The sequence below is a fragment of the Bacteroidota bacterium genome (assembly GCA_016722565.1).
GTDB lineage: Bacteria > Bacteroidota > Bacteroidia > 2-12-FULL-35-15 > 2-12-FULL-35-15 > 2-12-FULL-35-15.
In genome coordinates, this window is record JADKIU010000002.1 from 1,095,757 (window position 1) to 1,259,066 (window position 163,310).

Consider the following 163,310-nt stretch of genomic DNA (forward strand, 5'->3'; position numbering starts at 1 on the left):
TTCCGACAATATTGAAACCTACGAAATTGAAAAATACAGACGTACCGCATTTCCATTTGCGACATTCGTATTAACCCTGATTGGCGTTTCCATTGCCAGCAGAAAAATCAGAGGAGGTATCGGAATGCATATCGGACTTGGCATTTTCATCAGCTTTACCTTTATTATGTTTATGCAGGTGAGTACCACCTTTGCCGCAAGCGGACTGGTTTCACCAATTGCTTCCGTTTGGATTCCGAATGTATTGTTTGGCTTTTTATCTTGGTATTTGTTGAAGAAGGCGCAGAAGTAGTTGATTATCGCACTGTCATTCCGACCAACGTGGAGGAATCTAACTAAACATTGTCTGCAATTCATAATATATTTCTCGACTCCTCCCGATAGCTATCGGGACGAAATGACAAACAAATAACATTTAACTAACAACCATCAACTAACTATCCCAATCTCCCTTCCCAAACAAAACATCCTTCAAACTTTTCTTTCAAATCAGTTACCTTTTCAAAAATTCCAAATACTGTTGAGCCGCTTCCACTCATCGCAGAATAAATTGCACCTTTCGAATATAATTTTTCTTTGATGTTTTTTAATTCCGGAAATTGAGGAAAAACAGAATCTTCAAAATCATTGTGAACACATTCCTTCCATTGTTCCAATGGTAAATTCAAAATATCATCTTCGAGTGAACGACTTGGTTGTTTTGGTTTTACGCCACTGTAAGCTATTGCTGTATTGATATGAATATTCGGATAAACCAACACCACATAATATTTACTCAAATCTAATTTCATGGATTCATATTCATCTCCGCGTCCTTCCGCAAAAGAAGGTTTGTTGCTCACAAAGAAAGAGCAATCACTTCCCAGTTGACGCGCATAATGATGCATCTCGCCCCAGGAAATTCCAAGTTCGAATTTATCATTCAATAGTTTTATGAAAAATGCTGCATCAGCCGAACCACCACCCAAACCGGCACCAATAGGAATATGTTTGTGCAAATGAACTTTCACCGCAGGAACAGGATAATCTTGTGAAACCAAATGATAGGCAAAATAACAAAGGTTATCCGTTGCATCACCCGGAATTTCAATTCCCGATGACGTAAATGTAAAACGCGCTGCATCGGATTCTGTATTTTCAATTACCTCCAACGCATCACTTAAACCTACAGGATAAAATACACTTTGGATATTGTGATAGCCATCATCGCGTTTCTCGATAATGTTGAGTCCGATATTTATTTTTGCATTTGGAAAAGTAATCATGGTACAAAGTAAAGAAATTTACTGTTTAACAAACTTTACACTTCCACCATTTTGTATATCTTTCACAAAGTAAATTCCATTTGATAAAAATGAAACATCGATTGTTTCTGTTCTATTAATTTTCGAATTGAAGAATTCTTGTCCTAATAAATTTACAATTGAAATGTTTGTTGGTTTTGTTGTTTCAATCGTGAGATTGTTTGATGTTGGGCTGGGGAAAAGGGAAATAGAATTATTATTTGTGTTGTATTCAATTATCCCAACAGGCAATTGATTCAATTTATGAATAAAAATATCTTGACTACTTGCTGCAGATAAATTATATGCCACTCCGGTGGGGTTAAAATCTACAGTATTATTAAAAACTCCCGTTGTATAAACATCATTCATTTTGTTAACTACAATTGCAAATGGATAATCAACTCCTGTTCCACCCATTCCAACAGCCCAATCAAAATCACCTAAAGTATTTAATTTTAAAATAAATATATCAGGATAAATAGTAGTTCCTGGTCCACCAGCTCCATAGGTAAAAGATAAATTAAAAACTCCTACTCCCGGATCAAAATCTACAGTTCCTTCATAAAAACCTGCTGTATAAACATTACCAGAACTATCGGCAAAAATTGAGTTTCCTCCACAAAGATATGAGCTCGACCCCATACTTCTAGCCCAAACAAAATTTCCAGAAGCATCTAATTTTGAAATAAAAATATCACCTGTTCCTATTGGTGATAAAGCATATACTCCTGCACCTGGATCAAAATCTGAATATGAATAAAAACGACCTGTTAAAAAAACGTTACTACTGCCATCAATAGAAATTGAATTCCCAAAATCAGAAGAACTACCTCCGATACTTTTTGCCCATAATAAATTGCCTAAAGAATCTAATTTTGCAACAAAAACATCACTGCTTCCTGATGAACTAAGATTAAAAACTACTACACTTGGATCAAAATCAGAAACGCCTTTAAAAAATCCTGTTACATAAATATTGCCCAATACATCAAGCCCTATTGAACTTCCATAATCATCTAAAGCTCCTCCCATTTTTTTCGCCCACACAAAACCACCGGAAGAATTTATTTTTGAAATAAAAACATCATTAATTCCTGAAGACAACAAACTAAATACTCCAGCACCTGGATCAAAATCGGATGTTCCTTTAAAAAGCCCTAAAGAGTATACATTCCCAAATGCATCCACTTTTATAGACATACCTTTGTCATCAGAGCTCCCTCCCATTTGAATTGCCCAAACAAAATTACCAAGGGAATCCAATTTTGAAATAAAAATATCATCACTACCAGAAGACGTTAAATTATATATTCCTGAACCTGGATCAAAATCAGCACTTCCAGAAAAGGAACCAATGATATAAATATTCCTATTCAAATCAAGACTAATACAATTTACGGCATAACCAACGGCCCCTGCTGCTATCTGTTTTGCCCAGACAAAATTGCCTGAAACATCTAATTTTGAAATGAAAATTCCACCAGCTGTGGCTGACAAATTAAACACCCCAATTCCCGGGTCAAAGTCGACAGTATTGCTAAAAGTACCTGTTGTGTAAACATTTCCATCCTGATCTGCCAAAATTGACACTCCTACATCACTTGCAATGCCACCAATTTGCTTCGCCCACTCAAATGTTGGAGTTTGAGCGGACAAAAAAATCGGAACTAAAACGATAATGAATAAAATTAAACGCTTCATAATTAAATTTCTTTATTAGTAAATATACAAAAATAACAGCCCGACTCCCTAATTACATACATGACGAATATCATTTTGCCACCTCAGCGATAATTCTATATTTGTTTAAACGCTAAACCTTTTACCATGAATCAACCACCACAATTCGGAGAGCATTTAAACTATGCCCATTTGTTATTTGAGCAAGGAAAAGACATGCTGTTTATCGAAACCAAACTCAAAGAAAAAAACATTGAACCGCAGGAATTAGAAGAAATTCTTAAACAAATTAAACGCCTGCACCATAAAAAACGGAATAAAACCGGAACTCAATTAATTATACTAGGTGTTATCCTATTAGGCATCGGATTTATTACCAGCATCCTCCTCCATTTAAACGGCTCCACCGCCCTCGACTTTCCTCTTTACGGCCTAACTGCCACAGGAATTGTTGTACTCATTGTCGGACTCGTATTCCTGTTTCATTAGACCCAACAGCCTAAACATCCTGAATAACAACACATTATAATATTCGCGCTTTTTTAGTATTTTAGCACCCTCTAAACTATTAAAAGCATAACGCATGAACTATTTAGAATTTGAAAAACCAATTGAAGAATTACAAGAACAATTGGATAAAATACAGGAAGCTGCAGTGAAAAGTGGTATGGATGTTTCCAAAATCACTTCTGAGATGGAAGAAAAGATCAAAGAAGCAAGACTGAAAATCTATGGAAACCTTACTCCATGGCAACGTGTTCAAGTTTCACGTCACCCCGACAGACCTTATACCTTAGCCTATATCGATTCAATGACCGAAGGTACATTCATGGAATTGCATGGCGACCGTACCGTGAAAGATGACAAAGCAATGGTAGGTGGTTTCGGAAGTATTGATGGAAAAACCGTTATGTTTATTGGTCAGCAAAAAGGTATTAACACCAAAATGCGCCAAATCCGTAACTTCGGTATGCCAAACCCTGAAGGATACAGAAAAGCATTGCGCTTAATGAAGCTGGCTGAAAAATTCAACAAACCTATTGTTACTTTAATTGATACTCCGGGTGCATTTCCGGGATTGGAAGCAGAGGAACGCGGACAAGGGGAAGCTATTGCAAGAAATTTATTAGAAATGTCACAATTAAAAGTTCCTGTTATCTGCATCATCATCGGTGAAGGTGCTTCCGGTGGAGCCTTGGGAATTGGAATTGGCGACAGAGTATTGATGTTGGAAAACACCTGGTACTCGGTTATTTCTCCTGAATCATGTTCTTCGATCTTGTGGAGAAACTGGAACAATAAAGAACGTGCTGCCGAAGCTTTAAAATTAACTCCGGATGATATGCTTGGTAATAAGTTGATTGATGGCATCATCAAAGAACCTATTGGAGGTGCTCACACCGATCAACAAGCAACCTTCAAAACGGTGAAAGAAGAAATTTTAAAACACTTGGCTGTTCTTGAAAAACTAGATCCTAAAAAACGTGTTGCGCAACGCATCGATAAGTTTTGTGCGATGGGTGTCGTGAACGAGTAAGTATAGTCTTAATGGAACGCAGATTATCATGATCTTCATGATAAAAAATGATTTTCCCTTTATGTGTTTTGGGGATTTCGGATGCAAATTTGCCTATGGACAAGGCGAGGTCTTAGTAGATAAACTCCGCCAACTTATCCGGATTGGTCAAGCGTGCACTTTTATGAATTGTATTCCACGATACATTTATCAAATTGGCTTGCTCCGAAAAATAATCGTACAACAAGGTATTGTAAATTGAAACCGTTCCCTTTCCTTTGAAATGAAGAACTTCTTGGTAACACCAAACGGCATCGTTTTCTACTTCAAATCCAACAAACTCTAATTTCAACAACTTCCCTCCCACATTTATTTTTAAGTTCTTTTCGAAATAACTGATCAGCAATGCTTCCACTTCTTTATTATTTTCAGAAACACTCAAATCCACACGTTTGTTCGCAAATCGAGCCAACGATACTTCCAAATCATCCATAAAGAGTTTTGTACTCACATCCAACGTATGCTTCTCCGTATTGACATTCACTTCCGTTAAACCCACATAATATTTATGAGCAACAGATAAAAATGAACTCATCGAAAGCAGTATTATCAAACTCACAAAACAAATTCTTAACCTTTTTATATTTTTCATAACGTCATTTAAATCCGACTGTCAAAGACAGTAATCTGCTTTAATTAAACCTAAAAATAAAAATCTGCGAATCAGTGACAAGAACTACCAACCATTGAACAAATTTAACGAATTACCATAAGCCAAACCAACCATTCATCATATTTGAGTATCACTTATTGCTTTTTTCCTTAGATTTATTGAAATTTAATTTGATTCGAATACAATGAGAAAACTTACATCCCTGCTTGCTGTCCTTATAATTTCAAATGCTGCTCTCGCTCAAAACATTCAAAACAATCCCAAATCCAATCATGGAAATAAATTTGAGCAATTGGGAACCATTTTGCCGGATGCAAACAATTTCCGTTCTGCTTCGGGTGCTCCCGGAAGTCAATACTGGCAACAAAAAGCAGATTATGTAATTGATGCATTCCTTAATGAAAAAACATTGACACTCGAAGGCGAAGAACAAATCACCTATACCAACAACTCTCCGGATAATCTTACTTATTTATGGTTACAACTGGACGAAAACCAACATAACCCGACTAATGAAGCTAACTATTTTGATGGCAGCAGAGTCACACAACCGGTTACCGACCAACAACTCATCGGATTGGATGTAAAAAAACAACTGGATGGCGGTGGAGTAAACATTGTGTATGTAGAAGATGCTACCGGTAAAAAACTACCATTTACCATCAACTACACCATGATGCGAATTGACTTACCTCAAGTTTTAAAATCCGGACAGCAATACATCTTTAAAATAAAATGGAATTATAAAATACCTGAACGTACCCGCATCGGTGGCAGAGGCGGTTATGAGCCGTTTGAAGATGGAAGCGCTTTGTTTACCATGGCGCAATGGTATCCGCGTATGTGTGTATACAACGATTATGGTGGATGGAATAACAAACAATTTACCGGTAGAGGTGAATTTTCATTAGCATTCGGTGATTATAAAGTAAGTATGACCGTACCTGCCGACCATATCATTGCAGCTACCGGAACCTGCACCAACTACAATGAAGTATTAACTCCGGAGCAATTAACAAAATGGAAAACTGCCGAAACTGCCGACAAACCTATTGAAATTGCAACCCTTGCTGAAGCAAAAGAAAAAGAAAAAGCACCTGACAAAACAAAATTCAAAACCTGGAAGTACTCGGCTGAAAATGTACGCGACTTTGCTTGGGGCAGCTCCCGTAAATTTGTTTGGGATGCGATGGGAATCAAACAAGGAAACAAAACCGTGATGTGCATGAGCTATTATCCAAAAGAATCGTATGCCTTGTACAATCGCTATTCAACGAAAGTTGTAGCGCATACCATCCGCACCTATTCAAAATACACCATTGATTATCCTTATCCGGTAGCAATCAGCGTGGAAGCTGCCAACGGAATGGAATACCCGATGATTTGTTTTAACTATGGACGAACAGAACCGGATGGAACCTATACCGAACGCGTGAAATACGGAATGATTGGAGTAATCATTCATGAAGTGGGACATAATTTCTTCCCGATGATTATCAACAGTGACGAACGCCAATGGAGCTGGATGGATGAAGGCTTGAATACCTTCTGCCAATTTTTAACAGAACAGGAATTTGATAACAACTATCCTTCCAACCGCGGACCGGCTGATAAAATTGTAGACTATATGAAGTCGACAAAAAATGAGTTGGAACCCATCATGACCAACAGCGAAAACATAAATAATTTCGGAGCAAACGCTTACGGAAAACCTTGTACCGCTTTAAATATTTTGCGCGAAACAGTAATGGGGCGCGAGCTATTCGATTTTGCATTCAAACAATACGCAACACGCTGGGCGTTCAAACACCCTACTCCTGCTGATTTTTACAGGACAATGGAAGATGCTTCCGGTGTGGATTTGGATTGGTTTTGGAGAGGTTGGTTTTATGATACTGATCCTGTAGATATTTCATTAGACAGCGTAAAAATGTTTACGGTAAAAAACTCAAAAGAAGTTCCTGAGAAAATAGAAACATGGAAACGCCCGGAAGTAAAAGAAACGGCAGAATTTCAACACGTTTCAAAAATCAGAAACAAACAAAGTGGTATGAAGTTTTTAGTGGATACAGATACTGCTTTAAGAGATTATTATTTTTATAACAAAGCACCAAAAATTATTTATCCGGATAAAATAAAGTACAATGCCAATGCAAAACTCAATGTGGTTACCGATGAAGAAATAAAAGCATTTGAAAATAATTTCTACTACGAATTGGTATTTTCAAACAAAGGGGGCTTGGTGATGCCCATCATCATCCAATGGAATTATGTTGATGGCACCAGCGAAACCGAACAAATCAGTGCGTACATCTGGAGAAAGAACGAACAAAAAGTGGTAAAGACATTTGTGAAATACAAAGAAGTGAAATCCATTTTGATTGATCCATTCAAAGAAACAGCAGACATCAATGTAGAAAACAATTCATGGCCGAAAATGACCACCAAATCACGTTTTGAAGTGTACAAAGCAAAACGTGGAAGTCGTTACGATACAAACGATGTTAATTGGATGCAAAAGAATAAAGGAAGAGGGAAGTAATGTGTAAAAAACAGATTTTCATATTCTCCCTTGTAACAACATTATTCATTTCTTGCACATCCGGAGAGCGTGAATTAGAAAATCAATTAAAGAAATTGGATGGTGAAATTGCCGTGTTGGATAGCACAATGGGAGAAGTCGTTGACAGTTTAAAGTCAGCAGATCTGAATCCGCTTAAATTCAATAACATTTCTGAAGTTGTTTATGATAAACATTCGACAACGTGGGTTAAAATAGAAAAGGACTCCCCTTCTACTTGGCTTCATTTTAATCTCTATCAACCCGACACATTACAAATTGAATTCACACCCGAATGCTGGGCGAGTTTCCCAATAATTGCTTCAAAAGAAAAGATAGTCGTATACTGGGACAACAACCTTGATACAAAATATGATTTTCCTATTGTTAAAGAAATAAATAAAACAGAAGAGTCATTCATTGGTAAGCCCTTTATCATTTTTAGCCTTAAAAACGACAGCACCCTCAGCGCAAATTACATTTATCCGGAATTAATCGAGCGATTGAATCAATCAGAAAAAGAGAGACTACTTTTTCCTGAAACATTTATTGCAACTTATACATACAGGTAATAAACTAACTCGTGTGATCCATCACAATCACCCAGCGGGTTTCTGTTTTTCGCCATACCAACGTAAAATAACCTCCTACATCTCCTTTGTTGCTTTTATCTCTTTTTAAATGCCACTTTCCTACAACAAACGTGGTACTTGGAGAAACTTCATCGATGCTGATAATCGTGAAATCCAATGTGCCCATGGTCGCTTTATCAGGATACGATTTTTTATAATTGTCTAATGTATTTTGCCAACCATACGTAATTCCATTCTTTCCAATAAATTTCAGACTATCACTCTTCCAGTAAGCCGACATAAATCCATCAATATCTCCCTTGTTCCAAGCCAATTCTTGCTCATCCATTATTTTGGCAATAAGCGCTTTCACATCTTCCTGAGAGAATGTAGTTGATGTAAATAATAGTAAAGAGAATAATAGAAGTAGCTTTTTCATAGTATATTTTTTTTGAACGTCATTGCGAGGAACGAAGCAATCTCTCATAATTGGATTCCTTGCCAATATTTGGAAAGATTGCTTCGTTCCTCGCAATGACGCTCAGTAAAATTCATAATTTCATTACCCTCCAATCGTCACACTCGCTCCACCATCTTTAGCATCTGTTACTGGAGCTTTATCCGTAAACTTGCGTGTATTGTTATCAGGTGTTCTGTCAATTAATTTATTGTACGGATCAATTCCAACTTTCACAGGCTCTTCATTCACCAGAATTTCAAACTCCATTTTATTTTTATCAATCTTCCGTTTTTGTAAATACAATTCGGTTTCTGTTTTTTTACCTTTCACATCTTTGCTACCAAACACCCCTACATCAATCCAATCAGCGATGGCTACATCTTTCAGCTTACCAATGCTGTCCGCTTTCATTTTTTTACAATCGATGGATAGTTTCACCAAATATTTTCCATCCGGTGTTTTAGTATAAGAACATTTTGTGGTTTTGTTTTCATACAACGTAATCGTTTCAAACATATCGTTGATGATGTATTTCAAACTATCCGGTGTTGCTGCTTTTATAAAACTTAAAAACTCTACCGAATTGGTATATGGTGGTTCCTGATACGCAACTTTTTTAATGTACTTCGCCAAAGCCGCATTCAGTGAATCTTCTCCAATATAATCACGCAAGGCATACATCACCACACTGCCCTTGTTGTAATGGATGTACAACTGATTTTCACACAACATCAATGGTTTTTCTTTTTTACCTTCCAATGCACGTCCTTGTAAATATCGATTCATTTCATATTTCAAGAATTTTTTCATGGCTTGTTTTCCAAACTGTTTTTCCATCACCATCAAAGCCGAATACTGACTCATCGTTTCCGACATCACTGTTCCTCCTTGTACATTTCCTCCTATCACTTGATGTGCCCACCATTGATGCGCCACCTCATGTGCCGTAACATAGAACGGATAATCCACCGACTCCGGATCCAACGAATCAACTTTTGCAATAAATCCTATCCCTTCCGAAAACGGAATGGTATTCGGGAACGATTGCGCAAATGTTCCATGTATCAATGAGAACTCTAAAATGCGCACCTGGCGGTGTTGATACGGACTAAAGTTCGTTGTATAATAATCCAACGATTTTTTAATTCCATTAATCATTCGATCAATGTTGTACTCATGTCCTTTGTGATAATAGATTTCAATTGCCACCGGTTCTTTATTTGCAGAGCCTGCACCAGGAATCCATTGGTCGCGTTTTACTTCGTAACGAGCAGACAAGAAAGAATAGAAATTTAAAATTTTACAATCCATTTTATAATGGAAATATTTTCTGCCATCTTGTTCCCACTCTTTTAAAAGATATCCCGGAGCAATGGCAACCTGATCACTTACGGTACTCAACGTACATTCAAAGTCAATCCAATCGGCATCACTGCTGATATAAGTGTTTTTCAATGCAGTGGAATCGTTTACATTGGCCATGCGTTCTTTTTTAGCCAGTCCTTGTTTTTTACGATCCGAATCATCCGACAACTCTGCTCCTTCCGGATACCCGAAACTTGGTAAAAACATACTGTTAAAGAATGTTCCGTTGTAAACTACAGCCGTTCCTGCATCCGAATTTTTAAATCCTTTCGGGAAATGCTCTAGGTTCATTTCTACTTTCATGGAATCACCCGGCATTAACTTTTTAGCCAGTTTGTAAATTCTAAATCCTGCATCTTTATCATCCAACGCAAGTGTTGCACCATACACTGAAGGAAACTCAAAGGAATTCAACTTTATTTCCGGATACAAATTCAACAACACACTATCAATCGGTTGTGTTGTTTTGTTTTTCAACCAATAGTAGCCATTCATCTTTACACCACGCTCATTCGGGAAAATATCCACATTCCAATTCGCACCGATAATACGCGGCTGTGGTGTGTTGCTTAATCGTTTATACTTTTTCTCAAACTCTGCTTGCGCTTTTTGTTGCTTGCTTTCAGAAATATTTTTATTCAACACATTTGTATTGTAATAGATAAAACCACCGAAAAATAAAAACGAAGCAATACTTAAGCTCATTGCCAACTTCGCTTTCGTATTAAACGATGCTTTCGCTACACGGAAACGATTTTTAAATCCACCTTCTTTCCCTCTGTTCCAAAACAAATTAGAGAGCACAATCAAAATCATTCCAAAACTTAACCAATACGATTTATAAATCACAAACGTATACAGCTGATGTCCGTATCCATTCATGTCGGAATACGACATGCGCGGACCGCTGCTATTAAATTGATACAAGCCATTGTCCCAGCCCATCGCATTTGCCAAGATGGGCAACACCACAATTAAAATGGCAGAAACGGAATAACCCACAAATTTTTGATTGAAGAACACTTGAATCGACATGGATAAAATGCACATCAAAATCAAACCGATAAATTTAAAACCATACAATTCTTTGATGTAGAGTAAAAAATTAATCTCATAAAATCCATCGTACAACTGAATGAAGACACCTGTAATCATAATCAGCAAGAGCAAGGTTGCTTGCATCATAATCAATCCCATTAACTTTGATAAGAAGGACGTCCAAGTTGAAATCGGTGCAGCACCTACTAACTCATCCACCTTTGCATCCTTTTCTCGCCACACCACAATGCCCGAATAAAAAACAATTAATACCGGAGCGAAAATCATGAATACAATTCCGCTGATTAATAACACCTGATACGTCACCATCAAGGTTGGTGTTCCATACAATTGAGCAAATACAGGCGACACCAAGGTTAACACCAGCATACATACCAATGCAATGATGATAAAGAAAATGGTTTTCACCACTTTGAAATATTCAAACTTTGCCAAATACCAAATCTGATACAAGCTGAATCGGAAATTAAATACTTGAGTTACCTTCGGCAAGTCGGATAACGATAACAATGGAACGGAAGCAATGGATTTGATTTCTTCTTTCTTTCTTCTGAATAAGGAGAATGAAACCGGATTATTAAATTGTGAAAACTGGAATCGGGAATAGGTAAATACTGTTATTCCTAAGGAAATACCCAACCACAACAAACGGTTGTACAACAACATTCCACTCATGGGAATGCCCAAAGTGTTTTGTTCTTCAGCCGACCAATATTTTGTAGCATTCGCAAATGCCTGATCTCCGAATGGATCTAACAATGAAGTAAGATCTTGGTTTTCGATATCCGACAACAACAAAGGAGAAATCCCTTTTAACACCAGCAAAATAATTGCACCGACATAGGCTGCAATCATGTTTCTTGAAAAAGTAACCAACGAAAAGAAAATAGCACCGACCAATAAAATATTGGGAATCGCAAAAACAAAAATGGTTGAATGTAGTTTATCAGGTTGAATACACTCAACCGCTCCGGCTCAATTCCCGGAATCGCACAAGTAACAACATGCCCAACAATAGCACCGGTAATCACAAACATCGCTACTAAGAAGGATGCAAAGAAACGCCCAAACATATAACCAAATTTGGTAATGGGATTGGTGAACAACAGCGGATGCATGTTGTATTGAAAATCTTTATACACTGCAGGAGCGATGATTGTAATTAGGATGATTATTCCGACAATGTCGGTAATCAAACCATTTAAACTTTCGGCAATAGCTTTTGCTGAGTTAATCGTAACATTTGTATCACCGGAAGTGCCAATCAACCCCGACAAAGCAGCAGTTGCAAACATCGACAAACCAAAGAACACAAAAAAGAAAATATACGTAGCCGGTTTTTTCAACCAGAGTTTTAATTCGAATAAGAATATTTGTTTGAACATAGATATAGGTGACTAAGTAACTAAGTGACTAGGTGACTGGGTAATTTTTAGTTAGTAATGGTTGCGAAATACACATCTTCCAAATCCGCTACCAACGGAGCAAAAGAGCCATCTGGTTGAGTGGAGTTAAATACATGGATCTGAATTTTTCCTTCTACCACCTTTGTAGAAATCACTTTATGCGCCTCTTTATTTTCTGTCAACTGTTCTTTATCGATCAGCTTCATCCAAATTTTGCCTTTCATATCATCAATGGCCTGGTTCGGTTTGCCATACAACAATACCGTTCCTTGATTCATGATCGCCATTTTGGAACAAAGATTCCGAACATCTTCTACGATGTGAGTCGACAAAATCACAATGATATTCTCACCAATCTCACTCAATAAATTATGAAAACGATTGCGTTCCATCGGATCCAATCCTGCTGTTGGCTCATCCACAATAATCAATTTCGGATTTCCCAACAACGCTTGTGCAATTCCAAATCGCTGACGCATCCCACCGGAGTAATCGCCAATATTTCTTTTTCTCGCTTCAAATAAATTAGTTTGATTCAATAACCCTTCACAAACTTCCTTGCGTTCTTTCGGATTATTAATTCCCTTCAGAATTGCAAAATGGTTAATCATATCCCAAGCCGACACACGTGGATAAAATCCGAAATCTTGTGGCAGATAGCCCAACACTTTTCTCACCTCATCTTTTTGTTTGAGCACATTCAACTCACCCAACATAATTGTTCCACTATCCGCTTCCTGCAACGTTGAAATGGTACGCATCAACGATGATTTCCCTGCTCCGTTCGGGCCAAGCAATCCGAACATGCCGCTGCCGATTTCCAAGTTGATATTATTGAGTGCTTTTAAACCATTTGAATAGGTCTTTGATAAGTTTTGAATCGATAAGTTCATAGGTAGCTTTTATTTTTTTGAGGGTATGACGTATACCCCAAAGATATGTTACAATAGAGTTGACTTTAATCCTTTATGATTAATGGTCATATGTCTTGATTAATGGTTGGTTCTTATCTGCAAGCCTTAAAGCTGAGGAGTAACGTAAATAGTTTTTCCTTTTGCATCTTTTTTAGCCTGTAATATTTGTTTTCGATTGCGATTGGGATCATACGATACATGTACCCAACGAAAACCGAATTCATCAATCAACTGATCAAATGGCAAATTCAATGCTTTTATTTTTTTGAATAATTTTTGATTCCCATTTGTCAAATCAATAATATCTACTGCATGTCCGGTCATGTGCTGACTTTTACTCGCACCGCCAATGGCTTTATTGAGCGCAGGACAACGATAACCGCTGTTCACTGTTATGGGTGTTCCCAATGCATCGCGCAAGGGCTGTAAAACATTTACACACAATGCTTTTAAGTTGGCAACCACTTCCGGTGGTGGATTGTATTGTTCATCATCAAACTTTCGATGACTTGTCATTAACAATTCGTGAAGTGAAAAATTTTTGCTAAGTTTTTGATTCGCGATCATGTTGGTTGTTAGTTGTTAGTTGTTTTATACTATTTTCCATCTCCCATCTTCCATTTCCCATTTCCCATCTTCCATTCTTATACAATAATCCCATACGCTTCTTTAAACGCATCTTTTGCATAATCGAAGCTGGCATAGGCAAATCCTTTATGCCCCCAATCGGTTCCCCAACTGTTACGGATGATAAAATGGGTTTCGGTATAGCCGACAATTGAAATGGCGTGTCCACCTTCCACCGACTTTTTATCAAACTTAGTTAACAAACCATCTTTCTTCACATAGTTCCAGGAATTGTCGCAATCCAAGCAAGTCAAAATCGGACCTTGAAAGGCCAGCCAGGCTTTGAACAACTCGATTTTCTCCGATTGTTTTTTAGTAAGGTTATAATACCCTTTTACCTTATACTTGCCTGCTACTTTTAAAAAGTTGGCTTCCTTGATTTTTACCAATCGCCCTTCAAACGGAAGGTGGTCGGCTTTTAATGCACCAAATTTTTTGGTGACTTTTAGAGCCGATTTTAAACTCGTTCCCGAATCGTCAATAAATGTTGTAGGATAATCCACATATTCATCCATCTCTTTGGAAGCCATCCAGATGAAACGAACCGACATACTTTCGCCCGGTTTTATCTTTTTAGCCTTTGTAAAATGGTATCTCAACAACGAATCAGCAGTTGCCCAACCTACACAGGCTCCCGTTTCTCCTTGATTGCCGATTTTCCACCATTTTGCCCTTAAATCTACCGATTTGGGAAGTTTTTTATTTTTTACATTCAGCCCTAGCTCCCGGGCTTTGTCGGCATGCCAGTCGTCCTGCTTATCACGGGAAGGCACACAATTGAAAATTCGTTTTGTTTTTGCCATATCATCGATTTTGATGCAACCTTTTGGTACTTTTTTCCATCATAAATATAGTACTTTGATTCATCAGACCTAAAAATATTTAAATATCTTTGTAGTATAACATTATCTATCAAAAAAATGAAGAAGTTTCTATTCACATTCGCAGCAGTTGCCTTATTCACAACTGTAAATGCGCAAAATAAACGCACAGAAACGTGGCCAAACGGCAACAAAAAAAGTGAAGGAATGACCATTGGAAAAGACATGGATCCTTCAGCTTCCAAAGAGGTACAATCGCGTCAATCCGTTAACATTATCAAAGATGGTATGTGGACCAACTGGTTTGAAGATGGGAAAGTTCGCTCCGAAGAATACTACAACAATGGAATTATGGTGGGTACCTGGAAAGTATGGTACGATAACGGACAATTAGAGTCTGAAATCAACTTTACAGCTGGTACTTCGGTTCATTTTTATAAAAACGGACAAAAACATTCACAAGGCGGTATTGCTAATGGAATGGTAAACACCGGAAGATGGATTGGTTACCATGAAAATGGAAACAAAAATTTTGAAGGTTCTTATACTGCTGACGGACAAAAAGATGGCGTTTGGACGTGGTATGACGAAACCGGAAAAACAACCACCACTCAAACCTATCAAAATGGTGAGTTAGTGAAATAATAGATTGAAGCACAGAAAAACTACTACTATAAAAAAGCCTCGCAGAAATGCGAGGCTTTTTTGTTTTATCTGCAGACCTCATCCCCACCCCTTCTCCTTGTTTAAGGAGAAGGGTGTCGCTTCGCAAAATTCATTTTGATTACTCTTTAGAAACAATCGTATTCCCCCTCTCCTTTATTTCAAGGATTCCGCTAGCTAACGGGAGGGGTCTTGATGAGGTAAAAAAAAGTCCCTCTATTTCTAGAAGGACCTTTTATCACAAACAATCATTTCTCTTATAACTAAAAAAGATTTCTCGACTTCGCCTGCCTAGCGTCAGGCGGGCTCGAAATGACACACAAGGAACATTTCGTTGAACGAGTTATTTCTTCGTCACTCCATTATTCATCTCATTCATAATCGATACCGTTTCGTTCAAATATATATCTTTTCTGAGAGCTTTGTACCAATCTTTCGTCTTATTCACTTTCACCGTATCACTTTCAGGGAATGCATCTGCTTTTAATGCAACAACCTCTACTCCTTCTATCTCTTTATCCAAGGCATCCATTTTCTTTGCTTCTTCTTTATAAGCTTTTTGCTCTGCTACATATTTATCAAAGTTCAATGAAACAACCGTATTGTCTTTTTGTTTTTTCAAACGCTTTGCAGCATCATTCAATATCGCAAAACCTGGATTGTTTTTCACGCGCTCTGCACTGTTCGTTTTGATTTGTGAAACCGAATATGCTTGTTTCAATGTTGAATATTTAGCCGGAGCAATTTCATCCCAAGCCATCGGATAATCTTGTTCTTTTTCGCCTTGATCCAACAAATAATATGGATCTGGTAAAATTACATCCGGAATAACGCCTTTTAATTGGGTCGTTCCTCCGTTAATACGGTAAAACTTCTGAGTGGTGATTTTTACTTCACCCAATGGTTTGATGTTCGCATAAGCCGGTGGTAAATAATCATCCAAGTTAAAGAAACGTTGAACAGTTCCTTTCCCGAAAGAAGATGGTGATGTTCCTACAATCAAGGCTCTGTTATAATCTTGCATCGCTGCCGCCATAATTTCAGATGCTGAAGCTGAATTCGAATTTACCATTACCGTGAGCGGACCATCATATACAATTCCTGCATCTCTGTCTTCTAATACTTGTGCTGCTGCAGATTTTTGTTTCACTTGACAAACAGGACCTTTATCGATAAACAATCCTGCCATGTCCACCACATCCGGCAACGAGCCACCACCATTGTAACGCAAGTCTAGAATAATCCCATCTACATTTTCTGCTTTTAACTTCTCCAGTTCCTTACGGATGTCTTTCGAACAGCTACGATTTGTTTTACCAGAGAAATCTGCATAAAACGATGGCAACTTAATGTAACCAATGTTTTTCTTTCCCTTTAAAATAACCGATTGTGCGTAGGTATCTTCCAATACTACGATGTCGCGAATGATGGATATTACCATAACACTTGCATCCGGCTTTTTAACCGTCAAACGCACTTCTGTTCCTTTTTTACCTCTCACCAACAACACAACATCGTCCAATTTCATATCCGTTAAATCCACCGGCTCTGCATCTCCTTGTCCGACTTTTAATATAATGTCTCCCCCTTTTAATTGTCCTTGTTTATAAGAAGCGCTACCCGGAACAATGCTGCTCACTTTAATATAACCATCCTTTTCTTGAAGCTGTGCGCCAATTCCTTCCAACTGTCCGGTCATGCCGATATCAAAGTTAGCTTTGTCCTTAGGAGCAAAAAACTCGGTATGCGGATCATAAACCCCGGCAATCGCATTAAAATAAATGGCAATACGATCATCACGGTCAAATTCCTTTAAACGTTTAAAATAATCATCGTTGCTTTTTAGGATTTTCTTACGCGCATCCGCTTCCAATTCGGTTTTGGATTTCAATTTTACCGTATCGCTTTTCTCTTTTGCTTTCTCTTGGCTCTCCATCATTTCCACCATGCGTGCAAGCGTTTGATACTTCAGCGATTTTCTCCACTCTTCTTTCAAAGCTGCTTTGTCTTTGGCGTAATTGATTTTTTCAGCATCCAACTGAATAGTTTCGTCACCAGAAAAGTCGAATGGTTTCGAAAGGATTTCGGTATAATAGGTTTTGGCCTCTTCTACACGTTTGTTAATGATCTCAAAGGATTTATCAAAAAACTCGAAGCGAGCATTGTTGATATCGTCATCCACCAATTTTTCGAACTTTTTCAATTCCTCCACATCCGATTGGATTAAGAACTTTTTATTGTAGTCCAATCGTTGTAAATAGAGTTTATATACCTTTTCAGAGAAATTGTTGTCGATGGTTTGAGGGGAATAATGCACAGTGTTTAAACTTTGCATCAATATCTGGTCAATCGCTTCTTCCTTATCGGATTGAACAATAATGGTTGCCGATACCAGCGCCAAGGCTGCGGGAAGAATGAAGAATAGTTTTTTTGATATTTTCATATGTATATGAATAACGATTTTTTACGAATTTACGAATCTGTGCGTTAATTATACGCTTATTTTGACAAACGGTTGTTTTTAGGTTTCAGTTTCTATTAACAGATTACTTAAAGTTGGTTTTTCCATAAACTTCAGTCAAATTTTATACCCAATTTTCAGAAACACCATCACTTAACCGTCATTGCGAGGAACGAAGCAATCTATACCCATTTATGACTATAATTCGCAAGAGATTGCTTCGTTCCTCGCAATAACGCACAGAATAAAAAAAACGTGCCCATCCGTTATTTCCGTTTCACCTGTCTGCCGGCAGGCTGGTCCGCGTTCCATTTCAAATGCTCATTCCATAACGCACGCCCCCCTCAAATGTTACCTAAATAAATATTATTTAACATTTTATAACAGAATGTTATTTTGCTATACATTTACATCATCAAACAGATTCTACTCAAAAAACTAACCACACAAACTTCCTAAAAAAATGTCAAAACGACTGTTAATGCTTATCTCCGGACTAGTTGCTGCCGGTATGCTCTTCTTGATTGTGTTTAACAAAAAACATTCTTCATCAGGTGAAGAGGGCACCAATCCTGCATTTGGCGCCTACATCAACGCCTACACCTCCGGCATCATTTCGAGTGAATCAACCATCCGCATTCTATTAACAAATGAAATGGAAGCTCCGATTGAAATCGGAAAACCGGTAGATAAATCCTTGTTTGATTTTTCTCCGAGCATCAAAGGAACTACTGTTTGGTTAGACAGCAGAACCATTGAATTCCGCCCTGAGAAACCGCTTCCACCGAATACACATTATGAAGCTGAATTTTATTTATCTAATATTTTAGATGTTCCATCTGAATTCGAAACCTTCGAATTTGAATTTCAAACCATGGAACAATCGTTTGAAGTGTTTGTGGATCGCATGACCACCACCGACAAGAAAACCTTACGCACACAGCGTTTGGAAGGAACACTCTCAACAGCCGATGTTGCCAATCCACAACAAATGGAAAAAGTTGTTACCGCTTCTCAAAACGGTAAAGCGCTTACCATCACATGGATTCACGAAGGAAGCAGAACAATCTCCCGCTTCACAGTTGATGGAATTCAACGTACCGAAAAAGCCGGAAAGGTTGATTTAGCATGGGACGGAGACGCCATTGGTGTTGCATTAAAAGGAAACAAATCCATCGACATTCCTGCTCTTGGTGATTTCAAAGTAGTAGATGTAAAGGTGATTCAAAGCCCTGAACAATACGCTGTACTGCAGTTCTCCGACCCTATCCAAGAGAATCAAGTATTGGATGGATTGGTGACTTTATCCGGTGGATCGACTTTAAAATACATTATTGAAGACAATGAAATTCGTGTTTATCCGGATGTACGTCAGTCGGGACCACGCACCATAACTGCCGAATTGGGTGTGAAAAATATTTTAGGAATGCCATTAAAAGAACGTTACGTAATGGAAGTAATGTTCGAAGAAATTAAACCGGATGTGGAATTAATCGGTAAAGGAATTATCCTTCCGAACTCCAACGGATTAATCTTCCCTTTCAAAGCCGTGAGTTTAAAAGCGGTTGATGTAAAGATTTTAAAAATCTACGAAAAAAATATTCCGCAGTTCTTGCAAGTGAATAGCATGTCGGGCGACCGCGAACTGAGACGTGTTGGAAAAGTAATTCTTAAAAAAACCATTCAGCTGACACAAAAAAGTGCAATGGATTTAGGGAAATGGAACAACTACTCTTTCGATCTTGCACAGTTAATTAAAACTGAACCGGGTGCCATCTATAAAGTGATTATTTCGTTCAAGAAAGAATACTCTACTTATAAATGCGATAGCTCTGAACCGGAAAACATGGACGAAGGCATGCAGGAGATGAGTGATGGAGATGATACCGAAGATGAACACGATTGGGATTATTATGGTGATTACTATTATGATGATTATGAATACTACGATTATGACTACGATGATCGTGATAACCCATGTAAAAATTATTATTACCGCAATCGTGAAGTAAGTCGCAACATCCTTGCTTCCGATTTAGGATTAATTGCAAAACGCGGAACAGATGGTTCGATGATGTTTATTGTTACCAACTTAATTACCACTGAACCAATTAAAAATGCAACGATTGAAATCTACGATTATCAATTGCAGGTTTTAAAAACATTAAAAACCGACAAAGGTGGAATGTGCGAAGGGATCTTCAAACGCAAGCCATTCCTGATGGTTGCGAAAGTTGGAAACCAACGCGGTTACTTAAAATTAGATGATGGTTCTTCTTTATCACTCAGCGCATTTGATGTTTCGGGTGAAGAAGTACAAAAAGGATTGAAAGGATTTATCTATGGCGAACGCGGTGTGTGGCGCCCGGGTGATACATTGTTCTTGTCGTTTATTTTGGAAGACAAACAAAATACACTTCCAAAAAATCATCCGGTACAATTCGAATTGTTGAATCCGCAGGGACAAGTGTTTAGAAAAATTACGAAGACCGTTGGATTAAATGGCTTCTATAATTTCACTACTACTACCGAGAAAAGTTCTCCGACAGGAAACTGGACCGCTCGTATAAAAGTTGGTGGCGCTTGGTTTACCAAGAACATCAAAATCGAAACGATTATGCCAAATCGTTTGAAAATCAAATTGACCTTCCCGGGTGATAAACTTTCGGTAGCACATAAAGATGCCAACGGAACCTTGGAAGCAAAATGGTTGGTGGGTGCCATTGCAAAAGATTTAAATGCAAAAGTGGAAGTAACATTATCTGAATCCAACACCACGTTTAAAAAATACGAAGACTATAACTTTGATGATGCAGCACGCAACTTCACATCGGAAGCACAAACCATTTTTGATGGCAATACCGATAACGAAGGGAAAGCATTGGTAAAACCCGACATCACCGTTAACGATGCAGCACCGGGAATGTTAAAAGCAAGTTTCAAAATCCGTGTGTTTGAAAAAGGCGGTGCATTTAGTATTGATCAATTCTCATTGCCATATTCTCCTTACGAAACCTATGTAGGGATGAAAGTGCCGGAAGGAAATAAATTCTCCGGCATGTTGGTAACCGATACCAATCACGTGATTAAAGTTGTTACACTCGACAGTGATGGCAAACCGGTTTCGAAAAGCAAACTAAAAGTACAAGTGTATAAAGTTGGCTGGAGATGGTGGTGGGATTCCTATGATGGCGACTTGGCCAACTATGTAGGAAACGAATACAAAGCACCTATCCAAGATCAGGTTATTTCAACTGTAAATGGTAAAGGACAATTTACCTTGCGTATAAACCGCCCTGATTGGGGACGCTTCTACGTTTGTGTAACGGATGAAGAAAGCGGACATAGAACAGGGCAAACCGTTTACATCGATTGGCCGGCTTGGGCAGGTGAATCTCCAAAAGGAAATTCAGGTGCTACTTTATTATCATTCAGCTCCGATAAAAAACAATACAACGTGGGTGAGGATGTGAAATTAACCATTCCATCATCGGGTGAAGGCCGTGCTTTAATTAGTGTAGAAAGTGGATCGAAAGTAATCAAAGCATTCTGGGCAGAAACCAAGAAAGGTGAAACCACCTTCAACTTCCCGGTTACTGCAGACATGACACCAAACGTTTATGTGAACGTAACGATGATACAACCGCATGCACAAACCATCAACGATTTACCAATCCGTTTGTATGGCGTGGTTCCAATTTTAGTGGAAGACCCTGCCACCCATTTAACACCGGCAATTAAAACACCGGACGTGTGGAAACCGGAAACAAAATCGACTGTTACCGTTTCTGAAAAAGATGGAAAAGAAATGACGTATACCATCGCCATTGTGGATGAAGGATTGTTAGACTTAACGCGTTTCAAAACTCCTGATCCTTGGAGCGCATTCTATGCGCGTGAAGCATTGGGTGTAAAAACATGGGACATGTTCGACATGGTGATGGGTGCATTTGGCGCTGAGTTAACACGCATCCTCGCGATTGGTGGTGACGGTGAAGCCGGAAACAAAGGTGGCAACAAAGCCAACCGCTTTAAACCAATGGTAAAATTTATGGGTCCGTATTTCCTTAAAAAAGGACAAACCGTAACACATGAATTCATGATGCCACAATATGTCGGCTCGGTGAGAACCATGGTGGTAGCCGGTTACAAAGGCGCATACGGCTCTTCTGAAAAAACAACTCCGGTGCGTGATCCGTTAATGATACTTGGAACATTACCGCGTGTAGTTGGTCCGGGTGAAGAAGTAGATCTTCCTGTTTCTGTTTTCGCAATGGAAAAACATGTGAAGAATGTGAAAGTGGAAATTCAAACCAACAACATGTTCACTGCTCTAGATGGAAAATCAAAATCCATTTCCTTTAAAGAAGTGGGTGACGATGTGGTGAACTTTAAATTAAAGTAGACTCCTTACTCGGTGTTGGTAAAGTAAAAATCATCGCGACCAGCGGAAATGAAAAAGCTGCATACGATATTGAAATTGATGTGCGCAACCCAAATCCGAAAGTGGTGAACGTGATCGAAACGATTATTGATGCCGGCAAAACCTGGGATTCTCCATTCACTCCTGCCGGTATGGCGGGAACAAACAAAGGAACACTCGAACTTTCGAGCATCCCTCCTATTAATTTAGGTGAACGTTTGAAATATTTAATTGAGTATCCTCATGGATGTATTGAACAAACAACATCTTCGGTATTCCCTCAATTATTCCTTTCCGACATCATGGAATTGAACAGCGATTTCAAAATTGCAATTGATAAAAATATCAAAGCAGGAATTGAACGCATCAAACTTTTCCAAACAAGTAGCGGAGGAATGAGTTATTGGGCCGGACATTATGATGCAGATTATTGGGGAACAAGTTATGCCGGACACTTCTTATTAGAAGCAGAAGCAAAAGGATATGCCTTGCCTCCGGGAATGATGGACAACTGGAAACGTTACCAACGCAACCAAGCCAATGCTTGGTCGCCACGCGGTACCAACCACGGTTCGTACTATTATAACTACGACTTAGATCAAGCGTACCGTTTGTATACCCTTGCGTTAGCGAAAGCTCCTGAGTTGGGTGCCATGAACAGATTAAAAGAAGTACCGAACTTATCTGCGTCTGCAAAATGGAGATTGGCTGCTGCTTATGCAAAAGCTGGACAACCAGAAGTTGCTAAAAAATTAATTACTGGTTTACCTTATGTTACGGCTTCTTACCGTGAGATGGGTTATAGCTACGGCTCAAACGACCGTGATGATGCCATGATTTTAGAAACATTAACCTTGTTAAACGAAAAAGTAAAAGCGGGTCCAGTAGTAAAATCTGTTTCAAAAGCATTGAGCAGCAACGGTTGGATGAGTACACAAACAACTGCTTATTGTTTAATTTCCGTTTCTAAGTTTGCTGCATTGGGCGGAGCAAGCAAGGAGATGAAATACAATGTAAAAATCAACAACAATGCTCCAATTGCACTCAACACCAAATTGCCTGTTAAACAAATTGACATGCAATTGAAAGGTGCTAACGTTGGAAATATTTCTGTAACAAATAATGGAACAGGAATTATGTTTGCAAGAATCATCTTAGAAGGTATTCCGGAAACTGGCGACCAAACTGAAGTTGACAACGACTTGAAAGTGGTAATTAATTATACCAACATGACAGGTGGAACAATTGATGTTTCACAACTAGAACAAGGAACCGACTTTATTGCTGAGGTACAAATTACCAACCCAGGCACAAAAGGTGAATACTTGCAAATGGCCTTGTCACAAATTTTCCCAAGCGGTTGGGAAATTCACAACACAAGAATGGAAGAAGCTGAATCTGTAATTAAGAGCGATTATCCAACGTACCAGGATATTCGTGACGACAGAGTGTATACTTACTTCAATATTTCTCCATACAAAACAAGTACGTTCCGCATTGTATTGAACGCTGCGTATGTTGGAAGATATTATTTACCAACCATCTATTGTGAAGCGATGTACGACAATACGATTAATTCACGTAAGCCTGGTAAGTGGGTAACGGTGGTTAAGCCGGGTGGGGAGTAATTTGGTTGTTGGTTGTTAGTTGTTTGTTATTAGACAGCTCCGTCCCGAGAATTCGGGGCGGAGCTGTTTTGTTTTCGCAAATTTGTTATCAACAAATAAAATACGTATATTCATTACATGAAAACAAAACTTCTTATTTTATCTTTATTCTGTATTCTTATTAATTCTTCTTTTGCACAATATGGAGAATTAACAAAATCGCAATTGGAATTATTAAAAAAAAATAAAACCTATTTTGTTTTAGATGATGATACTACAAGTTTATATAATCATGAAATAAAAAAATTAGTTCCAATATATTGGAAATTAAATTCATATAGCTTCATTTCACTATCTCAATTTTCTAGTTCAGAATCTTTGAGAAGTGAATCTCAGAATGGATTTGTAATAAAATCACATTATGGTGCACGCTCTGCAACATTCATGGAAAAAAGTCGAGCAACTGGAAACATGGAGCTAGAGAATACTTATTCACCAAGTGTAGATGCATTAGTGCTTGTGATGGGAGGAAATATAAAATACGGTATCTACCCTAAAACTTCCATCATTTTTGTATCAGTCTCCACTTTTGATATTGGCATCATGCTTGAAGACGCATTAACTGTAGAGTCATATAAGCATAAGTTAGGAAACTGCTTACAAGCGATGCAAAATTTCACTTCTGTATTGGAAAAAAGTGGTGAAAACAAATTAGGTCTAGAGAAGTAAAGAAACTTTATAACGAAAATAAAGATTCTCTTAAAAAGAAAACCATACTAATTAATATTGCAGATATGAAAGAGCAAATGGAACTCAAAGTAGATTCTACAATCAATAATTTCAAATTTGTTAAAGCAGATGTTATTGAAAAAGCTATAGACACTCAGGATAAAAATTATCTAATTTTACATTGTATGCTAACTTCTTATGTGTATCAATATTTTGTTGCTGAAGCCAATGGCGGCAAAATTGTTTATGCAAATTGGTTTACTCCAAACCATGTTTCACATAACATTAACCACATGTTGGAAGATTTAAGCAAAAATTCAGGATTTTAATACCCACGTAGGTGATAGGCTCTGCCGAGTGACATACTATGTGGTTAGGCTCTCGACTAAATTTCCCTATCTTTATCTAATGAGAAAAACATTTACCCTACTCACCTTTTGTATCATTTTATCAAACCCTATATTTTCCCAAAAGGAATTTAAAAAAGAAGTAATCGTTGATTTTCAAAAATCAACACAGGATTCACTATTCATTCAGAAACACTCTGACCTTCCCTACTCAATTGAAAATGTTGATTTCGGTTATGGGTTTGATACAAGTATCAATCAATTTCACCGAGACCTTCTGAATGGGATTCCCGGACGAGTATATGGTCCATATAAAACGGACACCTCCATTTTTTACATTAAGATTATTTCTGCTGATACAGCATACAGAGCAAGAGTTGGCAACATTTGGATAAACATAAACATAGGACGTGAAAGCGCACTTGAATCAGCAAACAATATACTCAAAGAAGCTCAAACAGGAAAAGATTTTGATATGCTTTGCAAACTGTATTCAGATGACAAAAATTCTGCAAAAGATTGTGATTTAGGGTGGACATACAACACAAATTTCGTGGAAGCATTTAAAACAGAAATTACCAAACATAAAAAAGGGGAAGTCTATCTGGCAGAAACTTCTTTTGGCTTTCATATTATTAAATCATTGGAAAATCCATACAGAGAAAGAAAATCTGTAACATATGTGAGTTTGACAAAAATAAAAAAATAAATTCTGTAATTACATTCGATGAAAAAATACAGACATATTATTAATATCGGGCTAATTCTGATATTAGCAACACTAAGTGTCCAATTATTGATTACGATACTCACCACATCTGCAGCAATGAACATCCAACATTACAACAGCCTAGTATTAACCACAGCGACTCTGATTTTACTCTTCTTGAATAAAAACATTTTCACACTTTTATTAGGTGTTACATTAATAATTGGCAACTTTGCTGGACTGAGTTCCTTTCACGAAATCACAACCTTTACAACAGGTCCAAACATAGGATCGTTATACATTCCTATTTATTGGGGGCAGCCGGCATATTCCATTATGCTCTTCGTATATTTAATTTTTAATAAAGAATTTTTCATTGGAATACTATCAAAAAAATATTGGATTGGTTTTACAAAAAGAACAACTGATTTTGAACGAGAAGTTGTAGTAATTAAACTTGGCCAACAACCAAAAGAAGATATAGAAAACGATGCTCAATAGTTTGAAAATGATGAAACACTGGAACAAAACAGGAAAAATCAAAGCAATCATAATTGCGATTGTATTTTTAATAAATCTGCTGACTCCCTTTCCTGTTGCGAACCAACTTGATATTATTCAGATACTCACCCCATTGTTTTTTGGCTGCATTGTCATTCCTATAATCTCAAAGTTTAATGCAATGCGTGGAAGAGAAATATCAAAACCAGATTGGAACGACAGTCCGTTCACAAGCAACCCTTTATCGATGTTTTACTCAATGGCTTTCTTTTTTGCAGCTAGTGGTTTAGGAATGGTGCTTGGTACAGTAGTAAAGTTTAACACCTCCAATAGTATTGGATTTACGGCTATATCTTTTGGCTTGGGAATTTTTATTGGCATTCAAATAATGCTTAAATGGTTTAACAATCAAATTGAAAAATATTCTTCAGAACAAAAAAAAATATGGGTATATGCCCAGCTATACGACTCCTTGTTTTTATTTTCTCTGGATTTTGAATCACTAAAAAAAATGTCTGCCCCGACATTTAATATTACTTTCGAATTAGACACTTGCTTTTCCTCTGCTTTTGAGTCGGGCGTTTACAAACAGATTCTTGAACTGGATTCAGTTAAATCAGTGAACTTAAAGCCAAGATTAGACGAATTTTCAAAAAAAGTAAACGCGTTAGATAAAAGTCTTTGGTCGCTTGAGAACATTGAAAGTAAACCTGAATGGGAAGAAATAAGAAAAGAGGCAAATAAAATTTTAAACACTTTAGGAGAAACTCACAATAGAGAATTTGAAAAGTATTATAGCTTATTACCTTCGTAATTTACTAGCTAATCATATTGATTGGGCTCCCTCCTAAATTAAACCTCACTTTTTCACCATCTTTGATAAATCACCCACCCCATGAAAAAAGTAATCTTCTCACTACTCGTATTTGTTAGCGTGATTGAATTCACAAGCTGCACTAACGCAACAGATCCGGCGGCTTCATATCCGCCTCCCGGAGATTCAACACTTTATGAAATGTATCCTAAAAAAGTGGTTAAAACGGGTCCTGATACGACCGAAGCGTTTTATGTGATTAATGCAAACAAATTAAAAGCAGCCTCCACCTACCCATTTTCGGCAGCCGATTATATCGAAATTTTATCGTACCCCAACAGAATGGAATGGGATACAACTGCAGACGGAAAATACAGCAACTATTTTAATCCTGAAATTATTAAAAAAGGAAAACTGAACTTTGATACGACAAGAATAAAAGAGCGTGTAAGATTAACTTCAGAGCAAGGGAATAAGCTGTTCGGCATTCTTTACAACAATACGTGCTTAATGCAACAAATGTCGCCTTGCTTTGACCCACGTCATTCTATTATCTTTTACCACAAAGACAAAAAAGCATTTGCATTTATTGAAATGTGCTTAATGTGTAGTACTGTTCGAACATCGAACTTAAAAAACGAACCGGAAATTACCTGCTTTGAAAAAAAGAAGGATTTGATTCAGCTATTCAAAAGTGTGGGTATCAACTTCGGTCTTAATGGTGAAGATAAATAAGAAATAATTTATGAAATTATTTTCTCGTTGCTTGATTCCTTATCAACTTCAAAAGAAGTCAGTAAAGGAAAAAAATTAGTGGTTGTAAAATAGTTTTACCTCAGCACATCCAAAACATCTGCTATCGGGTGCTCAAAACACTTCTCCGCATCCGTAAATAGATTTTTAGCAGTCGGAAGTTCATCGAAGCGGTGCCGAAAATCTGTTTTAGCAAGCCGAAGTTCCTTTTTAGCATGCTGAAATTCATTCTTCGCATCCTAAATTTCAACTTTAGCATCCCTAAATCCATTTTTGAGTAAGGTAGCTTCATTTTTAGCAGTCGAAATTTCCCCTGCGGAATGCGAGTAGTCCATTTTAGCATTCGCCATTTGAATTCCCGCGTGCTAAATTTCATCTCCGAGAGGTGAACACGCATTTTTCGCATGCGAAGGTTCAAGTTTAGCATGCTAGAGTCCAATTTTAGCATCCGCAATTTCAGTTTTAGCATGCTAAAACGGATTTTTCGCATTCGAACGATCCACTTTCGGATTCCGAAAAGGATTCTGCGCATGCCCAAAAGGAATTTCTGGTAGCGGGAGGACGCTCCTACGGAGCGACCTATCTCCCTAACAACAAAAAAGTCCAATACCCCTTTTGTAAAAGCGCCATACCTTTTACATATATTTGATACGAATGGAAAACAAAACAAAAATCACCACCATCTATCAATGTTCCTTGGAGCGCACGTTTAAATCACCCATGCTCTGCGACATTTCAAAAGTACATACAGGTTATGGGGTGATGCCTAAAGTCACCCATTGCACCGAAGATGAACATTGGGGAAAGGTAGGCTTTAGCAAAAAAGTGTTTGCGGCCAAATCCATTTCACAAAAAGGCGGTTGGATCTCCACCGACAAAGTGATTGAACGTATCGAAAATCAATACTGGAAAATTGAAGTTGGTAATTTCCAGTCGTGGATGCTTGGCTTCACCAAATTTGTAGGTGAATGGCAAACGACAGAACTAGCACCGAATAAAATACAAATAGACTATACCTATACACTTCACTCCAACACTCCCCTCTTCTATCCATTGAACTGGCTTTTTACAAAAACGTTTTGGCGCATTTATATGAGACGTGTTTTAGAAAACATCCGAAAAATGGCAGAAGGAAATGAGCCGTTTCAATATCAGTAATACTGGAGGCTTCACAAGGAGAAGGCTTTATTGAGTTCTGTGAATAGAATTCTTTGCATATTCTTGAAAATTTACCATCCCCATCGAGGCTACCTAGCAACAATTTAACAATAAAATTCGTAATTTAATCACATGAAACAACTCATCCCTCTGCTCCTATTTTTAACTTTTGCATTCACTGCATGCACACATGAACCCGCACCTGCTGAAGCGGTAAAAACAGAAAATCAAAAAGCGGTGTTAGAAAACTGTTTGAATTTTAAATTTGACAAAGCGATAGCATTTGTAACCATAAATCCATACGTCTATGAAAGAGGAGGTACAAACAAAATTGAAGACCTTAAAGATTCCATCAGTATTCAACTGAATGATGAACAATTAAAACTTTTAAATGACGTATTAGCCGGAAAATACAAAAACGATAGCAACGACAACTCCGGTGCAGATTGTTTCAACCCAAGGCATCATGTGTTTTTTCTAAAAAACGATGGAACGGTCCTGCAGTATATATCCGTTTGCTTTGAGTGTAACAATAAGGAATTTAGCATTGCAAACAAAGCAGACATTGCAAATCTGGAAATGTTCTTTAATTTGATTCAATTACCTTCCTTTATTGATTTCTATAAACATCTTAACTATTACAAGCCAAAAATAAAAAGCAGAGCAAAGAATTAACGAATATTATTCAGAAGAAAAAATCTTTTTCAAAACGTTTATCGAAAAATAAGAAGTGCAATTATGAGGATAGAAAAAATCATCCGGAGCATCGGAATACTTGTTATCAGCTTATTATGTTCCTGCAGTACTACACCTGAAAACAGTTTCGAAAAAGAGGAAACAGCATCGGTACAACAACGAATCGATTCACTTTCAAAAGGAGGCAGACATGGGTATTTTGCCACCACTTACATTGTTGGTCGCCTAAAAAAAACAGAGATTGAAAACGGACAACCTTTTAACATCGACATCCTACAAGCAAAAAATGAATGGATTGAGAAAGAAATAAAATTTAAAATTTTAGATTCAATCACCTACCAGTTATCTTATCCACAAAACGAACGAGAACAAAAAACTATAAAAGGCAAATTCAACAAACCTTCCGGAGATCATACCATACAGCTGGTTATATCCACCACCGTGTTCAATTCCCAAACACCAGATGTAGTTGAAAGTTTGAAAATGATTGATTATTTGATTAAAATTCATGCGTATTAATTCTCCTATAAACGAACAAACTCCACTAACCACAAGCTTCTAATTTTCTTTGTAACAAGTCTTCCCTTCAATTCGTCTAGAAAGAAAAATGTATCTTTTTAATCGAATTCCGTTATGATTACAAATAACGGAAAGCAACCTATTAAAAAAACTACGTCATCGTATCAAATAGGCCAGAAACTATCCCAACAGTCGTTCAACTCTAAAACGCAGCACTATGAAAACAACTCGCACCTTTTCAACCTTCGGCCAATGGATTTTTCTATTCGTTGCATTCTTTCTTTTTTCATGCAATGCTCCTACCAAAGAACCCGACAATGGCGGTCAAGCTGCTGCCCAAACTCCAAAAAATGAAGTGATTCAGGAGGAGGTTGTTCCGGAAGAAATTCAAGAGCCAACGAAAGCTGCAGCCCCCATCGTATGCAATACCATTAAAGCACATGCTTACACTGATGCCGAACCTGTTGCACATGTTGAATACAATGTCAACGACCGTGTTGTGGATTCCTTGAACAAAATCATTCCCTTGTACGACACATCGCTTTACAATCAAATGGCGGTTAGCTATTTTACTTCGTTATCACAGAAGCTTCATGGTCGCGCGTTTTTTACTCCCAATGCCGATAGTTTATTAAACTCGATTATTGAAATCCTATCAACCCGTATTAACGATGGAACCGACATTGTGTTTCTGATCGATAAAACAGGAAGCATGGCCGATGATATCGAAAAAGTTCAAAAAAGCATGGACATCATTTTAAACTATTTGGAAAAATTCGACAATGTAAAAGTGGGAATTGCCGAATACGGTGATAAAAACTGGCACTATGATTTTTGGTACAACAGTTTGGATTTATCTTACGACATTAATAAAATGAAAACGTTTTTGAAAGAGTATGAAACCATCGGAAATCCGGATACCCCCGAATCGGTCAACGATGCCATTGTAAAAACCATTGAAGAGATGAGTTGGACACCGGGCAATAAACGTTTGCTGCTAGTAATCGGTGATGCTCCTTCGCAAGATTCTACGATGTCGGACTATACACTTGAACAAGTAGTAGACAAATGTGATTCGATGAACGTAAAATTTAATTTGTATCCGATTATTCTTGGTTTATCTCCTGCACAACGTGCCTTGCCAAAAGTATTTGTGAAACAAAGTTTCATGAAAGCCTATCCGAATCCGGTGGATGTGAATTTAAATGTAGAACTAACTATTGATGGTCCATTCAGCTACGAAATCAATGACATGAACGGACGTTATCTAAAAGGAGGTACATTGACCAACAAAAACGAAACGATTGATTTAACCGAATTACCAAACGGAAATTATCTTTTTCAAGTGTATGACCAATCCGTTAAAACCTATAATACCAAAATGATTATGGTACAACACAATTAAGTATTGACACGCTCAAAAAAAAGGCAATGGATGAAACACCATTGCCTTTTTGCTTTTATTAAGAATTACATCACTAAGTAATTCGTCACAGCTACTTATCTTGTTAAGATAATTTTCGTACTTACTTGTTGATTGGCAGTTGTTAATGTAGCAATATAGATCCCATTTGGTAAATCAGAAATGTTATACGTTACATTGTATTTCCCTGCATATTGTTTATTTTGATTACTCAAGGTTTTCACCATTTTACCGGTGATGTCAAATAAATCGATGCGCACCGGCATGGTGTTTTCTAAAGTATACCCAAGTGTAATTTGACCGCTGCTTGGGTTCGGAGAAATAAACACTTCCAATTCGGTTGAAGGAACAATTACCGGTTCATCATTGATTGGTAATTTATCCGGGATGGGCTCTTCTGTAACTGGAACATCAATAGTTGTTGTAGTATCAACCGGCTGCTCGATAATCAACGGCTCCACTTCTGGACCAGGTACATACGCAATCATGCCTACTACATATTCAATTGGAGTTGGTTCCACCACAGGGATAGTATCAATTCCAATATCTTCCACGATAACCGTATCAACATCCGGTAACTCTTGAATCATTGTATCACCAAAAACGCGAGGTTCCACTTCCTCAATATATACTTCACCTAAGGTTTTATATTCAAGATCCGGCTTACGCTGGAATCCACATTTCACCATGGGAGTGATGGTTGCTTTTACGGTGGTATCGGTTGAAGGAGTTGTTTCTGTTTCAACAGGCGTTTCAATTGGGTGAACAGCAACCTTGCCCATCACTTCCACTTTCACATCCCCTTTAATTTCTTGTCCGAATGCCTCTGCTCCACTAAACAAAGCCGCACCAAAAACTAACAACAAAGCATAAGCAAAAATAGCTAGACGGTTGGTGGTGGTAGGATTACCAAAAGAAACAACGGGGCGAGAAAGTTGTGAAGGAGCAAATCGTCCACACACTTTTCCCTTTTCTTCCTTTTCAAATACCGAGATAATTTCTTGATCCGTTTTATTTGAAAAGTCGTATACCGATTTTTGGCAAGAAGCACAAAAAGCGCCTTTAGCATCGGGAGTCATTTTGTTCCAGTCTTCGTGACAAGGTTTTGGGATAGAGATAGCGATTGTTTTCATGATTTCAGGGGTTTAAAGTGTTTGTTTTCTGTTTTTCTGCAATCAAGATGTTTTTTACATAGAAATTCCATAAAAAAGAGTGATTTTCTTTTACTTTCTTTATTTATGGAGTAGTTAGAAGGCCATGAGTAAAAATCGGCCACACTTTTTAGAAAAAAAAAGACCTCAAGTCGAAACTTGAGGTCTTACACAAAGAAACGTGTTGTTTCTATTTCGCAATATTGATTCGTTGTACAAATTGTGAATTGTCGGTTAACACGGTTAAAAAATAAACACCATTCGAAACAGATGTTAAGTCAACAAGCTCGGTACCTGCATTCAATTGTTTCACAAAAACAATTCTTCCAAGTGCATCGGTAATTTTAATGTGTGCAGATTGGTTGAGTTGCAAGGCAAATGCTCCCGATGTAGGGTTTGGATAGATTGAGAACACCTCTGTTTTTGCTTCATCAATAGACGTAATTGTAACCGCTTGACAAGCGGAAGTATCAACACAAGCACCCAAGGTAATTTCAACGGCATACGAACCAGCTAAGGTTGCTGTATACGATTGGCCAGTTGCGCTGGCGATAGGTAAATTACTATTATTACAATCCAGCCACTGATAAGTTGCACCGGCTTGATTTGCTGTTAATATGGGAGAAGAATTGGTAACGGTAAGATCCAAAGCTGCTTGAACAGTTAGGTTGGTTACGACAACACTATCACAGGTATTGGCAGCGGTTAAAACATCCGTGTAAACTCCGGCAGTTGAATAAGTGCTAGATCCGACAGTTAAGGATTGACCTGCACAAATAGTAACAGATGAATTTGTAGTAACAGGATTCAAAATTGTTAAATTAAGTGTAATGATTGAATCACAACCACCAAAATTAGGCACTGTGTCGTGATAACTACCAGATGCCGCATATGTTGTTCCTGTTTGTGCCCATAAATAACTGATGCAAGAAGAATTTGTTAAACTAGATGTGGTAACTGCACAGCAAGGATTACCAGTATGAGAGCCCAAAAAGCTGATTGTGTTTACAGGATATACATCCCATTCAGTAGCACCAATTGTCCAATTCAATTCTCCATTGGTATGGACAATGTTTCGTACTAAAGTGAATTCACTGGTTGCACCAGTACCTACAGGCCAGTTGACTCCTGGATCGACACCAATTATACCAATAATATCCACACTTGTATTTGTTGGCTTATAGCGCAACTCCATCACATCATCCCCATTAAAAAAGGTGATGGTGCTCAAGGTATCAGAAAGGGAAAGAATTGCGGGAATAGCTGACGGGTTTCCGGCAACATAAACTGCACCAGGCGCTAGAAACCCAACCAATTGTAAGGAATCAGAAGGCGTTGGAGAACCATTATTGTAACGGTATACTTTATAATCAGCTAAATTAACGGCAGTAGGTAATGGATTGTAAATTTCAATCGCTTTGTTGTTTGAACTACCTTCAAGGTATTCCGAAAAGAAAAGGTTACATGTTTGTCCGTAAGACGCAAACGATGTTGTAAGCAATGCACTAATTAAGAAGTATTTATTTTTCATAGTTTTATTTTTTTGCAAAGGTAGGGTTTATCCTTCGTTTGAGATTATTAAATTTTTAACTTCCTGTTAACAAAAGGCCTATGGGAAAATTGAATTGCTTCTGTTTTAGGCACACTTTGAATAAAATGCGTAACTTAATAGCATGAAATATGTTTGGTTAATTTTCATTCTATTTACCTTCAGCTGCACCACAAAAACGTATACAAACAATAGTGGAACCTGTAAGTTGCGTTTACAAAATGATTCAACCTATTTTTTTAAGTACCCCACGTTTTTAAAATCGATGCGAGAAAAAGGAAACTATTCAGTAATAAGAGACAGTATCATTTTAAACAGTAAACAAAACGACAAACGAAGAAGCTTTAAAATAAATCAGGATACGATCTTCGTAAATGGTCTCGATCCAAAAGCAATTGGTGGCGACAGAGAATTGATAAAAAAATAAAAAACAGTTTAGAAAATCAATGAATCCTTTCTTCGAATCAAAGCCTCCTTTTAAAATAAAAATTTACGACAAGTATGCTGAAATTACTTGGCAAGAAGCACCTGCTCTAGCCGAAGACAGATATTTTTTCGAAAAAATAAAATCTATTATTGTTAAAAACAATAAACATAAAACATCTTTAATGGATTTTGTTATTGGCTTTTTATTTAGCAGTAATCTATCTCGGAAGATGGAGGCCTATGATGAAGTGCACATTGAACTAAAAACTGGCGAAACAGAAATACGTTATGTGCATGGACAATTACCGGAATCCGGACACGAAGCAATTGAAATGATTCAGGAAAAACTTACAAAACGAGCATATCAATAAAAGCATCAAAATCCATTTCTATGAAAACAGCCTCACTTCTAAAAGACCTTCTTATCAAATGAAGCAAATCTCAAAAACAACATTTGCTGTTGCCCTGATGCTGCTGTTAGAAGCTTGCTCATGGCAGGAATATTTTATAATAAAAAACAACAGCACCTCCGACATTGTTCTAACATATACCCTATCAGTAGCCGATGGATTCCCATTGTTTGATGCAACCACAACGGCTTATTCCTCCACAAGTTCAGGGGAAATCGACTGGGCAAAATCGGTTCATGTGGAAGATCAGGACACGAGCCTCCTCGGACTTCAATTTACGTTGCCTCCGAAGTGTAATTTGGTTATCGGTTATTTGCACAACGACCGTTATTCAAATGCAAAACAGCAGTTTATTAATAACAGAGTTTTCAATTTCGAAAGAATGGAGATTAAAAAAAAGGATGGCAAACAGATAATCACCAAGGACAATTTCGATTCCTATTTCAAAAAGAATGATGGGATTATTAAATATGAAATAAATTAGATACATGTCAAAAATTCAACTCTCCAATCTCGAATTCTTAAAACTAATCGCAAAAAATAATAACCGCGATTGGTTTAATAAAAATAAAGATCGCTATTTAAAAGAACACGAAAACATCGTTGCTTTTGCAGATGCGTTGTTGTTCGAAATGAACAAACACGATGTGATTGAAAATCCGAGTGGAAAGAAAAGTTTGCACCGCATTTACCGCGATACCCGATTCTCAAAAGAAAAAACACCATACAAAACGAACTGGAGCGGAGGTTTTCAACGGGCGACCAAGCAGCGCAGAGGAGGATATTATTTTCACATCGAAGCAGGAAATACGTTTGTTGCAGGTGGTTTTTGGGGACCAGATCCGAAAGATTTGAAACGCATCCGCGATGAATTTGCCTATGATGCAACACCGTTGCGTAAAATACTAAAAAGCAAAAAATTTGTCGATACCTTCGGGACACTCAAAGGAGACCAAATCAAAACAACACCCAAAGGCTTTGATGCAAACGATCCTGCAATTGATTTGCTTCGATACAAACAATTCATCATTGTAAAAAAATTCACGGATAAAGAAGTTCTTTCCGAAAAATTCGCAAAACAACTGAGTGATACATTCAGAAGTATGCGTCCGTTTTTGGATTATATGACGGATGTATTAACCACAGATGTGAATGGAATATCCATCGTTTAGGAAAACTACTTGCAAGAAATTGAATCGAAATTACTTTAAATATTTCTTAATTTGGTAACACCAAACTCAGTCCAAAAAAAATCTCATGACAAAATCTATTATTCTACTTGTGGCAATTTTATGTCTATTCGTTGTGGGTTGTGCCCATGAACCAAATGAAAGCACTGCAACAGATGAAACTGCCACAACATCCAAGAACTTTTTCATTAACTACCCCAGCGACACCATTAATTTTACTGGTGCTGATGGTAAAAAACATGGTATCTGGTTGGAGAATAATCAGCAAGTAGTTTATAACAACGACACGGCATATCCTGTCACTAATTCTACCATTCAAGAAGTAGTCAATCGATTAAACAATCAAAACGGATATTGATACCAATCAGGATATTGTTAATGGGGTAAAACAATCTTCCCCATCCGGCTTTGGAACAATATAGATACGATGCCATTCCTTGCCTTCGATCATTTCCCAAGTATGCCCCTTCCCTAAAAGATCTTTTGCAACCAAAACAACACCGGGTTCAATAATAAAGCTATCTCCATTTGTAACCGTAAATTTCAATTTCCCTTTTAAGGTAATTACAAATTGGTAACGCGGTGCAGGGTGTGCCGTCAATTGATAGTTTTCAATATTGGTTTGAATAAAAAAGTAATCCACATCGATATGATGCACCTCACAAACGGTTCCTTCAATAAAGGAGGAATCGGTTCCATTAACATTAATGAGTTTGTAGGCTTTCATGTTTATTTCATTTGCATAAATGTAAGACATAAATAAAGAGTGCGACTATGACAATTATCATTCTAAATCTTGTTTTTAATTATATTATTATTTACATTTAATATATGAAAACCTTATTTCTGCTTTTTACTCTTTTTGTCGTTTCTAAAAATTGTGTTTCACAGGACACCGACTTTTACAACACCTATTTCGAAGGAAATGCGCTATTGGCAAAAGGTCAATACGACAAAGCCATTGAAAAATACAACGAGGCCATTAAGCTTTTTCCGGCCGATTATGTTTATTTCAACCGAGGCAATGCCAACTTCAAAAAGGGCGACATGAAAAATGCATTACTGGATTACTCGATAACGATTAAAATGAAAGACTCCTATGCGGAGGCCTATTTTCAGAGAGCATTGGTAAAAAGTTCCACAGGAGATGCAACCAGCTGCGATGATTTTAAGAAAGCTGTAAAACTAGAACTTGAAGGTGCAAAAGAAGCATTTCGAAAAAATTGCAAATAAAACAGTATCAAAAAAAAGCCCCTCGATGCATCGAGGGGCTTTTTTTTGCTTACGTTTATCTTGTCGCTACTACCTGCGGAGCAACCCTGTCAACCATTTGCATGGCTTGTACAATATTTACGATTGCTAAACTCTCTCTTTCTTCTGCGTTATGCAAGTTGGCTAAAATAGCCGGAATACTTTTTTGTGCATATGCTTCTTCTCTCAACTCCGTTGCAAATCGATAAGAACGAACGGCACTTAACAATAAACTTTTGGCTTTCATAATGGTGCTATCCGCTTGATCATAATTTTCCAGATTATTAATGAAAGCCGCCTTTAAGAGTTTAAACTCTGCTCGATTGTTGAAGGCTAACAGTTCGCATGCTGCTAATTTTTTTGTGTTTGCTTGTTTGATTAATTCGTTGGCTGTGTCTATCATTCGTTTTTGTTCTTCCCCACGTTTTAGACCGGCTTCCATTTTTATTTTTTTTGCTCTGGCCAACAACTCCTCCGATTGCATGATCAATATGGAAGGGTCGTCCACCATTGAAAATTCTCTTCGCTCTGCTTCTGTGTAATTGGCATAACCTAAGATGAAATTTTTGTTGTGTTCGAATGCTTGGTTAGCAGGTGTTTGGCTGGATACCACTGCATGAGTGATCAAAGCCAACAATGTTAAGATAAACGTTTTTGTTTTCATGACGTATATGTTTTAAATGCGTTAGATGTATCATAGTATAAGTTTAAATGACAGGGATGATTTTGATAGTAAATTTTGCATGGCTTCTAAAACCATTACAAACAGAGAGCTTGAAGTTACATGGGTTGTAAATTTGGCTTTTTGTACGGCAAGAAAAAGGAAAGGTTGTAAAAAAAATGAGAAATGATATTAACAGAAAAAAGGTTGAAAATTTAAAACGAAAAATTACGGAACATTCATAGAAATCGTCCGTACAACTATATCGGGGTTATGAAAAATCGCTCTCCGAAAGAATAGAAAAACAAATTATTAATCGGCACTCTCCACTTCCCCTAGCCCTTCTTTCTTGATATTTTTTTACTCGGATTCCCTTTGTATTCAACACCACCTAAACCTTTTGCATCAACAATTAATTCTTCTGAAGCAAATACTTCTGCCTTTCCTACACCATCCGTTTCTAGATTCACTCTTTCTGCTTTAAAATCAAATGCCTCCAAAGCACCAATTCCTTTGTGTTTTATTGTTAACGATTTTCCGGAACCTTGCAAACCCAAACTACCCACTAATTCTGATTGAATCGTTAATGTTTCACAATCCAGATTTAATTTTGTTGCCCCAACACCTTTTAAACTCAATTCCACTGTTTTTAAATTTAATTTCTCCATACATTGCACCATCCCTACTCCTTTGGTCTCTAATTTCTGAATGTCTTTCAAGGTAATATACACATTGATTAATTTCATTTTTACAATCTTCGTATCGTCCTTCAACTTCACGGTCAAAATACCATCCACTACTTCCGTAACAATTAAAGGCAACACATTTTCATCTGCCTCAATGCGCACCGATTCTTTATCTTTCTGCTGCAAGTAGACATTAAAAACACCTTCCAAAGAAATTTGATTAAAGGCAGGAATTTCACGCACTTCCGTCATTTTTACTCCACTGGCTTTTACTTCTTCAGAGCCATCACCGGTTGAAACGGTGACATCATTACATCCGGCAAAAACCAATGTAGAAATAACTAAGATACTTTTTAACAGAACTGATACAGTTTTCATAGGGTGAATCATTTAAATGTAAAATTAATGCTTTTTAGGGAGACGGATATGCTACCTTAAAAGTTACAAGTCGCCTATTAATAAATTAAGCTTCTAAAAAACAAGCAATTGCTTTTAAAAACAAGTAAATATTTGTATTTTTATGATGAATAATTCCTTCTTATGAAAAAGCTACTACTTATCCTTCTAACGTCAGTAACACTGACCTCAATTGCTCAAAAAAAAATAAAATTTGAAACCGTTTTTTTTGAAGACAAAACATTCGAATCTGCCAACCTTAAAATAAATGTAACCGGTGGATTAAGCGAATTTGATGTTATTAAGGCCAAACTGAAAGTTTTTAATTACAGTAACAAAACAATTGTCATCAAGCCCGAAGAATGTTATTTCACAACACACCAAGGCAATATTTTCTCAAAAGACAAATGGATTGTTGTGGCTCCTCGTGATAATGAATCAAAAGTAATTGATATCAAAGCGGACAATATCAAAACGGATAGCACCTCCCTTCACTTAAATGGCGTGTATATCTGCAATGAACAAACAGTGTTTGAAACCAAAGCAATGCCCCTGCCGCCTGAAAAAGAACTTTCTTTCGGAAACTTTCGATTAGAATTTGATGGATGGGACAGAGATGGCAAAGAAATTATGATTCGCTACAAGGTGCGTTATGTTGGAGATAAAATCGGAATGATGGTTCCTTCAAAAGTTACTTTAAAATCGCCTGAAGGTGGCGACTATAAAAACCAAAAGGACAAAGAGCAAGTGCACATCTTCCGTAAAAATGAAGATATCATTGTAGGATTTGTTTTTGTGAGCGACAGCAAAAAAGACAATACACTGCTTTGGAACGATGCTTTTTCTGAATCTGTTCCAGAAAAGACCGACAACATCACCATCGAATTAAAAATGGATTTGATTAAAACGAAAGACAAAAACTAAATCCGATGAAAAAAGTATTTTTTTACACTGTACTTGCATCGCTCCTATTGATAGCAGGCTGCAACAATAGCACAGATGCACCCAAAGAAAATACTGATAAAATAAAGTTGGCATTTAAGCCCGTGCCCGGCAAACAAGTAAGGATGAAGTATGCCTTTTCTGTAAACCAAGTTGCATCCGGAGATCTTACAGCTTTTGAAATGGACATCACTGCCAGAGGTGGAACCAACGAGAATGGAGATATTGTGGTGGATATGACCAACGATAAAATAAGAATGTCGGGAACTATTCAAGGAGTAGCTGTTAGTGGCTCTGCTTCGGGCCCAGATTCCTTAACCGGTGATGCAAAACTGGTAGCACTTTCTGTATTCACATTAGAAGGAAACACGTACCGCAGCATTTACAATAGCCAATTGAAAAAGAAGTCGGAAGTACACATGGATAAAGGCGCTATTGTTGACTCTTCTGAGAATAAAATTCAATTTCTGGTGGTGTATCCCGACAAAGAAATTAGTATTGGTGAGACCTGGCAAAAAGAAATCGTGATAAAAGCCGGCAATAAAATGAACTGCAGCGCTACATATACACTGAAAGAACTTCACGAAGATTTTGCGATTATAACAATTGATGGTAAACTTTATGGAAGTGGTGAAAAGTTTGGCAATGAATTTTCGATGGAAGGGAAAATAACAGGAACCATCACCGTTGACATAACTACCGGATGGCCTATCATTACAGATGCACACCAAGATTTTATTCTAAAAATGGGTGGCAAAGATATTCCGATGAAATACGATATTAAATGTAACATTGAATAAGTGAAATCGCATACACTTCCTGAAATACAAAAAGAACTGGGCACACTCGAAAAGAAAGAGTTGCTTGACTTGTGCATCCGATTAGCAAAACATAAAAAGGAAAACAAAGAATTGCTTTCCTATCTTCTATTTGACGTTAACGATGAAAAAGAATACCTCGAAAAAGTAAAAAAAGAAATCGATGAACTCTTTCACGATGTCAACCGAAAGACTGCTTATACCACAAAAAAGGGGCTTCAAAAGGTTGTTCGCAATCTGAACAAACTCATCAAAAACTCCAGTAAAAAAGAATCTGAATTGGATCTGCGAATTTATTTCTGCAAAAAAGTGAAAGCAGCACGCATCAATTTAGATTCCAGCAAAATCATCAGTAACCTCTATTACCGAGAAATAGAGAAAATTAAAGTCGCCTTTTCAAAACTTCATGAGGACTTGCAATACGACTATAAAGAGGATCTGGAAAAACTAGCGATTATACAATAGATGAAGATCTAGAATTGGCTCAGCGGAAGTGATGGTATTCACTTGTGCCAATGTAATCGGGTTAAAAGTGGTTATTTTGTTTGCCTCAATTACATACAATTGATTTCTCACATTGTCATATTTCATTTGCACCGCGGTGTACCCAGCTAAATAAGTAGTAACACTGCTCATGGAATATTGATACTTATAAATTGTACCATTCGAATGCCCTAATAAATAAGTATCAGCATCCAGTTTTAAAGCACTCAGCAAGCTACCTGATGCCAAAGCAAAAGGATATGGATTCCATAAATTATTATTAATCCGATCAAACAATTGCAGTGTTGCTTGTCCGCCTACATTTCCAAAAACAAATACATTGGAGGCATCTTTCTCACAAAATGAAATAACATCTTGCGTTAATGTGCAATTTTTTTCTAAGCTTCCTGTAGGAAAATAAGTCGCCAGCTTTTTACCGGAAGTAAATTGTTCTTTTTCCTCTACAATCAAATACCCATCATTAAAACACATTTTCTGCGCATAATGTCCTGCAATTGCATTTGCAGAATAAAATATTCCACCGGTGTAGGAATATCCTCTGATGGTTCCATCAAATCGACCAACATAGGTATCTTTATCTGTATTGAAATATCCTGTAAAGTAAGGGTTGGAAGAAACAATTGGCATAACAGTGAACTTTGGAGAATTATACTCCAATATATGTCCTGTGAAATTTCCAGTAAAATTTCCGCAGACATACGCTTGCTGATAATAGCTGCTCACTGAAGATCCCAGGTGATCACCGGAAAAGGTATGATAAGGGGTGATACTCGTAAAATTGGTATCCAATTTCGAAAGGTTTGTGGCGGTGCTTCCAGTTGCAGTAGCAACATAAATTGCTTTTAACGCTTTAGGAACCGCAATCAAATAGATTTTCTGAAATTCTTGTGACGTGTTTTCGCCATCAGATGCAGAAATTTTCATGTAATAATAGCCGGTTTCCAAATGAATATTATCCAAGAAATAGGCTAAATTGATCGTCATGCTGGGGGATGATACCGTAACAGGAATTGTACTATGTGCAAAATGTTGATCCGCATCCAATAAACTAACAGAAACCTCCGTTAATTTTGTTTCATCTGTAACTGTTGCATTCACAGTTACGTAACCATAGACATTAAATGTCTGATTTTCAACAGGAGAAACAAATGTGATTTCCGGGCCTTTCTCATCTACCTCCTTTTTACAGGAAAACAGAAGAAAAATCGACAAAAAAGAAATCAGCGTATATATTTTGTTCACATGAAACATCTTATAAAGTTAAGCAATTACAACAAAATTAGCTAAAAAGAACCCGAATATCTGTTAATAAGATGTTTATGAGGTGTTCAAAAGTATATTTCCTTTCCACATCTTTTAAAATTTGGTAACTTTGTACTATGACTGATTTTACTACAAAAAACGATATAAACTCCCGAAGAAGAGTGGGTAAAACGAGCCCCACTCAGCAGCTGATGGACATAGGAAAAATGCCACCTCAAGCGGTTGAATTAGAAGAGGCTGTTTTGGGCGCATTAATGCTTGAAAAAGATGCGTTAACGAATGTCATCGACATTTTAAAACCTCAAAGTTTTTACAAAGATGCCAATGCACGCATTTTTCAAGCCATAGAACAACTGTTTACACGCTCTGAGCCGGTAGATATCCTTACGGTTACCCAAGAGCTTAAAAAAACCGGAGAATTGGAGTTGGTGGGTGGTGCTTATTACATCACACAATTAACCAATCGTGTTGCTTCTGCAGCAAATGCCGAATTTCATGCACGGATCGTTGCACAAAAATTTATTCAACGAGAACTTATTCGTATCTCTACAAAACAATTAACGATGCCTACGAAGATGGGTCGGATGTATTCGACTTATTAGACAATGCGGAAAAAAACTTATTTTCCATTGTTGAAGGGAATATCAAGAAAAATTACGATAAAATGAGTACCCTCATTCGTAAAGCCATTGATCAAATTGAAATCACAAAAAATAATAAAGGAAATTTTTCCGGTGTTCCATCGGGATTAACTGCACTTGACCGACTTACTTCGGGATGGCAAAAATCCGACTTAGTAATTATTGCAGCCCGCCCGGCTATGGGTAAAACCGCATTGGTATTAAGCATGGCTCGTAACGCAGCAGTTGATTTTAATAAGCCTGTTGCGATTTTCTCATTAGAGATGTCGTCCTTACAGCTTGTTACACGTTTGATTGCAAGTGAATCGGAATTATCCTCTGAAAAATTAAAAAAAGGGAATTTGGAAGATTATGAGTTCCAGCAACTCAACGATAAAATCCGTAAACTTTCGGATGCTCCTTTATTCATTGATGATACACCGGGATTGTCTGTTTTCGAATTGCGTGCAAAAGCACGAAGATTAAAAGAACAACATGGTATCGAATTATTAATTGTCGATTATCTTCAGTTGATGACAGCAGGTGGCGAAGGGAAAGGAAATCGCGAACAAGAAATTGCAACCATCTCTCGTTCACTAAAAGGATTAGCAAAAGAATTAGAAATTCCGGTTATTGCACTTTCACAGTTGAGCCGTGCTGTGGAAACCCGCGGTGGTGATAAACGTCCACAGCTTTCCGATTTACGTGAATCCGGTGCGATTGAGCAGGATGCGGATATGGTTATGTTTATTCATCGTCCGGAATACTATAACATTACAGAAGATGAAAACGGTAGCTCTACTTTAGGTATGGCAGAATTAATTATCGCAAAACATCGTAATGGTCCGGTAGACTCAGCTAAAACAAGATACATCGGTCAGTTCACAAAATTCGCTGATCTTGATTTGTTGGATCAAAATTTGGACTATGCAGGTTCATCCAATAAACTTTCCCCGGCAACGGATTTTGACACACAGTCAAATTCAGTAATCCGAGGATCGAAAATGAATGATATTGAAGAAGATCATCCTTTCTAATCAAAATTTGAATGAAGCGATTAAGTATCCTTATCTTTTTTATTTCTATTAGTTTGTTTTCAAGAGCTACTTTTATTCTTATCCCTATGGATATTGAACAAAAGGATCATTTGAAAGCTTACGGTGTTGCCTATTGGGTTTTAAAACAAGATGTAGAAGTGCATTGGTTACTCAATTACCGCGGAGGAAGTTTCATGATTAAGGATGCAAAATCGATTCAAAATGAATGCACCGTTCGTGGTGTATCATTTGAAATAATTGCCGATTCAAGATCCACAGCCATCCTTACAGAAATCTCCAACCCTGAAGTGAACATGGAAGATGTGAAGTTGGAAAAAGCTCCGAAAGTTGCAGTTTACTCTCCCAAAATGAAACAACCCTGGGATGATGCTGTGACATTGGTACTCACCTATGCAGAAATTCCGTACGATATTATTTATGACGAAGAAATTTTAAAAGAAAAATTATTGCTCTACGATTGGTTACACTTACACCACGAAGATTTCACGGGTCAATATGGAAAGTTCTGGTTTGGCTACCGGAATGCCCCTTGGTATCAAGAGCAGCAGCGCACATTAGAAACAAGTGCTCGAAATTTAGGATATAGTAAAGTCTCAGAAATGAAACTTGCTGTAGCAAAAAAAATTCGGGATTTCACCTCTGGAGGCGGATTTTTATTTTCCATGTGTTCTGCTCCAGACAGCTATGATATTGCTTTAGCGGCTGATGGATTAGACATTTGCGAAAGCATGTTCGATGGTGATGGAACGACCCCCAACTACAATCAAAAATTAGATTTCTCTAAAACATTTGCATTTACAAACTTTAGCCTTAGTACCAACCCAAACGAATATGCAAAATCGAACATCGATACTTACCTTACTCGTAAGCAGAAATATGGCATAAATAAAACAAATGATTTATTTACCCTATTTGAATATTCTGCAAAATGGGATGTAGTTCCAACCATGCTATGCCAAAATCATGAACAAATCATAAAAGGTTTTTGGGGACAAACAGTTGGTTTCGACAAAACATTTATAAAGCCAAACGTATTGATTTTAGGGGAAAACAAAGCGGCTAATGAAGCACGTTACATACATGGCACATACGGAAAAGGCACCTTTACTTTTTTTAGCGGTCATGATCCCGAAGATTACGAACACAGAGTTGAGGATCCACCAACAGATTTGAGTTTACATCCTAATTCTCCCGGATACAGATTAATTTTAAACAATATTCTTTTTCCAGCTGCAAAGAAGAAGAAGCAAAAAACATAATTTTAATCGAAAAAGCGCCAAGAGATGCCTAGCTTGAATGCTCTGTCATTCATTGGATAATCAGCTGTCATCATATATTTGTTCGCCATCCAACCGCTGTTCAGGTGGTCAATCTTAAAAAATATTCTTACCGATTGTATTTTTGCATTGATAAAAAAATCAATGAAGGGATAGTTTCCATATTTTTTATCATCCTGCAAATAAAATTGTGCAGTGGCAGGCATGTATTTATTTGCATAATAGTTGGAAACAAAAAACACAGAAGCTCCGATTTGAATACGCATCGCTTTCTTAAACAAATTGTTTTCATAGAACAGGGAATGTTCCAAAGTGTACTCGGGAAGCCTTACTACTAATGAGTCTGGCACATATTGATACAAAATAGAATTATTCAAATGCCAATTAAAGAAAGAAAAATTCTTTTTTAAATACGCTGATGTAACAGGAATTGTTCCCATGTATTGACGAGCCATTGCATAATTATCAAAATAAACCGGATTTGTAAGCTCTTTATAGCTAATACCAATCTCAAACCGATACTTTTTCATGCTAAAATTCAATTGGGCGGCATTCTCAATAATTTTCTCAAAATTATTTTCCCATTTAAAATGATTGGAAGTAAACCTGTTATAAATAAAATCGGGTTCCTGACGAGTTGAACTAATATTTAGCGTCAAATACGTCAAACTATCTAAAAACCCTTTCTTTATTGAGCCTTTCAACTGATAATCATTCTCATTGTATCCAAGAAAACAATTATTTGCAGAAAGGTTAAACCATAATTTATTTGTAGAATAGGTATTGAAAAGCTCTAGCCCAGCGATAATATTATTGAACGTAGTATCAATTTCTCGTTGTTTAATAAAAACAAATTGATCCTTCACATTCACACCAACACCAACTTTATCTATAAAACCTCGGTGTTTATTGTTATCCAAGCGTTTCCAAGACAATTCATTTTCAACAGTCACATTATAAACAGAATCTTTAGTAGATAAGGAATCATAAAATATATTAGAATAAAAACCGGATAAAGGATCTTCATCTTCATATTTTAATGAATTGTCTTCAAAAACTGACGACAGCATTATTCTGCTATTTGGAATAACCAAGCCATGTAGTGCAGTATCATTCGACTTCTTGCCTAAATTTAAATATTGATTAACGAATACACTTCTATTCTTGTAACTTCCTTTTGCAGCAGATAAATTTACATCGAGTAATTGTTTGTCGAGTAGCGAACCGTTCTCAAATATTGAATCATCAGCAATTTTGTCATTCTCAGAGTTTTGGATGTAATTGAATACTAAGCCAACTAACAAATTGTAACGATTATTTTTTGATTTATAGATAGAAGAAAATGATAAGAAATTATCATTTGTACTTTGTCTCGAGTAAAATCCTTCAGATCGGATTCGAAAAAAATTTGCGGTAATATTCCAATTTTTTTTGACATTATACGAGAATGTCAGCTTAAAATCTTGTTCTTTCTTGGAACCAATGATATAAAACAGGTCAGAGTAGGGTGTTCGAGTATCATAAAACAATAAATTTTCTTTTGTAAAGAAATAATCTTGAAAATTATTTGAATTATAATGAAATCCTGTTGTTTTAAGGGAATAGTTTCTACCGGGCCTATTGAAAGCCATACCTGAATTCCCGATATGATATCGACTAAAGTGGTTTTGAAAATTAACTAAGGAGTTGTCAATGAAGTTGATTGAATCTTGATTCCCAAATTGCGAGGAATTAAAGGAATGGGTAAGAAATTTTTGATTGAGGTATTTGGTTGTATCACTATTTCGGGAATAACAGAAATGTGATAACAGAATAAAAAATAAAACTATTTCCCGAATATATTTCATTTATGAGGAACTGTGTTTTACAAAAATAAGTTATATAGAATAAAAAAGCCCCAATTCTGTAAAGAATTGAGGCTAATTTAAAAGTGGCAACGACATACTCTCCCACATTTTAATGTAGTACCATCTGCGCTGGTGGGCTTAACTTCTCTGTTCGGAATGGGAAGAGGTGGACCTCACCGCTATAGTCACCTAAAATCATAGTCCGTATTTGCGGACATAATAAGATTGACATAATAAAGAAAGAAAATACAACAATAATAAAAGTAACAAATTAAAATATCAAGTTTAATAAGAAAGCTAACGGGTAATTAGTATTGCTCAGCTTTGACATTACTGTCTTTACACTTACAACCTATCAACGTAGTAATCTTCTACGACCCTTTAAAGAAATCTTATCTTGAGGCGAGTTTCGCACTTAGATGCTTTCAGCGCTTATCTCATCCGAACATAGCTACCCAGCGATGCAGTTGACACCACAACTGGTACACTAGCGGTCCGTCCGACTCGGTCCTCTCGTACTAGAGTCAGGTCCTCGCAAATTTCTAACGCCCACAACAGATAGGGACCGAACTGTCTCACGACGTTCTGAACCCAGCTCGCGTGCCACTTTAATCGGCGAACAGCCGAACCCTTGGGACCTTCTCCAGCCCCAGGATGTGACGAGCCGACATCGAGGTGCCAAACCCCCCCGTCGATATGAGCTCTTGGGAGGGATCAGCCTGTTATCCCCGGCGTACCTTTTATCCTTTGAGCGATGGCCCTTCCATGCGGAACCACCGGATCACTATATCCGCCTTTCGGCCCTGCTCGACTTGTAAGTCTCACAGTCAAGCACCCTTATGCTATTGCACTCTACGTACGGTTACCAAGCGTACTGAGGGTACCTTTGAAAGCCTCCGATACTTTTTTGGAGGCGACCACCCCAGTCAAACTACCCACCAAACAATGTCCTCCGTTCGGGAGTTAGACTCCAAATAATTCAAGGGTGGTATTTCAAGGTTGACTCCATGATGCCTAGCGACACCACTTCAAAGTCTCCCACCTATCCTACACATGAATTATCCAAAGTCAATGTTAAGCTATAGTGAAGGTGCACGGGGTCTTTCCGTCCCGTTGCGGGTAATCGGCATCTTCACCGATACTACAATTTCACCGAGCTCGCGGCTGAGACAGTGCTCAGATCGTTACACCATTCGTGCAGGTCGGAACTTACCCGACAAGGAATTTCGCTACCTTAGGACCGTTATAGTTACGGCCGCCGTTTACTGGGGCTTCAATTCAAAGCTTCTTCTTGCGAATAACCTCTCCTCTTAACCTTCCAGCACCGGGCAGGTGTCAGGCCATATACATCACCTTTCAGTTTAGCATAGCCATGTGTTTTTGATAAACAGTCGCCAGAGCCATTTTACTGTGGCCCTCCTTGCGGAGGGCACCCTTTTTCCCGAAGTTACAGGGTTAATTTGCCTAGTTCCTTAGCCGCGGATCACTCGAGCACCTCAGGATTCTCTCCTTGACTACCTGTGTCGGTTTGCGGTACGGGTTGCTGTTACCTGAAGCTTAGTGGTTTTTCTTGGAAGTCTGATTAGGTTCATATTCCTTTGCCCGAAGGCTCAGGATACTATCGGATTCGGCAAGTCGAGCGGATTTACCTACTCAACCTATACCTACATCTTTTAACGCACATATTCGTCAGTGCGCAGAACTTTCACTACTTCGTCACCACATCGCAGTAAAGCAAGTACTGGAATATTAACCAGTTGTCCATCGACTACGCCATTCGGCTTCGCCTTAGGTCCCGACTAACCCTGAATCGATTAACGTTGTTCAGGAAACCTTAGTCTATCGGTGGGCGGGTTTCTCGCCCGCCTTATCGTTACTTATGCCTACATTTGCTTTTCTAATCGCTCCAGCATGGCTGACGCCACACCTTCGATGCAATTAGAATGCTCCCCTACCAGTACATATTGCTATGTAATCCAGAGCTTCGGTACTATGTTTAATGCCCGATTATTATCTACGCCCAATCGCTCGACTAGTGAGCTGTTACGCACTCTTTAAATGAATTGCTGCTTCCAAGCAAACATCCTAGCTGTCAAAGCAATCGGACCACATTAGTTCAACTTAACATAGATTTGGGGACCTTAGCTGCTGGTCTGGGTTCTTTCCCTCTCGCCCACGGACCTTAGCACCCATGGGCTCACTCCCGAGTATATCATATAGTATTCGGAGTTTGTCAGGATTTGGTAGGCGGTGAAGCCCCCTAGTCCAATCAGTAGCTCTACCTCTATATGACTCAACCTCGAGGCTGTTCCTAAAAACATTTCGGGGAGTACGAGCTATTTCCCAGTTTGATTAGCCTTTCACCCCTACCCACAACTCATCCGGAAGCTTTTCAACGCTTATCAGTTCGGTCCTCCATTCCGTGTTACCGGAACTTCAACCTGGTCATGGGTAGATCACAAGGTTTCGCGTCTACCCCCTCTAACTATGCGCCCTATTCAGACTTGCTTTCGCTTCGGCTGCAGATCTTAAATCTTTAACCTTGCTAGAGAGGAGTAACTCGTAGGCTCATTATGCAAAAGGCACGCTGTCACGGCACGAAGCCGCTCCAACCGCTTGTAGGCGTATGGTTTCAGGATCTATTTCACTCCGCTGTTCGCGGTTCTTTTCACCTTTCCTTCACAGTACTAGTTCACTATCGGTCTCTCAAAAGTATTTAGCCTTACCAGATGGTGCTGGTGGATTCCCACAAGGCGTCTCCGACCTCGCGGTACTCAGGATACTACTATGTAGCGCTTTTAATTCGTGTACGGGATTATCACCCTCTATGATTCAACTTTCCAGAAGATTCCACTTTAAAAACGCAGTCAATATTGTAGTCCTACAACCCCATAATTGCCTTAACAATTATGGTTTGGGCTAATCCCCTTTCGCTCGCCACTACTCAGGGAATCACTAAATTGTTTTCTTTTCCTCCGGGTACTTAGATGTTTCAGTTCTCCGGGTTAGCATCCTTTCGGATAATAGTTCTTCAAACTATTGGGTTGCCCCATTCGGAAATCTACGGGTAAAGATATTTGCTCCTAACCGTAGCTTATCGCAGCTTATCACGTCCTTCATCGCCTTTGAGAGCCAAGGCATTCGCCATACGCCCTTAATTACTTTCTTATTAATAATTACTTGTATTCTATTAGATAATTAATTTTATTATCTATTGTATTTTCTTTCAATATGTCAAAGAACTTTACCCTAATTACTGGGTTTTGTGGAGAATAACGGATTCGAACCGTTGACCCCCTGCGTGCAAGGCAGGTGCTCTAGCCAGCTGAGCTAATCCCCCAATACGAATTGTTTATGTAGTCCCGAGCAGATTTGAACTGCTGACCCCTACATTATCAGTGTAGTGCTCTAACCAACTGAGCTACGGGACTATACTCAAGGTTAAAAGTTAAATTTAAAAATCAAAAGTTGATAGCTTTTGGCATTTGATTTTACTTTGCCTTTAATCCTCCGCTCTCATTGTTTAGCACTCTGAGCTCGTTTTGGGTAAGTTTTAAAAATTATGAAGTAAGAAATAGTGAGTACCGTAAACCGAATAAATTCGGTGAAACATAAGTCTCTCTAGAAAGGAGGTGTTCCAGCCGCACCTTCCGGTACGGCTACCTTGTTACGACTTAACACCAGTTACTGGTTTTACCCTAGGCGACTCCTTGCGGTTATCGACTTTAGATACTCCCAACTTCCATTGTTTGACGGGCGGTGTGTACAAGGCCCGGGAACGTATTCACCGAAACATTGCTGATTTTCGATTACTAGCGAATCCAGCTTCATGAAGTCGAGTTGCAGACTTCAATCCGAACTGGGACAAGCTTTAGAGATTAGCATCATGTCACCATGTAGCAACCCTTTGTACTTGCCATTGTAGTACGTGTGTAGCCCTGGACGTAAGGGCCGTGCTGACTTGACGTCATCCCCACCTTCCTCACCGCTTGCGCGGGCAGTTTCACTAGAGTTCCCACCATTACGTGCTGGCAACTAATGATAGGGGTTGCGCTCGTTGCGGGACTTAACCCAACACCTCACGGCACGAGCTGACGACAGCCATGCAGCACCTAGTTTCGTGTCCTTGCGGAAAATCTGCTTTCACAGACGGTCACTAACTTTCAAGCCCAGGTAAGGTTCCTCGCGTATCATCGAATTAAACCACATACTCCTCCGCTTGTGCGGGCCCCCGTCAATTCCTTTGAGTTTCACTCTTGCGAGCGTACTCCCCAGGTGGATTACTTATCGCTTTCGCTTAGACGCTTACAGTATATCGCAAACATCGAGTAATCATAGTTTACAGCGTGGACTACCAGGGTATCTAATCCTGTTTGATACCCACGCTTTCGTGCCTCAGCGTCAGTTACAGTTTTGTGAGCTGCCTTCGCAATCGGTGTTCTGTGTCATATCTAAGCATTTCACCGCTACATGACACATTCCGCCCACATCAAATGTACTCAAGATTGACAGTATCAATGGCAGTTCTGCAGTTAAGCTGCAGGCTTTCACCACTGACTTATCATTCCGCCTACGCACCCTTTAAACCCAATGAATCCGGATAACGCTTGGATCCTCCGTATTACCGCGGCTGCTGGCACGGAGTTAGCCGATCCTTATTCTTATGGTACAATCAGCTCTCTACACGTAGAGAGGTTTTTTCCCATACAAAAGAAGTTTACAACCCATAGGGCCTTCATCCTTCACGCGGCATGGCTGGATCAGTCTTGCGACCATTGTCCAATATTCCTTACTGCTGCCTCCCGTAGGAGTCTGGTCCGTGTCTCAGTACCAGTGTGGGGGTTAATCCTCTCAGATCCCCTAGACATCGTTGCCTTGGTGAGCCATTACCTCACCAACTAGCTAATGTCACGCATGCTCATCTTTAACCACCGGAGTTTTAATATTAAAGTGATGCCACTCTAATATACTATGGGGTATTAATCCGAATTTCTTCGGGCTATACCCCAGTATAGGGTAGGTTGCATACGCGTTACGCACCCGTGCGCCACTCGTCATCAAGTATTGCTACTCATGTTACCGTTCGACTTGCATGTATTAAGCCTGCCGCTAGCGTTCATCCTGAGCCAGGATCAAACTCTCCATTGTAAGTTTGTTTGATAATGCTCTTCTTCAAAAAAGAAAAATATAATTTATTTAGGACTTGTTTCTCAACTTACTAGTAGAACATACTAATAAGAGGGATACTCATTATTTCTTTACCTTCACAATATTTTCAAAGAACTTATTTATATACTTATTCTGAACGAGTCAGAATTATAAATTCAAGTTTTAAAGAACGTCCCGTTTTCTTTCGGGGCGACAAAAGTACTAATACTTTTTTAATCTGCAAATTTTTTCGGAAAAATATTTTATTTTTTTTCTTACTCAATGTTAAATGAACGATTCCGTTTTGAAGCGGGCGACAAAAGTAACAATTATTTTTAATCTGCAAACATTTTAAAGAAAATTTTTATTTTTTCTTTTTTGTTTCGTTTTTAGTACTCAAAGAACAACCGTTTGTTTTAAAGTGGGGTGCAAAAGTAATAAACTTTTTCTATTTGCAAGACATTTTACAATAATTTTCTAATTATTTCTTAAATGTGCTGATTAACAGGGTACTATTTTTCAAAAAAAGTGAATCGATTTGGCTTTTAATTCCCTTAATGTATCAAAAATGGTGTTTTGGGGCTTTACATTATCTCTTAAAAGGCATTGTGAGGAGTCTAAATTAATAGCATTTAGATGGATTTGAAGCCATTTCGGCTAAATTATATTCTTTGAAAAGGCCTTTGATGGAGGATTTGATTGAAAAAAAAGTCCATTTTCTATTCTTCAAAGCCAAGAAGAATCATTAAAAAGGGAGTAATTTTCAAAATAGAGGACGATTCTTATAAATAAGGAATAGATTATTCACTTCATTCATGATCTATTCTTTCCCAAGTGGGAATACCAAAAGCAAACCCTTTCAGGTTTTTTTTGTATCCGTCCGCCAAATTTCAAGCGAGCTTGAATTTGCCAGACGAACACAAAAAAAGCCGCCAGCTAAATAGCTGGCGGCTTTTGGTCTAAATCCGTGGAGCCGGAGAGATTCGAACTCTCGTCCAAACATCGTATTAATATGCTTTCTACATGTGTATCAGATATTTGATTTTAGATATGTTTCAGGCAAACCTGCAGGCCACAAAACATACTTAGCTTTTTTATCTCATCACGTATCAAAGCTCTACGCAACTATTTCTTCATTTGTAATGCTTCACAGGAGACGCAGAAGATCAGAGCTTCTCCGGAAACAAAGGCACTTAATACTTGGTATTAAGCAGCCATAGACAAGTTAGACTCGCCAGATAGAATTTTGAGAATTAGGATTTACGTGCCATATTCACAACACACGACATGCTTACATAAAAATCGCAACGCTGTCAAAACCATACGACCCCATGTTATAAAGAACTTATGATGCAAAGATACAACATTTGAATGGCTAAAGTCAAATTAGAAGTTGTAATAAATCAAAAGCGAGAATTGATTTCCATCAATTCTCGCTTTCTTAAAGATGAAAACAAGTTTGTATTACTTGATAATAAGCTTTCCTGTTGCTATTTCAGCACCGTTATTGATAACTCTATACAAATAAACTCCTGTAGATAATTTATTTTTATCCAGTTTAAATTCATGCGATTGAATGTCTTTCACAGAAGTCATTTCCTTTCCAAGTACATTGTAAACAATTAATTCAGCATTCTTCAAATGAATACCTTTATTAATGCTAATAGTGGTATTATCTGTAAAAGGGTTAGGATACACTGAAACCAGGTTTTCTAAATTTGCACTTTCGTTGATCCCTGTTGAAGAAAGATTCAAGCTAGTAGTTGCACTGGCAACTGTTAATGAATCACCATTAAACAAGGTGCAATATTTGAATACTTCTGAACCACCTGGAGCCAAGTTCTGAATACGATAAGAAACGGTAATCGCTTCATCAGCAAAATTAGTTGCACCGACTGTTTGAGTAAATCCAACACCATTCCACAAATTAGAAGCATCTCTATTGGCAAATCCGCCATAAGAAGCTCTCCAATTTGTATCAGCCTCCGTTAAAAAGGCAAAATAAGAGTTCCAAGGAGTAGTTTGAGTAGCGCTTACATTTGCGTAAGTGCAACAAAGCGGCTGACCAATGATGGTGTTTTGAGTCGTATAGTCAGACGATAACATGATGTTATTATCCGGGTCAAGGTTTCTGTAATAATACAATTCAGGAATTGTAGCCAATGTATTATTCGTAACTGTAACAGTTGTTATATAAAACAAATCATTGTCTTGCAACTGATAACTAATTTTCCAATGCAAGTCGGTTCCCGATGTAGCATCTCCTTCCCAATCGCAATCGATTTGAGGAGCAGTATAGTTCCAAAGGGTAATGGCGCCATTGATTTGCTGAAGAGATGCGCAGTTGTTCGCTAGTGAAACACCAGCTGTATCTACGATTTCAAACCCCCAACCATTTTCTGGGCTGCCTGGCGTAAAAAAGTCGCCATCAAAACTTGCCCATGCATTTAATTGAGGATTAGCAACGAATCCGAAATAAGGATTATTCGATCGATAATGTAATCCCAAAGGAACAGTTGCTGAATCTATAGGTGCGCCTTCAAATCCTCCTAATCCGGAGATTCCTATTTCGACATTATTTCCTTTTAAATAAGCATCTGCTCCAACAATCTGAGCTGTAGAAGACAGGACAGGCAAAGCAATTGCCGCTAATGAAGATAAAATAAGTTGAGTAATTTTTTTGTTTTTCATGTTTCTTTTTTTGAGTGGTATATCAAATATAGTATAAAAAAATTATAAAAAAAATCCCGCTACGTAAATTAGCGGGATTTTTAATGATTTTTTTTATCTTTTAGTTTATTAAGATTTTTCCTGATGCAATTTCCTGTTCATCGTTAATGATTTTATAGAAATATAGACCTGGAATAAGATTCCCTTTTTCAAATTTAAATTGGTGATCCTGAATATTTGAAACAGCAGCAACTTCTTTCCCCAATACATCATACACTTGCAACTTTGTATTTTTCAATTGTACTGACTTATCAATTGTTATTGTTGCTTCGTTATTAAAAGGATTTGGATAAACAGATACGGGGCTTGCAGAATTTGCGAATTCGTTTACAGAAACAGTAGATAAGTTTAATGCTGTTGTTGCTGCGGTAACTGCCGTTGGATCAAAAACGCTACAAAATTTAAATGACTGAGTGCCTCCTGGTGCTAAAAGAGGAATTTCATACGCTAAATAAATTGCTTCGTCTGCCAAATTAACTGAGCCAACTGATTGAGTGTACCCAATTCCATTGTACATATCTGAAGCATCTCTATTGGCAAATCCACCATAACCCGCTACCCAATTGGAGTCCACTGCAAGGAACTCGAAGTATGAGCTCCAGGGAGTAGTTTGAGAAGCGCTCACCCTTGTATTGGCTCCTCCCATTGTAATTTGGCTAATTATTGTATTTTCTGTAGTGAAACTACCACCTATCTCTTGATTATTATCTGGATCTAAGTTTCTATAATAACGTAAGTCAGAAATTGGAGCACCCGTGTTATTTGTTATGAATACTGTAGTAATATAGAATAAGTCGTTGTCGTGCAATTCATAATTAATTTTAACATGTAAATTTGTGCCAGACAAAGCATCACCTTCCCATTCGCATATTGTTTGAGGTGTCAAATACGACCAAGAAGTAACAGCACCTGCAATCTGCTGTAAATACGAACAATTATTACCTAGAGAAATTCCTCCTGTATCTGCAATTTCAAAACCCCATCCATTTTCAGGGCTACCCGGAGTAAAAAAATCACCGTCAAACGATGAACCAGCCCATCCATTCATTTGTGGGTTAGCAGTAAATCCAAATAAATTATTGGCTGACCGAAGATGCATTCCTGAAGGAACTGGGGCTGTTAAACAATTCGCTCCTTCAAAGCCACCCAGATTATCAATGCCTATTTCTACATAATTACCTTTCAGGTATGTACCCGAACCCGATATTTGAGCGTAAGAAACAACAGCCGAAAGTATACTTCCGATAGCAAATAGGTTTCTGATTTTTTTCATGTTTATTATTTTTGTTTATCAAATATACCTCAAATTACCTTAAGGTACAAAATAAAATAGAACTCCTTCTACTCACACAAAGAGCAACAAAACGATAAAAAAGACTTTAAATACCAATTTTAACACAAAACACTTACTCATTCAAACAAAAAAAATCCCGCTAGTTAATTAGCGGGATTTTCAGTTAAAAAATAGATTTACCTGGCTATATGAAAGAAACTCGCAATTGGTTTTTCAAATTTCGGGTTTTCTAGGATAAAATAGTATACACCATCTGAATTACCATCACCATTCCAATTGTTTTGGTAATCGGCACTTTCATAGATTTTATTTCCCCATCTATTAAAGATGGAAAGTGCTGTACCAGGATAGAAACTTAAATTTTTGAATTCTAAAAACTCATTGTGCAAATCTCCATTTGGTGTGAAGATATTCGGAATAGAAATTTCCGACACAATCACATAGTCAAAGAAGATTGTATCCCAACAGCCATTATTACTTTGAACAGCAAGTGTTACGATGTAAGTACCATCTGCTCCGTAAATATGGGAAGGATTTTGATTTGTAGAACCAATTCCTAAGCTATCACCAAAATTCCAAACCCAATTAATAATCGTTCCGGAAGCGATGGTTGACAAGTCGGTGAAATTGACAGTTGTTCCAGGATTAGCGGTTCCGTTCGGATTACTGCTATAATTCGCAAATGGGGAATCGTATTGTGTTGTATTAATTGTATCAGCGGCATTACAACCATTTGTATAACTAACGGTAACAATAACTTGTCCGGCAGAATTAACAACGGTAGATGACGTATTATCCGAATTCGACCATAAATAACTTGCACCAGCTGGAATTGTAGGTACTGCATTTAAAGTAATGCTATCATTCGGGCAAAAAGGAACTGATCCAGTAATTGTTACGGCAGGATTCGCGTTTACAACTGTAACAGGAGGCGATGTTCCAACACATCCAAACGCATCGGTTACGGTAACTGTAAATGTACCTGTTAGCACAGTGATGGAATCGTTCGTACTTGCATTTGACCATAAATAGTTTGTATACAATCCCGTTGAATCAACAGTTAAATCAGTTGTATTTGAAAAACAAGTGAATAGATTTCCGATAATTTCAGGAGTTGGATTTGGATGTTCAACCACATCTACCACTACAGTTTTGTAGCATCCATTTTCATTTGCGGTACACCAGTATTGTCCAGATGCATTTGCATTAATTGAAAAAGCAGTAGAACCATTGTTCCAGATATAGCCATCATAAGTTGTAGGAGAAACACTTAATGTAGTACTATCGCCTACGCAGAAATCAAGTACTCCAGAAATAACAGGATTAAAGGCTGCAAGGCCAGTAGTATCAATAAACACGTTTAGGTTAACGGTGGTCACCCCGGCAGGAACACCGTCATCAGTAGCAATAAACGTAATCGTTTGCAAACCAGCATTTGCCGGTGATGCAATAATTTGTACATCAGCTGTAGCTGAATTTCCAGGAGTATTACTTAAGACACTAAATCCTGGAACCGGAGGTAGATTTACAACAATATTTGTTATTTGTCCGATTTCTGGTGAAAGAAACAAAGCACTTACAACAAGTGTATCGTTAGTACCACAAAGTTTGAGGGTATCACAAGCTCCACCTCCACCCAATAATGGAGGAGAAATGCTCACAATTGGAGCAATGTTATTACCAGAACAAGAATTGAAATAAAATGATTGATTATCTAACCAACTAACACCATCATTTGCACCATAACCGCCATCGTAAGCAGCACCGGGCTGATCAAATCGACCTAATTGAATATAATTAATAGCATCTCCTTTGTTTACGCCTACAGTTGAAGGTATCCCTCCAAATCCACCAACTCCAGAAGAAGCCGCTCCTGTAGTCCATTGCATATCACCATAACAAAAAGCAATATTGTTACCTGCAGGCAAGATTGGATCTGTACCATCTGTGATAATCAGCTGAAAAGTATTTACTTTATCGGTCATGGAACTATAATAACCAACAGCTTCCCAATTGATATACATTGCTGTAGGTGTGATTTTATATTTCACAGTTCCAGTACCACGTGTATCCACATCTCCCCAAAATGGAGCAACCATTACATTAGGTGCAAATGGGAAAGACGAAGAGGAGAAAGTTCCATAAGGCGTCCCAAAAGAGATATTTCCATTATTGTTAATATACAAAGTGGTATAATTGGTTCCATACAAGCAAAAAGTAAACGGAATCGCCAATAAACCGGTACTTAAATCGTCATTCGGAGCCATTGCCAATGTATAAGAAGCATCGGGTGTAATGTAGCATCCACAACCGGAAGCAGGCATTTTATGACTAATCCCTAAGCGGGCCAAATCTTCCATAGAAGGTTGAAAAGAAGTATTTACATTTTCAAAATTGAATCCTGAAGGAATTTTCCCTTCGGCTTTCATGATTTCATACTCTTTTGTATCGGTAGCCGGAAGCTTAATCGTTTGAGCAAAACCTTGTAACGAAACTGTCGCAAGTAAAACGAAAGTAAAAATGTGTTTTTTCATTTTTTAAATGATTGATTTATACATTGTTAAAATAGTAATCGCAAATATAATAAAACTTTGTGTGGTTTTATTACCAAATAAGATGTTTTTTTAGCTTTCGAGGTTGCATGGAGAAAATAAAAAATTGGATTTAAAACCTTTATTTATAAAGGTTCTAAAAGTTCAACAGATTCATTTATCTTTGCATCCTATGCTTCCATTATTTTCCAAAAACTACCTCCACCACTATAAAGCGACCTTTTTACTTGCTTATCCTGTGGTAATTAGCCAGCTAGGACATATTATGGTTGGGGTTGTGGATACGGCAATGGTTGGACAAATTGGAACCGTTGAACAGGCAGCCGTAGCGCTATCGAACAGCTTATATACGTTGGTATTAGTTTTCGGACTTGGGGTATCCTATGGCATCACACCTTTAGTTGCAGCAGCAGACAGTTCAAAAAACCACACAGAAAATGCCGCTTTATTAAAACATAGCATCGTTATCAACACCATTTTAGGCATTTTGCTTTTCATATTGTTGTTTGCGCTCTCCCCTGTTTTAAATCTTTTTAATCAGGAGCAAGCAGTTGTTGACCAAGCTATTCCATTTTTAAATGTGATGATGTTGGGTATGATTCCTCTTTGTATTTTTTCAGGATTCAAACAATTTACGGAAGGTCTTTCATTCACAAGGGTGGCTATGTTAATTACGGTAGCCTCCAACCTACTGAATATCTTATTGAATTATTTAATGATTTTCGGACATTGGGGGTTCCCTGAAATGGGTTTAATGGGTTCCTGCTGGGCGAGCTTTATTTCACGCGTAGCAATGGCTCTCGCTATGTTCGCTTATGTTTATTACAACAAACATTTTAAAATTTATTGGAAAAACTTCACGTTCAAAGATCTTTCAAAATCACTCACAAAAAAAATTCTGGGTATTGGAGTACCCTCGGGTTTGCAATGGGTTTTTGAAGTCGGTGCATTTGCTTTTGCAGTGATAATGATTGGTTGGATTGGCCCGGATGAACAAGCGGCTCATCAAATCGCACTCAGCATTGCAGCAAGTACCTATATGATGGCAAGCGGAATTTCCGCTGCAGCTTCTGTCAGGGTTGGCAATCAACTTGGATTAAAAAGCAGAGAAGGAGTTCGAACTGCAGGCTTTAGTGCTTTCGCAATGGTATTGATTTTTATGGGTCTGATGGCCTTTCTGTTTATCATCTTTCAACATTTCCTGCCAACGCTTTTCAGTAAAGAGTCGAATGTCATTTCAATTTCCTCCAGCCTTTTGATTATTGCAGCATTCTTCCAATTAAGTGATGGTGTTCAAGTTGTTGGATTAGGAGCCTTGCGAGGTGTAAAAGATGTAAAGATACCTACAATTATAACCCTTTTTGCGTATTGGGTTGTTGGATTACCAATGAGTTATGTATTCGGTTTTAAACTGAATTTAGGCGTTGAGGGAATTTGGTATGGTTTGTCGCTTGGACTTACAATTGCCGCGGTATTTTTGCTTTGGAGATTTAATTATGTGAGTAAGAGGATATAATTTCAATCTTTCCCTTTCACAACAAAACCTAAACTTTTTAAGTCGTTCCAAAAATTCGGGTATGATTTGTTGACCACTTCCGGATGTTCAATCGTTATCTCGTTTAACTTCATTGCTAATGCTGAAAATGCCATTGCCATGCGATGATCTTCGTATGTTGAAAATGTAACTGGAAGTTGAGTAATAGGTTGAGGAGAAATTTTAACACCATTGTCATTTAAAATATCGACTACCGTACCAATTTTTTTTAGTTCAACCTTTAAAGCTTGAATCCTATCCGTTTCTTTTATTCTCAGAGTATGTAGGCCGTTGAATAACGCTGGAATAGTTAATGCACTAACAACAACAGCAACAGTTTGTGCTATGTCAGGACAATCAGAAAAGTCAAACCCAAAATGTTCGTCTTTGATTCTGTTTTTTGTTATTCGAATTCCATCAGAAATATATTCTGTTTTTACTCCAAAAAAAGTAAACACTTCTGCAAGAATTGAATCTCCTTGCAAACTGGGGTGTTTAAGTCCTTTAATTGTTAAATCTGCATTATCACTTAAGGCAACAATGGCATACCAATAAGAGGCCGCGCTCCAATCGGCTTCCACCTGATACTTGTATCCTTCATCACTTTTTATATGATAATTTTGTTGGGAGACAGAGATTGAATTATCGTGCCACTGACCATATACACGAAACTCTTCCATCATCTTTAAGGTCATATTTATATAAGGCCGTGAGGTAATGTTTCCTTTGAATTTTATAACGAGTCCGTTTTGCAATTGTGGAGAAATCAATAGCAATGCAGAAATAAACTGGCTACTAACATTTCCATCCATTTCAATTTCTCCACCTCTTAATGCTTTTCCGGTAATTTTCAAAGGAGGAAACCCTTCATTTTCGAGATATTCAATATCTGCTCCTAAATCGCGCAAGGCATTGACCAATATTCCAATCGGTCGCTTTTTCATTCGATCGGAACCGGTTAACACAACTGTTCCCATTCTTGTTGCGAAGTATGCCGTTAAAAAGCGCATGGTTGTGCCTGCTGCGCCAACATCTATTTTTTGATTGTTGGGGTCCGACAAAACTCCATTTAAAGTGACTGTATCTTGAGCAGTGGCTAAATTTGCTATTTCAAACCGTTGTGAACAAAGTGCTTGAATGATTAACGCTCTATTACTCTCACTTTTAGAAGCTGTGAGTATAATTTCTCCTTGAATATTTTTTGTAGGGTGTGAAATTAGGTAGTTCATTTATTCATCAATTTGACTTGCTCCGTATAATATTTTAATGATTCAATAATCTGATCTGCCTTTGCTTTTTTATTGATTTCACATTTTCCAATTCCTGAAAGAAGTGAAAAAAGAATATCTCCTTTTTCATTCTTTTTATCGTGTCGCATCAACTCAATTAATCGATGACTATCCATTTCATCAATCCTTACAGCTTTGTATTTTCCGATGATATATTCCGTTATTTCAGACAACTCAGCTTTTGACAACTTGCAAATCTTATGCGACAAGTAAGCTTCGCAGACCATTCCAACAGCAATCGCTTCACCATGTAACAAGTGTTTTTTGTTTTCATGTTCCAATGAAAATGTTTCAACAGCATGCCCAATTGTATGTCCAAAATTTAGCACCTTTCTTAGATTTTGTTCTTTCGGATCCTCCTTAACAATTGTATTTTTAATATGTATCGAAGTTGTAATTAAATCATCAAACGAATTTAAATCAGCAAAATCCGCCTGCATTACTTTTCTCCAATAATTGGCATCCGCAATCAATGCATGTTTAATAATCTCTGCGAATCCTGACAATATTTGTCGTTTATCCAATGAATTCAAAAATGCACTATTCACAAAAACAGCAACAGGGTTATTAAAAACACCAATCTCATTTTTTAAATGATTTAGGTCCACTCCTACTTTCCCACCAATGGAAGCATCTACCTGTGAGAGTAATGTTGTAGGAATATTAATAAAATCGATTCCTCGTTTAAAAGTAGAAGCGATGAATCCTCCCATATCACCAATTACACCACCGCCTATGTTTACAAAAAGTGATTTCCGGTCGGCACCATATTCGCTCAATGCACTCCAAATCTGCATACACACTTCTAATGTCTTGCTTTGTTCACCACTATCAATCTCAATGATTTCACCGGCTTCAAAAGCTTCAATTTTTTCTACCAATTGCGGGTAGCAAAATTTCAGTGAATTCTCGTCAACCAAGATAAATATTTTGGAATACGTTGATTTTTTAGATTTAAAAAAACGATTGATTTCCTTTGAAATATCATTAGAAATAAAAACAGAATAACTATTGGATTGAATTTCAGTCATAAAAAATCAAGTGGAGCAACAAATATAATAAAAACTCAACGAATACCGAAGCGATAAGTAGAATGGTATTTTAGTATATTTGTATGCTTATATTTCACTTATGCTATCATTCAACAATACAGAAATTTCCTTTTCAGGAAAAACAAACAAAGACTTAAATCGTTCGTACTGGCTTTTTAAAATGGTTGCGAATCCGACCTTTGTTTCTATCGGTAAATCTCTTACAACTTTTGCCATCAGTATGCACTTACCAATAAAAGGCATTATCAAGGCGACCATTTTCAAACAATTTTGTGGAGGTGAAACCATTGAAGAATGTAGCACAGCAATTCAAGAGTTAGGGAAATACAATGTAGGAACGATTTTAGACTATTCCGTTGAAGGCAAAGAAAGCGAACACGATTTTGATGCTTGCATGCATGAAACCATTGAAACGATTAAAAGAGCAAAAAATGATCAACACATCCCTTTTTCAGTTTTTAAAGTAACGGGGTTGGCACGTTTTGCAATTTTAGAAAAAGTAAGTGCTAAAATTGCATTAACCGCAGAAGAGCATTTGGAATACGAGCGTATCAAAAATCGAGTAAATGCTATTTGCAAGGCTGCACATGACTCAGGTGTTCCTATCTTTATTGATGCAGAAGAAAGTTGGATTCAGGAAGCCATCGACATGATGACGAATCATATGATGGAACTCTATAATAAAGAAAAAGCAATTGTCTATAATACATTCCAATTATATCGGAAGGATCGCCTCTCTTATTTAAAATACTCCTTTCAATTGGCACAAAAATCCAACTATTTTTTAGGTGCAAAACTAGTTCGTGGTGCCTACATGGAAAAAGAACGCAAACGTGCGGAAGAAAAAAATTACCCTTCCCCTATTCAAGACACCAAAGAACAAACAGATGCAGATTATGATGCTGCTCTTGATTTTTGTACAGACAACATCTCCCGTATTGCTATTTGTGCTGGCACGCATAACGAAACCAGCTCCATGAAACTTGCGGAGATGATGACAAAAAAGAACATCTCCGCTGACAACAAACATATTTTCTTTTCTCAACTACTAGGCATGAGTGATCACATCAGCTTTAACTTGGCCAATGCGCATTACAATGTTGCAAAATATGTTCCGTATGGCCCTGTTAACGAAGTGTTACCTTATTTGATTCGAAGAGCGCAAGAAAATACTTCTGTGAAAGGGCAAACAGGAAGAGAATTGAGTTTAATTATTAAAGAAAAAGAAAGAAGAAAGTTAAAATAAATAATCTCGCCTCCGGTTGAGGTCAATAATTGGTTCTAATATTTTTTTAATGAGAAAACAATTACACTTTTTTATCATTCTTGTCCTTGGTACTTCTATTCAAATCGGCTGTTTTAGTCCAAAGCGACTAATCACCGATGAAATTGTTTTCAAAGACGGAGATTCACAAACAGGAACCATAATTAAATGTGATTCCGTAAATGTGAAAATCAAAAAGATGGACGAATCCATCACCACTATTCCTTGGACAAACATTGATACAATTCAAGGCAAAAAACTTAAAACATTTTTTGGAGGTGTGAATATGGGCGTGTACAAAACTCCGTATTTCTCCGTTTTCAGAAACGAATCCATTACTCCTACTAGTTTTGGGATGGAATACAAAATAGGGATGGCTATGCGAGGTGTAAAATTGTATTATGTTAATCTGACCATCATTCCTGCAAAACCTTATTCCATAACTAAATTCGGATTGGGTTACCAACATTATCTTGGAAAAACAACGTATTTAAAAAAGAATGCATTTTTTATTGGAACCGAAGCAAACATGATGGGTGTTGAATACAACAATGGGCCTCAACTTACATTTGAACCATTCACCGGCTTTGAAAGAAAATGTTCTAATACCATTCGTTTACATGCTAAACTGGGAATGCAATTTAACATGTCGAATAAGAACAATCAAACAGGGTTAAATCTTACAATTGGCGTTCACTTTATGAGACGCAACTTAACACGTTATTATAAAACATTGAATAGCGAACACCGTCAGCTCCGAAAATGAGAAAACTGTTTTTATATTTTTCGATTTTCATCGGCTTGCAAGCGCAAGCACAAACCGGCAACTCGGTATTTAATGACACCATTCTTCACACCATCTATATTGAAACCGCACTCACCGATTGGATTGGCACGTTGGATTATGATTATGCTCAAAATGCCGCCAGCCCAGAGTTGTATCCTGAAATTTACAGAAACTGTAATGTAACCTTTGATGGTATACTCTTTAATAATTGTGGGTTCCGCGAAAAAGGAAATGCCTCCAACAGCTTTACCAGCTATGGAAAAAAGAAACCTCTTAAAATATCTTTCGATGAATTTGTGAATCAAGAGTTGGATGGATTAGAGAAAATCAACTTAAGTAATTTTACAAATGATCCTTCGCTCATGCATGATGCAACATGTTATAAAATTATGCGCGATGAAGGGATTCCTGCACCACGAACGTCCTACGCCAAAGTTTTTGTAAATAACGAATACATCGGTTTATACCTTATCATTGAGAATGTAGACAAAACTTTTTTAAAATTTGAGTACGGCAGTGCCAACAATGATGGCAATTTATACAAAACCGACCGAGGTGTAAGTGTGTTTTTAAACTGGCTGGGGCCCGATAAAGCTGCTTATAAAGAACAAGGATTAAAATTAAACACGAACGAAAGTGTTGATGACTGGACCAAGCTGATTGACTTTATTAACTTATTGAATAACTATGCGGGTGGCGACATCAAACAACAAATTGAAAACAACTTTGATGTACATGCCTATTTAAAAATATTGGCGATTGAAAAATGTGTACGTAGCTGGGATAGCTATTGGGGTGGTGGAAATAATTTTTATATGTACGAACATCCCGATGGAAAAATCCGCTGGATTCCATGGGATATGAATGAAACATTTCAGGATCTAAAAGTATTAAGTGGCACTTCAATGTTAGATGGCTATTTAGTACCCAACAACAAAGTAGATGAACGTCCTTTATTGAAACGAATATTTGAAGTGCCAGAATGGAAAGAAGAATACCTCAATTATTGCTGTGAACTAATCAAAAGTAGCTTTACAATGGAACATCTTGGGCCATTTTTAGTAGATCGCCATGAGCTGATTGATGAGGCTTACCGAACGGATGTTTACAAATACAATTCCTATGCTGAATTTAAAAAATCATTAACCGATTATAATGAAGATGAGGTTTCTATTACGACTTCTGCCTATGTGCTGCGATTAAATTATCCGGGCATCTTCCCTTTTATTCAATCACAAAGGGAATGGGTAGTAAAGCAGCAAGAAGGATGGGGAAAAGAATGTTCAATTGCAGACAATGGCATTTACAACCTGTTTGTTTTTCCTAATCCAACAAACGACTACATCCATATCAATAATGAACCAAATAGTTTTGAATATGCACAATTTCAGATTTACAATTCAACTGGAAAGTTATATCGCCAAACTAAATTTGATGTAATGAGTGGAAGTTCTTATAAATTAGACCTTACAGGAATACCACAGGGATTTTATATGCTCCTAAAAATTTCTGCTGATGGCAGAATTGGCCGAGCGAAGGTGGTAGTAAAATAATCTACTTACACTCACAGCTATCATTTTCCATTTTCAAATCAATAGCAGTTACCACTCTTGAAATCGTATCCACATCTGCAATCACAATGCGCAAACTTTTTCCTGTTGTGGTAGTTCCTTCTATCGCGTATGTTGGGTAAGGCTTATCGTGTACATCACTTTTATCGTAATTCACTTTTCCTTTTCCTAAAGTTTGTCCTACTCCAACCAATTCTTTAATTTCAGCTTCGGTGATGTGACGACATTCCATTCGGCAAGCACCGTGTTTTGTCAATTCCAACTTTTGCCAACCCAGCTCTTCCAATTTTGCAGAAGAAGGTAACTGACATCCTTTGTTTTTGTTTAATACACCGGCAACCAGCACAATTCCAAGCACTAGACCAAAACCATAAAATTTTAATCGTCTGTATAAGTCTGCGTTTTTACTAGGAATAGCCATAAAGGAATGTTAAATGTATGATGTAAAATGGCAGATGGTTATAATGCAGCCATAAGTAAATTAATGTCTTTGTAAGGAAGTTTGAACATTTCACCCAAAACTTGATTGGTGAGTGTACCATTATAAAGGTATACTCCATTGCGAACACCGGCATCTCTGCGAAGCATATTATCAACGCCACCTTCTTCACCAATATTGATTAAGATGGGTGCAAAAATTGTACTTAATGCATACGAAGCAGTACGAGAAACGCGAGAAGCAATATTGGGAACACAATAATGAATGACACCATGTTTACGGAAAACAGGTTTTGTATGATTGGTTACTTCAGACGTTTCAAAACATCCACCTTGATCGATACTAACATCAATGATAACTGAGCCTACTTTCATCTCACTCACCATTTCTTCTGTTACCACACAAGGTGTTCTACCATGTTGCGCGCGAATCGCACCAATAACTACATCCGCTGTTTTTAAATGTTTTGCCAATACACGAGGTTGAATGACTGAAGTAAAAACACGTGTACCAATATCACTTTGTAATCGTCTTAAACGATAAATATTATTATCAAATACTTTAACAGATGCACCCAAACCTAAAGCAGCACGTGTAGCAAATTCACCAACCGTTCCTGCACCTAAAATCACCACCTCGGTAGGAGATATTCCAGATATCCCACCCAGAATTGCACCTTGCCCATTATTCACATTACTTAAATATTCGGCAGCAATCAAAATAGACGTTCCACCAGCAATTTCGCCCATCGAACGGATAACCGTATAAATTCCGTCAATGTCTTTTATCCAATCAAAAGCAACAGCAGTAATTCGTTTTGCAGATAATTGTTTAATAAAATCTTCAGGTTGAACGGTTAATTGAAGTGCGGAAATTAAGGTTTGTTTTTGTTGCATCATCTCAATCTCTTGTGGAGAAGGAGGTGCAACTTTTAAAATGATGTCTGCTTTATAAACTTCCTCTGCACTATATACGATTTGAGCTCCAGCCTCACTATAATCATGATCTTGAAAATTGGCCATTTTCCCGGCATTGGTTTCCACAATGATTTGATGCCCGTTATTTACAAGAAGCGCTACTGCATCCGGAACGAGTGCAACACGATTTTCTTGAAACGAAATTTCTTTTGGGATCCCGATAAATAATTTGCCTTTTTTGCGGGCAATCTCAAGCATTTCTTCCTGAGGCATTAATGCTGTTTGGGAAAGCGAAGCCAATAATTCTTTAGATGTTTTCATTTTCTTTAGCTAGAGAGAAAACAAATTTACGAAAAAAAAAGGAATAACAAAGATATTTCAAGCATCCAAACAGCTATCGGAAGACACTGAGAAAAAGGCTCCAATAGTTTTCGAGAACAGTGGATTTTATATTTATTGAAACTTAAAACTCAACCAATCTTACCCCATCCTTCACAGAAATATTCACCCTTAAAACATCTTCAGGTAGCAACTCCGCAATCTTTTCGGGCCATTCTATAAAACAATAGGCTTCAGAATAAAAGTATTCCTCATAGCCCATATCATAGGCTTCATTAATGGTGTTGATTCGGTAAAAATCGAAGTGGTATATTTTTTTTCCGGACGAAGAAAGGTATTCATTGACAATGGAAAAAGTAGGACTGCTGATGGTTTGTTTTACACCCAGTTGTTCGCAGATTGTTTTAATCAAAGTTGTTTTTCCTGCCCCCATTTCTCCATTAAAAGCAATTACTTTCTTTGTTCCAAAAGCCTCAATCAGCGCTTTAGCGACAAGGGGTAATTCGGCAAGGTTATTTATTTTTAAAGAAGCCATTATTTTTTCACGTAAAGTACTGCATTTCCACCATGCACTCGGGCGCCTTCATATTTCCAAGTCGTTTCTGAAATTTTTTTGATGGCGTTTTCTTTTGTTTTTTTTACGACTATAGAATTTTCAGCAAACCAATTTTGAAACGACTGATTTTTGTATTTCTCTTTTGCATAACCAACTCCCTGCTTCGAATCCAAGATGCAGAGTGCACCGGGTGGAATTACCCTCAAACTATCGGGATAATTTTTATATTTCACATATACTGTATCAGTTGTTTGGTTTTTAGCACAATACTGTATTTTATAATACGGATCGCAACTATATAACAAGCACAAAACACAAATGGATGCAAAATATTTCATTTTATTTGGCACTTAATGTTACAAACGGGATTAGCATCTCCTCCAAGCTCAAACCACCATGTTGAAAGGTATTTCGATAATAACCTACATAATGATTATAATTGTTCGGATATGCAAAAAACATATCTTCTTTCACAAATACAAATGCACTGCTAACATGCTGCTTCGGTAAAAATGCATCCGCAGGATTTCTGATTTCAAAAACGTCTTTCTTCACATAATCCAAACTTTTGCCTTGTTTGTAACGCAGGTTTGTATTTACGTTTTTATCTCCAACTACCTTTGAAGGCTCTGTAACTTTAATGGTTCCATGATCGGTTGTAATCACCAACTTACATTTTTTTGCTGCAATTTGTTTGATGATGTCATGCAAGGGAGAATTTTCAAACCACGACAATGTGATGGAACGATATGCTTTTTCATCATCCGCCAATTCACGAATAACTTCCATTTCGGTGCGGGCATGTGAAAGCATGTCCACAAAATTGTAAACAATCACATTCAATTTATTCTGCATTAAATTACCCATATTCTCCGACAACCGCTTACCGGCAGCGTGATTGGTAATTTTGTTATAACTTACTTTAATATCCTTGCCTAAGCGTTTCAATTGTTCATTTAACAATTCTTCTTCGTGCATATTTTTTCCTCCTTCATCTTCATCGTTCAACCATAATTTTGGAAAACGTTTTTCAATTTCACTTGGCATTAAACCGGCAAAAAAGGCATTACGAGCGTATTGCGTTGCTGTTGGTAAAATTGCGCTGTACAATTCTTCCTGATCAATTTTAAAATATTCAGACAAAATGGGTTGAATCATTTTCCATTGATCGTAGCGCAAATTATCTATCAACACCACAAATGTAGTATCATGTTTATCCAGCAATGGGGCTACTTTTGCTTTAAAAATGGTATGAGAAAACAAAGGCGGATTAGGCGATTTACCATTCAACCAACCTATATAATTATTTTCAATAAACTTTCCGTACAATTTATTTGCTTCTGCTTTTTGCATCTTCAAAATTTCCATCATACTTTCATCCTTGCTGGTATCCAGTTCCAACTCCCAATACACAAGCTTTTTGTATACCTCCACCCATTCGGCCCAGCTTAGCTTATCACCCATAGTCATTCCAATTTGACGAAACTCTTGTTGATAGTTGGAAGTAGTTTTTTCGCTAATCAAACGTTTATTGTCAAGTGTCTTCTTTAACGAAAGTAATATTTGGTTGGGATTTACCGGTTTAATAAGGTAATCGGATATTTTAGAACCGATTGCATCTTCCATCAAATGCTCTTCTTCACTTTTGGTGATCATGATAACCGGTAAATCGGAATGAGCTGATTTTAATCGATTAAGGGTTTCCAAGCCAGATAAGCCGGGCATGTTTTCATCCAATAGCACGACAGAAAAATTATTTTTTCCAACCAGTTCGAGTGCTTCATCACCACTCGTGGCTGTCATTACCTCGTAACCTTTATCTTTTAAAAATAGAATATGTGGTTTTAATAAATCAATTTCATCATCTGCCCACAAAACATTAATTTTTTCCATAACAATCATCATAAATTGAGGTATAAAGTTAGAACTTTTAATCTGCTTCTCCTGTTAAAAAAAGATAAATTATATTTGTACCGATGAACTCATTCTCTAACAAGCTGAAAATATTTAACGATCCGATTTACGGTTTCGTATCTCTTCCGTATGAAATTATTTACGATTTGATAGACCACCCCTATTTTCAACGCTTACGAAGAATCAAACAATTGGGATTAACCAATTTGGTTTATCCTGGTGCGTTGCATACACGCTTTCATCATGCAATGGGCGCAATGCATTTAATGGGGCAAGCCATCGATGTGATTCGATCAAAAGGCCATGATATTAGCGAAGAAGAAGCACAAGGAGTTACCATAGCGATATTATTACACGACATTGGGCATGGTCCTTTTTCACATGCATTGGAACACAGCATCGTTAATAATATCACCCACGAAGATATTTCCGAACTGTTTATGAGCCGTTTGAATGAGGAGTTTAAAGGCAAACTTACTTTAGCGATCAGCATTTTTCAAAATAAATACAAAAAGAAATTTCTGCATCAATTAGTTTCAAGCCAGCTGGATATGGACCGTTTGGACTACTTGAACCGCGATAGTTTTTTCACAGGAGTTTCTGAAGGCGTGGTAAGTTCCGACCGGATTATTAAAATGTTGAATGTGGTGAATGATCAACTTGCGATTGAAGCCAAAGGAATTTATTCAATCGAAAAATTCATTATTGCCCGAAGATTAATGTATTGGCAAGTATACTTGCACAAAACCGTTTTGAGTGCAGAAAGTTTATTGGTGAACATTTTGAAACGTGCAAAAGATTTAGCAGAAAAAAAAGTAGATTTATTTTGCACGCCTGCTTTGCGAATGTTCCTGTATAATAAATTCAGTGAAAAAGATTTTTCAACGAATGAGAAGCTACTGGATGTGTTTGCACAACTGGACGACAACGATATCATGACTTCGATCAAAGTGTGGACAGAACACAGCGACAATGTGCTTTCCAGCCTGTGTAAACAGTTAGTCGATCGGAAACTTTTTAAAGTTGAGTTACAAAATCAGGCATTTAAAGAAGATAAAATAAAAGACATTAAACAGGATATAAAAAAGCGATTTAAATTGAACGACAAAGAGGTAAACTACTTTGTTTTTACCGGAATTGTTACCAATGACGCTTACAGAGCTGACAAAATCAGAATCAATATTTTGTTCAAAGACGGAAGTGTATCCGACATTGCGGATGCATCTGACCAATTAAGCATTGATGTTCTCGCCAAAACGGTAAAAAAGCATTATATCTGCTATCCTAAATAATCAGCCGTCACATTCCTATCATGGCTATCCCTACTCTAAGCAAGGGATAACGCTAAAAAGTGAAACCGCATTAAAAAAACACGCTCCAAAAAAAAGCTATTCAAAGCATAATAATTACTAATATTTTGTTACATTTGAAGCTAGTATTACATCGTTCACAAGTCATATTAGAAGCAGTGAATGAATGAACCAATGAACTAAAATTATGAGCGTAAAGCAAAGAACATTAAAAACAGCCGTTACCATTTCAGGTGTCGGCTTACATACCGGCAAGCAAACCAACTTAACTTTTCGTCCGGCTCCCGAAAACCATGGTTATAAATTCCAACGTGTCGACTTACCCGGAAATCCAATTATCAATGCCGATGTAGACAATGTTGTGGACACCTCAAGAGGCACCACATTGGAACAAAACGGAGCACGCATTCATACAACAGAACATGTATTGGCAGCTTTGGTTGGATTAGAAATTGACAATGTATTGATGGAGATGGATGGACCTGAAATGCCAATTATGGATGGAAGTTCAATGCCATTTGTAAAAATATTAGAGAAGGTTGGTGCTGTTGATCAAGATGCAGATCGTATTTACTTCGAATTAACCGAAAATTTAACATACGAAGATCCGATTAAGAAAGTAGAAATGCTTGCAGTACCACAAGATGCATACCGAGCAACCGTAATGGTAGATTATAATTCCGAAGTACTGGGCACGCAACATGCATCTATGTATAACGTTGGTGAATTTAAAACAGAAATAGCACCTTGTAGAACGTTTGTATTTTTGCATGAGTTAGAAGCTTTGTTAGCACACGACTTAATCAAAGGAGGTGATTTGAACAATGCGATTGTATTGGTAGATAAAGAAGTTTCAAAAGAGCAAATCGCACGTCTTCAAAAAGTATTTCATCGCGAAGATGTTGAAATAAAAGGGAAAGGTGTTTTAAACAATACGACACTTCACTTTTTTAATGAGCCAGCCAGACATAAACTTTTAGATATTATTGGAGATTTGGCTTTGGTAGGTGTTCCTTTAAAAATGCACATCTTAGCAGCTCGTCCGGGTCATGCAGGCAATGTTGCCTTCGCCAAAAAAATCAAAGAATTAATAAAATCGAAAAAGAAAGAGAAGTATTTCGATTTAAACAAAAAGCCGCTTTACGACATCAACGATATTACCAAAATGCTTCCTCATCGCTACCCTTTCTTAATGATTGACAAAGTGATGGAAATGGACACTAACAGCATTGTTGGTGTAAAAAACGTTACCTTAAACGAGCCATTTTTTCAAGGACATTTCCCTGACAATCCAGTATTTCCAGGCGTAATGCAAATAGAAGCAATGGCACAAGTAGGTGGAATTTTTGCCTTATCACAAGTTCCGGATCCGGAGTATTACAGCACCTATTTTATGAAAATTGATGGTGTTAAGTTTAAACAAAAAGTGATTCCTGGCGATACCGTTGTTTTTAAACTTACATTGGAAAGCCCAATTAGAAGAGGTTTAGTGAACATGCTTGGCGTTGGCTATGTAAATGGAAAAGAAGTGTGCGAAGCAACAATGTTGGCACAAGTAATTAAAGATAAGCAACCAAAAGAAGCAACTGCGTCTGTATAAATATGAATCCACTCAACCACATTCACCCAAACGCAAAAATTGGAAAAAACGTAACCGTTTCTCCCTTTTCTTTTATTGATGACAATGTTGAAATTGGTGAAGGAACATGGATAGGGCCCAACGTTACAATTTTTTCAGGTGCTCGCATCGGTAAAAATTGCCGCATTTTCCCTGGAGCTGTTATCTCCGCCATTCCACAAGATTTAAAATTCAATGGTGAAGAAACGACTACTGAAATTGGTGATAACACAACCATTCGCGAATGTGTAACCATTAATAGAGGAACAACCGACAAAATGAAAACAGCAGTTGGTAGCAACTGTCTGTTAATGGCATATGTTCATGTTGCGCACGATTGCATTTTAGGAAACAACATTATTATTGCAAACAGTGTAAATCTTGCCGGACATGTGACCATCGAAGATTGGGTAATTTTAGAGGGCCTTGCTGCTGTTCAGCAATTTGTGAGAATTGGAGCACATGCCTTTATTACCGGTGGCTCTTTGGTGCGCAAAAATGTTCCCCCATTTACAAAAGCTGCACGTGAACCATTGCAATATGTAGGGATTAATTCTGTTGGCATGCGCAGACGAGGTTTTTCAAATGAAACTGTTTTAGCGGTTGAAGATATATACCGCACACTTTATGTAAAAGGACACAATGTAACGAATGCATTGGCTGTGATTGAGCAAGAAGCTCCAGCTTCAGCAGAAAAAGCTCAAATTATTTCTTTCATCAATGAATCAAAAGATGGAATCATGAGAGGGATTTCGTAAAACAGTTGGCAAAAGACAAAAAAGAAAGAAAAGAAAAAAATAAAACTTTACGTCTTAGCGCCCCTGCCAATCGTCAGGCAGGTTTGCGGCAAAAACACTATTCCTATCGTGATTCAAATCAATCTTAACAATATCGGCAAACGTTATAACTTCGAGTGGATTTTTCGAAAAATCAATTTCGAATTCACAGGTGAGAACAATTATGTCATTTTAGGGTCAAATGGTTCTGGGAAGTCAACCCTTTTACAAGTAATTGCCGGAAATTTAATGCATTCAGAAGGAGATTTGAAATTTCAGGTTTCAACTACGAATATTGAAATCGAACAGGCATACACCTATTTAAGTTATTGTGCACCCTACTTAGATCTTTTCGAAGAATTTACACTACGAGAATCTATCGCATTTCAGGAAAAATTCAAACCATTCCAACAAGGATTGGATGTAAAAAAAATAATTGAATTAACGGAGCTTGAAAAATCAAAAGACAAACAATTAAAATATTATTCATCCGGAATGAAACAGCGCGTTCGCTTGGCTTTGGCTGTTTTAGCAGACACCCCACTCCTTCTCTTGGATGAACCAACTTCTAATTTGGATAAAAAGGCCATCGACTGGTATCAGAAATTGGTAACCGATTATTCTAAAAACAGGTTGATTATTGTCGCTTCGAACCAACAGGAATATGAATATCCCTTCTGTAATAAACAATTGACTATTGAAGACTATAAATAGCCGGTAATGGATCTAAATGGATTTTTGCATATTCCCTCATAAACCTTATATTTGTGCCCCAAGGATTAATTGTAGAACAATCCTTTTAAACGTTAAACAAACAAACTTTCAACTTTAAACAATATTTTCAATGGCAAACTCAGGCGACATTAACGTAGGTACAGTAATCCGTTTTAACGGAGAACTTTGCAAAATCGAAGAATATCAACACCGCACACCGGGAAATTTGCGTGCATTCTACCAAGCGCGTATGCGTAACTTAAAAAACGGGAAAATTGTGGAGAATCGTTTCCGTGCAGGTGAAGCAGTTGAAGTTGTGCGTGTTGAATACAAAAACATGCAGTTCATTTATCCAGAAGGAGAATTTATTGTGGTAATGGATAACGATAACTACGAACAAATTCATATCCCAGCATTTCTATTAGGTGATTCAATAAAATTTTTAAAAGAAGGAATGGAAATTAAAGTTTCCTTTGAAGGAGATGAGCCGATTTTAGCCGAACCTCCTGTATTTGTGGAATTAGTAATTACCTATGCAGAACCAGGCGTAAAAGGCGATACTGCAACAAACACATTAAAACCGGCAACGATGGAAACTGGCGCAGTTGTTAACGTGCCATTATTTGTGAATGAAGGTGAAAAAATTAAAATTGACACTCGTACAAACTCCTATGTTGAACGTGTAAAATAATAATCTATTCTTATAATAATAAAAAGTCCCCACTACTCCATTGGGGACTTTTTTATTATATTTGAGAGATAGAATAAGTTTGAATTATTATGAAATTAGCATCCTCTTATACATTAAAAGACATCGCTGCCATCATCAATTGTGAATTTGATGGCAAAGCGGACCATCTCATCACCGGATTAAATGAAATTCACATGGTGGAGCCCGGAGATATCGTTTTTGTGGATCATCCAAAGTATTATGATAAAGCCTTATTATCAAAAGCAACAACAATTCTTATCAATAAAAAAGTAGCCTGTCCGCAAGGAAAAGCATTATTAATTTCAGAAGATCCATTTAGAGATTACAATAAACTTGTCCGCCATTTTCAACCACTTTCTTATTCCTTAAAACAAATAGGTGAAACAGCTAAAGTAGGCAAAACCAGCATCCTTATGCCGGGAGTATATCTTGGAAACAATGTTACGATTGGTGAACACTGTGTGATACATCCGAATGTGACCATTTATGATAATTGCCATATTGGGAACAATGTAATTATTCACGCGAATACGGTAATTGGTGCGGATGCTTTTTATTATAAAAAGAGGACAGACTATTTTGATAAAATGATTTCATGTGGAAGTGTTATTATTGAAAATGATGTTGAAATTGGTGCGCTTTGCACTATCGACAAAGGTGTTTCCGGGGATACTAAAATTGGTGCGGGTACAAAAATTGATAATCATGTACAAATAGCACACGATACACAAATTGGAAAAATGTGTTTAATCGCTGCCCATGTTGCTGTTGCGGGAGTAGTTATTATAGAAGATGGAGTTACCTTATGGGGGCAGGCAGGCGTTCGGAGTGACGTTAAATTAGGAAAAGGCTCTGTATTGTTGGCTCAATCAGGCTTAGGAGAGGATATTCCGGCAGGAAAAACGTACTTTGGATCACCAGCAGGGGAAGCGAGAGGGAAAATGAAAGAAGTTGCTGCATTAAAAATGCTCCCTGATTTAATAAAGAAGATTACTGAGAAATAGATTTACATCGTTCTTTATTCTTTTTTTGTCTAAATTTAACACCAACACTGCTTAATTACTATAAATTTGCTTTTGTAAAATCAGTTTATGTCAGCTAGTCCAACAAATAAAAATCAATCAAAAAGAGTTAAGGATATTAAACTTAACTCCTTGTTGGAAATTACCAAAGCGATTAACAACAATTTTTCTACCGAGCAGTTACTCGAAATTTTTGAAGAAGTTTTAGAGAAACAGTTAAACATAGGAAAGCTTGTGCTATTCAGTAACGAGCACGATAGCTGGAAGTGCATTCTAAAATATGGTGTAGGTGAAGAATATAATGACATCAATGTGGAGTGTGATTTATTATCCATAACGGAAATTGGCACCATTAATTTTTCTCAAAAAAGACTCAGCAAAGCATTTGAAATCGTTATTCCTGTTTTTCATAAATCCCACCCATTGGCTTATGTACTGATTGGAGATTTGGAAGACAAAGTGGAAGTGAGTCCGGCCATTAAACATTTACCATTCGTACAAACACTTACGAGTATTATTGTTGTAGCCATCGAGAATAAAAAATTAGCACGCGATACGATTCGTCAAGCCGCGATGCGTAAAGAGCTCGAACTGGCATCTGAAATGCAATCAATGCTTTTTCCAAGTTCATTGCCACGCGATAAAAACATTGATACAGCCGCATTTTATTTGCCGCACCAGCAAGTTGGAGGCGACTATTATGACTTCATGTGGTTAAATGAAAACGAATGCGCATTTTGTGTTGCAGACGTTTCAGGAAAAGGGGTGGCTGCTGCTTTATTGATGTCAAATTTTCAAGCAAATCTTCGTGTATTGTTTCAGCATACATCTTCCCTTACCGAATTGGTAAAAGAATTAAATGGGAAGGTAATGGCGAATGCAAAAGGTGAAAAATTTATTACTCTGTTTATTGCAAAGTACAACTTGGTTACGCGAACATTAACCTACGTAAATGCTGCGCACAACCCACCCTTGTTAGCATCCGGCAATTCTGTAAGCACACTCAAAATCGGATGTACCGGACTCGGGATGTTTGATGAAATTGATAAGATAAAAGAAGGGATTGTCAACATTTCTCCCGGAACTACCATTGTTTGTTATACCGATGGTTTAACAGAATTAGAAAACGATAAAGGAGAAGATTTCGGAATTGATTCACTAAAAGAATTAATCAAAAACAACCCGAAATTAAATATGATGGAATTAAATGTAAAAATTATGGAAACGGTAATGAATTATAAACAGAGCCGACCTTACATTGATGACATTGCCTTGTTTAGCATCAAGGTATTTTAATCCGCAATTTGTTCTTGTTTCGGCTTATTTTTGTGGTATAAGTCAATTGCAACAAGCGCTGCAACAAATCCCCAAAAAGGAACAGAAGCTTTATCTGTATCCAAAAAGTTATTTAAACCACCATGTACGATGTAGGTAATAAATCCGAGCAAGAGTACTAAAACCATTTTCTTTGTTTCATTCTCTTTCACAGTATAATACAATCTAAAACCTGTTGAAAGCACCACAATTACAATCCCAATAAATGTAAGTGCACCTAAAACACCCGACTCGCATAGAGGGCCGATATATTCACTGTGTGCGTTACCTTTATCACCCATATTGGTACTGATAATCGTTTTTTCGTGCGCATGCTGAAAAGGAGCGTATTCGAAACTATATGTACCCGGTCCCCATCCAAAAATAGGACGTTCCTTAAACATTCTAAAAGCTGCATTCCATCGATTTAGACGCTCCAAATTCGAAGCATCTGTAGAAATATTTGAAATCGACTCAATGTGTTCATTGAAGTCCTGAGAGGCATCTTGGCGATTCTTCTCCAACTTCATGATGATTTCTGTTTGATAATACAATGCAACTGCACAAAGTCCGACAAAGGCTATTAAAATGGTTCTAAATTTTATTCTCAATAACAATAAAATGTAGGCTACAAGTGCTACAACCAAACTTACCCATGCTGCTCGCGTGTATGAAAAAATCAACGCCACAATAAATAAAATCAAAAATAGGGAGGCAGCAAATTTCACGCTTCCACTGTATTTTTTATTCATTGTATAAAAAAACAACATCGGCAGGAACATCGCCAACATTGCACCATAAACAGTATGATCGTTATAAAAAGGCGACATAATGTAATTGGCAATTTGCTCATCAAAGTTGACCAATGCATGATTGTAAAGTGTATAAACAATAATAATTGAAAAGGAGAGAATGTATAGCCATGTAAAGACTTTAATGTTATTAAACTTCTTGAATAGTTGTGTTCCAATAAAATAAAAGGCAATCACAAACCACAAGCGTGCAATTAAAAATTTAAATGAAACAACTGGAAGGTCACTGGTGATAGAAGTAATAAATATCCAAACCAAATTAATCAGAATGGCTATTGTAATTGGATGCTTCATTAAGCTCGCTTCTAAGGAATTGCTATACAATTGCTTAAAAATAAAAACCATCATAATTCCAAAGATGATTGGTTCTGTAGGCAAGCTGAGTCCAAAACCTCCATCAATATTCTGAAGATTAATGGCAAGAGGGGTTAGAAAAACAACAATTAGTATTAATTTATCCAAAGAAAAAAGAGCCAACAAGAGCACCAAAATGGCTGCCGGCAATAGATTGAAGTAATAAAATTCAAAATAAGTGCATATCGCATTTACAAGTATAAAAGCTATACTTAAGGCATACACCCATTTTATATTTTTCTGTTCTAACAATGAATTTGAATTAATTTTTTCTATTCTCTAAAATGACAAATAATATAAAAAGGAATAGGTTAGCGGAAGCGACTGAAGCCAAAACAATCAACCAACGAATCGGATATGCTTTGGTAAATGAAGGCGCAGGTTTAGTAACCACATTTGCATAAGTCAGTTCTTTATTAATATCCTTCAATACTTCATCGTATTCCAATTTTGTTTTACTGTAGCTCTCCAACAAAACCTTCATTGTTTTTTGTAATTGAAAATACTCCCCACCTTTTTCCTCCAGATTACGCATCATCGTATCAATCTCTTTTAGATTTTTCCCTCCGGCCGCAACTGCTTTTAAATAACTTTTGGTTACTTCTTTCACTTGCATATCATAATCGAATAACTGGTATTTTACTCTCAATTCGTGCAACCGCTCATCAATAGAGTCTAAATTTTTCTTTTTCAACTCCAACTGATTCTTAATAATTACTTCAACTTCTTTTGATTTTTCACGTTGTAATTCGCGTGCTTTTAGATTCATTGAATGAATAATTTCTTCAACCATTGCAGATGCTCGCAAAGGGTCTTCATCAAGAACAGAAATTTCAACAGATTCAAATTGCGTTCGTCCTACTTCTACACGAGAATCGTACATATCAATCATGTAGGTAGTTGCAGCCTTGTCTGTAGAATCAATTTTATAATACGCATACAAATTGAATTTTTTCACTACCGCATTTCGTATATCCGCAGAACCAAAAAGTTGCAGCAACTGCTCAGAAGCACTTTCTTCACTATAGGGAGTAATATTGGCAGGATACATAATCGCATACGATTTATATCTCGGTTTCATAAATAAAGGGCTTGAAAATAGTGCCGCTATACCAATGGTTACAAGAGTAACCACAATAAAGTGAAGCTTTTTCTTCTTTATTATTTTTAGCAGGTCATAAGTAGTTTCAGTGTATTCTGACATTATACCTTTTTTTAGTAATCCAATCTCTTTTGTCGACTGAATAACATTCGACTTAACAATTTTAATTTTTTCAATCAGCGGATTTCCTGTTTTTTTAACACTAATCTCCTCTTCAATTAAAACAGGTTTCCGTATTCACTCAGCAACAGGCCCCTCCTTCACTTCATTTCTAATCTGTCGGATATTCTCCAACAATAAAATAGCAATAATTGCAGCTAATAAAGTAGCAAAAGTAGAAACCACTACAATCACCCATCTAACCGGATAGGATTTTTTTTCAGCAGGAAATGCAGTACTCACAACAAATTTTTGAGGCAACACTTCTGTTGCATCCACTTTTACTTCCTCATATTTTGTTTTAAGCAAGTTCAATTGCTTGCGTTGCATGTATAAGTTTTCTCTCAATGAGACATAAGCACCACCATACAATCCAATGATTTTTAATTTCTCTTCCAACAATTTTACGGCACGTTGATCACCTTTTGCTAAGGCAATTGCATATTGCTCACTGGTTACTTCTGACTGAGATTCATAATCATAAATTCCGTAGCTATTCAATATTTTCATTGAATCAATTCCATTTTTTACATCTTGCACCTTTTGAAAATACTCTTGTTCCACAATTTTCAACGATCGCATAGCACGGTCCTTTTGAATTCTAATTTTCGTTGAATCATGTAACGCAGCGATATCATTTGCAATTACAGATGCCAATTCAGGGTCATTATCCATCACTTCAATTTTAACGGACATATATTCTGTACGTTTAAACGTAATGTTGCTTTGAAATTCATCATATAATTTAGTACGCTTCAACTTATCTGTTGAATCAATACCATAATGTGCCATTAGATTGTATTTTTCGCAAACTCGGGTACGAATTTCGTCTGAATTAAGAATTTGAAGCATTTGTTCTGCTTCCTCCTCTTCACCAAACTGCAAAACGTCTTCTTGCTTCACATTGTTTTCTGTTAAAAGTGCCTTGGATATAGAGTTCGTAGTGGCAGGAAACAAAATTACAGTGGATTTATATTTTTCCTTAATTGTTAATGCTACTATGCAAGAAATAATAAACGCAGCAATTCCAACAAGAATAAGTGGTTTACGCCATTTATATATAAAATACAAAACATTAAATGAATTAAAATCGGATGCTGCTTGAACCTTCTTGTCCATCATAACTGAGTAAATTTTAATATGGGACAACAAAATTAGAAAAAAATGGCAATCTGCCCAATTTTATAAGGTTTATCCGTACTTAAGCAGTCGAAACATCGACTTTATGCTAATAATTCCGGTAATAAATGCCCATAAACCGCACGCAACAACCATTATAGCAAAATTAATCATCCAATCAAAATGGAGCATTTTTGAGCCATAATTGATTGCAATTACACCAACAATGAATGTAATGAAGATATTTATCAATCGATAATTGACCTTAAATTTGAAAATCCGCTGTGCAATGGCAACCTGTATAATCGCTGTTATGAACTGTGTAAACATGCTTGAAATAGCTGACCCAAAGGCCTCATACTGTTGAATCAAGATATAATTTAGAATGATATTGAGAATCATTCCAGAAGCTGCCATATAATTCAACTGTCGCATGTTCCCATTCGCAGTCAGCAAGGTTCCGAAAATATAGGTTGTTGACACAGCTACAAAACTTAACATTAATAAGCTAAATATTTTTGCCGACTGCTGTAAATGCAATGCATACACTTCAGCTGTTTCATTTACATGTTGCGGGTATAATTGGCCGATAAGCTCAGTGTTATAAAAAAAACAGCCCACTCCAATAACAATTGCCGGAGCAAGCAATAAGGTGCTAATCAGCTTAATTAAAGATTCTACGGACTCTTTATGCTTCAACATACGAGAAAAAACTGGCAAGAGAACACCAGCCACTAAAAAGGCAATCATTTTGGTTGCATCTAAAATCCGAAAACCCTGCGCATAAATACCCGATTGTATATCGCCATCCGGCAACATACGCTCAATCATCACAGAGTCGATACGATTATAGAATGACATTAACAATGTTAAAATGGCAAACGGAAAACTCTTTTTCAAGATCATTAACGAAAAGGGCCAATTCCAGCTTAACTTAAAAGAATGTGTTTTCTTTACAATGATTAAAAATGTAATTACAACTGTAAGAAGCAACGAACAGGTTTGTGTATACACAAAATACATAATTCCATTTTCGGAATAGAGAATACCCGAATTGAGCAATACAATCCCGGCAACAATCATTATTGAACGATCCATTACAGATATCATTCCATCCGTTTTAAACAAATGAAGAGCCGCCAAATTGGAACGCAAATAATTAATAAAGAATACCAAAAACATATTAAAACCTTGAATTAACAAGAGTTTCATTAATCGAGTATCATAACCAATCACCAAACCAATAACCACAACAATAATGATGTAAATGACAGCTAAAATTAACTTGAGAGTAAATAGGCTGGAAAAATGTTTGGTGAATAAATGGCTATTCTGAGCGATGTTTTTATTATTGAAATTTGTTATCCCAAAATCCAAAATAATGGTGAGTAAAAAGGAAAAATTGAAGATGGCAAAATAAATTCCGTATGCAGCAGTGCCAACCTGTTCCTGAACAGCTTTCTCAATCCCAAATATATAGATGGGCTTGATCAACAAATTCAAAAACAAGATTAACCCTAAATTGGTCAGAAACTTTTTTTGCATTCTATAAATTTAGTTAGTTAAGCGTCTACTACTTTGTTAAAAAAATGAAATTTTGTGTTTTGTGTTTGGTTGCATCAAATTCAACAGCTTTATTATCAACAACAACAACCGCCTTGTAATTCAACGAACGAAACAATTCAAAACACTTTTCTCTGTTTTCATTTTCCCACAATTCAGCATATACTACCGGCTTGTTTTTAGCAATTAGCTGTTTGGCGCCATCCAATACAAAAAATTCAAAATTTTCAACATCTATTTTTATTCCGCTAATACGCTTACCAGAATTGGTAATCTCAATCATATTGTCTAACATTCTCAAGGGAACTTTAAAGCGCTCACCGACATTATTGTCTGGTATGGATTCATGCACAACATGACTTAATCCCTGCATGCGAACATTCGAGATTACCGGCATCACCATTTCCACTTCACCTTCGCTATTCCCAAGCGCAATTTCAAATAATTTTACATTATCCAATTTAAAATACTTCACAATCCGCTTAAATGCAATGATATTATTCGGCATTGGCTCAAAGCTGTATACGGTCACTCCTTTGATGGTGCGAGCCAAATGAACTGTCATTATACCAATATTAGCACCAATATCTAATACCGCGGTATTCTCCGGGAGTAAATGCAAAAAGGCAAAGAAATCCTTCTCATTTTTATCTTTTCTCAGGGTAAGAATTTTGTACAATGAGAAAATGAAAAGATAGTTCTTAAATCCCAACAGTTTGTGTAAGATATATTTGACCGTGTTTTTCATTCGGGCTGTAAAAGTATGATTTTTTATGTAATTTCGTTGCGAAACAGTAGTTTTATAATAAGTGACGCTAAGGAGAATTTGACCAGAAAGCGAATGAACTGCAAGGTTTTTACATAAAGAAAAACCGCTCTCAGAGATATGGAAATAGTAGTAAATACGCGATTACTAATACAAAATAAGTTAGAAGGTATAGGATGGTTCACATATGAAACCCTCAGACGTATCACAGCGAAACATCCTGAACACCACTTCGTTTTTCTATTTGACCGTGATTTTGATGAGGATTTTATATTTTCAGATAATGTTACGCCACTTATTTTGTCTCCGCAAGCACGTCATCCGATTCTTTTCTATTGGTGGTTCGAGTTTTCTGTCGCCAATTTTTTAAACCGATTTAAACCCGACCTTTTTCTTTCTCCGGATGGATATTTATCGCTCAAAGCCAATTGTAAACAATTAGCCGTTATTCACGATATCAATTTCGAACATCATCCAAAAGATGTTTCATGGATGGTTCGCAAGTATTACACACACTTTTTTCCAAAATTTGCTAAAAAGGCAACCCGAATTGCAACCGTTTCCGAATTTTCAAAAAAAGACATTGTTGATTGCTATAAAACTAACCCATCTTTGATAGATGTTGTTTACAATGGCTGCAACCAAGCATACATACCAATCAGCCACGATTTGAAAATCAAAACAAAACAAACCTTTTCGAGTGGATGCGACTATTTTTTATTTGTTGGAGCATTACAGCCAAGAAAGAATATTTCCAGGCTATTTGAAGCATTCGACTCCTTTAAAGCAAGCGAAAAGAATGATGTAAAATTGGTTATTGTAGGAGAAAAGTATCGCTGGACAAAGGAGATAAAAGAGACCTACCTCAGCATGAAATTCAAAGAGGACGTCATTTTTACCGGTCGCTTAAATACAAATGACCTACATCATTTTATTGCGTCAGCTTTAGCGATGACCTATATCCCCTATTTCGAGGGTTTTGGCATTCCTATTTTAGAAGCAATGAATTGTGATACACCTGTTATCACAAGTAACATTACATCCATGCCGGAAGTTGCAGGTGATGCAGCTCTATTGGTAGATCCATTCTCGGTTGATTCAATCAGCAAAGCAATGATATACATGTATAAAGATGCAGATATGCGTCAATCATTAATCGAAAAAGGCAGAAAACGCAAGCTTGATTTCAGCTGGGACAAAACAGCTGATGCCTTATGGAGCTCCATTGAAAAAACGTTAAATGCTTAAAAAATATTTCGATAAAAACCTGATTGAAGCAGGATGTGATGAAGCCGGTAGAGGCTGCTTGGCTGGACCGGTTCATGCGGCAGCTGTTATTCTTCCCAAAAACTTTAAAAATAAATTACTGGACGATTCAAAAAAGTTAACAGACAAACAACGAAAAGAATTACGTCCAATCATTGAGGCAGAAGCGATTGCCTGGGCAGTGGGAATTGTAAGTGTTGAAGAAATTGACGAAATCAATATTTTAAACGCTTCTTTCCTCGCAATGCACCGAGCACTCGATCAACTAAAAACCACACCTCAAAGTTTATTAATTGATGGTAACCGATTTAAAAAATACAAAGAGATCCCTCATACCTGCATTATACAAGGTGATGGAAAATACTTAAGCATTGCCGCTGCTTCTATTCTAGCTAAAACATACAGGGATGACCTTATGGATGAACTCCACGAAAAGTTTCCTCAATACGATTGGCTGCACAACAGAGCGTATGCTACAGCAAGTCATCGCAAAGCTATTGAACGATTTGGAATTACCGAACATCACCGCAAAAGCTTCAAACAACTCCCCGACCAATTAAAAATAGAATTTTAATGTGCATTTTATTGTTAGTAAAAACATCAATAAACGCGTATTGAACCAATCAGTTTACATTAATTTTACGATGTAAATGCAAAGAAAAATAATATTCGGAATTGTTGTTACTATACTGCTCATTGGTGGCATGTATTGGTTTTTCCATACCAAAGAAGCACGAGTCCCTATTAGCGAAAGCATCAATGCAATTCCAACGGATGCAGCTATCATTTTTGAAAGCAAACAATCGAAAAACACCTGGAAAAAACTCTCGCAAACGAATATTATGTGGGAAGAACTTATAGTGACAGAAAGTGTTTCCCAAATAAATCAACAAGGTGTTTATATAGATTCCATTTTAGAAGCCACGCCTGAAATTGCCGCCCACCTTGATAACCATTCTATTTTTATTTCTGCCCATAGTAATGGAAACAACAGCTTTGATTTACTTTACACGATTAGCTTACCCAATCTAACATACAAAAGCGCGGTGGAGGAATTCTTTTTTGAAAACATATACAATTCAAAAAAAACAAAAACAGAACAGGAATTTGAAGGAGAAACGATTCATACCATTTCAACAGCAACCAGCCATTTTTCTTTTTCGATCTCAGAAGGAATTGTCATTATTTCCTTAAATCAAAAACTAATACAAAACTCCATTCACCAATTAAAATCAGGCATTTCGTTAAACAACAACAAACAGTTCAAAAAAATAATTTCTACAGCGGGTAAAAATGTGGATGCGAATGTTTACATCAACTACCAAAATTTCTCTTCCTTATCCGCCCCACTTCTTCTGTTAAAAACGAGCAAAACAATTCCGGCTCTTACCAACTTTGCAGATTGCTCTAGCTGGGACATTTCAATTAAACCAAATGCATTGATGTTATCCGGATTCACAGCAGCAAGTGATTCAGGCAAGAGTTTTTTAAGTTTATTTAGTAATCAAAAACCACAAGAGATGGAGGTGATAAAAATTATTCCTTCCTCCTCAAATACTTTTTTGTTTTTAGGAATGAGCAGTGTGAAAACATTTCAAGAAGATTATAAAAAACAATTAACCGTAAAAAAAGAAATAAACACATACACAGGATTTATCAAAAAAATAAATTCTGAACTAAATACAGATATCGAAAACAGTATGCTCCAATGGATGGACAATGAAATGGCACTTGTTTTAAATACTGATTCTGAAAAAAACTCCGAATGCAGCGCTTATGCGATAATCCGATCAAACAACATTGAAGAAGCATTAAATACACTGAATGAACTAAGTTCTGCTTCAAAAGCAAACGAATCAACGAATGATACTGTTTCTTACAAAGGCTACTTCATCAATCATTTAAACATCAACAATTTACTACCCAATTTATTGGGTTCACAATTTCAGAAAATTAAACACAATTACTTCACTGCAATCGAAAACTACATCCTTTTCGCTAACACTTCGAATGAAATTCAATCCTATATCGATGCTATCGAAAGCAGAAAAACATTCGCAAATGATAAAAATTACAAAGCTTTTTCAGAAAACATCTCTGCGGAGTCCAATGTTTATTTATATAATTCCATCGCTAGATCCAATACTCTTTATAGCAATTTTGTAAACGAAGAATTAGCAAACACCTTGAATGCAAAAGAAGAATTGATTAAAAAATTTGAAGCCATCGGCATTCAATTTTCTTCCAACAACAAATTATTTTACAGCAATATCTTTTTAAAATACAATCCCGAACAAAAACAACAAGCCGGCACAATCTGGGAAGCAAAGCTAGATACAACAATAAGCAGTAGACCTTATCTTTTAATAAATCACAAAACGAAAGGAAAAGAAGTTTTTGTTCAAGATGATGCCAATAAAATTTATTTAATAAGCAATACAGGAAAAATTATCTGGACAAAAAAGATAAACGAAAAAATAATGAGTGATGTGATGCAAGTAGATGTGCTTAAAAACAATAAACTTCAATTGATTTTTAATACTCGCTCATACATCTATATGTTCGACAGGAATGGAAATGACATGGAAGGCTTTCCAATAAAACTGAGATCCCCTGCTACCAACGCAATTTCAGTAATCGATTATGAAAAAAATCGCGATTATCGAATTTTTATTGCAACCGAAAACAAACGCATTGTTTGTTATAAAGCAAATGGAGAACAATTAACTGCTTTTGCATTTGACAAAACAGCAGATCAAGTATTTACGCCCATACAATATTTTATGGCAAACAATAAAGATCATTTAATTGCAATTGATAAATCAGGGAAAATTTACATCCTGGATCGAAAAGGAGGCATTCGCGTAAATTTAATAGAACAAATGGAGGAAGGGATACGAAACTATTTTGTGGAAGGAGGGAAAGATTATTCAAAATCATACATTATTGCTGCTGACACACTCGGAAACATGATAAAAATCAGTTTAACAAATCAGAAAGAACGCATTAAACTGCAGGATTTTGAAACCTCACCCTACTTCGACTACAAAGATATTAACAATGATAAAACGAAAGAATACATCCTTCTGACTCGATCGGAATTAAAAGTTTTTGGCCAGGACAAAGCGCTCTTATTCAAATATGAGTTTGAAAATAAAATTTCACAAACCCCTCTATTCTTCTTATTCCCTGATAATCAGGGCAAAATTGGTGTCACTTCGGAAGATTCAAGCGAACTCTATTTATTCAATAACAATGGTGCCTTATTTGAGGGATTTCCAATCAATGGAAAAACGTCCTTTACCATTGGCGACCTCAATAATGAGGGTCATTACAACTTAATAACAGGAAGCTCTGAAAATTCAATTTTTGTCTACCAATTGAAGTAATTTTTATATCTTTATTCGGTAAAATTACACCCAACCGTATGAAAAAAATTATTCTCTCAATTGCTTGCTCTATGGCAATCGCCATTAATGCTAATTCTCAAGACTTTTTAGGCTATATGAACAGTAACTACTCAGGAGTTACTGGAACAGATATTAACCCCGCAAATGTGGTTGATAGCAGATACAAAGTAGATATCAGTTTAGCTGGTGTGAGTGTTTCAGCTTACAATAACTATGTCGGATTGAAAAGAAGTGCGTTAAAACATTCAGGAAAACTTTTTGATTTTAGCGACACCAATTATCAAGCATTTGCTGATACAGCTTTTAGAGACAACTATTTAACCACGAGAGATAACAATATTAACAAGTCGTTCTACTTTTCGAACCAAATTTACGGCCCCTCCTTTTTGGTAAGCATCAATGCAAAAAATGCCTTTGCTGTTAAAACCAAAATGCGCACATTAGTAAATATTGATGGACTAGAGCCTGAATTAGCAAAGCTTGCCTATAGCGAACTCCAAGATTCAGCATTGTGGTTACAAAACCATAGCAACCAAGATTTTAGTGCACAAACAATGACGTGGGTCGAATATGCACTGTGTTACGGACATGTTTTCAAAGATGATGGAGCACATGCTTTTAAAGCTGGTATCACTTTAAAATACATTCAAGGTATTCAGTCTGCTTACATGAACATTAAAGACTTGGATTATAATTTCACAAACGACACCACACTTTCGCTTTTTCATTCAGATGTAAATTATGGTCACTCCTCTACTTATGAAGGCGACAAAATTGAACCCGGATTCAAAAACACGGCCCAATTTTCATGGGGACTAGATTTAGGAGTTGTGTATGAATTTCGCCCTGATTACGAAAAATTCAAATACGACATGGATGGAGAAACCGGTTTATGGAGAAGAGATCAAAACAAATACAAATTAAGAATTGGTCTTTCTGCATTGGATATTGGATATGCAAAATTCAAAAAAGGAACTTACTCTAAAAACTTTACAGCTGATATCAACTTGTGGAACCTTCACGAATTTGATAGTGTAGAATCTTTCGATGATTTTGATAGTTTGTTAAATGCAAATTATCCAATGGACAAAGGAGATAAATACTATCGAATGAATCTTCCTACTGCGTTTGCATTACAAGTGGATTATCATATATACAAAGATTTTTATGCAAACTTCACAACTTATTGGTCACCTCGTTTCAAAAAAGATGCTGAAAAAGTACATGACCTTACTACATTCAGCATCACTCCGCGTTGGGATCATAAATGGTTTGGAGCATTTCTTCCATTTTCATACGATTTAACAGGAAACTTCAAAGCCGGTGTTGCCTTGCGATTAGGACCACTTGTTGTTGGAACAAACAGTTTAGGACCATGGGTTTCTCGTGGAAATATCTATGGTGCAGATGTGTATGCGATGCTTAAGATTCCTATCATGTACCGCAAACCAAGAGATAAAGACAAAGATAAGGTATCTGATAAAAAAGATAAGTGTAAAGAAGTACCAGGAACATGGGAATTTCTTGGTTGCCCTGATCGTGATGGCGATCACATTCAAGATAAAGACGATGCTTGTCCGGATGAACCGGGTACTCCTGAGTTCCAAGGTTGCCCAGATAAAGATGGAGATAAGATTATCGATAAACAAGATGCTTGTCCGGATGAAGCAGGTATCCCTGAATTTAATGGTTGCCCGGATAAAGACGGTGATAAGATTATGGACAAAGAGGATGATTGTCCGGAAGAAGCCGGCTTGTCTCAATTCAAAGGTTGCCCGGATAGAGATGCCGATGGTATTATGGACAAAACAGATGAGTGTCCGGATAAACCAGGTCCTGCTTCAAACAATGGATGTCCTGAAGTGAAATTGATTTTAATTGATTCACAAGGAAATTCATTACGTACTGCAGTTCAAGCAAAAGATGGCAGCTTCAGCTATGACGAGCTTCCTGCTGATGAATTGGTGTTATTTAACTTAGAAGGTGAAAACACGGAAGTATACACTGAAGTGAAAGTTGTTGTGGGTGGAATTGCTAAAAAAGCAATTAGAGACAAGAAAAAAGACAACTACTTCCGTTTTATTGTATTGAAAGCACAAGACAATAAATTAAAACCGGAAGACAACAAAGATGTTGCTATAAAGTTGAATAAAGAAGAAGAAGAAGTATTGAAGAAAGCATTTGATAACTTGGAATTTGCTACTGCAAAAGACATTATCAAACCGGAATCACTTGCTTCGTTGGATGAGTTAGCAGCGTTAATGGCGAAAAAGCCAACCTGGAGATTGAAAATCTCTGGACATACAGATAGCCAAGGTGATAAAGCGAAAAACTTAAAATTGTCTGAAAAACGTGCAAAAGCAGTTCAAAATTATTTAATAAGCAAAGGAATTGCTGCAGACAGATTTAAAGCTGAATGGTTCGGTTCTAAAAAACCAATTGCGGATAATAAAACAGAAGCCGGACGTCAGAAAAACAGACGTGTAGAAATGTTAATTATCGAATAACAATAAATAATACTAAAAAAAATGAAAAAAATAATTCTATCTCTGCTTGTTGTAGCAAGTGGAACGTTCGCAAAAGCACAAGATGCAAAATCAGCATTATCTGCAACTGAAATTGTTTGGTTTGGATTAGATTTTACCAAAGCAAAATTTGTTGGTGGCTTTGACCAAGTTGGAGGAGCTGGAGTTGCAACCGGTTCTGATATGAAAACAAAATGGATTCCGGGATGGAATGCGCTTATCTTAAATGAGCCACAACATTTTGATTTCAAAAAATCATTCAGAAAAGACAATATCGTTTATGATTTAAAATCAATGAATGAGTTGAATTCCAAAATTGATGTGGATGCTTGTATGGTTTACAACGAAGGAAAAATTGAAAGAACAGAAATTGATGGAATGGTAAAAAAATACAAAGCTGAAGTAAAAAAAGATGGTATTGGATTATCCTTCATCATTGAAAATTTCAATAAAGGAACTCAGATGGCCGATATATATGTTACGTTTTTCGATATTGCATCGAAGAAAATTTTAATTTGCGAGAAAGTAAGCGGAAAAGCGATGGGAATTGGAATGCGAAACTACTGGGCTGGAGCAATCAAAGCAATTTTAAAACAAATTGATGCATCCGAGTATAAAAACTGGAAAAGCAAATATTAGAATTTTATCTTTATTCAAACGAGTCCCGCTCCGAAAAATCGGGCGGGACTTTATTTTTAAAACATGAAAAAAACACTCATCGCATTCACCTGGATTCTTTTTCTTTCCGCTTGTAATGTAAGTACAACATCAGAAAACAAAAGCACAGTTGGTCTCGACAGCATTAAAATGGGTAGAGAGACAAAAGCAGAGGTAAAACACTTTCAAGGTTTGTATCGTTCGCACCAATCCAATTTTTTGGATTGTGAAAGCGGACAATTATATGTTCTAAAAAACACCAGTGTAATTGATTCAATCTACAACCTCATTTTGCCGAATGCCTATACAGATGAAGCAATTTACATGGAGATGAATGCATCTCTTGACCCGGATGATCCGAATGCAATTCTTTTTACTGATGGAATAAAAGCAGAGCAAAAAAATTACAAAAACACATGTATTCAATCGGACTATTGGTGTACCGGCTTTGAACCATTTTGGATTGTTCAAATTTCGAAAGGAGAAGATTTGATTGACTTTTACGACCCCATGGAACAAAAAACAACGCACTTTGTTTATACCCTACCCGAAATTAAAAATGGTGTAACCACATACAAGTCTACTGATGGTGAAAACAACATAACAGTTATCATTAAAAAAGAAAAATGCAACGGAGCGATTGATAAACAATACGACTTTTCAGTACAAGTTCAATTAAATGATAAAAAATATAACGGCTGTGGCTTACAAACTCATGTGGTGAAAGCAACAGAAGCAATTCAATAATAAAAAGGAAGTTTACAAATATGAAGTTACACGTAATAAATACAGGAAATTTTAAATTAGATGGCGGTGCCATGTTTGGCGTTGTACCCAAAACACTTTGGAACAAAACAAATCCCGCTGACGAAAACAATCTCTGCAATTGGGCAATGCGATGTTTATTAATTGAAGATGGAAATCGCTTGATATTAATCGACAATGGAATTGGTAACAAACAAGATGCAAAATTTTACAGTCATTATTTTTTAAATGGAACTGACACGCTCGACAACTCTCTAAAATTAGCAGGATTCAGCTCAGACGATGTAACCGATATGTTTTTAACGCATTTGCATTTTGACCATTGCGGTGGCAGCATCAAAAACAACCAAGATAAAACCGGCTTTGAAACTGCATTTAAAAATGCAACTTATTGGAGCAATGCAGAACACTGGGAATGGGCTACAAAGCCAAATCCAAGAGAAAAAGCGAGTTTTCTAAAGGAAAACATTCTTCCGATTCAGGAAAGCGGACAATTGAAGTTTATTGATGGAGAAAACAGCAAACAACTGGGAGAAAACATTTCTCTGACATACATGCGCGGACATACCGATGCGATGATGATTCCACAAATTAAGTACAAAGGAAAAACAGTTGCATTTATGGCGGACTTATTGCCATCAACCGGGCATATTCCATTGCCCTATGTGATGGGATATGACACACGTCCATTACTTACACTCACAGAAAAAGAGCAATTTTTAAAGCATGCAGCAGAAGAAGAATTTATTTTGTTTTTGGAACACGATTCTGTGAATCAATGCTGTACAGTGCAAAACACCGAAAAAGGTGTACGTTTAAAAGAAACGTTTTCGTTTGATGAATACTTTGGGAAATAAGATTTATCCTTAAAAATGCGAACAGGTAGAACAAACAATTATATAATTAAATGTCCGTGGTGTAAATCACAGTTTACCAACACGATTTTGTCGAATTGCGACAATTGCGGTGGAAGCTTAGAATACCAAAGAGATACCAATCAACTCGGACCAAAACCACCACTTGCTCCACGCGTTTTACCTAAAAAATTTATTAAACGGGTAAAGTATACCAACAATGTAATGACCATTCTTGGTATTGTTTTTACAATTCCATTCTTTTGGTCCATTATATTTCCAATCATCGGAATCTTCCTTTGGAAAAAAGGAATAAAAGATGCTAAAAAAGAGCTTCTGCCTTTAGAACAAGGAGCAATAGCTATTGGAGAAATTACAGATATTCGACAGGATTTTTCAGTCAAAATAAACAACAAATCACCCTATATTATCGAATTTGTTTTTGAAGCTGGCGGTCAAAAGCATGTTGGAGATGTAGGAAATATATTTGACAGAGCGAGTACGATGAAAGAAATTGGTGATCAACTTTGGATTGTTTATATGCCAGAAGACCCTTCATTAAGTAGCATTTGGCCTCCAATAAGTTAAATGATGCTTTATACAAAAGAAGCAACGTCAATAATCCGACATTGCTTCTTCCGCTTTCTAAACAAAACAATTCTATCAGAATACAATTTTCATTTCTTTCTGCAACATCCCATCTGCATTTACACGTGCATAATAGGTTCCTTGGGGAAGGTCTTTTATCCTAAAGGTATAATAATGCTTGTATTGCCCTCTATCACTTTGTAAATTTTCAAAAATGAGTTGAACAACCTCTCCGCGCTCATTATAAATAGCCATTGTTGAATGACATGCTATTGGCAACGAATAATCAAAAACGCCTTCAATACTTACTGCTCTTCCCATTGCGCTTCCATCATTCCCGCTTTGATACTTTACATCATAAGGAGGAATTGTTTTGCCTGTAAGTTTTGAAACAAAGGTTCTCAAATTGTTTTTCACTTCTTTATCTCCATCATCAATACTTCCTATTGAATTATCATCCGAAACCACCCAAACCGCTTGCTGAGCTGAATAATTCGAATAATATTTATTTTTATCAATAAACATTGCCAACTTAATTAAACTGCTATCCGCTAACTTTCCAATAAGATAGTCGTGTTTAACGGTAGGTGCATTATTATGTGCCTGGCAACACATTCCGAAAATATTTATGGATTTTGTTTGATTTGCGTTAACAAAAAATTCTTGCTCTTTTGTAACAAGAATATCCTGTTCCTTTTGCTCTTTCGAGTCTAGTCGCCTACCTGCTTCTACTCTTAAGTCCAATTTTTGAGAAGTCAAATTTTGAATTTTCATTTCAATAACTTCTCCGGTATAACCGCCCTTGCTTTTTATAAACAACTTCACAAAGCCTTTTTTGGCAGCTTCTTCAACCGACAAAACAGCATTTGCAAACACCGGAATATCTGTTAAACTAAATGTAATCAACAAAAAACTAATCGGGTGAAACGATTTCATTTGGACCTCCTTTTTTAAGAACTTTATTCTTATAACGGAGAAACGAAATGAAGATACAGGAGTAAAGAAAAATATTTTTGAGGTAACATTAAAATGAATTTTCTTTGTTCTACTCAACCTTGCAACTCACTTGTCACATATCGAATCGAGGGGTGTTAACCATATCAAAATAGATTCCAAATAGTTTCTTCAAAGCCAATAAAAACGCCATTCTCGCGCACTTCAATAGGATAGGGTTGTACAAAATCGCCAAGGCCACTTTTAGCTCTCCCTGTTTTTAAATCAAAATGATATCGATGCATCGGACAAACAACGGTTCCTTGGTCGGTGCAAAAACCGTTTCCTAAAGAAGCTCCATTGTGCGGACATTTATCATTCACCGCAAAAAAACCTTCTGCCGTATGGGCGATGCAAATCTTTTTTTTTCCAACCTGCATTGTGGTTACCTTCCCTAAAGCAATTCGAGTGCTTGCTGCAGTTACAGAATCGAATAACTTAATCCAATTGATTTGTTTTTTGAATAACATGTGAATCCGGCCAACCCTATGAAGATATGGCTTACGAAATTACTCTTTTATTTTTCTTTTTAAACACAGACGAATCTAAATAATAGAGTACTTTAATTGAAAAGCTATTTGATTTAGGGGAATTAAATGTAAGATTGATATCATCTGAATAATGATGTATGATATCGGCACCTTGTGTATAAATTGCATTTTTCCATACAAAACTCATTTCACTTCCTGGCAAAAACTGCCATCTGTAAACCAAATCAATGTTGAAGGCATTAAAATTTACATCCGAATTTCCGGCATATTGAGGTTGATCAAACAACAAGCCTTTGCTTCCCAAAACATAATATTGCTGATACTCTGCCTTCGACCAATAATGTCGGGTTCTTAAGGATAATGACATTCGATTTGTAAAAATATAGCTGGCATTTAGCATATTGGTAATCGTAGTCACATTGCGTCTTCCTAAAGTAATTACCCCTGAATAGTCATTGTAGTTTACAAAACCAATATCATCATTAATGTAATCTCTGTCAAAATCATAATTGAACGACAATTTATTATTCACTCGGAATCGCGGTGCCAATCCAAAAGCGAAATTATATCTGTTATTTTCTTCAAAATAGCGGTAACGCACACGTCCATCGAGCGCAAATCGTTTTCTATAATCCGTAGAAAACCAAGAATAACCTAAATAATCTTTGGGATAGGTATAATAATATCCCGGAACCCTCGGCTCCCAATGATCATACGTGATTATTGGCTCCAAATTTACGCCACCACCAACAGATAAAAACGAACGGAATAAAAAGTAGGCATCTCCATAGATATTAAAGTTCCAAAGGAAACTCGGTTTGAACAAACGTGAATACCCTACTCCTCCTGAAATATTATACGAATTCAACCGGCCTTTCGGCTCAAAACGATTGTAGCTTAAATTCAGGAATGTTTCAATCGTATTATTGATAAACAGAATTCCCATATCATTGGGATCATATTTATCACTTTTCACTCTTGCATTTACATTGTATCTAAACTTGCCACTCACTTTGCCTGCATAAACATCATACGTATATCCCAAAACCGGCTTAGAGGAGTCAGAAAAATATAATTGGCTCAACGCGGCCGTTCCATCAATTCCATAGGTATTTGTTTTTTCCATAAACTTAAATGCTGTTCCCGTCACATTCGCATCATAGTAACTTCCGTTCCGTGTTACATTTGTATTAATCAAGCTGATATAAGAATTATTCTTTAAAGCCTGATCAAAAACCAACACGTTATAATTTGTTAATGGTTGAGTCATTACTTTCCGATTGTTACCAATTGAATCAGCAATTACAGCATAAGTGTCCGCAGAGGTCGCATTAAATATTCCTATCCCTAAATTACTGAAAGTACGACCTGACACCTTAGTTGCATTAATCAGCTGAGTACTTGTTGGATTATCTTTAACAAATTCTCCTTCTTTTAATTCGGCATAAGGAGCATAAAAGTCGATGGGAGTGCCTCCTATTCTTCTTGAATAAAACAATCCACCTTTAGAGAACAATTCAGTTCCTTCTGTAAAAAATTGTCGATTTTCATTGTATTGCACCTCAAATGCGGAAAGATTCAACACTCGATTATCACTTTGTACCTGACCAAAATCAGGCACCAAGGTCATGTCTAAAGTGAAACTTTCAGTAATTCCATACTTAATATCCATCCCACCGTTAAACGAATAGGAATTATTGCTTTTCCCAAGTACATTATAAGGATAGTTTTCTGCGTATGCAGAAATATAAGGAGATAAAGATAAACGCAAAGGCGATTGAATATTTTCAATTCCTTTGATTGAACCAAACTGATTAATCAAACCGTTAATGGAAGGATTCACATTGTTCCAAAAATCATCTTCTCTTGTTCTTCTTACTTTACGAATAAAATTTACGCCCCAATCCTGAATAGAATCAACAGAAAAACGAATTGCAGAATAAGGTATTTTAAATTCGGCTATCCATCCATCTTTTGCTACATGAACATGACTTTGCCAAACCGCATTCCAGTTAAAATCTTGCCCTTCTGCCGAATATCTTGCATCTATTTGAACTCCGGCAGCAGTAATAAAAAATCCATACCCATTTATATCATCATTATAGGTATCTAGTATCAGGCCAAATAAATCGGCATTGGCTTCATTGTCTCTTTCACTTAATTCATGCAATACACTATCCGGATTCGCATCATATAGCATTGCACCGATATAAATAGCAACATCGTCATACACGATTCTTACTTCTGACTTTTGCTTTGCAGGCTCGCCCGGTTTTGGAGCACGTTGAAAAAAATCGCTTGCTGGTTCTGCCATTTTCCAGGCATCATCATCCAATATGCCATCAATTTTGGGAGAAAGGCTCACACGAATGGCAGTCATGTGTTTCTCTCCCACGGCATATATGCAGGTAGAAAACAACACGAACAACAAGAGTAACAAATAGGATATCAAGACTTTCATATTCAACAAAAATACATTGTTAAACAAAAATGAGGGAAGTAAATACACTAAAGGCAATTTTAAAATGATGAGTGGAAAGGAGAAGGGATTATATTCTTATACCAATAACAAGCACATCATCAATTTGATCAAGGTTCCCGATCCATTCTTCAAAAGCTTGATTTAAGGCCAAACGCTGTTCTTCTCCCGATTTCATATAGTTCTCTAACAATATTTTTTGCATCGGTTTGTATTTGAATTTTTTACCGATTGGTCCACCAAACTGATCCGCATAACCATCTGAAAAAACATAAACCATATCCCCTTTTTGAACAGGAATTTCATGACAATTAAACATTCGTAGTTCACTATCAACAAAGGCACCAACAGGAAACTTATCCGGGACAAATTCCAATGCTGTACCATTTCTGATAATCCAAAGAGGGTTAAAAGCGCCTGCATATTCAACCACCATTTTATCAGAATTAAAAGAACACAGTGCAATGTCCATACCATCGGTAACAAAAGAATCGGCATCACCTTTTTGTTGTAAAACTTTTGTCAACCCTTTATTGATTGAGTTCAATATAGCTGCAGGTTGGGTAATCGCATATTCATTAACTGCTTGTGATAAAAGATTACAACCGATAATTGACATAAATGCACCAGGAACACCATGTCCGGTGCAATCAGCAGCTGCAATCATCGACAGATTGCCAAATTTTTCGAACCAATAAAAATCACCACTTACAATATCTTTGGGTTTAAATAAAATAAAACCATCGTCAAAATAATTGGTCAACGTATTTTCTGGCTTCAGAATAGCCGTTTGCAATCGTTTGGCATACCGAATACTATCAGTAATATCTTTATTTTTCTCCTCAACTATTTTATTTTTTTGTTGAATTAAAAGATTTTTTTCTTCCAACTGAATATTTGCTTTTTGCTTTTGCTTGTACCCTTTGAAAATAAAAAAGGCCAATCCCAAAACTAAAAGCAACCCAAAAGTAATTGAGTAGTTAATAATTTTTTGTCGGTTTAAACTCAGATTTTGCAGCTCATTTTGTTGCTTTAAAATTTCGTTCTCTTTCTCTTTCTTCTCGGTATCAAATTTTGTTTGCATTTCAGCAATATTTTCGTTGGTTTCAGCATCATAGACCTCATCTTTCAATGCAATTAATTCATTCTGATATTCAACCACCTTTTTAAAATCACCAATTGCTTGATACCCTTCAATTAAATAAGAATAAATGTAAACCATTAATTGCTTTGCATGAATACGTTCTGCAATTACATGGGCTTTCAATAAATACTCTATTCCTTGTTTATAGTCTTTTGAAACATTATATGCATTACCAATATTGGCTAAGCACATAACAATACTGGAACTATCTTTAAATTCAGAATAAATAGCCAGTGCATTTTTATAATTTTCAACCGCTTCCGGAAACTTTTGCAATTCATTATAAATACTTCCGATATTATTTTGCAAGGTTGCGATTTGCGATTTATTGTTTTCTATTTGATAATACTGTAATGCGGATTGAAAATATTGAATTGATTTCTCATAATCATTTAAATCATAATAAATAGAACCCATACCAACTTCAGCTACAGCAATTTGTTCCTTATCCCCTAATTCTTTTCTCGCATCTAGAGATGCTGATAGATATTTCATCGCCTTCGTATAATTTCGCATGTCGCGATACACATACCCGATATTCCCATTTACGGCAGCAGCACCCGATTTATTTTTTAGAGAATCGTAGATTTCTGCTGCTTTTAGATAATTCTTCAAGGATTTCTCCCAGTCTGATTTATTTTGAAAACATAATCCTATTTCATTATAGAAATCTGCTTGGTTGGTCAACTTTCTTTTTTTGATAGATATATTTAAACCATTTTGTCCATAGTCTAAGGCTTTATCATACTGTCCTTTTTGCAAAAGAATTCGAACTAACTTAGAGATATGAACAATATTATCATCTTCTTTGGAAATAGAAATAACGTGCTCCAACGAATCTATTTCGGTTTGAGCATAACAAAGAAAGTCCGATAGAAAAAGCAGACAAAAGATTAAGTAATATTTACGGAGGAGCGAAGTCATAAATAAAAATAACCGGACGATCAAAACCGTCCGGTTGATTAATCAATAAAAAACTTATTTTTTAAGCTCCAAGCAAACTGCAATATAGGCAGCTGTTTTAGGATCAATCACTCTTTCAAATGAAACCAAGGAGCCACCTTTACCTTGAACTGCAGCAATAAAGCCTGATTCAGCACAATACAATTGACTGAAGGATATAATTTGTTTTGTGGCTCTGTCTAATAATGTACCACCATCATTTGTTGAATTGATGGTTTGAATCACGCCTCTCTCGAGAAGCTTTACACAATTTGCCATGGTTTGTCCGTTCACAGTTACGGTATTATAAGATACTTTAACGCCATCAACCAATCCTATTTCTGCTCCAAAAGGTTGTGCAAAATTAATGTCTGCTCCTGTTTGACTATCTGTAATCTGACCAGTAACAACGCTTCCAACCGGATTCGTACCTTCATATGAAGTCGTATCTGTTACTTTTGTACTATCATACTCTACTGTTATGACAGTTTTAACAGGAGTGGTTGAAGAGCCAATCCCTTTTACAATTCCTTTTCCCATAATTTTAGATTTTAAGTAAGATTTATATGATTAGTTAGGGTAAATATAGTAATCGTATTGTAAAATCAAAATTTTTAAACGTTTAATTTAAAAATAAAAAATCCTCCAATCAAGCGAATGAAAGGAGGATTGAAAGATTCAATAGTTCAAATTAGGAGTTCAAAAATGTATTAATATTTGTTTCAACACGATTTACAACATTGGATGCATCGGCTTTTACAAACTTTTCGCCAACAATATTTTCATACAATTCAATATATCTATCTGAAATGGAAGAGATTATAGCTGGCGTCATTTCAGGAACCTGCTGTCCGTCTTTTCCTTGAAATCCATTTTCCATCAACCACTCTCTTACAAACTCCTTCGATAATTGCTTTTGAGCTTCGACTTTCTTTTGTCTTTCTTCATAACCTTCCTTATAAAAATAGCGGGAGGAATCCGGTGTATGAATTTCATCAATCAAGTATATTACGCCATCTTTTTTACCGAATTCATATTTGGTATCCACCAATATCAATCCCATTTTAGCTGCAATTTCTGTTCCTCTTTGAAAAACGGCACGGGTATATTTCTCTAGCTGCTCATAATCTTCTTTCGACACAATGCCTTGTTTCAAAATTTCTTCTTTCGAAATATCTTCATCATGTCCAACTGAAGCTTTTGTAGTTGGAGTAATAATAGGTTCCGGAAATTTATCGTTTTCTTTCATCCCGTCAGGCATCGGAACACCGCATAAAATTCTTTTTCCGGCTTTGTATTCACGCCAAGCATGACCAGATAAATATCCACGAATCACCATTTCAACTTTAAATGGCTCACAAAACAAACCAACAGTAACCATTGGATCAGGAACTGAAATGACCCAATTTGGCAAAATATCTTCTGTTGCTTTTAAAAATTTTGCGGCAATTTGATTCAACACTTGCCCTTTGTATGGAATCCCTTTTGGCAAAACAACATCAAATGCGGAAATGCGATCACTCACCACCATCACCAATTGTTTATTATCGATGTTGTATACATCACGCACTTTTCCTTTGTAAAAACTTTTTTGTTTCGGAAAATTAAATTTCGTTTCTGTTATTGCTTCCATACCAATTTTAGATTTAAAGATTTTTAGAATTATTTCGTTCTTTTATTTGACTACTATTATTATTTCGCATCATACACCTCAACAATTTTCTTTACCAATTTGTGACGAATAACATCTGTTCCATCTAATTCAACAAAAGATACCCCTTCAATGTTCTTCAACAATCGAATGGCTTGCGGCAAGCCGGAGGGTTGATGTTTTGGTAAATCAATTTGTGTGATGTCACCAGTTATAACAAACTTAGCAGAAGCCCCCATCCGAGTTAGAAACATTTTCAATTGGCCTTCGGTTGCATTTTGTGCTTCATCTAATATTGCAAACGCATTATCCAAAGTTCTTCCACGCATAAACGCTAATGGAGCTATCTGAATCACTCTATTTTCAAGATAATACGTTAGCTTTTCAGGAGCGATCATATCACCTAATGCATCATACAATGGCTGCAAATAAGGATCTAATTTCTCTTTCAAATCGCCTGGTAAAAATCCTAAATTTTCTCCTGCTTCAACAGCCGGGCGTGTTAATATAATTTTTTTTACTTCTTTGTTTTTTAACGCGCGAACAGCCAGCGCAACTGCAGTATAGGTTTTACCTGTTCCTGCAGGGCCAACGGCAAAAAGCATATCATTTTTTGTAATTGCATCCACCATTTTGCGCTGATTCTCGGTGCGTGCTTTCACAATCAAACCCGAATTCCCAAAAACAATTACATCATCGGCAATTTCTGATTTATCCGAACTTCCGTTACGTTTTGCTCGACCATTCAATATTTGTTCAATCGCATTCTCTGTCAAATTTCCAAAACGATTATAATAAGCTATCAAAATATTGATAACCATCTCAAATTGATTCAACTCCTCCTCTTCCCCTGTTGCCTTTATGGTTTCTCCTCTTGCAACAATTTTCAATTTAGGGAAACGCGTTTTTATCAACTCCAATTTTGAATCATTTACACCATATAAATTAACAGGTGCAATGTCTTCAAGTATAATTTTTTTTTCGCTCACGCAATTAATCGAATTAAATAAAAATTTATTTTTTTAACAGAAAGCACGAAAATAACATATTTTTGTGTATTCATCAGGGGAAACAGAAACCGAAAAAACCACAATTTACTAACAAATGGCAATCATCACTCTTACTACTGATTTAGGATTGAAAGACCATTATGTTGGCTCAATAAAAGGCTCTATTCTCAGCAGGGTTCCCAACGTTACGATTGTAGATATTTCACACCAAATACCAACGTATAATATCCAGGATGCGGCATACATCGTTAAAAATGCCTATCCCAGCTTTCCAAAAGGCAGCATTCATATTATTGGCATCAAAGCAGAGCAAAACAGCCAATCTTCTCATGTGATTGTTTTTTCTGATGGACATTATTTTGTGAGTGCCGACAATGGTATCTTTTCATTCTTGGATAGCCCCATCGAAAAAATAATTGAACTCCCTTCCACCATCTCTACCTTTCCTACTAGAGATGTGTTTGCCGTTGTTGCAAGTGCCATGGCCAATGGAAGTCAAATGGAAGAATTGGGTAAACCAAAAGAAAACCTATTGGAACGTATGCCTTTCCGAGCGGCCTCTATGGGTGACATGATTCGAGGAACCGTTGAATACATTGATTCCTATGGAAATGTAATGTGCAATATCACACAAAATTTGTTCAACCAAGTTGGAAAAGGCAGAGAATTCGAAATTGAATTTGCCAGATACAAAATAAGTAAAATCAGTCAGACCTACAATGATGTTCCTGAAGGGGAAATTTTAGCTCTTTTTAATTCTGCCAGCCAATTAGAAATTGCAATGAATAGCGACAGAGCAAATAGCATGCTGAATTTAAAATTAAACGACTCTATAACCATCCGATTTCAATGATTATCCGTATCGTAAAAATGACTTTTCAACCCGAAAAGACAACTGAATTTCAAATGATTTTTGAGGAGTCAAAACAACTCATCCGCAACATGAATGGATGTTCTCATTTGGAATTATTAAATGACATAAACGAGCCGAATATATTTTTCACCTATAGTTACTGGGATTCAGAAACAGATTTGAATAATTATCGCAACTCCGATGTGTTCGCGAATGTTTGGGCAAAAACAAAAATTTTGTTCTGCGCTAAACCTGAAGATAATGTTCTCATGATTATCGCTTCCTGCATTTAGCAAAGCTGTGATTTTTGCTTTTTCTTCTTCCAGATTAGCAATCTCTTTCTCCAACTGATCGTACTCCAATTTTTCTTTAAAACTCAATTTTTTTTTGGGTGTCGAAGGTTCAGCCGCTTTAGTCACTTCCACCTTCACCTCTTCCACTTTTTTTTCAGCAATAGTAGATTGCTCTAACTTATTTGCAGCTTTATCCTCCCCTTCTTTTTTATCTCTATACTCTGTGTAATTTCCCGGAAAATCTCGTAAAACACCTGCCCCTTCAAAAACAAATAAGTGATCCACCATTTTATCCATAAAATAACGATCATGGGTAACAATCAATACACAACCTTGAAAGTTGGTTAAAAAATCTTCCAAAACACTTAAGGTCACAATATCCAAATCGTTCGTTGGCTCATCGAGAATTAAAAAATTTGGATTTTTTATCAGGATTGTCATTAAATACAAGCGTCTGCGTTCACCTCCGCTTAATTTAGAAACCATACTGTATTGCACATCAGGAGGGAATAAAAATTTCGTCAATAATCCGGAAGCAGAAAGTTTAGACCCATCTGCCAAAGGAATAAATTCGGCAATGTCTTTTACAACTTCAATAACACGTTTATCATCTTTTAGCTTCAAACCCTCTTGAGAATAATAGCCAAAAATCATGGTTTCTCCGGTTTGAATTTCACCTGAATCGGCTTTTTCAAGACCCATAATCATATTTAAAAAAGTAGATTTTCCTACTCCATTTTTCCCGATAACTCCAATCTTTTCTCCTTTTTTAAAGATGTATGAAAAATCGTTGACAATTTTTGTTGCTCCAAATGCTTTCTTAATATTTTTAAATTCCAGAATCTTTCCACCAATCCTGCTCATCTTCACACCCAGCTCCAGCTTCGTTTCTACTTTCCCACTAAATGCTTTATCTTTTGTATCCTCAAAGGCATTCAAGCGCGATTTTGATTTTGTACCACGCGCTTTTGGCATTTTTCTCACCCACTCCAATTCCCGTCTGAATAAATTTTTCGCTTTATCAATTTCACTACTTTCCATTGCTTCGCGCTCCGCCTTTTTCTCAACGTAATATTGAAAATCGCCACGATAATGATGTAATTTACCGTCTTCGATTTCAATTATTTCGTTACAGATACGATCCAAAAAATAACGATCATGGGTTACCAGCAACAATGTCATGTCTTTTGAAACCAGATAATTTTCCAACCATTCAATCATCTCCACATCCAAGTGATTGGTGGGCTCATCCAGAATTAATAAATGAGGTTCATCAATTAAAACTTTAGCCAAAGCCACCCGTTTTTTTTGTCCACCGGATAATGTTCCAATTTGTTTATCTAAAAAAGCAATTTTCAAACGTTGCAAAACCTCTTGCACTTTCGCTTCAAATCCCCATGCTTCCAACTTATCCATCTGTGCGGTACAAGTTTCTAATTGAGCAGATGTTTCATCATTATATTCTTTTTCAAACGCATGCAACGCATCCTCATAAGCTCTTACCGCATTCAACATTGGGTTATCCGATTTATAAATAGCTTCAATCACCGTATCATTTTCATTTAATGCCGGATTTTGATCCAAATAAGTAACGATGATATCTTTTCGGAAAGTAACTGTTCCTTCATCGGCAATCTCCTTTCCTGTAAGGACTTTCAGCAAAGTAGATTTCCCCGCACCATTTTTTGCAATCAATGCAATGCGATCGCCTTGATTTAAACCAAAACTAATTTTATTAAATAACACTTTTGTTCCAAACGATTTTGAAACTGCTTCAACTGATAAATAATTCACAATAGAACACCTAATTAAATTCTAAATTTATTTTTAGAAGGCGCAAAGGTAAGTAAAATAAAGCTTTATAAACGAGGAGATGACTGAATCAGAAATTACTCTTTTTCTTTTTCAATATAGGTATAACTCACATTCACTGGTGGCGACTGTTCTTCATCAGCTAATATCTGATTGTCGCCACTCACATCAATCAATTCATTTTCTGCATCATCACCAAAATCATATTTGCGGGGAGGTGGGCCTTCTTTTCTAAAGTTATAAGCCGTAATTAATCCAGCCAAGGAGCCCAACATGTGAGACTCCCATGAAATTCCTTTTTGAAAAGGCAATACTCCCCAAATCGCACCGCCATAGAGAAACGTAACAAATAAGGACAATGCCATTAAACGGGTGTCTTTTCTGAAAATACCGCTAAAAAACAAAAAGGTAATAAAACCATAAATAATTCCACTTGCGCCAACATGGTAACCATCACCACCTGCCGCCCATACCCAAACACCGGTCATGAGATACACCCAAAAAAACACGTTAAAAGCAATGGATCTGTAAAAATAAAAGATGATTGGGCCAAGCACCATCAGCGGAAATGTATTCGAAATTAAATGTGGTACATCTCCATGCAACAAAGGTGCAGTAAAAATGCCAATTAAACCACTCACCTTCCTGGGGTATAAACCATACCAGGATAGGTTGACCTGTTCAAGAATTTCAAACAATTTTACCCCCCAAAGAATGGTTACAAAAAGTGTAGGATATAATACACTGAAAAATAATTTTGAGGTAGTATTTCGCATAATTGTAAATATAATGGATTTTCGAGTGTCAATGTTTATACCAAAAGTAAAAAACGCCAAAAAGACAGGATTTGTTTTTGAGGTACAAATATTTATATTTGTCATGTACACAAATGAAAAAGATCACAGTATTTTCTCTTTTAGCAATTTTTTTATTCAACTATGTTGGATACTATATTGTATTCAAAACCACTCAAGCCGAAATCAGAAAAGAAATAAAAACTAAGATTAAACTTGGTGTTCCAGAAAACGAGTTAACGGTTATTGAATTCAGTAAAAATGATTTCCAAAATATTTCTTGGGTAAAAGAGAACAAAGAATTTTACTACAAGAACCAACTATTCGATATTGTAAAAAAGGAAGAAACGTTAACAGGCATTCTTCTTTATTGCATTGACGATAAGCAGGAACATGAGCTCTTTGCAGCTTTAGATGACCACATCAATCAACTTATATCCACGAATCCTCAAAAAAGCAATACTCCTTCAAAAAAATTGATTGATCATGTTGTAAAAATTTATTTTTCGACCAACTATTCTTACGCGCACACAATTACATTTCATTTATTGTCTTTCCCTTCCGTATCGAGTACTTACTCGTCATTATCTCCTGAAATAAAATCTCCACCACCACGATTCTGTTAATCCTCTTGAATCAGAAAAAAATTGTTGTTTAGTTGTTTTCACATCATTTACGAATTGTGAAATAATTCTTTATTGCTTTTTGATTCATGCTGTATGGATCCCAAACAAAGTTTGTAGCTAATCTTTGTGTATGGAACTATATAGAGCAATCTGCGTTCTGCAGATCTGCTGAGCGCAGATTTTTTTTCACATTCAACCACATTATAAAACAACTATGAAAAAGATACTATTTTTTACCCTTATGGGAATAACCATATATTCAATTGGCTATGCGCAAGAAAAGCCAGTGAATGACACCATTTTAAATAAACTAATCAACTTAAATGAAGTTATTTTTTCTGCCAACAAATCAGAAGAAAAAAAATCAGATGTTGCCTATAATATAGAAGTGATTAAGTCAAAAGATATTGAATTATCCAACCCGCAAAATTCGGCCGACATGCTCTCCAATACTGGAAATATAATGGTGCAGAAAAGTCAAGGTGGCGGAGGCAGTCCAATCATCAGAGGATTTGAGGCCAACAGAGTTCTAATTGTAATTGACGGTGTAAGAATGAACAATGCCATTTACCGTGGAGGACATTTACAAGATGTTATTACGATAGACAATGCAATGTTGGATCGAACCGAAATTATTTATGGGCCTTCTTCTGTTATGTATGGAAGTGATGCACTAGGCGGTGTGATGCATTTTTACACTAAAAATCCACTTTTTGGAATTAATAAAATGAATTTCAAATTAAATTCATCTGTTCGTTATTCAAGTGCCAATCAAGAAAAAACAGGACACCTTGATTTCAACATCGGTTATAAGCGCCTTGCTTCATTGACGAGCATTACCTATAGCGACTTTGACGACATGCGAACGGGTTATGCTCGCAATCCGAACCCATCCTTTGGAAGATGTGAGTACTATGCTGGGGTAAATGCTGCTGGAACAGCTGACAGCATGATCAGAAATTCTAATACCAATATCCAAAAGCGAAGTGGATATTCTCAAATCGACTTTATGGAAAAATTACTTTTTAAAGCGAATGACAATTTGAGAATTGGCTTAAATGTTCAATACTCTACTTCTTCTGAAATTAATAGGTATGATCGGCTATCAGAATATAGTGGGGGAAATTTAAAATTTGCAGAGAATGGCTATGGCCCACAAGAAAGATTATTAACCTCTCTTTACGTAACCTTAAAGTCGGACTCTAAACTTTTTGACAACATGCGAATTACTGCTGCCTATCAAGACATTTCACAAGAGCGATTTAGTCGAAGATTCAGCACGGATTATACGAGTGGTAGTGGTAGCAACTTCAAGACGAGGAACTTTGAAAAAGTAAATGTTTATTCCTTGAATGCAGATTTAAGAAAACAAGTAAAAGAAAAACATGAGTTGAGTTATGGTGCAGAAGTTGTTGCCAACAAAGTGACATCTACTGCTTCAAAAGCAAACATATACACTGGTGCGGAGGCCATCGGTCCGGTTGACACCAGATATCCAAATGGTGGAAGTAAAACCGCGAATGTTGGTTTATATTTAACACATAGTTGGGAGATCAATGAAAAATTTATATTATCTGAAGGAATTCGATATTCATACAATTCCATTACGTGTAATTTTGATACATCATCCGCTGTATCCAACTTTCAATTCCCTTTTACTTCTGTAAACCAAACCAACAATGCTTTAAATGGAAATATAGCACTCATCATGATGCCTGAAAAAAATGTTCGTTTCAGCATATTGGCCTCAACAGGATTCAGAACCCCTAATGTCGAAGACATCAGCAAAGTATTCGAATCGGTTGGCAGCAGAGTAGTTGTGCCAAATGAAACACTTAAACCTGAATATGCTTACAACATTGAAGGCGGTTTATCTACAACAATTATGGATAACAAGATCAAACTGGAAGCAAACTATCATTATACGTTGCTAAAAAATGCGATTGTCCTCAAAGAATACCAATACAACGGAAAGGATTCAGTGATGTTTAACGGAGTTTTGAGCCAAGTAGTAGCACCTCAAAATGTAGACGAGGCTTACATTCAAGGGCTTTTTGCTGCAATCACTGCTGATTTTACAGATAATGTATCGTTTAAAACATCATTAACCTATACAATGGGACAGTATCATAAGCAATTGCCGGCAATTGCCAACGACCCCAATCACGATACCATTGTTCCGATGGATCATATTCCTCCAATGTTCGGACAAACAAGCATTTTGTATCACTTTAAGAAATTCGAAAGTGAGATTTATGCCCGCTATAGCGCTGCAAAAACAGGAAAAGAATATAGTTTAGGGACGGAGGACAACGAATTGTATTCGGCTGACCCAATAAATGGATATATGCCAGGATGGGTTACCTTCAATATCAAAACTGCTTACCATGTAACAAAGAATGTTAGTATTAACTTAGGCGTAGAGAATTTATTTGATGTTCATTATCGGATGTTTGCTTCCGGCTTCAGTTCTCCTGGCAGAAACATTGTAGGTGCCATTCGAATCAAGATATAAGTTATGCATCATACTTCAAATCCAAAGGAGCCCAATCGGGCTCCTTTTTCCTTCCATTTCCTACCAATTAACCTTAAAATCAACCGCTTAATAAATGAAAGGCATTTATTCACCAAAAAGCTTTCATTTTTTTGTTTTTATGCTTAATATTGCATCTAGGAAATACTTAAATTACTTTCAATAAATCGCACGATAATGAAAAAAAATCTATTCACGTACCTGTTTTTAGGATCTGTTTTTTGCTTTGTAGGCAAGAACACCGCTTTCGCTCAAGGCGAATACAAATGCGGAACAACACAAATGCATAATAAAGTGCTTGCAGAGCATCCTGAAATCGCTCAGTCAGAAGTTGAATACAACGCTTTAATTGATCAATTGATAAAAACTAAAAGAGAATCAAAATCAGTTGATTCTAACCATGTATTTATTATTCCAATCGTATTTCACGTATTACATGTGAATGGAACAGAGAATATCTCCGATGCTCAAATCATCGATCAGGTAAATATTCTTAACCGAGACTATCGGAAATTAAATGCAGATATCGCTGCAATCGTTCCCCCTTTTCAACCAATGGCGGCAGATATTAAAATTGAATTTCGCTTAGCTCAAATTGATCCGAACGGAAATTGCACCAATGGTATCGATAGAATTTATTCTCATAAAACAGATAATGCGAATGATGACTCTAAATTAAATCCTTGGCCACGCCAAAGTTATTTAAATGTATGGGTTATCCGTACAATGGAGAGCGTTGGTACAGCAGGTTACGCATATTACCCAAGTGCTACTGCACCATGGTATATGGAACCAAGAGATGGTATTATCATTATTCACAACTATATTGGTAGCATCGGAACAGGAACAGTTGGTCAATCCAGAGCATTAACGCACGAAGTTGGTCACTGGTTAAATTTACCTCATACTTGGGGTTCAACCAATAATCCTGAAGTTGCATGTGGTGACGAAGGAGTAAATGACACCCCAATAACATCAGGTCATGACAATTGTGGTAACAGATATGATTTTGAGTGCGATTCAAAAGCATTAACTGGTACTTATACATTTGGTAGCGTAACTACTACATCCGGAACAACAGATCCATCTGCAGCTCCAGAAGCAACAGACTCTGCAATTACATTTAGTAATCCTATCGCAGTTGGTGTTTCAACAAACTCTGCTTCTGCTTCTATGTTTGAATTTTCAAACTGGGGAACAGGAGCATTGAATGGTGAAACTTCTTTTGCTGCTTTAACAGGTAGTCTTGATAATTCAAAATACTATGAATTCTCAATTACTCCAGATTTAGCTCAAGCATTAACGATGACTGGTATCACATTTAATGTAAAACGTGATACAAATGGCATCCGCACATTTGCGATTCGTTCAAGTGCAGATGGCTACGCTGCAAACTTAGCCGCTTCTATTACTCCTTCTAATCCAAACTTAAGTGTACAAGCCGGAAACATCTTCTTTATTAACTTTGATACAACTGTATCAATGACCGGAAGTAAAATCACGTTAAGTGGAGCAAGCTTCACAAGCATCAACAACACAACTCGTACTTTCCGTATCTATGGATGGAATGCAGAAGACATCAATGGAACATTTGGTGTAGACAACATTGCTTTCACAGGAACACATGGTATCGTAGAAAACGTTGAAAACTATATGGAGTATTCTTATTGCTCTAAAATGTTTACAGAAGATCAAAAATGGCGTATGCGCGCTGCTTTAGAATTGTCGTTATCTGCTAGAGACAACCTGTGGATTGGTTCTAACTTGGCTGCAACCGGAACAGACGGTTCTGCTGTAGCTTGTGCTCCAAAACCTGATTTCTATGCAAACAGAACAATGGTTTGTCCTGGTGGAACTGTAACATTTACAAAAAACATTTCTAGCATTACACCAACATTTGGAACAACTTATACTTCACCAACTGTAACTTCTTCTTGGACGTTCACAGGTGGAACACCTGCTACATCAACTGCAGCAAACCCTACAGTAACCTATAGCACTCCGGGTACTTACGAAGTAACATTAACCACTTCCTATGCAGGTGGAACAGCAACATCAACAAAAACAAACTACATCATTGTTTCTGATGGATTTGCTCAAGTTCCCGCAACCTATACTGAAGATTTTGAAAATGCTGCTGAATTTTGGTCACATTGGATGATTAATGATTTAGATAACAATGGCAAAACATGGTATTATTCTTCAGCTGCTGGATATAACAGTACACATAGTGCTATGATGAATCCTTATTACAGCTATGCATACGATGTTGATCAATTGATTTCTCCTTCATTTGATTTATCTTTTGTATCATCACCAACACTTACCTTTAGATGTGCTGCTGCAACAACAGCTACAGTTCCAGCTGACATGAACGATAAATTAATCGTTTCTTCATCTACTGATTGTGGTGCAACTTGGGCAGTGAAACGCACCTTTACAGGAGCGGGAACGGCTACTGGTCCTTCTGCTACTACCCTAATCAACAACGGGTATCATCCGGAAGAATACATTCCTTCTACACCAGGTGAGTGGGCTCTTCTTACTGTATCAGGTATCACAGCTTCTAATAAAACACGTGTGAAATTTGAATATGTAACCGGAAAAGAAAGCAACAGCATCTACATCGATGACGTTAACATTTCAGGTGTTGTTGGTGTTGATGAAAACAGCAGCGAATCAGCGAATGTGGCTATCTTCCCTAATCCAACTAGTCAATCATCAACTGTATCTTACCATTTGAACAAAAAAGGTGATGTTACAATTGTGTTGGTTGATGTTTTAGGAAAACAAATCATGCAAGTAAATAACAAAAACCAAACTGAAGGCGATTATTCAATCGAAATTTCTAAAAACGAATTGAACCTTCAAAGCGGTATTTATTTTGTAAAATTCACAATAGACAATACAACAATCACTAAAAAATTGGTTATCTCTGAATAATACCAACCAGTTTAACCATAAAAAAGGGGCTATATAGCCCTTTTTTTATTCCTATTTGTTAATAAAAGTAAAAGCACAAAATATATTGCGCTTTTAAATAAAATGTTTTAATTTTGAATAACTAATTAAGGTAGAAATGAATCGATTTTCAAAAATTGCGCTCACTTTCTTATTCTCTATGTTTGCTGCAGTGGGTTTCTCCAAAAACACAGGAGATTTAAGTAAACTTGCTCCGAAATCAAACGATTCTGTCATTACGACAAAAAGCAATATTGTTATTTTTAAAATGATTCCGGCACCTGCCCTCAACACACCATCAAATGGTAGCTTAAAAAAAGCCGGAAAAGTTGCCCGCACCTCTAACTCTTACAGCAACTAAATTAAAGTTGTTGCAAAAGATTAAACAATTTTCCATCGGTTATAAAACATCCAGTTTGTAACAATTCAAATACCTCTACCCCTTTTTCACCTCTATATTGTTTTTCTGACCTTACTAAATTTACTGCATCTGAATCACTATTCTTCCATTGATCAAACACTCCATCAGCCATTAAATCCAACTTACTGTTTTCTTTTACTCTTATTCCCAATAACACAATTTTATCTTCTGCAAAGCGAAAGAGGTTTAACGACTTATTATCCCGGTATTCTAAAAATTCTATTTTATTCATCACCTTTTCATATACCAAATCACTAAAAACATCCAACAGCTCTTCGGCTTTACTTAGTTCTTCCAACTTCATCTTTTCCCAATCACTACCGGTAATTTGTGCTGAGGCAAGAAAGTGAATAAACTCATTTTCTAATGCCTTTAATTCAGAACTATCTAAACGTTTGTATTTCATGCAGTATTTAATTTTGAATATTGCGCAAAAATAGTGTAATTCGTAATATCATTTACTTATAATCCTTATCCTATGTTAATCAATCATACCGTTACAGAACGATTTATAAAATACGCTAAAATAGATACCCAAAGCGATCCTAGTTCACGTACTTGTCCATCAACCCCAAAACAAAAAGATTTAGGCAACGTGCTGGTGCAAGAGCTTTTAGAAATGGGCATAAAGGATGCTCACATGGATGAATATGGCTATGTTTATGCAACCATTCCAAGTAATACAACAAAAAAAGTACCGGTGATTTGTTTTTGTTCACATATGGATACTTCTCCAGATTGTTCAGGCAAAAATGTTCAACCACAAATTCATAAAAAATACGATGGAACTGACATTGTCCTTCCTAAAGATCAAACGCAGGTAATACGTGTAAAGGATCATCCATCTTTGCTGAAACAAATAGGCAATGACATCATCACAACTGATGGAACCACCTTATTAGGCGCAGACAACAAAGCAGGTGTTGCAGAAATCATGGATGCGGCAAACCACTTGATGAAACATCCGGAAATCAAACATGGAACGATAAAAATACTATTTACACCCGATGAGGAAATTGGCAGAGGGGCTGACAAAGCCGACATGAAAAAACTAGGTGCTGATTTCGGATACACGATTGATGGAGAAGAATTGGGGCATATTGAAAATGAAACATTTTCTGCAGATGGGGTAACCATCAACATTCATGGAGTGAGCACACATCCGGGTTTTGCAAAAAACAAAATGGAGAGTGCCATCAAAATTGCGAGCGAAATTGTAGCTGGATTACCAAAAGATAAAATGAGTCCGGAATCAACTGAAAAAAAAGAACCATTTGTACACCCCTTAAGTATTTCTGGTGGTATAGAGGAAACAACATTACAGTTTATTATTCGTGCTTTTGATGAGGAAAGCCTAAAAACACAAGAAGATTTTTTAAAATCATTAACAGAAAAAACAATAAAAAACTACCCACACTCTTCTTTTGATTTTATTGTTAAACAACAATATCGCAATATGAAACAGGTACTGGATAAAAATCCGGAAATTGTTAACAATGCGCTAGACGCTATTAAAAGAGCGGGCGTTGAGCCGGTATTATCAAGCATTCGAGGAGGAACTGATGGTTCCCGTTTTTCGTACATGGGATTACCTTGCCCGAACATATTTGCAGGTGAACACGCTTTTCACTCCAAACATGAGTGGGTTTCCATACAGGATATGGAAAAAGCAGTTGCTACAATTGTGCATCTATGCATCATTTGGGAAGAAAGAGCTTAGAGCTTTTCGACTCCACCTGTCAAACGACAGGCGGAGTCGAAAAGTTAAAAATGCCATAAATCATGTTCATAGGTAAAAATATCACTCTTTACTCTCTCTGATTCCAGTTGTTGCTCCAATCCAACTTTGTAATCATAAATACCACGATCGTATACATTACTTTCCTTTCGGATATAACTTGAGAACATTCGTTTCCAGAAGATATCATCCAGTGTTCGTCTTTCAGCGTCATTTTTACGCATATAGACTTCTGAAGTTGCGAACACCGGACGAGCTTCCGGAAAATAGATCCAGAAAAGGGGTTTATCTGCACCTAAATGCTCTCCTGACTCAGAGACTTTCTCTATTAACGGACAAATACCTATAATTCGTACATCTAAAACGGATCTTTGTTTATCGTAAAACCAATCTTCCTTTATCCAATATTTCCAAACTTGTGAAGATACAATTGGCTGTGGTGTTGGCACAGAATCAAAGCCCGAACCATCTAATCGCTCAACATACATCATGACAATTGGCGAAAGCTTGTTATTGGCTTCTGTAGATGTCATCTCGTACCTAAACTGATCGTCAGTTGCCGGATTATCAAATAATGTTATTTTACCTTCTTTGAGAGCTGCATCAATAATCACATCATACAAATTTTTTCTATCCAACAATGGTGATTCAGGATAATAAAGCGGGTGATTCATTTTTTCTCTTAAATCAATAACCCGCCAAACGCGTTTGCTCCACATCACATCCGCTTCTCGTAAAGAAGGATAGGAAGTCACCTCTTTGTTTGGGGTGTTCTCTTTAACGTAAGGCAAATCAGGGTACTTTGAAGGGCCAAGTGTATTTTCTTGTCCGAAAGAAGATGTAAAAAGGCTTAAAAAAATCAACAATAGAAAAAGTGCAGTATTGCAGGTGCAAATTACAAGTAAAGACTTTCTTAATTCATGAATACTATAATGGTTCATTTTTACCTCCGATTTTAGTTTGATAAAAATATAACGGAGGAGATAAAAAAAGATACAGTGTGCGATTACACTCTAAATCCAATGACAAGAATATCGTCTATTTGATCGAGATTACCTTGCCAATGTTTCAAGGTTTTAGCAAATAATTTTTTTTGTTCATTCATCGGGAGATGAGATGCACTTAATAGCAATTCTTGGAATTGCTTATATTTAAATTTCTTTCCTTTCGGGCCACCAAACTGATCAATATAGCCATCGCTAAACAAATATATCGCATCCGACTTTTGAAGTTCTATTTCATGTTGTGTAAAAACAACATTTTTATTTTCATTGTGGGCACTGATTGCAATTTTATCACCTTTACATTCTACGAATTGTTTGTTTCGGATATAACAAACCGGATTATTCGCTCCAGAAAATTGCAACATCATATTCTTTCTATCGATTCGAACCAATGAAATATCCATTCCATCACGAACAGTGCTACTATTATAATTATGACGAAATAATTCATGAACTTCTTGCTGCAAAAAAGAAAGTACTTCGGCCGTCCCCGGGTTTTTGAGATGTTTAATTGCATTATTCAACGCATTGTATCCGACCATACTCATAAAAGCTCCCGGCACACCATGTCCTGTACAGTCAACAACAGCTGCATACACGTATGCATCAGAAGAAACAATCCAATAAAAATCACCACTAACAATGTCCTTCGGGCGGTACAAAACAAATGATTCACGCAAAAGTGAATAGGTCATGTCATCATCAGGCAAGATCGAACCTTGAATGTATTGCGCATATCGAATACTATCAGTAATGTTTTTGTTTTTTGCTTCTATGATGTCTTTTTGTTTGAGAATGCGAATATTCGCAATTTTCTTTTGCTTATACTCTCTATAAACAAAATAAGCCATGATTAAAAAAACGCAGGAAACGCCAATGAATATATACAAATAAATTGTTCTGCTTTTTATGTCGGCATTGGATTTTGCTAATTCTAAATTTTTTAATTGAATCTCTTTCTCTTTGTTTTCAGTTTGATACTGTGTTTCAATTTCAAGGAGTTGTTTTCTACTCTGTTCATTAAAAACAGAGTCCTTGTAAATCATATAAAGTTCATGATACACCAATGAACTTTTATAATCTTCGATATCTTTATAAACAATGGAAATATCTCTGCAAGTTTCCTTCAAATTATCATATGCATTTCGTTTCAAATGAATATCAAATGCTTCCAGATAATTTTTTAATGCATTTTTTGTATCCCCACTGTCGTAATATGTTTTTCCTAATGATTGAAAAACAACACCCAAACCATACATTTGATCAATCCCTTTAAACAAATCCAGTGCTTTATTCAATGACTGTAATGACTCAGAATACTTTTTCTCAGAATTTAGCAACTGACCAATCAAAGCATAGGTCATTCCTTCACCATAAACGTTTTTCTGTTTACCGAAAGCAGGTAATGCATAATTCAGATACTTCATAGCACTATCTACTTGTCCTTTTGTTCCAAAGATATTACCAATGCCAAAAGAAGCCAAAGCCAAGGCATAAGTGTCGTCTGTTTCCAAACCAATTCGATAGCACTTCCGAAACGCATCCAATGCTTTTTCTGTATCGTTATTTCCGAGATAGGTATTACCGATGGAATTCATTACGACATTCATCAATTTTTTATTCCCCAATTCGTCATAAATCTTATATGATTCTTGTAAGTTTTTAAGTGCTAAATCATAATTTCCTTTTGCATTGTAAATCTCTCCCATTCGAGAATAAGTGCGTGCCAACCCTTTTTTATAATCAATTTTTTTTCCTAATTCCAAAGCGATGGAGGCAAATGAATAACTACTATCCGGAAGATCAAGAAATTTTTTTGCCAAGTCGTTCAACACATTCACTCGGGTAGTATCGGGGATGTCCTTAGATAATAAATTCATCAAACTATCCATTTGCGCATTTTTTTGTGCAAACGTAATTGACGAAATGAAATAAAACAATAGGATTAATATGTATGAATGTCTTTTCAATTGCAGATTTTAGAGGCACTAAAATAAAAGCAATTACTGATAATCACAAACAATTTAAAAGAATTCTAATAGGCTTTACGCTCCATTAATTGTTGAACTTCCGAAATGACAATAAGATGAATCCATTGCAAAGGCTGAACAGAGGGCATTATAAACAAAAAAGCCTCGCAATTTGATTGCAAGGCCTTTTTAAAGTTGACAAATTATTATTTGTTAACTGTTTTTGCTAAATCAGCTCCAGCTTTAAATTTTGCTACTTTTTTAGCAGCAATTTTAATAGCTTTTCCTGTTTGTGGGTTACGACCATTTCTAGCAGCTCTTTTAGAAACTGAGAAAGATCCAAAACCTACTAGTGCAACTCTGTCACCTTTTTTTAGTGCTTTTGTTGTAGCGTTAACGAATGCAGCTAATGCTCTTCCTGCATCAGCCTTTGTTAATTTTGTTTCTGCAGCCATTGCATCAACTAATTCTGCTTTGTTCATCTTGTTTTGTTTTTTGGGTTAAACATTAATTTATATAACGAATGTAATGCAGAAAACATACACGAGGCAAGTTTTAAAGTGAAAAAAAATGAAAATTGTTGAAAAACGGGCTTTTTGTTAATAAACCACCCCATAACAGACCTTAAATCAAGGTGTTCAGTCAGCAAATCAATTTAAAAAATCATATTTTTACACACCATTCTTATTCGATTATGAAAACAAATCCTACCAATAAATTCGACTCAAACAAACAAAAAAAAACTATTGAAATTCCTGCTGAAGGAGCACTGGGAATCCTTGCACTTGGGGCAGTTGGAATAAAAGCATGGAGAAAAAAACGAGCAGAAGATGGCGGAAGAATAACCAACAATTCAACAAATGAATAAACGATTGGCAAAAAAAGTACTGCTATTAGGTTGGGATGCTGCCGATTGGAAAATAATACATCCACTGCTAGATGCAGGTTTAATGCCATCTCTGGCATCCTTAATCAATAAAGGTGTTATGGGAGATATTGCGACATTAGATCCCGTATTGTCTCCTATTTTATGGACTTCTATTGCTACTGGAAAAACAGGTGATAAACATGGCATCTTAAATTTTGTGGAACCTGTTCCCGATAAAATGGAAGTACGACCCGTTACTTCTACTAGTAGAAAATGTAAAGCATTTTGGAATATCCTTTCACAAAACAATTTAAAATCGAATGTTGTCGGTTGGTGGCCGAGCAATCCAGTGGAACCAATCAATGGCACTATGGTATCCAATTTTTTTCAAAAAATTACAGCAGAAAAAACAGAAGATTGGAAATTACCAGAAGGTTCTATCCATCCAAAACGGCTCACTGAAATTCTTTCTGAATATAGAATTCACCCAACAGAACTAACCGGAGAACATATTTTACCTTTTGTACCAAAAGCACATTTAGTTGACCAACAAAAAGACAAATACCTTTCTATCATTGGAAAAAATATTGCCGAATGTGCCTCCACACATGCTGCAGCAACATGGCTAATGGAAAATGAACCTTGGGATTTAACAGCCGTTTATTTTGACACAATTGATCATCTGAGCCATGGATTCATGAAATATCATCCTCCTCAAATGCAAGGTATTGCCGATGACAAATTTGATCTCTACCAAGATGTTGTCAATGGAATTTACCGTTTTCATGACATGATGCTGGAACGCTACATTCAACTTGCTGGAGAAGATACTACGATTATCATTCTTTCCGATCATGGTTTTCATTCTGACCACCTTCGCCCGAAACGGCTTCCAACAGAGCCAATGGCTCCCGCTTTAGAGCATCGGCAATTTGGAATGTTTTGTATATCAGGTCCGAATATCCAAAAAGATGAACGCATCTATGGTGCAACATTGCTTGATATTACACCAACAATCTTAACCTTATTCGGCTTACCGGTTGGAAAAGATATGGATGGAAAAGTATTAACACATGTTTTCGACAATCCTGTGATCCCTTCTTATATTGACAGCTGGGAAAATGTGGATGGTAATGCAGGAAATCATCCAACTGAATTGCAAGAAGATCCTATTGCAGCGGCAGAAGCCATGAAACAGTTAATTGAATTAGGGTATATTGAAACACCATCCGAAGACAAAGCCAAAACGGTTGAGCGTGTTGTAAATGAAACTCAATTCAATCTTGCTCGAATTTATTTATTTAAAGAACAAAGTGAATTGGCCGAACCAATTTTAGAGTCCCTTTACCAACAGAATACTACAATTTCTCGGTATGGTTTAAAATATGTGGAATGCTTGTTAAAGTCAAAAAAAACAGATCGCTGCGTTTCTGTTATCGAGCAACTAAAAACACTCGACAAAAAAGATTTACCACAATTGGATTATTTGGAAGCAATTTTATTGGTCTCACAAAACAAACCAAGGAAAGCAATACCACTTTTCAAAAAAGCAATGTCAACCATATCTCATATGCCTGAAATACATGTGAAAGTCGGAGAAGCATTTATCAAACTACGAGAATGGGAAGAAGCAAAAAATGCCTTTACAAAAGCGTTGGAAATAGATTACGAAAATGCAGCAGCTCATACTGGTTTAGGAATAGCTTCTTTACGAACAGATGAACTGGATAAAGCTCTTGATCATTTATTAAATGCGGTATCACTTATTTTCAATAATGCTCAAGCCCACTATTTTTTGGGTGAAGCTTTTTATCGCTTAAAAATGTACGACAGAGCCGTTGAAGCATTTAAGGTTGCAACTACTTACCAACCCGGAAACAGAAAGGCTCACTCCTATTTAGTAAAACTATACACAGAGCATGTCATGGACTCATCAAAAGCAGAAATACACAGCAATTTCATCAAAAACAACATTAAAGGAACCATTACAATTGTTTCAGGACTCCCCCGTTCCGGCACATCCATGATGATGCAAATGTTGGCCGCTGGAGGGTTAAATATTTTAACAGATAACATTCGTGCCACGGATGAAAATAATCCGAAAGGATATTTAGAATACCAAAAAGTAAAAAGTTTAGCACATGATAATTCATGGCTACATGAAGGACAAAATAAAGTAGTAAAGGTAATTGCTCAACTCTTACAATTCCTTCCTGCTAATTATCAATATAAAGTCGTTTTTATGGAACGAGAAATGGAAGAAGTCATTCAATCGCAACAAATCATGCTTGGAAAAAAAGCAGATGTAGAAAAAAAAGTATACCCAACATCACTGGCAGATACGTTTAAAAAGCAGCTAGAGAAAACACAATCCTGGATAAAAAATCATCCTCAATTTGAAGTCACCTTTATTTCTTACTCAGATGTTATTCAAAATCCACAAGAAATAGCTGAAAACCTATCACTTTTTCTGGATTCTGAGCTGAACATTGAAAAAATGGTTCAAGCTGTTGATCGCAATCTTTATAGAAATAAAAAATCGGTTTAGTAATAAAACACAATTTTTCTTATATTTGATTAAACTATTTATCATGGAAAAGACACCACTTAACAAAAAGCTTAAATCCTATTCGGCTTTAGCCGGTTCATTGGCTTTGATTAGTTCACAGACGGATGCACAAGTCATTTACACGGATGTAAATCCCGATTCTACAACATCAATTGGAGGTTCTTATTTCAACCTGGATTTGGATAATGGTGGTGTTTTTGATTTTGCATTCAATTTAAACATCGGCTCATCTTCTTCCTACACATCACAGCAAGTTGCGGTAACTCCTGCAGGAGCAAATGGAGTTGCAGGTGACACCATTGGTGCATATGTGTATCCTTTTGCGTTAAACTCAGGAGACACCATCAAATCTACGTTACAGTTTAACTTTGGAAGTAGTCAATCGATGGCCAGCTACTTTGGTTCAGGTTCCAGTTATGGAAATTTTTTAGGTCAAACCAATAAATTTATTGGCTTACAGTTTTACATTGGGGCACAGCTTCATTATGGCTGGGCTAGATTTGATGTGGATGCAACAGCAAGTCAGTTCACCATCAAAGATTACGCATACAATGCAACTCCCAATGCATCTATTTTAGCTGGCGAAATGCCTTTAGGCGTTGAAGAAAATGCTGCATTAGCAAACACAACAATATACAGTTCCGATAAAACTATTTTTATTCAATTCTTATCTGACAAACTAATACAATCAGATGTAAAAGTGAGCAATGCTATCGGACAAGTTATATTTCAAGGAAATTTGAATGATAAAGAAAATAAAATCAATATGGCTGAAGCGAATTCAGGCATCTATTTTGTTACCATCACTCAAAACAACATTGTTTATACCAAAAAAGTATATATTCGTTAATAAATAACCATTTTGATTGCAAGCCATTCGGATTCCGAGTGGCTTTTTTATTTATTTTTGTAGCATGAATGAATTCAGAGAAGCCCTTCTTATTGCAATAACAACACCCATCTATGCGATAGTGATTGGTGCCGAGATTTTATTCAGCTATTACCATCACAAAAATTACTACTCGGTTAAAGGCACCTTATCAAACGTATATTTAACCATTTTAAACTTAAGCTTGGATATCTTAGTAAGAGGCGTGTGCTTGTTTGTACTCAACTTTTTCTTCCAATATAAATTTATTGAATTTCAAAATCCTTTTGTTTATTGGGGTATTTTACTGATTACACAAGATTTTATGTTTTATTGGCTTCATCGAATCGACCACTACTGCCGGGTATTTTGGGCCGTTCATGTAACACATCATTCGTCAGAAGAATATAATTTAACAGTCGGATTCCGTTCTTCTGTGTTTCAACCGTTGTATCGATTTATATATTTTATTCCACTTGCACTATTCGGTTTTAAAGGCATTGACATCATGTTTATTTATTCTGCCACCCAAATTTATGGCATTCTCATCCATACACAAACCGTTGACAAATTGGGTTTTCTAGAATATTTTATGTCTACCCCTTCTCACCATCGAGTGCATCATGCAAGCAATGTACTCTATCTGGATAAAAACATGGGAATGGTATTCATCATTTGGGACAAATTATTTGGCACATTCAAAGCAGAAGACAAAAATGAAAAAGTAGTTTTCGGGTTAACAGAAAACATTAAAACCTATCATCCTATTAAAATGGTTTTTCATGAATGGATAAACATTATCAATGATTTAAAAAAGCCATCCAATATTAAAGCAAAGTTTATGTATCTCTTCGGACCTCCGGGATGGAGTCATGATGGAAGTAAAAAAACATCTCGTCAGCTCCGAAACGAACTATTAAATAAAAACACGAGCTCATAATCTCTCATTGAAACGTATTCCATCCATATTATTTTTTTTAAAAAGCAGAAAAGGAATACTTACAATCATTTTCTCTCTTTTATTTATATGGTATTGTTTCTGCTTGCCTTCCCCCCTATTCAAAAACCAAACGAGTACGGTACTTGAAGACCGTGACGGAGAATTACTTGCTGCTAAAATTGCAGCAGACGGCCAGTGGCGCTTTCCATTAACAGAACAATTACCACAAAAATTTATCGATTGTATTATCCAGTTTGAAGATCGAGGTTATTATTCACATTGGGGAGTAAGCCCAACTGCCATTATCCGAGCAACGAAGCAAAACCTTGAATCAAAAAAAACAATCAGTGGTGGAAGTACCATCACCATGCAAGTAATTCGTATGTCCAGAAAGGGGCAACAGCGAACATTCTTCGAAAAATTCATCGAAATTATTTTAGCAACTCGCTTAGAGTTTAGTTATTCAAAAAAAGAAATTCTTACATTATATGCTTCTAACGCACCCTTTGGTAGCAATGTTGTAGGAATAGATGCCGCCTCGTGGAGGTATTTTGGAAGAGAACCAACCAAACTCTCATGGGCAGAAGCCGCAACATTAGCTGTATTGCCAAATGCTCCCAGTTTAATTTATCCAGGAAAAAATCAAGAACGATTATTAAAAAAGCGAAACCGTTTATTGGATCGTTTATATGTTGCAAAAAAAATAGATAAGGAAACCTGTGAGTTAAGCAAAAAAGAGCCTTTACCAGGCAAACCACACGCTATTCCGCAAATTGCTCCACACCTTTTGCAAAGAGCGGTGAAAGAAGATTTTTCGGGAAAAAGAATTCGTTCAACCATTGATGGACATTTACAAGAGCGCGCAAACACTATTATTGAGAATCATCATAAAATTTTAAAAGGAAATGAAATTCACAATGCCTGTGCCATTGTTTTGGATGTAGAAACCGGAAATGTAATTGCTTATGTAGGAAATACAAGCAATACAGGAAAACCGGAATATGAAGGCGATGTAGATATAATCAGTGCTCCACGAAGCACAGGCAGTATCTTGAAGCCATTTTTGTTTGCAAGCATGTTGAACGATGGGGAATTACTAAGCACAACATTGGTCCCTGATATTCCCACACAAATTGCCGGATATGCACCACAAAACTACAACCAGACGTTTGATGGAGCTGTACCAGCAAAGCGAGCTTTGGCGAGAAGTTTAAATATCCCTGCCGTGAGAATGTTACAAAACTATGGCATTGAAAAATTCAACTATAATTTAAAACGGTTGGGTATGACCACCCTCACAAAATCACCTGACCACTATGGATTATCAGTCATTTTAGGAGGAGCTGAAGGTAAATTATGGGACATTGTAGGCATGTATGCCAGCATGGCCAGAACATTAAATCATTATACAAAACACAATGGTAAATATGATAAAAATGATTTTCATGCACCTTACTACATTTCACGAGAAGAAAAAAATGCAATTCTTGAAAATACGTCTATTCTTGATGCTGCCTCTATCTATCTTACCTTCGAGGCGATGGTAGAGGTATCCAGACCAGATGAAGAAGCAGGATGGAAACAGTATACTTCATCGTCAAAAGTTGCATGGAAAACAGGAACCAGCTTCGGATTTAGAGATGGTTGGGCCATCGGAATAACCCCAAAATATGTTGTCGGTGTTTGGGTTGGAAATGCCGATGGAGAAGGTCGACCGGGACTTGTTGGATTACAAACAGCAGCCCCTATTATGTTTGATATTTTTAGTGTTTTAAAAACTTCAAAATGGTTCTCCCCTCCTTTTGATGAAATGGAAAAAATAAAACTATGTAAACAAAGTGGTTCTAGAGCAACAGAAATTTGCGCACCAACAGAAATCGTTTGGATACAGAAAAATGGATTACGCACAGAGCCTTGTAAATATCATCGACTCATTCACTTAGATGCAAGTGAAAGCTATCGTGTAAACAGCAATTGCGAGGATGTAAATAAGATGAAACATGTTAGTTGGTTCGTACTGCCTCCCGCAATGGAATGGTACTATAAATCGAAAAATGCTACCTACAAAGAATTACCACCATTACGAGCAGATTGCGAAACCACAGGTTTAAATGGAATGGAAATAATCTATCCAAAGCAATTCAGTAAAATATATGTACCGGTAGAAATTGATGGGACAATGGGTAAAACAATTTTTCAAGTCGCTCATAGAAAAGGAAACACATTAATCTATTGGCATCTGGATGGGGTGTTTTTGGGAACCACACAAAGCAATCATCAAATGGGATTGGCTCCTGAGGAAGGAATACACACACTTACATTGGTAGATGAAGAAGGAGAATCAATTATCCAACAATTCGAAATCGTGAGTAAGAAAAAATGAAATTAGAGTCTTTTCTTTAGAAAATTTCTAACATCAAATCGGTGACCATAGTAGATTCTTATAGAACTGAATTTATAATTCAAAGAAGATCTGGAATCATTATTTATCAAATAATTATTTGCGGCATAACACAAACCCAAATAATTTAATCTTTTATTAAATCCGATTGAAAATCTCGATTGCAAAGTTAATCCAACTGATCCGTTCTGATAAGGACTTTGATCGTAAGCATTCGTAGAATAAAAACCCTGAAATGAAATGCCCGGAACCGTTGCAATGTTAACGTACCAATATTTACCAATAACAAGCGTATAGGTATATCCACAAGAGATACCCTTATAGATAAGAGGAGGCATTGTTAAATTGCAATTCAGGTTGAAATGATTTCCTCAATGAGTCTTGAAACAGCACAGTATCAGCAGTAAGCCCGTACAACAATGCATATGTACCTAATAATAATGAACCTGCACTCTTTTTTTGACGCTGCGTAAAGCTATAGGGAGCAGCGCTTGAGAATTGTTTATTATTAAAAACATATAAGAAATTAAAACCAGCATTATAGTTTGCAATATCTGGTCGGTAAATATATTCCCATACAGGTTTTCCAGTCAATGAATCATTTCCAATTACGAATCGGTTTTTCGTTCGAAATCCTTTTGTATAACGAAAATAAACGTCATATATAAATCGTCTGGTATTTCCTCCGGTAGCTAATGCAAATTGAAAGGAATTACCATAAATTTTTTGTTGGTATTCTATGCCTATAGATTTAATACTTAAACCCAAACCCATGTTCAAATTATCATTTATGCCATATTCCATTTTGGCACCAGAAACATTATCTGTTAATGTAAAATTATTGTATCTGGTCACGGCAATTGTTCGGAGAGTAAACATGTCGTGATAATCTTCAATATAGGTAGTATCAATTTTATTGAAAATATGAGTCGTATCGCCTTTGTAATTTCCTCCATTTGCAAAAGAAGAAATCGAAAGAAAAATAAATGATATAAAAAGATATACCTTCATGAAATTAATGTGCTTTAACAGGAAAAGTATACATCGTATTCATTTTTATAGGTGTTCCATTTTGCACACCGGGGCTAAATTTCAAAGTCTCGATTAACTTTTTCACTTCTTCATCTACCCCATATCCAACGCCACTAATGATTGTAGCATTTGTAACCGTACTATCCACTTTTACATCAAAGCTTAACGTCACTTCCCCAACAATGTATTTACTTTTGGATTGTTCGGAGTACTTTAAATTCATATAAACATAGGAGTACAGGGCATTATCCCCTTTGGGAAATGACGGCTCTGAATTGGTAACAACTTTAATGTTTTGTTTATCCGTTTGAGCGACCACAGCAAACGAACAAAAAAATAAAAAAAACAGGAGTAGACTTTTTTTCATGTGAATGCTGTCAAAAAATATAACTAAAAATAAAATCGCCAAGAGTATTCTTCTTGGCGATTTCTATAAAATCAAAAGTAAATTATTTTGCTTTTACAATTTTCTTTGTTTCAACAGCAACACCTTCTCTGTATGTGCGGATGAAATAAACACCAGCTGTTAAATCAGAAAGATCTATTTCTGTAGCAGTTCCATTTGCAGGTAATTCAAAAGATTTTACTTTATCACCAACTATGTTGAACAATTCAATTGCTTCAATACCATTGTACTTAAAAGTAACTTTGTCTTTGAAAGGGTTAGGATAAACTGTTGTTAATAAATCAATTGCTTGCGTTGCAATGCCAACAGTAGCATTTACTGTCCCATTCATACCAGCATGAAAAGTACAAGTATAAAGATACGTTCCTGCAACGGTAACAGTATAATTATACATTTGTCCAGGAGTACTTAATGTACCAGAACTCATAGCTGCTGCTCCAGCAGGAACAGAAGTACTTGTCACATTGTGTGAACCACCTGCATTAATAAATTGAATCACATCACCAACGTTAGCACTAACTGCAGTTGGGAAGAACTGATTTGCCAAGCCAACACCATCGGTACCAACACCAACAGGAACTGTTGCTGCAATAGAAGTAAAACCGGCAAAAGCAAAGGCAGTAGTAAGAATTAAAGAGTAAAGTTTTTTCATATGTAAAGGGTTTAAGGGTTTATACTACAAACATACAAAAAAATCAAACAAAAACAAAATCATCCCACTACCTGCTCAAGGACAGCCATTGACTTCATTTCACCGAAGGATGGAATATGAAAACGAAAGTATGTAACCAGAAAATTCAGCATCATTTTACGCTGAACTCCATCCATCTTGATTTCATGAACAGTTTCGAAATTGGAAGCCATCAACTGATGTAGTAATTTTGCTTCTGATGCATTTAAATAGTTATTATGACTTGGCACACGGGAGACAAACTTCCCTTCTCCTAAATCAAAAAAACAATTGATTTCAGAATACAGTCCTTGTGGGAAGAAACCAAAAAATTTGCTGATTTGCACTAAAAAACAAAGGTGAAAATTGGAGCAACTTTCTGTTTTTAAATCTAAAATCAACAACGAATTTTTTATAAACGAAAACAAATCTTCATCGGCATGTTCTTCTTTTAAAGACCGAAACAAGACCTCGTTCAAAAACATTGCGATAGCACTTTTAATAATGTTGTAAGGGATTTCAGAATATGGATACAGAATGGCAATCTCCGATATTCTATTTAAGCTGGATTTTTGTGAATTAGAAACTTCCAATTCAACAATTGTCATGGGTTGAAATAAGGTCGCTTTTGTTTTTGACTTTTTGCTTCTAACACCTGAAATCATGTAGGACTGTAACCCAAACTGTTCGGTGTAAATTTTTGCGATGAGACTCGTATCGGTATATCGAATTGTTTGAAGGACTATACCACTTGTTTTATGAAGCATCGGATGAACACCAGAATGAAAATGATAGGCTAGTTAATCAAAAGAATTTTAGTAACGGCTTTCAGTGCTCCATCCTCACTGGTGCAAAACACCATATATACACCGGAACTTACACGTTCATCATTGAAATTTTTTCCATACCACAATGCCTGGCCGCCTTCTGATTTTGTTTCATACACAAGTGTACCGCTGATATCCGTAATTTTCAAGGTGGAATTATTCATTAGACCTTTAATTGCTATAGGACCTTCATAATCCGGTTTAACAGGGTTGGGAAATGCATACACATCTGTAAACCCTTCGAATGATTCAATAGAGGTTCCTCGATATGAAATTATTCCTTTGGATGTTCCAAAGTAAACCTCACCTGTTTCGTGGTTAATTGAAATACTTTTGACGTTATTGCTAAAAAGTGGGCTATTTGCTTCATCAAAATGATAAATCTGTTGAGTTCCATCTGCGGACATCAAAAACACCCCAGAATTGGATGTTCCAATCCATTTACGATTTGCATCATCTACAGCAATTGCCTGAACATTTTCAGTTTCAAGTAAAATTTGAACATGACCATCTTGTTCCAATAAAATTTGTTGTGCATCAAAGTTAGCGCCTGTAAATACATTTTCAGGCGAATAAAAAACCGCAACCCCTTTGTCAGTCCCAACCCATATTTCATCATCCAAATCTTTCGCCAAACAATACACTAAATTACTTGGCAAACCTCCATTACCGACAGCAGTATTGAGTTTTTTTGTATTAGAACCTAAAACAGGGGTGGCCGTAGTGTTTCCTTTATACACCAAAATTCCGCCTCCGCTATTAGAAATAACAACCCATTTTTGATCTTCTTTATCAATTACAATATGTTCCAAATTCGCTTTATTGATAATGGGTTGAAAATTGAGTGCGCCCCATGTACCACTTGCATTCTTGTAGGCTATTGAATTTGCAACGCCAGAATTTGTAATCCATAAATTACGACCTTCATCGATGGCTAAACCATAAGTCCAAACTGGATTGTAACCTACTAATCCCAAACCTGACAAAGAACTATTTGTTGTATTGTATAAATTTGAAATTGCACCATCATTCAGCTCTATTACGCCTTGCCCCCATGTTGTAGCATACACTTTTTTAGGATCATTTGGATCTACCAACACATTCATAATATCATAAATTGAATCCATAGAAGCCGCTGCAGATGTAGACTTTACATTATTCCATTGTTCATCTTTATATTGGTAAATTCCATCAACCCTAAACTTTGCATAACCTCCAGGAGCAACCCACAATTGGTTTTTACCTAAAGACATATTTAAGACATTTTCACTGTTAGGACCATTGGGATAGCGATATTGGTTACCGATACTAGGGCGCCAAGAAGCCAAACCATATTTGGAGTCTGCTATCCAAACTGCACCAGACGCATCCAATACGGCAGCATTTGCCCGGGTAGCATCCCCAAAATAGCCGGAATAATATCCGGTACTGCCTAATGTTGAATTATATGTATTAACTGCACCATCCAAAACAAGTACCAACTGATTAAAATTATTTTTTATCGAACGTGCATTGTAACCACTTCCCGATGCAGGAAATCCTCCAGGAATAAAATGCGTCCAAGATGTGCCATCGTATACAAAAAGAGAATCTTCGTTGAAAGCTCCAGACATTAAATTTTTAGAATAGTTGGTGTATATTTTTCCAAAAAAAGAAGTGATCGAATTATACATTCCTGTAGGCAAATCAATTCCTGTAGCTACATCATTTATAATTGTCCAGGAAGAATAATTCGCTAAATTCGGATTACTTAATAGCGCTCTGTAAATAGACGTTTCTGTTGCGGCATAAATGTACGTTCCATCAGTTGTGATATCCAACACATTAATGGTTGCGCCTAATGGACCAATGTAATACGTGTCTTTAATCTCGTTTCTATCCGTATCCAAAACCACGATTCCAAATCCACACGATAAATAAGCGTATTGATTTATAAAATGAATATTGTTTATTGATTTATTTCCGATGATCGGTTTTCTTTTAATGTCGGGCATATTGATGATTTGGGTTGCATCAACTAAATCGATGTTTGAGTTTTTATAGGCAATAAGAAACTTGTTATTATAAGGGTTAAATGCAACCTTCACCCCTTCTACATCAGACAAGCCGTTCACTTTAGACAAACGACTCATGGAATTATCTGACTTACGAAAGTTAAAAATGCCACCGGTAGTTACACAATACACAAACCCATTTCCTTCAGCCACAGAAAGCGCATTCTTGTATGAAAGATGCTCTTGCCAGCCACCAATAGGGATTTGTTGTGCCGACAGATTTGCAATAATCAATAAAAAAACAAATAGTATACTTCTTTTTTTCATTCTAACGCTTCAGAATAGGTGCATTTTAGTAAACATAAAAGTACTGCTTTTATTGTATTACTTCAAACAAATAAGTTTGGAAAATCTTAATACCTTTGTGCCATAATTGGCTTCGTAGCTCAACTGGATAGAGTGTCGGTTTCCGGTACCGAAGGTTGGGGGTTCGACTCCCTTCGAGGCCACAAATAAAAACTCCTCTGAAAATTCAGAGGAGTTTTATATTTAGGCAGTTACTGCTTTCTTTTCTTTTTTCTTTACGGAAGCAATCATCGTAATAAAATCATCAAATAAATAACGGGCATCGTAAGGTCCTGGGCAAGCCTCCGGATGATATTGCACAGAAAACACATTTCTATCAGTATATCTTAATCCTTCTATGGTATTATCATTTAAATTGATATGCGTTACTTCCATGTTCTTGATTTTTGCAACATCCTCTGCTTTTACTCCAAATCCATGGTTTTGGGAAGTAATCTCACTTTTGCCGGTAATTATATTTTTAACAGGATGATTAATCCCTCGGTGGCCTTTATGCATTTTAAAGGTAGATATTCCAGATGCTTCCGCAATCAGCTGGTGCCCCAAACAAATACCAAACGTTGGCACACCTGAGTTGATAATTGTTTTTACGGTAGCCATTTCTTCTTTCATCACAGAAGGGTCACCAGGGCCATTTGAAATCATAAAGCCATCTGGATTCCATTTCATCATTTCTTCGAAAGATGTTTTCATTGGAAATACTTGCAAATAGCATCCTCGCTCAACTAAAGATCTTAAAATATTTTTCTTAACACCAAAATCTGTAACGGCCACTTTATATTCTGAATTGGAATCCCCAACAAAATAAGGCTTTGAAGTACTCACTTTGGAAGACAATTCTAATCCTGCCATAGAAGGCACTTTTGCAAGCTTCTCCTTCAATACTGCTATATCCTGTGTTTCAGATGAAATAATGCAATTCATAGCACCTTTATCACGAATATAACGAACAATGGCACGGGTATCAACATCGGATATTGCCACGATATTGCCATTTTCAAAATAGTCTTTTAAAGAGCCATCCGAACGTTTACGAGAATGAAACTCATTGAATTGTTTGCATACCAAACCAGCAATTTTAATGGAATCTGACTCTACTTCATCTTTGTTCACGCCATAATTCCCAATATGTACATTGGTAGTAACGATAATTTGTCCGAAATAAGAAGGGTCTGTAAAAATCTCCTGATAGCCTGTCATACCGGTATTAAAGCAAATTTCTCCGGTAGCAATGCCAATTTTCCCTGCTGCTTTTCCGTAAAACACTTTACCATCTTCAAGTAATAAAATTGCGGGAGTTTTTGCTGTATATTTCATAGTTTAACTTTTACTCCTTCGCCTTCCTCAAGGAGAAGGTAAGGATGAGGTCCGGTCATAAAAAAAGGATAAAGCAAAATTACTTTATCCTTTTTAAGATTGAAAATATTAAATTAACAAATTATTCACTTTTTGCGTCGTCATCTGTTGATTCTTCAGATTTTCCAGTTGTTTTAGCTGTAGTATCTGTTGATTTCTTTTTACCACCACGTCTTGATGTTTTCGCTTTAGCAGGAGCTTTAGCCGCCAACATATTTTCGTTGAAGTCTACCAACTCGATAAAGCACATGTCAGCATTATCACCTAAACGTCCACCTGTTTTAAGGATACGAGTATATCCACCCGGACGGTCAGCAATCTTTGTAGAGATGTCTTTAAAAAGCATTTCAACCGCTTCTTTATTGCCTAAATAAGCAAAAACAGTACGTCTTGAATGTGTAGAATCCTCTTTTGATTTTGTTAAAATTGGCTCAACATACGTTCTTAATGCTTTCGCTTTAGCAAGAGTTGTGTTGATACGTTTATGTAGAATCAATGAACTTGCCATATTCGCTAACATCGCTTTGCGGTGAGCAGATTTTCTACCTAAATTATTTATTTTATCTCCGTGTCTCATTTTATTTTTTAGTATTGAGATGTAAGATGTGAGATGTGAGATAAAACTAAACGTCTCATATCTCTAATCTCAAATCTCTAATCTGTTTTTATTCTTTATCTAATTTATATTTTGCTAAGTTCATTCCAAAAGTCAAGCCTTTGTTTGCAACTAAATCTTCCAATTCGGTAAGTGATTTTTTACCAAAATTTCTGAATTTTAAAAGATCGTGTTTTGCAAAAGATACTAAATCAGCTAACGTTTCAACATCTGCAGCTTTTAAGCAATTTAAAGCACGAACAGATAAATCCATATCAACTAATTTCGTTTTAAGCAACTGACGCATGTGCAATGATGTTTCATCAAACTCTTCAGTAGCCATTTTCTCTTCGGTATCTAAAGTGATACGCTCATCAGAGAATAACATGAAGTGATGAATTAAAATTTTAGCCGCTTCTTTCAACGCTTCTTTCGGGTGAATAGATCCGTCAGTTGTAATATTCATAATCAACTTCTCGTAATCTGTTTTTTGCTCCACACGGAAGTTCTCGATGCTGTATTGAACATTTTTGATTGGCGTGTAAATTGAGTCAATTGGAATTAAACCGGCAGACGCATTTACAGGCTTGTTCTCTTCAGCTGGAACATAACCACGACCTTTATCAATGGTTAATTCTAATTTCAACTTAACAGTTGGTTCCATGTTACAGATAACTAAATCTGAATTTAATACTTGGAAACCTGAAGTAAATTTACCGATATCGCCTGCAGTCAACTGAGTTTTACCAGTAACAGTAACAGTGATTTTTTCAAAATCAGTAGTTTCGATTTGTTTTTTGAAACGAACTTGTTTTAAGTTCAAAATAATTTCAGTAATATCTTCAGCAACACCTTTAAGTGTAGAAAACTCGTGATCAACGCCTTCGATTTTGATAGTAGTGATCGCATGACCTTCTAAAGAAGACAATAAAATTCTTCTTAAAGCATTACCAACAGTAATACCATAACCAGGCTCTAGTGGACGGAACTCAAATTGACCTTCCGTTTCACTTGAGTTAATCATAATCACCTTATCAGGTTTTTGAAAAGCTAAAATTGCCATGTGTTATATTTTATTAAGTTAATTACTATTTTAATTTGTCTAATAACAGATAATACTATCGTTATAAGTGCTCTAGGATTATTTAGAGTACAACTCGACAATTAGTTGTTCTTTAATATTCTCAGGGATTTGAACTCTTTCAGGAACTGAAATGAATTTTCCAGTCATTGTAGATTTATCAAAATCCATCCAAGGATAAGAGTTAGTAGCACCAGCAACACTGTTGTTGATTACCTCTAACGTTTTTGAGCGCTCACGAACTGCAATAACATCACCTGCTTTCAAAATGTAAGAAGGGATATTTACCACATTACCATTTACAGTGATGTGACGGTGACCAACCAATTGGCGAGCCCCACTACGAGTAGGTGCAATCCCCATACGATAAACAACGTTATCAATACGAGATTCGATTAATTGTAACAACACTTCACCTGTAACACCATGTGCACGCTGTGCCATTGTATAAATTTTAGCAAACTGACGCTCTAAAATACCGTATGTATATTTTGCTTTTTGTTTTTCTTGTAACTGAACAGCATATTCCGATTGTTTAGCACGTTTTTTTGACAAACCGTGTTGTCCCGGAGGGTAGTTCTTTTTTTCTAAAACTTTATCAGGACCAAAAATTGGTTCTTTGAACTTTCTTGCTATTCTTGACTTAGGGCCGATGTATCTTGCCATTGTATTTTTTTATTTTTTAAATTCTATTGTTACTTTATTAAAGTCTTTGACTTTTTACTTTTGTCTTTTGACTTAATATTATACTCTTCTACGTTTTGGAGGACGGCAACCGTTGTGAGGAATTGGTGTAATATCCATAATTTCCGTAACTTCTATTCCAGCACCGGCTAAAGTACGGATAGCAGATTCACGGCCTGCACCAGGTCCTTTTACGAATACTTTTACTTTTCTCAAACCAGAATCGTGTGCAACTTTAGCACAATCCTGAGCAGCTAATTGAGCAGCATAAGGTGTATTTTTTTTAGATCCACGGAATCCCATTTTACCAGCACTTGACCAAGAAATAACTTGTCCGCTTAAGTTTGTTAATGAGATAATAATGTTGTTAAATGTTGCATTAATGTGAGCTTCGCCCACTGCATCTACTTTTACAACTCTTTTCTTTGCTGCAGCTTTTGCTGTAGTTGTTGTTTGGTTTGTTTTAGCCATTTTTTGTTTTTATGATCGTTAACAGTTACGTTAACCATTTATTAATTTACTTTTCCTTATCCTTCCTCTACTGAGGGGTGGGATAGTTTATTATTTAGTTACTTTTTTCTTGTTAGCAACTGTTTTACGCTTACCTTTTCTAGTACGTGCGTTATTTTTAGTTGTTTGACCACGAACTGGTAAACCAACACGATGACGAATCCCTCTGTATGCACCAATATCCATCAAACGTTTGATGTTCAATTGAACTTCAGAACGCAAAGCACCTTCTAATTTATATTTATCAGTTAAGATGGTACGGATTGCAGTTAATTGTGCATCGTTCCAATCTTGAACTTTGATATTCCAATCAATACCAGCTTCTGTTAATACTTTTTGAGCAGTACTGCGGCCTATCCCGTAGATATAAGTTAAACCGATTTCTCCTCTTTTGTTGTTTGGTAAGTCAATACCTGCAATTCTAGCCATTGTTTTATTTTAGTTTAATGTTTGAAAGTTTAAAGCTTAAAGTTATGGGTAATCCAACTTTTCAACTTTGAACTTTGAACTTATTTTTATCCTTGTCTTTGTTTAAATTTAGGATTCTTTTTGTTGATTACATACAAAACGCCCTTTCTGCGAACGATTTTGCAGTCAACACTTCTTTTTTTAATTGATGTTCTAACTTTCATTTTTACTAATTTTTATTTGTATCTGTATGAAATTCTTCCTTTTGTTAAATCGTACGGTGACATTTCAATTTTCACTTTATCACCATTTAATATTTTTATATAGTGCATTCGCATCTTCCCTGAAATGTGAGCTGTAATCACATGTCCATTTTCGAGCTCAACACGAAACATTGCATTTGACAATGCTTCCAAAATTGTTCCATCCTGCTCAATTGACGCTTGTTTAGCCATACTTAATTAATTTTAGATCTATTGTAATTTTTTATTTAACGATTCTTAAAAACTACTATGTTACAAATTCTAAAATTTTGTTTTTATTTTTTATTTAAAACCTCTTCTACAAATTCAAAGCTTGATAAAATATCAGCTTTGTTCTTTCCTATTGCAATGGTATGCTCAAAATGTGCTGAAGGCATATTATCTGCAGTAGTGATGGTCCAACCATCATTGTGTTGTCTGATTGCTTTCTTTCCCATATTAATCATAGGTTCAATCGCAATTACTAACCCTTCCTGTAACTTTAACCCTGTACCTTTTTTACCATAATTAGGAACTTCAGGCGCCTCATGTAAGCTTTGTCCAACACCATGCCCAACAAGTTCTCTGACTACAGAAAAACCATTTATTTCAGCATTTACTTGAACTGCATCACCGATATCCCCTATTCGCTTACCTACAACGGCTACTTCAATTGCTTTGTAAAGACTTTCCTTTGTAACCTTTAAAAGGTTCAAAATTTCAGGCTTTACATCACCAATTGCAAAAGTATAAGCAGAATCACCAAAAAATTTATTTTTGATTACTCCACAATCAACAGAAACAATATCACCGTCTTTTAATTCATACTTACCGGGTATTCCATGGACTACTTGTGAATTAACTGAAATACACAATGAGTTCGGGAAACCGTTATAATTTAAAAAAGCAGGTATTGCTTTGTGATCATTAATAAACTCAAATGCTAATTTATCCAATGATAAGGTAGTAACACCAGGTTTAATAACTTTTGCAACTTCGGCTAAAGTTTTTCCAACAAGTAAAGAACTTTCTCGTATTAACTCTATTTCTTCTTTCGTTTTATAATACAAGCCTTTCACGCTCTGCTTTCCCCTCTTCTTATATTAAGCTGTAGTCATACTCATTGAAGAGCGACCTTTTATTCTTCCATTCTTCATTAATCCATCATAATGACGCATTAACAAATGACTTTCAATTTGTTGTAATGTATCTAAAACAACACCCACCAAAATCAACAATGATGTTCCTCCAAAAAATTGAGCAAATCCAGCGTCAACATTCAATAAGTATGCAAAAGCAGGTAAAATTGCTACAAATGCTAACAAAATAGAACCAGGCAATGTAATTCTGGACATTACCGCATCAATGAATTCAGCTGTTTTTTTACCCGGTACAACCCCTGGAACAAAACCACCATTACGTTTCATATCCTCTGCCATTTGGTTTGGATTTACAGTAATAGCGGTATAAAAATATGTAAAAACAATAATCAATAGCGCAAATACTAAATTATACCAAAAACCATTGTGGTTTGACAATGCGCCTAATACACCTGTTAATGATTCAGATTGAGTATAAGAAATAACTGTAATCGGAATAAACATAATTGCTTGAGCAAAAATGATTGGCATTACACCAGCTGCATTCACTTTCAAAGGAATGTATTGGCGAGTGCCACCGTATTGTTTGCTACCAACAATTTTCTTCGCGTATTGCACAGGAATTTTGCGGGTACCTTGAACCAACATAATTGATCCAACAATGATTAATAATAAAAGAACGATTTCGATTAATAACATAATTAATCCACCGCCTCCACCTTCGCCACCTAAGCGGTTAGCAAATTCTTGTAAGAAAGACTCAGGCAAACGAGCAATGATACCAATCATAATGATTAACGAAATTCCATTACCAATACCTTTATCGGTAATTTTTTCACCCAACCACATTACAAACATAGTACCTGTAACCAAAATCAAAATAGATTGTGCCATCCAACCAAAACCTGCATCAGCAACAACACCTGCTTTATTTGTAATTTGGGTAGCAATGTAACCAGGGGCTTGCATCAATGTAATACCTACAGTTAAAAAACGAGTAATTTGATTTATTTTTTTACGGCCGCTTTCACCTGACATTTGAAGCTTACGGAAATAAGGTAAAGCCATACCTAACAACTGCACTACAATGGATGCAGAGATATAAGGCATGATTCCTAAACCAAAAACAGAAGCACGAGAGAAGGCACCATTTGCAAAAATATTAATCAAGCCGATTATTCCTTCGTTAGATGTCTTACTTGCATCAGAAAGTGCTTTCGCGTCTACTCCAGGAAGAACGACATATGAACCCAAACGGTAAACCAAAATAAGTCCGAGCGTCATAAGAATACGACTTCTCAGCTCTTCGATTTTCCAAATGTTTTTTAATGTATTTATAAAGTTTTTCATAAAACAGTATTACTGTGTTTAATTAAGCTTTTTCAACTGAAACAGCTGATCCGCCTTTTGCTTCAATTGCAGATTTTGCAGATGCAGAAAATGCATGCACAGAAACATCTACTTTAGATTTTAGTTCACCACGACCAAGCACTTTCACTTTGTCGTTTTTGTGAGCCAATCCTTTTGATATCAAAAATGCTAAATCGATTGTAGCAACTTTGTTGTTATCTACTAAGCCTTGAATAACATCTAAGTTAATTCCACGATATTCAACACGGTTAATATTTTTAAATCCGAATTTCGGAACACGTCTTTGTAATGGCATTTGACCACCTTCAAAACCTCTTTTCGCAGAGTATCCGGAACGTGACTGAGCACCTTTGTGACCTTTTGTTGATGTTACGCCTTTTCCTGATCCTTGACCTCTACCTAAACGCTTTTTAGCATTTTTTACAGAACCTTCTGCTGGTGTTAATTTACTTAAGTTCATCTTTTTAATTTTATAATTTTTGATTTTTAGATTCTAACAAATCTAAATTTCTACAATTTATTTTTACTTAATTACGGTTATCAAATGAGCTACTTTGTTTACCATTCCCATTACTTGAGGAGTTGCTTCCTTCTCAATTGTTTGGTGCATTTTGATAAAGCCTAAAGCGCGCAAAGTACGTTTTTGACGAACTGTTTGTCCGATTCCGCTTTTTACTTGTTTAATTTTAATTGTTGCCATTTTTATTTTAGTTTAAAGTTTGAAAGTTTAAGGTTTAAAGTTTTTCAACTTTTCAACTTTGAACTTTTAACTTATTTTTATCCGTTAAATACTTTTTCCATTGAGATACCACGTGTTTGCGCTACAGTTGCAGCATCACGCATTTTCATCAACGCATCCATTGTTGCTTTCACAACGTTATGAGGGTTTGAAGAACCTTTAGATTTTGCCAATACGTCTGTAACACCAACGCTTTCTAAAACTGCACGCATCGCACCACCTGCAATAACACCGGTACCATGAGCTGCTGGTTTTAAGAAAACCAAAGATCCACTGAATTTGCCCAATTGTTCGTGAGGAACAGTTCCTTTAACAATAGCAACTTTAATCAGATTCTTTTTAGCATCATCAATTCCTTTAGTAATAGCATCCGTAACCTCTTTTGCTTTTCCTAAACCATAACCAACAATCCCTTTTTCGTTTCCAACTACAACGATAGCTGAAAAGGTGAAGTTTCTACCTCCTTTAGTAACTTTCGTTACACGTTGGATACGAACAAGTTTATCTTTTAGTTCGATATCACTTGATTTTACTCGTTTAAGGTTTGCGTTTGACATTATCTGTTATTTTTAGATTCAGTCCCGATAACGGGATTTAATTTTTTACATTAGAATTTTAAACCAGCTTCACGAGCACCTTCTGCTAATGATTTCACACGTCCATGATACAAATAACCATTTCTATCAAAACGAACAGATGAAATTCCTGCTTTAATTGCTTTTTCAGCGATTGCTTTACCAACCAATTTCGCTTGGTCAATTTTATTTCCTTTTGCATCAGCGATTCCTTTGTCAGTTGAAGATGCTGCTACCAATGTTTTTTCAGCAACATCATCAATCAATTGAACGTAGATACCTTTGTTACTTCTGAAAACAGACAAGCGTGGGCTTTGAGCGTCTCCGTTAACTACTTTACGGATACGTTGTTTAATTCTGTTTCTTCTGAAATCTTTTGTATTAGCCATTTTATTTACCTTATTTCTGCCCCATTTTTGCGGGGCAATTAAATTCTTATTTATTATTTACCTGCAGATTTACCGGCTTTTCTTCTTAAGATCTCACCTGTAAATTTAATACCTTTACCTTTGTAAGGCTCAGGTTTACGCAATGAACGGATTTTAGCAGCAACAGCTCCTAACAATTGCTTATCTGCTGATTCCAAAATAATTTTTGGATTCGAACCCTTTTCAGTTGCCGTAGTAACTTTAACTTCTGCCGGTAACTCGAAAGCAACGTTATGAGAGAAACCCAAGGTTAATTCTAACATTTGTCCTTTATTAGCTGCACGATAACCAACACCAACAAGTTCTTGTTCTGTTTTATATCCTTCACTAACACCTTTTATCATTGAAGCCAATAATGCGCGGTACAAACCGTGCATTGCTTTGTGACGTTTTTGCTCAGTAGCACGAATTACAGTTAAAACACCATCTGTGTTTGAAACAGTAATTGCTGAATCCATAGCTTGCGTTAAAGTTCCCTTTGGCCCTTTAACAGTTGCAACATTCTTATCAGAAACATTGAACTCAACTCCTTTCGGAAGTGTGATTGGTAATTTACCTATTCTTGACATTTTTCTTTCCTCCTAAATATTAATAAACATAGCACAATACTTCGCCACCTACTTTTTGTGTTTTCGCTTCTTTATCAGTCATTACACCTTTAGAAGTAGAAATAATAGCGATACCTAACCCGTTTAAAACGCGAGGTAATTCTGTTGAACCGGCATATTTTCTTAAACCCGGGGAACTCACTCTTTCAAGATTTTTGATAGCCGACTGTTTGTTAACAGGGTGGTATTTCAAAGCAATTTTAATAGTGCCTTGAGCGGTTGTATCTTCAAATTTGTAGCTAAGGATGTAGCCTTTTTCAAAAAGGATCTTTGTGATCTCTTTTTTTAGGTTAGAAGAAGGAATCTCTACGATTCTGTGGTTTGCTTTGATAGCATTTCTCACTCTTGTGAGGTAATCTGCAATTGTATCTGTCATTTTATTTGGTTTTATATGTTATCCCGCGAACAGGATAATTATACATGAATACTCTTTTTTAGTAATCGAGCTGAATTACCAGCTTGATTTGGTCAATCCAGGAATCAAACCGTCAAGCACCATTTCACGGAACTGATTACGTGAAATACCGAATTGACGCATATACCCTCTCGGACGACCAGTTAATTTACAACGGTTACGTTGACGAGTTGGTGATGAAGCTCTTGGTAATTTTTGTAATCCAACTGAATCACCTGCAGCTTTTAAAGCAGCTCTTCTTTCAGCGTATAGATCAGCAAGTCTCTTACGTTTAACTTCTCTTGCTTTCATTGATTCTTTTGCCATTCTTTTTCTTTATTTAGGATTTGTGATTTAGTCCCGTACGTACGGGACTAATTCCTTAATTTATTTCTTTTGATTTTTAAAAGGTAATCCGAATTCACTTAACAATGCTAATGCTTCTCCATCAGAAGTTGCAGAAGTTACAAAGGTAATATCCATACCCATGATTTTGCTAACTTTATCAATATCAATTTCCGGAAAAATGATTTGTTCAGTAACTCCTAATGTATAGTTACCACTTCCATCAAACCCTTTATCGTTGATTCCTCTGAAGTCACGGATACGTGGAAGAGCAACAGAAATTAATCTGTCTAAAAACTCATACATTGTATCGCCACGAAGCGTTACTCTCACTCCAATAGGAACACCTTTACGAAGTTTAAAGTTAGAGATATCTTTCTTAGAAATGGTAGACACAGCTTTTTGTCCGCTGATCGTTGTCATTTCCTTAATAGCACCTTCAATCAACTTTTTATCAGAAACAGCGTCTCCAACACCTTGATTAAGGCATATTTTTTGAAGTTTAGGCACTTGCATAGAACTGCTGTAACCGTACTTTTTTTGTAAAGCTGGAACTACGTCCGCTTTATATTTGTCTTTTAAACGTGGTGAATAAGCCATTATTTAATTACCTCCCCTGTCTTTTTTGAGTAACGTACTAATTTTTTCGATTTTTCATCTAATTTGCGACCAACGCGGGTCACTTTACCTGTTCCTGGTTCAACTAGCATTAAGTTTGAAACATGAACTGACGCTTCTTTTTTAATAATTCCGCCTTGAGGATTTTTTGCATCCGGTTTAGTATGTTTCGATACTAAATTAACTCCTTCAACAACGGCACGGTTTTTAACTTTATCGATTGATAAAACTTTACCTTCCTGACCTTTTGAGTCTCCTGCAAGAACTTTTACTAAGTCGTCTTTTTTGATATGTAATTTAACTTTCATTGTTTTTTATTTTGTTCCAAGGCTCAGACCTTGGCTATAATTATAATACTTCCGGTGCTAAAGAGATGATTTTCATAAAATTTTTATCTCTCAGTTCACGAGCTACTGGTCCGAAAATACGGGTTCCTCTTAACTCGTCTGTAGCGTTTAACAATACAACAGCGTTGTCATCAAAACGAATATAAGAACCATCCGGACGGCTGATTTCTTTTCTTGTTCTAACTACTACCGCTTTTGAAACAGCTCCTTTTTTAATGTTTCCAGAAGGTAAAGCGTGTTTTACAGTTACTACCACTTTATCTCCAATTGAAGCATATCTTTTTTTCGTACCGCCTAGTACACGGATAACCAGTACTTCTTTCGCACCGCTGTTATCAGCTACTAATAATCTTGATTCCTGTTGTACCATTTTTTTATTTATCTAGTTTGGGTTGATAAACTAATTTTTAGTCAGCGCACCCCAAAGGTTTTTGTTTAACTATTTCGCTCTTTCGATTACTTCAACCAGTCTCCAGCATTTGTTTTTGCTGATTGGACGTGTTTCAATAATTTTTACGGTATCACCGATATTGCAAGTGTTTGCATCATCGTGCGCAACAAACTTAGTCGTTTTGTTTACGAACTTACCATATTTCGGGTGTTTTACTTTACGTTCAACCGCTACAACAATGGATTTTTCCATTTTGTTACTGGTAACTGTACCAATTTTTTCTTTTCTTAAATTTCTTTCCATTGTTTGAAATTATTTTTTAGCCTCAGCAATTTGTCTTGAGCGAAGTTCTGTTTGTAATCTAGCTACTGTTTTTCTGTTAGCAGTGATGCTAGCAGGATTTTCAATAGGAGATACTGAATGATTCAACTTTAATTTAGACAAAGAAACTTTTTGTTCTTTGATTCTGTCGTTAAGATCAGTAGTTGAAAGTTGTTTGATATCTTCTTGTTTCATTTTTGTTGATGTTCTTTAATATATTAGTTTGCTTCTGCAGCGTAATCTCTTCTAACAATAAACTTTGTTGTTACAGGTAATTTTTGTGCAGCTAAACGCAATGCTTCTTTTGCAACTTCCATAGGAACGCCTTCTGCTTCAAACATGATACGCCCCGGTTTCACTACTGCAACCCAATATTCAGGAGCACCTTTACCTTTACCCATACGAACCTCTGCAGGCTTAGAAGTAATTGGTTTATCAGGGAATACACGAATCCAGATTTGACCTTCACGTTTCATAAAACGAGTAACTGCAACCCTTGCAGCTTCTAACTGACGAGCTGTAACCCAGCATCCTTCAGTTGCCTTTAATCCAAATGAACCGAATGAAAGTTGATCGCCACGCTTCGCGTTGCCTTTCATCTTCATTTTGTGCATCTTTCTAAATTTGGTTCTTTTCGGCTGTAACATTATTTCTTATTTTTTGATTTTTTTCCCGATAACTTAGGGATAAAATTATTTATTTTTAGTTTTAATTACTTTCTCTCTCTTCTGTCGTTTCCACCTTTTCTAGGTCCGCCAGTTCCACGTTTTTCAAACTTTGGATTTCCAGTTTTTGGAGCTCCACCTTTACCATCTTTAGCACCGGCAGCAGCGTTTCCTACATTTGGAGAAAGGTCACGTTTTCCATAAACTTCTCCTTTGCAGATCCAAACTTTAACTCCGATACGACCATAGGTTGTATGTGCTTCACCCAATGCATAATCGATATCTGCACGCAATGTATGTAATGGTGTACGTCCTTCTTTATACCCTTCAACACGTGCCATCTCAGCTCCAGCCAAACGACCAGAACATTTTACTTTAATTCCTTCTGCACCCATTCTCATTGTAGAAGCAACTGCCATTTTCACAGCTCTACGGAAAGAGATACGGCCTTCAATTTGACGAGCAATACTATCAGCAACTAAACGAGCATCTAATTCAGGACGTTTAATTTCAAAAATATTGATTTGAATATCTTTTTTAGTAATCTTTTTTAATTCTTCTTTGATTTTATCAACTTCAGCTCCACCTTTACCGATAATAATTCCAGGACGAGATGTGTTAATAGTAACAGTAATAATTTTCACTGTTCGCTCGATCACAATTTTTGAAATACTCGCTTTTGCCAAACGTGCTTTCAAATATGTTCTAATTTTGTGATCTTCTACTAATTTGTCGGCAAAGTTTTTACCACCATACCAGTTAGAATCCCATCCTTTAATGATGCCTAAACGTAAGCCTACCGGATTTGCTTTTTGTCCCATTGAAAATTATTATTTAGTTTCTTCTTGTTTCTTGTTTGATACTTTTTTCTTTTCTTCTACTTTTTTGCTGTCAACAACAATCGTAACGTGGTTTGAACGTTTTCTGATTCTGTTTGCACGTCCTTGTGGAGCTGTTCTTAAACGCTTCATTTGAAGTGCGCTATCAACAAAAATTTCTTTCACAACCAAGTTGCTGTCTTCAGGACGTTGTCCTGTTTTCGCTTCGTAGTTTGAAATTGCTGATGCCAACAATTTTTCTAATCTTCCGGAAGCTTCTTTTGGATTGAATTTTAAAATATTCAAAGCCATAAATACTTCTTTACCTCTGATAAGGTCGGCCAACAATCTCATTTTACGAGGAGATGTAGGGCAATTTTTCAAGACAGCAAAATATCTGCTTTTGTTTGCCTCTTTGCGAGCATCTGCCGCGTTTTGTTTTCTAACACCCATTTTACTTGTATATTATAAATCTCTTAATAACTATTTTGCTACTTTATCTTTGTTTCCAGAGTGACCTCTGAACGTACGTGTTGGTGCAAATTCACCAAATTTATGTCCAACCATGTTCTCTGTAACATAAACCGGAATAAATTTATTCCCGTTGTGAACCGCTACTGTTAATCCAACGAAATCCGGAGAAATCATTGATCTGCGAGACCAAGTTTTGATTACTGTTTTTTTACCTGAAGCTTGAAGATCTAATAATTTTTTCTCAAGTTTCCAGTCGATAAAAGGACCTTTTTTTAATGAACGTGCCATCTATTTTTGTTTTTAGGTTGTGAATCTCAAATTGATTGAGACCATTAAACCGTTATTAAATTATTTTTTTCTTCTTTCGATAATGTATTTGTTAGAAGCCTTTTTCGGATAACGTGTTTTATATCCTTTAGAAGGCAATCCAGTACGAGAACGTGGGTGACCACCTGAAGCTCTACCTTCACCACCACCCATTGGATGATCCACAGGGTTCATTGCAACCGGACGAGTTCTCGGTCTGCGACCTTGCCAACGTGTACGACCAGCTTTACCGCTGATTTCCAAGTTGTGATCCGCATTCGATACTGTACCAATTGTAGCCATACAAGTAACTAACACCATACGTGTTTCACCTGAAGGCATTTTAATGATTGCATATTTCCCATCTCTTGCACTCAATTGAGCAGCAGAACCAGCACTACGAGCCATAATAGCTCCTTGTCCCGGACGCAATTCAATATTGTGAATAGCTGTTCCTAATGGAATATCAGATAAATAAAGTGCGTTTCCTACTTCAGGAGCAGCATCTTTACCAGATACAATTTTTTGTCCTACTTGCAAACCGCTTGGAGCAACGATATAACGTTTTTCTCCATCAGCATAAACAACTAAAGCAATACGAGCGGTACGATTTGGATCGTACTCGATTGTTTTAACTGTTGCAGGAATACCTTGTTTATCTCTTTTGAAATCGATGATACGATACTGTTGTTTGTGACCACCACCAATGTAGCGCATAGTCATTTTACCTGTATTATCGCGACCTCCGGATTTTTTTACCGGTACCAACAAACTTTTTTCTGGTTTGCCGTGTGTGATATCATCGTTATCACTTACTAATTTAAAACGTTGCCCTGGGGTTAGGGGTCTAAATTTCTTTAAAGCCATCTCAGTTTTTTTATTTTCACAGGTTACAAACCTGTATAATTATTTCCTTATTTTTCTTAAGTAGATTTTCTTCTACTCATAGGTTGGTTAAAACCTTCCTATTACTAAATGCTTGCGTAAAAATCAATTGCTTCGCCTGCTTTAAGCGTTACAACTGCTTTTTTATGCTGGTTCACTCTACCAATAGCAATACCTTTTGTAGTGTTACGGGTTTTCACTTTTCCAACATAATTTTGTGTGTTTACTGACTCAACAGTAACACCATATAATTTTTCAACAGCTGATTTTATTTCCACTTTGTTAGCAGCTTTTGCCACTACAAAACCATAGCGATTAAATTTTTCGCCTTGGGCTGTCATTTTTTCGGTTATAACCGGTTTTACTATCACGTTCATCTTATTAATTGCTTAATAAATTTTCAATTTCCTTCACTGAACTCTCTACCAATAACAAATTACTTGCGTTCAAAATATCGTAAGTGTTTAAATCCGAAGCAGTTACGACTTTTGCATTGGTCAAATTTCGGGACGACAAATATATGTTTTTATTTGATTCCCCCAACACTAATAGTGTTTTTTTATCTGAAAGCTTCAAATTATTGATTAGATCAGCATATTTCTGAGTTTTTGGAGAATCAAAAGTAAAATCTTCCAAAACTGTAATATTACTTCCTTGAGCTTTATAAGTTAAAGCAGATAGACGAGCCAAACGCTTTAATTTTTTATTCAATTTAAAAGAGTAATCTCTTGGACGTGGACCAAAAATACGGCCACCACCTACGATTGTACCAGATTTGATACTACCTGCACGTGCTCCACCTGTACCTTTTTGTTTCTTTAATTTTTTAGTTGAACCAGAAACTTCATTTCTTTCTTTCGACTTATGAGTTCCTTGACGTTTATTTGCTAAGTGTTGTTTCACATCCAAATAAATGGCATGGTCATTCGGCTCGATGCCAAAGATTGCATCGTTTAAGCTCACCTTCTTAGAAGTAGCTTTACCGCTTATATTTAAAATTGATACTTCCATTTTATTTCTCGATTGTAACGTATGAACCTTTTGCACCTGCGATAGACCCTTTTACAATTAAAAGGTTTTTATCTGCAATTACTTTTACTACTTCTAAGTTTTGAATTTTTACACGGTCTCCACCTGTTCTTCCAGCCATTCTCATTCCTTTGAATACGCGTGAAGGCCAAGATGATGCACCCAATGATCCTGGCGCACGTTGACGATCATGTTGTCCATGTGTTGATCCTCCAACACCACCAAAACCGTGACGTTTAACAACACCTTGAAAACCTTTACCTTTTGAAGTACCTGCTACATCGATAAAGTCACCTTCAACGAATAAATCAACAGTAACTACTTCACCAAGATTTTTCTCAGTTTCGAAGTATTTAAATTCAACCAATTTACGTTTAGGAGTGGTAGCGGCTTTAGCAAAGTGACCTTTCATTGCAGAAGAAGTATGTTTTTCCTTCTTCTCATCGAATGCCAATTGTACTGAAGCGTATCCGTCTTTCTCCAAGGTTTTTACTTGCGTAACAACGCAAGGACCAGCTTCAATAACTGTGCATGGTATATATTTACCATTGGCACTGAAGATACTGGTCATTCCAATTTTTTTACCTATTATTCCAGACATTTTTATTTATTTATTATTTGTTTTTTATTACGATGCTTTGATTTCTACTTCTACTCCACTTGGTAATTCTAATTTCATAAGTGCATCAACTGTTTTAGAAGTTGAGTTGTAGATGTCTAATAATCTTTTGTATGAGCACAATTGAAATTGTTCACGTGCTTTTTTGTTTACGTGTGGTGAACGCAAAACTGTGTAGATTTTTTTCTGTGTCGGCAATGGAATCGGTCCACTAACAACAGCTCCTGTCATTTTCACAGTCTTAACAATTTTCTCAGCAGACTTATCAACTAAGTTGAAGTCGTAAGATTTTAATTTGATTCTGATTTTTTGGCTCATAGTTTTATTTGATAAAGAACGATGTTATATTAATTTACTTTTTCTGCTTTTCCTTTTGCTTTTGCAATTACCTCATCAGAAGTGCTTCTTGGAGCTTCTGCGTAGTGTGAAAACTCCATCGTTGAAGTTGCACGACCTGAAGTAATCGTACGCAATGTTGTAACGTATCCAAACATTTCAGACAATGGAACTTTTGCTTTAATAACTTGAGATCCAGCTCTTGTGTCCATTCCTTCAATCATACCTCTACGTTTGTTCAAATCTCCTACAACATCACCCATGTTTTGTTCTGGTGTTAAAACTTCCACTTTCATGATTGGCTCTAACAACACTGGTTTTGCTTTTGGCATTGCCTCGCGGAATGCGGAACGTGCACAAATCTCAAATGACAATGCATCTGAATCGACATTGTGATATGAACCATCCAACAATCTTACTTTTAATGTATCTACAGGATATCCTGCCAATACACCATTTACCATTGCTGATTTAAATCCTTTTTCTACAGCTGGAATAAATTCACGAGGAATATTACCACCAGAAATTTCGTTGATGAATTGTAATCCACCCGCTTTTGTTGTTGCATCAAAATCTGCATCAACAGGAGATATTACAACTTGTATATCGGCAAATTTACCACGACCACCGGATTGTTTTTTATAAACCTCACGGTGCTGAACTTCTCCATTGATTGTCTCTTTATAAGATACTTGTGGAGGTCCTTGGTTACATTCTACCTTAAACTCGCGTTTCAAACGATCCAAGATAATCTCCAAGTGAAGCTCACCCATACCGGAAATAATTGTTTGACCACTATCTTCATCTGTTTTAACACGGAATGTTGGATCCTCTTCTGCTAATTTATTCAATGATACACCTAACTTATCTAAGTCGGCTTGAGTTTTAGGCTCAATAGCAACACCGATAACTGGTTCAGGGAAATTCATTGATTCAAGCACGATTGGATTTTTCTCATCACAAAGAGTATCCCCTGTTTTGATATCTTTAAATCCTACTGCTGCTCCAATATCACCTGCTTCAATAAATTCAATTGCATTTTGTTTGTTTGCATGCATTTGGAAGATACGAGAAATACGCTCTTTATTTCCACTACGTGTATTTAACACATAAGAACCTGCATCTAAACGACCTGAATATGCACGGAAGAAACACAAACGACCTACGAATGGATCGGTTGCAATTTTAAATGCCAATGCAGTAAATGGTTCTTTTACATCCGGTTTACGAGAAATTTCTTCCCCTGTATCAGGATGTGTTCCTTTTGTTTCTTCTTTATCTAATGGTGATGGCATTAATTCCATTACCAAATCTAACATTGTTTGAACACCTTTGTTTTTAAAAGCTGACCCGCAAACCATTGGAACTACTTTGTTCGCAACACAAGCTTGACGAAGAGCATCCAAAATTTCACGCTCAGTAAGCGATTCAGGATCTTCGAAGAATTTCTCCATCAATCTATCATCGAATTCTGCAATTGCTTCTAATAATTTACCTCTCCACTCTGTCGCTTCATCTAAAATTTCAGCAGGAATAGGAACTTCTTTAAAAGTCATTCCTTGATCGTGTTCATTCCAGATAATTCCACGGAAATTGATCAAATCAACTACACCCATAAATGTTTCTTCAGCACCAATAGGCAACTGCAATGGTAAAGGATTTCCACCCAATACTTCTTTCACTTGTCCTACAACTTTTAAGAAATCGGCACCTGAACGGTCCATTTTATTTACGAAACCAATACGAGTTACGTTATAGTTGTTCGCTAATCTCCAGTTTGTTTCAGATTGAGGCTCTACACCATCAACTGCAGAAAACAAGAAAACCAAACCATCAAGGATACGCAATGAACGATTCACCTCTACTGTAAAGTCCACGTGACCCGGAGTATCAATAATATTTACTTTGTATTGATTTCCTCTGTATTTCCAGAAACAAGTCGTTGCAGCAGAAGTAATAGTGATACCACGCTCTTGCTCTTGTACCATCCAATCCATTGTTGCAGCACCATCATGTACCTCACCAATTTTGTGATTTACACCTGTATAATAAAGGATACGCTCGGTACAAGTTGTTTTACCTGCATCGATATGAGCTGCAATCCCAATATTTCTTGTATATCTTAAATCTGCCATTTTGTATATTCTAAACGCTGTGTATTAATTATTAAAATCTAAAGTGAGAGAACGCTTTGTTCGCTTCTGCCATTTTATGAACGTCTTCTTTCTTTTTGAAAGCTGCACCTTCTTCTTTTGCTGCTGCAACAATTTCTCCGGCTAATTTTTGAGCCATTGATTTTTCGTTACGTTTACGAGCATAAAGAATCATCCATTTAATTCCCATAGAAAGTTTTCTTTCCGGACGAATTTCAGAAGGAATCTGAAAGGTAGCACCACCAACTCTTCGGCTACGTACCTCAACTGCTGGAGTGATGTTACTCAATGCTTTTTTGAATGTATCTAATCCATCAACATCCGGAGTTCTTTTCTGAACGATTTCGATTGCATCATAAAACACATCGTATGCAGTACTTTTTTTACCATCATACATCAAATTGTTCACGAAACGTGTTACCAAAATATCATTAAATTTTGGATCAGGTAAAAGAATTCTCTTTTTGGCTTTGGTCTTTCTCATTGTTTGTTTTTTTAGAGCTTAAATTTGTTGCTTCAGGTTCCCCTTACTCAAATCCTAACTCGGGTTTTAATTATTTTTTAGCAGCTGGTTTAGCACCTGCTTTTGGTTTTTTAGTTCCGTATTTTGAACGTCTTTGGTTACGACCATCAACTCCAGAAGTATCCAATGCACCACGAACGATATGGTAACGAACTCCTGGTAAATCTTTTACCCTTCCACCACGAATTAACACAATCGAGTGTTCTTGTAAGTTATGACCTTCTCCCGGAATGTAGGCATTCACCTCTTTTTTGTTGGTTAAACGCACACGGGCAACTTTTCTCATAGCCGAATTCGGCTTTTTTGGAGTTGTCGTGTATACACGTGTACAAACTCCACGTTTTTGAGGACAAGAATCAAGAGCCGCAGACTTACTTTTGTTAACTGCTTTTAATCTCCCTTTACGCACTAATTGTGATATTGTAGGCATTTTTCTGTTGTTAAATTTTTATCTTTTTTTGATGTAAATAAAATACATCCCCGCTTTTTTGGGGACGGCAAAGGTAATAATTATTTATTATAAACAACAGATGGTTTAAAAAAAAATGCGATTTCTCTGCTTTTTTTATTGTTTTTTTGGCAAAAAAGCTGGAACGCTCTTTTAATTAAGGGATTCGGGAAGGCAAAAAAAATATTTTTTTTTACAAAAATATCGAAAAGCGAAAAATTTCTCACGAAGAGAAAAACTTCAAAAAAACGATGCCAAAAATGATACATTTTAGCTTCTTTTTTAATCCATTTTTTAAAAAAAACATTCTTTTTGATACAAAAAAGGAGCTCAATTTGAGCTCCTTTTTTGCTAAAATTTATATTTTTTTTAACGTGTCAACAAGAAATATCCTTTTTCAAAATACTCTTTCCCGTCAAATCCTTTCGCTTTTATAATGAAGAAGTACGTTCCATCAGGAGCCTCTACCCCACTCGCTGTTCTTCCATCCCAACCACCATTGGTAGTATGCCATTCATATTCTTTTTGTCCCCAACGGTTGTAAATTTCTGCATCCATTGTTTCTAAGCCAATTGCTTGAACAGTAAATACATCATTGTTATTATCACCATTCGGAGTAAATACGTTTGGAATTACGAATACTGAATTAATAAATACATCTATCGTTGTACAAGCTGTATCTGCACAGCCTGCAGCATTCATAGCAATTAAACAAGCTGTATATTGACCCAAAGGAGTATAGATGTATGTTGGACTAAATACCGTTGACGTATCCCCATTAACTCCAAAACTCCATAAATAACTGGTTGCTCCGGTGCTTGTATTGGTAAACGTCACAGAAAGTGGTGTTTCACCAGATGTTGTATCGGTATTAAACGATGCAACCACGCTGGATGAAGAATTCACAACAAATCCGGAAAATCCGCCTAATGAAATGGAGCATCCATTGGAATCAGTAATTGTTAATACATAATTACCAGGCCCAACACCCGACAAATCCAAGGCTGTTCCAACAACCGTTCCTGAACTATCCACCCATGAATACGAATAGGGAGCGGTTCCACTCACTACAGTAACACCTGTTATGGCTCCTGTTGTGGTTCCACAATCCGCGGCTGTTACAGTAACAACGGACGTATCAGCAACCGGCAATTGATTTATTGTAACAGTTACCATTGTTGCTGGTCCTTGACAAGCACCAATAGTTCCGGTTACCCAGTAATTGGTAGTTGTGGTTACTACCGGAGTGTAAGGATTTGCTGTACCAATTAAAGATGTTAATGCTGCATCTGCATACCATGTCACTGATCCGGAACTTGTAACCGAAATCGGTGTAATTGCACTTCCGGCACATGCAGCTGGTGGATTTGTTACAATTGGAGCTGATGGCGTATTATTTATGGTTACAGTAATACTGTCTACAACAGGACCACAAGCACCTGCAGGATCGTTTGTTGTTAAGTATAATGTAACTACACCAGCAGTTGTATCCGCAAATGAAGGCGTGTATGTTGCACCTAAAATAGCTGAATTATCAAATGTTCCGGAACCGCTGGTTGTCCAAGTAGAACCCGTTGCACTGCCACCAATTGTTGCACCGGAAATAACATAGGTGTTTCCTGCACAGATAACGCCATTTGTTCCCGCATCAACAGTTGCAGAAGGGTCAATGATAATCGTAGATGTTGCAACTGCTGTAGCACATCCGCCAGCGGCTGCAATCGTATTGGTAATCGTATATGTTCCAGGAGTAGAACTAGCCATATCAATTTCTCCTGTACTTGTACTTGCAAATACTAAACCTGCAGGTGTTGCACTAAACACACCCGCACTAGATCCTACAACAAATGATGGTGTCGGATTCGCATCTGTTTGACAGAAAGGAGTTGAATATGAGAATACAGCACTTGGTGCGTTTGTAATTGTTATACTAACAGTATCCGCATTTGGACAAACACCATTAGTTGAGTAGATGATGTCGTACGTTCCTAAAGTACTTCCGGCCAAATTTATTTCACCTGTGGTTGTACTAACAAACACAACTCCCGCAGGCGTTGCACTGAATGTTCCACCTGGTAATCCGGTGATTGTAGGTAAAGGATTCGTTCCGGTTTGACAGAACGTTGAGCCTGTGTAATTTAAATGTAGCTACATCCAAAGGTGTAATCGCTAACGTCATTACATCGGTTGTTTGTGTACAAACTCCCGCAGGGTCATTTGTTGTAATCGTTAACACAACACTTCCTGCAGCAACATCTGCTGCAGATGGTGTATAGGTAGACGTCAAGCTTCCTGTATTACTAAAAGTTCCTGTTCCTGAGCTTGTCCAAGTAATAGAAGTTGCACTTCCGCCCATCGTTGCGTTCAACAAATAAGCACTTCCCTCGCAAATTGTTCCGTCAATTCCAGCTGAAACAGTAGGAATCGGATCAATCACAACAGACGTTGTTGATGATGCTGCCGCACAACCTGAAGCGGCTGCAATGGTATTAGTAATTGTATAGGTTCCTGCAGCACTTGCAGCCAAATCAATTTCCCCTGTAGATGTACTGATGAATACTAACCCTGCTGGAGTAGAACTAAACACACCGGCACTGGCACCGGCACCAAAAGTTGGATAGGCCGTTCCATTTTGGCAAAATGGTGTTCCATAAGTGAATGTTGCATCCGGAGCTGCTGTTACGGTTACACTTATTGTACTGTTGTTCGGACAGATACCACTTGTAGTAAATGTGATGAAATAATTACCCAATGCACTTGCGCTCACATCAATTAAACCGGTAGCTGGATTTAGGAAAACCAAACCAGCAGGTGTTGCCACAAATGTTCCACTTGCTCCGCCCACAATTGTTGCAACAGGATCGGTTCCTGTTTGACAGAATGTGGAGGATGGATAGGAGAACGTTGCATCATCCTGAGGGTTAATCGTCAATACCATTAAATCAGTTACTGCACCACAAACTCCGGCAGGGTCATTCGTTGTTAATGTTAAAGTTACCGTTCCTGCAAGAATATCTGCAGCGGATGGTGTATAGGTTGTGGTAGCAGACGTTGAACTACCAAATGTTCCACTTCCGCTTGTTGTCCATGTAACACCGGTTGCACTACCTCCAAATACGCCAACTAGATTTGCAGCGACATTCGAACAAATAACATCATTTGGTCCTGCATTTACAGTAGCAGCCGGACTAATGGTCAATGTCATTACATCCGATACGGCATTACAAGGTCCGGCCGGATTGTTAGTCGTAATAGTTAAAGTTACAGAACCAGCTGCAATGTCTGCTGCAGATGGCGTATATACAGCTGTTGGTGACGTTGCACTACTAAATGTTCCTGAGCCTGTAGTTGTCCAAGTAATAGAGGTTGCACTTCCGCCCATAAAACCGGCTAGTGTATATGTACTACTTGAACAAATAGTTGCATTACCACCTGCAGATACTGTTGCTGCTGGATTGATTGTCAAAACCATTGAATTCGTTACAATACCGCAAGGTCCAACAGGATCATTTGAAGTAATTGTTAATGTTACTGTACCTGCCGCAATATCAGCTGCAGATGGAGTATATACAGGAGTTGTGATATTTGGATTACTGAATGTACCTGTACCTGAGGTGGTCCAAGTAACCAATGTTGTACTTCCTCCCATTGTTCCTGCTAAAGTAAATGTGCTACCCGCACATATTGAATTTGCAGGTCCTGCACTTACTGTAGCTGCAGGATTAATTGTTAATGTTAAAACATCCGAAACAGCAGTACAAGGACCTGCCGGATCATTGGTTGTAATTGTAAGTGTTACAGATCCAAAAGCGATATCAGCAGCTGATGGGGTGTATACAGCTGTTGTTGATGATGCGGAACTGAATGTTCCTGTTCCACTTGTTGTCCAAGTGATAGAAGTTGCTCCCCCCCCCATTGAACCGGATAATGTATAAGTTGTTCCCGAACATATAGTTGCATTTGCTCCAGCAACAACAGTAGGTGCAGGATTAATGGTTAACGTCATTGTAGCAGTAACAGCAGGACAAGGACCAGCTGGATCATTTGTTGTGATTGTAAGAGTTACTGTTCCAGCTGCGATATCTGCAGCAGATGGTGTATAGATTGCTGTGGTAGAAGCCGTATTGTTAAATGTACCAGTACCGCTGGTTGACCAAGTAATAGACGTTGCACCTCCACCCATTGTTCCGGATAATGAATAAGTTGAACCAGAACATATGGTTGCATTTGAACCCGCAGAAACAGTTGCAGCAGGATTAATGGTTAATAGCATCGTGCTATTTACAGCCACGCAAGGTCCTGCTGGATCATTTGTGGTAATCGTTAAAGTAACTGCCCCTGCAGCGATATCAGCAGCAGATGGAGTATAAACAGGAGTAAGAGATGTTGAACTGCTAAATGTTCCAGAACCACTGGTTGTCCAGGTTACACTTGAAGCACCACCACCCATTGTACCGGCTAAGGTATACGTTGATCCAGAACAGATAGTCGCAGCAGAACCTGCAGAAACTGTAGGAAGCGGATTGATTGTTAAAATTAAGGAACTGGTTGCTGCAGGGCAAGGTCCAGCAGGATCATTGGTTGTTAAAGTTAAAGTTACAGTACCTGCAGCAATATCAGCAGCAGATGGCGTATAAATAGCACCTAATAAAGCAACGTTATTAAATGTTCCTGTTCCGCTAGTTGACCAAGTGGAAGAAGCAGCACTGCCACCAATTACACCGGCAAGCGTATATGTTCCACCAGCACAAATTGTAGCCGCAGAACCGGCTGTAGCTGTTGCAACAGGATTAATTGTTAAGACCATGGTGCTTGTTACGAATCCACAAGGGCCAGCAGGGTCGTTTGTTGTTAAAGTTAAGGTTACCGAACCGGCAGCGATATCAGCAGCAGAAGGCGTATACACTGCTGTTGCCGAAGTTGCGGAACTGAAGGTACCTGTCCCCGAAGTAGTCCATGTTAAACTTGCAGCACTTCCACCAATAGAACCGGCTAAAGTATATGTACTACCTGCACAAATTGTTGCAGCTGAACCTGCGTTTGCTGTGGCGGCAGCATTAATTGTTACCGTATTGGTTGCACTGGCTGCAGCACAACCACCTGATGCAACAATTGAGTTGGTAACTGTATAGGTTCCGGGAGTAGACGCAGAAACATCTATTTGTCCGGTATTCACGTTCACAAATACTAATCCTGCAGGTGTTGCAGAAAATGTACCGGCAGTTGCTCCACCACTAAATGTTGGAAATGGATCTGTACCTGACGTACAATATGGTCCTGCATAACTAAAAGTCGCTGTTGGAGCCAACGTAATTGTAACACTTACATTGCTTGTATTTGCACAAGGACCAGGAGTTGTATATGTAACGGTATATGTTCCTAAAGTACTCGCTGCTAAATTGATTGTTCCTGTGGTACCATTAATTGATAAACCTGCCGGAGAAGAAGTGAATGTACCTCCAGCAACCCCTGTAACAGTAGGTGTTGGATTTGTTCCGGTTTGACAATAAGTAGCAGAGCCGAATGTAAATGCAGCATTTTGCAATGGTGTAATCGTTAAAACTAATACATCTGTAACTGGACCGCATGGGCCTGCTGGGTCATTCGATGTGATTGTTAGTGTCACCGAACCTGCAGAAATATCTGAAGCGGAAGGAGTATAAACAGGTGTTAAAATAGTTGTATTACTAAATGTTCCACTTCCACTAGTCGACCATGTTATTGAAGTTGTTGCGCCTCCTTGCGAACCAGCTAATGTATATGTTTGATTCGCGCAGATGGTAGCAGTAGCTGGTCCCGCGTTTACTGTAGGAGCAGGATTGATGGTAATGATAACCGTTGATACAGCTGCTGGACATGGTCCGGCAGGATCATTTGTTGTCATTGTTAAAGTAACAGTTCCAGCAGCAATGTCTCCTGCTGAAGGAGTATACGTTGGGGTAACAGAAGTAGTACTGCTGAATGTTCCACTTCCACTGGATGTCCAAGTAACAGAAGTTGCACTTCCACCAATAGAACCCGGAACAGAATAGGTAGAACCTGCACAGATGGTTGCAGCAGGACCTGCACTTGCAGTAGCACCAGGGTTAATCGTTAAAATCATGTTATCAGTAGCAGCTGTACAAGGTCCGGCTGGATCATTCGTAGTCAATGTCAACGTTACAGAACCGGCACTAATGTCAGATGCAGAAGGTGTATACGTAGCTGTTGCAGAAGTTGAAGAGCTAAATGAACCACTTCCACTGGTTGTCCAGGTTAAGGAAGTTGCTCCACCACCAATGGAACCTGCTAATGTATAAGTACTACCGGCACAAATAGTTGCGTTTACGTTGGCATTTGCAATAGCTGCAGGGTTAATGGTAACAACCAAAGAACTATTCACAGCAGGACAAGCGCCAGCAGGGTCGTTAGTGGTTAAAGTTAATGTTACTGTGCCTGCAGCAATATCTCCAGCAGAAGGAGTATATGTTGTATTTACTAAAGATGCGTTGGCAAAGGTTCCAGTACCGCTGGTTGTCCAAGTAGAAGAAGTTGCACTTCCACCAATGGAACCAGTTAAGGTAACGGTGCTACCTGAACAAATCGTTTGATTTGATCCCGCGGCAACTGTTGCAGCTGGATTAATTGTTAATGTTATAAAATCTGTTGCCGCACCACAAGGACCAGCTGGGTCATTCGTAGTGATTGTTAAAGTTACTGTTCCGGAAGCGATGTCCGCTGCTGAAGGAGTATATGTGGTAACCGGGGTTGATGCACTAGCAAAGGTTCCACTACCACTGGTTGTCCAAGTTGAAGAGGTTGCACTTCCACTGATATTCGCACCAGCAGTAGAATATGTTGAACCGGCACAAATGGATGCGGTTGGAGGACCGGCATTTGTAGCTGCAGGTAAACTGATGGTCAGAATCATAAAATCCGTTACCGCATTGCAAGGACCAGCTGGATTATTTGTTGTTATGGTTAAAGTAACCGTCCCTGCAGAAATATCTGCTGCAGATGGTGTATATACAGGATTTAATATTGTTGAATTGCTAAAAGTTCCACTTCCGCTGGTTGTCCAGGTGATGGTACTTGCTCCTCCACCCATACTTCCACCTAAAGTAGCTGTACTTCCCGAACAAATAGTTTGATCAGAACCAGCATTTACAGTAGCAGCAGGGCTAATTGTGAGAACCATCGCATCATTTACAGCACCGCAAGGTCCGGCAGGATCATTGGTTGTATAGGTGATTGTCACAGTTCCTGCTGCGATATCTGCTGCAGAAGGTGTGTAAACCGCATTGGTAGCGGTTCCCGAACTAAAAGAACCACTTCCACTCGTTGACCAAGTAGCACTTGTTGCACCACCACCGAATGTCCCGGCCATTGTTGCTGTTGTTCCGGAACAAATACTTTGATCTACGCCTGCCCCAACCGTTGCCGGAGTGTTTACCGTTACGGTGCTAGTAGCAGTTTGTGACGCCCCGCACGTTCCCGATATCGTTACGGTATAAGTAGTTGTGGATGCCGGACTGACCGATATAGATGAAGTTGTGGCTCCACCCGGAGACCAGGAATAACCTGTTGCCCCAACTGCGTTGGCAGTTAATGTGGCACTTTGACCTTGACAAATCGTAGCTGCTGAAGAGGAAACGCTTACCGTCAAAACCCCTGCCGTTGCGCTGATTGAATAATCACAAACATCACCTGCATATCCATCTACCATTAAATAATAGGTGTTTCCAATAACAAGTGGTGTAGCTGTAATTGTTCCATTCGTTTCTGTCCCAGGATTCCAACAATTTGAAAAGGAAGTAAAGGTGACACAATTGGTTGTGCTGTATACTTCCATTTGAATTCCTTGTGAATTTAAACAGTTTCCGACATTGATGTCAAATGTTGCGGAAGTTGCACTGGCAACAAATGATAACCAAGAGTTGTTTTCAACTGAGCCACAAAAACCTGCAGGAATTTGAGTTGCAGTGTAACAAGAACTTGTAGAACCGCAATACCCATTTAAGTTACAGATTGGAGTAGCAGCCAAACAGTTGTCGTTTGCGGTTGGATTCGTACAAGGAATTCCTGTATTTCCGAAGGAAAGTGTCCAGGAGTTAAGAGTTCCAACATCACCACCTCCATCATCAGTAATACAAAGTGTCCAAATACCATTTCCACTTGTATTGTTATTCACACAATTCATTGAACCTTCTGGTCTGTATGAACCATTAAAAGGAGCCGCTCCGGTAGTGATTGAGGTGGGTGCATTTCCGTCAAAACAAGTGGTGATAAAATTATTTCCTGCTCCACCGTTATCTGTAGTAAGTTCAATAACAGCTCCACTTGGGGATGTTAAAAAAATATCCAAATCGGCATCAAAGGTGTGAGAAATATTTAAACAAACATTTATCAATCCATTGGTTGGATTTAATGTACCAACTAACCCGGTAACGTTTGCTGTAAAGCATGTTGTGGTTACATCTGGAAGTGCACCAGTGGTACCGGAGAATGTTTGCGCTTTTGTTTGATGAGTCAAACATAAAAAACAGATAGCAAGAACAAAGAGTAGTTTTAGTTTCATATGCGTTTTGTTTAATTGCATTTTTTTAGAAAGAAGAAAGATATATGGATGTTTTTTATTTTTGTGTTTTTTGCTTTTTCAAATTACTCATATAATCGTGCAAATTATCCATTGGCACGGTTACTCCATCAACAATAATTTCGTCAAAACCAACTTTTTTCAGCATTTTTTGTACTAAGTCCGGAGGAAAAGTTTTTGATATAGTAATTGCACACAATGCATTGTTTTCAGCACTGGCGGGACTCATTCTCACTTTTTTTACACCATCTTGAGCTCTTATCAGCGTTGCTAAGCTCTCACAGTCACCTGCGTTAATATTTAAAACGAAAAAGGTCATTGTTACCAAATCACCTTCCACCGACCTCCCGGTTCCGGTTGTATATTTGAGTTTATAAGATTCTTTTTGTGTTTGAGCAACTGAAGAGATGGAAAATGCTAATAAAACCAATAGGAATATGGTTTTGGTGGAGTACAAAAATAATTTTCTCATTTGATGGTTAAATTTTTTAGTTAAAATTTGTCTAAGATACTATTAATCTGCTAAATAAGACATATTTATAGTCAAAAAAGTTGCATTCGTCTTATCGTTTTGAAGCCCCCATTAAATCATAATACATATTTGCCTTTTGTAAATCTCCTTTTTCTTTAAAATAATTTGCTAAAAAGGTGTTTAAAAACTTGTTGTTGGAGTTCAATCGAATGCATTCTTCAAAATAAGGAATTGCCGACAATGTATCCCCTTTCATGAAATAAACATTACCAATATTTACATGCAATACATCCGCCTTAATCCCTTTATCAATAGCCCCCTGGTTCAATTTTATAATTTCATCATATTTTTTTTGCTCAGCATACATCGCACTCAAAGAGAAATATGTACTAATAAAATTAGAGTCGATGGCGATTGTTTTCATGTAATATTTTTCGGCAACATCATAATTTTTCATCTTCGCCTCACAGGTTGCTAAATTAAAGTATGCTTCAACATAATTCGTATCCAATGAAATAGCTTTTTTTAGATAGGAAATCGATTTATCTGGTCGATTATAATACGTATAATAAATCATTCCTAAATTGTTCAAAGAGGAAATATAATTCGGAATAATTCGAATTGATTCTAAATAATACTTTTCAGCTTTTTGAACCTGAATACGTTTTTCCTGCAGACTCATTTTGGGGTTTTCTTTAATTTTTTGGATGCAAGCTGCTGCAATCAACGAATTGGCATGAGCGGATTCCGGAGCATTTTTTACATCGGTATCATATAACGTATACGTATCTCTCCAATCCTTGATTCGTGCAAAAGAACGTCCTCCAAAAAGCAAAATAAACACCCCTAAGGTTACTATCATTGAACTAGAAATAGCTGGAAATTTTGTTTCTTTCTTTTCATAAGAAAACTTAAACACTTTGAATAAAATCCAGGCTGCTGCAAAACACAAACCTAACGAAGGGATAAACGCAAACCGCTCTCCTACGATTCCTACCACCGGTACAACAACATTGGTAAACATAGAGATGGTAATAAAAAAGAAGATGATTCCAAATATTTCCAAGCCTTTCTGTTTAATATTCTTGAAAACATAATAACCAAAAGCAATCAATGCTACCAACACAATCCAAACAATTGGATTCCCCCAAGTAGCTACCGGTATTTGATTATAGCCGTAGTAAGAAACTAAGGGATGTGGAAAAATAAACATTTTCACATAAAAATAAATACTATACAAACCTGTTGGAATACGATCAAGAATAGTGGATCCCAAATAGAGTGGATTCTCCCAATCCAATGTTTTTCTGGAAAAATTCTGATTCGCTATTTTATTTGCAAAACGGTATACTAAAATTGGTAATGCGTAGGAAATAAATATCGGAATCATTCGCTTAAAAGAAACATCCTTCAAAAACCAAAGCGTAAAAGGAATAACAGCGATAATCGTCATCGCATCCTTTTTTGACATCAAGCCAAAAAGAATAAAAAATGCGCCAAAAAATAAGTGGTGATATTTTTTTGTTTCAACAAATTTCAAATAAAAAAACAAAGATAAAAGGCATCCAATAAAACTCAAAATAACATCTCTGTTCTTTATACTGATTACCACCTCCGAATGCAACGGATGAATCAAAAATAAAGTTGTGATTACAAAAGGAAGGATGATATTATATTTCGATAAAAAATGTTGAAGCACCTTAAAAAGCAATACAATTGAAAGTGCATACAATAACACATTAAAAAAATGACTAACATGCGGATTTACGCCAAAAAGCTCACATTCTAGAGCAAAAGTCGCTTTAACAATTGGACGATATTCATAGTTTGATTTTTGACTATTAATTACATAAGTTGTTCGGAAAATTTCGGGAATTGCTTTTACACCTTGCTGAACTTGCATATTATTCCGAACAACAAACTCGTCATCCATGGAATAATCATTCTTTATACTTTTCCCGTAAATTAAAAAGCATAAAAAGAAAAAAAACAAGACAATTCTCCGATTTATTTTTTTTTCATTTGACTCGGGTTCTAAAAGAATTTTTTCCTCCTTAATTTTTTCTTTTTCTTTATTTTTTTTCATCAATCTATGTTCAATTCAATTTACTATCAAATATAATTAAGATTTTAGCACAATTGGGAAGTATTTTTTGTACTTTTAAAACATAAAAGTGTTCAAAACTTTTTAAGCCTATCCATTTCAATATGCCGGCATTCATAAAAGCAATTAGTTATCACCTTCCTGAAAAAATCTTCCACAACGAGGAGTTTTTCAAGATATTTCCTGCTACAGAACTACAAAAGAAAATTATTTAAAGATTGGTGTACAAGAAAGACATATTGTAGAAAACTCGCAAACTGCTACAGACCTTGCTATTCATGCCGGACTAAAACTATTTGCCGAACACAACATTCAACCTCAGGAAATCGATTTCTTGTTATTTTGTGCACTTGAATTTGATTACACCTTCCCTGCTTCCGCCTCGATTATTCAGGAAAAATTAAACTTACCGACTACCTGTGGAGCCATGGATTATAGCTTAGGATGCAGCGGGTTTGTTTATGGCTTAGCAATGGCAAAAGGAATGATTGAATCGGTAGGAATGAAAAATGTGTTACTGATCACCTCTTCAACACTCACAAAAAATTCAT

At 36.8% G+C, this 163,310-nt stretch carries 148 protein-coding genes, 3 tRNA genes, 3 rRNA genes, 1 other RNA gene and 1 pseudogene (1 of these 156 running past the window's edge); 61 read left to right on the plus strand and 95 right to left on the minus strand.

The genetic code is table 11. The features are described 5' to 3' along the window. Nucleotides 1-292, plus strand: the final stretch of a protein-coding gene (locus IPP64_10345) for an LptF/LptG family permease (protein ID MBL0329795.1). 785 nt of this gene lie to the left of the window's left edge; the window shows 292 of its 1,077 coding nt (coding positions 786-1,077); the start codon falls outside the window, past its left edge; it ends in the stop codon at nt 290-292. A 145-nt stretch (nt 293-437) separates the two neighbouring features. Here IPP64_10345 and IPP64_10350 read toward each other — a convergent pair whose 3' ends face one another. After that, complete coding sequence (locus tag IPP64_10350; protein ID MBL0329796.1) at nt 438-1,265, minus strand: 4-(cytidine 5'-diphospho)-2-C-methyl-D-erythritol kinase; 828 nt, start codon at nt 1,263-1,265, stop codon at nt 438-440. Between the two features lie 18 nt (nt 1,266-1,283). After that, complete coding sequence (locus IPP64_10355; protein MBL0329797.1) at nt 1,284-2,987, minus strand: SBBP repeat-containing protein; 1,704 nt, start codon at nt 2,985-2,987, stop codon at nt 1,284-1,286. Nucleotides 2,988-3,113: 126 nt separating this feature from the next. On the opposite strand from IPP64_10355, the gene IPP64_10360 reads away from it, so the two are divergent. Together IPP64_10360 and IPP64_10365 are read left to right on the plus strand one after the other, a co-directional pair. After that, nucleotides 3,114-3,455 carry a hypothetical protein gene (locus IPP64_10360; GenBank protein ID MBL0329798.1) on the plus strand — a complete coding sequence of 114 codons (342 nt, stop codon included), beginning with the start codon at nt 3,114-3,116 and terminating at the stop codon, nt 3,453-3,455. Between the two features lie 94 nt (nt 3,456-3,549). After that, a complete protein-coding gene (locus IPP64_10365; protein MBL0329799.1) occupies nt 3,550-4,503 on the plus strand; it encodes an acetyl-CoA carboxylase carboxyltransferase subunit alpha in 954 nt (317 codons plus the stop codon). A 112-nt stretch (nt 4,504-4,615) separates the two neighbouring features. On the opposite strand, the gene IPP64_10370 is transcribed toward IPP64_10365, so the two are convergent. Then, entirely contained in the window at nt 4,616-5,077 is a 462-nt protein-coding gene (locus tag IPP64_10370; protein MBL0329800.1) for a hypothetical protein, read from the minus strand. Nucleotides 5,078-5,339: 262 nt separating this feature from the next. Here IPP64_10370 and IPP64_10375 point away from each other — a divergent pair, with 262 nt between their 5' ends. Together IPP64_10375 and IPP64_10380 are read left to right on the plus strand one after the other, a co-directional pair. Continuing rightward, entirely contained in the window at nt 5,340-7,697 is a 2,358-nt protein-coding gene (locus tag IPP64_10375; GenBank protein ID MBL0329801.1) for a M1 family metallopeptidase, read from the plus strand. Further along, on the plus strand, nt 7,697-8,287 hold the full coding sequence (locus tag IPP64_10380; protein MBL0329802.1) for a hypothetical protein: 591 nt from the start codon (nt 7,697-7,699) through the stop codon (nt 8,285-8,287). Before IPP64_10375 ends, IPP64_10380 begins: the two co-directional genes overlap by 1 nt. A 4-nt stretch (nt 8,288-8,291) precedes the next feature. Here IPP64_10380 and IPP64_10385 read toward each other — a convergent pair whose 3' ends face one another. From IPP64_10385 to IPP64_10410, 6 genes are all read right to left on the minus strand, one after another. Next, nucleotides 8,292-8,726 (minus strand): nuclear transport factor 2 family protein, encoded by a 435-nt coding sequence (locus IPP64_10385; protein MBL0329803.1) that lies wholly within the window; start codon nt 8,724-8,726, stop codon nt 8,292-8,294. Between the two features lie 123 nt (nt 8,727-8,849). Then, nucleotides 8,850-12,026: a hypothetical protein gene (locus IPP64_10390; GenBank protein ID MBL0329804.1), complete on the minus strand. Its 3,177-nt coding sequence runs from the start codon at nt 12,024-12,026 to the stop codon at nt 8,850-8,852. Then, entirely contained in the window at nt 12,023-12,556 is a 534-nt protein-coding gene (locus IPP64_10395; protein MBL0329805.1) for a hypothetical protein, read from the minus strand. The genes IPP64_10390 and IPP64_10395 overlap by 4 nt, the downstream gene beginning before the upstream one ends. Before the next feature lie 47 nt (nt 12,557-12,603). Then, a complete protein-coding gene (locus IPP64_10400) occupies nt 12,604-13,470 on the minus strand; it encodes an ABC transporter ATP-binding protein (protein MBL0329806.1) in 867 nt (288 codons plus the stop codon). Nucleotides 13,471-13,596: 126 nt separating this feature from the next. Further along, complete coding sequence (locus IPP64_10405) at nt 13,597-14,058, minus strand: DUF882 domain-containing protein (GenBank protein MBL0329807.1); 462 nt, start codon at nt 14,056-14,058, stop codon at nt 13,597-13,599. A 77-nt stretch (nt 14,059-14,135) separates the two neighbouring features. Then, the gene (locus tag IPP64_10410; GenBank protein ID MBL0329808.1) at nt 14,136-14,921 is read right to left on the minus strand and encodes a C1 family peptidase; all 786 of its coding nucleotides are present in this window, start codon (nt 14,919-14,921) and stop codon (nt 14,136-14,138) included. Nucleotides 14,922-15,038: 117 nt separating this feature from the next. Between IPP64_10410 and IPP64_10415 the strand changes: the two genes are divergently transcribed. Continuing rightward, nucleotides 15,039-15,584: a hypothetical protein gene (locus IPP64_10415; GenBank protein ID MBL0329809.1), complete on the plus strand. Its 546-nt coding sequence runs from the start codon at nt 15,039-15,041 to the stop codon at nt 15,582-15,584. A 361-nt stretch (nt 15,585-15,945) separates the two neighbouring features. Here IPP64_10415 and IPP64_10420 read toward each other — a convergent pair whose 3' ends face one another. Further along, the gene (locus IPP64_10420) at nt 15,946-18,045 is read right to left on the minus strand and encodes a carboxy terminal-processing peptidase (GenBank protein ID MBL0329810.1); all 2,100 of its coding nucleotides are present in this window, start codon (nt 18,043-18,045) and stop codon (nt 15,946-15,948) included. Between the two features lie 481 nt (nt 18,046-18,526). Between IPP64_10420 and IPP64_10425 the strand changes: the two genes are divergently transcribed. From IPP64_10425 to IPP64_10480, 12 genes are all read left to right on the plus strand, one after another. Further along, on the plus strand, nt 18,527-22,468 hold the full coding sequence (locus tag IPP64_10425; protein ID MBL0329811.1) for a hypothetical protein: 3,942 nt from the start codon (nt 18,527-18,529) through the stop codon (nt 22,466-22,468). Between the two features lie 104 nt (nt 22,469-22,572). Beyond that, nucleotides 22,573-24,114, plus strand: coding sequence for a hypothetical protein (locus IPP64_10430; protein ID MBL0329812.1), 1,542 nt, complete (start codon nt 22,573-22,575; stop codon nt 24,112-24,114). Between the two features lie 117 nt (nt 24,115-24,231). Further along, on the plus strand, nt 24,232-24,822 hold the full coding sequence (locus IPP64_10435; protein ID MBL0329813.1) for a hypothetical protein: 591 nt from the start codon (nt 24,232-24,234) through the stop codon (nt 24,820-24,822). A gap of 65 nt (nt 24,823-24,887) precedes the next feature. Beyond that, nucleotides 24,888-25,151, plus strand: coding sequence for a hypothetical protein (locus IPP64_10440; protein MBL0329814.1), 264 nt, complete (start codon nt 24,888-24,890; stop codon nt 25,149-25,151). A 79-nt stretch (nt 25,152-25,230) separates the two neighbouring features. After that, the gene (locus IPP64_10445; protein MBL0329815.1) at nt 25,231-25,878 is read left to right on the plus strand and encodes a peptidylprolyl isomerase; all 648 of its coding nucleotides are present in this window, start codon (nt 25,231-25,233) and stop codon (nt 25,876-25,878) included. Between the two features lie 18 nt (nt 25,879-25,896). Further along, nucleotides 25,897-26,379: a hypothetical protein gene (locus IPP64_10450; GenBank protein MBL0329816.1), complete on the plus strand. Its 483-nt coding sequence runs from the start codon at nt 25,897-25,899 to the stop codon at nt 26,377-26,379. Between the two features lie 10 nt (nt 26,380-26,389). Further along, entirely contained in the window at nt 26,390-27,193 is an 804-nt protein-coding gene (locus IPP64_10455; GenBank protein ID MBL0329817.1) for a hypothetical protein, read from the plus strand. 81 nt (nt 27,194-27,274) lie between these two features. Beyond that, nucleotides 27,275-27,928 carry a hypothetical protein gene (locus IPP64_10460; GenBank protein ID MBL0329818.1) on the plus strand — a complete coding sequence of 218 codons (654 nt, stop codon included), beginning with the start codon at nt 27,275-27,277 and terminating at the stop codon, nt 27,926-27,928. A 672-nt stretch (nt 27,929-28,600) separates the two neighbouring features. Continuing rightward, nucleotides 28,601-29,104 (plus strand): hypothetical protein, encoded by a 504-nt coding sequence (locus IPP64_10465; GenBank protein ID MBL0329819.1) that lies wholly within the window; start codon nt 28,601-28,603, stop codon nt 29,102-29,104. Between the two features lie 132 nt (nt 29,105-29,236). Further along, nucleotides 29,237-29,779, plus strand: a complete 543-nt coding sequence (locus tag IPP64_10470; protein ID MBL0329820.1) for a hypothetical protein — start codon at nt 29,237-29,239, stop codon at nt 29,777-29,779. 63 nt (nt 29,780-29,842) lie between these two features. Beyond that, a complete protein-coding gene (locus IPP64_10475) occupies nt 29,843-30,319 on the plus strand; it encodes a hypothetical protein (GenBank protein MBL0329821.1) in 477 nt (158 codons plus the stop codon). Nucleotides 30,320-30,536: 217 nt separating this feature from the next. After that, nucleotides 30,537-31,724: a VWA domain-containing protein gene (locus tag IPP64_10480; GenBank protein MBL0329822.1), complete on the plus strand. Its 1,188-nt coding sequence runs from the start codon at nt 30,537-30,539 to the stop codon at nt 31,722-31,724. A gap of 95 nt (nt 31,725-31,819) precedes the next feature. On the opposite strand, the gene IPP64_10485 is transcribed toward IPP64_10480, so the two are convergent. Beyond that, the gene (locus IPP64_10485; protein ID MBL0329823.1) at nt 31,820-32,875 is read right to left on the minus strand and encodes a T9SS type A sorting domain-containing protein; all 1,056 of its coding nucleotides are present in this window, start codon (nt 32,873-32,875) and stop codon (nt 31,820-31,822) included. A 208-nt stretch (nt 32,876-33,083) separates the two neighbouring features. Further along, nucleotides 33,084-34,424 (minus strand): T9SS type A sorting domain-containing protein, encoded by a 1,341-nt coding sequence (locus tag IPP64_10490; GenBank protein MBL0329824.1) that lies wholly within the window; start codon nt 34,422-34,424, stop codon nt 33,084-33,086. Nucleotides 34,425-34,566: 142 nt separating this feature from the next. On the opposite strand from IPP64_10490, the gene IPP64_10495 reads away from it, so the two are divergent. The 5 genes from IPP64_10495 (at nt 34,567) to IPP64_10515 (ending at nt 36,826) form a co-directional block, all read left to right on the plus strand. Continuing rightward, on the plus strand, nt 34,567-34,869 hold the full coding sequence (locus IPP64_10495; GenBank protein ID MBL0329825.1) for a hypothetical protein: 303 nt from the start codon (nt 34,567-34,569) through the stop codon (nt 34,867-34,869). A 19-nt stretch (nt 34,870-34,888) separates the two neighbouring features. Then, nucleotides 34,889-35,239, plus strand: a complete 351-nt coding sequence (locus tag IPP64_10500) for a hypothetical protein (GenBank protein ID MBL0329826.1) — start codon at nt 34,889-34,891, stop codon at nt 35,237-35,239. Between the two features lie 58 nt (nt 35,240-35,297). Then, nucleotides 35,298-35,762 carry a hypothetical protein gene (locus IPP64_10505; protein ID MBL0329827.1) on the plus strand — a complete coding sequence of 155 codons (465 nt, stop codon included), beginning with the start codon at nt 35,298-35,300 and terminating at the stop codon, nt 35,760-35,762. Nucleotides 35,763-35,766: 4 nt separating this feature from the next. Further along, nucleotides 35,767-36,450 (plus strand): DUF2461 domain-containing protein, encoded by a 684-nt coding sequence (locus IPP64_10510; GenBank protein ID MBL0329828.1) that lies wholly within the window; start codon nt 35,767-35,769, stop codon nt 36,448-36,450. A gap of 85 nt (nt 36,451-36,535) precedes the next feature. Further along, nucleotides 36,536-36,826 carry a hypothetical protein gene (locus IPP64_10515; protein ID MBL0329829.1) on the plus strand — a complete coding sequence of 97 codons (291 nt, stop codon included), beginning with the start codon at nt 36,536-36,538 and terminating at the stop codon, nt 36,824-36,826. Nucleotides 36,827-36,832: 6 nt separating this feature from the next. Here IPP64_10515 and IPP64_10520 read toward each other — a convergent pair whose 3' ends face one another. Beyond that, nucleotides 36,833-37,225, minus strand: a complete 393-nt coding sequence (locus IPP64_10520; GenBank protein ID MBL0329830.1) for a hypothetical protein — start codon at nt 37,223-37,225, stop codon at nt 36,833-36,835. A gap of 74 nt (nt 37,226-37,299) precedes the next feature. Between IPP64_10520 and IPP64_10525 the strand changes: the two genes are divergently transcribed. Further along, nucleotides 37,300-37,701 (plus strand): tetratricopeptide repeat protein, encoded by a 402-nt coding sequence (locus tag IPP64_10525; GenBank protein MBL0329831.1) that lies wholly within the window; start codon nt 37,300-37,302, stop codon nt 37,699-37,701. A 55-nt stretch (nt 37,702-37,756) separates the two neighbouring features. Here IPP64_10525 and IPP64_10530 read toward each other — a convergent pair whose 3' ends face one another. After that, nucleotides 37,757-38,383, minus strand: a complete 627-nt coding sequence (locus IPP64_10530) for a hypothetical protein (protein ID MBL0329832.1) — start codon at nt 38,381-38,383, stop codon at nt 37,757-37,759. 332 nt (nt 38,384-38,715) lie between these two features. Further along, complete coding sequence (locus IPP64_10535; GenBank protein ID MBL0329833.1) at nt 38,716-39,444, minus strand: DUF2807 domain-containing protein; 729 nt, start codon at nt 39,442-39,444, stop codon at nt 38,716-38,718. A gap of 162 nt (nt 39,445-39,606) precedes the next feature. Here IPP64_10535 and IPP64_10540 point away from each other — a divergent pair, with 162 nt between their 5' ends. Genes IPP64_10540 through IPP64_10550 form a run of 3 tightly spaced genes read left to right on the plus strand, consistent with a single transcriptional unit; the run spans nt 39,607 to nt 41,687 of the window. After that, complete coding sequence (locus IPP64_10540; GenBank protein ID MBL0329834.1) at nt 39,607-40,386, plus strand: hypothetical protein; 780 nt, start codon at nt 39,607-39,609, stop codon at nt 40,384-40,386. A gap of 5 nt (nt 40,387-40,391) precedes the next feature. Next, nucleotides 40,392-41,204 carry a hypothetical protein gene (locus IPP64_10545; GenBank protein MBL0329835.1) on the plus strand — a complete coding sequence of 271 codons (813 nt, stop codon included), beginning with the start codon at nt 40,392-40,394 and terminating at the stop codon, nt 41,202-41,204. After that, nucleotides 41,205-41,687: a hypothetical protein gene (locus IPP64_10550; GenBank protein ID MBL0329836.1), complete on the plus strand. Its 483-nt coding sequence runs from the start codon at nt 41,205-41,207 to the stop codon at nt 41,685-41,687. On the opposite strand, the gene IPP64_10555 is transcribed toward IPP64_10550, so the two are convergent. Beyond that, nucleotides 41,670-42,968, minus strand: coding sequence for a hypothetical protein (locus tag IPP64_10555; GenBank protein MBL0329837.1), 1,299 nt, complete (start codon nt 42,966-42,968; stop codon nt 41,670-41,672). The two genes, IPP64_10550 and IPP64_10555, sit on opposite strands and share 18 nt — an antisense overlap. Before the next feature lie 137 nt (nt 42,969-43,105). On the opposite strand from IPP64_10555, the pseudogene dnaB reads away from it, so the two are divergent. Both dnaB and IPP64_10565 read left to right on the plus strand, forming a co-directional pair. Continuing rightward, a pseudogene (dnaB, locus tag IPP64_10560) lies at nt 43,106-44,646 on the plus strand (replicative DNA helicase). A gap of 11 nt (nt 44,647-44,657) precedes the next feature. Further along, the gene (locus IPP64_10565; protein ID MBL0329838.1) at nt 44,658-45,926 is read left to right on the plus strand and encodes an asparagine synthetase B; all 1,269 of its coding nucleotides are present in this window, start codon (nt 44,658-44,660) and stop codon (nt 45,924-45,926) included. A gap of 2 nt (nt 45,927-45,928) precedes the next feature. On the opposite strand, the gene IPP64_10570 is transcribed toward IPP64_10565, so the two are convergent. From IPP64_10570 to IPP64_10615, 10 genes are all read right to left on the minus strand, one after another. After that, nucleotides 45,929-47,791, minus strand: coding sequence for a hypothetical protein (locus IPP64_10570; protein ID MBL0329839.1), 1,863 nt, complete (start codon nt 47,789-47,791; stop codon nt 45,929-45,931). A gap of 81 nt (nt 47,792-47,872) precedes the next feature. Continuing rightward, nucleotides 47,873-47,984, minus strand: a 5S ribosomal RNA gene (gene rrf / locus IPP64_10575). Nucleotides 47,985-48,078: 94 nt separating this feature from the next. Beyond that, nucleotides 48,079-50,960, minus strand: a 23S ribosomal RNA gene (locus tag IPP64_10580). A 97-nt stretch (nt 50,961-51,057) separates the two neighbouring features. Continuing rightward, a tRNA-Ala gene (locus IPP64_10585) sits at nt 51,058-51,131 on the minus strand. Nucleotides 51,132-51,148: 17 nt separating this feature from the next. Next, nucleotides 51,149-51,222, minus strand: a tRNA-Ile gene (locus IPP64_10590). 194 nt (nt 51,223-51,416) lie between these two features. Then, a 16S ribosomal RNA gene (locus IPP64_10595) occupies nt 51,417-52,939 on the minus strand. The 16S, 23S and 5S rRNA genes sit together here with 2 tRNA genes alongside, the layout of an rRNA operon. Before the next feature lie 965 nt (nt 52,940-53,904). Further along, nucleotides 53,905-54,270: a transfer-messenger RNA gene (gene ssrA / locus IPP64_10600) on the minus strand. A gap of 133 nt (nt 54,271-54,403) precedes the next feature. Further along, entirely contained in the window at nt 54,404-55,630 is a 1,227-nt protein-coding gene (locus tag IPP64_10605) for a T9SS type A sorting domain-containing protein (GenBank protein ID MBL0329840.1), read from the minus strand. Nucleotides 55,631-55,730: 100 nt separating this feature from the next. Then, nucleotides 55,731-56,942 carry a T9SS type A sorting domain-containing protein gene (locus IPP64_10610; protein MBL0329841.1) on the minus strand — a complete coding sequence of 404 codons (1,212 nt, stop codon included), beginning with the start codon at nt 56,940-56,942 and terminating at the stop codon, nt 55,731-55,733. Nucleotides 56,943-57,139: 197 nt separating this feature from the next. Beyond that, nucleotides 57,140-59,497, minus strand: a complete 2,358-nt coding sequence (locus IPP64_10615) for a gliding motility-associated C-terminal domain-containing protein (protein MBL0329842.1) — start codon at nt 59,495-59,497, stop codon at nt 57,140-57,142. Nucleotides 59,498-59,687: 190 nt separating this feature from the next. Between IPP64_10615 and IPP64_10620 the strand changes: the two genes are divergently transcribed. After that, the gene (locus IPP64_10620; GenBank protein ID MBL0329843.1) at nt 59,688-61,031 is read left to right on the plus strand and encodes an MATE family efflux transporter; all 1,344 of its coding nucleotides are present in this window, start codon (nt 59,688-59,690) and stop codon (nt 61,029-61,031) included. A 2-nt stretch (nt 61,032-61,033) separates the two neighbouring features. Here the strand turns inward: IPP64_10620 and aroA are convergent, their stop codons facing one another. Both aroA and aroB read right to left on the minus strand, forming a co-directional pair. Further along, nucleotides 61,034-62,278, minus strand: a complete 1,245-nt coding sequence (gene aroA, locus IPP64_10625) for a 3-phosphoshikimate 1-carboxyvinyltransferase (GenBank protein MBL0329844.1) — start codon at nt 62,276-62,278, stop codon at nt 61,034-61,036. After that, a complete protein-coding gene (gene aroB / locus IPP64_10630; GenBank protein MBL0329845.1) occupies nt 62,275-63,369 on the minus strand; it encodes a 3-dehydroquinate synthase in 1,095 nt (364 codons plus the stop codon). The genes aroA and aroB overlap by 4 nt, the downstream gene beginning before the upstream one ends. Before the next feature lie 100 nt (nt 63,370-63,469). On the opposite strand from aroB, the gene IPP64_10635 reads away from it, so the two are divergent. The 3 genes from IPP64_10635 to IPP64_10645 are packed head-to-tail and all read left to right on the plus strand — an operon-like array spanning nt 63,470 to nt 66,994. Further along, entirely contained in the window at nt 63,470-64,636 is a 1,167-nt protein-coding gene (locus IPP64_10635; protein MBL0329846.1) for a proline dehydrogenase family protein, read from the plus strand. 49 nt (nt 64,637-64,685) lie between these two features. Then, nucleotides 64,686-65,420 (plus strand): hypothetical protein, encoded by a 735-nt coding sequence (locus IPP64_10640; GenBank protein MBL0329847.1) that lies wholly within the window; start codon nt 64,686-64,688, stop codon nt 65,418-65,420. Next, the gene (locus tag IPP64_10645) at nt 65,417-66,994 is read left to right on the plus strand and encodes a CotH kinase family protein (GenBank protein ID MBL0329848.1); all 1,578 of its coding nucleotides are present in this window, start codon (nt 65,417-65,419) and stop codon (nt 66,992-66,994) included. The genes IPP64_10640 and IPP64_10645 overlap by 4 nt, the downstream gene beginning before the upstream one ends. Before the next feature lies 1 nt (nt 66,995). On the opposite strand, the gene IPP64_10650 is transcribed toward IPP64_10645, so the two are convergent. The 5 genes from IPP64_10650 to IPP64_10670 form a co-directional block, all read right to left on the minus strand. Next, nucleotides 66,996-67,433, minus strand: coding sequence for a DUF4258 domain-containing protein (locus IPP64_10650; GenBank protein MBL0329849.1), 438 nt, complete (start codon nt 67,431-67,433; stop codon nt 66,996-66,998). A gap of 38 nt (nt 67,434-67,471) precedes the next feature. Next, nucleotides 67,472-68,689 (minus strand): alanine dehydrogenase, encoded by a 1,218-nt coding sequence (locus tag IPP64_10655; GenBank protein MBL0329850.1) that lies wholly within the window; start codon nt 68,687-68,689, stop codon nt 67,472-67,474. A 142-nt stretch (nt 68,690-68,831) separates the two neighbouring features. Further along, a complete protein-coding gene (gene tsaE / locus IPP64_10660; GenBank protein ID MBL0329851.1) occupies nt 68,832-69,242 on the minus strand; it encodes a tRNA (adenosine(37)-N6)-threonylcarbamoyltransferase complex ATPase subunit type 1 TsaE in 411 nt (136 codons plus the stop codon). Then, on the minus strand, nt 69,242-69,601 hold the full coding sequence (locus IPP64_10665) for a hypothetical protein (GenBank protein MBL0329852.1): 360 nt from the start codon (nt 69,599-69,601) through the stop codon (nt 69,242-69,244). Before IPP64_10665 ends, tsaE begins: the two co-directional genes overlap by 1 nt. Nucleotide 69,602: 1 nt before the next feature. Then, nucleotides 69,603-71,156: a bifunctional response regulator/alkaline phosphatase family protein gene (locus IPP64_10670; GenBank protein ID MBL0329853.1), complete on the minus strand. Its 1,554-nt coding sequence runs from the start codon at nt 71,154-71,156 to the stop codon at nt 69,603-69,605. An 83-nt stretch (nt 71,157-71,239) separates the two neighbouring features. Between IPP64_10670 and IPP64_10675 the strand changes: the two genes are divergently transcribed. The 7 genes from IPP64_10675 (at nt 71,240) to IPP64_10705 (ending at nt 78,625) form a co-directional block, all read left to right on the plus strand. After that, complete coding sequence (locus tag IPP64_10675; GenBank protein MBL0329854.1) at nt 71,240-72,469, plus strand: HD domain-containing protein; 1,230 nt, start codon at nt 71,240-71,242, stop codon at nt 72,467-72,469. 205 nt (nt 72,470-72,674) lie between these two features. Further along, nucleotides 72,675-74,087, plus strand: coding sequence for a bifunctional UDP-3-O-[3-hydroxymyristoyl] N-acetylglucosamine deacetylase/3-hydroxyacyl-ACP dehydratase (locus tag IPP64_10680; GenBank protein MBL0329855.1), 1,413 nt, complete (start codon nt 72,675-72,677; stop codon nt 74,085-74,087). 2 nt (nt 74,088-74,089) lie between these two features. After that, nucleotides 74,090-74,863 (plus strand): acyl-ACP--UDP-N-acetylglucosamine O-acyltransferase, encoded by a 774-nt coding sequence (gene lpxA / locus IPP64_10685; protein MBL0329856.1) that lies wholly within the window; start codon nt 74,090-74,092, stop codon nt 74,861-74,863. Nucleotides 74,864-74,974: 111 nt separating this feature from the next. Beyond that, a complete protein-coding gene (locus IPP64_10690) occupies nt 74,975-75,595 on the plus strand; it encodes an ATP-binding cassette domain-containing protein (protein ID MBL0329857.1) in 621 nt (206 codons plus the stop codon). A gap of 130 nt (nt 75,596-75,725) precedes the next feature. Continuing rightward, nucleotides 75,726-76,286, plus strand: coding sequence for an elongation factor P (gene efp / locus IPP64_10695; GenBank protein ID MBL0329858.1), 561 nt, complete (start codon nt 75,726-75,728; stop codon nt 76,284-76,286). An 89-nt stretch (nt 76,287-76,375) separates the two neighbouring features. Beyond that, entirely contained in the window at nt 76,376-77,311 is a 936-nt protein-coding gene (locus IPP64_10700) for a UDP-3-O-(3-hydroxymyristoyl)glucosamine N-acyltransferase (protein MBL0329859.1), read from the plus strand. 87 nt (nt 77,312-77,398) lie between these two features. Next, nucleotides 77,399-78,625, plus strand: a complete 1,227-nt coding sequence (locus IPP64_10705) for a PP2C family protein-serine/threonine phosphatase (GenBank protein MBL0329860.1) — start codon at nt 77,399-77,401, stop codon at nt 78,623-78,625. Here IPP64_10705 and IPP64_10710 read toward each other — a convergent pair. The 5 genes from IPP64_10710 to IPP64_10730 all read right to left on the minus strand — a co-directional run bounded on the left by IPP64_10710 (nt 78,622) and on the right by IPP64_10730 (nt 84,317). After that, complete coding sequence (locus tag IPP64_10710) at nt 78,622-80,061, minus strand: O-antigen ligase family protein (GenBank protein MBL0329861.1); 1,440 nt, start codon at nt 80,059-80,061, stop codon at nt 78,622-78,624. The two genes, IPP64_10705 and IPP64_10710, sit on opposite strands and share 4 nt — an antisense overlap. A gap of 10 nt (nt 80,062-80,071) precedes the next feature. Continuing rightward, nucleotides 80,072-81,013, minus strand: coding sequence for a hypothetical protein (locus IPP64_10715; protein MBL0329862.1), 942 nt, complete (start codon nt 81,011-81,013; stop codon nt 80,072-80,074). 135 nt (nt 81,014-81,148) lie between these two features. After that, a complete protein-coding gene (locus IPP64_10720; protein ID MBL0329863.1) occupies nt 81,149-82,192 on the minus strand; it encodes a hypothetical protein in 1,044 nt (347 codons plus the stop codon). A gap of 69 nt (nt 82,193-82,261) precedes the next feature. Next, nucleotides 82,262-83,734 (minus strand): oligosaccharide flippase family protein, encoded by a 1,473-nt coding sequence (locus IPP64_10725; GenBank protein MBL0329864.1) that lies wholly within the window; start codon nt 83,732-83,734, stop codon nt 82,262-82,264. A gap of 28 nt (nt 83,735-83,762) precedes the next feature. Next, a complete protein-coding gene (locus IPP64_10730; protein MBL0329865.1) occupies nt 83,763-84,317 on the minus strand; it encodes an FkbM family methyltransferase in 555 nt (184 codons plus the stop codon). A gap of 321 nt (nt 84,318-84,638) precedes the next feature. On the opposite strand from IPP64_10730, the gene IPP64_10735 reads away from it, so the two are divergent. From IPP64_10735 to IPP64_10770, 8 genes are all read left to right on the plus strand, one after another. Continuing rightward, nucleotides 84,639-85,766, plus strand: a complete 1,128-nt coding sequence (locus IPP64_10735) for a glycosyltransferase family 4 protein (GenBank protein MBL0329866.1) — start codon at nt 84,639-84,641, stop codon at nt 85,764-85,766. After that, the gene (locus tag IPP64_10740; GenBank protein ID MBL0329867.1) at nt 85,759-86,358 is read left to right on the plus strand and encodes a ribonuclease HII; all 600 of its coding nucleotides are present in this window, start codon (nt 85,759-85,761) and stop codon (nt 86,356-86,358) included. The genes IPP64_10735 and IPP64_10740 overlap by 8 nt, the downstream gene beginning before the upstream one ends. A gap of 76 nt (nt 86,359-86,434) precedes the next feature. Continuing rightward, on the plus strand, nt 86,435-89,173 hold the full coding sequence (locus IPP64_10745) for a DUF3352 domain-containing protein (protein MBL0329868.1): 2,739 nt from the start codon (nt 86,435-86,437) through the stop codon (nt 89,171-89,173). A gap of 38 nt (nt 89,174-89,211) precedes the next feature. Next, nucleotides 89,212-91,701 (plus strand): OmpA family protein, encoded by a 2,490-nt coding sequence (locus tag IPP64_10750; protein MBL0329869.1) that lies wholly within the window; start codon nt 89,212-89,214, stop codon nt 91,699-91,701. A 21-nt stretch (nt 91,702-91,722) separates the two neighbouring features. After that, nucleotides 91,723-92,358 (plus strand): hypothetical protein, encoded by a 636-nt coding sequence (locus IPP64_10755; GenBank protein MBL0329870.1) that lies wholly within the window; start codon nt 91,723-91,725, stop codon nt 92,356-92,358. 63 nt (nt 92,359-92,421) lie between these two features. Next, nucleotides 92,422-93,123 carry a hypothetical protein gene (locus IPP64_10760; GenBank protein ID MBL0329871.1) on the plus strand — a complete coding sequence of 234 codons (702 nt, stop codon included), beginning with the start codon at nt 92,422-92,424 and terminating at the stop codon, nt 93,121-93,123. A 20-nt stretch (nt 93,124-93,143) separates the two neighbouring features. Continuing rightward, the gene (locus tag IPP64_10765; GenBank protein MBL0329872.1) at nt 93,144-93,998 is read left to right on the plus strand and encodes an MBL fold metallo-hydrolase; all 855 of its coding nucleotides are present in this window, start codon (nt 93,144-93,146) and stop codon (nt 93,996-93,998) included. A gap of 15 nt (nt 93,999-94,013) precedes the next feature. Beyond that, the gene (locus IPP64_10770; protein ID MBL0329873.1) at nt 94,014-94,583 is read left to right on the plus strand and encodes a hypothetical protein; all 570 of its coding nucleotides are present in this window, start codon (nt 94,014-94,016) and stop codon (nt 94,581-94,583) included. A 75-nt stretch (nt 94,584-94,658) separates the two neighbouring features. On the opposite strand, the gene IPP64_10775 is transcribed toward IPP64_10770, so the two are convergent. The 7 genes from IPP64_10775 to IPP64_10805 all read right to left on the minus strand — a co-directional run bounded on the left by IPP64_10775 (nt 94,659) and on the right by IPP64_10805 (nt 103,272). Then, nucleotides 94,659-95,519 (minus strand): hypothetical protein, encoded by an 861-nt coding sequence (locus tag IPP64_10775; GenBank protein ID MBL0329874.1) that lies wholly within the window; start codon nt 95,517-95,519, stop codon nt 94,659-94,661. Between the two features lie 164 nt (nt 95,520-95,683). After that, nucleotides 95,684-96,046, minus strand: a complete 363-nt coding sequence (locus IPP64_10780) for a Rieske 2Fe-2S domain-containing protein (GenBank protein MBL0329875.1) — start codon at nt 96,044-96,046, stop codon at nt 95,684-95,686. Between the two features lie 31 nt (nt 96,047-96,077). Continuing rightward, a complete protein-coding gene (locus tag IPP64_10785) occupies nt 96,078-98,528 on the minus strand; it encodes a carbohydrate binding family 9 domain-containing protein (GenBank protein ID MBL0329876.1) in 2,451 nt (816 codons plus the stop codon). Nucleotides 98,529-98,616: 88 nt separating this feature from the next. Further along, nucleotides 98,617-100,614, minus strand: coding sequence for a tetratricopeptide repeat protein (locus tag IPP64_10790; protein ID MBL0329877.1), 1,998 nt, complete (start codon nt 100,612-100,614; stop codon nt 98,617-98,619). Nucleotides 100,615-100,668: 54 nt separating this feature from the next. After that, nucleotides 100,669-101,172 (minus strand): hypothetical protein, encoded by a 504-nt coding sequence (locus IPP64_10795; protein ID MBL0329878.1) that lies wholly within the window; start codon nt 101,170-101,172, stop codon nt 100,669-100,671. A 151-nt stretch (nt 101,173-101,323) separates the two neighbouring features. Then, entirely contained in the window at nt 101,324-102,265 is a 942-nt protein-coding gene (locus tag IPP64_10800) for a phosphoribosylaminoimidazolesuccinocarboxamide synthase (protein MBL0329879.1), read from the minus strand. Nucleotides 102,266-102,324: 59 nt separating this feature from the next. Beyond that, nucleotides 102,325-103,272, minus strand: a complete 948-nt coding sequence (locus tag IPP64_10805; protein MBL0329880.1) for a PhoH family protein — start codon at nt 103,270-103,272, stop codon at nt 102,325-102,327. Nucleotides 103,273-103,387: 115 nt separating this feature from the next. Between IPP64_10805 and IPP64_10810 the strand changes: the two genes are divergently transcribed. After that, nucleotides 103,388-104,146 (plus strand): SAM-dependent chlorinase/fluorinase, encoded by a 759-nt coding sequence (locus tag IPP64_10810; GenBank protein MBL0329881.1) that lies wholly within the window; start codon nt 103,388-103,390, stop codon nt 104,144-104,146. A 167-nt stretch (nt 104,147-104,313) separates the two neighbouring features. On the opposite strand, the gene IPP64_10815 is transcribed toward IPP64_10810, so the two are convergent. Both IPP64_10815 and IPP64_10820 read right to left on the minus strand, forming a co-directional pair. After that, nucleotides 104,314-106,233 (minus strand): ABC-F family ATP-binding cassette domain-containing protein, encoded by a 1,920-nt coding sequence (locus IPP64_10815; GenBank protein MBL0329882.1) that lies wholly within the window; start codon nt 106,231-106,233, stop codon nt 104,314-104,316. A gap of 95 nt (nt 106,234-106,328) precedes the next feature. Then, a complete protein-coding gene (locus IPP64_10820; GenBank protein ID MBL0329883.1) occupies nt 106,329-107,027 on the minus strand; it encodes a rhomboid family intramembrane serine protease in 699 nt (232 codons plus the stop codon). 113 nt (nt 107,028-107,140) lie between these two features. Here IPP64_10820 and IPP64_10825 point away from each other — a divergent pair, with 113 nt between their 5' ends. The 4 genes from IPP64_10825 (at nt 107,141) to IPP64_10840 (ending at nt 113,526) form a co-directional block, all read left to right on the plus strand. Then, nucleotides 107,141-107,671, plus strand: a complete 531-nt coding sequence (locus IPP64_10825; protein ID MBL0329884.1) for a hypothetical protein — start codon at nt 107,141-107,143, stop codon at nt 107,669-107,671. 214 nt (nt 107,672-107,885) lie between these two features. Next, the gene (locus IPP64_10830) at nt 107,886-110,186 is read left to right on the plus strand and encodes a TonB-dependent receptor (GenBank protein ID MBL0329885.1); all 2,301 of its coding nucleotides are present in this window, start codon (nt 107,886-107,888) and stop codon (nt 110,184-110,186) included. A 195-nt stretch (nt 110,187-110,381) separates the two neighbouring features. Continuing rightward, complete coding sequence (locus tag IPP64_10835) at nt 110,382-113,147, plus strand: T9SS type A sorting domain-containing protein (GenBank protein ID MBL0329886.1); 2,766 nt, start codon at nt 110,382-110,384, stop codon at nt 113,145-113,147. Nucleotides 113,148-113,283: 136 nt separating this feature from the next. Further along, complete coding sequence (locus IPP64_10840; protein MBL0329887.1) at nt 113,284-113,526, plus strand: hypothetical protein; 243 nt, start codon at nt 113,284-113,286, stop codon at nt 113,524-113,526. 1 nt (nt 113,527) lies between these two features. On the opposite strand, the gene IPP64_10845 is transcribed toward IPP64_10840, so the two are convergent. Next, nucleotides 113,528-113,992 carry a hypothetical protein gene (locus IPP64_10845; protein ID MBL0329888.1) on the minus strand — a complete coding sequence of 155 codons (465 nt, stop codon included), beginning with the start codon at nt 113,990-113,992 and terminating at the stop codon, nt 113,528-113,530. A gap of 72 nt (nt 113,993-114,064) precedes the next feature. Between IPP64_10845 and pepT the strand changes: the two genes are divergently transcribed. Then, on the plus strand, nt 114,065-115,306 hold the full coding sequence (gene pepT, locus IPP64_10850) for a peptidase T (protein ID MBL0329889.1): 1,242 nt from the start codon (nt 114,065-114,067) through the stop codon (nt 115,304-115,306). Between the two features lie 44 nt (nt 115,307-115,350). Here the strand turns inward: pepT and gldN are convergent, their stop codons facing one another. The 3 genes from gldN to IPP64_10865 form a co-directional block, all read right to left on the minus strand. Beyond that, entirely contained in the window at nt 115,351-116,265 is a 915-nt protein-coding gene (gene gldN, locus IPP64_10855) for a gliding motility protein GldN (protein ID MBL0329890.1), read from the minus strand. Between the two features lie 65 nt (nt 116,266-116,330). Continuing rightward, on the minus strand, nt 116,331-118,208 hold the full coding sequence (locus IPP64_10860; GenBank protein ID MBL0329891.1) for a tetratricopeptide repeat protein: 1,878 nt from the start codon (nt 118,206-118,208) through the stop codon (nt 116,331-116,333). Nucleotides 118,209-118,504: 296 nt separating this feature from the next. Then, on the minus strand, nt 118,505-118,780 hold the full coding sequence (locus IPP64_10865; GenBank protein ID MBL0329892.1) for an HU family DNA-binding protein: 276 nt from the start codon (nt 118,778-118,780) through the stop codon (nt 118,505-118,507). A 212-nt stretch (nt 118,781-118,992) separates the two neighbouring features. On the opposite strand from IPP64_10865, the gene IPP64_10870 reads away from it, so the two are divergent. From IPP64_10870 to pbpC, 5 genes are all read left to right on the plus strand, one after another. Then, nucleotides 118,993-119,166: a hypothetical protein gene (locus IPP64_10870; GenBank protein MBL0329893.1), complete on the plus strand. Its 174-nt coding sequence runs from the start codon at nt 118,993-118,995 to the stop codon at nt 119,164-119,166. After that, nucleotides 119,159-121,714 (plus strand): alkaline phosphatase family protein, encoded by a 2,556-nt coding sequence (locus IPP64_10875; protein ID MBL0329894.1) that lies wholly within the window; start codon nt 119,159-119,161, stop codon nt 121,712-121,714. Before IPP64_10870 ends, IPP64_10875 begins: the two co-directional genes overlap by 8 nt. A gap of 43 nt (nt 121,715-121,757) precedes the next feature. Then, complete coding sequence (locus IPP64_10880) at nt 121,758-122,585, plus strand: T9SS type A sorting domain-containing protein (GenBank protein MBL0329895.1); 828 nt, start codon at nt 121,758-121,760, stop codon at nt 122,583-122,585. 64 nt (nt 122,586-122,649) lie between these two features. Next, nucleotides 122,650-123,543, plus strand: coding sequence for a sterol desaturase family protein (locus tag IPP64_10885; protein MBL0329896.1), 894 nt, complete (start codon nt 122,650-122,652; stop codon nt 123,541-123,543). 16 nt (nt 123,544-123,559) lie between these two features. Then, nucleotides 123,560-125,926 (plus strand): penicillin-binding protein 1C, encoded by a 2,367-nt coding sequence (gene pbpC, locus IPP64_10890; protein MBL0329897.1) that lies wholly within the window; start codon nt 123,560-123,562, stop codon nt 125,924-125,926. A gap of 2 nt (nt 125,927-125,928) precedes the next feature. Here pbpC and IPP64_10895 read toward each other — a convergent pair whose 3' ends face one another. The 6 genes from IPP64_10895 to IPP64_10920 form a co-directional block, all read right to left on the minus strand. Then, nucleotides 125,929-126,282, minus strand: coding sequence for a DUF4421 family protein (locus IPP64_10895; protein ID MBL0329898.1), 354 nt, complete (start codon nt 126,280-126,282; stop codon nt 125,929-125,931). Continuing rightward, a complete protein-coding gene (locus IPP64_10900; GenBank protein MBL0329899.1) occupies nt 126,263-126,955 on the minus strand; it encodes a DUF4421 family protein in 693 nt (230 codons plus the stop codon). The genes IPP64_10895 and IPP64_10900 overlap by 20 nt, the downstream gene beginning before the upstream one ends. A 4-nt stretch (nt 126,956-126,959) precedes the next feature. Further along, nucleotides 126,960-127,343, minus strand: a complete 384-nt coding sequence (locus tag IPP64_10905) for a TonB family protein (GenBank protein ID MBL0329900.1) — start codon at nt 127,341-127,343, stop codon at nt 126,960-126,962. An 82-nt stretch (nt 127,344-127,425) separates the two neighbouring features. Further along, nucleotides 127,426-128,034 carry a T9SS type A sorting domain-containing protein gene (locus tag IPP64_10910; GenBank protein ID MBL0329901.1) on the minus strand — a complete coding sequence of 203 codons (609 nt, stop codon included), beginning with the start codon at nt 128,032-128,034 and terminating at the stop codon, nt 127,426-127,428. Nucleotides 128,035-128,093: 59 nt separating this feature from the next. Beyond that, nucleotides 128,094-128,819: a DNA repair protein RecO gene (recO, locus tag IPP64_10915; protein MBL0329902.1), complete on the minus strand. Its 726-nt coding sequence runs from the start codon at nt 128,817-128,819 to the stop codon at nt 128,094-128,096. A gap of 29 nt (nt 128,820-128,848) precedes the next feature. Beyond that, nucleotides 128,849-131,200: a hypothetical protein gene (locus IPP64_10920; protein MBL0329903.1), complete on the minus strand. Its 2,352-nt coding sequence runs from the start codon at nt 131,198-131,200 to the stop codon at nt 128,849-128,851. Between the two features lie 108 nt (nt 131,201-131,308). On the opposite strand from IPP64_10920, the gene IPP64_10925 reads away from it, so the two are divergent. Further along, a tRNA-Arg gene (locus IPP64_10925) sits at nt 131,309-131,382 on the plus strand. A gap of 40 nt (nt 131,383-131,422) precedes the next feature. On the opposite strand, the gene carA is transcribed toward IPP64_10925, so the two are convergent. From carA to IPP64_11115, 38 genes are all read right to left on the minus strand, one after another. Continuing rightward, on the minus strand, nt 131,423-132,556 hold the full coding sequence (carA, locus tag IPP64_10930) for a glutamine-hydrolyzing carbamoyl-phosphate synthase small subunit (protein MBL0329904.1): 1,134 nt from the start codon (nt 132,554-132,556) through the stop codon (nt 131,423-131,425). Between the two features lie 121 nt (nt 132,557-132,677). After that, nucleotides 132,678-133,172, minus strand: coding sequence for a 50S ribosomal protein L17 (gene rplQ, locus IPP64_10935; protein ID MBL0329905.1), 495 nt, complete (start codon nt 133,170-133,172; stop codon nt 132,678-132,680). An 88-nt stretch (nt 133,173-133,260) separates the two neighbouring features. After that, nucleotides 133,261-134,253, minus strand: a complete 993-nt coding sequence (locus tag IPP64_10940) for a DNA-directed RNA polymerase subunit alpha (protein MBL0329906.1) — start codon at nt 134,251-134,253, stop codon at nt 133,261-133,263. A gap of 78 nt (nt 134,254-134,331) precedes the next feature. Next, entirely contained in the window at nt 134,332-134,937 is a 606-nt protein-coding gene (gene rpsD, locus IPP64_10945; protein MBL0329907.1) for a 30S ribosomal protein S4, read from the minus strand. A 78-nt stretch (nt 134,938-135,015) separates the two neighbouring features. Further along, entirely contained in the window at nt 135,016-135,426 is a 411-nt protein-coding gene (rpsK, locus tag IPP64_10950) for a 30S ribosomal protein S11 (GenBank protein ID MBL0329908.1), read from the minus strand. Nucleotides 135,427-135,516: 90 nt separating this feature from the next. Next, entirely contained in the window at nt 135,517-135,894 is a 378-nt protein-coding gene (gene rpsM / locus IPP64_10955) for a 30S ribosomal protein S13 (GenBank protein ID MBL0329909.1), read from the minus strand. Nucleotides 135,895-135,980: 86 nt separating this feature from the next. Next, nucleotides 135,981-136,097 (minus strand): 50S ribosomal protein L36, encoded by a 117-nt coding sequence (gene rpmJ, locus IPP64_10960; GenBank protein MBL0329910.1) that lies wholly within the window; start codon nt 136,095-136,097, stop codon nt 135,981-135,983. Nucleotides 136,098-136,109: 12 nt separating this feature from the next. Then, nucleotides 136,110-136,328, minus strand: a complete 219-nt coding sequence (gene infA / locus IPP64_10965) for a translation initiation factor IF-1 (protein MBL0329911.1) — start codon at nt 136,326-136,328, stop codon at nt 136,110-136,112. An 83-nt stretch (nt 136,329-136,411) separates the two neighbouring features. Beyond that, a complete protein-coding gene (gene map, locus IPP64_10970; GenBank protein MBL0329912.1) occupies nt 136,412-137,194 on the minus strand; it encodes a type I methionyl aminopeptidase in 783 nt (260 codons plus the stop codon). Between the two features lie 24 nt (nt 137,195-137,218). Next, complete coding sequence (gene secY / locus IPP64_10975) at nt 137,219-138,565, minus strand: preprotein translocase subunit SecY (GenBank protein ID MBL0329913.1); 1,347 nt, start codon at nt 138,563-138,565, stop codon at nt 137,219-137,221. A gap of 22 nt (nt 138,566-138,587) precedes the next feature. Then, complete coding sequence (gene rplO, locus IPP64_10980; protein ID MBL0329914.1) at nt 138,588-139,046, minus strand: 50S ribosomal protein L15; 459 nt, start codon at nt 139,044-139,046, stop codon at nt 138,588-138,590. A gap of 63 nt (nt 139,047-139,109) precedes the next feature. Continuing rightward, on the minus strand, nt 139,110-139,286 hold the full coding sequence (gene rpmD, locus IPP64_10985) for a 50S ribosomal protein L30 (GenBank protein MBL0329915.1): 177 nt from the start codon (nt 139,284-139,286) through the stop codon (nt 139,110-139,112). Nucleotides 139,287-139,363: 77 nt separating this feature from the next. After that, a complete protein-coding gene (rpsE, locus tag IPP64_10990) occupies nt 139,364-139,882 on the minus strand; it encodes a 30S ribosomal protein S5 (protein ID MBL0329916.1) in 519 nt (172 codons plus the stop codon). A gap of 50 nt (nt 139,883-139,932) precedes the next feature. Beyond that, a complete protein-coding gene (locus tag IPP64_10995; GenBank protein ID MBL0329917.1) occupies nt 139,933-140,289 on the minus strand; it encodes a 50S ribosomal protein L18 in 357 nt (118 codons plus the stop codon). A 53-nt stretch (nt 140,290-140,342) separates the two neighbouring features. Then, the gene (gene rplF, locus IPP64_11000) at nt 140,343-140,897 is read right to left on the minus strand and encodes a 50S ribosomal protein L6 (GenBank protein MBL0329918.1); all 555 of its coding nucleotides are present in this window, start codon (nt 140,895-140,897) and stop codon (nt 140,343-140,345) included. Nucleotides 140,898-140,916: 19 nt separating this feature from the next. After that, complete coding sequence (rpsH, locus tag IPP64_11005) at nt 140,917-141,312, minus strand: 30S ribosomal protein S8 (protein ID MBL0329919.1); 396 nt, start codon at nt 141,310-141,312, stop codon at nt 140,917-140,919. A 75-nt stretch (nt 141,313-141,387) separates the two neighbouring features. Next, nucleotides 141,388-141,657, minus strand: a complete 270-nt coding sequence (gene rpsN / locus IPP64_11010) for a 30S ribosomal protein S14 (protein MBL0329920.1) — start codon at nt 141,655-141,657, stop codon at nt 141,388-141,390. A 60-nt stretch (nt 141,658-141,717) separates the two neighbouring features. Beyond that, nucleotides 141,718-142,275 carry a 50S ribosomal protein L5 gene (gene rplE / locus IPP64_11015; protein MBL0329921.1) on the minus strand — a complete coding sequence of 186 codons (558 nt, stop codon included), beginning with the start codon at nt 142,273-142,275 and terminating at the stop codon, nt 141,718-141,720. Then, the gene (gene rplX, locus IPP64_11020) at nt 142,275-142,601 is read right to left on the minus strand and encodes a 50S ribosomal protein L24 (protein MBL0329922.1); all 327 of its coding nucleotides are present in this window, start codon (nt 142,599-142,601) and stop codon (nt 142,275-142,277) included. Before rplX ends, rplE begins: the two co-directional genes overlap by 1 nt. Nucleotides 142,602-142,641: 40 nt before the next feature. Next, on the minus strand, nt 142,642-143,010 hold the full coding sequence (rplN, locus tag IPP64_11025; protein MBL0329923.1) for a 50S ribosomal protein L14: 369 nt from the start codon (nt 143,008-143,010) through the stop codon (nt 142,642-142,644). Nucleotides 143,011-143,079: 69 nt separating this feature from the next. Further along, on the minus strand, nt 143,080-143,334 hold the full coding sequence (gene rpsQ, locus IPP64_11030; GenBank protein MBL0329924.1) for a 30S ribosomal protein S17: 255 nt from the start codon (nt 143,332-143,334) through the stop codon (nt 143,080-143,082). A gap of 9 nt (nt 143,335-143,343) precedes the next feature. Beyond that, on the minus strand, nt 143,344-143,547 hold the full coding sequence (gene rpmC / locus IPP64_11035; GenBank protein ID MBL0329925.1) for a 50S ribosomal protein L29: 204 nt from the start codon (nt 143,545-143,547) through the stop codon (nt 143,344-143,346). 23 nt (nt 143,548-143,570) lie between these two features. Then, the gene (gene rplP / locus IPP64_11040; GenBank protein ID MBL0329926.1) at nt 143,571-143,999 is read right to left on the minus strand and encodes a 50S ribosomal protein L16; all 429 of its coding nucleotides are present in this window, start codon (nt 143,997-143,999) and stop codon (nt 143,571-143,573) included. 65 nt (nt 144,000-144,064) lie between these two features. Next, a complete protein-coding gene (gene rpsC / locus IPP64_11045; protein ID MBL0329927.1) occupies nt 144,065-144,838 on the minus strand; it encodes a 30S ribosomal protein S3 in 774 nt (257 codons plus the stop codon). A 9-nt stretch (nt 144,839-144,847) separates the two neighbouring features. Beyond that, nucleotides 144,848-145,288: a 50S ribosomal protein L22 gene (rplV, locus tag IPP64_11050; GenBank protein MBL0329928.1), complete on the minus strand. Its 441-nt coding sequence runs from the start codon at nt 145,286-145,288 to the stop codon at nt 144,848-144,850. A 30-nt stretch (nt 145,289-145,318) separates the two neighbouring features. Continuing rightward, the gene (gene rpsS / locus IPP64_11055; GenBank protein MBL0329929.1) at nt 145,319-145,597 is read right to left on the minus strand and encodes a 30S ribosomal protein S19; all 279 of its coding nucleotides are present in this window, start codon (nt 145,595-145,597) and stop codon (nt 145,319-145,321) included. A gap of 60 nt (nt 145,598-145,657) precedes the next feature. Next, nucleotides 145,658-146,482, minus strand: coding sequence for a 50S ribosomal protein L2 (rplB, locus tag IPP64_11060; GenBank protein ID MBL0329930.1), 825 nt, complete (start codon nt 146,480-146,482; stop codon nt 145,658-145,660). A 104-nt stretch (nt 146,483-146,586) separates the two neighbouring features. Then, complete coding sequence (rplW, locus tag IPP64_11065; GenBank protein ID MBL0329931.1) at nt 146,587-146,877, minus strand: 50S ribosomal protein L23; 291 nt, start codon at nt 146,875-146,877, stop codon at nt 146,587-146,589. Between the two features lie 4 nt (nt 146,878-146,881). Beyond that, nucleotides 146,882-147,511 (minus strand): 50S ribosomal protein L4, encoded by a 630-nt coding sequence (gene rplD / locus IPP64_11070; GenBank protein ID MBL0329932.1) that lies wholly within the window; start codon nt 147,509-147,511, stop codon nt 146,882-146,884. Nucleotide 147,512: 1 nt separating this feature from the next. Further along, on the minus strand, nt 147,513-148,130 hold the full coding sequence (gene rplC, locus IPP64_11075) for a 50S ribosomal protein L3 (protein ID MBL0329933.1): 618 nt from the start codon (nt 148,128-148,130) through the stop codon (nt 147,513-147,515). Between the two features lie 27 nt (nt 148,131-148,157). Then, a complete protein-coding gene (gene rpsJ / locus IPP64_11080) occupies nt 148,158-148,466 on the minus strand; it encodes a 30S ribosomal protein S10 (protein MBL0329934.1) in 309 nt (102 codons plus the stop codon). Between the two features lie 29 nt (nt 148,467-148,495). Continuing rightward, a complete protein-coding gene (fusA, locus tag IPP64_11085) occupies nt 148,496-150,619 on the minus strand; it encodes an elongation factor G (protein ID MBL0329935.1) in 2,124 nt (707 codons plus the stop codon). Nucleotides 150,620-150,650: 31 nt separating this feature from the next. Further along, the gene (rpsG, locus tag IPP64_11090; GenBank protein ID MBL0329936.1) at nt 150,651-151,121 is read right to left on the minus strand and encodes a 30S ribosomal protein S7; all 471 of its coding nucleotides are present in this window, start codon (nt 151,119-151,121) and stop codon (nt 150,651-150,653) included. Between the two features lie 70 nt (nt 151,122-151,191). After that, entirely contained in the window at nt 151,192-151,590 is a 399-nt protein-coding gene (locus IPP64_11095) for a 30S ribosomal protein S12 (GenBank protein MBL0329937.1), read from the minus strand. A 387-nt stretch (nt 151,591-151,977) separates the two neighbouring features. Further along, nucleotides 151,978-153,648: a gliding motility-associated C-terminal domain-containing protein gene (locus IPP64_11100; GenBank protein MBL0329938.1), complete on the minus strand. Its 1,671-nt coding sequence runs from the start codon at nt 153,646-153,648 to the stop codon at nt 151,978-151,980. Continuing rightward, a complete protein-coding gene (locus IPP64_11105) occupies nt 153,638-160,165 on the minus strand; it encodes a proprotein convertase P-domain-containing protein (GenBank protein ID MBL0329939.1) in 6,528 nt (2,175 codons plus the stop codon). Before IPP64_11105 ends, IPP64_11100 begins: the two co-directional genes overlap by 11 nt. 55 nt (nt 160,166-160,220) lie before the next feature. Then, on the minus strand, nt 160,221-160,655 hold the full coding sequence (locus tag IPP64_11110; protein MBL0329940.1) for a hypothetical protein: 435 nt from the start codon (nt 160,653-160,655) through the stop codon (nt 160,221-160,223). Between the two features lie 91 nt (nt 160,656-160,746). Then, entirely contained in the window at nt 160,747-162,741 is a 1,995-nt protein-coding gene (locus IPP64_11115) for a tetratricopeptide repeat protein (GenBank protein ID MBL0329941.1), read from the minus strand. Nucleotides 162,742-162,937: 196 nt separating this feature from the next. Here IPP64_11115 and IPP64_11120 point away from each other — a divergent pair. Continuing rightward, nucleotides 162,938-163,310: 3-oxoacyl-ACP synthase (locus tag IPP64_11120; protein ID MBL0329942.1), on the plus strand; the 373-nt coding region annotated here is incomplete at its 3' end.

Bases quoted from the DNA above. Each gene is read 5' to 3' on its own strand.
- rpmJ (MBL0329910.1), bottom strand. From the start codon at position 136,097: ATGAAAGTTAGAACATCAATTAAAAAAAGAAGTGTTGACTGCAAAATC.
- IPP64_10780 (MBL0329875.1), bottom strand. From the start codon at position 96,046: ATGTTATTCAAAAAACAAATCAATTGGATTAAGTTATTCGATTCTGTA.
- IPP64_10825 (MBL0329884.1), top strand. From the start codon at position 107,141: ATGAAAAAGATCACAGTATTTTCTCTTTTAGCAATTTTTTTATTCAAC.
- IPP64_10670 (MBL0329853.1), bottom strand. From the start codon at position 71,156: ATGGAAAAAATTAATGTTTTGTGGGCAGATGATGAAATTGATTTATTA.
- rpsJ (MBL0329934.1), bottom strand. From the start codon at position 148,466: ATGAGCCAAAAAATCAGAATCAAATTAAAATCTTACGACTTCAACTTA.
- IPP64_10610 (MBL0329841.1), bottom strand. From the start codon at position 56,942: ATGAAAAAAATCAGAAACCTATTTGCTATCGGAAGTATACTTTCGGCT.
- fusA (MBL0329935.1), bottom strand. From the start codon at position 150,619: ATGGCAGATTTAAGATATACAAGAAATATTGGGATTGCAGCTCATATC.
- gldN (MBL0329890.1), bottom strand. From the start codon at position 116,265: ATGAACCATTATAGTATTCATGAATTAAGAAAGTCTTTACTTGTAATT.
- IPP64_10515 (MBL0329829.1), top strand. From the start codon at position 36,536: ATGACAAAATCTATTATTCTACTTGTGGCAATTTTATGTCTATTCGTT.
- IPP64_10700 (MBL0329859.1), top strand. From the start codon at position 76,376: ATGAAATTAGCATCCTCTTATACATTAAAAGACATCGCTGCCATCATC.
- IPP64_10740 (MBL0329867.1), top strand. From the start codon at position 85,759: ATGCTTAAAAAATATTTCGATAAAAACCTGATTGAAGCAGGATGTGAT.
- secY (MBL0329913.1), bottom strand. From the start codon at position 138,565: ATGAAAAACTTTATAAATACATTAAAAAACATTTGGAAAATCGAAGAG.
- IPP64_10615 (MBL0329842.1), bottom strand. From the start codon at position 59,497: ATGAAAAAACACATTTTTACTTTCGTTTTACTTGCGACAGTTTCGTTA.
- IPP64_10895 (MBL0329898.1), bottom strand. From the start codon at position 126,282: ATGCCTCCTCTTATCTATAAGGGTATCTCTTGTGGATATACCTATACG.
- IPP64_10620 (MBL0329843.1), top strand. From the start codon at position 59,688: ATGCTTCCATTATTTTCCAAAAACTACCTCCACCACTATAAAGCGACC.
- IPP64_10640 (MBL0329847.1), top strand. From the start codon at position 64,686: ATGAGAAAACAATTACACTTTTTTATCATTCTTGTCCTTGGTACTTCT.
- IPP64_10810 (MBL0329881.1), top strand. From the start codon at position 103,388: ATGGCAATCATCACTCTTACTACTGATTTAGGATTGAAAGACCATTAT.
- rplX (MBL0329922.1), bottom strand. From the start codon at position 142,601: ATGAAAGTTAAATTACATATCAAAAAAGACGACTTAGTAAAAGTTCTT.
- aroA (MBL0329844.1), bottom strand. From the start codon at position 62,278: ATGAACTACCTAATTTCACACCCTACAAAAAATATTCAAGGAGAAATT.
- rplF (MBL0329918.1), bottom strand. From the start codon at position 140,897: ATGTCAAGAATAGGTAAATTACCAATCACACTTCCGAAAGGAGTTGAG.
- IPP64_10735 (MBL0329866.1), top strand. From the start codon at position 84,639: ATGGAAATAGTAGTAAATACGCGATTACTAATACAAAATAAGTTAGAA.
- IPP64_10870 (MBL0329893.1), top strand. From the start codon at position 118,993: ATGAAAACAAATCCTACCAATAAATTCGACTCAAACAAACAAAAAAAA.
- IPP64_10750 (MBL0329869.1), top strand. From the start codon at position 89,212: ATGAAAAAAATTATTCTCTCAATTGCTTGCTCTATGGCAATCGCCATT.
- IPP64_10380 (MBL0329802.1), top strand. From the start codon at position 7,697: ATGTGTAAAAAACAGATTTTCATATTCTCCCTTGTAACAACATTATTC.
- IPP64_10665 (MBL0329852.1), bottom strand. From the start codon at position 69,601: ATGAAATATTTTGCATCCATTTGTGTTTTGTGCTTGTTATATAGTTGC.
- IPP64_10400 (MBL0329806.1), bottom strand. From the start codon at position 13,470: ATGAACTTATCGATTCAAAACTTATCAAAGACCTATTCAAATGGTTTA.
- IPP64_10900 (MBL0329899.1), bottom strand. From the start codon at position 126,955: ATGAAGGTATATCTTTTTATATCATTTATTTTTCTTTCGATTTCTTCT.
- IPP64_10530 (MBL0329832.1), bottom strand. From the start codon at position 38,383: ATGAAAACAAAAACGTTTATCTTAACATTGTTGGCTTTGATCACTCAT.
- IPP64_10790 (MBL0329877.1), bottom strand. From the start codon at position 100,614: ATGACTTCGCTCCTCCGTAAATATTACTTAATCTTTTGTCTGCTTTTT.
- IPP64_10360 (MBL0329798.1), top strand. From the start codon at position 3,114: ATGAATCAACCACCACAATTCGGAGAGCATTTAAACTATGCCCATTTG.
- rplQ (MBL0329905.1), bottom strand. From the start codon at position 133,172: ATGAGACACGGAGATAAAATAAATAATTTAGGTAGAAAATCTGCTCAC.
- IPP64_10365 (MBL0329799.1), top strand. From the start codon at position 3,550: ATGAACTATTTAGAATTTGAAAAACCAATTGAAGAATTACAAGAACAA.
- IPP64_10490 (MBL0329824.1), bottom strand. From the start codon at position 34,424: ATGAAAAATAAATACTTCTTAATTAGTGCATTGCTTACAACATCGTTT.
- rpmD (MBL0329915.1), bottom strand. From the start codon at position 139,286: ATGGCAACAATTAAAATTAAACAAGTAAAAAGCGGAATCGGACAAACA.
- IPP64_10835 (MBL0329886.1), top strand. From the start codon at position 110,382: ATGAAAAAAAATCTATTCACGTACCTGTTTTTAGGATCTGTTTTTTGC.
- IPP64_10445 (MBL0329815.1), top strand. From the start codon at position 25,231: ATGAGAAAAACATTTACCCTACTCACCTTTTGTATCATTTTATCAAAC.
- IPP64_10820 (MBL0329883.1), bottom strand. From the start codon at position 107,027: ATGCGAAATACTACCTCAAAATTATTTTTCAGTGTATTATATCCTACA.
- rpsG (MBL0329936.1), bottom strand. From the start codon at position 151,121: ATGAGAAAGACCAAAGCCAAAAAGAGAATTCTTTTACCTGATCCAAAA.
- IPP64_10645 (MBL0329848.1), top strand. From the start codon at position 65,417: ATGAGAAAACTGTTTTTATATTTTTCGATTTTCATCGGCTTGCAAGCG.
- IPP64_10865 (MBL0329892.1), bottom strand. From the start codon at position 118,780: ATGAACAAAGCAGAATTAGTTGATGCAATGGCTGCAGAAACAAAATTA.
- IPP64_10910 (MBL0329901.1), bottom strand. From the start codon at position 128,034: ATGAAAAAACTTTACTCTTTAATTCTTACTACTGCCTTTGCTTTTGCC.
- rplP (MBL0329926.1), bottom strand. From the start codon at position 143,999: ATGTTACAGCCGAAAAGAACCAAATTTAGAAAGATGCACAAAATGAAG.
- IPP64_10770 (MBL0329873.1), top strand. From the start codon at position 94,014: ATGCGAACAGGTAGAACAAACAATTATATAATTAAATGTCCGTGGTGT.
- IPP64_10370 (MBL0329800.1), bottom strand. From the start codon at position 5,077: ATGAGTTCATTTTTATCTGTTGCTCATAAATATTATGTGGGTTTAACG.
- IPP64_10680 (MBL0329855.1), top strand. From the start codon at position 72,675: ATGAGCGTAAAGCAAAGAACATTAAAAACAGCCGTTACCATTTCAGGT.
- IPP64_10905 (MBL0329900.1), bottom strand. From the start codon at position 127,343: ATGAAAAAAAGTCTACTCCTGTTTTTTTTATTTTTTTGTTCGTTTGCT.
- IPP64_10605 (MBL0329840.1), bottom strand. From the start codon at position 55,630: ATGAAAAACAAAAAAATTACTCAACTTATTTTATCTTCATTAGCGGCA.
- IPP64_10440 (MBL0329814.1), top strand. From the start codon at position 24,888: ATGAAAGAGCAAATGGAACTCAAAGTAGATTCTACAATCAATAATTTC.
- IPP64_10450 (MBL0329816.1), top strand. From the start codon at position 25,897: ATGAAAAAATACAGACATATTATTAATATCGGGCTAATTCTGATATTA.
- rplC (MBL0329933.1), bottom strand. From the start codon at position 148,130: ATGTCTGGAATAATAGGTAAAAAAATTGGAATGACCAGTATCTTCAGT.
- rplO (MBL0329914.1), bottom strand. From the start codon at position 139,046: ATGAACTTAAGTAAATTAACACCAGCAGAAGGTTCTGTAAAAAATGCT.
- IPP64_10875 (MBL0329894.1), top strand. From the start codon at position 119,159: ATGAATAAACGATTGGCAAAAAAAGTACTGCTATTAGGTTGGGATGCT.
- rplV (MBL0329928.1), bottom strand. From the start codon at position 145,288: ATGGGTGTTAGAAAACAAAACGCGGCAGATGCTCGCAAAGAGGCAAAC.
- rpsN (MBL0329920.1), bottom strand. From the start codon at position 141,657: ATGGCAAAAGAATCAATGAAAGCAAGAGAAGTTAAACGTAAGAGACTT.
- IPP64_10455 (MBL0329817.1), top strand. From the start codon at position 26,390: ATGAAACACTGGAACAAAACAGGAAAAATCAAAGCAATCATAATTGCG.
- IPP64_10920 (MBL0329903.1), bottom strand. From the start codon at position 131,200: ATGAAAAAAAGAAGTATACTATTTGTTTTTTTATTGATTATTGCAAAT.
- IPP64_10435 (MBL0329813.1), top strand. From the start codon at position 24,232: ATGAAAACAAAACTTCTTATTTTATCTTTATTCTGTATTCTTATTAAT.
- rpsC (MBL0329927.1), bottom strand. From the start codon at position 144,838: ATGGGACAAAAAGCAAATCCGGTAGGCTTACGTTTAGGCATCATTAAA.
- IPP64_10460 (MBL0329818.1), top strand. From the start codon at position 27,275: ATGAAAAAAGTAATCTTCTCACTACTCGTATTTGTTAGCGTGATTGAA.
- IPP64_10745 (MBL0329868.1), top strand. From the start codon at position 86,435: ATGCAAAGAAAAATAATATTCGGAATTGTTGTTACTATACTGCTCATT.
- rpmC (MBL0329925.1), bottom strand. From the start codon at position 143,547: ATGAAACAAGAAGATATCAAACAACTTTCAACTACTGATCTTAACGAC.
- IPP64_11105 (MBL0329939.1), bottom strand. From the start codon at position 160,165: ATGAAACTAAAACTACTCTTTGTTCTTGCTATCTGTTTTTTATGTTTG.
- aroB (MBL0329845.1), bottom strand. From the start codon at position 63,369: ATGACTGAAATTCAATCCAATAGTTATTCTGTTTTTATTTCTAATGAT.
- rpsQ (MBL0329924.1), bottom strand. From the start codon at position 143,334: ATGGAAAGAAATTTAAGAAAAGAAAAAATTGGTACAGTTACCAGTAAC.
- IPP64_10505 (MBL0329827.1), top strand. From the start codon at position 35,298: ATGAAGCAAATCTCAAAAACAACATTTGCTGTTGCCCTGATGCTGCTG.
- IPP64_10395 (MBL0329805.1), bottom strand. From the start codon at position 12,556: ATGTTCAAACAAATATTCTTATTCGAATTAAAACTCTGGTTGAAAAAA.
- IPP64_10845 (MBL0329888.1), bottom strand. From the start codon at position 113,992: ATGAAATACAAACGTTTAGATAGTTCTGAATTAAAGGCATTAGAAAAT.
- IPP64_10570 (MBL0329839.1), bottom strand. From the start codon at position 47,791: ATGAAATATATTCGGGAAATAGTTTTATTTTTTATTCTGTTATCACAT.
- IPP64_11110 (MBL0329940.1), bottom strand. From the start codon at position 160,655: ATGAGAAAATTATTTTTGTACTCCACCAAAACCATATTCCTATTGGTT.
- IPP64_10800 (MBL0329879.1), bottom strand. From the start codon at position 102,265: ATGGAAGCAATAACAGAAACGAAATTTAATTTTCCGAAACAAAAAAGT.
- rpsE (MBL0329916.1), bottom strand. From the start codon at position 139,882: ATGTCAAACGCAAACCTTAAACGAGTAAAATCAAGTGATATCGAACTA.
- IPP64_10650 (MBL0329849.1), bottom strand. From the start codon at position 67,433: ATGGCTATTCCTAGTAAAAACGCAGACTTATACAGACGATTAAAATTT.
- carA (MBL0329904.1), bottom strand. From the start codon at position 132,556: ATGAAATATACAGCAAAAACTCCCGCAATTTTATTACTTGAAGATGGT.
- IPP64_10940 (MBL0329906.1), bottom strand. From the start codon at position 134,253: ATGGCAATTTTAGCTTTTCAAAAACCTGATAAGGTGATTATGATTAAC.
- IPP64_10355 (MBL0329797.1), bottom strand. From the start codon at position 2,987: ATGAAGCGTTTAATTTTATTCATTATCGTTTTAGTTCCGATTTTTTTG.
- IPP64_10795 (MBL0329878.1), bottom strand. From the start codon at position 101,172: ATGGGAAAAGGAATTGTAAAAGGGATTGGCTCTTCAACCACTCCTGTT.
- IPP64_10675 (MBL0329854.1), top strand. From the start codon at position 71,240: ATGAACTCATTCTCTAACAAGCTGAAAATATTTAACGATCCGATTTAC.
- IPP64_10655 (MBL0329850.1), bottom strand. From the start codon at position 68,689: ATGAAAACATCTAAAGAATTATTGGCTTCGCTTTCCCAAACAGCATTA.
- rplN (MBL0329923.1), bottom strand. From the start codon at position 143,010: ATGGTACAACAGGAATCAAGATTATTAGTAGCTGATAACAGCGGTGCG.
- rpsD (MBL0329907.1), bottom strand. From the start codon at position 134,937: ATGGCAAGATACATCGGCCCTAAGTCAAGAATAGCAAGAAAGTTCAAA.
- rpsH (MBL0329919.1), bottom strand. From the start codon at position 141,312: ATGACAGATACAATTGCAGATTACCTCACAAGAGTGAGAAATGCTATC.
- pepT (MBL0329889.1), top strand. From the start codon at position 114,065: ATGTTAATCAATCATACCGTTACAGAACGATTTATAAAATACGCTAAA.
- IPP64_10730 (MBL0329865.1), bottom strand. From the start codon at position 84,317: ATGACAGTTCATTTGGCTCGCACCATCAAAGGAGTGACCGTATACAGC.
- lpxA (MBL0329856.1), top strand. From the start codon at position 74,090: ATGAATCCACTCAACCACATTCACCCAAACGCAAAAATTGGAAAAAAC.
- IPP64_10705 (MBL0329860.1), top strand. From the start codon at position 77,399: ATGTCAGCTAGTCCAACAAATAAAAATCAATCAAAAAGAGTTAAGGAT.
- IPP64_10765 (MBL0329872.1), top strand. From the start codon at position 93,144: ATGAAGTTACACGTAATAAATACAGGAAATTTTAAATTAGATGGCGGT.
- IPP64_10755 (MBL0329870.1), top strand. From the start codon at position 91,723: ATGAAAAAAATAATTCTATCTCTGCTTGTTGTAGCAAGTGGAACGTTC.
- recO (MBL0329902.1), bottom strand. From the start codon at position 128,819: ATGCTTCATAAAACAAGTGGTATAGTCCTTCAAACAATTCGATATACC.
- IPP64_10420 (MBL0329810.1), bottom strand. From the start codon at position 18,045: ATGAAAATATCAAAAAAACTATTCTTCATTCTTCCCGCAGCCTTGGCG.
- IPP64_10830 (MBL0329885.1), top strand. From the start codon at position 107,886: ATGAAAAAGATACTATTTTTTACCCTTATGGGAATAACCATATATTCA.
- rpsM (MBL0329909.1), bottom strand. From the start codon at position 135,894: ATGGCTAGAATTGCAGGTATTGACTTACCAAACAACAAAAGAGGAGAA.
- tsaE (MBL0329851.1), bottom strand. From the start codon at position 69,242: ATGGCTTCTTTAAAAATAAATAACCTTGCCGAATTACCCCTTGTCGCT.
- IPP64_11115 (MBL0329941.1), bottom strand. From the start codon at position 162,741: ATGAAAAAAAATAAAGAAAAAGAAAAAATTAAGGAGGAAAAAATTCTT.
- IPP64_10475 (MBL0329821.1), top strand. From the start codon at position 29,843: ATGAGGATAGAAAAAATCATCCGGAGCATCGGAATACTTGTTATCAGC.
- IPP64_10995 (MBL0329917.1), bottom strand. From the start codon at position 140,289: ATGGCTAATACAAAAGATTTCAGAAGAAACAGAATTAAACAACGTATC.
- IPP64_10470 (MBL0329820.1), top strand. From the start codon at position 29,237: ATGAAACAACTCATCCCTCTGCTCCTATTTTTAACTTTTGCATTCACT.
- infA (MBL0329911.1), bottom strand. From the start codon at position 136,328: ATGGCTAAACAAGCGTCAATTGAGCAGGATGGAACAATTTTGGAAGCA.
- IPP64_10760 (MBL0329871.1), top strand. From the start codon at position 92,422: ATGAAAAAAACACTCATCGCATTCACCTGGATTCTTTTTCTTTCCGCT.
- IPP64_10385 (MBL0329803.1), bottom strand. From the start codon at position 8,726: ATGAAAAAGCTACTTCTATTATTCTCTTTACTATTATTTACATCAACT.
- rpsS (MBL0329929.1), bottom strand. From the start codon at position 145,597: ATGGCACGTTCATTAAAAAAAGGTCCTTTTATCGACTGGAAACTTGAG.
- IPP64_10500 (MBL0329826.1), top strand. From the start codon at position 34,889: ATGAATCCTTTCTTCGAATCAAAGCCTCCTTTTAAAATAAAAATTTAC.
- IPP64_10410 (MBL0329808.1), bottom strand. From the start codon at position 14,921: ATGGCAAAAACAAAACGAATTTTCAATTGTGTGCCTTCCCGTGATAAG.
- IPP64_10545 (MBL0329835.1), top strand. From the start codon at position 40,392: ATGAAAAAAGTATTTTTTTACACTGTACTTGCATCGCTCCTATTGATA.
- IPP64_10480 (MBL0329822.1), top strand. From the start codon at position 30,537: ATGAAAACAACTCGCACCTTTTCAACCTTCGGCCAATGGATTTTTCTA.
- IPP64_11095 (MBL0329937.1), bottom strand. From the start codon at position 151,590: ATGCCTACAATATCACAATTAGTGCGTAAAGGGAGATTAAAAGCAGTT.
- IPP64_10860 (MBL0329891.1), bottom strand. From the start codon at position 118,208: ATGAATTTATTATCTAAGGACATCCCCGATACTACCCGAGTGAATGTG.
- IPP64_10885 (MBL0329896.1), top strand. From the start codon at position 122,650: ATGAATGAATTCAGAGAAGCCCTTCTTATTGCAATAACAACACCCATC.
- IPP64_10535 (MBL0329833.1), bottom strand. From the start codon at position 39,444: ATGAAAACTGTATCAGTTCTGTTAAAAAGTATCTTAGTTATTTCTACA.
- rplW (MBL0329931.1), bottom strand. From the start codon at position 146,877: ATGAACGTGATAGTAAAACCGGTTATAACCGAAAAAATGACAGCCCAA.
- rplD (MBL0329932.1), bottom strand. From the start codon at position 147,511: ATGGAAGTATCAATTTTAAATATAAGCGGTAAAGCTACTTCTAAGAAG.
- IPP64_10510 (MBL0329828.1), top strand. From the start codon at position 35,767: ATGTCAAAAATTCAACTCTCCAATCTCGAATTCTTAAAACTAATCGCA.
- efp (MBL0329858.1), top strand. From the start codon at position 75,726: ATGGCAAACTCAGGCGACATTAACGTAGGTACAGTAATCCGTTTTAAC.
- IPP64_10840 (MBL0329887.1), top strand. From the start codon at position 113,284: ATGAATCGATTTTCAAAAATTGCGCTCACTTTCTTATTCTCTATGTTT.
- rplB (MBL0329930.1), bottom strand. From the start codon at position 146,482: ATGGCTTTAAAGAAATTTAGACCCCTAACCCCAGGGCAACGTTTTAAA.
- IPP64_10525 (MBL0329831.1), top strand. From the start codon at position 37,300: ATGAAAACCTTATTTCTGCTTTTTACTCTTTTTGTCGTTTCTAAAAAT.
- IPP64_10880 (MBL0329895.1), top strand. From the start codon at position 121,758: ATGGAAAAGACACCACTTAACAAAAAGCTTAAATCCTATTCGGCTTTA.
- IPP64_10465 (MBL0329819.1), top strand. From the start codon at position 28,601: ATGGAAAACAAAACAAAAATCACCACCATCTATCAATGTTCCTTGGAG.
- IPP64_10520 (MBL0329830.1), bottom strand. From the start codon at position 37,225: ATGTCTTACATTTATGCAAATGAAATAAACATGAAAGCCTACAAACTC.
- IPP64_10720 (MBL0329863.1), bottom strand. From the start codon at position 82,192: ATGATGGACAAGAAGGTTCAAGCAGCATCCGATTTTAATTCATTTAAT.
- IPP64_10775 (MBL0329874.1), bottom strand. From the start codon at position 95,519: ATGAAATCGTTTCACCCGATTAGTTTTTTGTTGATTACATTTAGTTTA.
- IPP64_10565 (MBL0329838.1), top strand. From the start codon at position 44,658: ATGAAGCGATTAAGTATCCTTATCTTTTTTATTTCTATTAGTTTGTTT.
- rpsK (MBL0329908.1), bottom strand. From the start codon at position 135,426: ATGGCTAAAACAAACCAAACAACAACTACAGCAAAAGCTGCAGCAAAG.
- IPP64_10785 (MBL0329876.1), bottom strand. From the start codon at position 98,528: ATGAAAGTCTTGATATCCTATTTGTTACTCTTGTTGTTCGTGTTGTTT.
- IPP64_10415 (MBL0329809.1), top strand. From the start codon at position 15,039: ATGAAGAAGTTTCTATTCACATTCGCAGCAGTTGCCTTATTCACAACT.
- IPP64_10485 (MBL0329823.1), bottom strand. From the start codon at position 32,875: ATGAAAACAATCGCTATCTCTATCCCAAAACCTTGTCACGAAGACTGG.
- IPP64_10495 (MBL0329825.1), top strand. From the start codon at position 34,567: ATGAAATATGTTTGGTTAATTTTCATTCTATTTACCTTCAGCTGCACC.
- IPP64_10635 (MBL0329846.1), top strand. From the start codon at position 63,470: ATGCTATCATTCAACAATACAGAAATTTCCTTTTCAGGAAAAACAAAC.
- IPP64_10715 (MBL0329862.1), bottom strand. From the start codon at position 81,013: ATGTCAGAATACACTGAAACTACTTATGACCTGCTAAAAATAATAAAG.
- IPP64_10390 (MBL0329804.1), bottom strand. From the start codon at position 12,026: ATGATTGCAGCCTATGTCGGTGCAATTATTTTGCTGGTGTTAAAAGGG.
- IPP64_10375 (MBL0329801.1), top strand. From the start codon at position 5,340: ATGAGAAAACTTACATCCCTGCTTGCTGTCCTTATAATTTCAAATGCT.
- IPP64_10725 (MBL0329864.1), bottom strand. From the start codon at position 83,734: ATGCAAAAAAAGTTTCTGACCAATTTAGGGTTAATCTTGTTTTTGAAT.
- IPP64_10350 (MBL0329796.1), bottom strand. From the start codon at position 1,265: ATGATTACTTTTCCAAATGCAAAAATAAATATCGGACTCAACATTATC.
- IPP64_10425 (MBL0329811.1), top strand. From the start codon at position 18,527: ATGTCAAAACGACTGTTAATGCTTATCTCCGGACTAGTTGCTGCCGGT.
- IPP64_10405 (MBL0329807.1), bottom strand. From the start codon at position 14,058: ATGATCGCGAATCAAAAACTTAGCAAAAATTTTTCACTTCACGAATTG.
- rplE (MBL0329921.1), bottom strand. From the start codon at position 142,275: ATGGCTTATTCACCACGTTTAAAAGACAAATATAAAGCGGACGTAGTT.
- IPP64_10540 (MBL0329834.1), top strand. From the start codon at position 39,607: ATGAAAAAGCTACTACTTATCCTTCTAACGTCAGTAACACTGACCTCA.